The sequence below is a fragment of the Idiomarina loihiensis L2TR genome, from assembly GCF_000008465.1.
GTDB lineage: Bacteria > Pseudomonadota > Gammaproteobacteria > Enterobacterales > Alteromonadaceae > Idiomarina > Idiomarina loihiensis.
On the sequence record NC_006512.1, the window covers coordinates 1555197 to 1785882 of the forward strand.

Annotated in this window: 223 protein-coding genes, 1 other RNA gene and 7 pseudogenes (2 of these 231 only partly in view); 106 read left to right on the forward strand and 125 right to left on the reverse strand. The window is 46.1% G+C overall.

Going from position 1 to position 230686, the window contains the following annotated elements; genetic code table 11:
* The 3 genes in view from IL_RS07390 to IL_RS07400 are tightly spaced (at most 16 nt apart) and all read left to right on the forward strand, a layout consistent with a single transcriptional unit that may run on beyond the window.
* Nucleotides 1-464, forward strand: the 3' end of a protein-coding gene (locus tag IL_RS07390; RefSeq protein WP_011234687.1) for a ligand-binding sensor domain-containing protein. The gene continues 2449 nt to the left of window position 1, outside the view; the window shows 464 of its 2913 coding nt (coding positions 2450-2913); its start codon lies beyond the left edge, outside the window; its stop codon occupies nt 462-464.
* On the forward strand, nt 461-1339 hold the full coding sequence (locus IL_RS07395; protein WP_011234688.1) for an MBL fold metallo-hydrolase: 879 nt from the start codon (nt 461-463) through the stop codon (nt 1337-1339). The genes IL_RS07390 and IL_RS07395 overlap by 4 nt, the downstream gene beginning before the upstream one ends.
* Nucleotides 1340-1355: 16 nt before the next feature.
* Nucleotides 1356-3170 carry a DUF885 domain-containing protein gene (locus IL_RS07400; RefSeq protein ID WP_011234689.1) on the forward strand — a complete coding sequence of 605 codons (1815 nt, stop codon included), beginning with the start codon at nt 1356-1358 and terminating at the stop codon, nt 3168-3170.
* Between the two features lies 1 nt (nt 3171).
* Here IL_RS07400 and IL_RS07405 read toward each other — a convergent pair whose 3' ends face one another.
* The 4 genes from IL_RS07405 to IL_RS07420 all read right to left on the reverse strand — a co-directional run bounded on the left by IL_RS07405 (nt 3172) and on the right by IL_RS07420 (nt 8575).
* The gene (locus tag IL_RS07405; RefSeq protein WP_011234690.1) at nt 3172-4566 is read right to left on the reverse strand and encodes a phospholipase D family protein; all 1395 of its coding nucleotides are present in this window, start codon (nt 4564-4566) and stop codon (nt 3172-3174) included.
* On the reverse strand, nt 4563-5732 hold the full coding sequence (locus tag IL_RS07410; RefSeq protein WP_011234691.1) for a vWA domain-containing protein: 1170 nt from the start codon (nt 5730-5732) through the stop codon (nt 4563-4565). Before IL_RS07410 ends, IL_RS07405 begins: the two co-directional genes overlap by 4 nt.
* Nucleotides 5733-5742: 10 nt before the next feature.
* A complete protein-coding gene (locus tag IL_RS07415) occupies nt 5743-6579 on the reverse strand; it encodes an AAA family ATPase (RefSeq protein ID WP_011234692.1) in 837 nt (278 codons plus the stop codon).
* A 61-nt stretch (nt 6580-6640) separates the two neighbouring features.
* A complete protein-coding gene (locus IL_RS07420) occupies nt 6641-8575 on the reverse strand; it encodes a hybrid sensor histidine kinase/response regulator (protein WP_011234693.1) in 1935 nt (644 codons plus the stop codon).
* 101 nt (nt 8576-8676) lie between these two features.
* On the opposite strand from IL_RS07420, the gene IL_RS07425 reads away from it, so the two are divergent.
* Nucleotides 8677-9147, forward strand: a complete 471-nt coding sequence (locus IL_RS07425; protein WP_011234694.1) for a hypothetical protein — start codon at nt 8677-8679, stop codon at nt 9145-9147.
* Nucleotide 9148: 1 nt separating this feature from the next.
* Here the strand turns inward: IL_RS07425 and IL_RS07430 are convergent, their stop codons facing one another.
* Both IL_RS07430 and IL_RS07435 read right to left on the reverse strand, forming a co-directional pair.
* On the reverse strand, nt 9149-10216 hold the full coding sequence (locus IL_RS07430; RefSeq protein ID WP_011234695.1) for a hypothetical protein: 1068 nt from the start codon (nt 10214-10216) through the stop codon (nt 9149-9151).
* Nucleotides 10217-10230: 14 nt separating this feature from the next.
* A complete protein-coding gene (locus IL_RS07435; RefSeq protein WP_011234696.1) occupies nt 10231-10554 on the reverse strand; it encodes a DUF3392 domain-containing protein in 324 nt (107 codons plus the stop codon).
* A gap of 121 nt (nt 10555-10675) precedes the next feature.
* On the opposite strand from IL_RS07435, the gene xthA reads away from it, so the two are divergent.
* Complete coding sequence (gene xthA / locus IL_RS07440) at nt 10676-11485, forward strand: exodeoxyribonuclease III (protein WP_011234697.1); 810 nt, start codon at nt 10676-10678, stop codon at nt 11483-11485.
* Nucleotides 11486-11509: 24 nt separating this feature from the next.
* Here the strand turns inward: xthA and yfbV are convergent, their stop codons facing one another.
* Nucleotides 11510-11944, reverse strand: coding sequence for a terminus macrodomain insulation protein YfbV (yfbV, locus tag IL_RS07445; protein ID WP_011234698.1), 435 nt, complete (start codon nt 11942-11944; stop codon nt 11510-11512).
* A 214-nt stretch (nt 11945-12158) separates the two neighbouring features.
* Between yfbV and IL_RS07450 the strand changes: the two genes are divergently transcribed.
* From IL_RS07450 to IL_RS13775, 5 genes are read left to right on the forward strand one after another with little or no spacing between them, the layout of a single operon-like run.
* A complete protein-coding gene (locus IL_RS07450) occupies nt 12159-12632 on the forward strand; it encodes a PTS glucose transporter subunit IIA (protein WP_167518466.1) in 474 nt (157 codons plus the stop codon).
* Nucleotides 12633-12652: 20 nt separating this feature from the next.
* Entirely contained in the window at nt 12653-12997 is a 345-nt protein-coding gene (locus IL_RS07455; RefSeq protein WP_011234700.1) for an arsenate reductase, read from the forward strand.
* A complete protein-coding gene (gene dapE, locus IL_RS07460) occupies nt 12994-14124 on the forward strand; it encodes a succinyl-diaminopimelate desuccinylase (RefSeq protein ID WP_011234701.1) in 1131 nt (376 codons plus the stop codon). The genes IL_RS07455 and dapE overlap by 4 nt, the downstream gene beginning before the upstream one ends.
* Nucleotides 14118-14822, forward strand: a complete 705-nt coding sequence (locus tag IL_RS07465) for a M15 family metallopeptidase (RefSeq protein WP_011234702.1) — start codon at nt 14118-14120, stop codon at nt 14820-14822. The genes dapE and IL_RS07465 overlap by 7 nt, the downstream gene beginning before the upstream one ends.
* A gap of 38 nt (nt 14823-14860) precedes the next feature.
* A complete protein-coding gene (locus tag IL_RS13775; protein WP_231378638.1) occupies nt 14861-14962 on the forward strand; it encodes a hypothetical protein in 102 nt (33 codons plus the stop codon).
* On the opposite strand, the gene purC is transcribed toward IL_RS13775, so the two are convergent.
* The 3 genes from purC to dapA are packed head-to-tail and all read right to left on the reverse strand — an operon-like array spanning nt 14959 to nt 17674.
* Nucleotides 14959-15672, reverse strand: a complete 714-nt coding sequence (purC, locus tag IL_RS07475; protein ID WP_011234704.1) for a phosphoribosylaminoimidazolesuccinocarboxamide synthase — start codon at nt 15670-15672, stop codon at nt 14959-14961. The two genes, IL_RS13775 and purC, sit on opposite strands and share 4 nt — an antisense overlap.
* Nucleotides 15673-15695: 23 nt before the next feature.
* Nucleotides 15696-16784 carry an outer membrane protein assembly factor BamC gene (gene bamC / locus IL_RS07480; RefSeq protein ID WP_011234705.1) on the reverse strand — a complete coding sequence of 363 codons (1089 nt, stop codon included), beginning with the start codon at nt 16782-16784 and terminating at the stop codon, nt 15696-15698.
* Complete coding sequence (gene dapA, locus IL_RS07485) at nt 16784-17674, reverse strand: 4-hydroxy-tetrahydrodipicolinate synthase (protein ID WP_011234706.1); 891 nt, start codon at nt 17672-17674, stop codon at nt 16784-16786. Before dapA ends, bamC begins: the two co-directional genes overlap by 1 nt.
* 177 nt (nt 17675-17851) lie before the next feature.
* Here dapA and bcp point away from each other — a divergent pair, with 177 nt between their 5' ends.
* Nucleotides 17852-18322 (forward strand): thioredoxin-dependent thiol peroxidase, encoded by a 471-nt coding sequence (gene bcp, locus IL_RS07490; RefSeq protein WP_011234707.1) that lies wholly within the window; start codon nt 17852-17854, stop codon nt 18320-18322.
* Nucleotides 18323-18344: 22 nt separating this feature from the next.
* Here bcp and IL_RS07495 read toward each other — a convergent pair whose 3' ends face one another.
* Nucleotides 18345-19424, reverse strand: coding sequence for an AI-2E family transporter (locus tag IL_RS07495; RefSeq protein WP_011234708.1), 1080 nt, complete (start codon nt 19422-19424; stop codon nt 18345-18347).
* Between the two features lie 145 nt (nt 19425-19569).
* Here IL_RS07495 and IL_RS07500 point away from each other — a divergent pair, with 145 nt between their 5' ends.
* Nucleotides 19570-21021, forward strand: coding sequence for a beta-barrel assembly-enhancing protease (locus IL_RS07500; RefSeq protein ID WP_016341340.1), 1452 nt, complete (start codon nt 19570-19572; stop codon nt 21019-21021).
* On the opposite strand, the gene IL_RS07505 is transcribed toward IL_RS07500, so the two are convergent.
* Complete coding sequence (locus IL_RS07505; protein ID WP_011234710.1) at nt 21013-21462, reverse strand: TlpA disulfide reductase family protein; 450 nt, start codon at nt 21460-21462, stop codon at nt 21013-21015. The two genes, IL_RS07500 and IL_RS07505, sit on opposite strands and share 9 nt — an antisense overlap.
* Nucleotides 21463-21532: 70 nt before the next feature.
* Between IL_RS07505 and arsC the strand changes: the two genes are divergently transcribed.
* From arsC to IL_RS07520, 3 genes are read left to right on the forward strand one after another with little or no spacing between them, the layout of a single operon-like run.
* Complete coding sequence (gene arsC / locus IL_RS07510; protein ID WP_011234711.1) at nt 21533-21880, forward strand: arsenate reductase (glutaredoxin); 348 nt, start codon at nt 21533-21535, stop codon at nt 21878-21880.
* Entirely contained in the window at nt 21880-22437 is a 558-nt protein-coding gene (gene wrbA, locus IL_RS07515) for an NAD(P)H:quinone oxidoreductase (protein WP_011234712.1), read from the forward strand. Before arsC ends, wrbA begins: the two co-directional genes overlap by 1 nt.
* Nucleotides 22438-22446: 9 nt before the next feature.
* On the forward strand, nt 22447-22836 hold the full coding sequence (locus tag IL_RS07520; protein ID WP_011234713.1) for a DUF2069 domain-containing protein: 390 nt from the start codon (nt 22447-22449) through the stop codon (nt 22834-22836).
* On the opposite strand, the gene hda is transcribed toward IL_RS07520, so the two are convergent.
* Entirely contained in the window at nt 22833-23546 is a 714-nt protein-coding gene (hda, locus tag IL_RS07525) for a DnaA regulatory inactivator Hda (protein WP_011234714.1), read from the reverse strand. The genes IL_RS07520 and hda overlap by 4 nt on opposite strands.
* Nucleotides 23546-24631 carry a DUF2066 domain-containing protein gene (locus IL_RS07530; protein ID WP_016341342.1) on the reverse strand — a complete coding sequence of 362 codons (1086 nt, stop codon included), beginning with the start codon at nt 24629-24631 and terminating at the stop codon, nt 23546-23548. Before IL_RS07530 ends, hda begins: the two co-directional genes overlap by 1 nt.
* Before the next feature lie 152 nt (nt 24632-24783).
* On the opposite strand from IL_RS07530, the gene IL_RS07535 reads away from it, so the two are divergent.
* On the forward strand, nt 24784-26070 hold the full coding sequence (locus IL_RS07535) for an MFS transporter (protein WP_011234716.1): 1287 nt from the start codon (nt 24784-24786) through the stop codon (nt 26068-26070).
* A 4-nt stretch (nt 26071-26074) separates the two neighbouring features.
* On the opposite strand, the gene pgm is transcribed toward IL_RS07535, so the two are convergent.
* Nucleotides 26075-27712, reverse strand: a complete 1638-nt coding sequence (gene pgm, locus IL_RS07540) for a phosphoglucomutase (alpha-D-glucose-1,6-bisphosphate-dependent) (RefSeq protein ID WP_011234717.1) — start codon at nt 27710-27712, stop codon at nt 26075-26077.
* Nucleotides 27712-28194, reverse strand: a complete 483-nt coding sequence (locus IL_RS07545) for a replication initiation negative regulator SeqA (protein ID WP_011234718.1) — start codon at nt 28192-28194, stop codon at nt 27712-27714. The genes pgm and IL_RS07545 overlap by 1 nt, the downstream gene beginning before the upstream one ends.
* Before the next feature lie 106 nt (nt 28195-28300).
* On the opposite strand from IL_RS07545, the gene IL_RS07550 reads away from it, so the two are divergent.
* The 5 genes from IL_RS07550 (at nt 28301) to IL_RS07570 (ending at nt 31538) form a co-directional block, all read left to right on the forward strand.
* Nucleotides 28301-29077 (forward strand): alpha/beta fold hydrolase, encoded by a 777-nt coding sequence (locus tag IL_RS07550; protein WP_011234719.1) that lies wholly within the window; start codon nt 28301-28303, stop codon nt 29075-29077.
* Between the two features lie 100 nt (nt 29078-29177).
* Entirely contained in the window at nt 29178-29393 is a 216-nt protein-coding gene (locus IL_RS07555) for a DUF2788 domain-containing protein (protein ID WP_011234720.1), read from the forward strand.
* A gap of 77 nt (nt 29394-29470) precedes the next feature.
* Nucleotides 29471-30004, forward strand: coding sequence for a flavodoxin FldA (fldA, locus tag IL_RS07560; protein ID WP_011234721.1), 534 nt, complete (start codon nt 29471-29473; stop codon nt 30002-30004).
* Between the two features lie 45 nt (nt 30005-30049).
* Nucleotides 30050-30496, forward strand: a complete 447-nt coding sequence (fur, locus tag IL_RS07565) for a ferric iron uptake transcriptional regulator (RefSeq protein WP_011234722.1) — start codon at nt 30050-30052, stop codon at nt 30494-30496.
* 4 nt (nt 30497-30500) lie between these two features.
* Nucleotides 30501-31538, forward strand: a complete 1038-nt coding sequence (locus IL_RS07570; protein WP_011234723.1) for a saccharopine dehydrogenase family protein — start codon at nt 30501-30503, stop codon at nt 31536-31538.
* Here IL_RS07570 and glnS read toward each other — a convergent pair.
* From glnS to IL_RS07600, 6 genes are read right to left on the reverse strand one after another with little or no spacing between them, the layout of a single operon-like run.
* Nucleotides 31525-33210, reverse strand: a complete 1686-nt coding sequence (gene glnS, locus IL_RS07575) for a glutamine--tRNA ligase (protein ID WP_011234724.1) — start codon at nt 33208-33210, stop codon at nt 31525-31527. The two genes, IL_RS07570 and glnS, sit on opposite strands and share 14 nt — an antisense overlap.
* 48 nt (nt 33211-33258) lie before the next feature.
* A complete protein-coding gene (locus IL_RS07580; RefSeq protein ID WP_011234725.1) occupies nt 33259-34212 on the reverse strand; it encodes a biotin-dependent carboxyltransferase family protein in 954 nt (317 codons plus the stop codon).
* Nucleotides 34209-34922, reverse strand: a complete 714-nt coding sequence (gene pxpB / locus IL_RS07585) for a 5-oxoprolinase subunit PxpB (RefSeq protein WP_011234726.1) — start codon at nt 34920-34922, stop codon at nt 34209-34211. Before pxpB ends, IL_RS07580 begins: the two co-directional genes overlap by 4 nt.
* Before the next feature lie 25 nt (nt 34923-34947).
* On the reverse strand, nt 34948-35724 hold the full coding sequence (locus tag IL_RS07590) for a 5-oxoprolinase subunit PxpA (RefSeq protein ID WP_011234727.1): 777 nt from the start codon (nt 35722-35724) through the stop codon (nt 34948-34950).
* Entirely contained in the window at nt 35721-36125 is a 405-nt protein-coding gene (locus IL_RS07595) for a hypothetical protein (protein ID WP_011234728.1), read from the reverse strand. Before IL_RS07595 ends, IL_RS07590 begins: the two co-directional genes overlap by 4 nt.
* A gap of 27 nt (nt 36126-36152) precedes the next feature.
* Nucleotides 36153-36413, reverse strand: coding sequence for a hypothetical protein (locus IL_RS07600; protein ID WP_011234729.1), 261 nt, complete (start codon nt 36411-36413; stop codon nt 36153-36155).
* A gap of 76 nt (nt 36414-36489) precedes the next feature.
* On the opposite strand from IL_RS07600, the gene IL_RS07605 reads away from it, so the two are divergent.
* Complete coding sequence (locus tag IL_RS07605) at nt 36490-36948, forward strand: hypothetical protein (protein WP_011234730.1); 459 nt, start codon at nt 36490-36492, stop codon at nt 36946-36948.
* 7 nt (nt 36949-36955) lie between these two features.
* Here IL_RS07605 and IL_RS07610 read toward each other — a convergent pair whose 3' ends face one another.
* The 8 genes from IL_RS07610 to IL_RS07640 all read right to left on the reverse strand — a co-directional run bounded on the left by IL_RS07610 (nt 36956) and on the right by IL_RS07640 (nt 42991).
* Nucleotides 36956-37726 carry an SDR family oxidoreductase gene (locus IL_RS07610; RefSeq protein WP_011234731.1) on the reverse strand — a complete coding sequence of 257 codons (771 nt, stop codon included), beginning with the start codon at nt 37724-37726 and terminating at the stop codon, nt 36956-36958.
* A 43-nt stretch (nt 37727-37769) separates the two neighbouring features.
* Nucleotides 37770-38855 carry a phosphotransferase family protein gene (locus tag IL_RS07615; protein ID WP_011234732.1) on the reverse strand — a complete coding sequence of 362 codons (1086 nt, stop codon included), beginning with the start codon at nt 38853-38855 and terminating at the stop codon, nt 37770-37772.
* Complete coding sequence (locus IL_RS07620; RefSeq protein WP_011234733.1) at nt 38848-40095, reverse strand: acyl-CoA dehydrogenase family protein; 1248 nt, start codon at nt 40093-40095, stop codon at nt 38848-38850. The genes IL_RS07615 and IL_RS07620 overlap by 8 nt, the downstream gene beginning before the upstream one ends.
* A gap of 121 nt (nt 40096-40216) precedes the next feature.
* On the reverse strand, nt 40217-40363 hold the full coding sequence (locus IL_RS13710) for a DUF3800 domain-containing protein (RefSeq protein ID WP_016341343.1): 147 nt from the start codon (nt 40361-40363) through the stop codon (nt 40217-40219).
* Between the two features lie 752 nt (nt 40364-41115).
* The gene (locus tag IL_RS07625) at nt 41116-41733 is read right to left on the reverse strand and encodes a hypothetical protein (RefSeq protein WP_011234734.1); all 618 of its coding nucleotides are present in this window, start codon (nt 41731-41733) and stop codon (nt 41116-41118) included.
* A gap of 224 nt (nt 41734-41957) precedes the next feature.
* Entirely contained in the window at nt 41958-42104 is a 147-nt protein-coding gene (locus IL_RS13740; RefSeq protein ID WP_016341344.1) for a hypothetical protein, read from the reverse strand.
* A 14-nt stretch (nt 42105-42118) separates the two neighbouring features.
* Nucleotides 42119-42574, reverse strand: a complete 456-nt coding sequence (locus IL_RS07635) for a DUF6998 domain-containing protein (protein ID WP_011234735.1) — start codon at nt 42572-42574, stop codon at nt 42119-42121.
* 117 nt (nt 42575-42691) lie between these two features.
* Complete coding sequence (locus tag IL_RS07640; RefSeq protein WP_011234736.1) at nt 42692-42991, reverse strand: hypothetical protein; 300 nt, start codon at nt 42989-42991, stop codon at nt 42692-42694.
* A 388-nt stretch (nt 42992-43379) separates the two neighbouring features.
* Here IL_RS07640 and IL_RS07645 point away from each other — a divergent pair, with 388 nt between their 5' ends.
* The gene (locus IL_RS07645; RefSeq protein ID WP_011234737.1) at nt 43380-44498 is read left to right on the forward strand and encodes a DEAD/DEAH box helicase; all 1119 of its coding nucleotides are present in this window, start codon (nt 43380-43382) and stop codon (nt 44496-44498) included.
* On the opposite strand, the pseudogene IL_RS13780 reads toward IL_RS07645, so the two are convergent.
* Nucleotides 44490-46202: pseudogene (locus tag IL_RS13780) on the reverse strand (putative bifunctional diguanylate cyclase/phosphodiesterase). The gene IL_RS07645 and the pseudogene IL_RS13780 sit on opposite strands and share 9 nt — an antisense overlap.
* Nucleotides 46203-46382: 180 nt before the next feature.
* Between IL_RS13780 and IL_RS07660 the strand changes: the two are divergent.
* Genes IL_RS07660 through IL_RS07675 form a run of 4 tightly spaced genes read left to right on the forward strand, consistent with a single transcriptional unit; the run spans nt 46383 to nt 49795 of the window.
* Nucleotides 46383-47279: a prolyl oligopeptidase family serine peptidase gene (locus IL_RS07660; protein ID WP_011234738.1), complete on the forward strand. Its 897-nt coding sequence runs from the start codon at nt 46383-46385 to the stop codon at nt 47277-47279.
* A 28-nt stretch (nt 47280-47307) separates the two neighbouring features.
* The gene (locus IL_RS07665) at nt 47308-48003 is read left to right on the forward strand and encodes a GOLPH3/VPS74 family protein (RefSeq protein ID WP_011234739.1); all 696 of its coding nucleotides are present in this window, start codon (nt 47308-47310) and stop codon (nt 48001-48003) included.
* An 18-nt stretch (nt 48004-48021) separates the two neighbouring features.
* Nucleotides 48022-48678: a hypothetical protein gene (locus tag IL_RS07670; RefSeq protein ID WP_011234740.1), complete on the forward strand. Its 657-nt coding sequence runs from the start codon at nt 48022-48024 to the stop codon at nt 48676-48678.
* A gap of 46 nt (nt 48679-48724) precedes the next feature.
* Entirely contained in the window at nt 48725-49795 is a 1071-nt protein-coding gene (locus IL_RS07675) for an alpha/beta hydrolase (RefSeq protein WP_011234741.1), read from the forward strand.
* Between the two features lie 103 nt (nt 49796-49898).
* Here IL_RS07675 and IL_RS07680 read toward each other — a convergent pair.
* The 10 genes and pseudogenes from IL_RS07680 to sdhC form a co-directional block, all read right to left on the reverse strand.
* Nucleotides 49899-50333 (reverse strand): annotated as a pseudogene (locus tag IL_RS07680) (Dps family protein); the annotation flags it as partial.
* Nucleotides 50334-50525: 192 nt separating this feature from the next.
* On the reverse strand, nt 50526-51851 hold the full coding sequence (locus IL_RS07685; protein WP_011234327.1) for an IS4-like element ISIlo1 family transposase: 1326 nt from the start codon (nt 51849-51851) through the stop codon (nt 50526-50528).
* A gap of 135 nt (nt 51852-51986) precedes the next feature.
* The gene (gene sucD, locus IL_RS07690) at nt 51987-52859 is read right to left on the reverse strand and encodes a succinate--CoA ligase subunit alpha (protein ID WP_011234743.1); all 873 of its coding nucleotides are present in this window, start codon (nt 52857-52859) and stop codon (nt 51987-51989) included.
* Complete coding sequence (sucC, locus tag IL_RS07695) at nt 52859-54025, reverse strand: ADP-forming succinate--CoA ligase subunit beta (protein WP_011234744.1); 1167 nt, start codon at nt 54023-54025, stop codon at nt 52859-52861. Before sucC ends, sucD begins: the two co-directional genes overlap by 1 nt.
* A gap of 136 nt (nt 54026-54161) precedes the next feature.
* Nucleotides 54162-55724: a 2-oxoglutarate dehydrogenase complex dihydrolipoyllysine-residue succinyltransferase gene (gene odhB, locus IL_RS07700; protein ID WP_011234745.1), complete on the reverse strand. Its 1563-nt coding sequence runs from the start codon at nt 55722-55724 to the stop codon at nt 54162-54164.
* A gap of 13 nt (nt 55725-55737) precedes the next feature.
* On the reverse strand, nt 55738-58545 hold the full coding sequence (locus IL_RS07705) for a 2-oxoglutarate dehydrogenase E1 component (RefSeq protein ID WP_011234746.1): 2808 nt from the start codon (nt 58543-58545) through the stop codon (nt 55738-55740).
* Nucleotides 58546-58656: 111 nt separating this feature from the next.
* Nucleotides 58657-59370: a succinate dehydrogenase iron-sulfur subunit gene (locus IL_RS07710; protein WP_011234747.1), complete on the reverse strand. Its 714-nt coding sequence runs from the start codon at nt 59368-59370 to the stop codon at nt 58657-58659.
* A 12-nt stretch (nt 59371-59382) separates the two neighbouring features.
* Nucleotides 59383-61149: a succinate dehydrogenase flavoprotein subunit gene (sdhA, locus tag IL_RS07715; protein WP_011234748.1), complete on the reverse strand. Its 1767-nt coding sequence runs from the start codon at nt 61147-61149 to the stop codon at nt 59383-59385.
* Nucleotides 61150-61497 carry a succinate dehydrogenase, hydrophobic membrane anchor protein gene (gene sdhD / locus IL_RS07720; RefSeq protein ID WP_011234749.1) on the reverse strand — a complete coding sequence of 116 codons (348 nt, stop codon included), beginning with the start codon at nt 61495-61497 and terminating at the stop codon, nt 61150-61152. It lies immediately after the preceding gene.
* Nucleotides 61491-61865 carry a succinate dehydrogenase, cytochrome b556 subunit gene (gene sdhC, locus IL_RS07725; protein WP_011234750.1) on the reverse strand — a complete coding sequence of 125 codons (375 nt, stop codon included), beginning with the start codon at nt 61863-61865 and terminating at the stop codon, nt 61491-61493. The genes sdhD and sdhC overlap by 7 nt, the downstream gene beginning before the upstream one ends.
* A gap of 326 nt (nt 61866-62191) precedes the next feature.
* Between sdhC and gltA the strand changes: the two genes are divergently transcribed.
* Nucleotides 62192-63472, forward strand: coding sequence for a citrate synthase (gene gltA / locus IL_RS07730; RefSeq protein ID WP_011234751.1), 1281 nt, complete (start codon nt 62192-62194; stop codon nt 63470-63472).
* Between the two features lie 216 nt (nt 63473-63688).
* Nucleotides 63689-65035: a KamA family radical SAM protein gene (locus IL_RS07735; RefSeq protein WP_011234752.1), complete on the forward strand. Its 1347-nt coding sequence runs from the start codon at nt 63689-63691 to the stop codon at nt 65033-65035.
* On the opposite strand, the gene kdsB is transcribed toward IL_RS07735, so the two are convergent.
* Genes kdsB through IL_RS07760 form a run of 5 tightly spaced genes read right to left on the reverse strand, consistent with a single transcriptional unit; the run spans nt 65032 to nt 71044 of the window.
* Nucleotides 65032-65793: a 3-deoxy-manno-octulosonate cytidylyltransferase gene (gene kdsB, locus IL_RS07740; protein ID WP_011234753.1), complete on the reverse strand. Its 762-nt coding sequence runs from the start codon at nt 65791-65793 to the stop codon at nt 65032-65034. The two genes, IL_RS07735 and kdsB, sit on opposite strands and share 4 nt — an antisense overlap.
* Nucleotides 65790-65987: a Trm112 family protein gene (locus tag IL_RS07745; protein WP_011234754.1), complete on the reverse strand. Its 198-nt coding sequence runs from the start codon at nt 65985-65987 to the stop codon at nt 65790-65792. Before IL_RS07745 ends, kdsB begins: the two co-directional genes overlap by 4 nt.
* Nucleotides 65974-66963 (reverse strand): tetraacyldisaccharide 4'-kinase, encoded by a 990-nt coding sequence (gene lpxK, locus IL_RS07750; protein ID WP_011234755.1) that lies wholly within the window; start codon nt 66961-66963, stop codon nt 65974-65976. Before lpxK ends, IL_RS07745 begins: the two co-directional genes overlap by 14 nt.
* Complete coding sequence (gene msbA, locus IL_RS07755; RefSeq protein ID WP_011234756.1) at nt 66963-68711, reverse strand: lipid A export permease/ATP-binding protein MsbA; 1749 nt, start codon at nt 68709-68711, stop codon at nt 66963-66965. Before msbA ends, lpxK begins: the two co-directional genes overlap by 1 nt.
* 35 nt (nt 68712-68746) lie before the next feature.
* Nucleotides 68747-71044, reverse strand: a complete 2298-nt coding sequence (locus IL_RS07760; RefSeq protein ID WP_011234757.1) for a DNA internalization-related competence protein ComEC/Rec2 — start codon at nt 71042-71044, stop codon at nt 68747-68749.
* A gap of 50 nt (nt 71045-71094) precedes the next feature.
* Between IL_RS07760 and IL_RS07765 the strand changes: the two genes are divergently transcribed.
* Nucleotides 71095-71610: a DUF2062 domain-containing protein gene (locus tag IL_RS07765; RefSeq protein WP_011234758.1), complete on the forward strand. Its 516-nt coding sequence runs from the start codon at nt 71095-71097 to the stop codon at nt 71608-71610.
* Here IL_RS07765 and IL_RS07770 read toward each other — a convergent pair.
* Genes IL_RS07770 through IL_RS07780 form a run of 3 tightly spaced genes read right to left on the reverse strand, consistent with a single transcriptional unit; the run spans nt 71607 to nt 74750 of the window.
* Complete coding sequence (locus tag IL_RS07770; RefSeq protein ID WP_011234759.1) at nt 71607-72842, reverse strand: lipoprotein-releasing ABC transporter permease subunit; 1236 nt, start codon at nt 72840-72842, stop codon at nt 71607-71609. The genes IL_RS07765 and IL_RS07770 overlap by 4 nt on opposite strands.
* Nucleotides 72842-73528, reverse strand: a complete 687-nt coding sequence (gene lolD, locus IL_RS07775; RefSeq protein WP_011234760.1) for a lipoprotein-releasing ABC transporter ATP-binding protein LolD — start codon at nt 73526-73528, stop codon at nt 72842-72844. The genes IL_RS07770 and lolD overlap by 1 nt, the downstream gene beginning before the upstream one ends.
* The gene (locus tag IL_RS07780; RefSeq protein ID WP_011234761.1) at nt 73521-74750 is read right to left on the reverse strand and encodes a lipoprotein-releasing ABC transporter permease subunit; all 1230 of its coding nucleotides are present in this window, start codon (nt 74748-74750) and stop codon (nt 73521-73523) included. Before IL_RS07780 ends, lolD begins: the two co-directional genes overlap by 8 nt.
* Nucleotides 74751-74856: 106 nt before the next feature.
* On the opposite strand from IL_RS07780, the gene IL_RS07785 reads away from it, so the two are divergent.
* From IL_RS07785 to IL_RS07805, 5 genes are read left to right on the forward strand one after another with little or no spacing between them, the layout of a single operon-like run.
* The gene (locus tag IL_RS07785) at nt 74857-75465 is read left to right on the forward strand and encodes a PilZ domain-containing protein (protein WP_016341348.1); all 609 of its coding nucleotides are present in this window, start codon (nt 74857-74859) and stop codon (nt 75463-75465) included.
* A 47-nt stretch (nt 75466-75512) separates the two neighbouring features.
* Nucleotides 75513-78995 (forward strand): transcription-repair coupling factor, encoded by a 3483-nt coding sequence (gene mfd, locus IL_RS07790; protein WP_011234763.1) that lies wholly within the window; start codon nt 75513-75515, stop codon nt 78993-78995.
* Between the two features lie 15 nt (nt 78996-79010).
* Nucleotides 79011-80108 (forward strand): peptidoglycan binding protein CsiV, encoded by a 1098-nt coding sequence (locus tag IL_RS07795; protein WP_011234764.1) that lies wholly within the window; start codon nt 79011-79013, stop codon nt 80106-80108.
* 17 nt (nt 80109-80125) lie between these two features.
* The gene (locus IL_RS07800) at nt 80126-80605 is read left to right on the forward strand and encodes a MarR family winged helix-turn-helix transcriptional regulator (protein ID WP_011234765.1); all 480 of its coding nucleotides are present in this window, start codon (nt 80126-80128) and stop codon (nt 80603-80605) included.
* A 1-nt stretch (nt 80606) separates the two neighbouring features.
* Nucleotides 80607-82376, forward strand: a complete 1770-nt coding sequence (locus IL_RS07805) for an ExeM/NucH family extracellular endonuclease (RefSeq protein ID WP_011234766.1) — start codon at nt 80607-80609, stop codon at nt 82374-82376.
* Here IL_RS07805 and IL_RS13625 read toward each other — a convergent pair.
* Entirely contained in the window at nt 82280-83329 is a 1050-nt protein-coding gene (locus IL_RS13625) for a hypothetical protein (protein WP_011234767.1), read from the reverse strand. The genes IL_RS07805 and IL_RS13625 overlap by 97 nt on opposite strands.
* A 99-nt stretch (nt 83330-83428) precedes the next feature.
* Here IL_RS13625 and msrB point away from each other — a divergent pair, with 99 nt between their 5' ends.
* On the forward strand, nt 83429-84487 hold the full coding sequence (gene msrB / locus IL_RS07810; RefSeq protein ID WP_272940785.1) for a peptide-methionine (R)-S-oxide reductase MsrB: 1059 nt from the start codon (nt 83429-83431) through the stop codon (nt 84485-84487).
* A 14-nt stretch (nt 84488-84501) separates the two neighbouring features.
* Here msrB and asnB read toward each other — a convergent pair whose 3' ends face one another.
* The 5 genes from asnB to IL_RS07830 are packed head-to-tail and all read right to left on the reverse strand — an operon-like array spanning nt 84502 to nt 89634.
* On the reverse strand, nt 84502-86517 hold the full coding sequence (asnB, locus tag IL_RS07815) for an asparagine synthase (glutamine-hydrolyzing) (RefSeq protein ID WP_011234769.1): 2016 nt from the start codon (nt 86515-86517) through the stop codon (nt 84502-84504).
* An 18-nt stretch (nt 86518-86535) separates the two neighbouring features.
* The gene (locus IL_RS07820) at nt 86536-87603 is read right to left on the reverse strand and encodes an aspartate/ornithine carbamoyltransferase family protein (RefSeq protein WP_011234770.1); all 1068 of its coding nucleotides are present in this window, start codon (nt 87601-87603) and stop codon (nt 86536-86538) included.
* 4 nt (nt 87604-87607) lie between these two features.
* Nucleotides 87608-87730 (reverse strand): hypothetical protein, encoded by a 123-nt coding sequence (locus tag IL_RS13835; RefSeq protein ID WP_255801631.1) that lies wholly within the window; start codon nt 87728-87730, stop codon nt 87608-87610.
* Nucleotides 87717-89153, reverse strand: coding sequence for a sodium:solute symporter family protein (locus IL_RS07825; RefSeq protein ID WP_011234771.1), 1437 nt, complete (start codon nt 89151-89153; stop codon nt 87717-87719). The genes IL_RS13835 and IL_RS07825 overlap by 14 nt, the downstream gene beginning before the upstream one ends.
* A complete protein-coding gene (locus IL_RS07830; protein ID WP_011234772.1) occupies nt 89146-89634 on the reverse strand; it encodes a hypothetical protein in 489 nt (162 codons plus the stop codon). Before IL_RS07830 ends, IL_RS07825 begins: the two co-directional genes overlap by 8 nt.
* A gap of 145 nt (nt 89635-89779) precedes the next feature.
* On the opposite strand from IL_RS07830, the gene folK reads away from it, so the two are divergent.
* The 3 genes from folK to IL_RS07845 all read left to right on the forward strand — a co-directional run bounded on the left by folK (nt 89780) and on the right by IL_RS07845 (nt 92297).
* On the forward strand, nt 89780-90151 hold the full coding sequence (gene folK, locus IL_RS07835) for a 2-amino-4-hydroxy-6-hydroxymethyldihydropteridine diphosphokinase (protein WP_011234773.1): 372 nt from the start codon (nt 89780-89782) through the stop codon (nt 90149-90151).
* The gene (locus IL_RS07840; RefSeq protein ID WP_011234774.1) at nt 90148-90855 is read left to right on the forward strand and encodes an SDR family NAD(P)-dependent oxidoreductase; all 708 of its coding nucleotides are present in this window, start codon (nt 90148-90150) and stop codon (nt 90853-90855) included. Before folK ends, IL_RS07840 begins: the two co-directional genes overlap by 4 nt.
* Before the next feature lie 116 nt (nt 90856-90971).
* Complete coding sequence (locus IL_RS07845; protein ID WP_011234327.1) at nt 90972-92297, forward strand: IS4-like element ISIlo1 family transposase; 1326 nt, start codon at nt 90972-90974, stop codon at nt 92295-92297.
* Between the two features lie 55 nt (nt 92298-92352).
* Here IL_RS07845 and acnA read toward each other — a convergent pair whose 3' ends face one another.
* The gene (acnA, locus tag IL_RS07850; RefSeq protein ID WP_011234775.1) at nt 92353-95022 is read right to left on the reverse strand and encodes an aconitate hydratase AcnA; all 2670 of its coding nucleotides are present in this window, start codon (nt 95020-95022) and stop codon (nt 92353-92355) included.
* A gap of 258 nt (nt 95023-95280) precedes the next feature.
* Here acnA and tesB point away from each other — a divergent pair, with 258 nt between their 5' ends.
* On the forward strand, nt 95281-96141 hold the full coding sequence (tesB, locus tag IL_RS07855; protein WP_011234776.1) for an acyl-CoA thioesterase II: 861 nt from the start codon (nt 95281-95283) through the stop codon (nt 96139-96141).
* A gap of 38 nt (nt 96142-96179) precedes the next feature.
* On the opposite strand, the gene IL_RS07860 is transcribed toward tesB, so the two are convergent.
* On the reverse strand, nt 96180-97388 hold the full coding sequence (locus IL_RS07860) for a NupC/NupG family nucleoside CNT transporter (protein WP_011234777.1): 1209 nt from the start codon (nt 97386-97388) through the stop codon (nt 96180-96182).
* Nucleotides 97389-97401: 13 nt separating this feature from the next.
* Entirely contained in the window at nt 97402-98034 is a 633-nt protein-coding gene (udk, locus tag IL_RS07865; RefSeq protein WP_011234778.1) for a uridine kinase, read from the reverse strand.
* A gap of 215 nt (nt 98035-98249) precedes the next feature.
* Between udk and IL_RS07870 the strand changes: the two genes are divergently transcribed.
* On the forward strand, nt 98250-101024 hold the full coding sequence (locus IL_RS07870) for a M16 family metallopeptidase (protein WP_011234779.1): 2775 nt from the start codon (nt 98250-98252) through the stop codon (nt 101022-101024).
* Between the two features lie 44 nt (nt 101025-101068).
* Here IL_RS07870 and IL_RS07875 read toward each other — a convergent pair whose 3' ends face one another.
* The 4 genes from IL_RS07875 to IL_RS07890 form a co-directional block, all read right to left on the reverse strand.
* The gene (locus tag IL_RS07875; RefSeq protein WP_011234780.1) at nt 101069-101764 is read right to left on the reverse strand and encodes a 2OG-Fe(II) oxygenase; all 696 of its coding nucleotides are present in this window, start codon (nt 101762-101764) and stop codon (nt 101069-101071) included.
* Nucleotides 101765-101818: 54 nt separating this feature from the next.
* A complete protein-coding gene (locus tag IL_RS07880; RefSeq protein ID WP_011234781.1) occupies nt 101819-103408 on the reverse strand; it encodes an EAL domain-containing protein in 1590 nt (529 codons plus the stop codon).
* A 99-nt stretch (nt 103409-103507) separates the two neighbouring features.
* Complete coding sequence (locus IL_RS07885) at nt 103508-104026, reverse strand: porin family protein (protein WP_011234782.1); 519 nt, start codon at nt 104024-104026, stop codon at nt 103508-103510.
* 54 nt (nt 104027-104080) lie between these two features.
* Complete coding sequence (locus tag IL_RS07890) at nt 104081-105439, reverse strand: MBL fold metallo-hydrolase RNA specificity domain-containing protein (RefSeq protein WP_011234783.1); 1359 nt, start codon at nt 105437-105439, stop codon at nt 104081-104083.
* Between the two features lie 133 nt (nt 105440-105572).
* Here IL_RS07890 and IL_RS07895 point away from each other — a divergent pair, with 133 nt between their 5' ends.
* Nucleotides 105573-107252, forward strand: coding sequence for an isovaleryl-CoA dehydrogenase (locus IL_RS07895; RefSeq protein ID WP_011234784.1), 1680 nt, complete (start codon nt 105573-105575; stop codon nt 107250-107252).
* Here IL_RS07895 and IL_RS07900 read toward each other — a convergent pair.
* From IL_RS07900 to IL_RS07910, 3 genes are all read right to left on the reverse strand, one after another.
* Nucleotides 107203-107709, reverse strand: a complete 507-nt coding sequence (locus tag IL_RS07900) for a DUF2937 family protein (protein ID WP_011234785.1) — start codon at nt 107707-107709, stop codon at nt 107203-107205. The two genes, IL_RS07895 and IL_RS07900, sit on opposite strands and share 50 nt — an antisense overlap.
* 77 nt (nt 107710-107786) lie before the next feature.
* Entirely contained in the window at nt 107787-108689 is a 903-nt protein-coding gene (locus IL_RS07905) for a sensor domain-containing diguanylate cyclase (protein WP_011234786.1), read from the reverse strand.
* Nucleotides 108690-108717: 28 nt separating this feature from the next.
* Nucleotides 108718-109260: a DUF6436 domain-containing protein gene (locus tag IL_RS07910; protein ID WP_011234787.1), complete on the reverse strand. Its 543-nt coding sequence runs from the start codon at nt 109258-109260 to the stop codon at nt 108718-108720.
* A gap of 187 nt (nt 109261-109447) precedes the next feature.
* On the opposite strand from IL_RS07910, the gene IL_RS07915 reads away from it, so the two are divergent.
* Nucleotides 109448-110698 (forward strand): DEAD/DEAH box helicase, encoded by a 1251-nt coding sequence (locus IL_RS07915; RefSeq protein ID WP_011234788.1) that lies wholly within the window; start codon nt 109448-109450, stop codon nt 110696-110698.
* Between the two features lie 28 nt (nt 110699-110726).
* On the opposite strand, the gene IL_RS07920 is transcribed toward IL_RS07915, so the two are convergent.
* Nucleotides 110727-111638 (reverse strand): M14 family metallopeptidase, encoded by a 912-nt coding sequence (locus IL_RS07920; RefSeq protein ID WP_011234789.1) that lies wholly within the window; start codon nt 111636-111638, stop codon nt 110727-110729.
* Nucleotides 111639-111714: 76 nt separating this feature from the next.
* Nucleotides 111715-112029 (reverse strand): YebG family protein, encoded by a 315-nt coding sequence (locus IL_RS07925; protein ID WP_011234790.1) that lies wholly within the window; start codon nt 112027-112029, stop codon nt 111715-111717.
* A 135-nt stretch (nt 112030-112164) separates the two neighbouring features.
* Between IL_RS07925 and IL_RS07930 the strand changes: the two genes are divergently transcribed.
* Complete coding sequence (locus IL_RS07930) at nt 112165-113346, forward strand: MFS transporter (RefSeq protein ID WP_011234791.1); 1182 nt, start codon at nt 112165-112167, stop codon at nt 113344-113346.
* Here IL_RS07930 and IL_RS07935 read toward each other — a convergent pair.
* Nucleotides 113336-113992, reverse strand: a complete 657-nt coding sequence (locus IL_RS07935) for a flavin reductase family protein (protein WP_011234792.1) — start codon at nt 113990-113992, stop codon at nt 113336-113338. The two genes, IL_RS07930 and IL_RS07935, sit on opposite strands and share 11 nt — an antisense overlap.
* A 133-nt stretch (nt 113993-114125) precedes the next feature.
* On the opposite strand from IL_RS07935, the gene IL_RS07940 reads away from it, so the two are divergent.
* Both IL_RS07940 and IL_RS07945 read left to right on the forward strand, forming a co-directional pair.
* On the forward strand, nt 114126-114545 hold the full coding sequence (locus IL_RS07940) for a hypothetical protein (protein WP_011234793.1): 420 nt from the start codon (nt 114126-114128) through the stop codon (nt 114543-114545).
* Nucleotides 114526-114720, forward strand: a complete 195-nt coding sequence (locus IL_RS07945) for a hypothetical protein (RefSeq protein ID WP_011234794.1) — start codon at nt 114526-114528, stop codon at nt 114718-114720. Before IL_RS07940 ends, IL_RS07945 begins: the two co-directional genes overlap by 20 nt.
* Here IL_RS07945 and arfB read toward each other — a convergent pair.
* From arfB to IL_RS07960, 3 genes are all read right to left on the reverse strand, one after another.
* Nucleotides 114717-115127, reverse strand: coding sequence for an alternative ribosome rescue aminoacyl-tRNA hydrolase ArfB (gene arfB / locus IL_RS07950; protein ID WP_011234795.1), 411 nt, complete (start codon nt 115125-115127; stop codon nt 114717-114719). The genes IL_RS07945 and arfB overlap by 4 nt on opposite strands.
* Nucleotides 115128-115169: 42 nt before the next feature.
* Nucleotides 115170-115412, reverse strand: coding sequence for a hypothetical protein (locus tag IL_RS07955; RefSeq protein WP_011234796.1), 243 nt, complete (start codon nt 115410-115412; stop codon nt 115170-115172).
* Nucleotides 115413-115482: 70 nt separating this feature from the next.
* Complete coding sequence (locus IL_RS07960; RefSeq protein ID WP_011234797.1) at nt 115483-116865, reverse strand: serine hydrolase domain-containing protein; 1383 nt, start codon at nt 116863-116865, stop codon at nt 115483-115485.
* A 139-nt stretch (nt 116866-117004) separates the two neighbouring features.
* Here IL_RS07960 and IL_RS07965 point away from each other — a divergent pair, with 139 nt between their 5' ends.
* Complete coding sequence (locus IL_RS07965; protein ID WP_011234798.1) at nt 117005-118000, forward strand: branched-chain amino acid aminotransferase; 996 nt, start codon at nt 117005-117007, stop codon at nt 117998-118000.
* Here IL_RS07965 and IL_RS07970 read toward each other — a convergent pair.
* Nucleotides 117997-118311: an antibiotic biosynthesis monooxygenase family protein gene (locus IL_RS07970; RefSeq protein ID WP_011234799.1), complete on the reverse strand. Its 315-nt coding sequence runs from the start codon at nt 118309-118311 to the stop codon at nt 117997-117999. The genes IL_RS07965 and IL_RS07970 overlap by 4 nt on opposite strands.
* Nucleotides 118312-118327: 16 nt before the next feature.
* On the reverse strand, nt 118328-118468 hold the full coding sequence (locus tag IL_RS13630) for a DUF3149 domain-containing protein (protein WP_081423223.1): 141 nt from the start codon (nt 118466-118468) through the stop codon (nt 118328-118330).
* A gap of 234 nt (nt 118469-118702) precedes the next feature.
* Here IL_RS13630 and IL_RS07975 point away from each other — a divergent pair, with 234 nt between their 5' ends.
* From IL_RS07975 to IL_RS08005, 7 genes are all read left to right on the forward strand, one after another.
* Nucleotides 118703-118960: a DUF883 family protein gene (locus tag IL_RS07975; RefSeq protein ID WP_011234800.1), complete on the forward strand. Its 258-nt coding sequence runs from the start codon at nt 118703-118705 to the stop codon at nt 118958-118960.
* Nucleotides 118947-119318 (forward strand): phage holin family protein, encoded by a 372-nt coding sequence (locus tag IL_RS07980; RefSeq protein WP_011234801.1) that lies wholly within the window; start codon nt 118947-118949, stop codon nt 119316-119318. Before IL_RS07975 ends, IL_RS07980 begins: the two co-directional genes overlap by 14 nt.
* An 11-nt stretch (nt 119319-119329) precedes the next feature.
* Complete coding sequence (locus IL_RS07985) at nt 119330-119626, forward strand: hypothetical protein (RefSeq protein ID WP_011234802.1); 297 nt, start codon at nt 119330-119332, stop codon at nt 119624-119626.
* A gap of 72 nt (nt 119627-119698) precedes the next feature.
* The gene (locus IL_RS07990) at nt 119699-120139 is read left to right on the forward strand and encodes a BON domain-containing protein (protein ID WP_011234803.1); all 441 of its coding nucleotides are present in this window, start codon (nt 119699-119701) and stop codon (nt 120137-120139) included.
* A 124-nt stretch (nt 120140-120263) separates the two neighbouring features.
* The gene (locus IL_RS07995; protein ID WP_016341351.1) at nt 120264-120806 is read left to right on the forward strand and encodes a PH domain-containing protein; all 543 of its coding nucleotides are present in this window, start codon (nt 120264-120266) and stop codon (nt 120804-120806) included.
* Nucleotides 120799-122307: a PH domain-containing protein gene (locus IL_RS08000; RefSeq protein WP_011234805.1), complete on the forward strand. Its 1509-nt coding sequence runs from the start codon at nt 120799-120801 to the stop codon at nt 122305-122307. The genes IL_RS07995 and IL_RS08000 overlap by 8 nt, the downstream gene beginning before the upstream one ends.
* Nucleotide 122308: 1 nt before the next feature.
* Nucleotides 122309-122896 (forward strand): DUF938 domain-containing protein, encoded by a 588-nt coding sequence (locus tag IL_RS08005; protein WP_011234806.1) that lies wholly within the window; start codon nt 122309-122311, stop codon nt 122894-122896.
* A 38-nt stretch (nt 122897-122934) separates the two neighbouring features.
* Here the strand turns inward: IL_RS08005 and IL_RS08010 are convergent, their stop codons facing one another.
* Nucleotides 122935-123561, reverse strand: a complete 627-nt coding sequence (locus IL_RS08010) for an OmpA family protein (RefSeq protein ID WP_011234807.1) — start codon at nt 123559-123561, stop codon at nt 122935-122937.
* 158 nt (nt 123562-123719) lie between these two features.
* Between IL_RS08010 and IL_RS08015 the strand changes: the two genes are divergently transcribed.
* The gene (locus tag IL_RS08015) at nt 123720-124535 is read left to right on the forward strand and encodes an NAD-dependent protein deacetylase (RefSeq protein ID WP_081423224.1); all 816 of its coding nucleotides are present in this window, start codon (nt 123720-123722) and stop codon (nt 124533-124535) included.
* A gap of 70 nt (nt 124536-124605) precedes the next feature.
* On the opposite strand, the gene IL_RS08020 is transcribed toward IL_RS08015, so the two are convergent.
* Both IL_RS08020 and IL_RS08025 read right to left on the reverse strand, forming a co-directional pair.
* Nucleotides 124606-125175, reverse strand: a complete 570-nt coding sequence (locus tag IL_RS08020; protein WP_011234809.1) for a LemA family protein — start codon at nt 125173-125175, stop codon at nt 124606-124608.
* 10 nt (nt 125176-125185) lie between these two features.
* Nucleotides 125186-126229 (reverse strand): hypothetical protein, encoded by a 1044-nt coding sequence (locus IL_RS08025; protein WP_011234810.1) that lies wholly within the window; start codon nt 126227-126229, stop codon nt 125186-125188.
* A 201-nt stretch (nt 126230-126430) separates the two neighbouring features.
* Here IL_RS08025 and IL_RS08030 point away from each other — a divergent pair, with 201 nt between their 5' ends.
* Entirely contained in the window at nt 126431-127366 is a 936-nt protein-coding gene (locus IL_RS08030) for a D-2-hydroxyacid dehydrogenase (protein WP_011234811.1), read from the forward strand.
* Between the two features lie 85 nt (nt 127367-127451).
* Here the strand turns inward: IL_RS08030 and IL_RS08035 are convergent, their stop codons facing one another.
* From IL_RS08035 to IL_RS08055, 5 genes are all read right to left on the reverse strand, one after another.
* Nucleotides 127452-129176, reverse strand: coding sequence for a toxin-antitoxin system YwqK family antitoxin (locus tag IL_RS08035; protein WP_011234812.1), 1725 nt, complete (start codon nt 129174-129176; stop codon nt 127452-127454).
* Nucleotides 129176-131491 (reverse strand): hypothetical protein, encoded by a 2316-nt coding sequence (locus IL_RS08040; protein WP_011234813.1) that lies wholly within the window; start codon nt 131489-131491, stop codon nt 129176-129178. The genes IL_RS08035 and IL_RS08040 overlap by 1 nt, the downstream gene beginning before the upstream one ends.
* Nucleotides 131492-131617: 126 nt before the next feature.
* Entirely contained in the window at nt 131618-131968 is a 351-nt protein-coding gene (locus IL_RS08045; protein WP_011234814.1) for a hypothetical protein, read from the reverse strand.
* Complete coding sequence (locus IL_RS08050; RefSeq protein ID WP_231378579.1) at nt 131969-133015, reverse strand: benzoate/H(+) symporter BenE family transporter; 1047 nt, start codon at nt 133013-133015, stop codon at nt 131969-131971.
* Nucleotides 133016-133149: 134 nt separating this feature from the next.
* Entirely contained in the window at nt 133150-133944 is a 795-nt protein-coding gene (locus IL_RS08055; RefSeq protein ID WP_011234816.1) for a DUF817 domain-containing protein, read from the reverse strand.
* 249 nt (nt 133945-134193) lie between these two features.
* Here IL_RS08055 and IL_RS08060 point away from each other — a divergent pair, with 249 nt between their 5' ends.
* Nucleotides 134194-134862: a haloacid dehalogenase type II gene (locus tag IL_RS08060; RefSeq protein WP_011234817.1), complete on the forward strand. Its 669-nt coding sequence runs from the start codon at nt 134194-134196 to the stop codon at nt 134860-134862.
* A gap of 3 nt (nt 134863-134865) precedes the next feature.
* On the opposite strand, the gene IL_RS08065 is transcribed toward IL_RS08060, so the two are convergent.
* Together IL_RS08065 and IL_RS08070 are read right to left on the reverse strand one after the other, a co-directional pair.
* Entirely contained in the window at nt 134866-136917 is a 2052-nt protein-coding gene (locus IL_RS08065; protein ID WP_011234818.1) for a TonB-dependent receptor, read from the reverse strand.
* A 98-nt stretch (nt 136918-137015) separates the two neighbouring features.
* Nucleotides 137016-137561, reverse strand: coding sequence for a DUF924 family protein (locus IL_RS08070; protein WP_011234819.1), 546 nt, complete (start codon nt 137559-137561; stop codon nt 137016-137018).
* A 143-nt stretch (nt 137562-137704) separates the two neighbouring features.
* Here IL_RS08070 and IL_RS08075 point away from each other — a divergent pair, with 143 nt between their 5' ends.
* Genes IL_RS08075 through IL_RS08085 form a run of 3 tightly spaced genes read left to right on the forward strand, consistent with a single transcriptional unit; the run spans nt 137705 to nt 139828 of the window.
* On the forward strand, nt 137705-139219 hold the full coding sequence (locus tag IL_RS08075) for a PepSY-associated TM helix domain-containing protein (RefSeq protein WP_011234820.1): 1515 nt from the start codon (nt 137705-137707) through the stop codon (nt 139217-139219).
* Nucleotides 139203-139547 (forward strand): hypothetical protein, encoded by a 345-nt coding sequence (locus IL_RS08080; protein WP_016341353.1) that lies wholly within the window; start codon nt 139203-139205, stop codon nt 139545-139547. The genes IL_RS08075 and IL_RS08080 overlap by 17 nt, the downstream gene beginning before the upstream one ends.
* A complete protein-coding gene (locus IL_RS08085; protein ID WP_016341354.1) occupies nt 139544-139828 on the forward strand; it encodes a DUF3325 family protein in 285 nt (94 codons plus the stop codon). Before IL_RS08080 ends, IL_RS08085 begins: the two co-directional genes overlap by 4 nt.
* Before the next feature lie 51 nt (nt 139829-139879).
* Here the strand turns inward: IL_RS08085 and IL_RS08090 are convergent, their stop codons facing one another.
* Nucleotides 139880-142066: a TonB-dependent siderophore receptor gene (locus IL_RS08090; RefSeq protein ID WP_011234821.1), complete on the reverse strand. Its 2187-nt coding sequence runs from the start codon at nt 142064-142066 to the stop codon at nt 139880-139882.
* A gap of 207 nt (nt 142067-142273) precedes the next feature.
* On the opposite strand from IL_RS08090, the gene IL_RS08095 reads away from it, so the two are divergent.
* Complete coding sequence (locus tag IL_RS08095; RefSeq protein ID WP_011234822.1) at nt 142274-142714, forward strand: SixA phosphatase family protein; 441 nt, start codon at nt 142274-142276, stop codon at nt 142712-142714.
* Between the two features lie 132 nt (nt 142715-142846).
* Here IL_RS08095 and IL_RS08100 read toward each other — a convergent pair whose 3' ends face one another.
* Together IL_RS08100 and IL_RS08105 are read right to left on the reverse strand one after the other, a co-directional pair.
* A complete protein-coding gene (locus IL_RS08100) occupies nt 142847-143380 on the reverse strand; it encodes a DUF1543 domain-containing protein (protein WP_011234823.1) in 534 nt (177 codons plus the stop codon).
* Nucleotides 143381-143389: 9 nt separating this feature from the next.
* Nucleotides 143390-143605 (reverse strand): DUF1653 domain-containing protein, encoded by a 216-nt coding sequence (locus tag IL_RS08105; RefSeq protein ID WP_011234824.1) that lies wholly within the window; start codon nt 143603-143605, stop codon nt 143390-143392.
* Between the two features lie 221 nt (nt 143606-143826).
* Here IL_RS08105 and IL_RS08110 point away from each other — a divergent pair, with 221 nt between their 5' ends.
* Nucleotides 143827-144630 carry a prolyl oligopeptidase family serine peptidase gene (locus IL_RS08110; RefSeq protein ID WP_158511976.1) on the forward strand — a complete coding sequence of 268 codons (804 nt, stop codon included), beginning with the start codon at nt 143827-143829 and terminating at the stop codon, nt 144628-144630.
* 20 nt (nt 144631-144650) lie between these two features.
* Nucleotides 144651-144866 (forward strand): hypothetical protein, encoded by a 216-nt coding sequence (locus IL_RS08115; RefSeq protein ID WP_016341356.1) that lies wholly within the window; start codon nt 144651-144653, stop codon nt 144864-144866.
* Between the two features lie 6 nt (nt 144867-144872).
* Here the strand turns inward: IL_RS08115 and IL_RS08120 are convergent, their stop codons facing one another.
* Nucleotides 144873-145721, reverse strand: a complete 849-nt coding sequence (locus tag IL_RS08120) for an MBL fold metallo-hydrolase (RefSeq protein WP_011234826.1) — start codon at nt 145719-145721, stop codon at nt 144873-144875.
* Nucleotides 145722-146133: 412 nt separating this feature from the next.
* Here IL_RS08120 and IL_RS08125 point away from each other — a divergent pair, with 412 nt between their 5' ends.
* The 5 genes from IL_RS08125 (at nt 146134) to IL_RS08145 (ending at nt 149665) form a co-directional block, all read left to right on the forward strand.
* Complete coding sequence (locus IL_RS08125) at nt 146134-146502, forward strand: hypothetical protein (protein ID WP_011234827.1); 369 nt, start codon at nt 146134-146136, stop codon at nt 146500-146502.
* A 115-nt stretch (nt 146503-146617) separates the two neighbouring features.
* Complete coding sequence (locus IL_RS08130) at nt 146618-147403, forward strand: hypothetical protein (RefSeq protein ID WP_011234828.1); 786 nt, start codon at nt 146618-146620, stop codon at nt 147401-147403.
* A gap of 398 nt (nt 147404-147801) precedes the next feature.
* Nucleotides 147802-148092 carry a hypothetical protein gene (locus IL_RS13785; RefSeq protein ID WP_231378580.1) on the forward strand — a complete coding sequence of 97 codons (291 nt, stop codon included), beginning with the start codon at nt 147802-147804 and terminating at the stop codon, nt 148090-148092.
* 93 nt (nt 148093-148185) lie between these two features.
* Nucleotides 148186-149211, forward strand: coding sequence for a hypothetical protein (locus tag IL_RS08140; protein WP_011234830.1), 1026 nt, complete (start codon nt 148186-148188; stop codon nt 149209-149211).
* A gap of 73 nt (nt 149212-149284) precedes the next feature.
* Nucleotides 149285-149665: a VOC family protein gene (locus tag IL_RS08145; RefSeq protein WP_011234831.1), complete on the forward strand. Its 381-nt coding sequence runs from the start codon at nt 149285-149287 to the stop codon at nt 149663-149665.
* Between the two features lie 156 nt (nt 149666-149821).
* On the opposite strand, the gene IL_RS08150 is transcribed toward IL_RS08145, so the two are convergent.
* From IL_RS08150 to IL_RS08180, 7 genes are all read right to left on the reverse strand, one after another.
* Entirely contained in the window at nt 149822-152746 is a 2925-nt protein-coding gene (locus tag IL_RS08150) for a TonB-dependent receptor (protein WP_011234832.1), read from the reverse strand.
* Between the two features lie 16 nt (nt 152747-152762).
* Entirely contained in the window at nt 152763-153722 is a 960-nt protein-coding gene (locus IL_RS08155; RefSeq protein WP_011234833.1) for a FecR family protein, read from the reverse strand.
* Entirely contained in the window at nt 153723-154211 is a 489-nt protein-coding gene (locus IL_RS08160) for an RNA polymerase sigma factor (RefSeq protein WP_231378581.1), read from the reverse strand.
* 98 nt (nt 154212-154309) lie between these two features.
* Complete coding sequence (locus IL_RS08165) at nt 154310-155767, reverse strand: phosphoesterase (RefSeq protein ID WP_011234835.1); 1458 nt, start codon at nt 155765-155767, stop codon at nt 154310-154312.
* A gap of 61 nt (nt 155768-155828) precedes the next feature.
* Nucleotides 155829-158510: a TonB-dependent receptor gene (locus IL_RS08170; protein WP_011234836.1), complete on the reverse strand. Its 2682-nt coding sequence runs from the start codon at nt 158508-158510 to the stop codon at nt 155829-155831.
* A 227-nt stretch (nt 158511-158737) separates the two neighbouring features.
* The gene (locus tag IL_RS08175) at nt 158738-159259 is read right to left on the reverse strand and encodes a cytochrome b (protein ID WP_011234837.1); all 522 of its coding nucleotides are present in this window, start codon (nt 159257-159259) and stop codon (nt 158738-158740) included.
* 93 nt (nt 159260-159352) lie between these two features.
* On the reverse strand, nt 159353-160372 hold the full coding sequence (locus IL_RS08180) for a zinc-dependent alcohol dehydrogenase family protein (protein ID WP_011234838.1): 1020 nt from the start codon (nt 160370-160372) through the stop codon (nt 159353-159355).
* A gap of 229 nt (nt 160373-160601) precedes the next feature.
* Here IL_RS08180 and IL_RS08185 point away from each other — a divergent pair, with 229 nt between their 5' ends.
* Nucleotides 160602-162590 carry an oleate hydratase gene (locus IL_RS08185; protein WP_011234839.1) on the forward strand — a complete coding sequence of 663 codons (1989 nt, stop codon included), beginning with the start codon at nt 160602-160604 and terminating at the stop codon, nt 162588-162590.
* Nucleotides 162591-162712: 122 nt separating this feature from the next.
* On the opposite strand, the gene IL_RS08190 is transcribed toward IL_RS08185, so the two are convergent.
* A complete protein-coding gene (locus IL_RS08190; RefSeq protein WP_011234840.1) occupies nt 162713-163102 on the reverse strand; it encodes a RidA family protein in 390 nt (129 codons plus the stop codon).
* Nucleotides 163103-163293: 191 nt separating this feature from the next.
* Here IL_RS08190 and IL_RS08195 point away from each other — a divergent pair, with 191 nt between their 5' ends.
* Nucleotides 163294-163893: a TetR/AcrR family transcriptional regulator gene (locus IL_RS08195; RefSeq protein WP_011234841.1), complete on the forward strand. Its 600-nt coding sequence runs from the start codon at nt 163294-163296 to the stop codon at nt 163891-163893.
* On the opposite strand, the gene IL_RS08200 is transcribed toward IL_RS08195, so the two are convergent.
* Nucleotides 163894-164589 carry a class I SAM-dependent methyltransferase gene (locus tag IL_RS08200; RefSeq protein WP_011234842.1) on the reverse strand — a complete coding sequence of 232 codons (696 nt, stop codon included), beginning with the start codon at nt 164587-164589 and terminating at the stop codon, nt 163894-163896.
* 117 nt (nt 164590-164706) lie between these two features.
* Here IL_RS08200 and IL_RS08205 point away from each other — a divergent pair, with 117 nt between their 5' ends.
* The gene (locus IL_RS08205; RefSeq protein WP_011234843.1) at nt 164707-165123 is read left to right on the forward strand and encodes an Rrf2 family transcriptional regulator; all 417 of its coding nucleotides are present in this window, start codon (nt 164707-164709) and stop codon (nt 165121-165123) included.
* Nucleotides 165124-165179: 56 nt separating this feature from the next.
* Here the strand turns inward: IL_RS08205 and IL_RS08210 are convergent, their stop codons facing one another.
* Nucleotides 165180-166127 (reverse strand): alpha/beta fold hydrolase, encoded by a 948-nt coding sequence (locus IL_RS08210; protein ID WP_011234844.1) that lies wholly within the window; start codon nt 166125-166127, stop codon nt 165180-165182.
* A gap of 101 nt (nt 166128-166228) precedes the next feature.
* Here IL_RS08210 and IL_RS08215 point away from each other — a divergent pair, with 101 nt between their 5' ends.
* A complete protein-coding gene (locus IL_RS08215) occupies nt 166229-166816 on the forward strand; it encodes a CGNR zinc finger domain-containing protein (protein ID WP_011234845.1) in 588 nt (195 codons plus the stop codon).
* A 125-nt stretch (nt 166817-166941) separates the two neighbouring features.
* Here IL_RS08215 and IL_RS08220 read toward each other — a convergent pair whose 3' ends face one another.
* Nucleotides 166942-168117 carry an MFS transporter gene (locus IL_RS08220; protein ID WP_011234846.1) on the reverse strand — a complete coding sequence of 392 codons (1176 nt, stop codon included), beginning with the start codon at nt 168115-168117 and terminating at the stop codon, nt 166942-166944.
* Between the two features lie 98 nt (nt 168118-168215).
* Here IL_RS08220 and IL_RS13790 point away from each other — a divergent pair.
* Nucleotides 168216-168470 (forward strand): annotated as a pseudogene (locus IL_RS13790) (helix-turn-helix domain-containing protein); the annotation flags it as partial.
* Nucleotides 168471-168590: 120 nt separating this feature from the next.
* Nucleotides 168591-169043 (forward strand): transcriptional regulator, encoded by a 453-nt coding sequence (locus IL_RS13795; RefSeq protein ID WP_237699335.1) that lies wholly within the window; start codon nt 168591-168593, stop codon nt 169041-169043.
* Here the strand turns inward: IL_RS13795 and IL_RS08230 are convergent.
* On the reverse strand, nt 168983-169849 hold the full coding sequence (locus tag IL_RS08230; protein WP_011234848.1) for an SDR family NAD(P)-dependent oxidoreductase: 867 nt from the start codon (nt 169847-169849) through the stop codon (nt 168983-168985). The two genes, IL_RS13795 and IL_RS08230, sit on opposite strands and share 61 nt — an antisense overlap.
* Before the next feature lie 142 nt (nt 169850-169991).
* On the opposite strand from IL_RS08230, the gene IL_RS08235 reads away from it, so the two are divergent.
* Nucleotides 169992-170909 carry a LysR family transcriptional regulator gene (locus tag IL_RS08235; protein WP_011234849.1) on the forward strand — a complete coding sequence of 306 codons (918 nt, stop codon included), beginning with the start codon at nt 169992-169994 and terminating at the stop codon, nt 170907-170909.
* Between the two features lie 45 nt (nt 170910-170954).
* Here IL_RS08235 and IL_RS08240 read toward each other — a convergent pair whose 3' ends face one another.
* Nucleotides 170955-171677 (reverse strand): FMN-dependent NADH-azoreductase, encoded by a 723-nt coding sequence (locus IL_RS08240; protein WP_011234850.1) that lies wholly within the window; start codon nt 171675-171677, stop codon nt 170955-170957.
* Nucleotides 171678-171816: 139 nt separating this feature from the next.
* Here IL_RS08240 and IL_RS08245 point away from each other — a divergent pair, with 139 nt between their 5' ends.
* The 11 genes and pseudogenes from IL_RS08245 to IL_RS08295 all read left to right on the forward strand — a co-directional run bounded on the left by IL_RS08245 (nt 171817) and on the right by IL_RS08295 (nt 182184).
* Nucleotides 171817-172668, forward strand: a complete 852-nt coding sequence (locus tag IL_RS08245; protein WP_011234851.1) for a LysR family transcriptional regulator — start codon at nt 171817-171819, stop codon at nt 172666-172668.
* A 179-nt stretch (nt 172669-172847) separates the two neighbouring features.
* Nucleotides 172848-173408, forward strand: coding sequence for a hypothetical protein (locus IL_RS08250; protein WP_011234852.1), 561 nt, complete (start codon nt 172848-172850; stop codon nt 173406-173408).
* Between the two features lie 49 nt (nt 173409-173457).
* Complete coding sequence (locus IL_RS08255; RefSeq protein WP_011234853.1) at nt 173458-176190, forward strand: AAA domain-containing protein; 2733 nt, start codon at nt 173458-173460, stop codon at nt 176188-176190.
* Nucleotides 176191-176234: 44 nt separating this feature from the next.
* Nucleotides 176235-176762: a type II toxin-antitoxin system toxin DNA ADP-ribosyl transferase DarT gene (locus tag IL_RS08260; RefSeq protein ID WP_011234854.1), complete on the forward strand. Its 528-nt coding sequence runs from the start codon at nt 176235-176237 to the stop codon at nt 176760-176762.
* Nucleotides 176728-177880: pseudogene (locus IL_RS08270) on the forward strand (IS3 family transposase). Before IL_RS08260 ends, IL_RS08270 begins: the two are co-directional and overlap by 35 nt.
* An 11-nt stretch (nt 177881-177891) precedes the next feature.
* Nucleotides 177892-178101, forward strand: a complete 210-nt coding sequence (locus tag IL_RS13860; RefSeq protein WP_081423225.1) for a DarT ssDNA thymidine ADP-ribosyltransferase family protein — start codon at nt 177892-177894, stop codon at nt 178099-178101.
* Nucleotides 178101-179168, forward strand: a complete 1068-nt coding sequence (locus IL_RS08275) for a type II toxin-antitoxin system antitoxin DNA ADP-ribosyl glycohydrolase DarG (protein WP_011234857.1) — start codon at nt 178101-178103, stop codon at nt 179166-179168. Before IL_RS13860 ends, IL_RS08275 begins: the two co-directional genes overlap by 1 nt.
* A 191-nt stretch (nt 179169-179359) precedes the next feature.
* A complete protein-coding gene (locus IL_RS08280) occupies nt 179360-179650 on the forward strand; it encodes a type I restriction-modification system subunit M N-terminal domain-containing protein (protein ID WP_016341359.1) in 291 nt (96 codons plus the stop codon).
* A 37-nt stretch (nt 179651-179687) separates the two neighbouring features.
* On the forward strand, nt 179688-180692 hold the full coding sequence (locus IL_RS08285; protein WP_011234858.1) for a YecA family protein: 1005 nt from the start codon (nt 179688-179690) through the stop codon (nt 180690-180692).
* A 103-nt stretch (nt 180693-180795) separates the two neighbouring features.
* A pseudogene (locus IL_RS08290) lies at nt 180796-181381 on the forward strand (HipA family kinase).
* The gene (locus IL_RS08295) at nt 181381-182184 is read left to right on the forward strand and encodes a DUF3037 domain-containing protein (protein ID WP_011234860.1); all 804 of its coding nucleotides are present in this window, start codon (nt 181381-181383) and stop codon (nt 182182-182184) included. Before IL_RS08290 ends, IL_RS08295 begins: the two are co-directional and overlap by 1 nt.
* Nucleotides 182185-182428: 244 nt before the next feature.
* On the opposite strand, the gene IL_RS08300 is transcribed toward IL_RS08295, so the two are convergent.
* A complete protein-coding gene (locus IL_RS08300; RefSeq protein WP_011234861.1) occupies nt 182429-183226 on the reverse strand; it encodes a DODA-type extradiol aromatic ring-opening family dioxygenase in 798 nt (265 codons plus the stop codon).
* A 227-nt stretch (nt 183227-183453) separates the two neighbouring features.
* Between IL_RS08300 and IL_RS08305 the strand changes: the two genes are divergently transcribed.
* Entirely contained in the window at nt 183454-184671 is a 1218-nt protein-coding gene (locus IL_RS08305) for a hypothetical protein (RefSeq protein WP_011234862.1), read from the forward strand.
* 173 nt (nt 184672-184844) lie between these two features.
* Here IL_RS08305 and IL_RS08310 read toward each other — a convergent pair.
* A pseudogene (locus IL_RS08310) lies at nt 184845-185623 on the reverse strand (IS256 family transposase); the annotation flags it as partial.
* Between the two features lie 61 nt (nt 185624-185684).
* Here IL_RS08310 and IL_RS08320 point away from each other — a divergent pair.
* Nucleotides 185685-186841, forward strand: a protein-coding gene (locus IL_RS08320; protein ID WP_406539773.1) for an IS3 family transposase whose coding sequence is annotated in 2 segments (ribosomal slippage) — nt 185685-185919 and nt 185919-186841 — 1158 coding nt in all. Because the reading frame shifts where the segments join, the coding sequence is not laid out codon by codon here.
* 7 nt (nt 186842-186848) lie between these two features.
* Here the strand turns inward: IL_RS08320 and IL_RS08325 are convergent.
* From IL_RS08325 to IL_RS08365, 9 genes and pseudogenes are all read right to left on the reverse strand, one after another.
* Complete coding sequence (locus IL_RS08325) at nt 186849-187040, reverse strand: LytTR family DNA-binding domain-containing protein (RefSeq protein WP_011234866.1); 192 nt, start codon at nt 187038-187040, stop codon at nt 186849-186851.
* 2 nt (nt 187041-187042) lie between these two features.
* Nucleotides 187043-187420 carry a hypothetical protein gene (locus IL_RS08330; RefSeq protein ID WP_011234867.1) on the reverse strand — a complete coding sequence of 126 codons (378 nt, stop codon included), beginning with the start codon at nt 187418-187420 and terminating at the stop codon, nt 187043-187045.
* A gap of 122 nt (nt 187421-187542) precedes the next feature.
* Nucleotides 187543-188103: a tyrosine-type recombinase/integrase gene (locus IL_RS08335; RefSeq protein WP_011234868.1), complete on the reverse strand. Its 561-nt coding sequence runs from the start codon at nt 188101-188103 to the stop codon at nt 187543-187545.
* A gap of 293 nt (nt 188104-188396) precedes the next feature.
* Nucleotides 188397-191528: an efflux RND transporter permease subunit gene (locus tag IL_RS08340; RefSeq protein WP_011234869.1), complete on the reverse strand. Its 3132-nt coding sequence runs from the start codon at nt 191526-191528 to the stop codon at nt 188397-188399.
* Between the two features lie 12 nt (nt 191529-191540).
* A complete protein-coding gene (locus IL_RS08345; protein WP_011234870.1) occupies nt 191541-192443 on the reverse strand; it encodes an efflux RND transporter periplasmic adaptor subunit in 903 nt (300 codons plus the stop codon).
* Nucleotides 192440-193687 (reverse strand): TolC family protein, encoded by a 1248-nt coding sequence (locus tag IL_RS08350; protein WP_011234871.1) that lies wholly within the window; start codon nt 193685-193687, stop codon nt 192440-192442. The genes IL_RS08345 and IL_RS08350 overlap by 4 nt, the downstream gene beginning before the upstream one ends.
* 47 nt (nt 193688-193734) lie before the next feature.
* On the reverse strand, nt 193735-194058 hold the full coding sequence (locus IL_RS08355; protein WP_006955685.1) for a hypothetical protein: 324 nt from the start codon (nt 194056-194058) through the stop codon (nt 193735-193737).
* Nucleotides 194059-194133: 75 nt separating this feature from the next.
* Nucleotides 194134-194637 carry a signal peptidase II gene (gene lspA / locus IL_RS08360; RefSeq protein ID WP_011234872.1) on the reverse strand — a complete coding sequence of 168 codons (504 nt, stop codon included), beginning with the start codon at nt 194635-194637 and terminating at the stop codon, nt 194134-194136.
* Nucleotides 194638-195536, reverse strand: a pseudogene (locus IL_RS08365) (cation transporter).
* 73 nt (nt 195537-195609) lie between these two features.
* On the opposite strand from IL_RS08365, the gene cadR reads away from it, so the two are divergent.
* On the forward strand, nt 195610-196029 hold the full coding sequence (gene cadR / locus IL_RS13640; protein WP_011234874.1) for a Cd(II)/Pb(II)-responsive transcriptional regulator: 420 nt from the start codon (nt 195610-195612) through the stop codon (nt 196027-196029).
* Nucleotides 196030-196215: 186 nt separating this feature from the next.
* On the opposite strand, the gene IL_RS08370 is transcribed toward cadR, so the two are convergent.
* A complete protein-coding gene (locus IL_RS08370) occupies nt 196216-196401 on the reverse strand; it encodes a hypothetical protein (RefSeq protein ID WP_016341360.1) in 186 nt (61 codons plus the stop codon).
* Nucleotides 196402-196612: 211 nt separating this feature from the next.
* Here IL_RS08370 and IL_RS08375 point away from each other — a divergent pair, with 211 nt between their 5' ends.
* The 5 genes from IL_RS08375 (at nt 196613) to IL_RS08395 (ending at nt 203509) form a co-directional block, all read left to right on the forward strand.
* The gene (locus tag IL_RS08375; protein ID WP_011234875.1) at nt 196613-197863 is read left to right on the forward strand and encodes a TolC family protein; all 1251 of its coding nucleotides are present in this window, start codon (nt 196613-196615) and stop codon (nt 197861-197863) included.
* 3 nt (nt 197864-197866) lie between these two features.
* A complete protein-coding gene (locus tag IL_RS08380; protein WP_011234876.1) occupies nt 197867-199012 on the forward strand; it encodes an efflux RND transporter periplasmic adaptor subunit in 1146 nt (381 codons plus the stop codon).
* Between the two features lie 11 nt (nt 199013-199023).
* The gene (locus IL_RS08385) at nt 199024-202221 is read left to right on the forward strand and encodes an efflux RND transporter permease subunit (RefSeq protein ID WP_011234877.1); all 3198 of its coding nucleotides are present in this window, start codon (nt 199024-199026) and stop codon (nt 202219-202221) included.
* A gap of 62 nt (nt 202222-202283) precedes the next feature.
* Complete coding sequence (locus tag IL_RS08390) at nt 202284-203171, forward strand: cation diffusion facilitator family transporter (protein ID WP_011234878.1); 888 nt, start codon at nt 202284-202286, stop codon at nt 203169-203171.
* A gap of 2 nt (nt 203172-203173) precedes the next feature.
* Nucleotides 203174-203509 (forward strand): YnfA family protein, encoded by a 336-nt coding sequence (locus tag IL_RS08395; RefSeq protein ID WP_011234879.1) that lies wholly within the window; start codon nt 203174-203176, stop codon nt 203507-203509.
* A gap of 51 nt (nt 203510-203560) precedes the next feature.
* On the opposite strand, the gene merR is transcribed toward IL_RS08395, so the two are convergent.
* Entirely contained in the window at nt 203561-204004 is a 444-nt protein-coding gene (gene merR / locus IL_RS08400; RefSeq protein ID WP_011234880.1) for an Hg(II)-responsive transcriptional regulator, read from the reverse strand.
* Nucleotides 204005-204078: 74 nt separating this feature from the next.
* On the opposite strand from merR, the gene merT reads away from it, so the two are divergent.
* The 3 genes from merT to merA are packed head-to-tail and all read left to right on the forward strand — an operon-like array spanning nt 204079 to nt 206201.
* Nucleotides 204079-204429, forward strand: a complete 351-nt coding sequence (gene merT, locus IL_RS08405) for a mercuric ion transporter MerT (RefSeq protein WP_011234881.1) — start codon at nt 204079-204081, stop codon at nt 204427-204429.
* Nucleotides 204430-204442: 13 nt separating this feature from the next.
* Nucleotides 204443-204742 (forward strand): mercury resistance system periplasmic binding protein MerP, encoded by a 300-nt coding sequence (gene merP / locus IL_RS08410; protein ID WP_011234882.1) that lies wholly within the window; start codon nt 204443-204445, stop codon nt 204740-204742.
* 55 nt (nt 204743-204797) lie between these two features.
* Complete coding sequence (merA, locus tag IL_RS08415) at nt 204798-206201, forward strand: mercury(II) reductase (protein ID WP_011234883.1); 1404 nt, start codon at nt 204798-204800, stop codon at nt 206199-206201.
* A gap of 481 nt (nt 206202-206682) precedes the next feature.
* Here merA and IL_RS08420 read toward each other — a convergent pair whose 3' ends face one another.
* Genes IL_RS08420 through IL_RS08440 form a run of 5 tightly spaced genes read right to left on the reverse strand, consistent with a single transcriptional unit; the run spans nt 206683 to nt 211343 of the window.
* Nucleotides 206683-208092 carry an ATP-binding protein gene (locus tag IL_RS08420; protein ID WP_011234884.1) on the reverse strand — a complete coding sequence of 470 codons (1410 nt, stop codon included), beginning with the start codon at nt 208090-208092 and terminating at the stop codon, nt 206683-206685.
* Nucleotides 208089-208754, reverse strand: a complete 666-nt coding sequence (locus IL_RS08425; protein ID WP_011234885.1) for a response regulator — start codon at nt 208752-208754, stop codon at nt 208089-208091. The genes IL_RS08420 and IL_RS08425 overlap by 4 nt, the downstream gene beginning before the upstream one ends.
* Nucleotides 208755-210317: a phosphoethanolamine transferase gene (locus IL_RS08430; RefSeq protein WP_011234886.1), complete on the reverse strand. Its 1563-nt coding sequence runs from the start codon at nt 210315-210317 to the stop codon at nt 208755-208757. It abuts the gene before it with no gap.
* Nucleotides 210298-210993, reverse strand: coding sequence for a phosphatase PAP2 family protein (locus IL_RS08435; protein ID WP_011234887.1), 696 nt, complete (start codon nt 210991-210993; stop codon nt 210298-210300). Before IL_RS08435 ends, IL_RS08430 begins: the two co-directional genes overlap by 20 nt.
* Entirely contained in the window at nt 210981-211343 is a 363-nt protein-coding gene (locus tag IL_RS08440) for a diacylglycerol kinase (protein WP_011234888.1), read from the reverse strand. Before IL_RS08440 ends, IL_RS08435 begins: the two co-directional genes overlap by 13 nt.
* Before the next feature lie 116 nt (nt 211344-211459).
* Between IL_RS08440 and IL_RS08445 the strand changes: the two genes are divergently transcribed.
* Nucleotides 211460-213433 carry an LTA synthase family protein gene (locus IL_RS08445; RefSeq protein ID WP_011234889.1) on the forward strand — a complete coding sequence of 658 codons (1974 nt, stop codon included), beginning with the start codon at nt 211460-211462 and terminating at the stop codon, nt 213431-213433.
* A 15-nt stretch (nt 213434-213448) separates the two neighbouring features.
* On the forward strand, nt 213449-213748 hold the full coding sequence (locus tag IL_RS08450) for a type II toxin-antitoxin system RelE/ParE family toxin (protein WP_011234890.1): 300 nt from the start codon (nt 213449-213451) through the stop codon (nt 213746-213748).
* Between the two features lie 500 nt (nt 213749-214248).
* Here the strand turns inward: IL_RS08450 and IL_RS08455 are convergent, their stop codons facing one another.
* The 5 genes from IL_RS08455 to IL_RS08470 form a co-directional block, all read right to left on the reverse strand.
* Nucleotides 214249-215466, reverse strand: a complete 1218-nt coding sequence (locus tag IL_RS08455; RefSeq protein WP_011234891.1) for an integrase domain-containing protein — start codon at nt 215464-215466, stop codon at nt 214249-214251.
* Between the two features lie 192 nt (nt 215467-215658).
* Nucleotides 215659-216017: a transfer-messenger RNA gene (gene ssrA / locus IL_RS13645) on the reverse strand.
* A 101-nt stretch (nt 216018-216118) separates the two neighbouring features.
* Complete coding sequence (elbB, locus tag IL_RS08460; RefSeq protein WP_011234892.1) at nt 216119-216772, reverse strand: isoprenoid biosynthesis glyoxalase ElbB; 654 nt, start codon at nt 216770-216772, stop codon at nt 216119-216121.
* A 35-nt stretch (nt 216773-216807) separates the two neighbouring features.
* Nucleotides 216808-217926 (reverse strand): NADH:flavin oxidoreductase, encoded by a 1119-nt coding sequence (locus tag IL_RS08465; RefSeq protein ID WP_011234893.1) that lies wholly within the window; start codon nt 217924-217926, stop codon nt 216808-216810.
* 72 nt (nt 217927-217998) lie between these two features.
* The gene (locus tag IL_RS08470; RefSeq protein ID WP_011234894.1) at nt 217999-219141 is read right to left on the reverse strand and encodes a peptidase C39 family protein; all 1143 of its coding nucleotides are present in this window, start codon (nt 219139-219141) and stop codon (nt 217999-218001) included.
* A 121-nt stretch (nt 219142-219262) separates the two neighbouring features.
* Here IL_RS08470 and IL_RS08475 point away from each other — a divergent pair, with 121 nt between their 5' ends.
* The 5 genes from IL_RS08475 to purN all read left to right on the forward strand — a co-directional run bounded on the left by IL_RS08475 (nt 219263) and on the right by purN (nt 224250).
* Nucleotides 219263-220714 carry a TrkH family potassium uptake protein gene (locus IL_RS08475; protein ID WP_016341364.1) on the forward strand — a complete coding sequence of 484 codons (1452 nt, stop codon included), beginning with the start codon at nt 219263-219265 and terminating at the stop codon, nt 220712-220714.
* 16 nt (nt 220715-220730) lie between these two features.
* A complete protein-coding gene (locus IL_RS08480; protein ID WP_011234896.1) occupies nt 220731-221762 on the forward strand; it encodes a sensor histidine kinase in 1032 nt (343 codons plus the stop codon).
* On the forward strand, nt 221759-222472 hold the full coding sequence (locus IL_RS08485) for a response regulator (RefSeq protein ID WP_011234897.1): 714 nt from the start codon (nt 221759-221761) through the stop codon (nt 222470-222472). The genes IL_RS08480 and IL_RS08485 overlap by 4 nt, the downstream gene beginning before the upstream one ends.
* Before the next feature lie 84 nt (nt 222473-222556).
* Nucleotides 222557-223612 carry a phosphoribosylformylglycinamidine cyclo-ligase gene (gene purM / locus IL_RS08490; RefSeq protein ID WP_011234898.1) on the forward strand — a complete coding sequence of 352 codons (1056 nt, stop codon included), beginning with the start codon at nt 222557-222559 and terminating at the stop codon, nt 223610-223612.
* The gene (gene purN, locus IL_RS08495; protein WP_011234899.1) at nt 223612-224250 is read left to right on the forward strand and encodes a phosphoribosylglycinamide formyltransferase; all 639 of its coding nucleotides are present in this window, start codon (nt 223612-223614) and stop codon (nt 224248-224250) included. Before purM ends, purN begins: the two co-directional genes overlap by 1 nt.
* Nucleotides 224251-224650: 400 nt before the next feature.
* Here the strand turns inward: purN and IL_RS08500 are convergent, their stop codons facing one another.
* Nucleotides 224651-225682 carry an IS110 family transposase gene (locus tag IL_RS08500; protein ID WP_011233734.1) on the reverse strand — a complete coding sequence of 344 codons (1032 nt, stop codon included), beginning with the start codon at nt 225680-225682 and terminating at the stop codon, nt 224651-224653.
* A gap of 121 nt (nt 225683-225803) precedes the next feature.
* Nucleotides 225804-226553, reverse strand: coding sequence for a DUF3108 domain-containing protein (locus IL_RS08505; protein ID WP_011234900.1), 750 nt, complete (start codon nt 226551-226553; stop codon nt 225804-225806).
* A gap of 147 nt (nt 226554-226700) precedes the next feature.
* Here IL_RS08505 and fadE point away from each other — a divergent pair, with 147 nt between their 5' ends.
* The gene (fadE, locus tag IL_RS08510; RefSeq protein ID WP_011234901.1) at nt 226701-229154 is read left to right on the forward strand and encodes an acyl-CoA dehydrogenase FadE; all 2454 of its coding nucleotides are present in this window, start codon (nt 226701-226703) and stop codon (nt 229152-229154) included.
* A 103-nt stretch (nt 229155-229257) separates the two neighbouring features.
* A protein-coding gene (locus IL_RS08515) for an AbgT family transporter (protein ID WP_011234902.1) crosses the window boundary here: on the forward strand, nt 229258-230686 show its 5' portion. Its footprint extends 140 nt past the window's final position; 1429 of the gene's 1569 nt are visible here — the first part of the coding sequence; its start codon is at nt 229258-229260; the stop codon falls past the right edge of the window.

Consider the following 230686-nt stretch of genomic DNA (forward strand, 5'->3'; position numbering starts at 1 on the left):
TGGGGAACCGCCGAGCCTTTGATGAGCGGTTGCAGCATGAACTTAATCGTTGTCGCCGCGACGGAACCTATTTAAGCCTGGCTATTATTGATGTCGATTATTTTAAAGAGGTTAATGACCGCTATTTGCATACTATCGGTGATAAAGTGCTTATTCGTCTGGCCGAAATTTTAAATGATGAAATACGCGACATAGACTACGTTGCCCGCTGGGGTGGCGAAGAATTTGCGGTTCTCATTACCAACTCTGAACTGGAAATTGCCAGAGAAGCCAGTGAGAGAATGCGCGAACGTATTGCTACAACCCTCTTTGATGACTTGGTTGAAGATATGAAGATTACCGTTAGTATTGGCGTAGCCAGCAGCTACGACTATGCTGACCATTCAAGTTTACTAGTTGCGGCAGATAAAGCTCTGTACCAGGCCAAGAGTGAAGGCCGCAACCGTGTGGAGTCAAAACCATGATTGAAGAAGTAGAGAAAATTCAGGTTAAGGCGTTTTTAGATAACGACAGCGAAACTTTCAGCTATGTAGTTTACGATTCAGAAAGTAAAGACGCCATTGTTATTGATCCGGTACTCGACTTTGACTATGCCTCCGGGAAAACCTATACCGAAGGTGCTAACCGTATTATCAAGTTTGTAAAAAACAATAAGCTTAATGTTGCTTGGTTATTAGAAACTCACGCTCATGCTGATCACTTAAGCTCGGCGCCTTATTTAAAAGAACATCTTCAGGCACCTATTGCTATTGGTGAACACATTACAGAAGTACAGAAAACGTTTAAGCAGGTTTATAACCTGGATAAAGAGTTTCTCCCTAACGGCGAGCATTTTGACAAACTTCTGCAAGACGGTGAAACCTTTCACCTTGGGTCAATGACAATTCGGGTGATACATACACCGGGACACACACCCGCAGATATCGCCTACGTAATTAATGAAAACAAAGTGTTTGTCGGCGACACACTTTTTAACCCCGATGTTGGCACTGCCCGATGTGATTTTCCGGGTGGCAGTGCTAATACCCTCTATCGTTCTATTCAGAAATTATTTGAACTGGAAGACACCACCGAAGTGTATATTTGCCACGACTACCCGCCGGAAGAACGTCAGCATCAATGTAAAACGACGGTAGCGGATCAAAAGCAAAATAACATTCATGTCGGCGGCAAAGCCACTGAAGACCAGTTTGTGAAATGGCGTGAAGAACGTGACGCGACGCTAAATATGCCCCGACTCATTATCCCGTCAATTCAGGTAAACATTCGCGCCGGACAGCTTCCACCGGCAGAAGATAACGGCACTGTTTATCTGAAGGTTCCACTGAATCGCTTGTAATCAGCAGGTATTTAACATGATAAAGAAAACCACTCTCGCTATTTCATTGTCGCTGCTTATGGCCGGTTGTGGCCAACCCCAGCAAGCAGGACAAAACGCTGAATCACAAAAGAGTACAATCAAACAAACGTCTCAAACAGAGCAGTTAAAAGAGATTTATAACAACTACTTTGATGAACAACTGCAGCTAAACCCTTTATTAGCTACTTACATTGGTGATGACCGCTACAATGACCAGTTACCTAATTTTTATTCTGAAATTCACCGGACTAGCTCTCTCCAGTTAGAAACTCGCTATCTAGAGCAAGTTAAGAAGATAAACGCAGAGCAATTACCACGCGCTGAAAGAATCAGCTACGAAATCTTTAAACGTAACCGCGAGTTAGCCATTGAGGGAGCTCAATACCCTGACCACCTGATACCTATTAACCAGTTTTATAATATAGCCGGACAACTTGCGATGCTGGCATCAGGTACTTCAGCACAACCTTTTGATACAGCCGAAGATTATCGTGCCTGGGCCAGTCGCATGGAGAAAATCCCAAGACTGTTTGATCAGGCCATTGAGAACATGAAAAAAGGCGTTGAACAGGATATTGTTCAACCCCGGGTGTTAATTGAAAAAGCCATTCCTCAAATTGAGGCTCAAATTACAGAGGATGTCACCGAGAGTATTTTCTGGCGACCTGTTGCTGAGTTACCAGACGACATTGCAGACACCGATGCCGAGGCTATTCGTAAACAGTACCGCGACATTATTACCAATACGGTCATCCCCGCTTACCAGAAGCTGAGCGATTACCTGAGTAACGAGTACTTGCCGGAAACTCGCACCGAGAGCTTTGGTCTGGGGCAACTCCCCGGCGGCAAGGGCTGGTATGACTATCAAATAAAAGCCAATACATCGACAGAGCTCAGTGCTGATCGCATCCATAAAATAGGTAAAGACGAAGTTTCCCGTATTCATGATGAAATGCGCGATATTATGGAAGAAACGGAATTTGAAGGCGATTTACAGTCGTTCTTCGATTTCATGACCAACGACGAGCAATTCATTTACGAAAGCAGAAATGAAATGCTGGAGGATTACCGTTCTTTACGCGGTTCCGTTGATAATACCGTGGATAAATTGTTTGATATCTTCCCTCAAGCCGAATACGAAATTCGTAAAGTTGAAGAGTTTCGCGAACAATCGGCGAGCTCAGGGTCTTATCAGGCAGCCCCTACAGATAATTCACGTCCGGCCATTTTCTACCTGAACACTTACGACTTATCGTCTCGTCCCAGTTGGGCTAAAACCGCGCTGTTTCTGCACGAAGCCGCTCCAGGACACCACTTCCAGATTTCGATACAACAAGAACTGGAAGACTTACCCAAGTTTCGTAAGTTTGGCCGGGAAACTGCCTATACCGAGGGCTGGGGGCTTTATTCCGAATCTTTGGGCTACGACATGGGACTTTATAATGACCCATACCAACGTTTTGGTCAGCTTGCGGCCGAACTCTGGCGCTCTATTCGGCTAGTAGTGGATACCGGTATTCATTCAAAAGGCTGGAGCCGTCAGCAGGTATTGGATTACATGTACGACAACGCACCGGTAGCCGAAGCAAGAGCGGTGTCTGAGGCAGAACGTTTTATGGCACTGCCGGGACAAGCGCTGGCTTACAAAATTGGGCAGCTAAAAATTAGTGAATTGCGTCGCGACGCAGAGAGAAAGCTCGGTGAGAACTTTGATATAAAAGCCTTCCACCGAGTGGTACTAGAGGACGGAGCTGTTCCGCTTACCGTACTTGAGCGTAAAGTGAAACGTTGGGTTGCCCAACAACTATAAGCTAGAGTAAATGATCAACCGGCAACCTGGCGGTTAACCAAACCGCCAACCGTCGCCAAATACCGGCTCCCGGCTCTTTATAGAGCCGTAACGCCGGTATTTTACTTTTATCCAGCCAATACAGTTTATAAAAACGGTTGAGTCGAGCCTCATACGATCGCAGCGGTAGTTCGTGCTCAAACATCGCGTTAATTCTCTCTGCCATCTCCGCTGACTCAATTAAAAGCCCCGACTCTGTGTTAATTTGCGCAGAACGCGGGTCAAAATTAAATGATCCAACAAAGACTTTCTCACTGTCCACTGTCACGGTTTTAGCATGCAGGCTAGACGCCGAGCGTCTGAAATAAGGACGCACATCTTTGCGTAAAGGTTTTTCCTCGGTTCGTTTCAGCTCAAACAGTTTTACACCTGACAACAACAGCCTTCGTCGGTGTCGCTGGTAGCCCGCATGTACGGCCGGGACATCTGTCACTGCCAGTGAATTAGTCAGCACGCGAACTTTTACTCCCTGCTCCGACAAATTCTCCAGCTCTTTAACACCTGTAGGCGTCGGCACAAAATAAGGAGAAACCAAAACAATAGATTGCTTTGCCAAGCCAAGAGTTTGCGTTAACTGCTGCGTCACCAACCGGCTCGGCTTACTATCAGGCAGAGCCTTTAAAGGATCATCACTGACAACCGTTGCGGTTGCCTGATACCAGGTTTCAGCGTCGCTCTGGGGAGTGTCTGTCAAGTGTTCGTCAGAAAGAACAAACTGGTGTAAATCTCGAAGTTCCGGTTGTTTTTGATAACCTTTCCAAATATCGTTAAACAATCTCGGTTTATCCGACGAGCTTATTGCGTTAACCGCAACCGATAAAGTGCAGTTCCAGTATTGCCGCCAGTCATCAAGTAACGTCTTAACGATTTTGCCTTTCGCTATTACATCAAGATCGGAAAACAGTTGTCCCGCATGTGTACCAAAATACTCGTTACCAACATTTCGCCCACCAACAATCCCCACTTCCGCATCGACCAGCATCGATTTATTATGCATTCGCCGATTCATGCGCTTAAAGTCGGTTAACCAGTTTAGCCAGCGCCAGCGTCTGTGCTTAAACGGATTAAAAAGCCTAATATTGAAATTAGCGCGGGAGGATAAATCTCGCAATAAAGGTTCTAAAGGTTTGCTGTGCAAATCATCCAGCAGAAGGTCGACCCGCACGCCACGCTCGACGGCATCCAGTAATTCCTTAAGCAGGGTAAGGCCACTGCTGTCGGGACGCCACAAATAGTATTGTAACGCAATATGATGCCTGGCCTGACGTATTAACCTCACCCGTTCAATCAGCGCCCGGTGAGCATTTTCCAGCAATTGAAACTGATTGTCCGGGCACGCGGGCAGTAAAGGTGTCATCGCAATCCACTCATCGCCCTTTCAAGCCCTTCGAGAGTCAATGGGTACATTCTTCCATCCACTAAGTCATGTATCATTCTAACCGACATGTAATAACGCCAATGTTTTTCTGGCTGCGGGTTAAGCCAGGCTACTTTTTCAAAGTGACGGGTTAAACGGTTCATCCAGGCTTCGCCGGGCTCTTCATTCCAGTGTTCTACACTGCCCCCCGGATACGCTATCTCGTACGGCCCCATAGTAGCATCGCCGACAAACAACAGCTTATAGTCCTCGCCGTAAGTCTGGATTAACTGTTTAGTCGGAATTTGCTCCTCGCGCCGGCGTGAATTCTCCCGCCACACGCCTTCATATACGCAGTTATGAAAGTAAAACAACTCCAGATGCTTGAACTCGTTTTTTAACGCGGTGAACAATTGCTCGCACTGGTAAACATAGTCGTCCATTGAACCGCCAACGTCTAACAGTAGAATAATTTTAACCGCATTATGACGCTCGGACTGCCACTTCAAATCAAGTAGACCACCTTTTTTTGAAGTGGCTTCAATGGTGCTGTTTAAATCAAGTTCAGTCGCGGCACCGGTGCGGGCGAACTGACGTAGCTTTCTGAGCGCCACCTGAAAACCGCGCTGCTCAAGCCGGGCATTGTCATCCAGGTCACAGAATTCCCGCTTGTCCCATACTTTCGCCGCACTGCGATTACGGTTACCGTCCTGCCCAATGCGGATACCACCGGGGTGATAACCATACGCTCCAAAAGGCGAAGTTCCGCCTGTGCCTATCCACTTCGAGCCGCCCTGATGACGCTTTTGCTGTTCTTTTAAGCGCTCCTGAAAAGTTTTCATGAGCTCATCCAGACTGCCCAACTGCTGAACTTTGCTTTTTTCTTCATCGCTCAAGTTGCGCTTCAAAGCATTCTCTAACCAGTCATGCGGAATTTTCTCAGTCACATCAACTTTAGCAACTTTATCCACATATTCGCTGAAGGCACGGTCGAACTTGTCATACTGGGACTCATCTTTTACCAGAATAAGCCGCGATAAATAATAAAATTGCTCGACATCGGCAAACGCTAAGTTGGCTTTCATGGCACTAAGTAAATCCAGCCATTCGGTAATACTGGTTTTTAGCCCATGCCGTCGCAGGGTTTGAAAAAAATCTATAAACATAATGCGAAAACTAGCGCCGTTGAATGCGAGCGTATTCAGCTAAGCGCTCCACATCTTGTTCGTGCTTGAGTAAAGCACCTGATAAAGGCAGCAAACCGCCCTGTTCACGGCTTTTACGCAATTCATTGGCATCAATATCTTCGACCAATAACAAGCGTAACCAGTCCAGTAACTCCGATGTCGATGGTTTTTTCTTCAGCCCGGGCACATCTCTCAACTCAAAAAACAACGCTAGCGCGGTATCCAATAAATCACGATGTAAATCAGGGAAGTGTACATCGACAATGGCTTTTAATGTGTCGCTGTCAGGAAACTGAATGTAGTGAAAAAAGCAGCGGCGTAAAAACGCATCGGGCAAGGCTTTTTCATTGTTCGAGGTAATCAGCACAATGGGACGCTGCTCGGCTTTAATCTGCTCACCGGTTTCATAAACGTGAAACGCCATTTGATCCAGCTCGTGCAATAAGTCATTCGGAAACTCAACATCCGCTTTATCGATTTCATCAATGAGCAGAACGGGACGCTTTTCCGCGGTAAACGCCTGCCACAATTTACCGGGGCGAATATAATTACTAATCTCGTGTACTTTTTCACTGCCCAGCTGACTATCACGTAAACGAGAGACAGCATCGTACTCATACAAGCCCTGCTGTGCTTTCGTTGTGGATTTAATTGACCATTGCAGTAACTCGGTATCTAAAGCATTTGCCAGTTCCTCGGCAAGACGAGTTTTGCCCGTGCCCGGCTCGCCTTTCAGTAATAAAGGTTTCTCTAGCGTTACGGCGGCGTTAACGGCTGTCGCCAGTTCTTGCGACACGACATACTGAGAGCTACTGCTAAAATCCATTCTGTATCCCTTATATTAAGCTTGAAACTGAGCCTATGGTACAACAGACACTCTGGCTGTGCTAATCGGTGGGCTTTCTGGATAACAGCATATCAAAGCGTTCAAGCACTCTGGCTATATCGGCTTTGACAAAGGGTTTTGTCACGTAATCGTCCATACCAGAACGCAACGCCTGAGTGCGTGTCTCAGGGTAAGCGTCCGCGGTAAGCGCAATCACATAAGGTTGGTGAATGTGCATATCCCGCAACGCTCTGGTTGCTTCCATACCATCCATATGCGGCATATGAAGATCCATAAAGAGTACGTCGTAGTCTCTGGCCTGCATCATTTTTAATGCATTATGGGCATCACTTACCAAATCAACATATTGGTTAAGAGACAGCAGCATTTCTTTTATTATCAATTGGTTGATTTTATTATCATCAACGACCAACACCTGTTTTTTCGTTAGCTTAGGCAAAACATTTTGCTCTGGTTGGTGTGCGCTTTCAGACTGAACGCTCATTGGTATGCAAAGCGTGAAGCAGGATCCCTGTTCAGGCTCGCTGTCCACCTGAATCGTGCCGCTTAATAACTGCACCAGGTTACGTACTATGGCAAGCCCCAGTCCGCTGCCGCCTTCCGGACGGTTTAACCCATCCTGCTCTTGCTCAAAAAGTTGCCAAATACGCTGAGTATCATAAATACCAACTCCGGTATCCTGTACTTTTACGATAAGGTCGCCTTCGCTTTGTTTTTCGCTATCAACTTCCCAACTTGCTTTAATCGCTATAGAGCCTCGCTCGGTAAACTTTAAAGCGTTACTGACTAAATTACTGATCACCTGGGCAATACGAGCCCGATCCATTAATGTTCGCTCCGGAATATCAGCATCAATATCGATAATAAATTCCAGACCTTTATCTTTTACAGGCTGTTCAAACAGCTGAATAACATGGCCCAACACTTTTGCCGGCGAGTGAACACCTCTTTTGACTTTTAGCTGCCCTTCTTCGGCCTGGGTTAAATCGAGCACATCATTCAACGTTGTCAGCAGATAGTCGCCGCTGTTCTTTATTGTACCCAGTAATTGCTGCTGATATGGATTGAGGTCTGTTGACTCCAACACAGAGGCGATACCCAGTATACCGTGTAGAGGGGTTCGAATTTCGTGTGACATATTCGCCAGAAACACATTTTTTGCATGAGCGGCTTTTAACGCATTCAACTCGGCTTTTTTCTGTTCTGTGACATCGGTAACCGTTCCGGTGTAGCGAATGGCCCGGCCTTGGTTGTCCCGCTCTATAATCTTTCCTCTGTCCAGTACATAAACCCAATGACCGTCACGATGCCTTATGCGATGAAGGCTTTCATAGAAAGGAGTCACTCCGTCCAGGTGATTCTTAATCGCCTGCCATACGTCGTCGTAATCTTCAGGGTGCAAACGACTCGACCAGCTTTCTACATTCGTTTCCAACTCGCAGACATCCCAGCCAAACATACTAGCCCAGCGTTGGTTAAAAATAGTAACGCCGGTTTGCGGGTTCCATTCCCAGGTACCTAAACGGGTCGCATCTAAAATAAGCTGTAATCGGTTACGCTCCATCTCGAGCGCAATTTGCAACTGTTTACGTTCAGTCACATCAATCAAGTAACCATAAAGATGGTTCTTACCATCTTCGTATCGTAATAGTACCGTTGTATCAGATACCCATACATCGTGTCCTTTAGCATGCTTTACCCGATAATCCTGATGAGTCAATGAAGAGCCGGATTCCTTGCTAAGAAGTGAATTGACCTCCTCCATGACACGGGGCAAATCGTCCTGATTAATGAGATCCCGGTACTGAATTTCATGGCTTTCTAAGCGCGTTTTTTTATAGCCTAAAAGGTCTTGTATGTTGTCTGAAACAAAACGTACTGGCCACCCCGGAGCATCCTCCCAAATAAACAGACTTAAATGACTTCCCACATTCAGCAGAGCTGCGAGGTTTTCATTGGAAATACGTGTTGGCATTTATTCGGACTCACTTTAAAGGCTTTCTTGCAACCAGTTTGCCGCAGTAGCAACTTGGTGTACACTGGCAAAAACAATAACATAAAAACAACGACATCCGGATGACCCAGGCAAACGTCAATGAATGGCAAACAGCTCTACTGACACAAGTTGATCAACTCATAGAGTTGGCGCAAACCCGTTTACCTGGTCGACAGAAGCCAACTATCCGGGGGCCTGAATACTGGCAACGTTTTGCAAAACATCATTATGTGCGAGCCGCAGACTTACTTAAAACCGGGCAAGGGTTTGAAGCCGCCAAGCACTTTCGGCGCGCCGCGTTATTTGGCCACAGCAAGGCCATGTTGTATTTAGGACAAATGTTTTTGCAAGGCAAGGATTTACCAGAAAGTATATTTCACGCTTGTTGCTGGCTAACGCTAGCGGATCGCGCCGGTGAAAGCGAAGCGGCTAAAATCATTGATGGTTTTCTACACCAGCTTACGGCAAGGCAATTAAACAGCGCCCGTCAGCTTGCCGCCGAGCGCTTTGAACAAATTTGTGATGCCAGTTTCGATGTTCATGGTTTGTAGTTTAAGGTAACCACAGCTTTGTTTTTTCTCTTATTTTTCCTGTAGCAACCCAATCCTGAAGCTGATCCGCCATACGTTTTCCTGCATCCACCGCTTTTTCCCAGTAATCAATACGAGTCGCAGCGTCCAGCTTGGCGAAGTCAGTGCGATCAGGAATTTTCCCGTAAGGCAGTGATTGAATAAAGTCTTCCGACGGCGTAATAAATACCACGCCTGGCCATTTCTTACCGGTAGTTCTGCGCCAACTCAAACGCTTGTCAAACCAGCCCGGAATCGCTTCTTTATGAAAGTGAGGGTAAAGCACCAAGCCATTCACGTCAGAGAAGTCCAGGTCAAAGTGATAGTCGGTAACACCGCCATCACGATAAATGCCTTTAGGTGCTCCGGGAATATCAACCACGCCATCCAGTACTAAAGGAATTGAACCAGTCGCCAGTAACGCCTGCTGAAAGTTATTTTGAGTTAATTCAACATGATGTGTCGGTAAGTCGTTCCAGCCTTTTGCAAAGCTTAAGTCGGACTGTGGATGATGAAAGATAACGCGCTCATAAAACCGGCCCAGCCAGCGACGGTTCATACTGTTAGCAAAAGCCGAACTTAACAATCCCAGCATCTGCTTTTTCGTTTCAGCAGCTGTCCAGCCCCTGCAACGTGCAACAATAAAATGATGTCGAACCGCCGACTGTCCCAGTATTTCTGTTACCGCCTGATCAGGAACGTACTTGGCCAGCAAGGCTTTAGCTTCACTGGTAATTTCATTCCGGTCGGGTTTCGCGCTGTAAGTCTGGGTTCTGTATAAACGACAAAATAAATCACTGGCGGCAACCGGGTCTTGCTGCCCCAATGCTGCGAAACGCCAGGCACCTGCGGAAGTCCCCAGGGTATTCAGCGGCGCTTTCTTGTCTTTAAAGAATTCACCGAACATCCATTTATCAAGCCCCTGAAGCACAAACCACTTCGGCCCGCCTGAAGCACCTAGCAGCAAACCGATATCATCGGCTTTCAGTCCCTGCTCCTGAATATATTGATAAGCCGACGAGCCTGCTTTTATGTTAATCCAATCCGTCATACAACTTCCCTGTTTTACAGTTGTCGTTTTCTTTCTGCGAGAAAACCTAAGAAAAACAATATTCCAATGGTACTGACTGCCAGCAGGTGCAAAGGAATAAGGCTTAACCAGCCGGCTAAAACTGGCGTAAACCAGACGGTCAGCCAACCGTAACCAAATGCACAAACCACGATGAAGACCAAAGTCCTGAATACAAAATGCCAGTGCGCCACTTGCCTTTGCACCATGCGGTTCACTTCTGCGCCATAAATCACCAATAGTGTGGCAATGATCGCCATAGCCAGTTCATAGAAATGTGGGCGGATCATCATGCCCAAATTATTCAACACATTCTGCACGCTAGTACCCCTCTGAAAAGCATCGTCCGAGTATACGAATTTTCTGTCGTTTTCGCATCCCAAGTTTACGCTTTGCTGTGTTATCCTAAGCTCATAAAGAAGCTTATTTACAGGACATTCCATGAAAATCATTTCATTCAATATCAATGGTATACGAGCGCGACTGCATCAGTTACAGGCAGTAATTGATAAACATCAGCCCGATGTTATCGGTCTGCAGGAAACCAAAGTGCACGACGACCAGTTTCCGCTAAAAGACGTGGAAGCCATGGGTTATCACGTTATTTACCACGGCCAGAAAGGTCATTACGGCGTGGCCATGCTCAGTAAAAAGCCACTGGAAAACCCGCAGTTTGGCTTCCCTACTGACGATGATGAAGCACAGCGCCGCATGATAATGGGTGATTATCCACTGGCCGATGGTGGCCATGTACGTATTCTAAATGGCTACTTCCCGCAGGGCGAAAGCCGTGACCACCCTACGAAATTTCCAGCTAAAGAAAAGTTTTATCAGGACTTAATGAGCTATCTGGATAACGATCTTTCGCCGGAACAGCCAGTGATTGTTATGGGCGATGTAAATATCTCCCGTATCGATTTAGATATTGGTATTGGCGAAAACAACGCCAAACGCTGGCTTAAAACCGGGAAATGCAGCTTCCTTCCGGAAGAACGGGAATGGATACAAAGATTAATGGACTGGGGTTTTACTGACACTTATCGTCAGCTAAACCCGGATGTGGATAACCAGTTCAGCTGGTTTGATTATCGCTCACGTGGCTTTGATGACAACAGAGGTTTACGCATCGACCTTATCCTTGCCACTAAAGCTCTCGCCAAGCAATGCGAAGACAGCGGTATAGACTATGAACTCAGAGGCATAGAAAAACCCTCAGATCATGCCCCCGTCTGGTCTACATTTAAAGACTGATAGTCATTTTGCCGTCGGTTGGCCTTAGTGCTCTTCCGGCGGCAATGTTTCCAGTGCTTTACGCAAAATAATCGCCAAATCCATGTATTCAGGGCCTTTCTCACCCTGTGGCTGACACTCAACGCCCTGCTTTCTCAGCTTATCTCTCAGCTCTTTATACCAGTTCCGTAACATTGGCTTTAAAGGTTGTCTGGAACGCCAGCCGAGCCAGTACAAACCCTGCAAGGGTAAGCTCAACATAATAAGTGACAACATCAGCCCCGGGGCTAACTGCTCCTGCGGCATAAACTGCCAGGTCAGCGCAGCATTGAGTACCGCTATTCCCGGAGTCCAGCTAATGGCTTTGCGAGTTATAGGGATAATTCGCGACTCTGCCATAGCGGCAACAACTGAATGATGAGGCCATTTATCGGCATACCTCTTTCCATCTCTTAAAACCGCAAAAAATGAACGACTCATGGTGACCTCTTAGACAAACCTGCTGTAATTATAATCGATTACTGAGCTATTGTACGATATTCGCACTTTTAATATTATCTTTATTTTTCATAAAGTTACACTGTTACAACCGTGTAGTTCACAAAGATATCCACAGTTAATGTGGATACAGTTGCACCGGAGCTTTAGCTTTGCCACTATACTAACTGAATCAGTCAGTCGCATGGTGTCAGCAGTGACAACAAGTCAGCTTCCTTCTCTTTATGCGCCGGTTACCGGTCGCATCATAGCAGCACAACCTTCGGCCGCAGTATGCCAGCATGGCCTGCTTGGCAAAGGCATTGTCATAGAAATGACCGGTAGTACGCTATACGCCCCGGCTGATGGCTCACTGAGCCATATCAGCAGTAGTGGCGATTACTTGTCGTTACGCTTAAACGACACCTATTCCTTACAATTAGTCATAGGTTCCGGCGATGCGTTCGGCAACCACGACGCTTTAACTGTGCTTTGTCGCGAACAGACAGAGGTTAAGTGTGGTGATCCTCTGGTTAAGATTAACCAGTCATTACTGCGCAGCCTTAAACCCTCGCAGCAGCGTCTTGCTGTTTTGCTTTGTTCATTGAATTCCGGGCACGATAGCGAATCGCCCGAATGGCTAACCCCGGGGCTTATTACTGCGAAAGACAGTCCACTTATTACTTATTAACACCGACAGGAGCTGTACCTATGTTGCGCGTTTATGGCATTAAAAACTGCGACACCGTTAAAAAATCACTTAAATGGTTAGATAAAAACGAAGTCGCCTACGAATTTATTGATGTTCGCCAGCAACCACTACAAAAAGAAACCGTTAGCGGCTGGTTACAAAAACTGCCGGCGGAATCTTTATTGAACAAGCGCAGCACCAGCTGGCGCAACCTGTCAGATGAACAAAAATCTGTTGTCGACGCTAATGCCATAGCTGAATTAGTTGCCGAACAACCAACATTGTTTAAGCGTCCGTTAGTTGAGTCCGGTCAGGCTGTTCATTGCGGTTTTAATGAGAAACTCTGGAGTGAACGCTACTTATGAGTTCAGAGACATTAAAGTTTGCCCGTGAGCTCATTTCCCGCCCGTCCATTACGCCGGAAGACGAAGGTTGTCAGCAACTCATAGGTGAACGGCTTGCGGCTCAGGGTTTCAACCTTGAGTCTATGATATTTGAAGATACCACCAACTTATGGGCGCGACGCGGGCAAGGCCGTAAATTGTTTTGCTTTGCCGGCCATACCGACGTTGTGCCACCCGGTGACATCAACGATTGGCAGTTTCCGCCCTTTGAACCTACAACGCACGAAGGGTATTTATACGGTCGCGGAGCCGCTGATATGAAAGGCAGCCTGGCAGCGATGATAACCGCGACGGAGCGGTTTATTAAAGACTATCCGAATGTGGACGCCGACATTGGTTTTCTCATAACCAGTGACGAAGAAGGCCCCTTTATTAATGGCACCAAACGTGTCATTGAAACACTGCAGGAGCGTAACGAAAACATAGACTGGTGTATTGTCGGGGAGCCATCCAGTACTGATACCCTGGGGGACATCGTTAAAAACGGGCGCAGAGGCAGCTTAACCGGAGACTTGACCGTACTGGGTATACAGGGTCACGTTGCTTATCCACATTTAGCAAAAAACCCGGTACATGATCTTGCACCAGCCCTCAGCGAGCTAATTAACGAAGAATGGGACCAAGGCAACGCCAGTTTTCCGCCAACCACGTTTCAGGTATCTAATATTCAGGCAGGAACTGGTGCCGGCAATGTGATACCCGGGCGTATTGATACCCAGTTTAACTTCCGCTTCTCGACAGAACTCACAGCCGAGAAAATTAAGCAACGAGTTGAAGCCATTCTCGATAAGCACTCGCTAAAATACCACCTGCAATGGAAGCTTAACGGACCGCCTTTTTTAACTGAATCAGGCGCATTAGTTGAAGCCGTTCAGGCGGCCATTGAACACGAATGTGGGTTTTCAACTACCCTCTCTACCGCGGGCGGCACATCCGACGGGCGCTTTATTGCACCAACCGGTGCTCAGGTCATTGAGCTGGGACCCGTAAATGCTACCATTCACAAAGTGAACGAATGCGTTAAAATCAGTGATTTGGATAAACTCAGTGATGTTTATTACCGCTGTCTGGAGAAGCTTTTATGTTAAGCAGCACAGAACTGACAGGTGCCTGCGAAACACACTTAACTGCAGTAGATGGGCATAAACTGCATCCTGATGCAGCAGAAGCTTATCTCGCCATGCAAAAAGCAGCAGCGGCTGAGGGTATTGAACTGGCCATAGCCAGTGGTTTCCGCTCACTGGACAGGCAACTGTCTATCTGGAATAGAAAATGGCGAGGAAAGCTGCCCCTTCGCTCCAAAGAGGGTGAGCTACTGGATGCATCAAACTTAAGCGACGTTGAGAAAATGCACGCAATTTTACATTGGTCTTCGTTACCGGGAAGTAGCCGTCACCACTGGGGAAGTGATTTCGATATTTACGACCCCCGCCCTTTTCAGGACAGTGAACTAAAACTGCAATTAGTGCCCGGCGAGTATATTGACCAATCAGGCCCCTGTCATGAACTGTGGCAATGGCTAACCCGGCATGCGCATGAAAGTGGTTTTTTCTTTCCTTATGCACGCTATCAGGGCGGTGTTGCACAGGAGCCCTGGCACTTGAGCTTCCGCGCCGTTTCACAGCCATGCCATAAGCAATTGAACCTTGAGCTGCTAGCCGAAACCGTAGACTCATTAGCCATAGAGGGAAAACCCATTATTCTGGATAACCTGGCTCAAATAAAAAATCAGTACATTGATACAATAACGGAGGATGACGGATGGACGACTATTTGGTGTGGCTAATAATATTATTGGTAGTAGGCGTGGTTGTGAGTAACCTTATGGTGCTGAAGTATACCGCTAAGTTTAAATGGCCTGGTACGAAATCATCTAAAACCGAAGATGACTCCGACCAGGACCCTAAAAACAAAAATAAAGATTAATCCAGCGTTACGCCAAGGCGCTTAGCCACTTCGCGGTAAGCTTCAACAACACCGCCTAAGCCCTGGCGAAAACGGTCTTTATCGAGCTTCTCACGAGTCTCTGCGTCCCAAAGGCGGCAGCCATCTGGAGTAAACTCGTCACCCAGCATAATTTCGCCGTCAAACACACCAAACTCAAGCTTGTAATCTACTAACAACAGACCAGCATCAGCAAACAAAGCTTTTAAAACGTCGTTCACTTTAAAGGTGAGTTCTTTCATTTTCTCAATTTGCTCTGCTGTTGCCCATCCAAAGGCCTGAATATGATACTCGTTAACCATAGGGTCGTGCAGCGCATCGTTCTTTAAGAAAAACTCGAATGTCGGAGGGTTAAGCTCTTTACCTTCTTCAACGCCTAAACGGCGCACCAGAGAACCTGCTGCCACGTTACGGACAACACATTCTACCGGTATCATATCCAGCTTTTTAACCAAAGACTCGGTATCGCTCAAACGCTCATCTAACTGCGTCGGAATGCCCGCTTCTTCCAGCTTAGACATAATAAAATGGTTAAACTTATTATTCACCATGCCTTTGTCATCAAGCTGCTCGACCTTCTCGCCGTCGAACGCCGAAGTGTCATTACGAAACTCCAGCACCAGGCGGTTAGGATCGTCGGTATGATAGACCGTCTTTGCTTTTCCCCGATACAGTTCACTGCGTTTTTCCATGAATCTTTCCACTCGCGCTTAAGTTAAAGTTGGCTTTGCTGTTTAACAGCGTTTTTAAAGGCTTCAAATACTTGATTAATCCATTCGTCGGAAACAATTTCCTCACCCTGGTAAACCGTAACCGAGGTATTTTCACCGTCTTCCAGTAATCGGAATTCGTACTCACCTTCGGCTATGCCCAGGTCTTCGTAGTCATCGCCACCAATGAACAGGAAGCCGCTGCCGGGTTCGCTGTACTCAACAAAATAGGTTCCTGTCTCGCGGTTTAAATCTTCAACCTCAAAACCAATATTCTGAAGAGCCAAGTTAACTAATGGCCATGCTTGCTCAAAATTGTCTTCAACAATGAAAACTGAATGTCCTTCTGCGGCTTTTGACAAGCTAGTTTCAATACCGGCCGCTTTTTCACGAGCTACAGCCAGTTGTTGTTTCCGGTTAACTTCCGAAATAATCGCATTAAGTAAATCAGCTTCCAAATTACGAACAACCAAAGGAGCAACCTCTTGCTCTTCACCACCAATCACCTGAGTAAAGTCGTTAACATCGACTCGTAGTGCGGTGCTGCGCTGATGCGATTCGGTTTCCTGAGTTAGTTCATAGCGGAAAGTTCTTTCCAGATCACTGTCGCTCTCTCCGCCAAATCCGAAAAAGCCGCTGTCGCCCTCAATGGTTTGCTGTACCGTCATTTGCTCGGTAAGCCAACGGTTATCACCCACCTTTTCCCATTGAATGTCGCGTCTTTCCAGTACATCAAATGCCGCCTGACGAACAAACTCGGTTACTGAGTCTCCCATGCCATCGACAATATCAAAGTACACCCGGGTTTCGGTTTCAGTTTCTAACACCCGGCTGCCCAGTCCAATAGGACGAACCTGCTGCGGAGCCATTATATTGACTTTATAACCAACAGGAGCTGGTGCTATGTTCGTATCCGGAATTTGATACTGAGTTCCTTTTTCCGGCTTCTCCAGACCACCTGGAATATTCAGTGAGGCAGTAGGTTGAATGTTCACGTATTCAAACCCGCCGCTGGCACGTTCTTTCTCTACCGACGAACAACCTGTTACAACTACGGCAGCTACGCCCATCCACGCAAGGCGAGACAATTTCATTACGACTCCTGAATATTCAGTAGGTTTGCTTTCTGTAACACTGACTCAATCAATTGTTGATTACTCTCTTCCGGAGGTGTCAGTGGCAGACGATAATTTGCGCTGACCCAACCCATTAAAGCGAGCGACCATTTTACCGGAATGGGGTTGGATTCAACAAATAACATATTATGCAAAGGTGCCAGCTCAGCATCGATCTGATTCGCACTTTCTTTATCACCAGCAAGTGCCGCCGTTACCAGTTCTTTCATTTTTGCCGGAACAATATTAGCGGTAACACTGATAACACCATGACCACCCGCAAACATAAATTCGCGTGCAGTAGGGTCATCACCGCTTAATAAGATAAAGTCATCGCCGCAGCGCTCTTTAAGTTCCTGAACCCGACTCACGTCACCGGTAGCTTCTTTTATACCAATAACGTTATCAATTTTTGCCAGCTGTTCGACCATGTCCGGTGTCATATCAAGACTGGTGCGCCCCGGAACATTATATAGAATTTGGGGTTTATCCGTAGCATCGGCACAGGCCTGATAATGTGCAATTAAGCCTGCTAAAGAAGGTTTATTGTAATATGGCGTAACATTTAAAAAGCCACTTACACCCGCCTGGGTCATTTTTTCTGTCAGTTGCACGGCTTCGCTGGTCGAGTTTGAACCGTTTCCAGCAATAATATCGATGCGCCCGGCACTGAGTTCGACCATGGCATTAACGACAGCGATATGTTCTTCATGCGTTAAGGTTGTTGACTCCCCTGTCGTGCCAACCGCTACAATAGCGTCGGTACCCGCTTCGCAATGTTTGTTAACCAGAAACTCAAGTTCACTGTAATCAACATTGCCATATTTTGTAAAAGGGGTAACTAAAGCGACAATACTGCCCTTAAGCATACATTCTCCAAGTCCTAAATTGGGGCTCCAATGGTAATGCCAGCCCTGACGAAACACAAGTGATAGGAACGTAACTTGCCAAGAAGGTTCCGTAAACTTTTGCCGGTATGGCATTTTCCAAGACGGCATCTGTCCGCTATGATGTTGGCACTGTTAACTAAGTTCCAGGAGAATGCAATGCAGACACTACAACAGGGCGATAAAGCGCCTGACTTTACTTTACCGGATGCGAACGAGAACTCAGTGACCTTATCGGAGTTATTAAAAGAGAACCGGGTACTGGTTTACTTTTATCCAAAAGCCATGACACCGGGCTGCACTGTGCAGGCACAAAACTTACGCGACAGCCGTAAGCAGCTTGAGGAATTTAATGTTGTCTCTGTTGGTATAAGCCCTGATGCGCCTAAACGCTTAGCTAAGTTTACTGATAGAGATGAGTTAAACTTCACCTTGTTAAGCGACGAAGACCATAAAGTGGCTGAAGACTTTGGCGTATGGGGCCTGAAAAAGTTTATGGGTAAAGAATACGATGGTATTCACCGTATTAGCTTTTTAGTAGAACAGGACGGAAGCATTTCAAAAGTCTTCAATAAATTTAAAACTAAAGAGCATCACGAAGTGGTGCTGGAGCACCTTAAGCAAGCTTAAGCTCTATAGAGCAGACACCGCACTAAAGCGGTGTTTGCTCTTCTGCCTTTTCCCCGGTGCCACTGTCCCATGCTGTTAGTACCGCCTTGACCAGACTGGCCAGCGGAATAGCAAAAAACACGCCCCAGAACCCCCATATGCCGCCAAAAATTAATACCGCGCCAATAATGTAGACTGGGTTTAAGCTTATTGCCTCTGAGAACAATAGCGGTACCAGTAAGTTACCATCCAGAGCCTGAATAACCAGATAGGCTACGGTCACCCAAACAAATGCCGCCGTTGGCCCAAACTGAAATAAAGCCACTAATACCACCGGAATGGTTGCGACCGCAGCGCCTACGTAGGGAATTAAAACCGATAAACCGACCATAATGGACAGTAATGCCGAGTAGCGCAGCCCAAATAAGCTAAAGGTAACAAAAGTGACTATCGCAACCACCACCACTTCAATTGCTTTGCCACGAATGTAGTTCATAATTTGCAGGTTCATCTCCTGCCCGACCTGCGAAATTAACTGACGGTTTGAAGGCAACAGACGGCTGAAATGAGCAATCAATATATCGCGGTCTTTTAGCATAAAAAAGATTAAAAGCGGCACGATAATGAGATAAACCAGCATGGCCATGACGTTCACAATAGAGGTCAGGGAAACCGTTAACAGGCTTTCTCCTAAACTCACTGCTCGTCTTTTTACTTCCTGAGTAAACTCAGTAATTTGGCTGTCATCGACAATAGTCGGGAACATTTCAGGTAGTTTATGCAGCCAAATTTGCAGGTTCGTAACCATATCAGGCATTTCCTGAATCAAAGTCGTACTTTGTTGCCAAATAACGGGAACCAGAGTCAGCAAAGTAACAATCATTAATGCCAGGAATAACGAAAAGGTAATAATCGTGGCGGTTAAACGGGATAAACCAAGCCCCATCAATCGCATTACCGGCCAGTCTAGCAAATAGGCCAGAGATATAGCAATTAACAACGGCGCAATTAAGCTACCGAAAAACACAATGACTAATACCACAACAACCAGTAACAGAAATAAAGTTACTGCATTAGGGTCAGAAAATTTCCGTTGATACCACTGTTGAATGTATTCCCACATAACCACTATCTCTTAACCTTTGTTGAGATGATAATATCAGTCCTTGCAATCTTTCCATAACCCCATAGAGTAAAAAGGAACTAAAGATAAGAATTTTGCTCTTAAGAGAAGATTAAATCCGTTTCATTTGGCCTATGAGTAGTTGATGTCCACCAAAATATTACACACTTTCACCGCTTGTTTATTGATCTTTGCAATCAGCTTTAGTGCTGTCAGCAACGCTATGCAGGATAACCAACGTTTACCAGAAATTGGAACTACCGGCGCGGCTTTCATGAGTATCGAACGTGAACGTGTTGTAGGCGACTTTTACATGCGTCAGGTACGCTCACAAGCCCCTATTGTTCACGATCCGGTATTAGACAGCTATTTAAACAGCATTGGCCAGCGGTTAGTCAGAAACACCAGCGGTGTGCGCTATCCTTTCAACTTTTTTTGGATTAACAATAAGGAAATAAACGCCTTCGCCTTCATGGGCGGCTACGTAGGTGTGCATACGGGCTTAATTGACGAAGCAAGAACCGAGTCAGAGCTCGCGGCGGTACTTGGACACGAGGTCGCGCACATTACTCAACGTCACATGGTTCGTCGAATGCAGGAACAACAGCGCAGTATGCCTATGACCATTGCTGGTATCATTGGCTCTATTTTAGTCGGCATGGCCAACCCTGAAGCCGGTGCTGCAGGCCTTTACGCCACAATGGGTATGGCCGGTCAGTCACAAATTAATTACACTAGGTTGTATGAAATGGAAGCCGACCGCATCGGTCTCTCTACGTTGTTAGCCGCAGGTTTTGATCCCCGTGGCGCACCCGACTTTTTTGGTCGGTTGGCAGAAAAATACCGCTATGTAAGCAAGCCCCCGGAAATGCTCATGACTCACCCATTGCCTGAGTCCCGCATAGCAGACACTCGTGCTCGCGCTGAAAATATGCAAAGAGTGGACGTCCCCCCCAGCCTCGACTTTGCCCTGGCTAAAACCAGAGTTCAGGCTCGGTATATTGGCAACACCACGAATAGTGACTTTGAATCTATGCGCTCCAGTAGCAATTCAATTAACCAACAAGCAGGGCAATATGGTTTAGCCATACGCGCGTTAGACGGTGGCAACATTGATGTAGCTTATAAGCTTATGCAGCCACTACTAGAGCGCTATCCTAATGATCCATTCTATATTGATGTCCAGACCGACATTCTACTGGCACAAAAAGATTACGAGACGGTTTTAAGCTGGCTACGAGGCAAGTACATTCAGCAGCCAACCGAGCCTGTTATTACTCTTAACTTTGCTAACGCGGCCCTTCAAGCAGAAGACACCGAGTTAGCTGAGAAGCTTCTGCGCGATTTTTTACTAAAACAACCGGACCACCCGCTGGCGCTTGATCTTCTCACTCAAGTGTACGAGCGTAGTGGCAAGCGAGCGGCTATGTACGAAACCCGAGCGGAATCACTGGCGTTAAGAGGAAACTTCCGGCTCGCCATTGATCAGCTGCACACTGCACATAACCATACCGATAGCGATCTGACGCATAAACGTCTGAATGCACGTATTGAGCAAATGCGCAGCTTAGAGCAGCAAATAAAATCGTTAATGTGAGTTAACCGCATTTTCCAGCGATTCTAAGTCCTGCTCTCCCATTAAAGGCCCTTTGACGCTGCCGTCCGGCTTTATTACGTAGGTAGCCGGTAACATCTGCGGGCGCTGAAACGGAAACTTTGGCGCAGGCTCCATCAACGCCAACTGAAACTCTATTCCATGACGCTGTTTCAGCTCAGCCAGTTCAGCGTTAGACATTGGATCGAAACTGACACCGACTAACTCAACATCTTTTGCTTTGTGCTGGTTAAATTCGTTTAACTCGGGTAACTCTCTTAAACAAGGAGCGCACCACTCAGCAAAGTAGTTTACCACCACCGTTTTTTCACCAAGGTCGCCCCAGCGAAACTCATTGTCGGCATCGGTAACCACATCCGGCTCTTGCGAACAAGCTGTTATCAGCACAGCAGCTGCCGCGCACACTAGCGTTCTCAGTTTCATTCCTTACCTCAATTACGTTACTATTAACTTATACTTACCTAATAATCAGATACTACAAGGTACGATACTTATGAGCCAAGTAACAATTTATCATAACCCGCGTTGCTCAAAATCAAGACAAACTCTTGAATTACTCAAGCAGAATGACGTTGAGCCGGAAGTTGTTGAATACCTTAAAACTCCGCCTAACGCTGCAGAATTAAAAGATATACTGGAAAAGTTAGGGCTTTCTGCCGATCAGCTAATGCGCAAAAAAGAAGACGCATATAAAGAACTTGGTCTGGCCGGTATCAATAACGAAGATGAATTGATTACCGCAATGGTCAATAACCCTAAGCTTATTGAGCGCCCTATTGTTATTCGGGGTAATAAAGCGGCCATTGGCCGCCCTCCTGAAGCTGTACTGGATATTTTATAATGACCCGCGTCGTTATTCTTTATTACAGCCGTAACGGGGCTACTCAGCAGCTTGCTGACGCGATAGCCGAAGGCGTTACGGCGGCTGGAGGCGAAGCTGTTTTACGCAGCACCGGGCACGGCAGTGATGCCGTCAGTGACCGCGATCTGGAAGTTGAAAACGCTGACCTTGAAACCTGCGATGCTCTTATTCTGGGCAGTCCGACTCGATTTGGGCATATGGCCTCAAGCCTGCAAAAATTCTGGGAAGGCACCTCGCGCGAATGGTTGCAGGCTACGTTAACTGACAAACCCGGTGCGGTGTTCACTTCCTCCAGTTCTCTTCATGGGGGACAAGAATCGACCCTGCTGACTCTGGCTTTACCGCTGCTGCATCATGGTATGATGCTGGTTGGCATTCCTTATTCTGAACCGGCTCTGCATCAGACTCAGTCCGGCGGTTCACCTTATGGTGCCAGCCACCATGAGCACAGCAATAAGTTAACTGACCATGAAAAGCAATGCGCTATCGCTTTGGGTAAACGAGTCACGCAAACCGCTTCTAAGCTCTCATCATAGGAATTATCAATGCCGACTTCTCCACGCTTTTATCGCTGGTTAACACAAGTTTGTTACTGGCCACTGCTCATTTTAGTTGCACTGTGGCACGGTATGCCAACCGACGCGCCGGGTACATTGCCAGTTTATATTGCTTTGTTCCTCTGGGTGCTGCCGTTGTTATTCCCTCTGCATGGTCTGGTTAAAGGCAAACCTTATACCCACGCATGGACTAATTTTGTTTTAATGTTTTACTTTCTGCATGGCTTAACCGTGGTCTACACCCACCCGGATGAGCGTGTGTGGTCAATACTGGAACTGATATTTACAACCGGCGCATTTATTGGCGCAACAGGTTATGCCCGCTATCAGGGAAGAGCTCAGGGGTTAGGGCTGAAAAAACTAAAAGACTACGACTAAATTTCGAGAACCTGCTTAACAAAAGGAATTGTTAAGCGGCGTTGGTAAGTAATAGAGGCTTTATCAAGCTCGTTTAACGCTTTCATTAAATCCCGCATGGAACGACCCAGTCGTTGAGTCATAAAAGCCGCAACATCGTTCGGCAACTCCAGTCCACGCCATTGTGCCCGCAAAATTAACGCATTAATTTTTTCTTCGTCGTTCAGCGGCTGAACCTGAAAGCCCGTTGCCCATTGGAAACGCGACTGTAAATCCGGTAACAGAACTTTAGTTTGAGCAGCAGACTGTTTAGCCGTCATGACCAAACGTGTCGACTCATTATCGGTTACGCGATTAATAAGCGAGAACAACTCAAAACTCCAATTCTGTTCCAGCGTTACCGTATCAATATCATCCAGACAAATAAGATCAGCCTGATCAATTCCTTGCAGAACGGCCGATGCATCGGCTTTAGCCAACTCACGCAAAGGTAAATACGCAATGCGGTATTGCGACCCGGCCGAAGCTATAACGCTGTGCATTAAGTGGCTTTTTCCTACCCCACTCGCTCCCGACAACCAGGTCAATTGCTGGCTTCTCCTCAGCGGTGGCTCAGTTGTAGGCAAACTCTCTAACCAACTTAATAAGGTTGAGTTGTCGCCCGCAAGAAAAGTAGAAAATATCTCGTCATCCGGCAACTGTACGGCTAACGGTAATTGCTGTGGTGACATCAGCGGCTCTCATTCCAACGATAAACCGGTGTTTCAGTCTGTCGCGCAGCAACAAACGGCCCGAGTTCCTGTGAAACCAGGCGTCCATCCAAGTTGATAGCCTGCAATATTTGATCGACCGGGCCGTTAACCACAATCTCGAATTCACTCATAGCTTGCGAGTATTCAAGTAAACGAACGTCGCTAACAGAGACAATGCTATCTAAAAACGCTTCCAACTCTAAAACACGATTTAAGCTACTTAATTTTTCAACTTTAATCATCAACGTATTACGAACATTCTCATCACCCGCAGTAACACTGTACTGCTTAGCCAACTGCGCCATTAGCTGCTCGACCAGAGGCTCCGCTAGCCAGTCTGGACTGGTCGCTGTCACTTCACCGGAGAAACGGTCGTCTCCCACTTCAACAAACCAGTTTAAACTCCAGGGCTTTTCCTCGTTGTCCTGACGAATGATACGACCGATCAATAAACCGTCTGTGCCGTAACGCTCTGTAGTGGTTCTCACCGGGTCTAAAAAGCGCCCCCAGACATCGGTCGCATTTATGGTGAAACTGTCGGTCAAATCCATCAGCGGCAGCTGAATTGGAATACTGTATTGCTGCGCAAAGAATCTCAGTTGCTGGGTAAATACTGATTCACTATTACTATCAATGATTACGCGCTGACCGTTGCTGTTTTCCTTCGCTATCCACAGCATCAGTTGTGGTCTCCGGCTGCCCCAGTAGGGTAACTGCTGCTCAGCCAGAAGTGCGCGTAACTTGCGGCCGTCAAATGTCGCCGTTAAAGTTCGCTGTCCTTCATTTTCACTGTAACCGTATTGAACCAGATAATTATTCACATCACGTTTTGCTCGCTGTATCGCATCATGCCCGGCCAATTCGGTTTGCCCCGTTAATTTTTTTATAACACGGTCAAACGCTTGTCCTATTGCCTGTTGCCGGTCAGATGAACTCTGCGAGGCCACTGCCACTTCTGCCGAATACAAATTTTCTATTAACCGCGCTTCGGCACCTGTCACCTTAAAAAGGCTAAACAGAAAAAATAAACTGGCAGCGAAGTAATGAATCTGCGACTTTGACATGTCATTATCCAAATAAGACTTTGAGAGCATATTAAACAGCCAGGTAGCGAACAGCAAGTAACAACTTGTGGATAAGCTTGTGGGAATCTTCACTAGGAAAATAAAGCCACTAACGGTAGTATTGCGACAAACGGACGAAGGGTGACAAAGGCATGCTAAAACAACAACTTCGCGGTATCAGCTCTCTGCTCGGCAGTATCAGTTTAATTGGGGTTTGTGTCGGCATGACCAGCACCCTGTTAAGTTTGCGCGCTACCATTGAAGGTTTTGGTACCTTAGTCACCGGCTTTATCATGTCGGCTTATTTTATCGGCTATTTATTTGGCTCGACCCGCGCACCAAAAGATATTCGCAGGGTAGGCTATATTCGTTCATTCGGCGGCCTTGCCGCGCTGGCTGCCTTTAGTATTCTGATGCAGGCCATCTGGGTCGATCCGGTGGTCTGGTTCGTCATGCGTTTTATAACCGGTTTCGCTATTTCTGGTATTTTCGTCATTGTTGAAAGCTGGCTTAATACCATGGCCGATAACCGTAGCCGCGGTACCCTGCTGTCAGTTTATCTGGTCATTATATACAGCGGACTCATTGTCGGGCAGCTGATTCTCGGTGTCGCCGACCCGGCTGGCTTTGTTGCTTTCGCTATTGTTGCTCTGCTCATTAACTTAGCGCTTATTCCAATTCTGGTCAGCGTTACGGCTGAGCCTACAACGCACGAAAACAGAAAAGTCCCCATTTCACTGCTGCTGAAAACCGTTCCACTGGGCGTAATTAATGCGTTTATAATGCAGGCCTGCTACGCCATGTTTTACGGTATAGGGCCAATGTATGCGTCCTACATAGGCCTTAGTGTTCTGCAAATTACCTTTTTCATGGCCGCCTTTATTGCCGGAGGCTTAATTTCGCAGGCACCATTTGGCTTATTGTCGGACCGCATCGACCGTCGTTTTGTTATGGCTATTTGTGCCGCCGGAGGGACACTTACCGCGGCGACCCTTTCACAGCTTAGTGCATCTAACGCTATTTTCATTTATTTAAACGTTGGTCTGCTCGGTGCGTTCATCTTGCCTTTATATTCACTCGGCATGGCGCACACAAACGATTTTCTGGAACGAGATCAAATGGTGGGAGCAACCGGTGCCATCATTAAAATTGGAGGAGCAGGCTCTATTATTGGTGCGCCTGCGGTAGCTGCGTTAATGCAGTTTGGTGCCATTAATTACTTCTTTTTACTTTTAGCCGCGCTTACCTCCTGTGTTGGCTTTTATTCTCTGTACCGCATTACACGTCGGGCAAAAGCAGAAGACCAGCTGCACAGCAACTTTGCCATACTGGCACCGTCACAAACTTCTGATGAGCTTTTAACGTCAATGGCTGAGGAAGCCCCGGAAACGGAAGAAGAAGACGACGAGGAAATGGAATCCAACGCCGTCCTTCGTTAAAGGCTTAGTCTGACAGCAGGTCATTCACCCAGGTGGTGGCCTGCTCCAGAATGTCATCCAGATGTTGCTCGCTGACAAAGCTTTCTGCGTAAATTTTATAAACAGGCTCTGTGCCTGAAGGTCTGGCAGCAAACCAGCCGTTATCAGTAGTCACTTTTATCCCACCAAACTGGGCGTCATTCCCTGCCGCTTTGGTAGAAATATCAGACACACTGTCACCCGCCAGTTCAGGCAGCTTTACTTTGTAGGCACGAATGTCTTTAAAGCGCGCATTCTTTTGCACACTGGAAGCCGTATCAACGCGACGATAATAAGCCGTACCATGTTGCTGGCATAAGTCATCGTAATACTGGCCGGGGTTTTTACCGGTTTTCGTCAGTATTTCAGCCGCCAGCAGTGCCATGACAATGCCGTCTTTATCGGTCGTCCAGGTATTGCCTTTACGGTCAAGTAAAGTAGCACCGGCACTTTCTTCACCGGCAAACGCAATTGAACGTTCAAACAACCCTTTAGCAAACCATTTAAAACCCACCGGTACTTCCATCAATGGTCGCTCGTTTGCGCCCACCACGCGGTCAATCATGGCACTGGACACTAGAGTTTTTCCAATAGCAATACTGCTATCCCAGTCGCGGTTCTTACATAAGTAATCTATTGCCACAGACAAATAATGATTCGGATTCAGTAAACCGTGTGTCGGAGTCACTATGCCGTGACGGTCATAGTCCGGGTCGTTACCAAAAGCCAAATCGTAATTGTCTTTCAGCTCGAGCAAGCTGGCCATGGCAAAAGGCGACGAGCAATCCATTCTAATCTTTCCGTCTTTATCCAACGGCATAAAAGAGAATGTCGGGTCGACCACGGCATTACGAACCTCAATCGATAAGTTGTAATGCTCTGCAATTTGCGTCCAGTACTTAGCGCCCGAGCCACCCATGGCATCAACCGCCAGTCTCAGTTTCGCATCCTGAATAGCCGACATATCAATGCAGTCATCAAGCTGGCTAATATACTGCGTGCGCCAATCAACAAAGGTTAGTTTCGGGTGCTGTAATACGTCTTCACTCTCACAGGTATTCACGCCGACAAGTCCTGAAGACAGTAACGCGTTTGCGTATTTCTCTATGGTTCGGGTCACGTCAGAGTCTGCCGGACCACCATGTGACGGGTTGTATTTAAAACCGCCATCTTCTGGTGGGTTATGCGAGGGTGTAATCACCACGCCATCGGCTTTAGCTGTGTTCTCACGGTTCCACTCAATAATCGCGCGGCTTAAAACCGGAGTTGGTGTGTAGTCATGCTCAGTCTGAACCTGAACCTCTACGCCATTGCCAATAAAAACATCTAACGCACTAATGTAAGCAGACTCAGACAGCGCATGAGTGTCTTTAGCCACCATAATAGGTCCGGTAATGCCCTGCTCCTCGCGATAAGCACAAATAGCCTGAGCAATAGCCAGAATATGCGCTTCATTAAAGGAACGCTTCAATGAACTGCCTCGATGACCCGAGGTACCAAAACTGACTTTTTCAGCCGCTTTGCGTGGGTCCGGCTCATAAACATAATACGCACTGGTCAATTGCGCTATATTGGTCAAGTCGCTGGCCTGCGCCAACTGGCCTGCTCGCTCGTGATCCGCCATTATAAAAAGTCCCTAATTTTTTCTGCATCAGCCGATTGATAACCCAGTTTTTCTGCTACCTGAGTCAGCATGGCTTTTTTCTTAGTCGTATTGGTATTGGTAATTACCCAAAATGGAGAGTCCGGAATCTGCTTCGGGTTCGTGCTGTTCCCCGATGTCAGTAAAGCTTCTTCTGAGCGGGCAAAATATTGACGATCACGACCGCGAATATCCAGCACTTGCGAAAATTCGCTCGGGTGGCAGCGGTACAACATGCTTAAAATATACAGAAAGCGCGCTACTACGCTTTTCTGAATACGCACATCCTGCTCATTCAAACGGTTAAAAACCGACTCAGTGGGTTCGCTTTTGCTGTCGGCTTCAGGTTCACTGCTATTCACGTCCAGCAAACGACGCAGAATATCCGATGCGCTCTCGCCTATTTGCCTGGTGTGGCTTGCAATGTACGTGTATAAGTCATCGTCAATGTCAATCCGCTTCATTGTTGACTTTCTACCTCTAAAAATTGAAAGGTTGCGCTTTGTCACTTGCAACACCCCGACAAAGCCTTGAAAATATAGACCAAAGTTTATCACTAAAGGCAGTTCGATGGCAGACTCTTCATTGTTGAATCACGAAACATTAGGTACGGATAGCAATCCGGCTATCATCATTATTCACGGCCTGTTTGGCGATAAAGACAATTTAAAAAGTCTTGCCCGTGAACTGTCAGAAAACTACTACTGCATTTTGCCCGACGCCCGTAATCATGGTGAATCGTTTCACAGCGACAGCATGACTTACCCGGACATGGCAGAGGACATTATCAAACTGGCTGACTCGCTGAACCTGAAACAGTTTTATTTAGTGGGTCATTCTATGGGGGGCAAAATAGCAATGGAAACTTGCATAAAAGCCCCTGAACGAATTCAAGCGGCGATATTTGCCGATATTTCACCCGCCGCTTACGACGGTACCCACGACAGCATATTAGACGCTCTTTCTAACCTGGACATAGACCAGGTAAAAAGCCGCGGCGACGCCGACAAACAGTTAGCCGAGACAATTTCAGAAAAAGGTATACGCCAGTTTCTGCTGAAAAACCTGAAAAAAACTGACGACGGTTACCAATGGCGGCTTAACCTAAAAGCGCTAAGAGAAAATTATCAGCAAATTTCAGCGGCTGTCAGCAAAGGCCAATACGACGGTCCGGTGCTTTTTATAAAAGGAGGTAGCTCAAACTACCTCACAGAAAAGCATCAACAAGACGTGGCAGCCCGATTTAGCAATGCCTCGGTAAAAGTTATTGAAGGTGCAGGCCACTGGCTACATGCCGAGAAACCAAGAATATTTAACCGCCTGGTCATTGAGTTTATAGCGCAGTAATCTCGCCACCAGCCGTGCTTTATGGTAATCTAAGCGCCGTAAAAAACAGTCAAGACCGCATTAAGCATTCTTAGGTTAAGTACCAGCGAGGTTAAGCAGTATGTTAGCTGAGTATTACGAACAAATTGAAGTTCTGGCCACCAATTTTACGCTGGGCATACTATTCTTACTAATAGGCTTAGCCATTCGGGACGTGTTAAAACGTTCTGCAGTGCCCAAATTTGGCCAGGTTATTGTCTGGATGGTGCTCTTTCTTGGCTGTTTTGGCTTTATCGCTAAAGGTATTATTCAGGTGCTCTGGGAATCCGGAGTTTAACCCAATTGATAATTTACGCCGCTGAATGGCAACCCGTTCAGTACTGTTTATTCGTATAATCAGGTGAAAATTGACTTATGGCAACTGTTGGAATTTTCTTTGGAAGCGACACCGGTAACACCGAAGCCGTCGCACAGATGATTCAGAAAGAGCTTGGTAAAAAGCTCGTTGATGTAAAAGACATCGCCAAATCCAGTAAAGAAGATATTGCCAATTACGACTTACTATTGTTCGGTATTCCGACGTGGTATTACGGCGAAGCTCAGTGCGATTGGGATGACTTTTTCCCCGAACTGGAAGAAATCGATTTTACGGACAAGCTCATTGCCATTTTTGGCTGTGGTGATCAGGAAGATTACGCTGAATACTTTCTTGATGCCATGGGCATGGTTCGCGACATTGTGGAAGCTCGTGGTGGCATTATTGTCGGACACTGGCCTACCGAGAGCTACAATTTTGAAGCCTCTAAAGGTATGGCCGACGACACACACTTTGTCGGTTTGGGCATAGATGAAGACCGTCAGCCAGAGTTAACCAAAGAACGCGTTAGCAAATGGTGCCAGCAAGTTTATGAAGAAATGTGTCTGGCAGAACTGGCAAGTGACAGCTAATACAGGGTATGCTGTTATACATGTTTAACTGAGATACTAATTATTATGGCGAGTAACGACGAACAGCTGAAAAAAGCAGGACTAAAAGTCACTTCCCCACGGATGAAGATTCTGGAGATTTTGAAAAAACCAGATAACCAACACATCAGTGCCGAAGATGTCTATAAAATTCTGCTGGAACAAAAAGATGAAATTGGCCTGGCTACCGTTTACCGGGTACTAAACCAGTTTGATGACGCTGGTATTATTACTCGCCACCACTTTGAAGGTGGGCGTTCGGTATTTGAGTTGAGTGCAAAGCACCACCACGATCATCTGGTGTGTTTAACCTGTGGCCACGTTTTTGAATTTGAAGATGACGTAATCGAAGAGCGTCAGGAAAAAGTAGCCGCAGCAAATAAAATTAAACTGACTAACCACAGTTTGTACCTTTACGGTGAATGTCAGCGTGGCGAAGGCTGCGAATACAAAGCTGCCGCTGAGGCAGAGTAATAATATGGCACTGCGCTGGCTCATTTACGGTGCATACGGTTATTCAGGCAAACTTATTGCCCATCAGGCTAAAAAACGCGGTTACCAACCTATTTTAGCCGGCCGTAACGAAAACGCCCTTGAGCCAGTAGCACGTCACTTAGACTTTCAATACAAGGTCTTCTCGCTCGACAGTATTGATGAAGTTCAAAAGCAGTTAGAAGACGTAGACTTAGTCGTTAATTGCGCAGGCCCATTCAGCCAGACCGCAATTCCCCTTATTCAAGCCTGTATTGATACCAAAACCCACTATTTAGACATTACCGGCGAGATAGACGTATTTGAATACGCTCACTCTATGCACAAAACCGCGCGTGAAGCCGGTATTGTTTTATGCCCGGGCGTTGGGTTCGATGTTATTCCAACCGATTGTATTGCCGCGCGACTCAATGCGCAGATGCCGGAAGCTACACACTTGGCCTTAGGCTTTGATTCAGGTTCACGCATGAGTCGTGGCACTGCCAGAACCAGCATAGAACGTTTAGGTCGTGGTGGCGCCGCTCGTATTAAAGGACAAATTACCGATGTCCCTCACGCATGGCATTCTCGCTGGATAGATTTTGGTAATGGCGAAAAATATGCCATGACCATTCCCTGGGGCGATGTCTCTACCGCCTACTACACCACGGAAATACCCAATATTGAAGTGTACATACCGGCCAGCCCACGCTTAGTGAAGAAAATGCGCCGGATGAACTGGTTCCGTTGGGTATTTAAGTGGAAATGGGTTCAGGCTAAACTGAAGAAAAAGCTCGAATCACAGCCTGCTGGCCCTGAAGAAAAAGAACGGAAGAATAACCCCACTTACGTTTGGGGTGAAATCAGCGATGCCAAAGGCAATAAGAAAAGTATGCGGGTTAAAGTGAAAAACGGCTATTCGCTAACTGCCGAAGGAGCTGTTGAGATAGCCATTCATACCTTAAGCCAGAAGCAGTCAGGGGGCTTTTACCCCCCCTCACGTTTATACGGCGCTAAGCTACTGGACCAGTTTAAGATCCAGTAGTTTGTTCCTGTTCTATTTTCGCCCAGCTGTCACGTAAACCAACGGTCTGGTTGAATATTAAACGGCCTTCAGTCTCAGCATCCTGATCCAGACAATAGTAGCCCAGACGTTCAAACTGGAAGTTCTCGCCCAGTTTCGCACTCGCTAAGTTAGCTTCCACAAAGCCTTTCTTAATAACCAAAGACTCCGGATTCAGGGTTGAGAACAAGTCTTCCTCGGCTGCCGGGTTAGGCACCTGGAATAAGCGATCATACACACGGAATTCTGCTGCTTTTGCAGTTTCTGCAGACACCCAGTGAATAACGCCCTTCACCTTACGACCGTCTGCCGGGTCTTTACCCAGAGTGTCAGCGTCGTAATGACAGTAAATAGTCTGGATCTCGCCGTTATCGTCGGTTTCTATCCGGTCTGCACGAATAACATAGGCATTACGCAAACGCACTTCTTTATCCAGCACCAGACGCTTGAACTTCTTATTAGCCGACTCACGGAAGTCTTCCCGTTCAATCCAGATTTCACGACTAAAAGTCACCTGACGCGAGCCCATTTCCGGGTCATTCGGGTGGTTTGGCGCATCCAGCAGTTCCTGTTCGCCTTCAGGGTAGTTTTCAATAACAATTTTAACCGGATCCATCACCGCCATAGCGCGTGGTGCATTGACGTTCAGGTCATCACGAATGCAGGCTTCCAGCATGCTCATTTCTACCTGGTTATCCATTTTGGTCACACCAATACGGCGGCAGAACTCACGAACTGAATCTGGTGTATAACCACGGCGACGCAAACCAGCAATGCTGGCAATACGCGGGTCATCCCAGCCGCTTACTTTATTCTCATCTACCAACGTATTAATAATGCGTTTACTCATTACCGTGTATTGCAGATTCAGGCGCGAGAATTCAATTTGCTGTGGATGGCAGTCAATGCTGATGTTATCCAGCACCCAGTCATACAAACGACGGTTATCCTGGAACTCCAGCGTACACAATGAATGTGTAATGCCTTCCAGCGCATCCGAAATGCAGTGGGTGAAGTCGTACATTGGGTAAACGCACCATTTATCACCAGTCTGGTGATGGTGTACAAAACGCACACGGTAAATTACCGGATCGCGCATACACATAAACGGCGAGCTCATATCAATTTTTGCCCGTAATGCGGCGGTGCCTTCTTCGTGCTTACCTGCTGTCATGTCAGCAAAGTGCTTTAAGTTCTCTTCCACAGAAGTATCACGGTAAGGGCTGTTTACGCCCGGCTCTTTCAGAGTACCGCGCATTTCGCGCATTTTATCCTGCGAACTGAAATCAACGTAGGCCAGGCCTTTTTCAATCAGCTCAACCGCAAACCCGTGTAGCTGATCAAAGTAATTAGAGGAATAACGCGGCTCGCCTTCCCAGTGATACCCCAGCCATTCCACGTCTTTTTTAATGGAGTTCACATAGTCCACTTTTTCTTTCAGTGGGTTGGTATCATCAAAACGCAGGTTACAGGTGCCGTTGTAGTCTTCGGCAATACCGAAGTTCAGCACTATCGATTTGGCATGGCCAATATGCAGGTAACCATTCGGCTCCGGAGGAAAACGGGTGTGTACAGTTGCGTGCTTACCACTGGCCAAATCTTTATCAATGATTTGACGAATAAAATTACTGGGACGAGAGTCAGTATCTGCCATGAACCTTTTGTCTCCGCTACAAAATCAACACCGGATAATATGAAGCGGCTATGATCGCAGGTTATCGTCAGCCTGACAAGCTAAGCGAACATTAAAAAACTGATAAAAACGGCGCAATTGCTGCTGTGCAACTTTACCCTCAATGCGGGTAAAACGAACGGTCTGCCCCGGCTGGCATTGTGCCAGCCGACCTAAATCGAACGGGTTAATGGTGCCCAGTTTCGGGTAGCCGCCTAAGGTCTGGCGATCGTTCATCATAATAATAGGCTGGCCATTTGCAGGCACCTGTACAGACCCCACATTCACGCCTTCAGACACCAAACCCTCACCGTTATATTCCAACGCTTTACCGGACAAGCGAATGCCCATGCGGTCGCTGTCTTTAGTCACTTCGTAATCTTCGTAGCAGAAAGCTTCTCTTGCAGACATGGGAAAGGCGTCGTACTGAAAGCCCGGTATTAAGCCAATAACCGGAGTTTTCTGATAGTCGGATCTGTAGGCCCAGCCCACGCGCCGCGATACCTGATAATTCTGCTCATTAAAACTCAGTTCGTCACCCGCTTTTAAAAACGAGCCATCACCGTGCAGGCCGCCGACTGAGTCGCGAGTAACGGTTGCACAACTGCCCCACTTAGGTTCCACCTGAAAACCACCCTGCACCGCTAAATAGGCTCTGACACCAGCACTGGCGTACCCCATTTTCAGGCGTTGACCCGCGCGCACTTTAAAGTTTTGCCAGGTATTTAACACCTCGTCGTCCAGCGTCAATTGAACGTCAGCACCGGTCACAGCACACTGGCAGTCTCGGTCAAATTCTACCTCAAAGCCACCCAGGGTAATTTCTATTTGAGCGGCATTAAAATGGTTACTCAGCAACCGATTAGCCCATAAAAACGCGTGTTCATCCATAGGGCCACCACGGGTCAGGCCTTTCGACAAATACCCAAAGCGCCCAAAATCCTGAACGGCTGAGCGCATACCCGGCTCAATAATACGCATCATGACAAGGCCTCCGTGTCGCCGCCTTCTTCAATAAACTGCTCTTTACTTACCGCGTAAAACTCGACTTCATCACCTACGTTCAGCGGGCTGATAGTCCCCGATGACGGATCATATAGCTGGGTGGAAGTACGGCCAATAATATTCCAGCCTCCGGGCGATGCTGACGGATAAACCGCGGTCTGATTTTCAGCAACGGCAACACTGCCTGCGGTAATGCGTTTTCTGGGGTTATCTAAACGAGGCGTTCTGATCTTCTCACTTACTTCACCTAAATAAGCAAAGCCCGGCGCAAAACCCATGGCGTGCACGCGGTACGTTTGCTCGGTGTGTGTTTTTATTACATCATCCACAGAGCAGTTGTTCATGTCAGCAATGCGGGCAAGGTCAGGCCCGACACTTTCATCATAAAGAACCGGAATGCGATGCAGCTTGCCACTCAGCTCGTTAGTATCAGAGCTGAGGTCAGCTAAAGCTTTACGCAAGCGTTCACGTATTTCGGGCTCGTCAATGCTCAGCACGTTGTAGTAAACCATTAAGGAGTTATAGGACGGCACTAAATCCAGCACAACATCAGACAGTTGCTCCTTTACTGCCTTAACCGCAGCCAGAACACGCTGGTTAACTGACACGCTAATGCCCTCGCCTAAATAGACTATAACGGCATCGGCGCCGGCTGAAACGAATTTTGGAAAATCAGACTCTTCTTTCATAACTGAACTTTAGTCATTCCTGAGTTTATTCGTTAGCTTGCCGGACAATACTCCGCAGCTTCTCTACGGTTTCTATCGCTTTGGGGTTATCCCCGTGAACACAAAGAGAATCAATTTCAATTTGTAGCGATTTGCCCGACACGCTCTCAATAGCGCGACCTGTCGCGAAAGCCTCTGCCTGAGCATACATAGCTTCAACATCACCGTGCACAGCGTCGGGGTTGCTCCGCGAGCGCAACTGACCATTATCGTCATAAGCGCGGTCGGCAAAACCTTCAAACCATAATTCAACACCAAATTGCTGCGCGCGGTGGCGCCAGGCGTCATTTTCGGGAGTTGCCATAACCATCAAGGGCAAGGGTTCATGTCTGTCGTCCTGCAAAGCGGCAATGGCCTGACAAACAGCATCGAATTGCTGACCGTCGCTTAACATGTCGTTATAAAGTGCGCCGTGTGGCTTCACATATTTCACTTCGGTTTTCTGGCCGGAACAAATGCCCTGTAACGCCCCCACCTGATATTGAATTAAAGCGGTGACTTCATCAGGTTTTAATGCCATATGACGTCGGCCGAAACCAACGAGATCGGGGTACGCAGGATGCGCGCCTATTGTCACGTCATGATGTTTGGCTAACTTGACTGTTTTCAGCATAGTTAACGGGTCTGACGCATGAAAACCACAAGCTACATTAGCGCAGTCGATGTGCGGCATAATTAAGTCATCGGCGCCCATTTTCCAGGCACCGAAACTTTCACCAATATCGCTGTTTAATGTAATTCTCTGGCTACTTTTACGACTCATTCCTCACCTTTTTCCGATTTTCTGGCTTCAATGTCTCCCATTAGCTTAACCAGACCCACGGCAAATAAATACAGACCAACACCTACGGCGGCGAGTTGTAACGGCGGCAAGCAAAGCACCACCAGTTGATGTTTCACAAATACCGCTGCTGCACCAGTGAGGCCCATAGTCGTTATTGCGCTGGCAACTAAGGTAACAGGTGCCATCCAGGACAGCAGCCAGCGAAATTTTAACAGCGCGCAAAGCCCGCCAATAACTAAGCCCCAGGCAACAGGAACACCCAGTTTGTACCAACTCAGATTAAAGTTCGCAATTAGCGTAATCAGCTCTTCCTGCTCTGCGGTATAAAAGAACAGACCCACCGCGCCGGCCAAAATAACAATTCGTTTTGCTATATTCATTAATTTAATTCCTAACTGAGTCTCTGCTTACATAAACAGACTAATCACAAAAAGAATGACCGCAATAATCGGTATCCAGAGAATGGGAGACTGATACCATTTCAAAATGGGTTTGTCCGTGCGGTTAAGCGACTTTAAAGTCGGCTGCTTATACAGCCAGATAATACCAATTAACATAAGAACCGCGCCGGTTAACCTAACAGGAGTATCGTTGTCACTGACCACACCCAGAACGGCCAGAAGCAAGCCCACAATAAGAATCAGTAATGCCAAAACACGTTGCCACATACTTCCCCCAAATCATTGTTCTTATAATTATTGTCTTTATACTAAGAACTTATACTGTATCAGGTTCTGGAGCCATATGTTAAAGCAAATTCTTATCTGGTTAGGCGCTTCGGCCGTCACACTTCTTGTTATTTTTGTCAGCGTTGTTGTGTACCAGTACACCGCCATGGAGCCGGAGTTACCGCATGAAGATGAATGCGACATACGTCAACTGGAAACCAGTGAAGACGGCGCGCTGGAGGTTCATAGTTACTGGTGCGAACGGGGTGAAAAACAAAGTTGGCAGGGCCACGAAATTTGGCTGCACGAACCACAACCGGATAAATGGCAGCGCATTATGACCACAGAACACGACGGCTGCATTAAACTGGAACTGGCTGATCAGCGACTGGAAATAAACCACGACGGCAAGCGTGGTGACATGTTTTTAGTCGAGCCGGTATTTCTGTTTAACGATGCACAAGGCGTCAGCCAATCTCTGTCGGTGCAGGTGTCTACCCGTGGCGACGCCGTGTGCTCTGACTCTGGTGAATAACCGAAAGCTAAGCCAGCTTTAACACCCATTTCAGTGGCAGTCGTTTCATTAAAAACGCCATTAATGCCCAGGGCCAGTAAGGGACATACGCTTTCACTGGCTCTTTATTAATGGCTTTTGCCAATAAGCGACAGCCGGTTTCGGTGTCCACCATAAAAGGTGTGTTTTTCACCTTCTCGTTAATTTCCGAACGAATATAGCCCGGGTAAATAGTCGAGACTTTTATTGGGCTGTTGCTGCCGTAGGTTTTCATTAAGTCTGCACGAATGCCCTCGGTTAGCGAGGCCAAACCTGCTTTAGTTGCTGCATAAACCGTCATAGCCCGCGGCATACCGCGGAAAGCACTCATGGACGAAATAGTCACCAGGTGCCCCTGCTTTTGTTCGCGGAGAATTTCCATAGCCGCTTCACATTGTGCCAGTGCGGCTACGAAGTTCGTTTCAGCTGTTGCTTTGTTTGCTTCAAAGTAGCCAGTGCCAAGCGCTGCGCCTTTACCCATGCCCGCATTAATAATAAAGCGGTCAACTTGCCCCTGCTCTTGCTTAAACTCCTGAAACACTCGGAACACGTCCTCGTGGGCATTTACATCCAAGGTTTTAATGCTGACCGTTATGCCAGAATGCTTTTCTTCCAGTTCGGTTTTTAAGGCTTCCAGCCGGTCTAGCCGACGTGCACACAGGCATAGGTCTTTACCCTGAGCGGCAAACTCGCGAGCCATACCTTGCCCCAGACCAGAACTGGCTCCGGTAATTAAAATGGTCTTCCGTTGTTGAGACATTATTGAGCTCTCTTTATTGTTATTGTCTTTTTACTCGTATTTTTTAGGCTTTGGCAATACGACGACGGCAACGCCACAGCAAGTAGTTCACCAAAAACCAGAAGTTCTTAAAGGCTTTATTGGTGGTTTGCTTATGGTGGTACCGATAATAAATTTGCTGAGCTATAACCGCCAAGCGGAATAAACCAAACACTTCGTAAAAGGCAAAGTCTTCTACCTTAGTGCCAGTGCGCTCACAGTAATAATCAATAATTTCTTTGCGAGTTAACATGCCCGGGTAGTCGCTCGGCTGGCGTTTGGTCGCACGCGCCACTTTGTCATCGCCTGCTTCAATCCAATAAGCCAGCGAATTGCCTAGATCCATTAACGGATTGCCTAGGGTCGCCAGCTCCCAGTCCAGAATACCGATAATGTCGGTTGGGTCATCTGGGTTAAGTATCAGGTTGTCTAAGCGAAAGTCGTTGTGAACCAGACAAATTTTCTCGCTTGGCGGCTGGTTCTCTTTAAGCCAACGCATAACCGAACCCGCGCCGAATACATTCCAGGTCTTTGCTTTTTCATAACGGCCACACCAGCCATTTACCTGACGTTCGGTGTAACCTTTACCTTTGGCTATTTTGCGTAGTCCGGTGCTGTCTAAATCCACCTGGTGCAGCTTTATCAGTTTATCCAACGCGTTCGTGCATAACTGCCGCGCCTGCTCAGAACTTAACTCCAGTCCTTTAGGAAAACGCCTCCGCGGAATAATGCCGGTCACGTGCTCCATCACATAAAACTCAGCACCAATAACCGACTCGTCACGGCAATATGCCAGCATTCGGGGCACATGAGGAAACGCCGGTCTCAGGCGTTTTTGCAGACGGAACTCACGTCCCATATCATGGGCTGACTTGGCTTTTGTGCCGTCTGGTGGTCGACGCAGCACCAGTGCCAGGCCGTTGTAATCTAAACGGTAAGTCCAGTTCGACACGCCACCGGTATATTGGGTAATGCGCAAAGTACCGCGGTCTTCGGGTAGCTCGTCACCAATGTGCTCCGCCAGCCAATTATCTAATGCCTCTACGGGCAAAGTTTCTTCTTCGCGTACGTCACTCGCCTGATCGACTACGGCGGATGATGGATCAGTCATTAGAGCGCCCTTTCAATTGTTTTTCTCTTTGTTTCAACTCTGTTTTTGCAATAGTCGCGCGGTGCACCGCGTCGGGTCCATCGGCAATGCGCAGCGAACGCGCAACGGTTAATAAGCCCGGCAGTGGCGTGTCATGACACATAGAAGCACCACCGAACAACTGCATGGTTTCATCCACCACCCGCTGCAGCACATTGGGTGCCACCAGCTTAATGGCCGATATTTCTTTAATGGCTTTCATGGCACCAACGTTGTCGATTTGCCACGCCGCGTGCAGTGTCAGTAACCTTGCCTGATCAATGGCTACGCGCAAGTCAGCTAAACGCTCGGTGTTGCCGCCAAGCTTCATTAATGGCTCGCCAAAGGCAATGCGCGATACACCACGCTCAATGAAAAGCTCCAACGCACGTTCAGCCGCGCCAATAGCGCGCATGCAATGGTGAATGCGCCCCGGGCCTAAACGCCCCTGCGCAATTTTAAAACCGGCACCAGGGCCAACAATAATGTTCTCTTTCGGTACGCGCACGTTATCGAACACCACCTCGCCATGGCCATAAGGGGCATCGTACTCGCCCAGAGCAGGTAACATACGTTCAATATTCACGCCCGGCGTGTTTAACGGCAACAATACCATGGAATGGCGATGATGTTTGTCGGCGTCCTCGTCGGTCAGACCCATAACAATGGCAATCTCAGCGTCCGGATGACCCAAACCAGTACTCCACCACTTACGACCGTTTATGACCCAGTCGGAGCCGTCAGCTTTAATGGTGGTTTGCATATTGGTGGCGTCGGAGGAGGCGACATCGGGCTCTGTCATACAAAACACCGAGCGGATATCGCCGTTTAAAAGCGGCGTTAACCACTGCTCTTGCTGCGGGTCATCGCCAAAGTGATACAGCACTTCCATGTTACCCGTGTCGGGCGCGTTGCAGTTGAATACCTCGGGCGCTAACAAGCTTCGACCCATGCGCTCGGCCAGTGGTGCATATTCCAGTGTCGTTAAGCCAGCACCCAGTTCGTTGTCCGGCAAAAAAAAGTTCCAAAGCCCTTGCTCTTTCGCTAACTGCTTTAGTTCCGCCACCCGTGGCGGCACCTGCCACTCGCGCCAATGCGGCGTGCTGTTCAGCCGATAATTCTCTTTCTGATACTGGTTTTCATACGGCTCAATATGCTCGCGCATAAAGGCGTCAAGCCGCGCCAAATAGTCCTTTGTTTTCGCACTGTAGGAAAAGTCCATAATGCCCGCTCCCAACGAATAGTTAACAGCATTGTAGACGTGAAAGTGTTGGTGGTACAACCAGAGTTGGGATAAAACGAGAGGCAGTTTTGGCTGGGTTACTCCATCTTAAACTTAGTAGCTAACGCTTGAATTGAGCTGCAATTTTATCCAGTGCTAGAGAAAGCCAGTGTGCTTTTCGTTCAAACACAGTGACACCGGCCAGGATAAAATGCTCTTGATCAGCCCCGCCTGGAGTTCCAGATTCATCTGCATAAAGTAAAAACATGGTTAATCCTTAAATATCAATAATTTAAAGGATTATATTTAAATTTAGGGGGATAAAAAAGGAAGAGGCGGGGGAAAGAGCTAACGCTCAGCGCACCGCAATAAGGCAGCCCGCCAATCTTAGTTGTTTCCAACCGCGCAAAAACTGTAGAAAAAGCAGCCCGATATTGCAAGGATAATTTAGCATTTAGATACTTGGTTCCCCCTTTATAGGCAGCCCTAACTCGCGCCACATAAGCCTTTCACTTTTTGATAAGAAACCATTACAAACTTTGCCGATGCAGCCGCACGTAAAATTCACTTCGACAGCCAAAGAGAAAAGGCCTTCAGCGATTTCGTGCGAAACGATACTCCTACAACAACAAATAGAATGGAAATAATCGCAACTGGCACAATGTGGAGTAGTAAAAGTCAGCCGTGCATTGGAAGCCGCCTTTCAGTCTAGGTACAAGTAGGTGGGTATTCCAAAGTTGTTAAGCTAGTGCCCATTTCATCGTCCGCTAAAAACAGGTTCCAAAGCCCCCTGTTCTTTTGGTAACTGCTACCGTAGGACAAGTCCATAATGCCCGCTACCAGCGAATAGTTAACAGCACAGGAGACTTGAAAGTGTTGGTGGGATAATCAGGGGGCTAAAACGCGTAATGTGTTTTTGGAGGGCGCTGTAAGCTCGGGATATGCGACGAAAAGGCGAAGCTTTACAACACTAAATAGAGAAAGCTCAACCTATAAACTCATTCATTCTTAAGAGTTATCTTACATAAGCTTTCCAATTGAAGTGAATTCGGAAACTTTCCCACCTTTTAGAATACGAATTAAGTTTAAATTTTCATCAACAATAATAGTGATATTGCAACTTTTCCCTCCCCTCATAATACTAGATGCAACGAAGTTTCTCTCCTCACCAGCAATACGTTTTAGTTCAGTGAATGTAAGCCCCGTTTTTTCCGGTATTCGAGTAGAGTCCTCACTTTTCTCATCATCAGACCAGAACACTACTTTCCAGTCATTTAACTTGGAAATATAAAACTGGTTTCGGCGATATATATTTGCTTTAGTCAAAGCTAAAAATGTGGATATCAGCATGCTCGATACCATTAAGGAAGCAAGTGAAGTCAACGTATTATAATTGGCGTTTCCACTAATTAGGCCAGCGGCAAGCAGTAATCCCAAAAAAGCTGAAAACTCATTCCCCACTGAGAATGGCCAAAACTTGATTAACCTTTGCCTTATAGAACCGTAGGCTATAAGGATCGCCGCTGCTACTCCAATTAAACAAACTAAAGGAAACCATTCACTATTAACCGCTTCGCTAACTCCAGACGAAAGGTAAAATAGCAAAACTAAAAAAACTGTAAAAACAAGCCATTGCATTTTTTATCACCTATTTGTTGAAGTTTGCATCACGATTCTTATAGCACCCTAGCAAATAGCTTTTAAAAAGCGTTGCTTAGACTTTGACCGCCCCTGGCAGTTAAACCCATACTTCTCCATTCAAGGTCTGAGTTTACCCCGATTTTCTGCAGTTTGGGGGTTAGCTCTAACAGCTTTTTCGATTCATCCGTGTGTTAAAAGGTTCGTTTGTTCTGTTCAATAAATTACTCCCATCCTGGCTCAGCAATATCTCCTGCACCATCCCGTTTTAGGAATTTGTTCCTTTTTAGGGCAAACTCAAACCGCGAAAACCAGTAGAAGAAATCAAATGCAATATCTTTCAACTCGTTATTAATGTCTTCTTTTCGCACGACCTTTCCCTTTATTACATGGCTCTAGGCACACGGCTTGCTGGAGCCAAAGTTTGATTGAGTTGCCGAAGTTTGTTGAGAGAGATTTGAAACTGGCCATTACTCGGTAGCCGTTTACCTCTGAATTGCTCCCATACAAGGATTCCAGGCCCGTTATAAATTTCCTCAAACGTACCGTCACGCAAAATTTTGATGATAATTGCGTGCTGAGGCTGGCTGCGGAATGCAACAGAGCTGGATTGCGTAGCTTTGATTTCAACCTCCACGCCGGTTTCAGTAAGAGCGTCATAGCCTTTATTGGACGCTGCCTTCAGCTTAAGATCGTACGCATCGGCCACAAGACATTCACCCAAACTGCCAACCATATGACCATCCGGGGTAAAGTGCCTGCCGGGGAACATGGCCTCCAATTCGTTGACCGTGGCGTAGAGCTGCTTGACCAAAGCCCGAAATTTATCATGATCGATCATAGACATTTAACTACTAGCTAAAGGGCAAAAATACAATGCCATAATCGCGAAGCGGCATTGTGTTTTTGTCCCAGCAACCCGCCCCGCGGGTTGCGTTTTAAGCGCCTTGTTAGCTGATTATTTGCTCAGGAGTACAACTAACTCGTTAGGATTTGACACTATGAATTGGAATGTACTGCCATCAAGTAATGAAACTTTGATTGCATCAGATGTTATAGGCAGAATACCCGCACCTTTACCTGAGCATTTTTCTACTTTTGAAATTGAGCTCCTTTCAATTTTAAGAGGCCCAAGCCCATAACCTTTATTATATGGGGAAAAATGAATATCAGTTTCAGTAATCCAAAATTTCCCATCTGCTTTTGCAACACCATTTTGAACTGTGGCTGTAATCGATTTTAAAGTGGCATCTTGCATTTATATTCCTTTTGAACGGTTGCACTAATCAGCTAACAATTATATATGTTGCAGACGCATTTTGTAACGCCCAAAAACAGCACTCCTAACCGTCTTAAACAACTGATAATAACTACTATTTTCACCATTAATTCAAACTTTCCCGAAAAACTATTCGAGCATGCTCACTTTCGTTCAACCTAATGCGCAATATCATACTTTAATTTTTTGTTATATAACTGAAGATAAAAGAGTTAGTTTCATAAAGCAATGCTAAACCGTGCAACATCACCGAAGAATGTGCGCAGGCAACTGAATCAACCAGCCAGTCATAAGCGGCGGAATCGTACCAAATAACCCGGATCTAACGTACAATACACACCCTAAACACCAAACTGCACACAATTACATGAACTTTTCTGATCTCGCACTTTCCCCTGAAACCCTTACTGCCCTATCACGTCAGGGGTACAGCGAATCTACCCCCATTCAGGCGGAAGCTATTCCATTGGTGCTGGCGGGGAAGGATGTCATGGCCGCGGCGCAAACGGGTACGGGAAAGACAACGGCCTTTACCGCACCTCTTTTAGAACTTCTGAAAAGTAATGAGCGTGCCAAGGCAAATACAGCGCGTGTGCTTATTTTAACGCCCACTCGCGAGTTGGCGGCTCAGGTCGGTGAAAACGTTGCGAACTTAAGCGCGGGTCTGCCATTGAATTACGCGGTGGCGTTTGGTGGTGTAAAAATTAATCCGCAAATGATGAAGCTTCGCAAAGGCGTGGATATTCTGGTGGCCACACCTGGCCGCCTGCTGGACTTATACAAACAAAACGCGGTTCGCTTTCCTAAGTTAGAAGTGCTGGTACTGGATGAAGCCGACCGCATGCTCGACATGGGCTTTATTCACGACATTAAGAACATTATTAAGTTACTGCCGGCTAAACGCCAAACGCTACTGTTCTCGGCAACCTTTTCTGACGACATTCGTGCGCTGGCTAAAGGCTTACTGAAAAGCCCGGTCGAAATTTCGGTGGCACTACCCAACGCAACTGCCGAGCCTATTGAACAAACTTTGTATGAGGTACAAAAAAGCCAAAAGCTGGGGCTGTTATTAAAACTACTGAAAAGCCTCGACCTACCCCAAGTACTTGTGTTTTCACGCACCAAACAAGGCGCTAACCGGTTAGTTAAGCAGTTGGATAAAGCCGGCTTCTCAGCCGCCGCTATTCACAGCGCTAAAAGTCAGGGCGCCCGTACTAAAGCGTTGGCTGACTTTAAAAGTGCCAAAGTGCAGATGCTTATCGCCACTGACATAGCCTCACGCGGCATTGATATTGAAAAGCTGCCGTACGTGATTAACTACGACCTCCCCCACGTCGCGGAAGACTACATACACCGCATTGGTCGCACAGGTCGCGCCGGCCAAACGGGTCATGCTATATCGTTAGTTACAGACGAGGACGTTGCAGCACTCAAAGCTATTGAGGAGCTTATAGGCGAGACGATTGAGCAGTGTAAATTAGAGTGACTTGCTTGGTAAATAATGCTCAACACCTGTAGAGGGCTTACCAAAGAAGTACCCCTGGAAATGCTCGCACCCCATATTCTGCAAACGCTTGAACTGTTGCTCCGTTTCCACACCCTCTGCAATGACGGTAAGGTTCATGCTACGACCTAAGCTAATAATAGTTTCGGTTAATAACGCCCCTTTACTGTGTCCATCTAAGTCACGCACAAAAGCTCGGTCAACTTTGAGTTCATCAAGCGGCAGCCGTGTAAGATAGGCTAGAGACGCATAGCCAGTGCCAAAGTCGTCGAGTGAAATCGACACGCCCAGTTCACGCAGACTGGCCATTTGCTCAACAATAAAATCAATATCGTCGGCTATGAGACTCTCTGTCAGTTCAAGGCATAAACACTTGGGGTTTGCCCCGGTGGTTTTGAGGATATTTTTCACGCGCTGAACAAAGTCCCCCCGACGAAACTGAACCGGGCTAACATTGACAGATATGTTAAAGCTTTCACTGCTCTTTTCAGCGTCCCATTTCACCAGTAGTTGGCAGCTCTTTTCTAAGACTCAGTCACCCAGCGCGATAATACTGTCATTCGCTTCGGCAATAGGAATAAAGTCATTGGGCGAGAGTGTCTTAAACTTAGGATGATGCCAACGAAGAAGCGCTTCAAAGCCAGTAATGTTCTGATTCTGATCGACTTGCGGTTGCAGCGCCAGAGCCAGTTCGTCATTGTCGACAGCGTGATTTAGCGCCTGTGATATTTCTAAGCGCTTTTTAACCGATGACTCCATCTGTGAGTCGAAGAAACTGATATCGGTTGTATTGGAGCGTTTCGCCATTTTGAGTGCGATATCCGCCTGGCGCAGCAATTCGTCTCCGGATAATGTTCCGGGGCAATGAAACAACGTAATACCAATGCAGGCATTGAGTTGGTGCGACCGTCCATCAAGAATTAATGGCGCTTTTAATTTTTGAAGAATTTGAGTTGCCATTAGTTCGGCCTCTGCTGCAACAGCATCGAGTGAGGATGTCGAGCAAGGTAAAACAAGAGCAAACTCATCCTTACCAAGACGAGCCAGGTCATCTGGAGAAGAACTAAATTGCTGCAAAGATTCAGCGCAACTTACCAGGACCCTGTCACCAACACTGTAGCCCAGACTATCGTTAATACTGTGAAACTTCTCAATATCAACGATAAGCAACGCAGCAGCGGAGGTGTCACTGCTGGTGTTGCGCATAGCACTGGTTATTCGCTCCAGTATTAAACGACGGTTGGGTAACCCAGTTAGTGAGTCATAATAAGATAGGCGCTGAACTTCTGCTTCAGCCATTTCTAATGAACGCATATCCGCATCCATACAGAACATAATAGGCTCGTCATTCGGCAGTGAAACGACGGTATGGCTTGAGTAAACAGGCACCGTGGAGCCGTCTTTATGTTTGAGGTTCAATCGCGCTGGTGGAATACCCTCTTCGTTGTCAAACATCCAGGCAACGGCTTGCTTTACTTCGTCGCGCATCTCATGAGGGATAATTAAGTCAAAAAGGCTGCGCCCAAGCGCTTCGCTGGTGGAATAACCGTATATTCTTTCTGAAGCGGCATTCCAATAGACGACCGAGCCATCCACGCGATAGCCTTGAATAGACATAGCTTGTGTATCATCGAAGAGCTTATGGAACCGTGCTTCGCTAATTTGCTTGTCGCGGTTATTCGTCATAAAAATTAGCCGTTGCTTAATTTATCGGTGAGACGTCGAACTTACATTAAGCATAGAAGATAATTGATAATATTGTTAAATAAAGGTTGTTTGACGATCAATTTTCTTAAGCGGAAGGTAAATGGAACTTTATTCAAATGTTTTCCACTAAGAATTCTTACTCGATAACAATTTAAAATAATGAAAACCGCTTTCCTGATTTCAATTTTAGTAGTCTTAAGCACCTCTCCAGCCATAGCCGGCGAAAAATACCTGCGTGATGATGGCACAGAAATTCGATATTACTTAGATAACGCCGCTGCTGATAACCTGCTGGTGATTTTTCAGGGATCAGACTGTAACAGCGTTCGTCACATGACGTCAGTTACGACTATTTGGCAAACTCTAGCTCCTAATTCCGCTCTGTTGACGATTGAGAAGTATGGCATTGATGATAGCCTACCCTATGCCTCTGGAGAGCGAGATGACTGCCCTACCAAATACCTTCAACACGACACAATGACGCAGCGAATTAATGACGGGGTTCAACTCATCGACGCTTTTAAGAACTCCTATGACAAAGTCATAGTCGCTGGTGGCAGCGAAGGGGGCTCTATAGCTCTAGCTGCAGCCGAACGAGTTTCGGGCTTGCATTCTGTACTAGCGTTAAACTCGGGTTCTTCCAGTTTTCAGCATGATATCGAATTCAGCATTAAACAGACGGTGCCAGAAGGCCAACGTAATCAGGCCTTACAAGGTTTTAGACAATTTGCGGACCAAATTAAACAAAGTAAGGAGCCTTTTCAGGTCAACGTCAGTGGACACGGTTACGCATTTTGGAAAGATGCATTAGAACGAGACCTACTCAAGCCTCTCAAGACGATTGATGCTCCGGTATTTATAATACAGTCACTGGAAGATACAAGTGTCGACCCTGAGCAAACGAGACAAGAAATAAATAAAATTATTTCCGATGGCGCTAAACATATAACACTAAAGATGCTGCCGGGACTTGATCACGGTTTTCAAGATTCAAATGGTCAATCCCAACTAAAAAATGTTGTTGAGGGTGTATCTAATATCATCAATACTAAATGATAGAGAAACCTAAAAAGACAGGTACGTCATGCCAGATAATTTAAAACTCTACGAAGCCATTATGCTGCTCGCATTGTGCGAGGAAAAGGGCACCATGAACGGCATGTACGTGGAGTATGCCACCGCCGGAGCTATAGCTGCTGAACTTTTAATGCTCGGCCGAATTAAGGCTGATGAAAATAATAAAAACAAAGTTGCAGTGCTCGATGACAGCCCTACTGGCGATGCATTGTTAGATGAAGCCTTAACGATGATTGCTGAAGCGAAGCGTCCGCGTAAACTCAAGGACTGGGTACAAAAACTAGGCGGTATTAAAAATCTTAAACATAAAGTTGCACAAGCTCTTGCTGATGATGACATTGTGGCGCATGAAAAAGAAAAAGTATTGTGGTTATTCGAACGCCAGGTTTACCCGGAGGTTAATCCTAAGCCAGAGCAGGAATTGCGTCAGGCCATGCGTGATGCAGTACTCAGTGATAGCGAAGATATTGAACCGAAAATTGCTATTGCCGTTGCCTTAGCCAATAGCGCCAAGCTACTGCCACAGGTGTTCAGTAAGCAAGAGCTGAAAGACCGCAAACAACGCATTAAGCAGCTGGAAAATGGTGAACTTGTGTCTAAAGCCGCCAAGGAAGCCGTCCAGGCCATTGAAGCGGCGGTTATGGTTGCTGTGATTATGCCTGCCATAACAGCAGCGTCAGCGCCAACTTCCGGGGGATGTTAACTGTTAAAAGGAACTTACATGATACTTCTTAAGAAACTCAAACAATGGAAGGCTGGCTTAATTGCTATATTTATAAGCTTTGCCATTGCCTTCACTACTTACACAGCTCAAACCCGTGTTACCGAGATTGTACCTGACGCACAAGGTGGCATTGTCACCGTTTACTCGCTCATCATTAACGTTGTGCTCTGGTTATTTTTATCGATTGCGATTTTTCATTTTATGCGAGCACTCGCGCAAGGGCATCGGTTTAAATCCGTTATCACCGCCGCATTGATTTTTTTATTTGTCGGCTATGCGACTAACACCACTTATACCGCCATGCAATTAAATAGTGCTTTAATCGCTGCGGCTGATCCAACAACTTCTTCGCACAGGTTAACCGAACTTGCAAAAGCCGATATAGACTATGGCTACGAACTGGACAACAGAGTGGCGGGTAATCCATCAACGCCTGTTGATACGCTGGTGTCCTTATACAACAAAGAAGGCCAGATCGGCACCGACTTAACTCTGGCAGCTAACCCCAACACGCCTAATGAGATACTAATCGCATTGTCTAAACGCACCAACGAACGCTGGGGAGATGCTATCGTCAATGCTTTAAAACGTAACTCAAAAGTCATATCTGGCGAGTTGCGCTTTGATGAAGTAATGACTTTGCAGGGTAATTAAGCTTGTAATATTGAATAATTAAATTATTAAAGGGAACTTAACTCACATGAATTTAGACTCCTCAGTTAAAGCCATCATCGTAGGACTGCTATTAAGTTTTGCCGTAGGCTGTGCGCACTTCGTCGAACAACAGGTACTCTACCCGGGTGGCGACAACCTTGTTATTGAGGGGGTTAATGAAAGCGAACTATTAAAAATTTATCATTTACAGAAGCGCACATTGTCTAGCAAGCAACACTTACCGTTCTATTTTGGTGATGCCGAAACGCTGACCAGTGATTATGTACCGCCGACACTTGACTTAACCTTTACCTATACCGATGCACCGGAAGGTATAGATCCAGTAAGAAAATATCACCTGGAGCTCGAACCTTCAGTTAATAAAACAATTCGCGCCAAAGGTATCGTAATTCTACTGCACAGCTACAGTACCAATGCTCAGTCGGTTCTCTTTGATAGCATCGCGCTGCAGCTACAAGGCTACCACACAGCTATCGTTGATTTACTTGGGCACGGTACTGCACAGGACCAACCGGTGAGCTTTGGCCAAGCAGATGTTAGGCGTCTGCATCGGTTAGTCACAAAGCTAAAGCGGCAATATCAGCTACCCATAATTTTATATGGCAAATCTTATGGTGCTTCCATCGCTGCGCAGTATATTGAATCGTATGGCAATATCGCTCGATTTATCGCTGTCGCCCCCATGACCGACTTCACTCCGGCCGCACTGCGTATGGCTAAGAGCTCACACTCATTTATCACTTCGTTCGTATCTGACCAATGGCTACAGGACACCTTCGAAGAAGTACTTATCAACCACCAAACCAGTTCGCGTCGGCTATCCACACCACGTGTTTTATTGCGTCAACCAGAGAAGTCGCTGCCTCCGACATTGATTGTAATCGGCTCGCTAGACAAAATCAGTGATTCTGACCAACTCAAACGCCTGGAAAACATTGACAGGATTCAAATAGAAACACTGGATAACCGCGGTCATATTGAAATGATGATTTACGATAATCACATCAACTCTGTTATCGAAGATTGGCTAAAAAACTCAGTCGTCGACAAACAACTTATGACGGCCCCCCAAGAAAAAGATCAACAAGGACGATGAATTTGGACATGATGAAGGCATACCGCAGCAACATTGAGGGTTAGCTTTTGTGTTTGAGTGCGCCCTTTATAGCTTGCTGCAAAGCTTTAATCACTGAATAAAATTAATTTTTCAATTCGCCAGAGGACGATTCAATATGGGCGCGGACAAGCCACTGAAACTGCTCTAACTCACCCAGTTGCCCGGTTAACATGTCTTCAGATACTGGATCGAGCTCAGCCAGTATTTCCATAGCTTCTCGGTGGTCACCGTTGACGCCATTGTAAACTTTGTCCAGAGCAACTAAATGCTCTGCCACTAACCCTTTACCTAAAGAGTAGTCTTCCCATCTGCGACGCTCTGAAATCGCTTTAGGCGTACCTACTGGAACTCCACCTAACATTGCAATTCGCTCTGCGATGGTATCAGTCATTTCTCGCACTGCGTCTACTTGCGGATCTAACATTTCGTACACACCAATGAAGTTCGGCCCTACAACGTTCCAATGCACATGTTTTAGTGTCAATTGCAGGTCAAGCAATGCGACTAGGTGATCATCAAATACCCAGGAAGATCGCTTTGTGGCAGCGCAAGGAAGAAGAGTTCGCTATCACGGAGTGTCGAAGGCCAAGGATGGCCTTCGTCAAGCCCACAAGGATGTGCTCGTAGCGTCTCCGTGATAGCGAACTCTTTTTCCTTAGAAAGCAGCCACAAAAAACCCGGCGCGAAGGCCTAATGCTTGTCAGTTAAGCTAACTGGCTGTCGGTTTAGAAGGCGGTCGCATCGGATAACGTTGCGGCCGCCTTTTTATTGAACGAGGGTAATATCGCTCTCGTCTTTCGGGCAGCACGAATGCGCTGGCCATTTCCATCATTTGCTCCATGACTTTGGGTATTTTTCCGGGTGAGATGTGTACCAGTATATGTAACTGCCCCACCAGATAATGAGAGGCTTGTTTGAAACTTATTTGATTCGGCTCAATATGCTTCAGGCTATAGGCCATTTGCGCCATCATATACCGCAATAAGTTATAAGCGACCAGCATGCCCCACAACTCCTGCTCAACCAGGTCAGGCCGTTTGCTGCGCAGGGTCAGCTCACTCTTCAGCATATATTGTTTCATTTCACGGTAAGCCTGCTCGATTTCCCAGCGATGAGCATATAAGTCAACGATATCGGCTTCAGGATAACGCATCGTGTCTGTCATTGAGGTTAATATCGCAACCTCTTTTTTAGCTATTTTCTTACACACTAAACGCGCCTGAACAGTGTCCGGTGCATTATCCCACTTCTTCTTAGCTTGTGGTGAGAGCCTAATTTCTACCAATTTGTCCGTGTCGCTAAAAGACTTCTTGACAGAGTATTGTGCGCCTTTTCTGAGGGGAATAAGCCAATGGCGCTCCTCACCGGCACGATGCCATTGATCCAGTAAACCCAGCGCATAAAACCCTTTATCGAACAGCGTCAGTGAGTGGTCCGGCGTCTGTTCAATCAGCCGGGCTGCCAGGTCTACTTCACTAACCTCTGCAATACTGCCGAACTCCGTCGAGGTGACTAAATGGCTGCTTACTTCCATTTGATTCACCATCCGAATTTGAGGATAGTCGGATTCAGCCCGCTGGTTAGCCGTTCGCCCATAGGAAGCATCATTCTCCGGTGTGTCCGGTGTACGCCAGACGGTGCCGTCGACAGCCAGAACCGATAGATTATTCCAGTGAGAAAGCGGTAGTTTATCGAACCACAGCTCATTAGTGAGCTCAAACATACGCTTCATAACATTAGCCCCCAAACGCTGACGAGCCTGAACTACGGCACTCGGCGCAACGTAAGGTCTTTTGCCGGGCAACATTAAATCAAGGTGTGAAACGAGCTGACGCATCGGCATTTCCCGAAATAATGCCATTCCTACGACCGCCCAGACCATAAAGTCCATTGGCAAACGGCGTTTGCGTACCGTTGTAACGCCCGCGTCTTCAAGGCATTGTTCGATTAACTCAGGCTCCAGCAGATCCGGTAGTTTACTAAAATCATCCGGCGTAAACTCCTGCAGTTGGTCCAGTGCTTGACTCAGAAACATAAAAAATCCGTAGTTAGAAAACCTAACTACGGATTTTGAAGTCTCTGCCGGATCGGTCAACCGATCGCTAAAATTTTTCTTAACTGATCGGCATTAGGCGCGAAGGCCGGGTTTTGTTTAAGCGTTGGCGGGATATTACCAGCCAGTTTTCTCTGCAACAGCTTTGCCGATGTCGGCTAGGCTGCGTACAGTTTTAACGCCTGCTGCTTCAAGTGCAGCGAATTTCTCGTCAGCAGTACCTTTACCGCCGGCAATGATGGCACCAGCATGGCCCATACGTTTGCCCGGAGGCGCAGTAACACCAGCAATGTAAGAAACAACCGGCTTAGAGACATTATTTTTTATGTACTCTGCCGCTTCTTCTTCCGCTGTACCGCCGATTTCACCGATCATTACGATAGCTTCGGTTTCTGGATCTTTTTCGAACAGTTCCAGAATATCGATGAAGTTAGAACCCGGGATAGGGTCACCACCGATACCAACACAGCTAGACTGACCAAAACCTGCGTCAGTAGTCTGCTTAACCGCTTCGTACGTCAATGTACCTGAACGTGACACGATACCCACTTTACCTTTCTTGTGGATGTGCCCAGGCATGATACCGATTTTGCACTCGTCCGGAGTGATAACACCCGGGCAGTTTGGACCGATCATGCGCACGCCTTTGTGCGTCAGGTATTCTTTAACGTAAAGCATATCCAGCGTAGGGATACCTTCAGTAATACAAACAATCAGTTCGATACCAGCGTCTGCTGCTTCGATGATTGAATCTTTACAGAAAGGAGCTGGTACGTAGATAACTGAAGCAGTTGCGCCAGTTGCTTCTACAGCTTCTCTTACAGTATTGAATACAGGCAGACCTAAGTGCTCTTGACCACCTTTACCAGGTGTAACACCGCCAACCATTTGCGTACCGTAAGCAATAGCTTGTTCAGAGTGGAAAGTACCCTGACCGCCAGTAAAGCCCTGGCAGATAACTTTGGTATTTTTATCGATCAAAATGCTCATTATTGACCTCCTGCCGCAGCAACCACTTTATCGGCAGCATCAGATAAGCTCTCTGCAGCGATAATGTTCAGGCCACTTTCGTTCAATTTCTGGGTACCCAGTTCAGCGTTGTTACCTTCAAGGCGAACAATAACCGGTACTTTAACACCCACTTCTTCAACAGCGCCGATAATACCTTCAGCAATCATATCGCAACGTACGATACCACCGAAGATGTTAACCAATACGGCTTTAACAGAGCTGTCTGACAGGATAATTTTGAACGCTTCAGAAACACGTTCTTTTGTCGCGCCGCCACCAACGTCAAGGAAGTTAGCTGGTTCGCCGCCACTCAGTTTAACGATGTCCATAGTACCCATCGCCAAACCAGCACCGTTAACCATGCAACCAATGTTGCCGTCTAGTGCTACGTAGTTCAGTTCCCATTTAGCCGCTTCTGCTTCACGTGCGTCGTCTTGTGACGGATCGTGCATTTCACGGATTTTAGGCTGACGGTACAATGCGTTGCTGTCGATGCCAACTTTCGCATCCAGACAGTGAACGTTGCCTTCGTCAGTAATAACCAATGGGTTAATTTCTAACAGCGCTAAGTCGTACTGTTCGAACATTTTCGCCAGGCCCATGAAGACCTTAGTGAACTGCTTAACCTGGTCTGGAGTCAGACCCAGTTTAAAGCCTAGCTCGCGACCTTGGTATGGCTGCGCACCAACCGTAGGGTCAATTTCAGCTTTCAAGATTTTCTCAGGTGTTTCTTCAGCAACGGTTTCAATTTCTACGCCGCCTTCGGTTGATGCCATGAACACGATTTTGCGTGAAGCACGGTCAACAACTGCACCTAAGTAAAGCTCGTCTGCAATGTCAGTGCAGCTTTCAACTAAAATCTTAGCAACCGGCTGACCTTTCTCGTCGGTCTGGAAAGTTACTAAGTTTTTACCTAACCACTGCTCAGCGAATGCGCGAACGTCGTCTAAACTTTTCACTAATTTCACGCCACCCGCTTTACCGCGGCCACCAGCGTGAACCTGACATTTGACAACCCAAATGTCGCCACCAATACGTTTTGCCGCTTCTACCGCTTCATCAGCAGTGTCGCAGGCATAACCTTCAGATACTGGCAAACCAAACTCTTTAAAGAGTTGTTTACCCTGATACTCATGCAAATTCATGATGCTCTTCCGATTCGTTGAAACAACTTAAGCAGCTAAAGTGCTGCCTACCCGAATACCGCGCCGAATTTTAACCTGCTCGGCGCATAATTAACAGCCGCAAGCTAAATTGCATTGCGGCTGGTTCTCAGCGTCTTTAGATATCCAGGATAAGACGTTGAGGATCTTCTAATAGCTCTTTCACGGTAACCAGGAAACCTACCGATTGTTTACCATCAATAATTCGATGGTCATAAGAAAGAGCCAGGTACATCATCGGTAAGATTTCGATCTTACCGTCTACCACCATCGCCCGCTCCTGGATTTTGTGCATACCCAGAATAGCGCTTTGTGGTGGGTTCAGAATTGGCGTTGAAAGCAGTGAACCAAATACACCACCGTTAGTAATGGTGAAATTACCACCCTGCATTTCATCCATAGTTAACTTACCGTCACGGCCTTTGATAGCCAGGTCACGAATACCATTTTCCATATCCGCAATGCTTAAACGGTCAGTGTCGCGCAGAACTGGAGTTACCAGACCACGAGGCGTTGATACCGCAATGCTGATATCGAAGAAATTGTGGTAAACAATATCGTCGCCATCAATGGATGCGTTGACGTCTGGGAAACGTTTCAGTGCTTCAGTTACAGCTTTGACGTAGAAGCCCATGAAACCAAGACGCGTGCCGTGAGTTTCTTCAAACACGTCTTTGTACTTCTTACGCAAGTCCATAATTGGCTTCATGTTGATTTCGTTAAACGTGGTCAACATCGCGGTGTCGTTCTTAGCTTGCAACAGACGCTCAGCGATACGTTTACGCAGACGTGTCATTGGTACACGTTTCTGGTCACGGTCACCTGAAACGGCTGGCTGTGAAGACTGCTGTTTGCTGCTATCCGAAGACTTAGAAGACTGAGCTTTCACGTGTTTTTCCACGTCTTCTTTAGTGACGCGACCGCCCTTACCAGTGCCTTTAACGTCACTTGGCTTAAGGCCGTGTTCACCAAGTAAACGACGAACCGCAGGACCCGCTACTTCGTTGTCACCGTCATCGTCTTTACTTTCTGAAGAAGATTCAGATTTGCTGTCATCGGACTTGCTTGAACTACCGCCAGCAGACCCACCAGCTTCGACAATACCGATAACGTCATCAGCACCGACTGTCGCGCCTTCTTCGTGCTTAATTTCAGCTAAAACGCCATCAGCCGGAGCAACCACTTCCAGAACCACTTTATCGGTTTCAATATCAACCAGGTTCTGGTCACGTTTTACTGCATCGCCAGCTTTAACGTGCCAGGTAGAAACAGTGGCATCAGAGACTGATTCTGGCAGTTGAGGAACTTTAACTTCCATTTTCTCGCCAGAACCTTTTTTGTCAGAGCCTTTGTCTTCTGAAGAATCAGATTCTTTTTTCTCTGACTTCTTGTCGTCGTCTGAGTCTTTATTGTCTGATTTATCGTCAGATGCCGACGCACCGTCACCTTCTTCAATTTTTCCGATAACTTCTTCAGCTGTTACGGTAGTGCCTTCTTCGGCAGTAATTTCGCCCAAAACACCGTCTGCTTCCGCAACCACTTCCAGCACTACCTTGTCGGTTTCGATGTCAACCAGATTCTGGTCGCGAGACACTTTATCGCCAGGTTTTACGTGCCATGTTGCAATTGTTGCATCTGCAACAGACTCGGGTAATTGAGGAACTTTAATATCAATCGCCATGGTTCATCTTCACCTATTTAATGGTTAGCGCTTCGTCAACAAGGTTTTGCTGCTGCTTGTTGTGCTCTGAAATGTATCCGACCGCCGGTGCGGCTGACGCACTACGACCACGATAAGACAACTGAGCTCCTTTCGGAATTGCGGCCCAGAAGTGATGCTGGCTGCTATACCATGCACCCTGGTTCTGAGGCTCTTCCTGACACCAGACAAAATCTTTAACGTGCTGATAATCTTTCATAATTTCTGCCACTTCTTCCGCAGGGAACGGATACAGCTGTTCGATACGAATAATGGCAACATCTTCTTGTTCACGCTCGCGGCGTTCTTTCAGTAAATCGTAGTAGACTTTACCTGAGCAAAATACCACGCGTTTTACTTTTTTCGGATTCAGATCATCGATTTCACCAATCGCGTTCTGGAATCCATGATCCGCTAAATCATCCATTTCTGAAACCGCTAACGGATGACGTAACAATGACTTAGGCGTCATAACAACTAACGGGCGGCGAACCGGACGTAAGTGCTGACGACGGATCATATGAAAAACCTGTGCAGGCGTTGTCGGTACACAGACTGACCAGTTGTGATCAGCTGATAATTGCAGGAAACGCTCAAGACGGGCTGAACTGTGCTCTGGACCCTGGCCTTCGTAACCGTGTGGCAATAACAATGTTAAACCACATAAACGTCCCCATTTCTGTTCACCAGAACTTAAGAACTGGTCAATAACCACCTGAGCGCCGTTAACGAAGTCACCAAATTGAGCTTCCCACATAACCAAAGACTGCGGTTCAGCCGTAGCGTAACCGTATTCGAAGGCCACAACCGCGGCTTCTGATAAAACCGAGTCGTAAATTTCAATTTGCCCCTGCTCTGAACCTAAGTTGTTCAGTGGCATATAGGTAGAACCATCTTTTTGGTTATGCAATACCGCGTGGCGGTGGAAGAAGGTACCACGGCCGCTGTCCTGACCGGTCAAACGAATATGAGTACCGTCGTTAACTAAGGTGGCATAAGCCAAAGTTTCAGCGAAACCCCAGTCCATTGGTTTATCGCCTTTCGCCATTTTCAGACGTTCTTGATAAACTTTTTCAACACGGGAATTCAGCTTGTCTTCTTCCGGATACTGAGTGATTTTTTCACCCAAGTCTTTCAGTTTGTCTGCTGAAACTTTGTAGTCGTACTCTACATCCCAGTCGTTTCCAATATAGGGAGACCAGTCAACAGAGTGCTGACGCATAGGACGGTGTTCATCAACCACCACTTCGCCTTTATCTAATGCATCACGATAGTCAGACATCCACTGCTTAGCTGTGTCTTCATCTACTATCGACTTCTCTATCAGACGCTTGCCATAAAGCTCGCGGGCAACGGGTTGTTTTTTAACTTTTGCATACATCAGCGGCTGTGTTGCACTTGGCTCATCGGCTTCGTTATGTCCATGACGACGATAACAAACCAAATCAATAACCACGTCGCGCTGAAATGCATTACGGTAATCAAGCGCTAACTGAGTGACAAAAACAACGGCTTCAGGGTCATCCGCATTAACGTGGAAAATTGGCGCCTGCACCATCTTGGCAATGTCAGTACAATACTGAGTAGAGCGCGCATCTTCCTGTTTAGATGTAGTGAAACCAACCTGGTTATTCACCACGATACGGATAGAGCCGCCTACACGGTAAGCACGTGTCTGCGACATATTAAAGGTTTCTTGTACCACACCCTGACCGGCAACAGCAGCGTCACCGTGAATGGTAATAGGCAGCACTTTTTTGCCTTCCGGGTCTTTCAGGCGGTCCATGCGCGCACGAACCGATCCCATAACAACCGGGTTTACAATTTCAAGGTGCGACGGGTTAAAGGCCAATGCAAGGTGGACGTCGCCGCCCGGGGTCGCATAATCAGAAGAAAAGCCCATATGATATTTAACATCACCTGAGCCCTTTGTGCTGTCATGCTTGCCGGCAAACTCGTCAAATAAGTCCTGTGGTTTTTTACCCAGAACGTTGACCAAAACGTTCAAACGACCTCGGTGAGCCATACCAATAACGACTTCCTTGGCACCTTGCTCACCAGAGCGTGAAATGAGTTCTTTCAACAACGGAACCAGACTGTCGCCACCTTCTAATGAAAAGCGCTTAGCTCCCGGGAATTTTGACCCAAGATACTTTTCCAGTCCGTCAGCGGCTATCAGCTCTTTTAAAATTTTAGTCTGCTGTTCTTTTTCAAACTTGGGCTTTCCAAGAACACCCTCCAACCGTTGCTGAATCCAGCGTTTTTCCTCGGTTGAAACAATGTGCATGTACTCGGCACCAATAGAGCCACAATAAATATTTTCCAACGCCTCGTGAATATCACTCAGCTTCATTGTGTCTTTGCCAACAGCTAAAGAGCCGACATTAAACTCGCGTTCTAAGTCGTCTTTGCTTAAATCGTGGAAGTTTAATGAAAGGTCTGGAACGGTTTCCTGTTTCCATAAACCAAGAGGATCAAGGTTGGCGTGCTGATGGCCGCGGAATCGGTAAGCATTAATGAGCTGTAAAACTTTAACTTGCTTCTGATCTGCGGCAGTCGTGCTGCCTGTTTGAGATTGCTTGAGCTTATTCTTAGCGGCCTGGCGAAACTGCTCCCGGACATCGCTGAGTTTAGTATCAACAATGTGATTATCCTTCGGCAACGCATCGAACATTTGACGCCATTCATCACTGACTGCCGTCGGATCATCCAGATACGCCTCAAACATTTGTTCAATGTAGGCAACGTTACCACCGGCTAGATGCGATGTTTCTAACCATTCACGCATTACACCATCTTGCATTGCGTTTCCTTCACCTGAATAGATAAACCGTTTTTATAAAAAAATAGCCATCCTTTGTGGGATGGCCATCCACAACATCAACCGTTCAAATTGGCGCGACAATTTAACGAGTTAAACAGCGCGACTCAAAAGCATCGATTTGATGTGTCCAATAGCCTTTGTTGGATTCAACCCTTTTGGACATACGTTAACGCAGTTCATGATTCCGTGACAACGGAATACACTAAAGGCATCATCAAGTTCGTCCAGACGCTCGTCCGTTGCTGTGTCACGACTATCAATTAAGAAACGATAAGCGTGCAGCAGACCAGCTGGCCCAACAAATTTATCTGGGTTCCACCAGAACGACGGGCACGAAGATGAACAACATGCACATAAAATACATTCGTAAAGACCATCAAGCTTAGCACGGTCTTCCGGCGACTGCAGTCGTTCACGCGCTGGTGGCGTTTTGTCATCGTTGATAAGGTACGGTTTGATTTTCTCGTACTGTTGATAGAACTGGCTCATATCAACAATCAAATCACGAATGACAGGCAAGCCTGGTAGCGGACGAATCACAATTTTGTCTGATTTCAAAGAAGACAAATGAGTGATACAAGCCAAACCATTTTTACCATTAATATTCATACCATCGGAGCCACAAACACCTTCACGGCACGAGCGGCGGAATGCCAGCGATGGATCTTGTTCTTTCAATTTGATCAGTGCTTCTAGCACCATCAAATCCTGATTATCTTCTACTTCCAACGTGTACTCTTTCATATGAGGCGCGTTGTCGACATCAGGATTATAACGATAAACTGAAAATGTGTATTTTTTCATATACCCTCCAACTTAGTAGGTACGAGCTTTCGGAGGGAAAGCTTCACGCAGTTTAGGCGCCATATTGACTTCCCGCGTCACCATATCTTCCTTTTCAGGACGATAAACAGTGTGTACTAACCACTTCTCATCATCACGATCCGGGTAGTCTGCACGGCTGTGAGCACCGCGGCTTTCTGTACGGAAGCTGGCAGCAACTGCAGTTGAGTAAGCCGTTTCCATCAAGTTATCTAGCTCAAGGCACTCGACGCGCTGAGTATTAAACTCTTTGGAGGTGTCATCAAGACGGGCGTTTTTCAGGCGTTCGCGAATTTCGCGCAGCTCAGCAAGCCCTTCTTTCATTGAATCGCCTTCGCGGAAAACCGAGAAATTAAGTTGCATGCACTGTTGCAGGTCTTTCTTAATTTGTGCCGGATCTTCGCCTTTCTGAGTATTTTCCCAACGATTATAACGCGCTAGTGCAGCGTCAATGTCGTCGCTGCTTGCTTCTCTGGCTTCTACGTTAGCCGCAAGCGTTTCACCCAGATGCATACCGGTTGAACGACCGAATACCACCAAATCAAGCAGTGAGTTACCACCTAAGCGGTTAGCACCGTGTACAGATACACAAGCAATTTCACCACAAGCAAACAGCCCTTTAACGTGAGATGTCTGACCATCGTCACCAACAGTCAGGACTTGTCCATTAACATCCGTTGGAATACCGCCCATCATGTAGTGACAGGTAGGAATAACCGGAATTGGTTCTTTTACCGGATCAACGTGTGCGAATGTACGTGATAAGTCACAAACACCCGGCAAACGACTTTCCAGGGTTTCTTTACCCAGGTGATCCAGTTTCAGTTTAAGGTGAGTACCCCATGGGCCTTCACAACCACGTCCTTCACGGATTTCAGTCATCATAGCGCGGGAGACAACGTCGCGTGACGCCAAATCTTTCGCGTTTGGCGCATAACGCTCCATAAAGCGTTCGCCGTCTTTGTTCAGCAGGTAACCGCCTTCTCCACGACAACCTTCTGTAACGAGTGAGCCCGCTCCGGCAATACCGGTTGGATGGAACTGCCACATTTCCATATCTTGTACAGGAACGCCAGCACGTAGAGCCATACCAATACCGTCGCCAGTGTTGATATGAGCATTGGTCGTTGAAGAATAAATACGACCAGCACCGCCGGTAGCAAGAACAACGGCTTTAGCTTTAACAAAGTAAACTTCGCCGCTTTCGATATCCATGGTGGTTACACCACAAACTTCGCCGTCTTGGTTCTTAACGATATCCAGCGCGTACCATTCTGAAAATACGGTGGTTTTTTTCTTCACGTTTTGCTGATAAAGCAAATGCAGCAAAGCGTGACCGGTACGGTCAGCTGCAGCGGCAGTACGAGCAGCCTGCTCGCCACCAAAGTTCTTCGACTGACCACCAAATGGACGTTGATAAACTTTGCCGTTTTCAAAACGCGAGAATGGTAAACCTAAGTTTTCCATTTCTAAAATAGCTTCAGGGCCAGCTTTACACATGTATTCGATAGCGTCCTGGTCACCAATATAGTCCGAACCTTTAACGGTATCGAACATGTGCCATTCCCAGTTATCTTCATGCGCATTACCTAATGCTACGGTAATACCACCCTGAGCAGAAACTGTGTGAGAGCGTGTTGGAAACACTTTGGACATCAACGCGCAGCTCAATCCCTCTTGGGAAATTTGCAGTGCTGCTCGCATGCCGGCACCGCCAGCACCAATCACCACTGCATCATATTCTAAAGTTTTAACAGTCACTTAAACACCCCACAGTACGAATAAGCCAGTGAGCCAAACAGCGATCAGACCAACGCTGAAAACCAGTTGGATAAAAGCTCTGAGACCGGACGCTTTCACGTAGTCTGTTGATACTTGCCAAATGCCAATCCAGCCGTGAATTAACACAGAAGATAAGGCCAGCATAGTGAACACTTTCATCCAAATGTTGGCAAACAACCCACTCCACACTTGATAAGTTACATCTGGCGTAGAAAGGAAGAACCCAGCCATGAACAGTGAATATAGAACCATTACAATCGCGCTGGCTCTCAATAAAATAAAGTCATGAGAACCGCTACGACCAAAAGTAGCTGCTGCTGTTACCATAGCCAAACTCCTACTAATACGGAAAAGATCACAGAAAGAGCAATTGAGACAATTGCGCTGATTCTTCCGGAATCGAGTTCTTCCCAGTAGCCCATGTCCATTACTAAGTGACGCAGACCAATGATTAAGTGAAATCCTAGCGCTGTCAAAATACCCCAGCCAATAAATTTAGCGATAAAGCTGGTCATGATACTCTCGATTTGAGCAAAGCCTTCAGGGCCACTAAGTGACACGGCAAAAGCCCAAATTAGAAAAGCCAGAGAGAACAGCATAGCAACACCGGAAATACGATGCAGTATGGATGCTTTGGCAGCGGCAGGAAGCTTGATAGTTGATAAGTCTAAATTAACAGGTCTTTCTTTTTTCACGATAGATTGCCTTTTAATAAAGCACAAAAGAAATGCAATTTTCGTTTGCGCGACACAGAAACATGCCACCAATACGGCGCAAAGTATATCTAGCCAAGCTATTAATTACAACGACAAACTCAGATTTGAACGCTGACTAAAATACGCTTTACTACTAAAGTCTAACCTAACAAGATAATTCTTCAATCTGAGTAATCTTTTCGTCATGTTTATTACGTATATTTCGCTATAATTGGTTCATGTTCCCCGATTAAAATTGACATTTACGGGCATGATCGAGTTAAATTAGCGCACTTTTTCAAAGTAGATAGCGAGGAGAATTCCTTATGGCTGATCGTAAAGCCACTTTACAGATTGACGGCCAATCCATTGAATTGCCGGTACTATCACCAACGGCAGGAAAGGATGTAGTTGACGTCCGAACTCTGGGAAAACATGGTTATTTTACTTTTGACCCAGGGTTTCTGGCTACAGGCTCTTGCGAGTCGGCTATCACCTATATAGATGGTGAAAACGGCGTTTTACTGCACCGCGGTTACCCTATTGGTGAGTTAGCAACTAAAGCAGATTACTTAGAAGTTTGCTACATGTTGTTGCACGGCGAAGCTCCTACCGAAAAGCAATACCATGAATTCAAAAACACCATTACTAAACACACTATGGTGCATCAGGGAATTCACAATTTCTTTAATGGTTTCCGTCGCGATGCTCACCCTATGGCAATGTTATGTGCCGTAACGGGAGCTTTATCATCGTTCTATCATGATGATCTGGAGATTCACGATGAAAACCAACGTTTACGTAGTGCTTACCGTCTGATTGCAAAAATTCCAACAATTGCAGCAATGGCTTATAAATTCAGCATTGGTCAACCTTTCGTTTACCCACGTAACGACTTAGGTTATGCAGAAAACTTCCTGAACATGATGTTCTCGGTTCCTGCGGAAGACTACAAAATAAGCCCTGCGGTAGCTCGCGCTATGGATCGCATCTTTACTTTGCATGCTGACCACGAGCAAAACGCATCAACGTCAACAGTACGCCTTGCCGGTTCTTCTGGTGCTAACCCTTACGCATGTATCGCTGCGGGTGTTGCGTCTTTATGGGGACCAGCCCATGGTGGTGCAAACGAAGCTTGCTTGCGTATGCTGGCTGAAATTGGCTCTGTTGAAAACATTCCAAAATATATTGAGAAAGCAAAAGACAAAGACGATCCTTTCCGTCTAATGGGCTTTGGTCACCGTGTATACAAAAACACCGACCCTCGTGCAACGGTAATGCGTGAATCTTGCCACGAAGTACTGAAAGAATTGGATCGTGATGATCCATTACTTGACGTCGCAATGGAACTGGAGCGTATCGCTCTGGAAGACGACTACTTCATTGAAAAGAAACTCTTCCCTAACGTTGACTTCTACTCAGGTATCGTACTGAAAGCTATTGGTATTCCTACCAATATGTTCACCGTTATCTTTGCGCTGTCACGTACTGTCGGCTGGGTTTCTCACTGGCACGAAATGATGGGCGAAGAAAACCAGAAAATTGGTCGTCCTCGTCAGTTATATACTGGTTATACAAAACGCGAGTTTTCACCAATTAAAAAATAAATTGGTTTGAGTTAAGAAGGCGCTCGGTTGAGCGCCTTTTTTTATGCCCGCTCTTAATTAGTTTGAGTACATTGCTTTTCACACCTTACAGAACGTGCAACGAAGCCTTAAATTCTTTATACTACGTCGCATTTCGTTGGTCGCCAAAGAGAGAGCTGACAGACAAATTCATTTTCAACGTGCTTTAGCAAGTTGCAGATAATTACAGAGAGGCTTATGCAGCAAGTAGTCAATGTACAACAACCCATCATTACACCACGTAAATTCAAGGTATATCAGCATCGCCAGTTAGATAAAATTGAGGCGTTAAAGAAAGTTCCTGATGACATGCGTTTTGAAATGAAAGTCGTCGCTAATGTACTGCCATTCAGAGTTAATGAATATGTATTTAACGAACTGATTGACTGGGAAAATGTACCCAATGACCCGCTGTTTCAGCTAACTTTCCCGCAAAAAGATATGCTGGAGCCTTCTGCGTACCAGCGCATGGCAGACCTAATGTCAGGCAAGCACACCACCAATGAAGTGTTTGATTTGGCGACTCAGCTACGCGATGAAATGAACCCTCACCCTGCCGGACAAATGCAAATGAATGTGCCGCATGTTGACGGTGAGCCTTTGCCGGGCATGCAGCATAAGTACCGCGAAACGGTGCTCTTTTTCCCGGCTCAGGGGCAGTACTGCCATTCTTACTGCACTTTCTGCTTCCGTTGGGCGCAATTTGTCGGTAAAGCTACCCGCTTTAATTCAAATGACGCGGATCAATTGCACCGCTATCTGGCTCAGCACAAAGAAGTTACTGACTTGCTGGTGACCGGCGGCGACCCTATGGTTATGCGCACGCGCAAGCTGGCCCATTACTTAGAGGGTTTACTGCAACCTGAGTTCGAGCACATTAAAACCATACGCATTGGCACTAAATCATTAACCTTCTGGCCATATCGCTTTATCACCGACCCCGACGCGGACGATTTACTGCGTTTATTAGAGCGCTTAGTTGATGGTGGCAAGCATGTGTCGATAATGGCGCATTTAAACCACCCGAATGAATTACGCACTGAAGTATGTCAGGAGGCCATTCGTCGCCTGCGCGCTACAGGTGTTCAAATCCGCTGTCAGGCTCCTTTACTCAAGCACATTAATGACGACCCGGATGTCTGGGCTTCTATGTGGGAGAAGCAGGTACAACTCGGATTAATCCCTTATTATATGTTTGTCGAGCGGGATACCGGAGCAAAACGTTACTTTGAAGTACCGCTGGAGCGTACCTGGGAAATTTTCCAGAAAGCGTACCAGCAGGTTTCAGGTATAGCTCGTACCGTGCGAGGCCCCTCGATGAGTGCCGGCCCGGGGAAAGTAGAAGTTCAGGGTGTTACTGAAATTGCTGGTGAGAAAGTCTTTGCCTTACGCTTTATCCAGGGGCGCAATCCGGACTGGGTACAACGTCCCTTCTTCGCTAAATATGATCCGGATGCCACCTGGCTGCATCACTTAAAACCAGCTTTTGGTGAGGAAAAATTCTTTTTCGAAGATGAGTATTCAAAAATGTCGGCGATGGATTAACCATCGCCTGCCAGTTTTCGTGCCCGCTGCAGGTCCTCTTCAGTATCAATGCCTGTAGCCGGTGCGAGAATGGCTTCAGCGACATGAATACGTTCTCCGTGCCAAAGCACCCGCAATTGTTCTAACGACTCAAGCTGTTCAATAGGGCTTGGCTCCCATTCAATATAACGTCTGACAAAACCCGCCCGATAAGCATAAATACCAATGTGACGATGATAATGCTCAGTAACGACATTTGTCGCCCGGTCGGCAGAAAAGTGCTCTCTGTCCCAGGGAATTGCGGCACGGCTAAAGTACAGCGCATAACCCGCAGCATCGGTAACCACTTTTACTGTATTCGGGTTAAAAATATCTTCAGCGTCAGTAATGGGCACGGCCAGCGTCGCCATAGGTGCCTGCCGTTGATTCGCTAAGTTATCGGCAACCTGTCGAATAATTTCAGGCGGAATAAAGGGCTCATCACCCTGAACATTAACCACCACCTCGTTTTCTGCCAGAGCTAATTGTTCGATAACTTCAGCCAAACGTTCCGTACCCGAGGAGTGCTCACTTGAGGTCATCATTACGCGACCACCAAACTTATCAACGCCCTCTTTAATCCGCATATCATCGGTAGCAACTATGACTTCGGCAGCGCCACTAGCCTCAGCTCGCTCAACCACATGCTGAATCATCGGCTTTCCGGCAATATCGGCTAAAGGTTTGCCCGGCAAGCGGCTGGAACCGTAGCGAGCTGGAATGACAACGGTAAAACTCATGAAGGAACCTTTTCTAACTCTTCTGATGATAACTCGCGAGCCTTATCCGCTATAAGCACGGGAATATTCTCGTCTATTGGATATGCGAGGCGTTCTCCGCGGCATACTAACTCGTCTTTATCGGCGTAATAGGTCAGTTTCCCTTTACACTTTGGACACGCCAATATTGCTAATGTCGTTTTATCGATGGCCATTTTTCTTCCTTTCCAGCTCTGCCAATAAGTTAGTTTTCATCACTTCGGGCAGCTTCGCTTCAATTGTTTGGTAATACCAGTCAGCTTGCGCAAAAGACTGGCATTTACCAGCATCTTTTTCTGTCATTAATATAGGGTTACTAGCCAGGTTAGAAAAGTCCTGTTGACTAAAAGCGTGATGATCCGCAAAGCTCTGACTGTTCTCCAGTTCAATACCCTGCTCAATTAGCGAGTTAAAAAATCGCTGCGGATAACCAATACCAGCCACGGCATTAAATTTGCTCTCGGTTTTTAACGCAACTTGCTCGTTATTATCAACCCGGTACCAGTTGCCAGGCTCGACATCCACAACATGTCGGGCGAATGCATGACGACCATAGTTAGAAATAACCCAGTCCGCACCTTTGAGACGCCATGGGCCTTCCCGTAATGGGCCCGCAGGCAAAAGCCATCCATTTCCGGTGCCTCGCTCAGCGTCTATCATAATTAATTCAATATCGCGTTTGAGTGCATAATGCTGTAACCCGTCATCACAGATAATAACGTCTACTTTGGGGTGTTGTTCCGCCATAAGCTTTGCAGCCTGAGCTCGTTTGGGCGCAATAACAACCGGGCAGCCAGTGCGACGACGCATGAGCAAAGGTTCATCACCGGCTTTTTCCGGAGAGTCGCTCTCTAAAACCTCGTAGGGAAAAGGCCCTTTTGCACCGTAACCACGACTGATAATGCCCGGATTCCAGCCCTCATCTTTGAGCCATTGACTTAAGGCCACAACCATAGGTGTTTTGCCAGTGCCGCCCACGCTAATGTTTCCCACTACTATGACCGGAACATCAGCTTTATAGCGTGGCATTAACCCCAAAGCATAAAAACTGCGACGCAAATTTGTTACCAGCCAAAACACCAGCGACAGTGGTGTCAGCAAAAACAGTAAAGGGTGCAGCCTGGCTTTATACCACTGCTTTTGAAGCCACATTAGGCGCTCCCGCTAAACTGCAAGTTATGCAGCTGAAAATATGCGCCTTCCTGATCAAGCAATTGCTGGTGTGTACCGCGCTCAATAATCTCACCGTTGTCCATAACTAAAATTTCATCAGCATTTTCAATGGTTGATAAACGGTGTGCAATGACAATAGCTGTACGGTTTTTACGTAAGGTTCCCAGGGCATCCTGAATATGACGCTCGGACTCAGTATCCAACGCCGATGTCGCTTCATCCAGTATCAGAATAGGCGCGTCTTGTAATAGCGCACGGGCTATGGCTATACGCTGACGCTGACCACCGGATAACATCACCCCATTCTCGCCCACCATAGTATCCAGGCCTTTCGGCATGCTGTCGGTGAATTCAGTAACGTATGCTTGTTCAGCGGCTTTAATAATATTTTCACGTGATACATCTTTTGAAGCGCCGTAAGCAATGTTGTTTGCTATGGTGTCGTTAAACAAGGTTACATGCTGAGACACCAGCGCAAACTGACGCCTTAGGCATTTCAGTTTATAATCGTTAATATTGTGGCCATCAAGCAAAATGCTGCCCTGCTCTACATCGTAGAACCGCGTAAGCAAGTTCGATATTGTCGACTTACCACTACCTGAACGGCCCACCAGCGCCACAGTTTTGCCCTGATCAACTTTAAAATTAATGTGCTCTAACGCAGGTTCATCATCTTTTTGATAAGAAAAGGTCACATCATCAAAAACAATATCACCTGCTGCACGATCAACCACTCGCGAACCTTTATCAACTTCAATCGGCTCGTCCAGAATTGCAAACACGCTGGTTGCCGCCGCAATACCGCGCTGGAAATCACTGTTTACGTTAGTCAGCTGCTTTAACGGGCGCAGCAACATGATCATAGCGGTAAGTAACGTAGTAAAAGCACCGGCCGAAAGCTCACCCAGCATTTCTGGAAAACTGGCAATAACCAGAACCATAGAAAGGCTTAACGAAGCTATAAACTGAATAACTGAAGTGCTAATAGCCCGGGTATTCACCAGCTTCATATTCTGGTTACGAGTAATATTATTTATTTCCGAAAAACGTGTCGACTCACCTTTTTGCCCCTGATGCATGATCACAACCTTATGGCCGTTGATCATCTGCTCTGCAGTTGTGGTTACATTACCCATAGCGGTCTGAATACGACTACTTACTTTGCGGAAACGACGTGAAACAACCCCGACAACTTTTGCAACCAAGGGGCCTATCACCAAAAATACCAATGATAATTGCCAGCTTTGATAAAACATCAAACCCAATAAACCGGCGACGAACGCGCCTTCTTTCACCAAGACCAAAACGGCCCGGCTACTCGCTTCCGCCACCTGCTGAGTGTCATAAGTTATTTTTGAAATCAAGTCACCGGTTGAATGCTGGTCATGGAAACCCACCGGCAGTTTCATCATATGGTCAAAAAGCTGCTGCCGCATTTTAGTAACGACTTTAAAACCCACCCAATGCAGGAAATAGCTGGAAGCAACATTCAAAGAACCACGAAGGATGAAAATAAAAGGAACAAAGAGGGCACCGTAAAGCAATATATTAGAGTCTTGCTCTGTTAACCCATCATCTATTAACGTTTCAATTTGGGATAAGAACAATGTATCAATGGCAGAGTAACCAATCATACACAGGATAGCAGCGATAAAAGCTGCCTTATAAGGTTTGATATAACCTAATAAGCGTTTAAAGGTCGTCTTCTTTTTAAGCTGAGAATCCATGTAGTCTCAAATAAGTCATTAACACTTTTGCTATTCTACCTGTTTTCAAAGGGTAACTCCAAACTCCATGTGTTGCCGTCACTAACAATAGTCAGTTGCCCGCTGTCCCTAGTTCCAAACCAAGGATTTTGAGTACGGGAGAGCCTTTCCAGTGTATAGCGGTGAGGAAAGTCATAGCCACTATGCTTACCGTAGCTGATAAGATAGACGTCAGCATTAACCGCCTGTAACAGAGGCCAGCTGGTCGATGTTTTGCTGCCATGGTGTGGAATTAACAGAACATTAGAGTTAGCTTCTGACTGTTTATGTAAAGACTTCAACAATAATTGCTCTGCCGTCATTTCAATGTCACCGGGCAAAAACATACTGAAGTTTTTATAACTGATGCGTAGTACACATGAACGATTATTTTTACTTAACCGATTTGTATTCTGATACGCAGGCGTTGGCCACAAAACCTTCCATTGCATGCTATTCCATTCACCTGTATCACCGGCGCGACAAGGTTTATCACTGGCATCCCCGCGCCACTCTAGCTGAGGATACCTTTGCTTAAGAAAATCTCTGCCGCCGTTATGATCTCTGTCGCCATGGCTGATAAAAACCAGCTCAGGGCGCAAACCATGGTAATTAAGAAAAGGTTCAATAACAGATTCTGCAACACTGAAACCGGAGTTAAACTCAATACCGGTATCAATTAGCATGGCTTTACCGTCTTTCTCTAGCACCACAGCCTGACTTTGGCCCACGTCCAGAACATGAAGACGCAGTTTCCCGTCCCGTTGATTAAAAAATAAAAAAGCAGCAACAGGCAAACACAGTAATAGACCTAACCGATGCCAGCCGCGGCTTACCGGCAACAACAAAGCCGCAGCAAGTGCGAACAAAGCAGCAAACCGCGCTGCACGGGTTATTGGCCATTGGTTCAGTTCCAGCCAATTAGCCGGGTGCCCCGCTACAGCTTCCAATAGTGGGTTCAAATAGCTAACGGGAAATTCAGCCAATTGCCAAAAAAGGACAGCGAAACCAGAATCAAACAACACCAAAACCGTTCCTATTAAAGCCAGCGGCAATAACCAAAAACTGATAACAGGTAACACCAACAAATTGACGACGGGAGCAAAAAGCGAAAAACCACCAAATAATAAAAATGATAAAGGAGACATCACCACCAACAGCAGCCACTGAATTGACCAGAGGCTTTTTACCGCGGAGAAACGACCACGACTTTTGCTCCATCGCCAACTGGCAAGAAAAAGTGCGGCAACGGCAGTAATAGATAACCAAAAACCGGGATCCTGCCAGGCAAAAACATCAACCACTAATACTGCTGCCACCACTCGCAACAATAAACTTAGCGGATTTAATTTGAGATTTAACACAATATGCAGAAGAACCACCAGAAACATGGTTAACGCTCTGACAGTCGATATTGAGAAATCTGCCAGGCCGGCATAACCAGTTACCGCCATTGCCGCGAAGGCTAGCGACCACAGTCGGATGTTTAGCCGCTCTCTGGTTTGTAAGCTGATGGGAAAACAGTAAAAACAAAAACGAAAGAACAAGACAGCGGCTCCGGCGACCATCCCCAAATGTAAACCGGAAATGGCCAGGCTATGAGCTAACCCCGTTTTTTGCCAAATTTCACGAGTGGCGGAGGTCAACAAGCTGCGTTCGCCAATCGTTAATGCAGCCAATATACCCGGTTCAGATAAGTCAGCTTGTTCTATGCCATTGAAAATTTTTTGTCTAAAACTTATTGAACGGGTCAATTTTTCGCCGCCTTTAACTGTTCCTAAGGCATAAATATTATTGCGCAGTAAGTATTGCCGGTATCGAAAACTCCCCTGGTTGCGATAGTCAGTTGCCTGTTTCAACTTCACTTCCAGTTGCCAACGCTCACCAGCTTTCGGCACCTGTTTATGCTGGCTGTTATACCAGTTCAGTTGAACCCGGGGTTGCTGCCAGAATGGTAAAATTTTACCAGACAGAACTTCTACCCGGCCTGTCATACGTATATGAAAAGGGTAACGACGCGATATTTCATCTACAACAAGCGTTAGCTGAGTTTCCCGGTCAATCAACCGGTCAGGTACAGCGCGTAAATTTTGCCAATAAAGGTTGGCATTAGCCCATAAAATACCGCAAAATAACACCATCATTAGTAGTACGATGGTTCGCTGTTTTACTTCCCTCTGTCTAAAATACAAAAAAGCATAAGCTATCGCCAAAAGTAGTAGAGCGATAGTTGAAACAATTAGCCAAAATTTAATGTCAGAGTGTAACGAGGCGGACAATATTCCGCCGATAAAGACCAGTAACCAACGATCCATCGTTGCTCCTTCCCTGGGGCAGTAACCGGATAGGTAATAAACGTCATATTATGGCCAGACGCTTCATTAAACGCTTAATGCCTGATCATCAAAAAGTGCGCGAATCCAAAGCGATTCGCTTATTCGGCAGCCTTCTGCACGACGCAAACTTATGGCACTTAAACCGACGGTCAGCTTCAGGCGCATTTGCAGTCGGTCTATTCTGCGCTTTTATACCGGTTCCTTTTCAAATGTTATTAGCGGCAGCGTCGGCAATTCCTTTTCGCGTTAACCTGCCACTTTCGGTTGGGCTTGTCTGGGTTTCAAACCCTATTACTATGCCGCCAATGTTCTATCTGTGCTATTTAGTCGGCAATGCCCTGCTGGCAGAGCCACCACAACCCTTTGCTTTTGAACTTAGCTGGGAGTGGTTAATGCACAGCATTTCGACCATCGGTCCAGCATTACTGCTTGGATGTTTGATTCTTGGCACGTTATCCAGCTTTATTGGTTATATCGGTATTCGCTTACTTTGGCGCCAGTCTGTGGTCAAAGCCTGGCGCCGTCGCAACCCTGAAGGCAATTAAGTACTTTCGTGCAAGGCTCTGGCGGGTTCCACTTTGACCGCCCGCCAGGCTGGATAAATAGTGGCGAGCAAACTCATTAGCAATGCCACACTGGCCACTAGAATAACGTCACCCCAAGCCCATTCGGAAGGCACCTCACCAACAAAGTAGATATCGTTGGAAAGCACTTTAAAGTGAAACCAGGATTCAAGTGTCAGCATAATATCGGGTAAAAACTGAGCCAGAAGTATTCCACAGGCACAACCAATAACCACCCCATAAAGACCATTCATTAACCCCTGTAACACAAAGGATTGCAGTAAGGACTTGTCTTTCATACCCAGGGTTTTCAACATGGCAATTTGGCTGCGCTTTTTCGCTACCGTCATAATGAGTGTTGAAACAATATTAAAACAGGCTACAGCCATAACCAGAATCAAAACCAGATACACTACCCAGCGCACCAACTCAATATCGCGATATAAATGACCGTGACTTCGGGTCCAGTCATCCAGATAGACCAATTCTGGCAACTGGTTACCTATTTCCCGGGCAACCGCAGGAGCCGAAAAAACATCCTTTAACCGCAAGCGTACCGAGCTGACATCACTGGCAAAACTCAACTCATTCTTAGCCGTTTGCAGAGAGACGTAGGCATTTTGATAGTCAATTTGTCCGCCAAATTTAAACAACCCAGTGACTTCCAGTCGCACCCGTTCCGGCGAGCGGAAACCTCGCTCAGACTTTTCCGGGGTAAGTAAGGAAACAGAATCGCCAACAGCTAAATTCAGCTTATCGGCTAGCCCCGCCCCTAACAGCAAACCACCTTCCTGCTGCCAGCGTTGCCAGTCTTCGCTGCTTACATAATCAGATAAGGCCGATACGTTTTGTTCCTGCTCTGCAGATACTCCCCGAACCTGAATACCATGAAAAGTTGACTGGGTTTGCACCATGACGGTGGAATTAATTCCCGGAGCCGCCGCTATAACTTCCGGATGCTGCCGGGCAATTTCCGCAACCTCCTGCCAGTCTTCCAGTGCGCCCTCGACGGCACTGTACTCGACCTGCGGAACAACCGCCAGTAACCGCTCCTGCAGCACCTGATTAAACCCGTTCATCATCGACAAAGCCGCAATTAAAACCGCGCAACCAAGCGCTATACCAATAGTGGATGAGGCCGATATAAACGACAAAAAGCCCTGTTTCGCAGTACCTTTACGAAAGCGTCGGGCTATTAACCAGGCAAGCTGCATTAGCCTTGCTCCTTATGCAAAATTCCATTTTTTAAAACTTCTACGCGCTGCAGTTGCTCAGCCAGCTGTAAGTCATGAGTGACCACAATAAAAGCCGTGCCCATTTCCTGGTTCAGCTCCAGCATTAACTGATAAATACTCTCAGCCGCTTCACCATCGAGGTTACCGGTTGGCTCATCAGCCAGCACAACCTGTGGTTTATTCACAAAAGCCCTGGCTATTGCAACCCGTTGACGTTCACCGCCGGAGAGCTGTGCCGGACGATGCGACAACCGATGCTCTAATCCCACGCGTACTAAAAGCTGCTCAGCCTGCTGTTTAGCTTCCGTCGGACTTTTACCAGCTATCATTTGCGGCATTGCAACGTTTTCCAACGCTGAAAATTCCGGCAATAAATGATGAAACTGATACACAAAGCCAAGGTTCTGGTTACGCCACTGCGCCAACTTGTCGGCTTTCCAGGGCGTCATTTCCTGATCTTTATAAAATAATTGACCCGATGAGGGTTTATCCAGTCCACCCAACAAATGCAGCAAAGTGCTTTTACCCGAGCCTGACGCTCCGACTACGGCAACCATTTCTCCGGCTTGCAGCGCAAAATCAATGTCTTTTAAAACGGTAACCTGGTCGCCCCCGTCCTGATAGGATTTACTCAATTCTTTGCAACGCAACAGCGCGTCAGTCATAGCGTAATGCCTCCGAGGGTTGAACATGTGCGGCTTGTGATGCGGGATATAGCGTTGCCACCAAAGTTAAGGTAATTGCGGCAACCACGGTAATAATAACCTGAGACACGTTAATAATAATTGGCAAACCTTCATCTGATCCGGCAAAGATCTGTGCACCGAATAAAGCCAGAATATCATTCAGATACCAGCTCAATATCAGCCCCAGAATAACGCCAATTAATGATCCCAGAACGCCGTTATAAAGCCCCTGCAATAAAAATACCGTGCGTATACGCCCGTTAGATAAACCCAACGTTTGTAATATGGCGATATCGTGGCGTTTGTCGTTTATCACCATAATAAGAGCCGATAAAGTATTAAACGCAGCAACAGCAATGATTAGCGCCAGCATTAACCACATCATGCGTTTTTCCATGCCAACTGCTTCAAATAACTGGCCATAATTTTGTCGCCAGTCGCTGGTCGTTAATTGCGTTTTATTGCGCAGACTTTCTGCCACTTGGGGGGCTTTAAAAGCGTCATCTAAAAACAACTGCAGCCCACTCACTTTTCCTTCAGGTAAGCGAATTAAACGAGCTAAGTCACTACCGTGGGCAAAAACAACCGATTCATCCACCTCTGAGCCCATAGAAAAGAACCCGGTAACGACAAAGCGGCGCTGCGACGGCACTAGTCCAAAAGGTGTATAAACACCGCCCTGCGCGGCAATAATTCGAATGTTATCGCCAACGGTTATTCCTTGTTTTTGCGCCAGTCGCTGACCTATTATCAAGTGATAACTGCCCGGGGTTAGACTGAGCCAGTCACCAACCACCATTTTATCTTCGAGTGAAAGAGGTACCTCGCCCGCATCCGGGTAAATGCCCTGTATATTGGCTACCGACATCTTTTCTGAAAACTGCAATATGCCCTGCGTTTGCACATACGGCATTGACCCTTTAATAGCCTCTAGTTCGGGCAGTTGCTCCTGGGTTTTACGCCAGTTTGTCAGTTCCGTAGTGCTGTCAGCGTCGGTTAGGGTTACCTGAGGGACTGCGCCCAAAATCCGTTCTTTCAATTGGCCTTCAAAACCGTTCATAACCGACATGACAACCACCAGAGCCATAACCCCAAGGGCAATACCGGCAAAGGCAAAGCGGTTGATAAAGGCGGTAAACGCAGACCCCTGCCTTGCCCGACTATAGCGCAGGCCAATAAACAGCACGACCGGCTGAAACATATACCCTCAATTATTTGATGGTTGCTAATTCATAACGAGCAAGGATAATGAGTTGTATTGAGCCTGACAACTAAAAGCCGACACAATGACGCAATCGCAGACATCAATGACATCACCAATCGGAGATTTCTTCACCGTAAGAGATCGTTTCCCGGTCAATTTAATTGCGCTGGATTCGGCTGACAGTATCCCTGACGAAGACGCGTTTATTGCTGAAATCCCGGAACTGTTCACTATTGCGTCCAGCATGGCTGAAAGTGACCAGCAGCAACTGCAAAGTATTAAAGTTGAACAGTCATCAGGCAGCGCTCTGGTCGCCTTTCTAGAACAGCAACACAAACGCATGAACATATTGTTGGGCTACATGCTCCGCAACGAGGATGATCCGGCTCACCGCTTTGAAGGCGTTGAATACGGCGGCGGTGGTATTCGCATAATAAATGAGTCGCCACTAACCGAAGGTCAGACATTTCAGGCAAAACTATTTTTTAAAGAAGAAGCTCTGGCAATTTACTGTTATCTGACAGCTGAAAACTCAGAACCAGAAGACGAGGGTGAGACTTATCGTTGCACTCTCAGCTTTGCTCAAATTCGCGAGGAAGATCAGGAGCTATTGATTCGGGCCAGTCTTCATGCCCAGAGTCGCCAGCTTAAAGAGCGTTCCAAACAACGCCGCGAAGAAAAACAAAACGACAACCTGTCATCCAAATCCTGATTGATTTCGGTATAATACCGACGTTTTTCCAAACCAGTTGAGTAGTCATGACTAAGGCATCTGTATTAAGACCCCCTTTTCCTCCGGCAGCAAACAAAGACCTTACCTGGCAGGAGTTGCATGGCAGCTCGCCGGCAATGGCGATAGCGAGGCTAATTGACGCCACGCCAGGGCGGGTTTTAATTGTCACCGCAGATGCTAACCAGGCACACCGGTTAGAACAGGAAGTGAAATACTTTGCCGGTGAGCACACCGAATACCATGACGACATTACGCTTTTTCCCGACTGGGAAACTTTGCCTTACGACAGCTTTTCGCCGCATCAGGACATTATTTCTGACCGACTCAGTGTGCTGGCACGCCTTCCTGATGCAAAGCGCGGCGCACTGATTGTCAGCATTAATACCCTGCTGCACCGAATTGCTCCAACCTCTTTTGTGCAGGGGCAAGCGTTACAAATTGAAAAAGGCCAGCAACTCGATAGCCTGAAGCTGCGCCAGCAACTTGAGAATGCCGGTTACCGTCATGTTAATCAAGTAATGGAGCATGGCGAGTTCAGTGCCCGCGGCTCTATCTTAGACTTATACCCTATGGGCAGCCAGACACCTTACCGACTCGACTTTTTTGACGACGAAGTCGATACCATTCGGCCGTTTGACCCTGAGACTCAGCTATCAAAAGATCCAATAGACGGCATTAACTTGCTGCCCGCACACGAGTTTCCACTGACAAAAACGGCAATTGAACGCTTTCGCGCAAATTACCGTGAGCACTTTGAGGCGAGCACTGAGCGTGAATCGGTGTATCAACAAGTCAGTAAAGGCCAGTTACCTGGTGGTATAGAGTACTATCTGCCGTTATTTTTTGAAGAAACTGCCAGCTTGTTTGATTACCTTCCCGAAGACACGGTATTGGTTACTTTCGGCAACATTCAGGCGAGCCTGGAACGACTGTGGCAGGATATTAACCACCGCTACGATCAGCGTCAGTTTGACCCTTTACGGCCGTTACTGCACCCCAATGAGCTGTTTCTTCCGGTCGATAATATTCACGCCGGTTTCAAACAATATCGTCGGGTACGGGCCAATGTACCGGCAGAAATGGCCCAACCCGGTCCGACGCCATTTTTGACACAGGCTGTAACGGAAATTGCAGCTGACCATCAGCAAAAGCAACCCTTTGCCAAGTTAAAGACCAAACTGGAACAGGCTTTGACAACGGGTGACAAAGTTCTGCTGTCAGCCGAGAGCGCAGGCCGCCGCGAAGCCTTACGGGAAATTGTCAGCAAGCTTGGTTTTCAGGTAAGACTTTGCTCGGGGCTGGATGAATGCCCAACCCAACAAATTGGGTTAATCATTAGCCCCATTATTAATTCATTTTATTTACCAGACGCCAAACTTTGGTTTATTACCGAAACCGAATTATTTGGTAATCGAGTGGTGCAAAGCCGTCGACGTCAGCAAAAAGCCACTGTCAGTGCCGATACACTGATTCGCAATTTAGCAGAACTGCAAGCCGGTCAGCCCGTTGTTCACCTGGACCACGGTGTTGGTCGTTATCAAGGGCTGACAACTTTAGATGCCGGAAATGTCACCACCGAATTTGTTACCATTGAGTACGCAGGTGGCGCAAAACTTTATGTTCCGGTAGCAAACCTGAACGTTTTAAGCCGCTACAGTGGCGGTGAAGAAAGCCATGCGCCGTTAAACAAACTGGGGAACGACAGCTGGGACAAGGCCAAAAAACGTGCTGCGGAAAAAGTCCGTGATGTTGCGGCTGAACTGCTCGACATTTACGCTCGCCGTGAAGCGAAACCCGGCTATGCATTTAACATTAACGAAGAAGATTACCAACGTTTTGCCGCCGGCTTTCCGTTTGAAGAAACCATTGACCAACAGACTGCAATTGATGCGGTTAAGCAGGACATGCAACAGCCCCGCGCTATGGACAGACTGGTTTGCGGCGACGTGGGCTTTGGTAAAACTGAAGTGGCCATGCGCGCGGCCTTTATTGCAGTTAATGAAGGTAAACAAGTAATGGTGCTGGTTCCTACCACCCTACTTGCCCAGCAACACTACGAAAACTTCAGTGACCGTTTTGCTGATCAGGCCATTCGGGTTGAAGTGCTGTCGCGCTTTAAAACCGCCAAGCAGTCAAAAGGCATTCTTGAAGACTTATCCAACGGCAAAGTCGACATTGTTATTGGTACCCACAAGTTACTGCAAGACAATGTTAAGTGTCATGACTTAGGTCTGCTTATTGTCGACGAAGAACACCGCTTTGGTGTAAGACAAAAAGATACAATTAAACGCCTGCGCGCTGACGTAGATATTCTGACGCTAACCGCAACACCGATTCCGCGTACCCTGAATATGGCCATGAACAACATTCGTGACCTTTCAATTATAGCCACGCCACCAGCTAAGCGACTGGCAGTAAAAACCTTTGTCCGCGAATACGACGAGCCAACGGTTCGTGAGGCAATATTGCGTGAGATTCTGCGCGGTGGTCAGGTTTATTTCTTACACAACAATGTCGACACCATTGAAAAAACTGCGGCCGATATTGAAGCTCTGGTTCCGGAAGCGCGGGTTGTGGTTGCTCACGGACAGATGCGTGAACGTGACCTTGAGCGCATTATGTCGGACTTCTACCATCAGCGGTTTAACGTGCTGGTCTGTACCACCATTATTGAAACCGGTATCGACATACCCAGCGCCAACACCATTATTATGGATCGCGCCGATCACCTGGGTCTGGCGCAGATGCACCAGCTGCGGGGCCGGGTCGGACGTTCGCATCATCAGGCTTACGCCTATTTATTGACGCCACACCCCAAACGCATGACCAAAGACGCACACAAGCGCCTCGAAGCGATTTCTCAGCTGGAAGACCTGGGTGCCGGCTTTATGCTTGCAACTCACGACCTGGAAATTCGTGGTGCCGGCGAGCTGCTGGGCGATGATCAGAGTGGTCAGATTGAAAGCATTGGCTTTACTTTATACATGGACATGCTGGAGCAAGCGGTTAAAGCTTTAAAAGAAGGCAAAGAACCCGCGCTTGCGCAACTGCTACACGAACGTGCTGAAATTGACCTGAAACTGCCGGCACTTTTACCTGAAGCTTACATACCAGACGTCAATAATCGTTTAAGTTTGTATAAGCGAATAGCCAACTGCGAAACAAGCAAAGAGCTTGATGATCTGCAAGTAGAATTGATTGATCGTTTTGGCCTGTTACCGGACGCCGCAAAAAACCTGATTCGGCAGACACAACTTCGCAATAATGCGGAACAGTTAGGTATACGCAAAATTGATATTGGTAATCAGGGCGGTATTATTGAGTTTGCCGACGACACGAAAATTAACCCCGAGATAATTATTGGGTTAATTCAAAAAGCGCCCAGCTATTATAAGCTGGACGGGCCGAATCGTTTACGTTTGAGTCAACCACTGGAAGATACTCAAAGCCGCTTAAAACTGGTAGAGTCTCTGCTAGACGAGTTTGCAGAGCAATCTCAGGCGGCGTAACACAGGAGTGAATAAATGGCGCTGGTACATCGGGGTGTAAAATCGGTACTGGGTTTAGCAACAGCATTAACGGCTTTAGTGTCTGTAAATGCAGCGGCCCAAACAGATAAAGATTATTGGCGCTGGTTTGAAGTTGAAGTTCTGGTCTTCAAACAAACCGCTACCGATCAGTCCGGTGAAAACTTTTCTTTAACCATGCAGCCTATTGCGGTTAATAAAAGCCGGGATTTATTAACGCCTCACTACAGCCAACAAAACCGCTCTCTTCGCAGCGCTCTGCCTGTTTGCGAAGCATTCTCTGAACAAAACTGGCAAATTGATATTGCCTGTCGGTATGACAATGAAGAACAATGGATACCCATTGCCGGTAACCCATTCGCACCGGAACACAGGTTATCTGAAATGACCTCTACTGAGGTTGTTATTGATGGCCCCGGTGGCGATATAACGAAGGCTTCGCAACCTTTCCTGATGCCTGCAGATGCGCTCGAACTCTCTCCTATCAGAACCGAACTCGAGCGCAAAGGTCAGGCTAAACCTCTGTTGCACCTTGCCTGGAGGCAACCGGTATTTACCCGGGGTGTCGGTCGTAAAATGCGCTTATTTGGCGGTAAAAATTATGGCAACGACTTTTTCTACAATGGTTTTCCCAAAGAGCAGGAGCAACTCGATACACCGCTGGCCAGTGCTGGCCAGGAGCAGCGCATGGATAATATCCAACGCCTGTTCAGCGTTATTAAATCAGGGACCGAGCCCTTTATCAGCTCAGACGATAACATACCGGTTCGCCCACCTCTGACCGCAGCAGGAAACCCTCAGCTTGCCTGGGAGTTTGACGGCTTAATGCATATTTTCCTGGTCGGTAACTATCTGCATATTGACGGTGAATTCAACTTACGCGAACAAGATAAAATTAAGCGTATAGCCAACGACTTAGAAACTCAGGCGGCGTATGCCCTTAATGGTGCGAGTAAACAAGCACCCTATTTACGTAGCTATTATTTTTCTCAGTTACGGCGAGTTATCAGTCACGAAACACATTACTTTGATCACCCTAAACTCGGGGTCGTCGTTCAAATTCGCCGTACTGACTTATCGGCTCCAAGGTACTAATAAGTTACGAGGCAATTATGGAAAAGTACGAAGAACTGCTACTGGCCTTAAGAAAAGTGATTCGCGCCATCGACTTATACTCTAAGCAGCTAAATAAGTATTCCGGATTAACCGCGCCTCAGTTATTAATTTTGCGTGAAATAAATGCGGCGAACGGCATAACCGCCAGTAAAGTGGCACAAAATATCAATCTAAGCCCGGCAACCGTATCTAATGTCATCGAACGCCTTGAACATCGGCAGTTAATCCACAGACACCGTAGTGAACAAGACAAACGTAGGGTTTCTCTGTACCTCACTGAGCAGGGCCTGACTCTACTGGAAAAAGCGCCACAGCCGTTGCAGGAAGATTTCATCGAAAAGTTTCAGGCACTGGATGAATGGGAGCAGTCGTTGCTGCTCTCGTCAATGCAAAGAATTGCCAATATGATGGATGCGGAACGTCTCGACGCCGCGCCCGTACTTGAAGTTGGAAGCTACCATAAACTGGACCACTAACATGCACAAACGACTACTTAGCTTATTACCCGCTCTGCTTTTATCGGGAGCTGCAATTGCAGAAACCTGTGGAAGTGACAAAGGGATTATTCCTATTTCACAGGTGCAGGGAGACAGTGAACAGTCTCCAAAGGTTGGTAAGCAAGTAACCGTGCGCGGTATTGTTACCGCAGGCTGGCAGCCATCTGAACAGCTTGGCGGCTTTTTTCTTCACAGTTTGCCCGAAGACATGGATGGGAACCCTGCCACTTCAGAGGGGTTATTTATAGCAACCAATAAGCAGCATTCACAAATTAATAACGGTGAATGGGTAAGAGTTACAGGACAAGTTGAAGAGCGTTCGGAATTAACCTCGTTAATAGAGGTATCCAATATAACAACCTGTGGTGAAGCAAAAACACTTCCTGTGACAACTGAGCTGGAGCTTCCGGTTGAATCACTTGACGCGCTTGAAGCCTTAGAAGGTATGCCTGTCATTTTATCCGCTACTAAAGGCGAGAGCCTGACGGTTTCCGGCAATTACAATTACCCTCGCTACGGTTTTTTCGATATTTCCGCAGGGCGCTTATGGACGCCAACTCAAGTCGTTATGCCGGGAAAAGACGCGAAACTTCAGGCACAGGAAAACGAATTGAACCGGTTGCAGGTTGATGACAACAGCAATGTTATCGAGCCACGTCCACTGCCATTTTCAGAGCTTCAACATGGTGAACAAGGTAGTCTACGTTCGGGTGCAACCCTGAAAAGCTTCTCCGGTATTATCAGCCAGTTCAATAACCGTTACCGAATTCAGCCAACCGACGACTTAGAACTAGAAACACCGTCGGTGCAACCGCAACTGGCAGAGAAGTCAGATAAGGCCTTGCGCATCGCCAGTTTTAATGTGCTGAACTTCTTTAATGGAAACGGCGTCGGACAAGGTTTCCCGACTCCCAGAGGAGCTGACACGCCTGAGCAAATGCAACGACAACAGAAAAAAATTGTTGCCGCACTAACAGCTATTGATGCTGATGTTATTGGTTTAATGGAAATTGAGAATGACGGATTTGGTGAGCGCAGCGCAATAATGCAACTGGTCAAGGCACTGGAGAAAGCATCAGGGAAAGATTATGCAATAGCTGAGCCGCGTGCAGAAAAAATCGGAACAGACCAAATTACTGTCGGTATTATTTATCAGCCGCAGCGCGTAAAACCAAATTCTCACGCGATATTTACACGTCAGGGGCCTTTCTCCTGGGGAAGCCGGCCTCCTCTTGCACAAAGCTTTATCGACGCAAACACAGGTAAAGAATTCAGTGTTGTGGTAAACCACTTCAAGTCGAAAGGCAGTTGTCCGGAAGACTCCGAAAGCCCAAATAGTAATCAAAATGATGGGCAGGCGTGCTGGAACGACTTAAGACTTCAGTCCTCGCGAGAGTTAATTCAATGGATTCAGAGCGAGTCTTTAGCAAACTCGGTATTACTAGGTGATTTTAACGCTTACTACCAAGAAGACCCGGTGCGTTATTTTGCTGACAATGGTTTTTATAACCCTTCAGGCGCAAAAGACTATTCTTACGTTTATGACAGTCAGGCCGGGGCTTTGGATCACGTTTTTGTTACAGACTCACTTAAAGACGCGATTCAGGAGGTGTATCACCTACCCTTTAATGCTGACGAACCCCAGCTATATGATTACCGCGATGAGGCGTACTTTGCAGAAGGCCCATTTCGCTCTTCTGACCATGATCCATTAGTACTGGACTTAGTTTTTTCTGGCTCTGGCATGTAGGCATTATCGGTTCCGAAGTGAACCTCGAACTCAACACCAAGCAACCACTGACCGTTACGCTGTTCTGTCATAAGATTGCGAGGCCAGTGGTACCCAACCCAGGTTTCCACAAAAAACCAGTCCCGTAAGTATCGTTGACGATTAAGAAAGCGCAATCCATAGTCCTGAACAGGCACTTCATGGTCAGTATTGCCCTCTATCCAGGTTTCTGTCGCCCAGGCTTTTTCCTGCCCATACAAATGATATAAACGCGCAGTACTGTTCCAGCGAATACCGTCTGTTTCTTCTGCAAAGGTGCCTTTAGAAGCCCACCTTAATAGCCATGTATCAGTTAATGTGGCTTCATAATCCACTCTCTGTGCAACACCAAAGCCGTCACTGTCGCGCCAGAAAGCTGAAGACTGCATACGAACTTGCTGATTGCCTGAAAAAACAAAACCTGTCATGTAGCGGGCTCTGGCATAGGTATCAAACCGTAAACCACCACGGATACCTATACTGTAGGACACTCGATACGCTTCGTTAATTTCGGGATCAAAACCTAAACCCACTAGCCACTCTTCGTCTGACTGAGGAGAACGAATAACTGAAGGGCGACCGGTAGAATCATCATCCAGAAACTCATTTTCATCAACCCGGCCAATGAAAGCTGAAACGTTTTCTTTTAGCTTAGGTAAGGTTACCCGGGCTCTAAAACGCGACTTAACTTCAAAGCCATCGTACTGATCCCATTGCGGCGCAACCGAAAGCCGCCCATATGAACGTTCATATTGATTAATGCTTTCATTTCCGAACAAGCCGTCAAACCAACGCGCGGTTACATCTACCGAGGTTCCAAGCCCGCTGCGGAAACTGTCCAGCCACATACCATCTTCTTCATCAGCTTGTTGAGCTTCTGTAGCTGACTGGCAACCAAGACTAAAAATAAAAGCTAACCAAGTAATCTTTTTCATATTGAACGGTCTATAACTAAACACCACCTTTGGTTGGAGAACACTATGTCGTTTCGCCTTATAATTGTTATTGTCGGTTTGTTAGTATCTTGTTTCAGCATGGCACAGAATAGCGAGCCAACAAAGCAAAAAAATGAAAAAGTCGCGACTTTTGCCGGCGGCTGTTTCTGGTGTGTTGAAGAAGCCTTTGAACAAATGCCCGGAGTCCGGGAAGTCATTTCTGGCTTCAGCGGAGGTGACGAAGTCAACCCGACATACGAAGAGGTTTCAGCAGGTAAGACCGGGCATACGGAAGCAGCTCAGATATACTACAACCCCGATGTCGTAAGCTACGCGGCATTACTTCAGAAGTTATGGCGTATCAGTGACCCGACAGACAACGACGGACAGTTTGTTGACCGCGGTAAACAGTATCGCCCCGCTGTTTTTTATCATAATGATGAACAAAAGCGCATAGCTATGGAGTCGCGCGAATGGCTGGATAAAAATGGCCCCTTCCCTGACCCGGTGGTTATTGAAATAACACCCTTTAAGAGCTTCTACAAAGCTGAAGAATACCACCAGGACTATTACGACAAGAACCCCGTTCGCTACCGCATTTATACCTACAACTCGGGGCGTTATGACTTCGTTGAAAAGCATTGGGGCGATACCTCGGACGTTGACTATCAGCAATTTACGAATGACAACCCGACAGGTAAAGCTGAGCAGCAAAGTTTCGTTAAACCTAGTGACAGCGAACTGAAAAAACGCCTAACGGATATTCAGTATGCAGTGACTCAGGAAGACCAAACGGAACCCGCCTTCGATAACCGCTACTGGGACAATGAGCGCAAGGGTATTTATGTAGATGTAGTAAGTGGTGAGCCACTTTTCTCTTCAGCAGATAAATACGAATCGGGTACCGGTTGGCCAAGTTTTACTAAGCCCATAAGCCCAGACGCGGTAGTAGAAAAAGATGACAGCAGCTGGTTCTATACCCGGACTGAAATTCGCAGCCGCAAAGCAGACTCTCATGTAGGCCACGTTTTTAATGATGGTCCACCGCCTACTGGTTTAAGATACTGCATGAATTCAGCGGCACTGCGCTTTATTCCTTTAGAAAAAATGGAGGAAGAAGGGTACGGTGACTACATTCCTGCAGTCACCGATGATTAGTTAAGCGGTAATAATTAGGCTGTCCAGCCCAGCTCAGTAGCACGCTGCTGAGCCTGCGCGGGCACATCAGTAGCTACAAAATGATGGTGCAGCACCTGAACACCAAGCATATGGTTGATGACGGCATCAAGCTGCACACGCTCTTCATTCGGAACATTCTCATCCTGATGCCGTTCAAAGGTCCGCACCACTTCGTCGTAGTCAAGTAAACCGGCTGACTTAACTGCCTCAGCATTCAGGAATTGCTCCGCCAGCTTCTCAACAGCTTTCCACTTCTCCGGGTCGGTGTGCGCCGGCGGTGCCATAAAAGCGAACTTCTCACGTTTATACAGCGTTTCCGGCAACAAGCCTTTCATGGCTTCACGCAACACATATTTTTCTTTATTGCCTTTAATGCGTAGGTGCGGCGGCACAGTGAAAGCGTATTCCGCCAAGTGATGATCTAAAAATGCCGGGCGCGCCTCCATTGAATTAGCCATATCCACCCGGTCGCCGCCCCAGGTCAGAATTTGCCCCTCAAGCATGGTTTTAATCCAGACATACTGAGCTCTGTCCAGCGGATGCCGACCATCCAGCATGTCTTTATCAAGCGTGTTGGCAATAGCCAGGCTGGGGTCATAGCCTTCAACCTGTTTTCGCTTGTTCTCCGACATAAGCGGCAGCGCAACCGATGAGCAGGAAAGCCACGGCTGCACACAACTTGGAGTAAAACCCATTTTCTGGTTAAAAGCTTCGCTGACAAACTCTTCGCGAGCCAACATCGCGCCTTTAAAGAGTTTATTGTTTTTCTCCAACAGCTCCTGCCACTCAACCCGCTCTACTTCCGGTAAATGGTCGAGTCCATGCAGGAACATGTCCTTTCTAAAAGCCGGGTAACCGGCAAAGAGTTCATCAGAACCCTCTCCGGTCATCACGACTTTATAGCCGGCTTCATGCACCTCTTTACTCATCAGGTACTTGGCTACGCCCAGCGTGTTATATATGGTTCGTTCTGTATGCCACAAAGTTTTTACGAAATGGTCGTAAAGGTCATCGGCTTTAAGCCGCATAATGTGGTGATCAGCCTTAGTAGCTGCAGCCATTTCTTCTGCAATAGGTGTTTCATCATAGTCAGCAGAATCGAAACCTATGGTAAAAGCTTTTACCGAGGTTTGGGTTGAGGCGGACGCAAGTCCCAGAATGGCACATGAATCAATGCCACCGGACAAATAGCAACCTACAGGTACGTCAGCTGTCATTCGGTGCTGAACGGCTTCCAGTAGCTTAGCGCGGACCCCTTCAATATAAGATTCCTCGTCAACATCCGCTCCCGGATAGCTCTCTTCCGGCGGAAAATCGACATCCCAGTATTTATGTTCCGTTGCAACCACTTTGCCATTTTTACGCTGCAACTTAACCACATAACCCGGCTGAACCTGATTAATCCCTTCAAAAGCCGTAGAGCCCGGCACCATCACTTGAATCAGTTGGTGGTATAAGCCCTCTGCCGAAAACTCCCGCTTAACGTCCGGGTGAGCAAACAACACTTTCAGCTCAGAGCCAAACACCACGCCATGCTCCGTTTCCGTCCAGTATAAAGGCTTAATTCCAAATCTGTCGCGCACCAGGTACAGGCTTTCATCTTTTGCATCGAATAAGCCGAAAGCGAACTCTCCACGAAGCTCCTTTAGGGTGTCCTCCAGTCCGTAACGCTCAAACAGGTGAAGAACAATTTCAGAGTCGCTTTTACTGTTAAAGCGTGCGCCACGAGCGGTTAAATCCGCACGTATGCGTTTGAAATCGTAAAACTCGCCGTTATGAGTCAGCATCAGTCGTTTATCGGCTGATATAAAAGGTTGCCGACCTCGCTTTTCATCTAGGTCGATAATGGATAAACGGGCGTGACTAAATCCTACGCCGTAGTCTTGTTGTACTTCATAACCAAACCCGTCGGGACCACGATGATGCATTATCGCAGCCATATTAACTAAGGTTTGGGGTTCAATCGCTCTTTCCGTTTGATGATGAAAAACGCCAGCAATTCCGCACATTCTTTGCTTTTCCTCGTATCAGACGACATCAATGACGCGTTCAGCTCGCTGTACCATACAGGTCAGCAGCGCCATACGTAAAAACACCGCACCCCTTGCCTGGCTGAAATACCAGTTATGAGGCGTATGGTCGAGATCGGCGGATAATTCTTCACCGCGCGCTAAAGGGTGTAAAATAATCGCGCTGTCTTTTAGCGGAGACTGCGCCGTTAAGTGAAACTCACTGCCATAAGTACTAAAGGTATCACCTTCCCACGAAATCGCGTTGATATAAACCACGTCGAGCTCTGGTAGTACCTGCTCTAAATCCCGGGTCGTACGAATCTTTATTCCGGCTTGCTCAATCTGTTCTCGTTGCTCACTTCCAAACAGCTGAGTCGACGATTCCTCGTCATGAATAATGACAATTTCATCAATTGCTTTTGGAAACTTCACTAAACATTTAATAAAGCTGCGCACGGTACGCATTTTATTTGGCACACCAATAATGCCAATTTTTATCGGCGCTTTATCGGCTTCGTCCGTCACTAAATCGGGACGCCATTTAAACAGTGCGTACATATCCGTAAGCGCCTGAGTCGGGTGTTCATCTGAACCATTACCCGCATTAATAATAGGAATGCGCAGCGAATCGATCATCTCTTCCAGTGAGGTTTCATTATTGTCCCTCAACACCACGCAGTCACCATAGTTATTAAACATTTCAGCCACATCGGCTAAACGTTCACCTTTGGCTATGCCGGTAGTAGAACGGTCAGTAATTGACATAATATCGCCGCCCAGACGGTGCCAGGCGCTTTCAAATGACAGACGAGTACGAGTACTTGGCTCGTAAAACGCGCTGATTAAAATTTTGCCCTGTAATGAGGTACTAAAACGACGAGGGTTAGCCTCGTACTTTGCAGCAAGCCGGAACAGTTGCAGCATCCCCAGCTGCGAAAACTGATCAGCAGACACAACATGCTGATTCGACAAGTTCAGCAAGTAATCACCATCTTCCTGAATTGCTTTTAATAACGCCTTTGGATGAGCATCGCCGCAAACATCGGGGCGCTCTCGTTCAAAGGAGACATCCTTTATAGTCATACAATTACCATATGGTTTTAGAAATAAAATCTTTAATAAAAAGCCCGAGTAACAAAACCGGAGCTAAGCAAGTCATTATTAGCGCCAGAGAAATTAACCACTCAAAAGCCAGTTCACTGATTAGCATTTGACTGCTCCTTCTCATTTAGTGTGTCCCAGTCAAACTTGTCGCTACTGCGAAAAATGCCTACTAGACATATTAGACCGGAAACTGCACATGACACTAAAGCGGCGACATAGAAGCCGACAACAAAATAACTCAGCATACCAAATGCCGTACCGAACCCCATAGCGCACGCCGCGTATGTTCCCGTCAGCCGACGATGATACAGCCCCAGTACAATTGGCCAGATGGTGCTGGCAACAAAAGCTCCGGCAAAATTCAATAGAGCACCTAAGGTTGCAACGCGCGGCAGGCACAATAACCAGGTAACGACTCCTAAGCCTAGAATACAACTGCGATTAAAGCGCATTAATGTTTTGTCGCTGGCTTTAGGTTTCAGTTTTTTATGGAAAATATCCTGCGTGACTAAATCTGAAGTAGCTGCGAGTAACGAGTCCAGGCTGGACGCCAACGCAGAAAAAATAACAATAAAAACAATAATGGCCCCGGCTTTACCGAGTACAGCCGCGGCAACGGTAGGACCAATCATATCGGGGCTTGGTGGGAAAATTCCCAGCTGAGGCGCTGCTAACGCAATAAACCCGGTAACAATAGGAATGGGCAGCCATAATAAGCCACCAGTTAAGTAAGCCTTGTAAGCCACATTCTTTTTAAAAGACAGCGCCCGTGACCACCAGACATTGGAATGAAAGATTTCCCCAAGGCCGAAGAAGATATTGTTAAACAGAAACATGACGGCAGCCGGAAACAGCATGTCCAAAAGCTGCGGATGCTCACTTGTCAGGTTGCTGTGGATGCTCTCCAGGCCAACATTATCAATTATCCAGTACGCGATAAAACTGACACCGACAATGATGATTAAAGCCTGAATAAAGTCGGTAGCAATAACCGCCCGCATTCCGCCAAAAAGTGTATAGCCGACACAAATTACCAGTATGGTGGTCATGCCAATGTGATAATCGAGCCCACTGAGTGACTCAAGCAAAATACCACCAGCCATACCCAGACTAATTAACCAGCCAAAAGCATAAACCACAGAAATGATGATAAAGACGAGCCAGGCCAGATTGCCATAACGCAAACGCACAAAGTCGCCCGATGTATAACCGTTAGGAAGCAGTTCCTTAATGCGTTTAGCCATAGGTGCAAACAGCACTAAGCCCAGAGCAGCAAAGGAATACCCTACCATGCCCCAAATGCCGAATTGATAGGTTAACTGGGGAGCAACCAGCGTGGTGTTACTGGTAACCCAGGTGGCCATAGCCGTTGCCGCTGCAAACGCAAAACCAACATTCCGCCCTGCCAGAGCAAAGTCCTCGTGGCTGCGGTTCTTCCGCCCCAGCCAATAACCAAAGGCTACCCAGAACACCCCAAACAGGACGATAATCGTGATGCCGGTACTCGTATCCAGTGCGAATTCAGTCATGGCGCTCTTGTCTGGAGTGGATCCATTGCCGATGAAGCAATAATAAGGTTGCTACCAAAGTAATGAAAATAACCAGGCCGACGAAGAATAAAGTCAGAGATTGCCAGAGCGGATAGTGCTCCACCGTTATCTCAATAGTATTGCTGGTATAAATTTGGTTATCAGGACCTTCGGCTCTAGCACGCAAATAATAAGTTCCATTGCTAAAACCGGTAAGTGAAATATCCTGGAAGTCACCTAGTGTAGGAAACTGACGAGTACTCTTGGCAAACTCTGAATTGCTGGCAACTTCAATAGTAACTCTGTTAAGCTCGTCAAAATTCAGAGCGCTAACAGAAACAGTGAAGTAACCTTCTTTTACAACGGAGTCCGGCCCGCTCAGTTTTAACGAGCTCGCATGCGCAGTTGTTGGCAACATTACCAACAAACATAAAGCAAACAAAATATAGCAATAGTTAAAGCCGTTTTTCTGCGTTGTCATTAAAACTTCTGCTCATTAGCATTAGTTGAAATCTCAGGCTAGCAGCAGAATTTTTTAATTTCAACTGTTTAAAATAGTCATCTGTTTACTGTTATTGCTCGTAATCAGTTCAACATATTATTTACGTTTAGTGGTCAGTCATTCAATGCAAAAGTATTTATGCAGTCTCGGTTCAAACCTTGAGCCTGAAACACATTTTCCTCAGGCACAAGTGGCCCTTAAAGCTTTATCCGACGATATACGCTTTTCACGAAACATACCGACTTCACCAGTCGACATGGATACGAATAACGATTTTTTGAACGCCTTATTTATTATTCGCACGCCTATGTCTGCGAATGAATTAAAGCAAAAGTTTAATGCTATCGAAGAGGCTATGGGCCGCGACCGCTCAGACCCACAAAGAAGCTTTAAAGATCGCACCATAGATATTGATATCCTGGGACGGCTTGAAGAGAAACCTCCGGTACCGGAATATTTAACCTCTTTATTACCAGATTTAGGACTCACCTCATGAGAAAAACAGCAGTTATTACAGGCGCCGGACGACGTTTTGGTTTTGAACTGGCCAAAGCCTTGCTGACTGAAGGCTACCAGTTATTTGCTCACTACAATAGCTCGCGTGACGGTATTGACGAGCTGGAAGCACTTGGCGCTCAGGGCGTACAAGCAGATTTCACCAACATAGACAGTATTCAGGCCATGGTGCGTACTATTAGCAGCGCTACGGACTCTGTCGATCTATTGGTTAACAACGCTTCCTGTTTTTTCGACAACGAAACCGTTGATAACGACAACAACGCGTTAGCTGCGGTATTCCAGGTACACGGAATGGCACCCTATCTGCTTATAAGCGGCTTGCAACGGCAATTAAGCCATTCCGGGAATGGACTGGTTATTAATATTACGGACATCTACGCTGACCGCCCGTCTACAGACTATATTGCTTATTGCGCAGCGAAAGCCGGGCTCGCCAACATGACCCAGGCCTTTGCTAAAAGTTTAGCGCCATCAGTAAGAGTCAACGCCATTCAGCCAGGCCCTATTCTATTTTTACCAGAGCACGATAAAGAACATCGTATGCAGGTTCTGGATGAGACACCATTGCGGGTTGAAGGGGGTTTAGAGCCAATGATAGAAACCGTTCGCTTTTTACGCGACAACCCGTTTATTACGGGCGAGTCCATTAAAGTCGACGGCGGTCGCGGCTTAATGATATAAAAAAACCCGGCACGGTGGCCTAATGCCGATCAGTTAAGAAAAATTTTAGCGATCGGTTGACCGATCCGGCAGAGACTTCAAAATCCGTAGTTAGGTTTTCTAACTACGGATTTTTTATGTTTCTGAGTCAAGCACTGGACCAACTGCAGGAGTTTACGCCGGATGATTTTAGTAAACTACCGGATCTGCTGGAGCCTGAGTTAATCGAACAATGCCTTGAAGACGCGGGCGTTACAACGGTACGCAAACGCCGTTTGCCAATGGACTTTATGGTCTGGGCGGTCGTAGGAATGGCATTATTTCGGGAAATGCCGATGCGTCAGCTCGTTTCACACCTTGATTTAATGTTGCCCGGCAAAAGACCTTACGTTGCGCCGAGTGCCGTAGTTCAGGCTCGTCAGCGTTTGGGGGCTAATGTTATGAAGCGTATGTTTGAGCTCACTAATGAGCTGTGGTTCGATAAACTACCGCTTTCTCACTGGAATAATCTATCGGTTCTGGCTGTCGACGGCACCGTCTGGCGTACACCGGACACACCGGAGAATGATGCTTCCTATGGGCGAACGGCTAACCAGCGGGCTGAATCCGACTATCCTCAAATTCGGATGGTGAATCAAATGGAAGTAAGCAGCCATTTAGTCACCTCGACGGAGTTCGGCAGTATTGCAGAGGTTAGTGAAGTAGACCTGGCAGCCCGGCTGATTGAACAGACGCCGGACCACTCACTGACGCTGTTCGATAAAGGGTTTTATGCGCTGGGTTTACTGGATCAATGGCATCGTGCCGGTGAGGAGCGCCATTGGCTTATTCCCCTCAGAAAAGGCGCACAATACTCTGTCAAGAAGTCTTTTAGCGACACGGACAAATTGGTAGAAATTAGGCTCTCACCACAAGCTAAGAAGAAGTGGGATAATGCACCGGACACTGTTCAGGCGCGTTTAGTGTGTAAGAAAATAGCTAAAAAAGAGGTTGCGATATTAACCTCAATGACAGACACGATGCGTTATCCTGAAGCCGATATCGTTGACTTATATGCTCATCGCTGGGAAATCGAGCAGGCTTACCGTGAAATGAAACAATATATGCTGAAGAGTGAGCTGACCCTGCGCAGCAAACGGCCTGACCTGGTTGAGCAGGAGTTGTGGGGCATGCTGGTCGCTTATAACTTATTGCGGTATATGATGGCGCAAATGGCCTATAGCCTGAAGCATATTGAGCCGAATCAAATAAGTTTCAAACAAGCCTCTCATTATCTGGTGGGGCAGTTACATATACTGGTACACATCTCACCCGGAAAAATACCCAAAGTCATGGAGCAAATGATGGAAATGGCCAGCGCATTCGTGCTGCCCGAAAGACGAGAGCGATATTACCCTCGTTCAATAAAAAGGCGGCCGCAACGTTATCCGATGCGACCGCCTTCTAAACCGACAGCCAGTTAGCTTAACTGACAAGCATTAGGCACGGTGGCCGGGTTTCAGTTCACTATAGCGACTCTTATTTAAGCATTCCGCGCAATACGTAATGTAAGATACCACCACTTTTGTAGTAGCTCATTTCATTACCAGTATCGATACGGCACTTAACCTCAAACTCGACTTCGCTTCCGTCTTTGCGTTTAGCAACAACTTTCAGCATTTGTCCAGGCTTGAGGTTATCATCAAGGCCTAAAATCGATATCTGCTCTTCGCCAGTCAGCTTGTGTTCTTTAACACCTTCACCTTCAACAAATTGCAGCGGCAGAACGCCCATACCCACCAGGTTAGAACGGTGAATACGTTCATAGCTCTCAGCCAGTACGGCCTTAACACCTAACAGCGTTGTACCTTTGGCAGCCCAGTCACGGCTAGAACCGGTACCGTACTCTTTACCAGCTAATACAACCAATGGTGTGTCATTTTCCATATACTTCATGGCGGCATCGTAAATGGCCATTTGCTCGCCAGTTGGAATGTACTTGGTGTAACCACCTTCAACATCATCCAGCATCTGGTTTTTAATACGAATATTGGCAAAAGTACCGCGCATCATGACTTCGTGGTTACCACGACGCGAACCATAAGAGTTAAAGTCTTTAATTTCGACGCCATTTTCCTGCAGATACTTACCTGCTGGCGAATCTGGCTTAATAGAACCTGCCGGTGAAATGTGATCCGTCGTAATTGAGTCCGCAAATACCGCCAACACGTTAGCGTCTTTAATGTCGCTCGGTGCCTGCAGTGGCTTATCAATACCTTCAAAGAACGGTGGGTTCTTAACGTAAGTAGAGTCGTCCTGCCAGTTATAGGTATTGCCTTTGGCAACACTAATTGACTGCCATTCTTCATCACCTTCAAAGACTTCTCCGTATTCTTTGCCGAACATCTCGTTATCAACCATTTTCACAGCTTCAGCAATTTCTGAACTGCTAGGCCAAATGTCTTTCAGGAATACATCATTACCGTCAGAGTCTTTACCTAAAGGATCTTTACTCAAGTCAGTACGCGTTGTACCCGACAGCGCGTAGGCAACCACTAGCGGTGGTGACGCCAGCCAGTTCGCTTTAACTTCAGGGTGAACACGGCCTTCAAAGTTACGGTTTCCTGACAACACAGAAGATACCGTCAGGTCACCTTCATTAATGGCTTCCGTTATTTCATCGTCCAGCGGACCAGAGTTACCAATACAGGTAGTACAACCGTAGCCCACTAAGTTAAAGCCAAGTTTATCAAGGTACTCATCTAAACCGGCTTTTGCGAAATAATCAGTAACTACTTTAGAACCCGGAGCCAATGACGATTTCACCCATGGCTTACGAACCAGCCCTTTTTCCACTGCTTTTTTAGCCAGTAAGCCTGCTGCCATCATGACGCTTGGGTTTGACGTATTGGTACAAGAAGTTATAGCAGCGATGACAACATCACCGTGCGATAAGGAATAGTCCTTACCTTTAACTTTTACTTCTTTGTCTTTCTCACCCGATTTACCGTTAGTTTCCAGTATCAGGTCGAAATTACTGCCAAGCTGCTCCATATTCACTCGATCCTGCGGGCGTTTTGGACCGGCAAGCGAGGCTGTTACGGTGCTTAAGTCTAATTCCAGCGTATCGGTGTACTCCGGTTCGTTATCATTGTCGCGCCACAAACCCTGAGCTTTAGAGTACTTCTCAACCAACTCAATGGTTTCTTCATCACGACCTGACAGACGGAAATAGCGCAGGGTTTCATCATCTACCGGGAAGAAACCACAGGTTGCGCCATATTCCGGCGACATGTTTGAAATGGTTGCGCGGTCAGCTAACGGTAAGTTGTCCAGACCAGGACCGTAAAACTCAACAAATTTACCTACTACGCCTTTTTCACGCAGCATTTGAGTAACTGTTAATACCAAGTCTGTCGCGGTTACACCTTCTTTCAGCGCTCCGGTCATACGGAAGCCGACAACTTCCGGTATCAACATGGAAACCGGCTGTCCCAGCATAGCAGCTTCGGCTTCAATACCGCCAACGCCCCAGCCTAGTACGCCAATACCGTTGATCATGGTGGTGTGCGAGTCGGTGCCAACCAAAGTGTCAGGATAAGCAAAAGTTTTGCCGTCTTCTTCTTTCGTCCAGACACTCTTGCCTAAATACTCCAGGTTCACCTGGTGGCAAATACCGGTCCCCGGCGGTACTACGCGGAAGTTCTCAAAGGCACCCTGCCCCCATTTCAGGAACTCGTAACGCTCTTTATTACGTTCCATCTCAAAGCGGACGTTTTCTTTAAAGGCCCCTTCAGTTGCGTATTTGTCTACCATTACCGAGTGGTCAATGACCAGGTCGACCGGCGACAACGGGTTAATGACTTCAGGGTCATGCCCGGCTTTCGCCACGGCGTCACGCATTGCCGCTAAATCGACAATACCCGGAACACCGGTGAAGTCCTGCATCAGAACCCGCGCAGGCCGGTACTGAATCTCGCGGTCAATTTTCTTCTTCTTCGACCAGTCGACCATGGCTTGCAAATCGTCTTTCGTGACGGTTTCGCCATCTTCATTACGCAATAGGTTTTCGAGTAAAACCTTCATTGAAGCAGGAAGTTTAGAAATGTCTCCTAAGGCTTCCTCTGCTTTAGGCAGGCTATAATAATGAAAGGTTTTTCCTTTAACATCTAACGAACTTAAGGTTTTCAGACTGTCTTTGCCTGACATAGATTCTCTCCCATTCGCTTCCAAAGCGTCGTTGTGAACTAAACGGTCTCTTAAATATAGACAAACAGAACCGTTTCAGCCATCAAATGTGTGCTTTGATGAAAACATAAATCAAAAGTTTGTGCCAATTAACTGCTGGTTAAGTACTCAGTTAAGCAACTATTTTTATTATAAATTGTGTTTATATTACATAGTCGGTAAAAAGTGTTTAAGATCAATTAGACATCAGTCTTAGTGAATAAAATAAGGATATAATGGATGAGTCAGGTACTCGATGATTTACTCGACCTGCTAACCCTGGAGAGCATTGAGGACGGTCTTTACCGTGGACAAAGTCAGGATCTAGGCTTTGGCGCAGTTTTTGGTGGTCAGGTTATTGGACAGGCGCTGTCGGCGGCTAAAGAAACTTTACCTCAGGAGCGAGTGTGCCATTCGTTTCACAGTTACTTTTTACGCCCGGGTGACGCCAAAAAACCTATTGTTTATGACGTTGAAACCATACGCGACGGTAAAAGTTTTTCAGCACGCAGAGTCAAAGCCATACAGTATGGTAAACCCATTTTCTACATGACTGCGTCTTTCCAGCAACAGGAAGAAGGCTTTGAGCATCAGGACACCATGCCTGAAGTGCCCGGTCCAGAAGGCTTAGTTTCAGACTTGGATATTTATCGTGAACACGAAGAGCTGATACCGGCACCACTGCGCAAGAAATTCATTTGCGACAAGCCCATAGAAATGCGCTTTGTTACCCCATATAACCCATTTAAACCTGAAAAAGACGAGCCTCGCCGTTATGTCTGGTTCAGAGCTAACGGCAACATGCCGGACGATCAGCGTGTGCACAAATACTTGCTGGCTTATGCGTCAGACTTTAACTTTTTACCGACAGCACTGCAGCCTCATGGCGTGAGCTTTGCTCAACCCCATATGCAGGTTGCAACCGTTGATCATGCCATGTGGTTCCATCGCGACTTCCGTATGGATGACTGGCTGCTCTACGCAATAGATAGCCCTTCTGCCAGTGGTCAGCGCGGTTTAGTGCGCGGGCAAATATTCACGCGTGATGGTGTGCTAGTAGCATCGACAATTCAGGAAGGTGTTATACGGGACCGCGGTTAAACGCGATCCCGATATTAGGGCGTATTGACGTTTACTGATTAGGTCAGAGAAACAAAGAAACCGGCAATTGCAGCACTCATCATGTTTGCCAAAGTCGCTGCTAATAAAGCCCGCATACCTAAACGAGCAATGTCATGGCGTCGGCTGGGCGCCATACCGCCTAACCCGCCCAGCAAAATAGCAATAGACGAAAAGTTCGCAAACCCGCAAAGCACAAAGGTAATGATAACCTGCGAGTTTTCACTTAACTGATCTTTGTAATTGACAAAATCGAGGTAGGCGACAAATTCATTAATAACCAGCTTCTGACCAATAAAGCTTCCCGCCAGGTTAGCTTCATCCCAACTGACCCCTAATACATAGGCAACAGGCTGAAATACATAACCAAAAATTTGCTGTAAGGTCAGTTCAGAATACCCAAACCAACCGCCAACCCAGCCAAAAATGCCGTTAACCAGTGCAATAAGCGCAACGAAGGCTAACAACATAGCACCAACATTCATTGCTAACTGCAGGCCACTGGATGCCCCTTGAGCTGCTGCGTCAATGACATTTGCGGAATTATCTTCCACTTCAATTTCGTTGAGATCGTTACGCGGCTTCTCTGATTCGGGAATCATCATTTTAGCCATTAAGAATCCGCCAGGCGCAGCCATAAAGCTCGCCGCAATAAGATACTTGAGCTCGATTCCAACTTCAGCTAAACCAGCAAGCACAGAGCCAGATACTGAGGCCATCCCGCCCACCATAACCGCAAACAGTTCAGAACGAGTCATAGTACCGATAAACGGCCTGACCATCATGGGTGCTTCGGTTTGTCCGACAAAAATATTGGCGGCCGCCGACATGGATTCCGGGCGACTGGTACCCAGCAGCTTTTGCAGCCCTCCGCCTAAAATGCGAATAATCCATTTCATAATGCCTAAGTAGTACAAAACGGAAATAAGAGAGGAGAAGAAAACAATGACCGACAAAACTTGAATGGCAAAAACAAGACCAAACTCTTCTGATGCCAATCCACCAAATAAAAAGTTGATGCCTGCCTGAGTGTACCCAATGACCTCGGAAATCCCGGCCGCAAAACTCAGTAGTAACTCTTTTCCTACAGTGGTGTAGAGTACAATACACGCTAACCCTACTTGAATGCCGAAGGCTCCGAGAACCGTTCGCCAACGAATGGCTTTGCGATCCGTTGAAACTAAATAGGCAACGATAAAGATGACGGCAATGCCGAGAATACTATTCATAGAAGAACCAATTTTATTCCGCCAGCAACTGACGTATTTTTGTTTTTATAATATCAATGGCGATTTCGTTTTGACCACCGCGAGTGACAACGAGATCAGCAAACTGCTTAGACGGGAATATAAAGTCAAAGAATGCGGGACGAACATACTGCTCATATTGTTCAGTAACCGACTGCAACGTACGTCCACGCTCTTCAATATCGCGCTTGATACGGCGCAGCAGACAAATATCCAATGGCGTGTCCATAAATACCGAGATATCAAACTGTTCACGTAACTTTTCATCGGTTAACAGCAAAATACCCTCAACCATTACGACTTTTGCCGGAGCAACCCGTATAGATTTTTCCAGGCGGGTATGCGTAGTATGGCTGTACTGCGGCATATCGACCGCTTCACCGGCTTTTAACTGCCGCAAATGTTGCATCAGCAAATCGTGTTCGAAAGCAGCAGGCTGATCATAGTTAGTTAACACCCGCTGCTCCATGGTCATATGACTCTGGTCACGGTAGTAAGCGTCTTCGGCCAGAATAGCAATGCCGTCAGTTCCTAATTCAGCCACTAACTCCTGATACACCGTGGAGGCAAACAGGCTTTTTCCTGACGCTGAGGCGCCAGCTATCGCTATAACTGTTATTTTACTCACAAGCTTCCGTTTCTATTTGCTGCAAACCGCGCGCAATTATCCTTGATTGTCTGCGTAATTAAAAGACTTGACTGACACCTTTATTGTCATAACTTTGACCGATAATCCCTCATATGTTTAATTTCGTTACAATTTAGCCTGAACATAAGCATGAATATCAGTGCCCCCTCTCGTATAGTAAGTTCGCTAAATAAAAAAATAATCCAGGAACCACTATGAAAATGATGAAAACTTTAACCGCCGTTGCTGTAGCAACTGTGTTACTAGGCGGTTGTCAGACAACTCAGTCAGCTAATAACGGCCAGGCTGTCAGCCAGTCACAATTCCCCGAAGTAAAGGTCAACTACGAGACATTTACATTGGATAACGGTTTAACGGTTGTTGTTCATGAAGATCGCAAAGCGCCTATCGTTGCGGTTAATGTTTGGTACGCCGTTGGCTCTAAAGACGAAAAAATGGGCCAAACGGGTTTTGCCCACTTATTTGAGCACTTAATGTTTAACGGTACCGAAAACTACGATGACGAATACTTCGGTCCTTTTGAACGCGCTGGTGCAACAGAAATGAACGGCACCACCAACAATGACCGTACCAACTATTTTGAAAATGTTCCTACACCGGCATTGGATATGGCCTTGTGGATGGAGTCTGATCGTATGGGTCACCTGTTAGGAGCCATAACTCAAGACAAACTCGACGAGCAGCGCGGCGTTGTGCAAAACGAAAAGCGCCAGGGTGAAGCTCAGCCGTATGGTAAGGCCTGGAGTTATATCGCCGAACAGACCTTCCCCGAAGGACATCCGTACTCATGGTCGGTTATTGGCTCTATGGAAGACTTGAACGCGGCGTCTCTTGACGACGTTCACCAGTGGTTTGAAGATTACTATGGTGCAGCTAACGCAGTTTTGGTTTTAGCCGGTGATATTGATGTTGAAACCGCGAAAGAAAAAGTGACCAAATACTTTGCTGATATTGGCCCTGGTAAACCACTGCAAAAACAGGAAGCCTGGGTTGCTAAACGCGATGAGCAAAAACGCTCGACTATGGAAGATCGTGTTCCGGCCCCACGGATTTATAAGGTATGGAATACCGCACAAATGGGGACTGCCGACTCCGAATACCTTAACCTATTGGCGGACATTCTGGCTAACGGTAAAAACTCACGACTTTATGAACGCTTAGTTTATAACGAACAAATTGCCAGCTCTGTTGGTGCCTTCCAATATGGTCGCAAACTCTCTGGTCAATTCTTTATTACGGCTGATGCCAAACCAGGTGTTGAGCTTGAGCAAATTGAAAAAATTATTGATGAAGAGCTTGAGCGTTTAATTACGGAAGGTCCAACGGCGGCAGAATTGCAACGCACCAAATTCAGCACCACAGCCAATTTCGTTCGTCGCGCTGAAAAAGTTGGTGGCTTTGGTGGTAAATCTGACATTCTGGCTTCAGGAGCGGTTTACCATGATAACCCCGGCTTCTACCAACAAGAGATGGAATGGACAAAACAAGCTTCCGTCAATGACCTACAAAATGCGGCAGAACAATGGTTAAGCTCTGGTGACTTTGTGCTTAATGTTGTACCACAACCTGAATATATTACCCAGGAAACTAATGCCGATCGCTCACAATTACCTGACGTTGGCGACTTGCCACAGCTAGAATTGCCTGAAGTTAAAACTTTCACCTTATCTAATGGTTTAGAAGTTTATCTGGCTCAACGTAGCGATACGCCAACCATTGAAATGAGTCTGGTCTTTGACAGTGGTTATGCTTCGGATGTTGGCGGCAAACTCGGAACAGCAAGTTACACCATGTCGATGCTAAAAGAAGGCACTGAAAACCTAAGCGCACTGGAATTAAATGAGCGTTTAGAGTCTTTAGGAACCAACTTAAATGCGTCAGCCAGCCTCGATAGTTCACGCATTAGCATGGATACACTTAGTGTAAACTTTGCCGAGAGCTTAGCACTGATGAATGATGTGCTGCAGAATCCGGCTTTTTCTGACGAAGAAATTGAACGCAAGCGTTCAAACTGGATAGAAGGCATTCGCAAGGAAGAAGCTCGCCCTCAAACTCAAGCTTTACGCGTGTTGCCCGGCTTAATGTTTGGAGAAGGACACGCTTACAGCCAGCCATTAACCGGCTCAGGTACGCCTGAATCCATTAAGTCATTAACTCGTGAAGACTTAGTCCAGCACGCTCAAACCTGGTTACGCCCGGACAACGCAAAACTGGTGATTGTGGGTGATACCAACGTTGAACAAGCTCAGTCTTTATTAGAAGAGCAGTTTGCCAGCTGGCAGGCTCCGGCTTCTGATAAACCAGAAAAGACTCTTGATACTTCGATGGCATCTGAAACCAGTCGCGTATTCCTGATTGATAAACCAGGAAACCCTCAGTCAGTGATAATAGCGGGTCAGTTGGCTCCTTCTGGCCAAGTCGACAATGCTGATACTATTGACGTAATGAACACCATTCTTGGCGGCAGTTTCACCAGTCGTCTGAACATGAACTTACGTGAAGACAAAGGCTGGTCTTATGGTGCTCGCTCTATTTGGTTAGATAACGAAGGCCCAGGGTTACTAATTGCACTGGCTCCGGTTCAAACCGATAAAACTAAAGAGTCGATTCAGGAAATTATGAAAGAATTTACTCAATACGAAGGTGACAAACCAGCAACCGCAGACGAGCTGGCAAAAGTTAAAGCCAACAAAACAGCTAAATTACCTGGCGCCTACGAAACCAAAGGCAGCTTGCTTAGCGGTTTAGTCAGCACATTTAATAAAGGCAAAAACGTTGAGTATCTCGAAAACTATGGTCAACGCATAAACGCCATTACGCTTAACGACATTCAGGATAATGCGGACAAGGTTTTAAAACCTGACGCTATGACCTGGGTTATCGTCGGTGACCTGGCTGAAATAGAAGAAAAAGTACGTTCACTGAATTTAGGTGAAGTGACCATTCTAAAAGAAAGCGACGTTAAGTAATATCGTCTCCCCCAGTCTTTCTGACTGGGGGAATTTCTCTCTCATTACTCACCAAATAATTGCTCTGCGCGACTATGAAGGATCCAGCTGGTTAAAATATACTTATCATTTGATACAGGTATTCTGCCTCTATGCGTGTGAGTAAAGTAAGCTGGCGCTATAACCATTTGACCCGCTTTGGGTTTTAGCGACCGTTCCTGATAATAAAAGTCCGTTTCACCACCTTCGTCTACATCGTTTAAGTAATACATAAACAACAGAGCCCGATGCAGTGGTTCAGTCGAACCTTTCTGAGGAAAAGCTTCACAGTGCCAGTAATTATAATTTCCTTCACCTTTGCGATAACGCTGCATTTGTATTGCACCGACACGAAACAGCTTTTGCATAATTGCCATTTCTTTGCCTTTCGCTATCTCATCAAAATTATCATGTGTTAAAGCGGCTGGCTGCTGAGTTTTAGGGTGCTGCAACGTTAGCGCGACTGGCGCTATCAAGGCAAAATGATATTTTTTAAAATACTCCAACGCATATCGGGCTGTGATTTTCTGTATTTCCAGCAGCAGCTTCTGGTACTCCGGGTGAGCGTTCAATGCTAAGTCCGTACTCGACTTTTTACTCACATCAACACCACCTCCGGTACGCCCCTGAAAGGTATGCCGTGACTTTTCGAAAACTGTGATGAGCTGCTGGCACAATTCGGAGGATAAAGCATTATCATAGGTTTCGATAAAATCATTCATAAAGGTGACTCTTTCTAATTGCTATACGTTTAGCCGAGCTAGCATTTAAAAAAATTAATTCAATAAGCGATTAACTTCCGGCGATGGCTTACCAATGTAATAGCCCTGTAAGTACTCAATTTGCTGGTCACACAAGTAGCTATTTACTTCTTTATTTTCAACAAATTCAGCCACGATAGGAATATGTAATTCCTTACAGATACTGATCAGGCCATTCAGAATACTGGCACTTGTCGGGTCATGTAATACGTTTTGAACTATGCTGCCATCAATCTTCAAATAATCCGGACGAAGACTTATCAGGCGCGAGAAGTTTGAATAACCGACACCAAAATCATCTATCGCAATTTGTCCACCTAAACGTCTGACATCTCTGGCAAAAGCCTGAACCTTGGTAAAATCTTCTGTGGATTCGGTTTCCGTAATTTCGAAAATAAGCTGCGCTTTTTTATGCTCTGACAGCACATAATGAATGAAACTGACCGTCTCTTCATTCAAAATATCTTCGATGGAGACATTCACGGATATTGCGACCTGGTATTGCTCGGACGTGAGCACCGCCTGTTCAATAACAGAGCGGGTAATTTCACAATAATAACGTGTTGTTTTTGCCTCATCTAAAAACAGCCCTGGCACTAAATCCTTATTGTTATCTCTTAACCGGACCAGCGCCTCGTAATAGCTGGGCTGATTTTTGTTCGTACTTTGAATGGGCTGGTAGTAATTGACAAAACGATGATCAACCAGCGCTGACTGAATTTTAGGAAGCCAGTTCACTTTATTCTCGTCAAGCAACTCACGTTCATAAACCACTTCCACCTTGTAGCCGGAGTAAATGGCTTTCGCTTTCGACAAGGCGCTTTCCGCAAGCTGTAACTGCTTTTTACGCCCAACACCCATGCCTATGGCAACATCCAGAGTGACATCACTATTTTCTACTTTGAGTTTGTGTAACGACAACGCATTGTAAAAGCTAAGCAATTGTCTCTCGAATAAACTGGGGATCATTCTGAAATCTGGAATTAACGCAAATTTATCACCATGCAAACGGTAAATATTGATGTGTTTAGTTCGCAAAAATGCCGAAGCCCAGTCACTAAATTCACGCAGTAACGCATCACCAAATTCTAAACCGTAGAAGTCGGCGTAACTTCGAAACTTACGAATATCCAGTACGGCAAGGCATTGAGCCCCTACCTGTTTAAGGTCGTTGAGCAAGTCTATTCGGGTAGGAAGAGCGGTAACCTGATCAAAGCGGGCTTCCTGTAGTAATTCATCCAGGTGAATCTCTCGTGAGATATCCTGAAACAACAATATTTGCTCAGCTAAAAAGCCATCAGTTTCGTATAAGGGAATTGCAATACAGCGACACCAGCGCCTGCGGTTGGTACTTGTCAGGCAAAGTCGTCCATTCCAGACTTCACCATTAGCGGCAGCTTGATTTATCTCGCCAGTCACATCGTTGCGACTATCAATGTGGAGAAACTCAGAAAATGCGGTTGTGCGCTTTAAGTAGTGAACTCCTAACAATTTATGCAGAGACTCACTCATCCAGCGAATATTACCGTCCGGCGACAAGCGCGCACATATTGCAGCAGACTCTAACGTATTTATATACTGCTTTAATAAAAATGGATTACGCATCAATGCCTGCCCAGTCAAGGTCAACAAATTAGATGTTACTTTTTTGTAATGTACCGAATCCGCCTCAATAATGACAGCCTGTTACCACAGATAGTTTGATCAAAATCGATAGGTTACGCCTATATTTAGCGCATCAATTGTGTATTCGTCTTTATCAATCAATTTTATCCAGTCGATAAAGTAAGTTGTTCTGGGGTTATGATCATACTGAACTCCGCCGCCGTAACTGATACTGTTAAGTGTTGTGTTTTGACCACCTACCGTAAATTTTCCCCGCGAAAAACCACCGGTAAGATACAAAGCGACGTCGGGTGACAAATACAAACGAGGCTTAGCTAAAATGCTGGCCGTGTAATCGGTTTCAAACTTGGTGCCTTTATCACTGCTGCTGTGTACGCCAAAACCGTAGCGTGCTTCTGCCGAAAGGCTGTTGCTGTAACGATAACCCAGCATCAGGTTCATCGTATGAGGGGTAAATGACGGGGCGCCCTCAAGCTCGGTATCAACATTCAACTGAGCTAGAGATGCTGCGCCGTAGTAGCCACTGTCCTGCGCCTGGGCAAACACACTGACAAATAAAAGCGTACTACCACAGAAAACAGCTTTCAAAAACTTCATACGACTTCCTTATTAATCTGGTACACCTAAGTAAGAGTAGTTTACCAGACTCTGTTAGAGGTGATATACCCCTTGGTAATCAGCAACATCGACATTATAAGTGGTGTTCTGCATTAAATAGTCACGGAAAGTTTCCAATGCATCTAACTCACCATGTACCAATTGAATTGGTGTGTTTGGTTTTAAACTGGACTGCTCTAACCAATCAGCAATTTCTTGGTAGTCAGCATGCCCTGACAGCCCTTCTAAAGAACGGATTCGAGCTTTTACCGGTAACCATTGGCCATGCAGTTTTATCGACTCCACTCCCTGCAGCATTTTGGCACCACGAGTCCCCCCTGCCTGATGCCCACTGAATAACACCGTCGCGCGATGATCACTCAACCAGCGTTTAAAGTGATGCAGAATTCGCCCGCCTGTCGCCATACCGCTGCCCGCAATAATAATATGAGGCCCCGACTGAGAAGCAATAGCTTTTGATTCATCGACAGAACGCGTGTACTCGACTCTTGCAAAGGTTCGGGAGCAGTCTGAGTCCGTCAGTTTGTGAAGGCTATGAAAGCGCTGGTAAAGCCCTGAAACGTTAATAGCCATGGGAGAATCCAAATAAATAGGTTGCTTAGGTACCCGCCCCTCATCCATCAATTTTACTAACAGATATTGCAGCAATTGTGCTCTGCCGACTGAAAAGCTCGGAATTAATAACACACCGCCGGATTGAGCCGTCTCATTAACGACTTCTTCCAACTGCTCTTCCGCATTTTCGGTTTTAGCATGAAGTCGATTGCCGTATGTTGACTCAAGCAGTAGCAAGTCCAAATCCGGTAGCGGTTCAGGTGGATACATCATAATATCCTGCGGACGCCCGATATCACCGGAAAAGCCAACACGCTTACCTTCGGCTTCAATAATGATGCTTGAAGCCCCCAGAATATGACCGGCTGGCTGCAAAGTCACTTTAATATCGCCAATTTCAAATTGCTGATGAAACTCAACGCCCTGAAGCAGCCGTATAGCTGACTTTGCCGTTGCCTCATCGTACAAAGGTTCTGGTTTTTCATGACGGCTTAGCTTATGTTTGCCGAGGTATTTCGCGTCTTCTTCCTGAATTCTTCCGCTATCTGCCCACAGAATATCGCACAAACCAGATGTTGCATGATGTGCGAAAACAGGCCCTCGGAAACCTTCTTTATATAGCACAGGAACAAACCCCGAATGATCAAGATGAGCATGGGTTAATACGACACCGTCCACCTGATTAATCCCCATTGGCAAAGGCTGCCAATTACGTCGCCGTAACCACTTGTAGCCCTGAAAAAGGCCACAGTCTATTAGAATTCGGGTTGACTCTGTTTCAACTAAATATTTGGAACCGGTAACCGTTTCCGCACCACCTAAAAATACGACTCTCATTGTGTGTCCTTATTTAAACCGACGATAAAGTATCTCACTTCACTGTCGTAGAAAAATAGACGAAAGACAACTATTCGTGCATTGACGATCATTAATAATCTTGCTTCACTCAATTAAGATAAGGAGTAAGAACATGACTCATAAATATCCCCGAGCCGATCAGTTTATGGCCAGCACTCATCAGGTTGAGAATCAGCCGACGGCGCTGGAAAACTATAATCTTTACCTGGCTGATAAAGCACTACGAAAAGCCGTTGAGCGCGAAGGTGCCAGCTGGGCTTATTCCGATCTTATCGCTTTTGGCGAACTGGCGGGTAAAGCAGACAGTATCGAACAGGGTTTTCAGGCAAATAAATACCAGCCTGAACTGAGAACTCACGATCGCTACGGGCACCGTATCGATCTCATTGATTTTCACCCGACCTATCACCAGCTTATGTCGACAGCCATCGAGCATGGCTTACACGCGAGTCCCTGGAGCGAACCTAAATTAGGGGCTCATGTTGCACGTGCCGCTAAATATTATCTACACACTCAGGTTGAAGCCTCTCATGGCTGCCCTATTACCATGACCTTTGCCTCTATACCCGCACTAAGACACCAACCCGATTTGTTCAAAGAGTGGGGACCAAAAATTACCGCCAGGCAATACGACCCCAGGAATATCCCCCATACCGAAAAAAGTGCCGTGACCATTGGTATGGCGATGACCGAAAAACAAGGTGGCTCTGATGTCCGGCTGAACAGCACTCGCGCTTACCCAATAGGCAAAGAAGGTTCAGGCCAGGCTTACGAACTGGTTGGTCACAAATGGTTTGTGTCAGCACCAATGTGCGATGCTTTTCTGGTGCTTGCTCAAACAGCCAGCGGGTTATCCTGCTTTCTGGTGCCGCGCTGGCGTCCGGACGGTTCAAAGAACCCAATTCAGATTCAACAGCTGAAACAAAAAATGGGGAACGCGGCCAATGCCTCCAGTGAAACTGAGTTGCGAGGTGCACTGGGCTGGATGGTAGGTGAAGAAGGTAAAGGAGTTCGCACTATTATAGAAATGGTGGCAACTACCCGCTACGACTGCATGATTGGTTCCTCTTCCGGCATGCGGCAAGCCGTGGTTCAGGCCATTCACCACGCCAGCCACCGCGAAGCTTTTGGCACTAAATTAAGTGAACAACCGCTAATGCAAAATTTGCTGGCGGACTTAGCCATTGAAAGCGAAGCCGCCATGACTTACATGATGCGCATAGCACGGGCAATGGATAACCAGGACGACGAGCATGAAAAGCTGTTGTCCCGAATTGCCACTCCCATAGGCAAATACTGGATTTGTAAACGCACACCGAATCATGCTTATGAAGCTATGGAAGTGATTGGCGGTAGCGGTGTTATGGAAAACCACATTATGCCGAGATTGTTCAGGGAGTCGCCGGTCAACGCCATATGGGAAGGCAGCGGTAATATTCAATGTCTGGATGTTCTTAGAGCAATAGAAAAACAACCAGAGGTTCTCGATGTCTATTTTGCCGAACTGCAACGGGCACAAGGTGCAGATAAACGACTCGACCAGTTTATTATGCGGTTGAAAAGTGAGTTTACTGACAGGAATATGCTTCAGTATCGTGCACGCAGTATAACGGACAGTATGGCCGTTGGGTTACAAGCCGCTTTATTAGTTCAACACGCCGGTACGGACGTTGCCGATGCCTTTTGTGCCAGCCGTTTAGCAGCAAGTACCGGACTCAACTATGGCACATTACCCACAGGGCTTAATTGTGCTGCGATTGTCGAAAGGGCCTCGCCAGCAAACGCACAATAAGTTCGCCAAGTACAGCCAGCAACAAGCCTGAAACTAAACCAAATAAAATAGCGCCGGGGCTGAGTTTTACAGTATAAGAAAAGCTGCTGCGAACCTCGCGCTGAATGTCCTCAACGGGGGTAAAAAATGCCTGTTGATAAGCACTCCAGGAATTTTGACTGAAGCTACGAAAGGCTTGTTCTAACAGTTGATTACGTTGGTAAATGGCACTGATGCTTTGCCCGCCTTCCTGAAACACTCTGTCGTCACTGGCCTGATAGTGAGCAATAAGTTCCTCAATACTACCGTCGAAAAATTTTTCGGCTTCATCACGAAACTCGTTCAGGCTGCGCTCTGACTCAATCATATGAGCCTGCAAACTTTTACCGTACTGATCAACAAAGCCGGGCAACTGTATTCCGGCGAGTACACCCGAAATCAGCAGAATAATTCGTAGATAGGAAGTGAAGATTGCCATGGTCTCTCCTTAAAAGCCCTGAACCACTTTAGAGCAGACCTTAAGCGACAATCAAACTTAATTACGCTTCATTACACTTAACTTGTCAGCACGACCGCGTTTTTGCCTTCGCTCTTTGCCTGATACATGGCTTTGTCTGCCCGGGCCATAATGCCTTCAATGGTGTAATGCTCTGAAGGCTTATCGCATTGACAAAGGCCGATAGACAAGGTGACAGGTAACTCGGCATGCCCTATTCCACTCACTAACTGGCAACGTAAACGGTGCATCATAAGTCTGGCGTCTTCAGCGGAAATCATAGGGTGAATGGTAGCAAACTCGTCACCTCCAATACGGGCAACATAATCGGTATGTCGACTGTGCAAACGAATTAAATCGGCTATCTTTTGCAAAACCAGGTCGCCGAAGTGATGTCCATGTTCATCGTTTATTTCTTTAAAGTCATCCAAATCGATAAAACTCACAGCAAAGGGCGTACCATGGGCTTCCAGTTGGTTTATTTCATCTTGTAACTGTGCGGTAAAGGCACGTCGGTTCATTATTCCGGTTAAGTGGTCGGTAAGAGCCTGACGTTTCTCAAATTCCAGTTCGAGACGGATTTTATCTTCCGATTTTTTCTGCAGAGTGTAATCCCGCACTATTGCTATGCCGTACAACTGCTCTTCGATATCCAGCTGATTCAGCATAATATCGGCATAAAAAGTTGAACCATCCCGACGAATTGCGGGGAAAATCAAGCCATTCCCCATAGAGCGCCTGCCCGGGTACTTAAAAAACTTTTCTAAGTGCTGATCATGCTTTTCACGCATACCTTCAGGTAACAGTTCATTAAGATGCAGTTCAAGCATAGATGACGAGGAATAGCGAAACATTGCCGCGGCAGCCTGGTTAACACCAACAATGAGTCCCTGAGAATTAATAACTATTGCACCGTCCGGTATCACTTCAAGGAACTCAATAAAGGTTTGTTTTACTTCCATCGTTATGTGGCTCCACTGTTCTGCCGCATTAAACTTTGCAATAACACCCTTTTGCAACGGTATTAACCCATTTAGGAGCCGCTGATTCCCCCGAAACGGAAGGTATCAGCTCTTCTACAAAGCTACTATCAGTAGTACAAAAAGCACCATCGGCATATGGGCCAATGTAAATCAGCTTTGATGATTTATTGAACATGATAATCGCTGGAGTTGCAGGAACGAAGCGCTTTAAGGTTGGATATTGATCGATATCAACAACCCGGTTTTCTCCTTCAGATTCCGCTACCTTTCTTTTTACGCTGGCCATATGCCCGGATGAGCGCCAGTTACAAGAACAGTCCCCGGAGGTAATATGAAAAACGCTGCCAGCAAGGGAATAACCAAGGCGAGTGAGCTCAGCCACTAACTGAGGTTCCAGCTTTTCGTTATTGCTGAGCTCCAGTAATTCACCTTTTTCATCAAACCAGACCAGCCGCTGTTCCAGTAAATAACTGATACCCAGAAGCACCAGCCCAAACCAGGCCACAACGGCGATAATAAGCCAACGGGAACGAGCCTTACCTGATTTCATGAGTGACAATGAAACGCCCTACTGCGAAATGACATTTTGCGGAAATGATGCGCCCGCTTTTTCAGCGGATCAAGAAAAACTTCAGCTTCAGGGTACTTTTCTAAATAAAGGTTTAGTCTCGTTTGTGATACAATGTCGAAAAGCCGCTCATTAGCGCGGTATCTACTATCATAATTCCCGGAGCTTCATGTCCACAGAACAAAACCCATCCTCATTCCAGTCACTCGGATTGAGCGACGATATTTTACGAGCCGTTACTGAATGCGGTTACACCACCCCAACACCAATTCAACAGCAAGCCATTCCGACCGTTATGGCCGGCCACGACTTATTAGCCGCCGCGCAAACGGGTACCGGTAAGACAGCTGGTTTTACGCTACCTTTGCTGCACAAATTGTCGCAGACAAAGACCGACGGAAAGCCTGTTATTAAGGCGTTAATCCTTACGCCAACCAGAGAGCTGGCAGCACAGGTTGAAGACAATTTGAATACCTATGCAAAATATACCGGTCTCAAGTCTCTGGTGATTTTTGGTGGTGTTGGTATTAACCCACAAATTAGTGCCTTGCGTCGTGGTGTTGACATTCTTGTTGCAACACCCGGCCGTTTGCTGGATCACAGTCGTCAGGGAACCGTTGATTTAAGTAAAATTGACGTACTGATTCTGGACGAAGCTGACCGCATGCTGGATATGGGATTTATTCATGACATTAAAAAGGTCATGAAGCTCATTCCTGAAAAACGCCAGACACTGCTGTTTTCAGCGACTTTTTCTAGTGAAATTAAAGCACTGTCTCAGCAGTTTATGCAGCAACCCAAGCTGATTGAAGTTGCGCGTCAGAATGCCGCAGCTGATACCATTGAGCAACGTGTTTATCCGGTGGATAAAAAACGTAAAAGAGAGCTACTCAGTTACTTAATTGGCAGCCGTAACTGGCGACAAGTGCTGGTCTTTACGCGTACCAAGCATGGTGCTAACAGACTGGCAACACAGTTAACTGATGATGGCCTCCCCGCTATGGCAATCCACGGTAACAAAAGTCAGGGCGCAAGAACCAAGGCTTTAGCACAGTTTAAAGCCGGTAAATTACGAGTATTGGTTGCAACGGATATCGCTGCACGCGGTATTGATATTGATGAATTGCCACACGTTATTAACTTTGAACTGCCTCAGGTCGCTGAAGACTATGTACACCGTATTGGCCGTACAGGCCGTGCAGGAAGTGAAGGTGAAGCCGCGTCTTTAGTCTGTGTTGATGAGCATAAATTGCTGCGCGATATAGAAAAGCTAACTAAAAATGAGATACCCAGGGAAGTTATTCCGGGTTTTGAACCAGACCCCAGCATAAAGCCGGAGCCGATTCAGAAGCCTCGTACGGGGCGTCCTCAAAACTCTCGTCGTGCGCCTCGCCAGAAGCGCCCGGACACACGACGTTAATTCTACCGCAGACCAGCAGGACCGGACTTTACTTTAAGAAGTCCAGTCCTCCGGTTACCGCAGCAACTTGTGCTTGAATACACTGTTCAGGCGTTGCTTTCGGGCTGTCGGGATACACTTCTGTAGTCGTCGCATACTCTGCTTTGCTAAAGCTAATGCACAAACCCATTTTCGCCGTTGGCAATAAAATAACGCCACGCTGAGCAATATCCTCGCCTATCAGTTTATTTTCGTCGTCGGCATCGGCAATATGAGTGACCTCTTCCACCGAATCTAACACCGCCTTCTGAAACTCAGGATAAGGCTTTTCTGAATTTCCAACCAAATAGAACCCATCCGGAATATTCCAGTTCGTATTCACTTTTCCATCCATCGCCGCTTTGGCCGGACGAAACTCGCTGTTATCCGTATCCGTTGTTTCGTGTAAATCTATGTGGGCCAGAATATCTACGCCTAAGCCAGCAACATAATTCATAATGTGCGCGCATTCCCCGGCAGGAGAATCAGCGACAAAAGAGCGATTAGGATCAATGGCCGCCGGATTCCAACGGTTGATGGTTTCATAGCCCCAGGGACTCAAACATGGCGCTACCACCACATTGAAGTGTGGCTGGTAATCTTTCGCTTTGGTTTCAATAAAGCGCAACGCACCATGGACACCACTGGTTTCATACCCATGTACTCCGCCGGTAACCAAAACCGTTGGCTTCGAGTCATCCCAGTTTTTTGTTCTGACCACAAATAAAGGATAAGTACCGCTGTCGTACGCAAGTTCACCATATTGGTCTACATCGAAATCGCTTTTAAAGGTTTCAATCTTACTGACCACATCATCGAAGTAAGAGCGCTTTTTCGTTTGCTCGGCCAGCCACTGAGCTTTTTCTGTCGCTCCCCATGGGGTGCCCGGTGTTCCGATATGGTAAATCGTTTGTTGCGTCATATTTTAATCCTATTCACTTAAAACAAGGCTGCTATATTAGCAAAGTCTTTGCCGGCACCAAATGAAATACCGGTAGCTAAGCCGCTTTGGTCGATTCCTTATCCGCAGGCTTGGACGCTTCCACTTTTTCTGTCGATGCTTTTTCAGTCTTAGGTTTTTTAGGCTTTTTAGCCCCTAAAGCAATGAGTATATTTTCACGCTCTTTCGCTAAAAACAGAGCCATATCCTCGAGTTGTTGCTCATCAGTGAACAGTTCGCTACTTTTAATCAATGGGTTCAGGGCTTCTGCCATATCCAGAATTTTATCGTGCGCATCGGCTTCGGCTTTTGAAGTGAAGGTCATTTTCTCGGCTCCGTCGCGAATAACTACATATTGGGTTACTACAGCCATGGTATGGTCCTTTGCTGATGTGTAAATATACTGTTTATTTGTACAGTAAAGTGACATAGATTGCAATAGTTGTAGCATTCGCTAAACTGCGCACTCCGAACAGGCCTTCGTTACGACAGGAAGTAAATCCGCCCTATGCAGTTCTCAAAAATACAAGTTCTACTGGCCATTTTTGCAATGGCAATTGGAAGCTTTGCCATTGGTATTGGTGAGTTTGTCATTATGGGGCTGCTGCCCGACGTCGCTGCAGACTTTAATACCGACACCCGGGAAACAGGCCACTTAATCAGTCTTTATGCGCTTGGTGTGGTTATCGGAGCTCCGCTTATTACCATTTTATTTGCCAGGCTGCCACGCAAACCTATGTTACTTGCACTAATGCTGGCATTTTCTCTGGGCAACTTCGCCAGTGCCTCAGCAGACAATTACACATTACTTCAGGTGTTACGTTTCTTAACTGGCCTGCCTCACGGTGCTTATTTCGGGATTGCCTGTTTGGTTGCGGCCGATATGGTTCGTAAAAATCAACGTGGTATGGCAGTAACTATGGTGATGATGGGACTCACGGTAGCTATCCTGGTCGGAAACCCTTTAGCCACCTGGTTAGGGCAGCTTATTGACTGGCGCACCGTATATCATACCGTGGGAGCTCTAGGCTTACTGGCCTTTGTCATGATTTTCATTGTGGTACCCAAACACCCGAATGAAAAGAAAACTTCTGCCCGTGGAGAGATGCAGGCATTACAAAACCCTCAAGTCTGGCTGACTTTAGCCATAGGGGCCATTGGCTTCGGCGGCATGTTTGCGGTACTGAGCTACATAGCTCCAACACTAATAAACGCCACCGGCTTGGATTCTCACTGGATACCTGTTGCTTTATTTATCTACGGACTGGGATCCTTGGCGGGTAGTTTGGTCGGCGGCTGGGCTGCCGACAGAAATCTGAAATTAACCATTGGCGGTTCTCTGGTATGGTCGGCAATTGTGCTGGCAATTTTTCCCTTAACACTGCAGAGTCTCTGGACGGTGATGCCTATGGTGTTATTACTTGGTAGTTCCGCCGCGCTGGTTCCGGCTCTGCAGGTACGTTTAATGGACGTTGCCGGAGAAGCCCAGACTTTAGCAGCATCGTTAAACCACTCCGCTTTTAATGCGGCTAACGCCTTAGGTGCCTGGCTGGGTGGTCTTGCTATTATTTCTCCACTTAGTTGGCAGGGAACCGGCTGGGTTGGGTGCGCGCTGTCGCTGGCCGGTCTGCTACTCTTTTGGGTTACTAAAAAGCACAGTCGCAGAACACCCAACATAGTTAGTCTTTAGGCTCGCCTTCTGCATCTAATTCACTAAGCTCCTCATCGGGTTTCGCATAAGACAAACGCGCAGCCCGCTGAGTGCGATGATACCCATCAAGGCCTGAAATTGTCATTGTGCCGAGCGATTCTATATCAATGAAACCATCGCTTTTCACCGCCTCTTCTTTAACTTCAACCCAACGAACTTCCCCAACAATTAATGCAGTGTCGTTATGTTGTATCGGAATAATTTCAACCTGCTGCATACCTATTCTGAGCGAACTTTCGGCCACATACGGCGCATGAAAACCGTCGACAAATTCGGGCGTCAGGCCACAAGCTTCAAACTCTGATGTTTCTCTGGGATACCGTGCTGAGGTCTGATGTGCTTGGCGAAAAAAATTTTCGTTAACTTGATTAATCGTATAAACACCACTCTCTTCAATGTTTTCCCAGGTGTGTCGGGTTACTGACTGAGGGCGCATAACAAACCCTAACAGAGGTGGGTTACTTCCCAGATGAACAACAGAACTTATCATGGCTAAATTATTTTGCTGATGCCGGTCTCGGGTACCAATGACATTGGCACTTTTAAACCCGGATAAACAATTCACAAAACGTGCGCGATCGCGGTCATTCATTTTCGCTAAATCTTGCTGTTTGTAGGTTTTCATTAAAGCTCCAGTTTATTTTTGTCGGCTATCTATACGTTTTATTTTGCAATTACGATCGTTTACAAATAACTTATTGCGAACTATTATCATTTGCGTTAGCTTGTTTAATCAAAGCCAGAATAAAGGATGCATAATGACTAACGCCTATCAAGAGTACTTTAACTCTCAGGAAAAGCTAAAAATAGCGAGCTCACTGCTCAACCAAAAAGATTATCGCGCTGCAACGACATTTCTCAGTCAGGCACGCGACTCAGCAAAACGGGCCTTCAGTGAACCTGTACTGGTGGGTAATGCCATCCAAAGCTTTACAACCTGTTCTATTTTGTTAATTGCTACCCATATTCGCTGCCAGCAAAAGCTACAGGCGTATGAGTTTCAACAAGAGAGTGTTGAGCAACTAACATCATGGCTTAATCAGGCTAAAACTCAGCCGCTAGAAGAGATATGTCGTTACTGCTATCAACTCCTAATTACCGGTTGTCAGCATTCTCGTTGCCTGGGGCACTGTATGCAACAATTAGAGGAATCCGGTTATGCGCATGAACAAACCTGAACGCCTGCAACTTTCAATGAGTAAAGAGCAACTTAAAAAACTGCTGCTTGAGCAAAAGTTAGTGGCCAGTGATATTCGTTGCAGTGATTACTGCAGTCAGTGCGAGCTTAAACAGCTGATACTTGAGTGCGCCAGAATAAACTGCTCCGGCTCTTTGCAGAACTTCGACGGTTAGAAGTCTTTTTTTCGAAGTGCTTTTTTCTGTCCCTGCTGCTTTTTAGTGGTTAGCCGTCTTTCTTTAGCCGAGCGGCTGGGTTTCGTCGGAATGCGTTTTTTCTGAACCTGAGATGCGCTGCGGATTAAATCAATTAGTTGTTCAAGTGCCAGCTCTCTATTACGTGCCTGACTGCGAGTTTCCTGAGACTTAATAATCACCTTTCCGCTTTGAGTAATACGGTGGTCAGATTTTTTCAGTAATCGGCTTTTATAAAAGTCGGGAAGTGAAGAGGCCTGAATATCAAAAATGAGTTGAGCCGCAGTTGCTACTTTATTCACATTTTGCCCACCCGCTCCACTGGAACGGATAAACTGCCATTCAATTTCGCTATCTGCTAACTCAACTCGTTGTGAAATCTGAATCATCTTTCTCTTTATGACCGATAAAATTAAACAATTTTACCCACATCACTCAGCGGGCTGGATAAAGTTATCTATGCCTTCTTCTTTCAAAGCGTCAAGGGCTTCAGCAAGCGCATCGTCTTCGTTCTCAAACGCATCTTCCCAAAGCGTTGAATTATTATTTTCATCAACAATTTCCAGAATCCAGCCACTGTCTTCGGTACGATAAATATCAATTTCCACACTCTTACCGTCAGCACTGTATTGTTGAGTATGTTTGCTTTGAGTCACTTGCTGTTCTTCGTTCATAATAAGGTCTCTGTATACTTCCGTATGGTGGCAACAGTCTATCACTGTTCAGCTCACCCTGAGGGAGTTTTTATAGGGCTTTTAGTACATCACGTACAAAGTCATGCTCGTTGAATCCTTGTTCACCAGCAATATCATAACCGCGACGAACCACCACTAAATTCTTTGACGGAATAACAACCAAAAACTGTCCCCGGTTTCCACGGGCAGCAATAGTATCGTCAGGTAACTCAGGAAAGCGTTCATTATAGAGCCACCACTGCGCACCGTAACCCGGAGCATCTTCCGGCGGCTGAGCAGGCGCTGGCATACTAATATAGTCCAACCAGCCTTTCGGTAGAATTTGTTCTCCCTGCCACTGCCCTTCCTGTAAGTGCAAAACACCCAAACGAGCTAAGTCACGAGACGTCGTCCACACCTGAGACGATAAAATAAAGTCTCCGCGCCAGTCAGTTTCGACAAAAGTATGCTGCATTCCTACTTTTTCGAGCAAAGCTTTATACGGGAATTTTAAATACTCTTCAGTTGTATCAAAACGCTCATGCAGCGCCCTTAACGCCAGCATAGTGTCGTTATTTGCGTATTTCCAGCGACTGCCGGGAGCCACTTCAAGTGCCGTTTCTGTTGCCGTGTCGCTTACAAGTCCCCCACCCATATAAACCCGGTCTGTGCGATTTCCTGCGTTATTGCTGTCTAAACCCGACGCCATATGCAACAGATTTTCTAAGGTAATGTGTCCTCGCGGGTCGAGCGGATGTGCCCAGTTAGAAATACCGGCAGGAGCATCCAGCTCTATTTTATTTTGCTGAATAGCCGCACCAATAACGCTGGCACCTATGCTTTTTGCAACGGACCAGGTACGCTGTGCCGTCTCAGGGCTAAAGCCTTCAAGATAACGCTCAGCAATAATTTCATCCGGCGTCACAATTAATACTGCCGAGGTACGCGAGCCAGAGCCATACTTCTTGGTAAAGGCCTGCTTTAGTACGGATTCTAACTGAGCATTATCACTTGTTGCATTAACCTCTGCGCGTTTCCCCCAGGGAGCTCCACTGTCCTTATTCGCTGCTTTATCCCCGCGAAAAGGATCAGCAAGAAATTTAGCATCATCAACGGTAGCTCCTACCGGTAAATCGACGCATCCAAGTTTTGATCGCCAAACTGAAATTCGCTCCCTACGCCCTTCATCATAAGGTACCCTGACCCAGTTATTTTCTTTATCAACTTCGGGGGTCATACCCTTTACGCGTTCAGCAATTAAAGAATAAATTCCACTAAGTTCATGCTCCCGAACTTGCGCCATAGACTTGTTAGCGTTAAATACGGCACTACAGGTAAAACCCGCAGTATAACCAGCGGCGTAAGCATTTAAGGTTGTTTCAGTTTCTTCCGCCTGAGTGTACCCAGTTGCCAGCAACATGCTGGCCAGAGTTATTTTTAATGTCTTATTCATTTATCACATACCCGTTGGCTCTTTATCACAGTTCCTCAATGTAAGAGCATGATGAAAAAGAAGCAAACCGCCAGAGTCATCCGAATGTTAAAAATTATGGTATATTACTGCGCATTATTTTCTAGATCAGGACAACCCTATGGCAGCCTTTGGCACCGTATTTATGCCACAAATGACGATGGCAACTTTCGAGAATTCAGACTGGAGTAAACCTGAATTAGTCTCTTCTGACGCAATACAGTTACACCCCGGAGCTCATGTTCTGCATTACGCCAGCACTTGCTTTGAAGGATTAAAGGCGTTTCGCCATGAAGATGGCTCTATCAATCTATTTCGTATGAACCGCAACATTGAGCGCATGCAGCAAAGCAGCCGTTTGCTTTCCTTACCGGCATTTGATGCTGGCTTGCTGCAAAAAATGATTACAGATGTAGTGAAACACTTCAGCGACGAAGTTCCAAAACCACCGGGGTCAATGTATATACGCCCTACTCACATTGGTACCGAAGCGGCTATTGGCAAGGCAGCCTCGCCAACCAGTTCATCAATGCTCTATGTATTGCTATCGCCTGTCGGTGATTATTTTTCCGGCGGCGATAAAACCTTACGCTTATTGCTCGAGGAAGACGGTTCACGTTGCGCGGCTCATATGGGTATGGTTAAAAGCGGCGGCAACTACGCCAGTGCGTTACAACCCATTCTTCAGGCACGGGAATCCGTGAATGCAGATCAAGTTCTGTTCTGCCCTAATGGCGACGTACAGGAAACTGGAGCCGCCAACTTTTTGCTTATTGACGGCAACGAAATTATCACCAAAGCACTGGACAGTAGCTTTCTGCATGGCGTAACCCGAGACTCTATTCTCACCATTGCGCGTGATATGGGAATGACTGTATCTGAACGACAGCTTAGCGTAGATGAACTACTGGAGCGTGCTTCAAAACCTGATTGCGAAGCCGCTTTGTCTGGCACGGCAGCGGTACTTGCGCCAGTTGGTACTTTGATTCATAACGGAAAAGAATTTTCTGTCGGTAGTGGGAAATCAGGCGCTACCACACTGAAATTACGCAAAGCGCTGAACGATATTCAGTGGGGTAAGGCGGAAGATAAACACAGTTGGCTAACTAAAATCTAACCTTCCGGCGGCAACACCACCCATTCAGGATCTCTGAATTCACCTAAAGGTGTTATTTCACAAAATGGGGCAGCACTGCGAATAATCTTAGCCACTTCGGAGTTATGCTGCCCTTCCATAGCGTCGCGTTTTTCCTTGCTGTCCCACGACGCTATGGCTATTAACGTTTTGTCATCACCGATTTTGCGGTGTAACTCCGTACCTCGGGCTCCTGGTGCTTGCTGGATTATTTCACTGGCTTTTACCCAAGCCTCTGCATACTCCTCTGCCGTATGACCTTCTTTGATACGAACCTGAAAAATATACTTCATAGTTCCTCTTTTAGCGCTACTTACGTTTATTCTCTGATTTAACCATTTTTAAGTAAAAGAAAATAGCGTAAAAAACACACATTCCAATAACAATCGCTAAGCCTGTAAAAGAAAAAAAGATGACCGGATCTTTAAAAAACTCTTGCCATAAACTCATGGTTATTCCCCTGTTTGAATTCTTGATTTCAGTTTATTCAAACTTGACAATGACGATATTGATCCCAATCAATAACAAGAATAACACTGATTTTTTTAGGGGCTTTTTAGTTTATTCCCATCGAATACCGAAAAGTATTCATCTTTACAGTTTGTAAAGCAGTGTAAAAAATTTGCGTATATCCGAATTTGCGTCTTTCCTTAATAGGTACATTCAATAAAAACCGAGGGTATTATGAGTAACAATCAAGCAAAAGCAGAAGACGCAGTAAACAAGTCAGCAAATAAAGCTCACGACACCATCGATAAAGTGGCAGACGCAGCTAAACATGCATCTGACAACCTGGGTGAAAAAGGACATAATCTTAAAGAAACTCAGGAAAAATGGCTTTCGACTGCAACTGATTACGTTAAAGATAACCCGATTAAATCTTTAGGTATTGCGGCTGCAAGTGGTTATTTACTGAGTAGGTTGTTCAGTGACCGCTCATAAGCAACCTGAAGCGAACGAAACAGAAAGTTTGCTTGAGCAAGTTCAAGCACTGGAGAGTGAAGTTCGCGGCGTTGTAAAAACACAACTCCAGCTCGCGGGTATGGAAACCCGCAGAGCTGGGGAGAGTTTTGTGCGTATGGTCGCCTTCGCTGTGCTGGCCGCTTGCTTAGCTTTTACGGCGTGGGCTGTTTTAGTTACAGCTGCTGTAATAGCGATTGTAAATAGTAGTGTAATGTCTTTAACAACAGCATTAGTCATTGTTGCCGTCGCTCATTTGGCAGCGGCTTTTTATATTGTCAGATATATAAAACGAAGAAGTCGCGACCTACTGTTTGCAGAAACCAGTAGCAGTCTCTAAGTGGAGGGCTTATGGCATCAGACCTTGATTATCAAATAGCGCAAACGCAAAAAGACCTTCAGCTTCGCAAATTAGCTGTTAAGGTTCGTTCACAAAGCGTTATTTCGACAACTCATGACAAACTAGCCTCTCCCACGGCTCTTTGCGTTGCCGCAGGTGCAGGTTTCTTTATCGGAGAAATGGCAAATCGGCCGAAAAAGCAGACAAAGTCTTCCGGTGGGAAAAAATCTGCCACAGATAGAGTTATTAAAGTATTAAGACTTATTGCTGGCGTACAAAGTGCCAGCACTTTTGCAAAACATCTGTAAAGATAACCGTAAACTCACGCAGTTCCAGTTATAGTGAGCGTGGTAATAATTTTTAATAACAGGAGGTTACCCATGAAGAACTTTAAAATGGCACTACCAGCAAGTTTAATCGCAATTTCAATGCTGACACTTTCGGGTTGCAGTGATGCTGAAACAGAAAAAGCAGAGTCGAAAGCTGAAAGCGCTATGCAGGAAGCTGAAGATAAAACTGAAAACGCGATGCAAGAAACTAAAGAAAAAGCTCAGGAAGCAAAAAGCTACACTGAGCAAAAGGCTGAAGACGCGGGTGAATATGTTGATGATGCTGTCATCACCACTAAAGTCAAAGCAGTTATATTCGAAGACGACAATCTGAGCAGCATGGATATCAATGTTGAAACGAACAACGGAATTGTTCAGTTGTCAGGTTTCGTTGAAAGCGATGCCGATATCGACACAGCAGAGAATCTAGCGGCTACCGTAAAAGGTGTTAAAGACATCGAAAACGATATTCAGGTTCGCGAAGAAAATTAATCATATTTTTTAATACTCCCTGATAAAAAGCGGCTTCTTAGCCGCTTTTTTTATATCCTCAGAACTAGAACATCAAGTAAATTACTGATAACTTTACGACATAACAAAAATAAGAATCTAAACTATGTCAAAAGATGAATTTAGCAATCACCCCATAACACCTGAAGAACTTCCTCAGATAAACTCTCAGTCCTTTACACCATTAAGTAATACCTATATTAAGGTCAACCTAATGTGTCGCTTAATTTTTTGGTTGATGGTGGTGAGCGCCTTATTAATTCTTTATTGGCAGCCCTGGGTTGCTTTTCCCAGGCTGCTCGAAGTTTATCTGCCCCAGATACAATTAACTGCAGGAGTTTTTGGCTTATTAAGTTCGGTTTATGGCATTTTAGCTGACAAAAACAAAGGGTACGCTATAAGGGAGCACGATTTTAGCTATCGTAGTGGTGTCATATTCCAGTCAGTAGTCAGCCAGCCTATTTTACGTATTCAGCATGTTGAATTAAAACATGGCCCCATTGACCGCCACTTTGGACTGGCCAGTCTGGAGATTTTCAGTGCCGGCGGTGCCATGCACACTTTCGCAATACCGGGTTTACCAGAAAAGAAAGCTCGCGAAATCCGTTCCTACGTACTAACCCATAGCGATATTGCAGCAAATGACTAGTTACCAGAATCAATGGCTAAAGCTCTCACCTGTAGCGATTGTTTATTTCGCTGTTCAGTTCATCAAAACCATTGGTAACAACTTATTTTATTTACTGCCGGCTATTTTTGTTGGCTACAATCAGTTTTCAGAAAATGCCTTGATAATACTGTCAGGGCTTGGTGCTCTTTTAGTCTTTGTTGCCATCTCGGCTCTGCTCAAGTTTTATTTCTATCAATACCGGTTGAGCGACGGTCGAGTTCAGATTCATTCTGGAGTATTCCAGAAAACGCATATCGACCTCCCCTTCGAGCGCATACAGAATGTCCGTTTTGAACAACCCATTTTTTACCGCCCGACGAATCATGTCTGCATGCTTCTGGACACGGCCGGTTCCAATAAACTCGAAGCAAAAATTATTGCTTTACCCAAAAACGTAGCCGAGTCTCTAAAACAAGAAATACTCGCTTATAAAACCGAAGATACTCATGAAACAACAGACCACCAACCTCAATCTAATGAGGAACGCCTGCTAAATTCCCGCTCCATGCGAGACTTAGTTATTCATGGCCTGGCCAGTAATCGTATCTGGATTGTACTGGGTGCGTTAGCCCCTTTCTTTAATTCTCTTTCAGACAGGGTTGTTGAAGGTATAGAAAGCTTCGGAGTGGATGTTGATGCGCTCATGGCCTCTTCACAATACGCATTCTGGCAATACATATTATTTTTCTTTTCTATCGCCTTTGTTGTTATTGCCCTAATGGCATTAATTTCCGTCTTAGGCTCTGTAATTACCTTCTACGACTTTAAGTTAACCCGCAGCGACGATCGTTATATTCGTCGCAATGGACTTTTTACCCGTCACGAAGTTGTTATGAAGCTGTCGCGGCTACAAATGATTGCTTTACAGCAAAACTGGCTTGATCGCGTACTGCAAAGAGTTAACTTGAAATTCGAGCAACTCAATGCCAACTTTGAGCGCCAATCCGCAGGAACTCCGGGCGGGAAAATTATTGTTCCATCAGTCACTCTCGAACAAGCACATAGCTTAGCAACGGAAACCTGGCCTAATAATCAATTAAGCAGCATAAGCTATAACCCGGTCAGCAAGCGACTCGCTATTAGAAACACGCTCATCGCCTTTTGGCTGTTTGTTCCTCTTGCCGCCGTGCTTACTTATTTTGCGAAAACGGAGCTGGCAACAGCTTCAATTGCTGCTTTTGTTCTGTCTACGGCCTTTATCGTTCTAAGCTGGAAACGCCGCGGCTATGCAATTGACAGTAACTTCATTTATCTCAGAAAAGGCCTTATTGGAGTGAATTACCGCTGCTTCCCTATTCATAAAGTTCAACAGACAACGTTCTCGCAAAGCTGGTTTATGCGCCGCTTTCAGTTATGCTCAGTAAAGTTTGTCCTGGCTTCTGGTGGTCAGACTCTGCCTTTTATTAATGCTAGAATTGGTGAAGAACTCATAGACTCCTGCCTTTATCAGGTGGAAGCATTAAAAAAGTCCTGGATGTAATATGGAATTACCTTTCTCGCAAGCCTGTGAAAACAACAAAGATCCAATACTCGAGGTTCTTAAAACGGCGTTTTCAGACTGCACTCGAGTTTTAGAAGTAGGCAGTGGCACAGGTCAACATGCCGTGTACTTTGCCAGCCAACTGCCTAATATTCATTGGCAAGCCAGTGATCAAAAAGAGTACCTGCCGGGAGTAACAGCGCGGATAAAACAGGAAGGCGTAACTAACCAGCCATTACCGGTTGAATTTGATGTATTTGCAGACGCACCGGGGGGAACATTCAACGCTCTTTTCACCGCAAACACCTGCCATATTATGCCCAAAGAGGGGGTTGAAAGGCTCTTCGAGCATTTGGAAGGTGACCTTAGCAGCGTAGAGCGTTTATGCATTTACGGACCCTTTAACGACAATGGCCACTTTACCAGCGACAGTAATCGTGGCTTTCACCAGTCGCTGCAGTCGCGTAACAGCGACATGGGAATACGCGATTGGCAATGGATTACAGAGCTGGCCAATCAGCAAGGCTTTGAGCTGAAAAAGATTCACCCTTTGCCGGCCAATAACCAGCTGCTGGAATTTCAACGTTAGCCCTTTATCAATCAAGGGCTAACGAAGACGAAAAACCGTTATTGAGTATTAGGAACAATACGTAACTCTACCCGACGGTTTAACTGACGTCCGCTTTCGGTATCGTTATCTGCAACAGGCATACTTTCTCCATAACCTTCGGTTGTTACCCTGCGCGAGTCCACGCCGTTACCCACTAAATTATTGCGTACGGCATTGGCTCGGTTTAACGACAGTTGCTGGTTGTATTCCGCAGAGCCGGTGCTATCGGTGTGCCCTTCTATCAGCATGGTAGTTTTTTCATACTTTTTCAGCACACGCGCAACATCATCTAATACTGGGTTGAAGCTTTGAGAAATATTCGCACTCCCGGTGGCAAACGTGATGTTACTGGGCAATTGTAAACGCAGGTTATCGCCGTCGCGTATCACTTTAACACCACTGTCAGCCAGTTCTTCCCTGAACTCTTCTTCCTGCTTATCCATATAAGAACCTATAGCACCTCCTGCTAAGGCACCAACCGCAGCGCCCCAAACATATCGGCTTTTATCATGATCGCCAGTGCCTTTACCAAGCAATGCCCCCGTCACAGCACCTATCGACGCCCCTTTTTGGGTATTGCTCATATTTTCACAACCAACAAGTGCTAACGAAGAAAACATCATAGTCAAAACTAACTTTTTCATACTCTAACTCCATCAAAACAATGAATGCCCTGAAAACTAGCACGCTTTAGTATAGTCACTGATGAGATTTTCGGATTTTTTACGTGACTTATTTTCTCTTAATGCCCAGCAGTGATACCTTATAAAAAGTAGTAGCTGACATACGCGTTTCCATCAATATGACAATAACTGACCCTACCGAGGCTCGTAAGGCTCTAATGACGTTCTTGCGGGACAATGCCCCCGTAACAGTCATTACCGGCGCGGGCATAAGTACAGACTCCGGAATCCCCGACTATCGTGATAATAAAGGCGAATGGAAGCGCACGCCTCCGGTTCAGCATCAGGATTACATGCGCAGCGAGGCGGTACGAAAAAGATACTGGGCCCGAAGCTTATTTGGCTGGCCGGTGCTTTATCACGCTAAGCCTAACTCAGCGCATTACGCGATAGCGGAATTCCAGCAGCAAGGGCTTATTGGCTGTGTTATCACGCAGAATGTGGACGGCCTGCACCAAAAAGCCGGAGCCACTCGTGTCATTAATTTGCACGGATACGCCAACGACATGGTCTGCATGAGCTGTAGGGAAATTACCCCACGGTTGGATATGCATGAGCGCAGTCTGAAATTGAACCCGGACTTTGCTGCTTTAGAGGCAACCGCCGCACCGGACGGTGATGCAGACCTTGAGGCCGACTTTGAACAATTCAAAGTCGCCGGCTGCAGAAGCTGCGGTGGTATTCTAAAACCCGATGTCGTGTACTTTGGCGACAATGTGCCACGCCCGCGGGTCGAAGAAGCTCAAAAGTCGCTAGAGAACAGTAACGCCCTACTCGCTATTGGCACCTCGCTTATGGTCTTTTCGGGTTATCGCTTTGCCCGCCAGGCTCACCAGAGCAATCAACCTGTTGCCCTGTTAACTCTGGGAAAAACACGAGCCGATGAGCTCGCAACGTTAAAACTGAACTGCTCTATAAAGGACGTACTGGCATGAACCAGAAGCAGTTATTCTTTCGAATTAAGTGCCCGTTATGAACTTAACGGGCTTTGGGGAAGCAAGAGTATTAAATATTCGGCTTATACTCAAAACCTTCTTCAGCCTGAGAGTCGGAGAAGGTTTTTATTTTCTCTTTATGGTTCAGCATAGAGTTAACCAATGAATTTGGGAACACTTCAATACCGTTGTTAAAGTCTTCTACGTTCTGGTTAAAGATACGAATTGCCGCACCAATGTTTTCTTGCTGGTCGGTAATTTCTCTCATCAATTTCTGATAAGTTTCTGAGGCCTTCAGTTCCGGGTAGTTCTCGACAGTAACGTTAAGGCTTTTAAGCAGTTCGCCAGTTCTGGCTTCCGCCTGCTCAAGCTTAGCCGTATCGACTTTACCACTATCCAGACCCTGCAGAGCACTACGCAGTTCGGTCACTTTGGTCAAAGTGCCCTGTTCGAACTCTTTATAATCTTTCACGACATCTTCTAAGTGCGGAATAATTTTATTTTTTTGACGCTCTTGTGTAATAACGTTAGCCCATGCTCTCTCGACAGCATTTGCGCGGCTAATAATGGCGTTATATATCGCAATAACGGCTATTACTAAAACAAGGGCTATGCCAATGGCTATCCATGTTCCTGTCATTTTTTTACTCCTAAAAGTTACTGTCCAGTTTGGTCATTACATAGTGGATAAAATCAAGCGATGTCTTTAATTTTGCAAACTCCTGCTCGCCATCCAAGGCTTCAATAAATGCCTCATAGTCGCATATCTTAGCCTCTTTCGTTGTAGCAATAAGGTCTTTATCCGCAAACGAAAGACACAAGTCACCGGCGTCATTCACCTCGAAATTCACTTGCGATAATACCTCAGAGAACTCTTCAAAAGCGATAACCACGGTTGGTTTCATCGCTTTTGCAGCTTCTAATTCACTGGCTGCAACCACTTTAAATTCTTTGTTAAAACGGTTGGAAGCTGGCTTATAAGTGGCTTTTCCTGCCCCCGGAAGGCCAAAACCTACAACAGCAACATTGCGTAACAAGCCAAAAGGCAAAATAAGCCCGTAGCGATCATAATGATCGTACACTTTCTTTCTGCGTGTTCTTACCTCACCTTTGCTGTCCGTATAGGTTTCAGTGACAATCCGCTCATCAACATAGTGAAAGTGATAATACTGATACTGAAACGAATATTCGCTGCCACTGTAGCTTCCATCATAAAGCGCACGAATTTCACGTTTGTAATTCCCCCGATTAAAATCACTGAAGCGCTGCTGGAACTCATTTGATGCGGCTCTGCTTTCAAATACAGCGGGCGACAAGTCGTTGTCCAGTAAACCATCGCGTTGCAGTAAAGCATGCGACGCCTTTGCCATCAGCCTGCCCGGGTAAAAAGCAGTTATTCCGGCAACCAAAGTTAAAACACTACCTACGGCCAGAATAATCCAGGTACTTTGCTGAAAGCGTTGCCACTGAGACCAGTCCCAGTAAGTTAATGCGGCAGTTGCTAACAAAAACACGGCAAAAGCTATCCAGTAAGCTTTCATATTAAACTGGTAGCTTCCGGAAAAACCTTTCAAGTCATCAATAACCGCGTCGAGATTCTCTCGGGTACGGCTGTTATGCGCCTGCGTTTCAGTGCGCTTTAGCAATTCAATAAGGGCTTTGTTGTTTTTCTGATAGAGCACGGCAATCAACATAGGAATTAGTTAAAAATAGGTGTCCAGTTTAATGCTTCGGTCTTTTCGGTACCAGTTAATATTTGTAAAACCAGCCCTTAACAGACTCATTTTATGAGTGTAAATGGCGCTAAAAAATTAAGCTTAACTAAATGCGCTTTTATAATTTCTGCTAAGATGCTTAGCTCCTATGCAAATAAAGACGCCATTAAGAGGTAATTAATGAAAGCTGTCATACTCGATGCAGAAACCCTGGGCAAGGGAATTGATCTCTCCGCTATTGAAAAGTCCGTCGACGAACTGGTTTTATATGATTCAACAACGACCGAACAGCTTAATGAGCGAATTAACGATGCTGAAATTGTTATCACAAATAAAGTCGTTATTAATGAACAGGCCCTTGAGTCCGCTGAACAGTTAAAGCTAATTTGCGTGTTAGCCACGGGAATGAACAATATCGACTTAGCTGCAGCAGAAAAGCTGAATATTCCGGTTAGAAATGTTGAGGCTTACGGTACACAAAGCGTGGTTCAGCATACTTTGATGATGATGCTTTCGCTGGCGACTAAGCAACCCGTTATGCAAAAACGCGTTGCCGCCGGTGACTGGCAAAGTTCCTCCATGTTCTGCCTGTTAGACCCATCCATTATTCAACTGGCCGGCAAGAAGCTAGTTATTGTTGGTTCTGGTGAGCTCGGCCAGGAGGTTAAAACTATGGCAGAAGCTTTGGGGATGCACGTTGAGTTCTCAGCACGCCCCGGAAAGAAAGATGACCCGCGTCCATCACTAAATGAGCTACTACCTTCTGCAGACGTTATCTCTTTTCACTGTCCGTTAACGAATGACACCAAAAATTTGCTTAACGCAGATAATCTCGAACTTTGTAAAAAAGACGCTCTGATTATTAATAATGCCCGAGGTGGTGTTATCAATGAACAGGATGTAACCGAAGCGCTACGAGCGGGAAAAATTGGCGGTGTTGCCGCTGATGTTTTGCCTCAGGAACCACCTAAAGATGGCAACCCCTTGTTGGATGCGATGAACGAAGGATTAAACCTGATTGTCACGCCTCACAACGCCTGGACATCACCTGAAGCGCGGCAGCGTATTGTAGAGCTTACTGCCGAAAATATTCAGAGTACTCAGGGAAAGAACTAAAACTTGAGTTAACTTCGAATATTAATGTGTTGGCAGCTGTTTTCACGCTGCCAACACGTATTAATCAAGGTTAATAAGCTTTCGTTTAAGGGAATTCACTCAGTTCAAATTCATCCTCAAAGCGCTCCTCTTTCAACCGGCCATCCTCGTAAACCGAGATTGAAAACGGTTGCCCTGACTGAGTATAAGACCAGCTTTTTCCATGTCGCCTGTCTCTCTTATACTCGCTGATATTGTATAACGCGCCTTCATCAGTGAAGTTGACAACAATACCGTCCAGGTAGCCTTCACTATCGAATGACTCAACGCCACGCAAGTAACCTTGTGGAGAGTAAGTACGCCACTCCCCTACTTTAACGCCGTTTTCATAGCTTCCCCGGGATATTTCATAAGGCGCATAGCCAAGAGCAACTTGCCACTCTCCCTCGCGTTTCCCTTCGACATACTTGCCTTCAACAACGATTTCACCGTCGGCGTATTCCTGATAAGTCCCGTCTAACAAGTCGTCTTTATAGTGCTCGCGTAAACGCAAATCACCATTTTCACCATAGACTTCACGGACACCATCAAGCTTACCCTCTTGGTCGTAATGCTCGTTTATCTCACCGTAGCTGTCTTTTGAAACCCATTCACCGACTTTCTTACCATGGTCGTATTCACCGGACGTCGTAACCTTTCCGTCTTTATCCGTTATCGTATAAGGCCCATGCCGTTTACCTTCAACGAAACGAACTTTTTCCAGACCATTTCCATATCGGGAAATATAAAGGCCATGCAGATCGTAGCCTTTAAACTCGCGGCGGTCTCGCACGTTTCCATCTTCGTCATAGCTTTCGTTTAACCGCCAGCTATTATCAACAGCTTGACGATTTAAGCGAGTCAGTTGCTCCGAGTCGTTGTACCATTTTTTCTCTTCGACTAAACCATGCTCAGCGGTTTCAACATGTTCCATTGAGCGTGTTAACTGACCGCTTTCATCATAGCTACGGGATGTAAGCAGCTTTCCATCATCGTTACGCTTTTCATATTGCCTTAGCTCGCCGTTCTCGTAATACAGCTTAGTTTCGCCTACTCGTTTACGATTTTTATATTCTTGCGTTCGTTTAACCGAACCATCCTCATAATAGTCCGTTGACAAACCATTGAGCACACCGTCCTTATAAAAGGATTCTTTAACCAAATTCCCTTCAAAGTCCCAACGTTTTCCTATTCCTTGCTCAACATCATCTTTATATTCAGCTTCATACTTAACCTGACCATTTTCATAATAATGACGCATCAAACCATTACGTTCACCGTCTTTCATGGTTTTTTCGGTCAATAAGTAACCTGTCGACGCATAAGTTCTGTAAGGTCCATTGAGCTCACCATCTTTATAGGTCATCTCACGTTTTTTATGACCATTTTTGGAGTAAACGGTGGTTTCACCTTGCTGTTCACCATTAGTATCCCGCTGACCTTCCGATCTTAAAACACCAGATTCAAAGTAGGTTTTATACGGCCCAATCGCTATGGCCTCAGCAAAATTAAGGGAATCAGCACCGGTTTCATAATAAGGCCCGCCATCAATGTAGTTGATATACAGGCGAAAACCGTCGTCTGTTTTTTCTACTTTATCTAATAAATATTCGGCTTCACTTCTGTCATCTGTTGGCTGTAATTCATCATCCAGCCATTTAATTGACTTCTCAGCTTCAGCCACTGTTTTCGGCACTTCATTATTCTGACCATTTTGCTCGGCAGAAAATGCAAAGGCATTAGACACAATTAAACTGGAAGCGATAGCAAAAAGTACTTTACTGAAAGTCATTAATTGGCCTCCTGTAAAGATTCAAAATCAGGCATAGGGGGCAGTTGGTGAGTCCATTCTTTTGTTACCGGGTCACCTTTAGCAATAAGTTGCTCAACTTTGTCTACTCGCCCACCAATACGTAAAAAACCGTCATCGGACACAAATTCACTAAACTCTGAATTTAAGTAGTCGACAGAATAGCCTCCATCGTTCTGCGGCAAGACTGCTAACGCCTTTCCTTTGGCGTTCAAAAAACGATATTTTCTTAAGAACTCACTCATAGCAACTTCAGCTTGCTGTTCGTCCCAGTCTTCCCCCAGCAAAGATTCAACCGGAATCATCCAGCTCTTTTCACCTAAGGCAATATCGACTGGCTGCCATTCCGGCTGCCCGTCACAACGAAGCTCTAAGGCTACTTCAGTATCATAAAAAAAACGCTGCACACCATCGTCTGTCATTAATTGATAGACCACTTTTTTCGGCATTTTTAAATGCGAAACAACATTACGTCTATTGGGATCAGCGTTTTCTCTCATGACCCGCTTGTGTTTATTTCCCTTACTTTTAGCCTCGGTATTCAACTCACAAACACCCGCCTGTTCAGGGCTTAGAGTTAAGTACAGCTGAGCTCGGTCAAAACTGGTAGGCTCTAATTCATCCAATGTCGATGTCGAGAACTCAAGATCCCGGTCATTAACTGAGACTGCCATCTCATCCGACTTGAACAAAGGAACGGTATCAACCGGGGCAATTGAGGTATCACTTCTAAGCGTTTCTTCATCATAAAAAACAATTTTCTTCTCAGAAGTTTTATTGTCTGTAACACGGTTGAATTTAAGTTCAATTGTCTCAGGCAATTCGTCCTCAAAAGCTATTCTCAGAGTTACCGCATAGTCGCCTCGTTTGGCAATAGCTAAAGCGCGGCTCTCTGCACTAGATACCCAGTTAGGTGCCGATGCATCTGTGTCGTAATTTAAAACTGCCCGGCTAACCCCATTTATCTGACTATCGAAATAAGAGTCATTAGTGGCTGTTAATTTCAGTTCAAACTCTTTGTCCTTTTTAGTGGGAGTCAAAATCGCTTTAGCGCCATGCATTTCTATGCTCGAGCCGTCTTTATCTATTGGAAACTCAACAATTTCATAGCTTGTTTCATAGCGTTCCAGAGTCGCTTCTATTGATGTCATTTGCTCAAGATCATCAACGACATCTGTCCAGCCCAAAGGGAGTAAATGTATTAACGTTTCTGATTTTTCGTTACGACTGTCTGTATAGGTGAAAACCCCGTTTTCATGAAGCTTAATATCAAGAGCATCCCCTTTACTATCTTTAGCGATAAGGTCTTTCACTTTTATCGACATCGAGCCCATACTTTCAAAACTTACCCCGGGATGGCTATATGTCAAAGAAATACGACCGCCGTAAAAATCCATTTTTCCTGAGTCATTAGCTAATACTTCTGCATCGGTCGCTTTGTTGTTTGAGTTAAGTTCGCTAAAGTCTGTATTATCGATGGTAAAAGGCTCGTCATAACCTAAATGCTCGAGGTTCTGACCATACAGCCAGTCTTCAGGGAAAATTGACGTCACCATTCGCATTGAGCCATCAGATACCGCAGCTTCTTCAGGAAGAGGCATATCCATAATCATGGTTAAACGCTGAGTCCAGCCAGTGTCACGTTCCAGCACAACGTAGCCGAACACTTTTGCCTCATTATTTTCACCTGAAGCAGATAAGGTCACCGTGCTGTCAGTAAAGTCTTCAACCGTAAAGGTAATTTCAGGTAAAGGACTTTTGAGTTCTAAAACCTGAGTCGCGCCTTTTTCAACTTTTAAGTCATTAATAAAACCCGGGCGCCCCAACTCATCATTTAATATTTCCTGCAAAGGGTCTATTCCCTGCTTGCGGAAGTCCTCAGGCTCTTCATGAATAGTAAAGTCCACCATTGCACTGGTGTCTTTATCAATATCAACCGTGAACCCGGCATCCATCATTTTCCGAATGCTATCGCCAGAACTTCCACGACCGTCATCTTCAAAGCTCGTGAAATCACCCTGAGGAAATTCCATCCTCATATACTGGGGTCTCATTCTTATACTGTAGATATCCGGTTTATCGGACACTTCATAGTCCAGTAACATCATAGTTTTGAGTCTTTCTGAACGGTTGCCGTAATGCTTACTCTCAACCTTGATGTTGGTATCCGAGTACATTTGATACCGTCGCTGCTCACCGTCATCGGGGTTAAACGATAAGGTCTTTGGAGGGCCGCTTTCAGAACAAGCTACAACAAGAAGAGCTGAAAAAGCCACGAATGATAGACGCCCTAACATAAGCTTCCTTAAAATTTATAAATGAATATGAATAAAGTCATATGATAAGCAGTATTAAATTTTGGCTCAATACAGTCCTCAGGCCTTAACAGATTCTTTACACTGATAACTCAATTAGGTGATTACTTAATATGACCAGTCGCCCTGTTCTTCCACCAATACAGTCTCATTATTTTGAATAACCTGAAGCAAACCTGATTCAAAAACTTTATAAGTCGTATTTCCGTTTTTGAATTGATATCCCTGAAAACGGCAAGGAGTCACTCCGTCAGCACAAAGTGAATGCAGTGTTTTGCCTTTAAGTTCTATGCGGTTACCTGATATTTTCGAGACTCCGACATAACTCACGTTATCGCATGTGACAGAGCCTTCCTGACAGTGACGCTCAATTTCAACAATATAGTGTTCTGTTGTCAGCGTATCTCCAAATGCTGCACCAGATAATATGAATACACTTAATAACATAAATTTTTTCATCTACTTTTCCCTGCTTACATTACTCAGAAAATAATAACCGGCCAAACCAATTAATAAGCCCCAGAATGAACTGTTAATACCTAAGAAATTGATGCCGGATGCTGTAACAATAAAAGCCATAACCGAAGCCAGCAAAGTCTCTTCATGACTAAATGCCTGGCGGAAATTAACAGCAAGCACCGGTAACAAAGCTAAGCCAGCCAGAGCCGATGTCGCTTCGGTTGGTAAAGCCAGAAACAACCCAACAATTAATGACCCGGCAAGCCCGGCAATGATATAGAAGACGCCGGCCGCCATAGCTGCTTTGTAACGCTGACTACGATCGGTATCGGCATCTGCGGTTTGACAAATAGCGGCGGTAATTGCGGCCAGGTTTATTGCGAAAGCCCCAAGCGGAGCCATAATGACACCGAATAATCCGGTCACCCGTAACAGCGGCGACAGTGGCACCGCATAGCCATTACTGCGCAGCATCATAATGCCCGGCAGGTTCTGGGAAACCATAGTGACAACATATAAAGGAATCCCAACTCCAACCAGTAAAGAGAAGTTAAACTCAGGCCATACCCAGACCCAATCGGGGGCGGAGACAATCAACTGGCTTGCATCAAACTGCTTTGTCAGCACCGGCAAGCCCACTGCAGCCAGCAACACCCAGAAAAAAACCAGCTTAGGTGTCAGCTTCCGCATCACAAAATAAACAATGACTAAAGTTGCAGTAATTAAAGGCTGATTATCAAAGGCCGGAACTAAAGCCAACACAAACTTAAGTAAAATGCCGGCCAATATAGCAGCCGCTATTTCGACCGGAATGTATTTTAATAGCCGGTCAGAAATACCGCTTAGGCCACTAAGTAAAATTAAACCCGATGAAAAAATGAAAATGCCGACCGCCTCGGCGACTGAAACACCGGCAAGGGCTATAATGAGCAGGGCAACACCCGGTGTAGACCATGCCGTCAGTATCGGGGCTTTGTACCGCCACGAGAGAAGAATACTGCTTAGCCCCATAGCTAAACCTAAGGCGAGCAACCAGGAACTCTGCAACTCAACCGAGCCATTGAGGCTTTTACGGCTTCCAGAATTAAAACAACCGCACTGCTGTAACCAACAAAAACCGCTGTCGCCCCAGCCATAATATGAGAAATGGAAAACCTCATGGCACTTCCTTTGTGGTCTGTTTATATCGCTTCGTTTCTTCTGCGTATTTTAATTCTATTAATTGAAGCCACTAATACGAAGCTCAGTAGCATTAATAAAAACCAGGAGCTTAATTTGGCAAGCGGCACCATTTGCCACTCGCCAGACTGGTTCGGATAAATCCAGATATTGGCATAAGTGGCAATATTTTCAGCAAACCAGATAAATAGCGCAACCAGGAACCATCCCAGTAAAATAGGCATACTACGATGTGTGCTGTTGATTTTGTAATAAATAGCTGTCCGATAAAACAGAAAGAATGTAAAAGCCAGTAAAACCCAGCGCATATCCCAAATATAGTGGTGACTAAAAAAGTTGATATAAACCAGAGTTACTAACACCAAAGTGAGGCTCTTGGGCGGATAATAAGAGTATTCAAATTCGAAGATGCGCCAGACCCGGGCAATATAACTTCCAACGGCACTATACATGAACCCTGTAAATAGAGGCACGTTGGCAATACCAAAGACATAATCTTCCGGATAAACCCAGGCACCTATTGCGTCTGAGGTTTTAAACAACTCCATAATCGTTGCTACAATATGGAACACCAGAATGACAACGCATTCACGCAGAGTCTCAAGCCTGAAGACTAGAAGAAGAATTTGAAAGCCGATGGCGGCCAGGAAAATGAAATCGTAACGATGTAATGCTTCCAGCGGATACCAGAACTTGGTTATCAACATGAGTGCCAGTAAAAAACCACCGAAAACACAGGCGTAAGCTTGTTTTACACCAAATAACCACAGTTCCTTTGCAAACGTTTTGATGTCCATATCTTCTATCCAGAGAGTTCAGAACAGGTAAGGCACTGAATAATAATGCCTTACCTGCCGACAATTTAGAAGCTAATGGTAACACCAAACCAGAAGTTTCTGGCTTTATCTTTCACCTTGTGAACATCCATAAAAACAACTTCACTAAAGGTACCTGGTCGATGACATACTCAAACAAATTAAAGCGAGCTAAATCCGTATTTTTTTCGTAGAAGAAGAACCTGTATTTTAAGTAGCTGGAGTGTAGTTTTGACGAATTTAGCTTTTGACGTTTATGGCACGCTTATCGACGCACAAGGTGTGGTTTCAACATTAAGTTCATACCTTGGCACAGACAAAGCAGAGAGTTTTTCCGGTCGTTGGCGTGATAAGCAATTAGAGTATTCGTTTCGTCGCGGACTTATGCGGCAGTATCAGGACTTTGCAATTTGCACTAAGGAAGCCCTGGAGTTTACCAACAACGAATACGGTTCACCTTTAAATGAAGAGCAAAAAGAAGACTTGCTCGATACCTATACGCATCTACCCGCATTTGATGATGCCAGGGCGGCGCTTAGCAAGTTGAGCTTATCTGGCATGGGTTGCTTTGCTTTTTCCAACGGCAGCCAGGAGGCCGTTTCCGGGTTACTGGAGAAAACCGAATTAAGCAGCTATTTTAATGAGGTTATAAGCTGCAAAGACATTAAGAGCTTCAAGCCTGACCCGGAAGTTTATCAATACTTTCTTGATAAAACGGACGGTCAGGCTGATAGCACCTGGCTTATCTCCAGTAACAGTTTTGACATTATTGGGGCTAACGCCGCTGGCTGGAAAACCGCCTGGGTAAAACGGACTAAAGAGGCTCAGTTTGACCCATGGGGAGTCGAGCCTACTATTACCGTAAGCTCGCTTTCACAGCTGATTGAAAATATAAAGTGAGGTTTAAAACTCGTACGACAGTTCAAAGCGAACGGTTCTTGGCTCCATCACATGATAATGCAAGTCTTCCACACCGGTTGCCGGCTCGCCCGGCAACCGCGATGCGTAAAAGTAGTCTATGTCATGATCATTGCTGTCAAACACATTAAGAACCTTTAAGTTTACCGCCCATGCGTTCCACTTTTTACCCAGCATAAAGTTTACAACCGTCGAGCTGTCGGAACGCTCTGAATTATCTTCAACCAACGGGCGCTCTCCTAAATAGCGTAGACGAACCGTTGAAAACCAGTTGTCATCAAAGCGTTTTGTCACGCCCAGTTGAAGAATGTCTTCCATAGCACCGGGTATTTCCTGTTCAAGCACATTGCTATCATCAAACTCAGCATCGGTATAGGCGTATTCAAGGTCAAAACTTAGCTGGTCACTGTAATTGTAATAAGCAGCCAGTTCGATGCCGTGTCGTTTTGATGGACGGCTGGCTTCTGTATTACCGGCGTCTCCCACAAACAATAATTCGCTGTCTTGCTCTAATGACCACAGCGCCAGTGAACTGTTAAATTTCGCACTAGGCCGCCAGCGCACGCCAACTTCGTAACCAAAGGTTCTGACCAACGGATCAACCGAATCAACAGCGTCCCCATTATTCGGGTCAACACTTGTCACCGTGCCTCTTGCATCGTTAGAATGAAAACCCTGCCCGGCTGACAGATACAACTCCGCGTCGTCAGTTAATAAGTAGTTCGCACTTCCTTTAAAAGACCAAAGGTCATCCGAAGTTTGACCGCTGTTCGGAGCAAGTGCCACGTTATAGATATTGGTATCAACTAAGGAGTTAACGTCAAAATCAAAGTAGTCATAGCGCAATGAAAGGTTGGTTCTCAGCCTGCTGGTCCACTGATAGTCGTAACTGGCATAAACGCCGGTACTCCATTCGTTAACCTTGTCGCTTCTTACCGTTCCAAGCCTTTCACGTTGTTGCGACTTGTGCAGGCCGACTTCGCCAATGTCGTCGTAGCGGGTCGAGAAGCCCAGAGTCAGGTTGTCATCCGGATGCCAGCTACCCGATGCTCCGTAAATTTTTCTGTCATCAACTTGTTCAAACTGGTCGCCCAGCACAGGATCATCAAGGTAATACGTGAAGTTTGAGAATAACGACAACTCGTAGTCGATAACATAGGCGGTTAGCGCGTAATCGGCAGTTGTATAAATGGCATTAACGCTGTAGCGGTGGGTTTTACCGCCTAAGCTGTCATCAATTGAACCCAGCTCGTCAATAATACCCTGATTAACCGCTCGTGCAGGAATTTGGTCAGCACTGTTCCACTCGTTTTCGTAACCCATAGCTCCGAAAGTAAGAACGCCCTCAGAAGTACGGATGCTGTGACGTACTACCGCATTGATTTTATCAACGTCCTCGTCAATATCCGTCCAGGGGCCATCATAAGTCTGGTACTCAAGCCCGTATAATGTCGTGTTAGTACTGTTCTGAGAAACGCTGTCAGCCAGCAAAACCCGCTGGTAAGCGTCTTCACCCAGGCTCACTTTTGCAAGGCCTTTTTTCCGCTTCATCTGGGTACTAAAACCCACGCTACCGGCACTGGAAAAGTCGCCCACGTCGCCGTGATAAGAACCTTTCTGATAGGTCACCTGTTCAATCAGCTCAGGAATCAGAAAGTTAATATCGGTATAGCCGTGACCGTGTCCATGAGTTGGCATATTAACCGGCATACCATCAACATAAGTGGCGAAATCAGTTCCGTGGTCGAGGTTGAAGCCACGTAAAAAGTACTGGTTCGCTTTGCCGCTGCCACTGTGCTGAGTCGCACTCATTCCCGGAATCAGTTCCATTAACTCGCCGGTGCGCAACATAGGTCGAATTTCTATTTCAGCTTGCCCCAGCACACCTTCAGAAGCCGACATGGCCTGCCCCAGCAAATTCGCCTGATGCCCAGAAACTAATATTCGTTCAATACCATCGTGTGCAGCTACCTGCGCAGAGTTAAACAAAGCACCTGAAACAACCACAGAAAGAAACGCGAGCTTGAAAGTCTTCATTGACGGAGTTATCCCTTCTCAAAATTTTTCGCAGTTTACCTTACAGAAAGCGCTCACGGTGAAAATTTGAGAGCAAAAGGCTAAATCTGGCGACAAAGTTAAAAACTGGATCCCGGTTGCTTAAGGAAGTCTTCCTCTTCAGAGGTGGATTCACGACCTAATATGGCATTTCGGTGCGGGTAACGACCAAAACGATCAATAATTTCTTTATGTTTCACTTCAAACTCATAGTTGTTTTCAAGGCCTGGTTGGTCGAAAAGCTCAATAGCCTGCTTGTGAATCAACTTCGACTCACTGTGCATATAGGGCATGTATAAAAAAGACTTTTCATGGGGCTCTAAGGATTTGTCTGCACACTGAGCTACAGCTTCTTGCGCCAGCACCAAAGCTATGGCGTCCTGTGCAAAGGCTTTCGGCGTATCCCGATAGATATTGCGCGAAAATTGATCGAGTACAATAATTTCGGCTAAACGCCCTTTTTCAGTCCCACGCCAATGCCAAAGCTCCCCTTTTTCAGCGGCTTCCAGGGTGGAAGAAAACCGCTTCTTAATCGATTTATCCAGCTCGTCACTTTTGACGAACCATTGCTTTGGCGTCAGCTCATTGAACCAGAACTCGATAACCTCGTTCGCTTTAGCAACCATATAAAGTCTCCAAAAGTTAAGTTAAACACCGATAACGCAAATGATAATGGTTTTCATTAATATATTTTTTGTGGTTTAATACTGCTCTGACAAAAACTAAACAAATCACTTTTACTATTATGAAAGCACGATTCAGAGACAGTATGACCTGGCTCCATACGTGGGCTGGATTAGTTGTAGGCTGGATACTGTTTGCGGTTTTTCTGACCGGAACATTAGCCTATTTCCAGTTCGAGATTACACAATGGATGCTGCCCAATGTAAAGCAACACGCAACTCCCGAAAAGGCGGTTGCACAAGCACAGGACTACCTTGAAAAACAAGCCCCTGACTCACCGGGCTGGTCTATTACCTTGCCCGATGAGCGATCTCCCATTACCACTATTTTTTGGCGTGACCCGAATGCCAGTAATGGTCGTGGTTTTGAATTCGCCGTTCTTGATGGTGATGGTAAAAGAATTGAGCAACGTGAAACCCGCGGCGGCAACTTCCTTTATCGCTTTCACTTCGACCTGCATTATATGCCGGTATTTATTGCCCGCTGGCTGGTCGGCATATGCGCCATGCTTATGTTGATAGCCATAGTTACCGGCGTAGTCATACATAAAAAAATATTCAAAGACTTTTTCACCTTTCAGCCCGGTAAAGGGCCACGCAGCTGGCTCGACGGACATACTATTACGTCGGTATTGGCTCTACCTTTTCACTTTATGATCACCTACACCGGCTTAGTCACGTTAATGCTGATGTATATGTCCTCGGCCGTGTCGTTAAGCTATGGCGACAGAGGTGAGTTTTTTAACGACCTACAGTCCCAACCCCCTAAGCTACAGGCAAGTGGTGAAAGCGCAGATTTAGCTGACTTGCAGGAGCTTTACTTTAAAGCCCGGGAAGACATAAAAGGCAACCCCATTCGTTTAGCGCAAATTAGTAACCCCGGAGACAAAAACGCCACCGCCACTTTTTACGAAGCGCCTACCCAATCGCTTATGTCAGACTATACGACGCTGACTTATTCAGCCGTAACGGGTGAGCAGTTGCATGTCCAGCCCGTAGAAAATAGCGCAGAACTAACACGACGCACCATGATAGGGCTGCACGCCGGTCGCTTTGCCGATACTCAGCTGCGTTGGCTGTACTTCTTTTCAGGAATTCTGGGCACCTTGATGATAGCTACAGGCCTGGTTTTATGGTTTGAAAAACGCAGAAAAAAACTGCAGGCCAGTGGTAACCTTTCATTTGGTCATTACCTAGTAAGCGGGTTAAACGCAGGTTTTATTATGGGTCTTCCTCTTGCCGTTGCCACCTACTTCCTGAGTAATCGGTTACTACCAGTAGCGGCCGATAACCGTGCCGAACTTGAAATAGCCTGGTTCTTCTTCGGCTGGTTGTTAATGGTCTGCTATCCGCTGCTTCGCGGCGCCAAAAAAACCTGGCGAGACGGCGCACTGCTTAATGGTCTTGCCTACCTAAGCTTGCCCTTTATCAGCTTTATTACTGTCGACCGGCACCTTCTGAATTATCAGTACCCGCGCGACTGGCCTTTATTTGGCATGGATATCAGCTTCATTTTAACGGCAGCCGCGTTTTTAGGACTCACCTGGTATCTGTTTCGCAAATGGAATTCAAAGGAGACGCAAAATGATGTTGAAAGATAAAATAGCCAATGCGCCATCCAAACTGACAATAAGTTATCGACTTTTGCTCGCAACTGTCGGTGGGTTCATTTTTACGCTTATTGTTACAGTCTTCACACCTGAACTGTTTTTATGGGCTTTTGGCTGGAACAAAGCCACAAGCTTAATGTGGATGATGCTCCTGAGCTTCGGTGTTTACTGCGGCTTGGTTATGTGGATTGTCGCCACCCGTAAATTACTAAAAACAAGCCTGATACTGCTGTTATGCGGAGTTGCCCTGTCTTTTAGTTTTATCCAGCTGCAGTCTCATAACGCAGGGAAACCAGCGGAAACTGAGGTGACATCATGATATCAGCGGTCATTTGGTTGCTTAGCTTAGCGGGCTTTTGGCTCTTATGCATTGTTACAGCACGCCACCGTAAGTTATTTAATTTAAAACCGTTAAACCAGCGTGCCGAGCGGATCTACAAAATTGCAGGCTTTATATTGCTCGGTCTTGCTCTCGCCTGCACAAGCTTAATGCCGAACCCTGTAGACGGAATACTGGCCTGGTTTGGTATTCTGACTTTTGCCTCACTGTTTATTTCTGCTCTAATAGCCTTACGCCAGCAACGTAAACGCAGGGCATAAAAAAAGCCGGTGCTTTTTAAAGGCACCGGCTTAGTCACTCTCTCTGATCAATTAGAACTTGTAGTTAAAGCTCAGTGTGTAATCACGTGGTGTGCCATAACGGTAGCCATAGGCAAACCCAGCCTGACTGTAATATTTCTCATCAAATAAGTTCGCTACGTTAAGTTGTAGGCTCATGTTATCTGATAACTTGTAACGTGCCATCAGGTTCACTAACCAATACGCGTCCTGAGTGAATGTTTCCATTTCAAGAGTAGCAGGGTTCATTCCAGTCGAATAAACATCTCCCTGCCAGTTCGCGCCACCACCAATAGTCAGCTCAGGCAAAAACTCAACAAACTGATAGGTAGTAAACAACTTGAACAACTTATCTGGAGTATCCGTGTTGACCAGCATTCCGTTAGCGTTTTCTGCTTCATGCTGAGAATATCCGGCAGAAATATTCCAGCCATCAACGGGTTGACCAACAATCTCAGCTTCAAACCCTGTACTCTCGGTACCTTGTTCAGCAATATAAGCGGTTTGCAGTTCTGGCGTTGACTCATGATTAGGATCGACAACAGCCAGATTATCTTGCTCTATTTTGAAAACGGCAATTGAAGTATGCAGTCGGTCATTTAAGAAAGTACTTTTAAGCCCTAACTCATTACTTTGACCTTCTAGAGGATCCAGAAAATTTCCGTTCGTATCTTTACGATTCTGAGGATTAAAAATCTCTGTAAAACTCGCATATAAACGGTGATTATCCGTTAAGTCATAAAGCAACCCTGCGTAAGGAACAAACACTCCAGAATCACCATAGTCAACAACCGTTCCGTAACTAACCCCATCACGATCCCAGCTTGAAACACGGCCACCAACAACAAGTTTTAAGCTGTCAGAAAGTGCCAGGCGAGTAGCCGCATAAAAGCCTTTTTCTTCAGTAGCAGTATCTTCACCCGGAGTAGGTTCGTCCGACCACTGAGGTTCCTCTATGTTAGGCCACTCATAAAAATTTCCAACCGGCACCTGATCGTAAGTGCCATCACCACCTAGTGGTTGCGGATTAAAAGTGTGCGCGAATTTGTCATGTTCACTGTATAAAGCACCAATTACAAGGTCATGTAAACGGCCAAAACCAGAGAATTGCCCTTTTAATTGCACGTCAAAGCTATTCTGACTATTTTCACCATCGCTGTTATAGCGTTGAGCTTTTAACCCCGTGCCAGTTTCTTTGTCTAGCAAATTTTGAGAGTCACTTCCGTTGATATAAAGTAGCTTGGATGTTTTATCAGCCTTTAAGCCGTTATAATTAGCTAGAAGCTCCCAACCGTTATCAAAAACATGATTCAGGTTGACAAAATAATTGGTACTGGTTGTTTCCCAGTTAGTCCAGTCAGCTCCGGTTGTTTTCGAAACATCCCAGTCTGTGTAGGTACCATCAGAATAAAATGCAGGAAGGAATCCCCACATAGCGCCCTTAGGCTCATGGTGTTGATAACTCCCCCCAACTCTTAATAGAGTAGAATTTGTTATATCGGCCTCAACAACACCGTAGAAAACTTCCTTACTTTCTTCTAAGAAATCGACATGCGATTCGCTGTCATCAACTTTTATCACAGCACGACCACGAATACTGCCGCTAGCATTTAATGCACTGCCAACATCAGCAGTTACCTGCTTACTGTTCCAGCGACCCACAGAAGCATTAATATAGCCTTCAAACTCTTTACTAGTAGCGTGCTTACGGACTAAGTTGATTGATGCTGAAGGATCTCCAACCCCCGTCAATAAGCCTGTCGCCCCACGTACGAACTCAACACGCTCGTAAATCGCAACATCCGCGATGGTCTCACCCGCATCACCGGCAATACTCCATGAGGTAGGTACTCCGTCAATTTGATAATTACTGATTTCGAACCCGCGTGCATAAAAGGTATTACGAACATTGTCCATTTCCGATGCAGAAACACCCACCGCGTTATTTACAACTTCAAGCACGGTATCGATATTCTGATCGAACATTCTTTCATCAGTCATAATACTGACCGACTGAGGTGTCTCCCGCAGTGTTAAACCAAGTCCGGTCGCGGAATCAAGATTCTGGCTGACAGTGTACTTGCCAGTTACTTTAATCCGCTCAAGATTTTCATCTTTCGCCGGTTTTTCTTTATCCGCATTTTGTGGTGTTGCAGTCGCTGCAAGTGGACTTAATGCCATTGCGATAGCTGCTGCAAGCGGAACGACACGTGCGTTCATACCCCATGTACTCCTTCGCTGTTAGTAAGGAGCAAAAGATAACACAACTACGAATCGTTATCATTTATATTTGTCGTGTTTTTGATGCTTGTCCTGAAATAAACATAAAGTTATGTTTTACTCTCAAAAACCAAACACAAACTATAACCTTTAAAGCTTATGCGTCGTTTACTTTGTCTTTTAATTTTCGTTAGTACTTTCACTACTATGGCATTTGCAGACACTTATACTCTTTACTTTACTCGTCACATGGAGAAAACCGATAAAAAAACTGACCCCGAACTGAGTATTGCGGGTCAGCAGCGGGCGCACATGCTGGCTCAAATACTAAAGAATAGCGATATTGAGGCTATATTTTCTACCAATTTTAAACGCACAAAACAGACAGGCGAGGCTCTCGCGAAGCATCTTGGCCTCTCCGTTCAGAGTTACCCCTCTAAAGATTTTGATGGAATAATAGCCAGCATCAAAGGCCTGAAAAAGAATGCTCTCATTATCGGTCACAGCAACACGGTATCGGAGTTAGTAAAAGCCGCAGGCGGAACCGCCAAAACACTTGAAGAAGATGACTACGGTGACTTATTTCAGGTTGTTGTTAACGGTGACAGCGTAGTGACAAACAGGCTTTATGTTCCGGCCGTAGAATGAAACTCGTACGACCGGCCATGCAGTTGATGAAGAGTTTATTCCCAGTTAGCTCTGAACCAGGAAATCATTTCGTTCCTTATTTCTTTTTGTTTAGGCAAACAGCGATGTTCTGGCACTTCATATATCGACAGTTTATGGCAGTGGCTGATACCCTTTCCAGTCGGGTACCAAAGGCTGTTGTTCACCGTCAAATTCAAGCGTCACATAGTGGTTATCCACCAAATCGACGCACAAGCAGTCGTCCACCGCCAGTAAGTCGTCTTTATGAATTTGCTCAGCGTCCGCTAAGCCGGCTTTGGAAAATTGTGCGCGAGCCAGTTGTTTTGCGGATTGCGGTGAGTCTGCGACCACCACAGTAAAGTCATGATACTCGGCCAGCTTATTCGGAAAATAGCCACCGAAGTTAACAAAGTACAAGCGTTTCTCCTCGGGTTTCTCATGCGCTTCAGAGGTAAGATGAATGCGGTAGCCATCCACATGGTGCAAATGAACAAAGCTATCCAGGTGCAGTCCTTTTTGCGTGCCGAACCACCCTTTTCGAATAGCCGGATAAGTCTCTTCCATGCTCGGCCCCACTACAAAGCGGATATCATGCAACTCAATGTTGGCACCAGGCGCTGTGCCGCCAACATAAACTAGAAAGAGTTTGTTATCGATTTCGTTCATTGTCTTCCCTTACTCACTGCCAATAAAACGGAATCGGGGTACGTCATTGCCGTCTATGTTCACCGTTTCCGCGAACATGTCAAAAGGGCGAACCCAAAGCTTTTGTTCACCGTAAAGGGGCTGATAAAGCACCATCCACTCTTCAGTTTCGCTATGACGGGCGATATCAATAACGCGGTAACGTCCGCCTTTGTAGTGTTCGTAAATACCCGACTTTATGGTCATGTTGGTTTATTCCAATGCTTATGGTTACTAAAATACTTTGAAAGCATGTTACCAAAAGTTGTCGTTTAGCGGATAATCTCCTTTGTAATGGAAAATTAACCGGTATTTAATTCATGCGCAGCTTTAATCTATTTCTCTTTTTTACATTTTTGACCCTAAGCGGCTATTCAGTGGCTGCGTCGAAATTAACGTTTGAGACAGAGACGCTTCAGCGGCAATTAATGCCCGACTCTAGAATCACCTATCACCTTGGTTCAAGAGCAAAGCCAGCAAATAATCTACTGCTTATATTGCAAGGTTCCGACTGCCGGAGTTCATTAACAAACCATTCTATTAAAGAAGTTTTACCCAAAGTACGACTCGACGCCGATGTTCTGCTCATTGAGAAATGGGGACTGACACCAGAAACCAACGAATGCCCGCAAACCTACATCGACAATGACTCACCATCGCAGCGAGTAAATGATGCCAGGCAGGTGCTGGAACACCTTAACGAAACTAAAAGTTATCAGTCAGTTTACGTTCTCGGTGGCAGTGAAGGAGCCGTTATTGCCGTCATGCTGCGCGAAGCGTTCCCCGGCATTAGCGCCACTATCGCATTTAACGGTGGCGGTAATTCATTTCAGAACGACATTGAGCACAATATAAAAGCATCGACACCCGCAGAGGTTAGAGCATCGGTACTTGCCGAGTTTCACGAGTTTGCGAAGCAAATAAAAACATCAAATGAGCCCTTTTCTGTTAACTCAAGCCAGCATGGCTACAAGTGGTGGAAGGAAATGCTTACCCTCGAGCAAACCAAAGTCATCGAACGCGGGAAAACACCTCTGCTTATTATTCAGTCGAGGCAGGACGCTTCAGTAGACCCAGAGCAAACCCAGGTAATGATAGAAAACCTGAGTAGCACGGAGAACGTTGACTATCAGTACTTTGAAGAGCTTAACCACGGCCTAAGAAAAGAAAATGGCGACAGTATTGATGACTCCGCACTGGCTGCCATGCGAGGATGGTTTCAGAAACACTGAGAACGGTATGAGCTGCAGATATGAAAACAGATAATAAAATACTTTCGACCATATACTTGGCGCTGGTTTTGATTGGTGGTTACCTTGTGGGCGGTACCATCGTCAAGTCCTTTCAAGCGAGTGAGCTCACTCTACACAGTACAGAGTTTAAAGATTTTCTCATAGCACTACTTATTTCATCGCTTTACCACTGGTGGACAGCGCGTAAAGATAAAATCAAAAACGAGCGGCTTTAATTCTGCCTAACGGCGATCAAAGTAAGACTGCTCATTAAGCGTTTTATAAACACCTTCTATATTCTGAGGCAGCCACTCGTTGTACATTTTTAAATCGGAAAATTCATCAAGCTTTATGTCCTGCTGAAGTGTTTCCAAACTTTTGCCAGCCAACATACCGTCGCGAACCTCAGCATATAAGGCTTCCAAATAGCTCAAATAGCGCTCGACATCCTTACCCGTTCCCATTTCTGCATGAGCACCAACAAACACATCAAATGGCTTTTCCTCTAACACGGCTTTTGTCGAGCGTATCATTCCGTGAATGTCATAGCCCGGAAGCGTTTGGTAAGGCATGCGATCCAGCACAATCCAGTCAGCCACGAACAGTACATTCTCAGGCATAAAGCGCATGCTAACAGAACCTCGACCATTATTCGGGCCGTAATATTTCATTTGAACCGATTGTTCACCAAGCTTAATAGTCAGCTCGTCACTAAACGTCATTGTGGGCAAAGCGGTCGGTGTTTTTGTCCAACGCAAATCCTCATCGGCGTATTCATGCGCAATAACATCAACACCTTCTGAAGCGAATACCTCACCACCTAACGTATGGTCAACATGGTTATGGCTATAAGCCAGGTAACGCACTCGCTGATCAAAGCGTTCTGATAACTCATTTTTAAGGTATTGAGCCGCGTCTTTGTTGATTGGATCAGTAACAAAAATGCCCTGCTCCGTTACCATAAACACTGAATGATAATGATCCGCCGAGAACCGATAAACATTGCCCTTAACCTTTTCAATAGCGTAGTCAGCTGCCATTACCGTCGTGCAAGCACTGAACCATAAAGCCAGAGTCAGAAATAGTCTCATTACTTATTGCTCCTCAAGCGAGTTGACCTTTGCAGTATAAAAACGCTTAGCACACCTAATGAATAGTCTTTCACGTTAGCTGCTAATTCTGCATTGTTCCAGAAACAAGAATCGTATCTTTCTCAAACTAACCGAATAGTGGCCGGCAGTTTTGATGCTCACTTACCTCCGCAATATTGCTTACTTTATTATTGTGTTGTGTATTTAACTCGTTTAAGGTCAATTACATAATAAAAACGAAAATTAGATATTGTGCACTCGTTAGACTAGAAATGAGCATGCTCGAATTGCTTTGCCTGCTTTCGGCGGGCTTTTTGAAAAATAAATTGAGTTATTAAAGGGTTCGAAGAAAAAAGAAGAAATTTAATGAAAGTCGAAGTGCGCATGCACAATATATAAATGTTAAATGCCTATGAAAGCACCATGTCAATGCAAAGAATCTCCAGAGCTTGTCGACTTGAGCAAAGAGGGAAAGGAGCTCGTAGCGGAATTCTCAGAGTTAGATGTCGGCAACTGGGTTTACTTGATGAAATGCCCTACCTGCGGGCAGTTGTGGCGCGTGGATGAGTGGGACAAATACCAGCCGCAGTATGCCGTTAAGCTCCCTACTTCCGAGAATTGGCAAGCTTTTGAAGCAATTCCACTTATCAAGAAAAAGATAGTAGAAAACAGAGGTGGTATTTCGGAGCAGTTGTGCATGTGGCGCAATTGCAATGAAAAGCAGGTAAATGGTTCGGCTTTTTGCGTAGATCATCTGTACGAGACTGGTGCGCGAAGCTGAAAGCATTTAACCAATCAATTAAGTTCGTTCCCGGCCTGGCGGCCGTCCACCGGACACCCCTGACGGGCCGCCGCTTATTTCAGCGTTGTGCTCAATATAACCAAAGGGGCGTTTAATGTTTTCTGATTTGTTTGCTTCTAGTAGAAGTGTCTTTAAAGAACGTGTATCCAGCCCACTCTATGGGGCAATTGTTATTTCATGGTTATTATGGAACTGGCAAATTCCTTACTTAACACTGTTTGTAAGTGAGGAAAATCTTGATAGTGACAAAATATCCTGGATTGCTGAAAATCATAGCAACTGGGTGTTGTTAGTACTTTACCCTGCGCTCTCGGCATTCGCCCTTGTTCTTGTTATGCCATTCTTTACAAATGGTGCCTATTGGGTAAGTCTTCGATTCCGAAAATGGCGAATCGACTCACAACAATCCATAGAAAAGAAGACGCTCCTTACACTTGAACAGTCAATCGCTCTTCGGGAGGAAGTCCTGGCCCAGGAAGAGCGAATTGAAAAAATGCTCGAGGCAAAAAATCGAGAAATTAAGCAATTGAGCACTCAAATCGCAGATTTAGAGGATAGGTTGAAGTCAGAGGATGAATCAGAAGAAGCTAGACAGACTCGGACAGAAAAGCACAGCCCGCATTATGTAGATGATGATGAAAATGCCAAAGAACTGGCAAAGAAGATTTTTAATAGCCATAAGGCTAATAAAACCTTTGAGAAAGCAATAGAGTTTATTCAAGGTGGATATTCAGGCCTGCTTCAAGAGAATGAAGTCGACTCAAGGTCATTAGCGTTTCTTGAGGCTAATAACGTGATTGAAAACACTGGTGAAGGGCAGTACCGCTTTTCGGATTTTGGAAAGAAGGTTCTCCGAGTGTATACGGATTTTGAAATTTGAAAATGGCACAACAAAGGGCTCAACCGGACGTCGGAACAGGTTTGGCGGCAAAGCCTGGTAAACTCAGTTGCGGCGCCGGTTAGCCTAGACGTTACCTTTATTGAGGAGGCATGGTGGAAGCTAATTATTGGCAGTACTATCTTTCGTTTGAGGAAGATGTTGATCGCCTTTTTCGCTACATCGAACCCGCGGAGTACAACTTTACCGTTTACTCGGTAGAACTAACTCGGTTGTACTTGGCAATATGTTCCGAAATCGACGTAATACTAAAAGCATACTGCAAGCTCCTCGATGAGGGCTCTAAGCCGTCAAATATTAACGAATATGCGGAAATGGTCGTTTCATCGAAGAAAGGGTTGTGTTCTGAGACTGTCAATTTTCAGAGATTCGGAGTTTCAATGACGCCATTTTCAGAGTGGAAGCAGTCGTCCACGCCAACTTGGTGGAAAAAGCATAATGGTGTAAAGCACAACCGGAACGTCAACTTTAAGGACGCTAATCTGGGTAACGTTCTCAACGCGTTTGCAGCATTGTACTTGCTAAACCTTTACTACTACCAAGAACGACGCTGTATCGAGCTGCAAGAACAAGGGTTCTCCGAGTCGCTCGAGGAAACGGCAGCTTCACTGAAGTCGCGTTTAGATGTACTTAGAATAGATAGTGTTTGGCTAAGCTTTATGGAAAGGTAACAAAGCCAATCACGGCGACGCCCGCTACATTTCGGCTTCGTCTTTATTTCGTAGCCGCGCATGTTGGCGGCGTTATACACAAAGGATTAAGCAATGGAGTCAATTCCACCATACGAAGGAAAACCTACTGTTTACCTTGATCAGAATGTTTTAGATTTCTTCACGAAACAAGGATTGGGTGAGTTTGGGCAAATGCTTTTAGAAGATTATCAAGTAGTTTACTCAGATGAAACACTCAAGGAAATTCGGCGTTCTAAAGGTTTTGAAGAAAACTTTCTCAACGTACTCAAAGATCTGAAAGCTTACCATTTAAAGCTAATTGTTGAGCAGCCAAACTTCACGATCACCGACAACGCCACAATATGTAAACGTGATCCTTATGATATCTATAAGCAGTACTGTGAAAGTTGTGACGATGGTCTCGACATAGAATATGCAATGCAACAATCATTGTTCAAGTTTTCTGGTGGAAGAAAGGGGGAAAGTCTTAACGATATTCATAACGAACAGGTCGCCGCATTCTCCGAGCTAATGGATTCATTAATGGATATCTCTGACGAGTTACCTGAAGAGATACAAAAACAATTGCAAGTCTATGGTGAGGAGATGACTTCTCAATACAAAGCAACATTAGCAAAAACTGAAAATATGATGCTTGAGAGTATTGAAGATGATAGAAATTGGGATGGTATTAAAGACTTCCGGTTAGCGCTCGGAATTGGTCCCATGCAACTTAATAATATTGATCCGCCGGATGTACTTGTAAAAATTTGGGATAAACTAAGAGCGCTCCCAGCTTATAGTCAAGCAAACATGGATATAGAAGATTTTTTTCAATTAAAAAAGCATCCGATTTACCCAGAGCAACCTTACTTCAAGCACCAAAAAGTGACGGTTATTTATAATATGCTAAATACTTTGGGATATTATCCAGACTCAAAAGTACACAAAGAAAGACGGTTCATTGCTGCTGTAAGTGATAACAGTCACGCATCCATAGCCTCATTTTGTAATTTCCTCGTGTCCAACGATGAATACTTTATTAAAAAGGTTAATGCCGCATATGAATATCTTGAAGTGCCAACAATAGCAAATCAGGTGGTTTTCAATTATGCATAACAAAGCGTTTAAGCAAAGACGCAGCCAGCTGCGTCACTTATCTTTGCGTTACAAACAACCGGAGTCTTAAGCTATGAATCTGAACCAGGTCACCTTGCCCGTCACCAATATGGAAAAGGCTACGGAGTTCTATCGCAAGATGGGGTTCCTTCAAATTGTAGATACTCCACACTACGCCAGATTTGAATGCCCGGAGGGAACGTCGACGTTCTCCCTTTCATTGGATGATTCTGGGGGTTCAAATAAGAGCGTGATTTATTTTGAACACCAAGAGCTTGACGACCTTGTTGCCGAGTTGAAGTCCAAAGGACTTGAATTTGATCAAGAGCCAACGGATATGCGGTACTTATGGCGCGAGGCCATACTCCATGATCCCTCCGGCAACAAAATCAAACTGTACTGGGCAGGTGAGAATCGTCTAAATCCGCCGTGGCGAGTTGAGCTCGGTGCATAACAAACCAATGTTGGCTGCCTCGGAAGCGTGGTACACGCACAAATAATAACTCTGCCCGACAGTAGTTAAAACTCTGAAGGCCGTAATTAATTGGTATTCAAGCCCTGAGTTTCAGGTTGGTGACATTCGTTCAGGACAAATTGTGGTGAAGACTCATCAAAACTGCCCGCTTACCCCAAGCAAGAACGTTCGTCCGTTAGAAGTTGTGTTGTAAGCGCGGTCACTGGAATCACTGTAAAGCTCTTCGCGGACGTTGGTCAGGTTCAGGGCTTCTAGGGTTAACTTAAAGTTATCAGACAGTTGGTAATGAGCGGCTGCGTCAACGTAGGTGGTGTCGTGGTAACCGGATTCATCCTGGTCGGTATTCCCCGCCTGAACCGACAAAATGTAGTCACTGCGGTAGGCCGATGAGATACGCGCTGACCAGTCTTCAGCTTCATAATAAAAGGTCAGGTTATAGCTTTGGTTTGAGAGTCCGGCAAAGGTCTTTACCTGATTCTCACCGGTGCCCTGCACGTCGCGGTACAGCGTATCGCCGTCTGCCCAGGTGTAGTTGGCAATCATGCCGAGTCGGTTGAAGGGCTCAGGCAGAAAATCAAAATCCCGCGAGAACGCAAATTCAGCGCCCTGAATAACAAAAGAATCGGAGTTTTCCGGTGTGGTGACAATAAATAAGTCGTCTACAGACTCCCCTTCCTGCAGCAAGGCTTCGGGAAGCCCTAAACTGCCGTAACGTAACAGCTCAGTTTTTTCGACAATGAAGTTATCAATATTTTTATGAAACAGCGCTAAGGATATAAACCCTTGCTTATTAAAATACCATTCAATAGCAGTGTCTATGTTTATCGATTCGAACGGCTGCAGAAAGGGGTTCCCTAATCCTATTGAACCAATGTCGCCGTCATCGCGCGAGGCCTGCGACACATTCGCAGAAAAGGACAATTTATCTATAGAAGGCCGGGTAATATTTTTGCTCGCTCCAAAGCGCCATAAAACATTATCGGTAATATCCAGAACCATATTCAGGCTGGGTAACCAATCGGAATAGTCTCTCTCTATTTCCGTGTAAATGCCTTTTGAGATACCAGCAGAAGACAGAGTTGTCTCGAAAAAACGCGCACCGGTACTCAAAAGCAGTGTTTTACCAAACATTTGCGTATCAAAATCGAAAAGAAAATAGGCAGCGTCCGTTTCCTCCTCCACCGAATAATTAGACGTATCAATAATAGACTCTTCACCCAATCTATAGCCCGCTAAACCGTAGTGTTGCTGAAGCTGAGCTAAGTCACCCTGCAACCAGTTGAAGTCGGGGTGTTGAGTATAAACATCCGTATACTCAGGTGGTAAAAACAAATTGCCTTCGTTTTTGGGCGTCAGGCCGTTGGTCGGAAAGTCTCCCTGTACTCGTTCATGCCCGTCATTTGACAGTTTCTTATGACTGACACCCAGCTTCAGAGAGTTTTGAGGCGTTAATCGGTAGTCGAAATCAGCTTTAAACGTGAGCATATCCGAAGAAATCTCGTTTTCCTGAAAGTAGAGGTCTTTCACCCGAAACGCTGTTGGGTTAGTAGTATCAAATTCAGGTGAACGACTAAGGCCATAAAAGCGATCCTTCCTAAAGTCGGTAATAATATCCACGCCGTCGGTAATAATGTTGACCTTGTTCAGCTTAGGCTGCCGGTAGTCAGACGAATTAACTCCAAGGAGAAAATTAAACGAAGCATCGGGGCTTGTTTGCCAAAAGGACTTAAAGGTTATTTGTTTAAATTCCGATTCATTATAGTCCAGCCGGGTTTCAGCTCGCCATGTCGCGTCCTTATATTCGGCATAAACCACTTCTTTTTCACTGTCATTATTCACCCATTCCAGAGCTTTAACCTGACGGTTATTTTTTACCGCAATATGGTGTTCATCTAAATCGTTGGTCAGTCGGTTCAATAAAATATCAACTGTGCTGATAAAATTCTCACTCGGCTGATATTGCAGCGAAGCGGTAATTCCCAGCCGAGTCTGGTTATTATTCCAGAGCGAATAACGGTGCCCCCGGGGAAACCAGAACTCCCCGTTAGCTAATTTCTCTGACAGAGCAGGATTATCCGGCCCAACATAAGTTTTATTTTCTTTTCGCCAGCGCGTGGTGTTGGTTCCATATTCAGTTGTGTGCCGTTCACTGTAGGCCATTGATACCAGCGCACCAAAGCTGCCCCAGGTATTCGCTATCATTCCGGCCACACGGGGGTCGTAATGTTGGCTGTTGGAATTGTAGGCCTGTCGGTAGGAAAAAGCTGACGTAAAATCCTTATAGTCCGCGGGCTTTGGTGTAAATAACTCTACCGTGCCGCCAATGCCGCCCTCTTCCATACGCGCAGAGTAAGACTTTTTCACATCAATTCGATTAAACAGTTCAGAAGCAAAAATATTAAAGTCGAACGCCCGACTACGGCTAACTGAACCGCGGGCATCCATTGGTGATGATGTTATTCCCAACGCTTCCATGCCATTGATATGCACACGGGTGAAGTCCGGTCCCAGCCCGCGCAGCGATATTTGACGCCCTTCACCGGCTTCCCGGGTAATCGAAATACCGGGTACGCGCTGCAATGAGTCAGCTAAGTTCAAGTCCGGAAAATCGGCAATATCTTCGGCCAGTATCGAATCCTGTGACACCATTGCCAGACGCTTATATTCCCGCGCTTTAAATAAAGAGTCACGAAATCCGGTAACAGTAATTTCTTCAATAACTTGGTTAACTGGTTTGCTTTCTGCTGCAGGCTGCGGAGACTTAATTATATTGTCCTGACAGGTTTCAACCAACCAGCCGGAGGCGACATTACTCGCGCATAAGTTGCTATTTTTCAGCAGCTCGTCCAGCAACTCCTGAGCCGTAAACGAGCCTTTTAGTGCCTCGGTGTGTTCATTAGTGACTAAAGCAGGGTCGAACAATATGGTCTGGTCGGTTGTGCGGGAAAACTGAGTTAATGCGTCTTTTAAAGGTTGCGCCGCAAAAGTCACATCGAACTTTGTGCCTTCTGCGGCCAGGGTTAAACTGGAAATAAATAGTAGCCAGCTAAATCTACGCATTTTCAGATGACATAATTCATGGTGTTAAACGAATCTGTTGAGGCAAATACTCAACGTTTAACGCATACATCTGACTCAACAGCTTTAAAGTTTGTTCCGTGTCATTCAGGCGAAAGCGCCCTGCCACCTCCCGTGAGCCTAAGTTCGGATCAGCCAGTACAATAGGCGTTGAACTGTGGCGGTTAAGTCTCTCAATCAGATAAGTGAGGTTCTCATTGCTAATTTCTATCCAGCCCGAACGCCAGTCTATCAGGTTGTTCACATCAACCTTCTTCACCACGCCAAAACGCCCACGGGACAAGCGCATCTTCTCTCCGGCTTTTAATAACACCGGGAAGCTTTCCTGCTCGGCCTGAACCTCAACAATACCTTCGTAAACGGTGACATCAATCTGGTCCGTGCCGCGGTCGATATTAAATTCCGTGCCGACCGCCGTAACACTGGCATCACCAACGCTAACCACAAAGGGACGTTTCTTGTCCTTAGCAACGGAAAAATACGCCTGACCTGACTCTATGCGCAGGTCTCTCTGCTGCTCGGAGTAATTCACCATAACTTCACTTGAAAGCTGCAGTTGCAACGCACTGCCGTCGGATAACTGATGCGTATTTTCCGTTGGCGACTGCGCAGTGAACACTGTCGGCTGCGGGGTTTCACTAAAGCGACCGGGCAACATGACGGTAATAGCAACAACCAACGCACAGGCTGTAGCTAAGCCCATTCCCCATTGAAATGCTTTTTTCACCGGGCGTTTTTGTCGCTTTTTCAGTTGTTCGAAAGACTGCTCCAGCGCCGGGTCCTGCCAGGTAGCCAACATGGACTCAAATACCTGCTGATGTTGAACATCGGCCTCTAACCACTTAATAAAGCGCTTTCGGCAAAGGGTATTGAGTTCACCGTCAGAAAGCCGATCCATCCATTCCGCGGCTTCAGTGTAAATACTGTCTTGTGAGGTATTATTGACTGTCTCTTGCATCTATTTTGTCTTACTGTCTATGTAACGCTGAATGTCGGCCAGTGCCCGGGTTATGTGCCGGGTAACGGTTTCCATACTAATTCCCAGTTGTTCCGCAATGGCTTTGCGGCTCTCACCATGCAGCCGCCTCAGCTCAAACGCCCGCCGCCGTTGCTCCGGCATGTTTTCGAGCGCCTGAGAAATCAGCTCAATACGTTGCGCTTCTTCCAGCAAATATTCCGGGTTTGCTTTTGGTGAATCAAGGTTATCGATATCGTCATCGCAGTCTACAGGACGTGCCGTCAGCAGATTACGAGCCACCCGAATTGCATACCCTATTGGATTGTTGATGGTGCTTTTCCGGGATTGCTCCAGTACCCGCGCCACAGACTCCTGATAAATGTCGGCAGCCTCTTCACTACACCGCGTCCGGCCAGAGAGGTAACGCCGCAACTGGGCGTTATTGGATAAACAATCGTAGAGTTTACTGTTGTTTGTTTTATTAGACATATCAGCTGCTGGTGCACCCTGGCGTTTTGCTGAGATAGCCAAGGATACACCGTCATTATGACAGTTCTGTGGATCTCGTTCGCGTCGGGGCACCGAAATCATTTTGCTTTGTCGATATAAACAGGGTTGCTGTAAAACCATAAGTCGGTCCACGGGTTCTCGCCTTTAACATCGGGTTGTGGCTCCAGCTCCTTGGCACGGTTAGTTCCCCGAACTCGTATATAACCCGCTGATTCTGATGCCGGTAATTCAAACGTCATCACCTGATAATTGCCCTGACGACTCCAGTCACTTGGATAAAAACGCTTAATAACTTCAGTCGTCGGGTTGACATTGTTTGCGGCAAACTCCTTGTTGCCGTGCACTTCACCATAAATAAGATCAACGCGTCCCACCGACGGGTTATCATCGTGATAATTCAGCGTGTCCGGGTCTAAAAAAGCAATAGTGACCGTGGCGGGTTTATCGGCGGCAACAAGGGTTTCACCAATGCTAGCTGTTTTTTCCGACTGCGACAGGGAAACATAAAGCTCGGTAATAAGATCTCCCGTAGTAACAAACACCTTGCCACCGCGCAAACCGTCTAAAACACTGTCATAGTCCTGCTGAGCGTAAACATAAGTCTTAGCGTATTCACCCGGCCAAAAGTCCGTACGACCTTCGGTGTAATGTGCGTGGCTATCAGAAACCGCCGTAATGCTCCAGCGACGTCCTTCACCTAAAAAGCTGTCCCACACGCCACCGACTATTGCCGTCATCTGGTCAGTACCTCCGTGTGTCGGGTACCCATAGTATTCCGCCCGCGTTCCCTCAGGGTCATTCGAGCCATCTGGATTAATTGTCGCTGCCTGATGCCCGGGAATACCGGTCATGCCTGTAATAACATCCGGAGCGGTGTCCTGCCAGAGACGCATTTTTTCAGGCGTCACTTTTTTGAACTGACCCAATTCATCAGCCTGACGAGCCGGATGATTCACCGAAAGCACCGGACGCGGACTCATCGCCTGCATAGCATTCAGCGCTTTTAACATGAAAGATTCGGTATCCCGCTCAAATTCATTAGGAAATGCTTCACGTCGGTTAAACTGGCTTTCTATGGTGTAGAGCTGCTGCGCTTCTTCATCGGTATGTGGAATAATTAAGGTGCTGTGGCGTGCATTGGGGGTATCAAATTCCATTCCGTAAAACTGCAAAATACCCGGAACTGCTTTGCGGGACGCAACCAATTCAGGATAAGCCTGCTCCAAATTAACCCGGCTATGCTTCGGACCACCGTGGTCAGTGGTTACCATCCATTGCAGACCATGCTGTTTCGCCATTTGTGCATTCAGCGCGGTAAAATAATGGGCGTCACCAAATAAAATGGCCGTAGGCGGTTGCGTACTGGTGTCCCACTTTGCACTAAACTTGCCATGAATATGGTGGTCACCCGCCAACCATTGCTTATTACCCGGCGGCTTAAAATCGTGATTATCGGATGTTAAAACCGTCTTTGCACAGGCTGATAACAGCGTCAGCGCTATGGCGGTACTTATAACGTTTTTTACTCGTGACATCTTATTTCTCTTTAAAGCAAAAACCGGGCTCAGCTGAGCCCGGTAACATGTGTAAGGAAAATCAGAACTGTGCGGTAATGCCCAGCATGACCGTTCTGCCACTGGTAATTGTGTTGTACGCGCGGTCATGAGAATCGCTGTAAGACTCTTCACGTACGTTAGTCAGGTTAATACCTTCCAAGCTCAATTTGACGTTATCCGTCAGCTGATAAAACGATGAAAAGTCGACATAGGTTGTGCCGTGATAACCGCTTTCATCCTGGTCTGCACTGGATGTCGCGCCACTGCCATAACGACTGCGATAAGCGGCTGAAACACGGGCTCCCCAGTTTTCTACTTCGTAATACAAAGTGAAGTTGTAACTATTTTTCGACAATCCCGAGAACGGCTTAACCTGATCATTTCCTTCAATACCATAGATGTTCCGGTAAAGAGATTCGCCATCCGCGTAGGTGTAGTTAGCGATAACACCTAAGTTGTTAAATGGCGCAGGAAGAAAATCTAAATCTCTTGAAAATGCCAATTCAGCACCTTTAATGGTCGACGAATCGACATTTTCCGGACGTTCAAGATAGAAAATACTGTCCATGTTTTTATCTGCCGGCAGCAGCTCTTCTGGTAAGCCCAGCGTTGAATAAACCACTTCGGTGGTGGTGCCTACAATAAAGTTGTCGATGTCTTTATGAAATATTGCCGCCGATGCATAACCAACGTCTTCAAAGTACCACTCAATAGCAGTGTCTAAGTTCGTGGATTCAAACGGGTCCAAATTAGGGTTGCCCATGGATACACTGGTAATCGCCTCCCCCGACGTTTGTGAAACCGAGGCGTTATAACTCAGCGAGCCCAGTGAAGGACGGGTAACATTCTTAGTGGCAGCAAAACGCCATAAAAGATCCGGATTCAGTTCATACACCATATTCAGGGTTGGAAGAACATCGGAGTAAGTGCGGGCTGTCTCAATATCTACCCCTCCAGACACACCAGCTGATGTAATTTCCGTTTCAAAATAACGTAAGCCAGTACTTATGCGTAACGGACGGCCGGCAACGCTGCTTTCAAAACCATATTGAGCATAAACCGCGCTGGTTTCTTCCGTTACCGGCGACTTGTCGTTTTCTGACAGGTCAGAATCATCCAGACGGGTTCCCTGCAGGCCATAGTAAGCCAGCAAATTATTTAAATCCGCCTGGATCCAGTTTTGGTCAGGGTGTTGGTTAAATATGTTAACCAAATCATCGGTTAACGTCAGCTCGCCAGCATTTTGCGGTGCTTCGTTCTGCGCATTACTTCTGGTTAACTGATAACCGGTATTCTCAAACTTCTTATAGTTAGCGCCAAAGGTTAATTCACCGGTGTCACCAATAAAGTAGCTGAAATCAACTTTAGCGATATCAAAGTCATTCGTAATGTAGTTTTCCTGCATGTAGATGTCTTTAACTTCAAAACCTTCCATGCTGGTTACATCAAAGTTCGGCGAGGTGCTAATGCCATAAAAACGATCGCCGCGGAAGTCAGTCATAATGTCGACTTTATTCTTCGCGTGAATATTTGATTTAAGAACCTGCGGTTGCTCAAAATCGGACGAGCTGGTACCAACCATGGCTGACATGCTCAAGTCAGGCGTTAACGACCAGTCCATGGTTAAAGTGTACTGGTTAAACTCCGATTCGTTACGGCGACGAGTATTCTCGTTACGCCAGGTTGCATCTTCGTAGCTCGCGTAAAGAACTTCTTTGTGTCCGTCGTTTTCTATCCATTCAAGATCTTTAACGATATCGTTGTCTTTAACGGCGGAGTGGTGCTCGTCGTACTCGTTTTCAAGTTCAGAATGCATTAAATCAAACGAGAAGCTCAGTTCTTTACTGGGTTTAAACTGAAGCGCTGTCGTAATACCTAAACGTTTTTGTTGGTTATTCCACAGCGAGTAACGGTGACCACGAGGAAACCATAACTCACCCGAGTCCAGCTCTGCCTGTAATTCAGTATCAGTTGGATCAGCGGCTGTTTTTCCGCCTTCCCGGCGCCAACGTGTGGTATTGGTACCATACTCAGTGGTTGAACGCTCACTGTAAGCAACTGAAGCCAGTGCGCCAAAATTACCCCAGGTATTAGAAATTAAACCGGCAAAGCGCGGGTCTGTCTCTTCGCTATTGTCGTTGTAACCACCTTTTAACGAAATTGCACTTTTAGCACCGTCATAGTCAAAGGGCTTAGCTGTGTAAAGACCAACAGTACCGCCGATACCGCCCTCTTCCTGATCGGCCGAATAGGTTTTGTTCACATCAATGCGGTTGAAGAGCTCAGAAGCAAAAACATTAAAGTCAAAACTACGCGTGCGGCTCGCTCCGCCTTTGGCATCCATAGCCGACGCTGATGTGCCCATGGCCTCCATACCATTGACCTGAACGCGGGTGAAATCAGGACCTAATCCACGCAGTGAAATTTGACGCCCTTCACCACCTTCACGCGTAATACTAATGCCCGGAACGCGTTGCAATGAATCGGCAAGGTTTAAGTCCGGAAAATCGGCAATGTCTTCCGCAAGAATTGAATCACGAGAAATAATCGCTTCGCGCTTAAAGTCTTTGGCTTTAATTAATGAGCTTCTGAACGAAGTCACTTCAATCACTTCCATGGCTTCTTCATCTACTGCCTGCTCCTGAGCTAGTACCGTATTTGAATAACCAAAAGCACTGACGATGGCTGTCGCTAAAACTGTTTTTCTAAATGAGTGGTTCATGTTGGTTCCGTTATAGGTTGACGAAAAACGTTCAGTCCAAAAAACAGGGACACCTATAAAGAGCCGGAAAACCTCAAAAGCAGACAAGAATTTTTGTGAAGAATCGATGAAGGATTTGTGAATACAGGGAACTCAATGCCTTTAGCTATGCTGGCAGGAATGTCGGCACCTTTCTTCTTGGTACCGACAACGCTTTCGAGGGAAATTAGCAAGAGTTGAAAACGGCGTTACATCATCCGTTTGAGAGTTCCATCTTTTATAATAAACTGATGAACAAAAGCCATACCGATATGACCTGCAACCAGAAACAATAAGCCCCAGGCTATGTAAGAGTGCAAGCTACCGATATTTATCAGCCAGCTAACTTCCTCACCTTTAGCAATAATTTCAAGGTTAAATGCACTTAACCCATAGCCGTTACCCACCATGTAGAAGATTCCGGTCACCGGCATCAATACCAACGCAACATATAACAAACCGTGCCCAATTTTTGCCAGAACACCAATAATAGAGCCATGTTCGGGCCGGTTCCCCTTTTCTTTGACAGTCCAGCCTAAGCGTAAAACAATAAGTACCAATATCAGTGATCCAATAGATATGTGCCAGGGGACCAGCGTTTCACCTACCCAGTGTTCACCATCGTTTATACGGTCAAAGAATTTTAGAAATTGCCAGCTAACCAGAATGGCCATCGACCAGTGGAAGAAGCGCGTTATAGAACCATAACGCGCTTTAGAATCATTCATCATTTTGAGTTACCCATATCAATCAAATATCGCCTTAGGCTACCTATCTGATATTAGTATGAGAATGCACATTTTCTTAAAATATTTTTCAGAAAGCTAAAACTCTACGCAAATCTTACCGAAGTGCTTACCTGATTCTTCATAACGGAATGCATCCGCTAATTCTTCCAGAGCAAAAATTTTATCAATTACCGGCTTCACACCGTTAGCTTCTAAAGCACGCACAAAGTCTTTCTGATTGTCGCAGCTGCCAACAATTAAACCCTGTAGTCGTGCCTGCTTAGCCATTAGTTTAGCGGTTGGAACCTCACCTTCACTTCCGGTCAGCACACCAATTAACGCAATGTGCCCCGCTATCGCCACCGCATTAATAGACTGTGGCAAGGTGCCTGGGCCGCCAACTTCAATCACATGGTCGACGCCTCGGCCGCCAGTTAATTTACGAACCGTTTTGCCCCATTCAGGGTCTTCTTTGTAGTTAATCAGATGATCCGCTCCAAGCTCTTTATACTGTTGAAGTTTGTCGTTAGACGATGATGTGGCAAATACCGTCGCCCCCAGGCTCTTCGCTAACTGGCAGGCAAATACTGATACGCCACCACTGCCGAGCACCAGCACCGTATTGCCCGGTTTAATGCCACCATCAACAACCAGAGCGCGCCAGGCCGTTAAACCCGCAGTCGTCAAAGTGGCTGATTCAGTATGACTATAGCCCTTCGGCTGATGGGTAAAGAACTGAGTGGGACGCACCACAACTTCGCGAGCGTAGCCATCAATGCCATCGCCCGGCGTGTTGTGGAAGTCACCAACTGGTGCCGGCCCACTTTGCCAGTAAGGGAAAAAAGTAGAAACAACATTGTCGCCTACCGCGAATTCTTCCACGCCTTCACCTACAGCCTCAACAACACCAGCGCCGTCAGACATTGGAATGCGTCCATCCTCTGTTGGGATAAAACCAGATGCTACGCCGTAATCATGAAAATTGAGCGAGCTGGCTTTAACTTTAACTCGAATTTCTCCCGGCCCCGGCTGGCCGGGATCTTCCATTTCGGTTACCTGAATATTATCCAGCCCAAACGGTTTGTTGAGTCGTAGCGCTTTAATCTTCTCAGTCATGTTGGTAGTCCTTTAACTAGAGTGTGTGTTCAATTGTAGTTCTTATGAGGGGTTATTGGATCAAAGCTAAGCTGTAAAAGCTTAGAAAACTCATTAACGGGAATTAAATTGATCTAACTACATTAGGTAACTCTTGATGCCGACTATACTGAAAGTGCCGTTCGCAATACCACTAAGGGTATCAGCGAGAACAGCAAATATTTCTATTCAGTAAGGGAAGGAATCCGTAATGGCTAAAAAGACAATTGCGAAATTTGATATCTCGACAACTGCACCAGAAGGTTTTGAGCATGAGCCTGACGCAACAGGCGGTTTTTGGTGCCATAAACCGCTTAACACTTTGCCACCGGGTGATTTTATATCGCCCTACTCGCGTCATAAAACCTTACCTACTCCGGGAGTCGAAAAGCGTAAAGCCTGGATAATTGGTGGCGGTGTCGGGGGGCTTGCTGCTGCATTTTATTTAATTCGCGATGGTCATATGCCCGCCGAAAATATCACTATTTTAGAAGAAATGAGTGTAGAAGGCGGCTCTATGGATGGTGCGGGTAACCCTGAAGACGGTTACATCATTCGCGGTGGTCGTGAAATGAACTGGAACTACGACACCCTCTGGGATCTATTCCAGGACATTCCTGCCCTTGAGCTTCCTGAAGGGTATTCTGTTCTCGATGAATACCGAATGATAAACGACAACGACCCGAATTATTCTAAGGCCCGTTTAATTAACAAGTCCGGCGAAATTCTTGACTCAGAAGACCTGGGGCTGAGTAAATCTCAGCAATGGGAACTTATCCGCTTAATGCTGAAAAGAAAGGAAGAGCTAGACGACACCAGCATTGAGGAATATTTCAGTGAAGGCTTTTTACAAAGCAACTTCTGGTTTTTATTCCGTACTATGTTTGCTTTTAAAAACTGCCACAGCCTGTTGGAAACCAAGCTCTATTTGCATCGTTTTCTGGACTCAATTGACGGCTTTGGTGACATGTCTGTTCTGCTTTTCCCTAAATACAATCAGTACGACACCTTTATAAAGCCACTGACCAATTTTCTGCGTGAAAAAGGAGTGAAATTTACCTTTGAAGCCAGAGTAGATGACCTTGATATGAGCTTTACCGGAGACAACAAGACGGTAACCGGAATTCAGGCCGTTGTTAAAGGTGAAGAGCAATATATTGAAGTTGGCAAGAATGATTTAGTGTTCGCCCTCACCGGATCAATGACTGAACAGACGGCTTATGCCGGTATGGATGATGCGCCGGAGATTAACTGTGAAAGGCATGACCCGGGTAGCGAAAGTGGCTGGAACTTATGGAAGAACCTCGCCAAGAAATCTCCTGTTTTCGGTAAGCCAGAAAAATTTTATGGTGACGTAGACAAGTCTATATGGGAGTCGGCCACCCTTACCTGCAAGCCCTCACCCCTTGTCGATAAACTGAAAACCTTATCAGTAAACAACCCATACTCCGGTCGAACCGTAACCGGCGGCATAGTGACTTTTACTGACTCTAACTGGCTGTTAAGCGTTACCTGTAATCGCCAACCTCACTTCCCCGACCAGCCAGACGATACCTTAGTTTTGTGGGTTTATGGTCTATTGATGGATAAGCAAGGCAACCGTATTAACAAAACCATGCCGGAATGTACCGGCAAAGAAATTCTGACCGAGCTTTGCCATCATCTGGGTATTGAAGAGCAGTTAGATGAGATTATAGCCAACACCAAAATACGCATTGCGCTTATGCCTTATATTACTGCCCAGTTTATGCCCAGAGCAGCGGGCGACAGACCCAGAGTAGTGCCTGACGGCTGCACCAATTTAGGCCTAGTGGGACAATTTGTAGAAACTCGCAATGACATAATATTCACCATGGAAGCCTCCATTCGCACCGCCCGTATTGGTGTGTATAAGCTGCTGAATATTCCCAAACAGGTGCCGGATATAAGCCCCACCCAATACGATATTCGCAACATCATAAAAGGTGCCAGAGCGCTCAATAGCAATAAGCCTTTTATTGGCGAGCGTATGTTGCATCGCTTACTCGACAAAACCTACTTTGCCCACATACTGCCGCCGCTGCCCGAACCGGAGGAGAAAAAGCAAACGCACTTTGAAGAAGAGCTAAGGGAACTGCTGGGTAAAGGCGGTGACTTAATACATAAATTTTCAAGCTGGGTTAACTCGCTGAGGGAGAATTTTTCGAGCAAAGATAAATAGCGGGTTAGGTTTTGTTTTTTGCACAAAAAAGCCGCTCGAATGAGCGGCTTCTTATATGGAATTGGTGGAGCTGTTTATAAAAGCCTTTTGTAAACAACCGATCGATCAGGAATACAAAAGGTTTAAGGAATGCGAGCGATAACTTTTATTTCAAAGTCAAAACCGGCTAACCAATTCACGCCTACTGCTGTCCAATTCGGGTAAGGAGGTGAGCTAAACATTTTTTGTTTTACTTTCATGATGGTATCGAACTGATTCTCCGGATCGGTATGAAAAGTTGTTACATCCACTAAATCATCTAGTGTGCAGCCCGCGGCGTTTAATGTCGCCTGCAGGTTTTCAAAAGCCAGTTCAACCTGACGTTCAAATTCAGGCTCAGGGCTACCGTTTTCACGACTTCCTACTTGTCCGGATACAAATAACAGATCGCCCGAGCGAATAGCTGCTGAGTAGCCGTGTTCTTCATAAAGTTTATGCCTGTTGGCAGGGAAAACTGCTTCGCGCTGGTTCATATTTCTTACCTCATTGAGTTAACAGTAGCTAATAGCCGCTAAAACTAGCTATCAGAACACCACAAATGGCAGCGATTTAGGTACAAAGCGTTACTAGATCACGTTAATATACGCCGTGTATGTAAACTACAATTATACGCATCGTATGTCAATTTAATATACAGAGCGTATATGAAAGTAAGGATAAACAATTGAACCAGCGCACAAAGACAATGGCAGAAAACCGTGCAAAGATTATTTCAGCAGCAAGAAAAGCCTTTGCTGAGAAAGGCTACACGTCGGCCTCGATGGATGAATTAACTGCTGAAGTCGGTTTAACAAGAGGAGCCTTGTATCACAACTTTGGTGACAAACGCGGACTTCTCGCTGCAGTTGTAGAGCAAATTGACACAGAAATGGCACTACGTGCGAAAGAAATTGGCTCACAGGCCGAGAATGTATGGGAAGGACTGCTTGCAGAAGGTGAAGCTTATATACGCATGGCACTTGATCCTGAAGTGCAACGTATTGTATTGCTTGATGGGCCGGCGGTGCTGGGAGACCCTTCACAATGGCCTAGCCAGAGCAATTGCCTCGAAGCGACCAGACAAACCGTAAGGGAACTGGTAGCTCAAGGCGTTATGAAGCAAGTTGACACGGAGGCAGCTGCCAGACTACTTAATGGCTCTGCACTCAATGCAGCCCTATGGATTGCTGCCAGCTCTACCCCTCAGGAGGTCACCCCAAAAGCAATCGAAGCATTTCGACTATTAGCGTCAGGACTAAAGAGATTGAGTCCTGACTTCTTTTAGCTATAAACGTCGCGCAACCCAGGCTCGTACAAGGCAGGCTTGATAAGTCTGGACTGCCAGTTCAAAGCCTCCTCTATGTATGAGATGTTTTATCTCTTCAGGAGGAAGAATTGCAACATCCTTTAACCAGGCAGAATGTATCTTATCTACCGTGTCAGATGACACATTTGAGCCATGTAGCATTTTGGCCCATAAATTAATTAGAGTACTGTATTCATTTGAGCCAACCATTTCTGATAAATCTGAACTGACTAAAATGCCACCGGGCTTTAAGCTTTTGGCAATTGACTGAAAAAAGGACACGCGATCCTCTTTATCCAAAAAGAACTGAGAGACCATGAGGCAAGTAGCTCCATCGCATGGTTCTAACCCTGAAAGCGAGTCCAGATAGCCTTCATGGAACACGCACCGTGAACTGAACCCTTCCTGCTCTGCTCGTTTTCGACAAATATCGAGCATTCCACCGGAAGGCTCCACCGCAATAAATCGCCAGTTAGGAAACCTTTTAGCCAGATAAGATATTTCAGTCCCGACCCCAGACCCCACACAGAGTATCCTCGCATTGTCAGGTAACCCAGAAAAAACCCATTGAAGTTGAAAGTAGATCCCTTCGTATACGGGAGCGAGTTTCATTTGTCGCTCTTCGTAACCAGTCGCTTGCTGATCAAAAGCTTCTTTAAGTTCGTCTTGATTCACACACCCTCCAGCCAACTCTTAATATCATGTAATATTTAAAGTATCATGAAGAATAGCATCAAGTATGTAACAATAAAAGTTACAAAATAGAACATAAAATAGATTCGAGAAAATATTGTGAGAAAAGACAGTCAGTTATCCCGAGCCCTGCATATATTAATACACCTTGGGCAGAAGCCTCATCCAGTAACATCCGAAACTATTTCAAAAATGCTGAAGACGAACCCGGTTGTAGTTCGGCGAATGATGGGAAGACTTCGTGAAAATGGGTATGTAACCTCAGTAAAAGGACATAACGGCGGATGGTCACTATCCCGATCATTGAGGGAGATAACGCTACTCGACATACACAAGGCTTTGGGTGACAAGAACCTATTTACTATTGGCTTTACTGAACCTGATTCCAAATGTTTGATAGAAAAAGCGGTTAACACACAGCTTGAGCAAACAATGAAAGATGCAGAAGCAGTGTTACTTGATAAGTTTGCAAAGGTTACTCTTAACGATTTAAATATCTCGGATTCAGAAAGCTAGAGGCTACTTTCAGCCAAGTGAAAGTAGCCAACCAAGCTTGATCTACTTTTAAAAAATTATAATTTCAGATTCTTGTCCAGAAACTGTTTTATAACGGGAATAATGACAGAGTGATGTGTTTCAAGCGCGAAGTGCCCAGTATCATACAGGTGGATTTCGGCATCAGGAATATCCCGTTTCCAGGCTTTAGCACCCTCTTGTAAGAAAAACGGGTCATTTTTCCCCCAGACAGCAAGAAGTGGTGGCTGATGCTTTCTAAAGTACGCCTGATATTCTGGGTATTGCTCTACATTAGAAGCATAGTCGAGCAGCAAATCGAGTTGAATATCCGCCATGCCAGGTTTAGATATGTGAAAACCTTCAAGTGTGTATCCATCCGGAGAAACCTTACTTAAGTCAGATACCCCTTCTTCATATTGCCACTTAATGGACTCGGGTGTAGGGAAATCGCTCAAAGCCTCCCGGTTCTCCTGCGTTGGGTTATTCCAATATTTTTTTATTGGTTTCCACCCATCAGCGAGGCCCTCTTCGTATGCATTACCGTTTTGAGAAACAATAGCAGTGATTTTTTCTGGATTATCAACAGCCAGCCTCCAGCCAACAGGTGCTCCATAATCATGCACTGCTAAAGCAAATTTCGTTAACTCCTTTTGCTCAATGAACTTTTCTACGGTTTCAGTTAAATTTGCAAATGTGTAACTGTATTCATCATCACCCGATACCTCTGTAAAGCCAAAGGCTGGTAAATCTAGTGCTACTACATGGTAATCATCGGCAAGCGCGTCTATAACGTCACGCCACATAAATGACGAAGCTGCAAACCCATGAAGCATCAATACTGTGGGATCATTTTCGTTACCCGCTTCGCGATAAAAGACTCTCACGTTATCTACCTGCTCATACTTAAAGGCTACCTCACTGGGTACTTTTACAACCTCACCGCCGGAAGCTCCGGCGGTTAAACTTGCAGCTAAAACTGTTGCAGGAATGGACTTCTTATTCATAAAACCTCCGTAACCATTAAAATACCACTTTGAAGGTTACGCAATGAAGTGATAACCTGTCAAATATAATTTTAAAGGTTACTATTCCGAGGTAGTTATTTATGGAGTCAGAGCAGTTTATATTTGTGGCTAACAATTTAGCTCTGGATTTTGTAAACACTGAGGTTGGGGTCGGCGAGCAATATTCAGACAAACTTGAAAGCGCAGAAAACGTACTTGAATGGCTTCATGCCGCTAGCCTCATCAGCGCAAAGCAGCCTGAAGCTTTACCTAATTTGTTACCTCTGGCGAAAGAGCTTCGCGCTGAAATGAACCAGACAATAGCTCACGCTAAAAAAGGAATAGGTTATGAAACGAAGTGCGCCAACTCTATTCTGAAAAAGGGGTCACCCTACCCACAGATAGCCTGGCAGGAAAATGAGAAAAAGTTTGTCATTAACTACCACCACGCAACACTCACGGTCGAAGCACTTTTGCAGCCAGTAGCTCATGCGTTTCTTCATTTGCTAACTGAGTTGGATTTCAGTTTAGTTAAACAGTGCGAGGCAGATGATTGCGTACTGATGTTTCATGACCAAACCAAGTCTCACAGACGGCGGTGGTGCAGCATGGCATTGTGTGGAAATCGCATGAAAGCGGCTGCTCATAGAAAAAGAAACCGAAGCGAAAATAAAAAACGCGAGTACTAGTGACATTAGTATGGCACGAAATAAAATTCGCGCTTCAGTTTAGTTTGCTTAAAAATTAAGGTATCTAGGGGTACGGATTTCAATCCTTAGCCCTGGATACACAACAACCCTAAGTTGTTCGTTAATTAAAGTACATTTTTACGCACGCTGATGAATTGTAATAATGCCCCTATTGCCGCGATGAGCGCAGCACCAGCAGGTAACGACCATATCGGCGGATTGAATGTTAAAGCCAGACCACCTACCGCAGCTCCGATAGCACTTCCTAGATACAAAGCTGATTCATTGAGGGCAACAGCGAGATTACCATCACCTTGTGATCCCCTAACGTGGAGCAACTGATTATTCTGTGGCACCTGCAAAGCCCAGCCGACAGCTCCCCAGATCAAGATTGGAACCATTGCCAACCATACACTCCAGAATGCAATTAACGGTAACACCGCTAGAGACAGAGCAAGGGTTAACATAATAAATAGAGTCATCCGAGGCCCTTTAATACGATCAGCCATGGGCCCTACCAGAAAACTTCCAGCAACACCACCGATACCCCACACCCAAAGAAAAGGAGTAATTGATTCCACCCCGCCGTACTCCGGAGCCGACATTAGAGGAACTAAAAAGGTGTACATTCCGAGACTGGCTATAGCTGCAAGTAATGATACGGACAGAATAACGGTTACCTGACCATCGACCAACACAGAAAGTTTCCGACGCAAAGGGATAAATTCAGCTCCGGATAAAACTGGCAGGCGCCAAAAAAGTCCAGTAAGCGAAATTCCCCCCAACAGTGTTACCAACCAAAATGCGGATGACCAACCTAATTGCTCTGCGAGAATAAGCCCGATAGGAACACCCAGAACGGTTCCCGCAGCCATCCCTCCCATAATCACCGCTATAGCTTTACCCCGTCCGGCAGGCGACAATGTTGCTGCGGCTGAAATCCCTACAGCAAGGTAAACACCCGAGCCAACTCCTGCTAACGCCCTAAATATAAGCAGCCACAAAAAGTCAGTCGACAATGCACTGGCGGCGTTCGAGATTACAAACAAGCCAAGGGCCGCCAATAGCCCATTTCGCTGTCGGTTCCCGGGCAATAAAGCAACAACAACTGGCGAGCCTATCCCGTAAGCGAGAGTGAAAGCTGTTACAAGCTGTGCAGCGACACCAGTAGATACACTAAACGCCTGCTCAATCATTGGAATAAGTCCCGCTGTAACGTAGGAAGCCATACCAAGCGCAAAAGCGCCTAATGCAATTAAGTAAACAGTGGGCGACACTGAGGATGTACTTTTGAAACTCATGGTAGATTCTCCGGTGAAGAAAAATGAGCATTCTACGAGCCGGTTTAAAGTGTTACAATTTAACTATTTATACTATTACTAAAAGCAACAGGAATGTGATGAGTAAACTAGAACGCAAGCGTCACGAACTTGCTACTTTCCTAAAATCACGGAGGGAGCGCCTATCTCCAACGCAAGTCGGTCTTCCCTGTGGAGGCCGTCGACGTACACCAGGGTTGCGGCGCGAAGAAGTTGCAGCGCTCTCGGGCGTAGGGCTGACTTGGTATACATGGCTTGAACAAGGGCGCGATATTAGTGCCTCCTCCTCTTTTCTCGATAATCTGGCACGAGCACTAAAACTGGATGCCGCTGAACGCAGGCACCTATTTTTGCTAGCCCATGGCCGACTACCGCCAGAACCGGGCAAGACCTTTTGTGAAGTTCCGCCTTTGATATTGAGGCTGATGAGAGATCTCTCACCTCACGCAGCCTATGTGCTCAACCTAAGATGGGACGTACTGGCCTTCAACAAGCAGGCGGATCTGCTTTTTGGCTTCAATCGTCACCCTCCGGGGCAACGCAACCTACTCTGGATGCTGTTCACGGATACCGTTCTCCGCGAGCGACTAGTAGATTGGGACAGTCAAGCCGTTCAAATGTTATCCAGCTTCAGACGCGATTACGCTCACGCAACGCAAGAAGCAGATATTCAGGCTCTGGTTACCAATTTACAAAAGGCTTCTCCTGACTTCAGCCAATGGTGGAATCGCCACGATGTCGACGCCCCATGTCAGGGCGTCAGGGATATGAAAATAGAAAATGAAACCGTGTCATTCGAGCACACTTCGATGACTGTCGATGCTGATCGCCATTTGCGATTGGTTGTTTATGCGCGGGGCTCGGCACAAGGAATAGCAATCAACGACCAGTTCTCCGCAACCTCTTGAGCTGTTGAGGCCTTAGTCGCTCGAAGATTTCTAGGATAGTCGATATCTTTGGCCTCCATGGCTTTAGTCGCATGAAACTGGCCATTCGCGGCGCGAAGTATCCATCCACCTTCATAGCATTCCTTGGATGCTAGATACGCGACCCCTGGCGCCACATCGGCTGGGCGTAGTTCGTCAGGTTCTCCCTCTATACCCCACATACGTGTTTTGGCGACTGGAGAAACCGCATTAACGATAATGCCGTCCTTTTCACCTTCAGAAGCAAGGACATTCATCAGCCCCACTACAGCCATTTTGGCCGCTGCGTATGACGCAAGGCCATTCTGAACGTATTGCGGATAGAGAGCCCGGCAAGAGGTCGTCACAACGATCCGACCATATCCTGCGCCTTTCATTGAGGGCCACGCCGTCTGTGCGAGCCATAGAGGAGCCTTGGCCGAAATAGCCATCATATGATCAAAAGAACTTTCCTCTATCAACTCAATATTTTCATAAGCAACCCAACCCGCGTTATGGATCAAAGCATCTAGTCGTCCGCCAATTTTCAAAGCGTCCTTACAAAGTTTATGGCAGCCTTCACGCGATCCTATTTCTCCGAGGAGTGCTTGTGCATTCAACCCTTCCAATCTCAGCTTTTCTGCCGCAGCCTCTGCGACATTTGGATCAGCTCCATTGCCGTCGGAGTCGGCCCCGATATCCTGGATCAGAACCATCGCACCAAGCTGAGCGATGGTTCTGGCATAAGAGAAACCAAGCCCTTGGCCAGCTCCGGTTATTAATACTACTTGATCATTGAAATCTACCATCTCGTTCCCTTCGTTCACGAATGTGATTGAGGAAATAGAATAAAATTGATCTAACGATATAAAAAATACTATTTTTAATTACAGATAATATATTTAGAGTATTAAAAATATGATGTTCAAATGAATCTTCGTGAGGACAAGAATGGCGATAAGTACCAGAACACGGATTACTTTACGTGCAATGGAGCAATTTATTGCAGTAGCAGAAGAATTACACTTTCACCGTGCTGCAGAACGACTGAATATGTCACAGCCTCCTCTTACCAGTGCTATACGTAAGCTGGAGGATGATATTGGTGTTACATTGATTGAGCGAGGGAAACGCGTACTTGGATTAACTCCTGCGGGAAAGAACTTTATTGATGAAGCACGTGAAACTCTTAGGCAAGCAGAACAAGTCGTCACGGCCACACAAGATGCAGCTGCCGGACGAACAGGTTTAGTGCGTCTGGGTTATGTGGGAAGCTCACTTTATGGGAGATTACCTGATGTCATTCGTGATTTTCGGCAGAGTCATCCGGACGTACGTCTTGAGCTGAAAGAGGCAACTACCGCAGCGCAGGTCGCAGCACTACGCAATAACGCATTAGATGTTGGCATTTTGATTCCACCTCTTGTGAATGCTGAAGATATTGAACAGATACCATTTGACTCCGATCGCTTGTGCTTAGCTATTCCGAAAGAGCATCCCCTCAATAAACGGTCAAATTTGACACTGACTGACCTTTCAGAAGAGCCTTTCATATTATGGCCAATGGTTGAGGGGCGCGGCTTTCATTTACAGGTTATTCGACTATGTGCAAACGTTGGTTTTGTGCCGACGGTTACTCAGGAGGCTCACGGGATGCACGCGGTACTGTCGTTAGTGTCTGTTGGAGCAGGAGTATCCGTGGTCCCTCAAAGTATGAGTGGCTTTCGAGGAGACCAGATAAGCTATCATCCATTAACGGGTTCTGAACCCGAATTCGATTTGACCCTAAGTCACCGCCACTTATCGCCATCAGCAAAGGCATTCGTCCGCTCTATTGGAGTAAGAAGCGTACGTTCAGGGCAACCTTAATGCGGCTAAGGAAGCCCGGAAGATAGTGGAAGGTACTTTGGAAGATTAAGGGGTTATGCCTAAATCAGAACCAACGCTATCACTCTTCAACAATGAGTCCGTAGTTGAAAGACTAAGTTCTGATGCAAGACATTCTGCCCGGTCTTTTGCGTTGGCTACCGACACACGGTGTCTATCATCACCAAACTCTTGGTATTCAGAGACTATTTCATACATTGTATCCACGCCTAAATATTTGCTCAGTGTTCGTAGGTGTGGTGCCAGGTGACCAGAACCTTCTCTTACTCCTCCCTTTTCAAAACCAAACTCGCCGCTGGAAGTCACTGTTATCAATGTCTTACCTGAAAGTATAGGCTGCAAAGGAAAATCCCCTCGTGAAAGATCAAAATCAAAGGTTTTGTTTATCCGCACAATTTGATCAAACCAAGCTTTTAGCTGCGCCGGCATTCCGTAGTTATACATGGGTGATGAAATTACGATAACGTCGGCTGCTGACACTTCATCTATCAGTTTATCTGATAACGCCAGTCTCTCTTTCTGCTCTGGAGTCCTTTTATCATCGGGGGTAAACACCGCACCAACCCAATCCTGATTAATAAAATCCGGCGGGTTCACTCCAACATCACGATAAATATACTCATCTTGAGGCCGATGCTGTTTCCATGTCTCAATAAATCGTAGAGCGATACTCTTCGATATAGAATTGTGGTCTGGATTCGTGTTGCTTACGGCTCTCACGCTTGAATCTATATGTAATAACGTGCTCATGTTCATTACCTTAGTTGCTGAATAACAGGAGCTATTTTGTGAGTCTGAGCAGAGTAAGACAAACGAGAAAAATACATTTATAGATGAATTTAACTCATCTATACTATTTACTAAGTTGATTACTGGCCAGGGGATAACATTGCAGGTTTCGCTACAAGCACTTAAAGCCTTTGAAGCGGCAGCCCGTCGGGGAAGTTTCAAGTTGGCTGCAGAAGAGCTTTCGCTGACACCAACAGCCATCTCTCACCACATTAGCAATCTGGAAGGTCGGTTAAATGTAAACTTGTTTCACCGACAAGGAAGGCGAATAGCGTTAACCGGGGCTGGTAGAAGATTAGCTGAAGCGACCTCTGACGGATTCCGGAAAATTGAAAATTCTCTGGAAGAGCTGCTAACCGCCGGCAATACAGTTAGAGTAACAACAACATCATCATTAGCTGCTATGGTGCTTATTCCTTCGCAGAATGAATTTGAGCAAATCAACCCTGGTATTTCTGTCGAAATATCTACCGGTGAGTCGGTCGACAATCAGTCCTACATTATTCCAATTCGTTTTGGTGATTCTACAGCCATTGAGCCGTCAGATGTCATTAAATCCGAATCCTTCAATGTTTTCGGTGCTTCTGGAATGAAGCCCCCTTCCTGGTCAAATGAGCCCATTACCCTTTTTACCACTGAATGGAAAAATAAAGCGTTACCAGACTCGCCTTTAGAGGCCTGGTTAGCAATGAATGGACTGGAAGGGTCGAATATTAAACTCAAAAAATTTGACCAGGAGCTGTTCGGGATCCAGCAGGCTATGGCAGAAAATGGACTGGTATTCTGCTCTACGACGCTTACAAAACGGTTGCTAAACGCTAACCTTCTCCAGCAATTTAAAACCCAGCCGGTAGAATCTGATTTGTGCTATTACGTACCAAATAAAAGAAGCTTCGAAACCAGAAGTGCCGTTCCGTTTTTAGATTGGATTGAGGGGCTTTTAAGCCCTTAACCCATAATGCAAAGGAGCACGTAGCAATAAAAAACGACAGAAACGACACGAAAATTATTCAGAAACTTAACTGTGTGGAATTTTATATGACTCTCGGCAACTCCAATTCGCTCGCTGAGAACTCAGTTGATATACTGAAAAACTAATCCGATAAATCTAAAACGTGGACGCTACTCAAAATGAATAGCTTTGTGGTCATCGCAACATTTTTTACCGCATTAACAGCAGCCATTTCATGCGCGGTAGCCTGGCGCCAGCATGCATGGAATAAAAGAAACTACTTAGCAAGTGTGAAACCCTATTTATCAGACTTCCTTGATGAAAAAACAAACCCGCTAATATTTTCCTACACGCTTACCAATAAAGGGTTGGGCCCTGCTTTAATTCAAAGCTTCGAGATGACTTGGGATGGAAAAGCCATAACGATGAAAGAGCTTCAATCCAAACTAGAGGAAAAGCTCGGTAAAAGATTCGGCGTACAAGTTGGTGAGTTTTCTGAACACTTTGCTATAGCAGCAAATGAGAGCTTTTTAGTAATCAGTTTCTGGCAGTTAGAAGATGACAAAAATCTACAATTTTTGGTCTCGCCGGATAGCATAAAAGAAGTAAGACAAGATTTGCTCAAGTTCTGCCGCTTAAAAGTTAGCTATAAGTCTTTCCTATCAAATGAAGTACAAGTCTTTGAAACAACTTTGCTTGAAAGCCTGGCTGACGAAGTGAAGAAAAACAGTGCCGCATAAATAATGTCAGTGCCGATCCATACATTTTTCATCACAACACGGAATGTTTATGTTCTCACTAATAGTAAATGGCCAGGATAAAACCCGACAAATAGCTGATTGGAAAATATTTAAAGGTTCAGAGGGACAGTTCGTTCTTAAGTGCATCTTTCGCTCTGATAAAGCCTTCTTTCGTTCTCTAGAAGAATGTGAGATCACTCCTACTGAAGAAGTCAAAGACAAGCTTCTTATAACAAAGAATGGCTCCAAAGTAAGTACTATCGAGAGTGCGTTAATCTACGCTAATAAATATGCCATTGTTCACTACCCTGGCTCATCAGAGCCATATCTAATGAAGATGGACGCTATCGAATTTACTGATACGGCCAACATCAAAAACGGCACCGTCTTTAATTATTTTACCTCAGTAACCAATGCTCGAATGAACCTAGCTCCCTCGGGAGAAGAGCGGGATATTGCCGAGAACATAGCTAAGCAACTAGAAAAAATAGAACCTTATCCAGAAACTGCTCTATTCTCTTATTGCACAGGAAAAAGTCAACAAAGGGCCAAGCCGAACGGTCTAGTATACCCGTTCGGAATTAACTTAAGTCAGCAACAAGCTGTCCAGCAGGCTTTTTGCTCTCAAGTCAGTATTATTGAGGGGCCGCCTGGTACAGGGAAAACACAAACAATACTAAATATTCTCGCTAATATCGCTTTACGAGGGGAAAAGGCAGCCATTCTTTCCAATAACAATCCTGCAGTAGAGAACGTTTACGAAAAGTTAGAAAAAAGTAGTTTAGGTTACTTAGCTGCCAAATTAGGTAGTGTTCAGAATCGAAAAGACTTCTTCGCAAGTTTACCTATGAAGCCAAAGGAAAAACCTAACCAGGCTAAGCCACTTGAAGATATAACAAGCCAAATACAACGACTAGAGCAGCTTCTCAGCGCTCAAAATGAAGCATCTAAGCTACGAAGCCAAATCAGTGAATTAAAAATCGAGCGCAAACGTTTGTTAGGTTGGCAGGACAAAAGTATTCATAAGCCGATAATGCAACCGAACAAATATAAGCTGTCTCCACAAAAAATAACGGACTTTATCGCTTACCTTACCGATATTTCTGAAAAGCGCATTACGCTATGGAATCGGCTCGAACTATGGCTACATTTCCGTATTCTCAGAACCAAACTCTTTAATACATGGGAGAAGCGAAAAAGCGTCATTCATGCGCTTCAGCTTCTTTATTACGACTACGCCTTACAAGAGAAAACAGCAGCATTAAAAACGCAAGAAGAAATACTTGAGCAGAGTAACTTTAAGGTTTTGCTCGAAACAGTTACTAATTCCTCAATGGCGTACCTGAAAAGCTCACTATTTGATCAAGTATCATCCCATGAAGACTTTGATTCAGAAAATTACCGTCAAAATTTTCATCAATTTTTGCAGCGTTTTCCTATAATGGGTAGCAGTACTCATTCGATTATAAACTCTCTCGATCAAGGAACGATCCTAGATTTTGCCATCATCGATGAAGCTTCTCAGCAAGATATTATTCCTGGGATACTAGCTTTAGGATGCGCGAGAAACGTGATCATTGTAGGTGACCGAAAACAGCTTCCACATATTCCTAATCAGACGGGAATACTACCGCCAAGTGACATGTATGACTGTGAAAAACACAGCTTGCTTGAATCTTTTACTCGAGTGTTCAGCGGATCCATTCCAATAACTTTGCTTAAAGAGCATTATCGGTGTCACCCTAAGATCATTCAGTTCTGTAACCAACAGTTCTATAATAATGAACTCATTCCAATGAGGGACGACACCGCTAAAAATCCTCTGGAGCTTATCGTCACAGCTAAAGGCAATCACGCACGAGGTTACTCTAACAAAAGAGAGTTAGAATCACTCATTAAAGTTCAGACTGAAAATGAAGGAGCGGGATGGGACGAAAGGAATAGTAAAGGGTTCATAGCACCATACAATGCACAAGTTAACCTATCTCGCTCTCACTTACCGACAGACTTTGTTAGAAAGACAACGCATAAATTTCAAGGACGCGAGTGTGATGAGATTGTGTTTTCGACCGTCTTAGATAAAAAGCTAAGCAATCAAAGTGAACGTAAGATTACGTTCGTCGACAACCCTAACCTTGTCAACGTTGCCGTTTCTCGTGCTAAAGAGAAGTTTACTCTAGTCACTGGCGACAATGTTTTTACTGCTGGTAACAGCAGTATCGCCGCATTAGTTCGTTATATGGAGTATTACGGTGATCAATCAAGTATATATCACGCGCCTGTTATTTCTTCCTTCGATTTACTGTATGACGAGTACGATCGGTCACTAGAAAAGCTAAGAACAAAATTAAGACCTGAAGACTCACAGTACAAGTCAGAACAAATCGTTGCTCAAGAACTGCGTCAGTTGTTATCCGACGAAAAGTATAGAGAGTTTACGTTTCATGCTGAGGTTGCGCTCATCCAGTTAGTCTCTCCCAACTTAGAGGACCTGACTCAAGCCGAGCTCACATTCATGAGGAATCTATCGAGATGTGACTTCGTTTTCTATTACAGAGTTGGCAAGCAACCATTAGCTGTTATTGAGGTTGATGGTGGACACCATAACACTCCGGAGCAAAAGCGCCGAGACGCGCTTAAAAATAGTATTTTAGAGAAAGCTGGACTCCCCCTACTTCGTTTGAATACAGATGAAGCCCATGTCTCTAGAAATATAAGCTCTTTTCTTGATACTTTAAGGCAAGCCTGTGATAAGCCGAACGATCTCGAACTCACCGGCTAAGTCAGTTAATATCCATACTCTATTCTGAATAGCGGACGAAAAGCATGTCTAAAAGTTTAAATCCCGAAAAAGCGCTCATATGGCGGATTATCCACCGAGATAATCTCGAGTGGATTCTTCAGCACGGGGTTTACGCTTCAAGCAGTGAATATAAGTCTGATGACTGGGTAAGTATAGGCAGTGAAGAGCTCATTGATAAGCGGTCGAAGAAAGAGGTCCCAATTGCGCCAGGAGGAATGCTAAGTGATTATGTTCCCTTCTATTTCACTCCTTTTTCGCCGATGCTTTACAACATAAAAACAGGGCGAGGTGGTGTAGTCCAACGCAACAATGATGAAATCATCATACTCGTTTCAAGTCTGTACGACGTTAATGAGGCTGGTTTAAACTACGTTTATACAGACAGCCATGCATACTCAGCACTAGCTAATTACTACTCCGATCTGAACAGCATTAGAACGATCGACTGGGACGGGTTCTACCCAGATTTTACGGACACATCCAAAACGAGGCATAATATGCCCATAAGGAGTGTTCATGACCAAACGAAAAAAGTACAGCCCAGAGTTTAAACGTGAAGCCGTAGCGTTGACAAAACAGCCCGGTGTAAGTTGTCGCCAGGTGGCTATAGAAATCGGTATTAACCCCAATTTGCTCAGCCGTTGGCGGCGTGAAGCCGAGCCATCCTCTAAAGAAGCTTTCAAAGGCTCAGGTAACCCCCGCGACGAAGAAATGGCGCGGCTTAAACGCGAGAATGCCCGACTTAAAAAGGAACGGGATTTTTTGCGAGAAGCGGCAACGTTCTTCGCAAAAGAGTCGTCCTGAGATATCAGGCGATAGAGCGTTGCCGCGATAAATTTCCGATACGCTTAATGTGTCGATGCCTGCAAGTGTCACCCAGCGGATATTACGCCTGGGCAGTACGACCGGCCAGTGCCCGTGATGTGGAAAATCAGCGCATTCTGACCCGCATTAAGGAGATCCACGAGGACAGTGGTGGTGTCATTGGCGCACCACGTATGCATGAAGATCTGTCTATTGAAGGTGAACGACTGAGTCTGAATCGGGTTGCCCGCTTAATGGCCGTCAATGGCGTTCAGGGCTGGCCTCGTAAGAAAGGACGAGGCCGAAAGCGACAGGCCGCTAGGCCCGAAGGTCTTAAAAATCATCTGGCACGTGACTTCACAGCGGCAGAGCCTGAAACTAAATGGGTCACCGATATTACCGAGGTGACAACCACCGAAGGCAAGTTGTTTCTGTGCGTTGTGCTAGACTTGTACAGCAAGCTGATAGTGGGCTGGTCCATGCATCACCGTCAGGATCGGTACATGGTCATTCGCGCAGTGGAAATGGCCGTCTGGCAACGAACAAGTAGTCAGCCTGTGATTTTACATTCGGATCGCGGCGCTCAATTTACCAGCGGTGATTATCAGCGTGCTCTCAAATTTAATAACCTGATCAGCAGCATGAGCGCAGTCGGTCATTGCAGCGACAACGCTGCCTGTGAAGGATTTTTTGGGATACTGAAGCGTGAAAGAGTGAATTACCGCCGCTATCGAACAAGAGATGAAGCACGTTCAGACATCTTTGATTATATTGAACGGTTTCATAATCCAAGAATGCGTCGTAGACTGGCAAAACAAGATCAGCAGTTTAGTGCGATTTTAAACCGTCCGTAATAACGGGGTAGAACCCGACCTCATCCAACGGCGTGACTTTAAACGTGACTTCAATGACTTAGGCAAGCTCGATAGATACCAGGCAGAGGCTTTAATCCACCGTCACTTCCCTATTACACTTTTAAAAGGTATTGTGTGTTATGACGAAAAAGTAAAACAATTTATCGAACAAAAAGTCGGTAACTACGGTCAAAATATAAAAGTCATAAACCGCCCAGATTGGTACTTTTGATGCTCAATTATAAGACAGGCAATTTATTAGAATCTGAAGCTGAAGCCCTTGTTAATACCGTAAATACCGTCGGTGTTATGGGTAAAGGGATCGCTTTGATGTTTAAAGAAAGGTTTCCTGCAAATATGGAAGCCTATTCTCAGGCCTGTAAAGAGAATAAAGTGAAGACAGGCAAAATGTTCGTTACTCACACCAACGAACTGGTCAACCCTCAATGGATCGTGAACTTTCCGACAAAGCAACATTGGCGTGCCAAATCAAAAATAGAATGGATTGAAGAAGGGTTAAAAGATTTAAGAGCTTTCATTATTGATAATAACATTCGCTCAATTGCTATCCCTCCTCTAGGAGCAGGCAATGGTGGCTTAGACTGGGATAACGTTCTTCCCCTGATACAAAAGCATCTGGGCGATATGACTGACATCGATATTCAAATTTATCAGCCTACGCAGCAGTACCAAAACGTCAGCAAACAATCTGGAGTTGAGCAACTAACAGCTGCTCGAGCAATGATTGCAGAGCTGATAAGACGTTACTGGGTATTAGGTAATGAATGTACCCTACTTGAGGTGCAAAAGCTTGCATGGTTCCTGCAACGAGCCATACAGCAAGAAGGGAAAGAGAGCCCACTTAGACTGACCTTTCAGCCCAGAAATTACGGACCCTATGCCAGTGACTTAACGCACTTATTAAATCGATTAGATGGCAGCTATTTACAGTCGGACAAGCGTATTCCCGACGCAAAAGCGACAGATGTGATTGCCTTTAATGATAATAAGCGGGAAACCGTTGCAGCTTTCCTACAAGCCGAAGCAACTGAGTTTCAATATGCATTGGACAAAGCGACAGAAATTATTGAAGGGTTCGAATCTCCCTTTGGACTCGAGCTGCTCGCGACAGTTGACTGGCTGATGACTGAGGGGAACGTAAATCCAGACGCGGATAGTGTAATAGAAGCATTAACCTATTGGCCTGCTGGTGCTAAATGGGCGCAGCGCAAACTAAATATGTTTGATAAAAAGGCCATCTCAATTGCTATCACCGCATTAATGAGAAAGCTGCACTAACAAGCCCAAGTAGCTTGCCCAATCGAACTGGTATTACCCTGACTACCCATACTCGATGAGAGTGCGACCCAAACTGTCGCACCATTCCTCCAAACTTGAACCCGTGACATCAATGCTATCCGTGGCATAATGACTGCAAATGAGCGATAACAATAACGCTTAGTATCAGTTGTACGGGGACGTTAATAACAATGACAACGATTAGCCAGGACAGCATCAACAAAGCACTCTGGAACGCTTGTGACACCTTTCGTGGTACAGTCAGTGCCGACACCTATAAAGACTTCATTCTGACCACTCTCTTCCTAAAATACATCTCGGATGTATGGCAGGACCATTACGACCAATATGCAGAAGAGTATGGTGATGAGCCACAGTTCATCATTGAAATGATGAAAAACGAGCGCTTCGTGTTACCGCGTGATGCCGAACTAGGAGAGTGTAAAGGACAGGTTGGATCAGATGGCTGGACGGATTTTTAATGGATAGGCTGAATAAATTTAAATAAGGTGTCGATTAATGGCAAAGATCGGTCGCAATGAACCCTGCCCCTGCGGCAGCGGTAAAAAATATAAGCGATGTTGCATGAGTGGTGTTGGTAAACAACAAGCTGACTTTGTTGATAGCATCGAGCAGATGTTGGCGATGAATCCTGATCTTTCGATGGACGAGCTGAATATTATCGCCGAGCACCAATCCAATAAAATTAATACCACACCTCACAAAGACTTCTGCGGCCTGGCTCCTGGGCAAGTTAATAACTGGCTTTATGCCCCTTTTCCCGAGTTAGAAGGCATCACGATAAATACGCCATCTGATTTAAGCACCAGTCCGGTAATGCGTTATTTAAAACTGATGCTGGAGACAGCATTAGCTAACGGTGGGCAGATTAAGGCGACCGCCAAGGGGAATCTCCCGGCGGCGCTAGTGAAAGAAGCCAGCGCATTTTTACCCGAATTTGCTGTTGCTCCATTCGAGCGGGCCATCAGCATTAGTGAATTTGCAGGCGCCAATGAAGACAAGTTTAACGCACTGCATTACTGCCGTGTTCTTGCTAAAATCGCGGGGATTTTTAAGCTAAAAAGTAATAAGTTCCACGTCTCTGCCTGGGCTAAACACCAATACCAGCGAGCTGGCCTGGAATCGTTTTTCCCCATCATGCTAGAAACAGCCGTTTACAAATACAATTGGGGTTATTTTGACCTTTGGGAAAATGAAATTCCTTTACAGCACTTCTGGCTATTCATGCTGTGGCGACTTCAGCATCATAAGTCACACGAACGGTTGGTGGATGAGATGATTCAGGCATTTCCTGATTTGCTCAATGAACTCTACGAGGAAGAATACATGTCGGACAGAGACAAACTTGCCGTTTTGATTGAATCACGCTTTATTCATCGCTTTCTGCAATTCTTTGGATTTGTCATGGTTGACCCTAGGCGCGTTATTGATGGTAAACGAGTGGCGGCCCAGGTGACCTGTTTACGGTCAATGCACGAGACGTTTAACTTCAGGATTGAATAAAATTAGATTGTCGTTAACCGCCTACTGGTAAAGTAGGTTTGTGATTTGTTGAGATAGTCGATAATCTGAGAACCTTGGTGAGCGTAAGGATCAGAAGCCACACATGATTGAGATAAAAGAAATTATCAGGCCCTTAGAGCAAGGCAGCACTCAGCCCTTTTTATGTGTCGCCGATGATGGCAAAAAATACGTTGTTAAAGGACAACGAGGAGGCACAAGACTCTCTCGGCGAAGATGATGCGTTTGCTTCCGAATTTATCGATGGTCTTCAAGAAGTCAACTATCAACTAATGATGAACTTTGGACAGGAAGTAGCTGCAAACTTATTTATATTCGATCTTTGGGTCCGTAACGGCGATCGTACTTTGTCAATGAAGGGCGGCAACCCAAATGTATTCTATCAACCTGCCGAGCAGCGCTTTTGGGCTTTAGATCATAACTTGGCATTTGATGATAGCTTCGAATTTTACGACTTTACTAAAGATCACCTCGGCAGAGACGCCTGGATACAACAGCGGGATTTATTATCGCGACAACTTTATCAAGATCGCGCGAGTAACTGTCTTCGACAGCTTGATGAAATATTCTCGCTGGTACCAGATGAGTGGGATCTAACAGATGACTTTATGGAACAGATTCGGTTAACATTAGGTCTAATAAACCATGACAACTTCTGGGAGCGGATATAATGAATACGTTATGCATGTATGCCACTGTGCGTTTTATGCCGTTCGCTGAAACCCAAGAGTTTGCTAATGTTGGTGTGGTCGTTTGTGCCCCCGATACCGGTAAAATTAAGTTTAAACTTGCACGTAAGCGTTTTGGTCGTGTTAATCAATTCTTTGAAGACCTCGATGGCAAGTTGTTCGGCAGCACATTACAACTTTTAGAGGCCGAACTTAATCGCCTAAAAGAATTCGCCATAGACAAGCCAGGAAAAGCTACCGCTGCGTTATTTCAGGAGCTGACCCGGCACCGAGAAGGCGTGATCTCTTTTGGGGGAGTTAGCACTGCAGTAGTTAATAACATTGACGATAAGCTCATCGAATTGTACGAGCATTATGTCGAAAGAAGCTTCCTTAGCGAAAAGTATCGCGAGAGCATAATAGAACAAAACATTCGTCAACTGTTGAAACGTGAAAATGTAAAAGACTTTAAGGCTCAAGTGCTCGAAACAAAGCTCAGTGAATTCAAGCTGCCATTCGTTAAAAAAAGTGCTAACAGTACAAAAGTCATTCGGCCTCTTGCGTTTGAACAAAAAACGCCATTAGCAGCCTACGAACATGCAGCTCAGTGGATAGATAGACTCACACGCCTACAACATGAACAGATAGTGTTGCCTCACAACATGATGCTGGCAGTAGAAAAGCCAACAGACAAAGGGTTTGAAGAAGCGTACTTTGAAGCCGTTAACATCGCTTCTCAAAGAGAGATAATTGTCGCTAACGCCAATGATTCTCCAGAAATTTTGAGTTTTGCTAATAACACGTGATTCACCCGGTTTACTCTGACAAGACAAACTCATTCATGAGCGTTCAAATCAAAAAATAGGGGCTATAAGCCCCTATAGCTCGAGTTCAGCAAAGGCCCTATCAGCATCCTCTTGAGTAATGCCAATATAGCGCAGCGCCAGCAACCTCAGATGGCCGAACCATAATCAGCAGTTGCCATTTAATTAATGGTCTTGTAACCATACTAAGGCGAGCATTACCTTCGAAAAGATATCTAACTACAGACTAATTTAGCTGCCAGTAAAACATCCGAGCTTCTTTATTAAGCGCTGTTACGGTAATAGCTTCGTCACAAGCTTTGCCAGCGGCGCCGTAGCAAACGTGCAACGGTAACAAGTGTTCTTCGCGCGGATGACAAAACTCGGCAAATGGTGCTTGTTGCCAATGGCTGAGCTTATCGGCGCGCTCTTCTTCATTTAGCGTTTCACTGCTGCATACTTGCTCTAACCAGTTTTGAAATTCTGCGTTTTTACTATCTGCTTTTGCGTCTTCCGGGGAGAAAAATGCCTTCATATTGTGAAATGAAAAACCGGATCCCAAAATTAACAGGTTGTCATAATCTAGGTTAGCCAGGGCTTTTCCCAATTTCATGTGAGCATTAGCATCAAGCGTATTCATCAAAGACAGCTGCACGCAGGGAATATCGGCTTGCGGAAACATAATTTTAAGAGGCACAAAAAGTCCGTGGTCAAAACCACGCTCCGACTCCCCCACCGACTCGATACCCGCCGCCGTTATTGCGCCCAGTAGTTCCTTAGCCAGATCCGGCTCGCCAGGTGCCGGATAAGTGATTTGGTAAGATTCCGGTGGAAAGCCGTAATAATCATAAATGAGTTCCGGTTTCTCACCCGTGGTTACATGCGGTATATCAGTTTCCCAATGAGCGCTAACGACAAGAATGGCATCGGGTTTAGGCATCCGTGCGGCCACACCTTGAAGCACTTTATTCAGGCTCTCATGAGTTTTGTCGCCTAATAGTGGCATAGGGCCGCCACCGTGGGCGATATATAATGCCTGTCTCATCTATCACTCCTCATTTATCCGGTTTACTTCTTAGGATAGAGTCTACACCTGACGTGCAACTTTATGGGGTCACTTCAGAATGAGCGGCTTTTTATATGGAATTGGTGGATCTGGCGGGCGTTGAACCCACAAACCTTCTATATTTATCAAATATATGTGCCATTAATTGACAACCACTTTAAATTTCAGCATTGTTAACGCAACAACTATTAACTTTAAAAGTTTATATGTCAAGCTTTGAGCGTTTGGAAGAAATAAAAACTGAAAAATACTATCGAAAACTACAAAAAAAAGACGTAGACGGTCGTATAGCAAATAATAATCGATATCTAATAAACCAAGAGGATCAGTTAGGTTTTGATAGTATAGATGGTGAAATCAACTTAAAATTTAGAGAACGTCGATTTGTAGCAGAGATAATTATCACAGCAAAAGAATTGACCAGTGACTCTCTATCAGTTGTCTCAAAGCTTGCAGGTGAACCTCAATACAAAAAATACGAAGTTAATGAATCAAAAGCAGGAATATTTTGCGATATTTTTTCTTCTTGCGATGAAATACAAATTCGCCTAAAAGACGAAACTCTCATTGAGTCCATAACAATTTATTACTACGAAGAATCTGATTTCTCAGGTATTTTATCTGATATTAGTGATATCCGAGAGGTTATAAGCGAAATTAATAATAAAAAAGAAAAACACAATGAGTTAATAAAAGACAATGACATATTACTACGTCAAATTGAAGAATTAGAAACTCACGTGGCCGAAGTCCGTGGAGAGGTTAAAACTTTTGAAATAGAGCGTGAAAGAGCCGAAGAGCGGTTCAATAAGCTCTTAGATCAAACCCAAACTAAAAATGAAATTATTCAAAAACAGAATGCAGAGTTATCCAGGTTAGACAAGTCAGTCAAAGGCAAGAATCTTGAGCTTAAAAGTTTAAATCGCGAAATCGGTAACTATAACGACACAGTTAAAGGCTATAGAAGTCATAGCAGAAATATAAACTATTTTTATTACTTTGCTATTATTGTATGTTTGATTTTGCTTTGGTGTTCAGTAGATGTGATTATTGAACAAGCCCTGTCATTTTCTGGTAAAGAATTTGATGATCTCGATGACGCGTTGAACTTCTTAGTAGCAAAATTCCCGGTCACTGCCGCCATGGTAACTGTCTCGTTTGTTTTGCTAAGTCTTGCGAAGTATTGCATCAACATTATAAATAATATTAATAACCAATCCTTAGAGCTAACTAAGTTTTCGGTGCTTGCAAAGCATGTAGTAGATCAAACGAATGATGAAGCTAGTAAAGATTTTTCAGTAGAAGAAATTAACAAACAAAAAGCGATGGTCATCGGTGAGTTAATGGCTGAAAAATGGAAGTCAGAATTTTCATTGCAAACAAGCAAAAAAGCTCAAAAAGACGATAGCAGTCCTGAAACTTAGTTAATCCATCGTCCATACCTTAGTACGAGCATATTCCAGTTAGAATGCCCTAACTGGTTCGCTACCCACATATAATTGTAGCCGTTCGAAAGCATAAACGAAGCATAAGAATGCCGACAATGAGACTGTAAAAGATTTTGTGTAAATGACTGATTGCACTGTTAAATCCAATCCTAGTTCATGATCTCGAATTGCGCCATGGCCGGTTTCCAGTTGCGTATGGGCATCGTCCACTTTTTCGAGGCCTGATGCAAGGCCAAGTACAACACATTCATGACGGCTTCGTCATTCGGGAATGACCGCCGCGTCTTGGTGATTTTGCGCAGTGACGCGTTTAGCGACTCAATGGCATTGGTGGTGTAAATAGCTTTTCGGATTTCTACCGGGTACTCAAAGAACACGCTCAGCCGCTTCCAGTTTGCACGCCATGAACGGCTGATGGTCGGATGCTCTTCATCCCACTTTTCTGCAAACAGCTCGAGAGCCTGCTCGGCTTCAGCCCGTGTTGCTGCGCCATAAATCAATTTGAGGTCAGCTGCGATGGTCTTGCGTTGTTTCCAGTTTACGTAGCGTAGCGAGTGGCAAATTTGATGCACAATGCACAGTTGCACCTGAGTTTTTGGGTAAACCGCTTCAATGGCTTCCGGGAAGCCCTTCAGGCCATCGCAACAGGCGATAAAGATGTCATCGACACCGTGGTTTTTAAGCTCGTTCATCACGGATAACCAGAACTTAGCGCCTTCAGATTGTGCCACCCACAGGCCGAGGAGCCCTTTTCACCGTCGGTGTTAATGCCAAGCGCCAGGTAGACCGACTTATTTTGAACAACGCCGGAGTCACGGCTACGAACCACCAGACAATAGAGGTAAACGACCGGGTAAAGCTTTGTCAGTGGTCGATGTTGCCAGACCTTTACTTCGTCCATGACGGCGTTGGTCACCTGGGAAATAATGAATCGCCACTGATTTGCTAGACACCTCATAGCTATAGATAATGGCATAAAAGAGGTGCTTATGAGTAACAACCGATACCCTGAAGAATTTAAAATCGAAGCTGTCCGGCAAATTACCGATAAAGGTTATTCTGTTGCTGACGTTTCAAGACGGCTCGATGTTTCCGTTCATAGTTTATATGCCTGGGTTAAGAAGTACGGTCCAGAAGCAGAAAAACACGCAGCTCAAACCGAAGAGCAGGCTGAACTAAAACGTTTAAGAAAAGAGTTACAGCGTGTCACTGAAGAGCGTGACATATTAAAAAAAGCCGCGGCGTACTTCGCGAAGCAGTCCGACTAAGGTACGCCTTTATTAAACATCACAAGGACTGTTGGCCGATACGTAAGTTATGCCGCTTACTGGACGTCCACCCGAGTGGTTATTATGCGTGGCTCAAAGAGCCTTGCTCGCGTCGACAAAAGCGCGATGCTCGTCAGACGGGTCTTATTAAGCAATTCTGGCTGGAATCTGGTGGCGTCTACGGTTATCGAAAAATCCACAGCGACCTGCGCGAATATGGTGAGCGGATTGGTATCAATCGAGTTCACCGGTTGATGAAACTAAGCCAGCTTAAGGCTCAGGTTGGTTATCGTAAGCCTCGCCACCGTGGTGGTGTCTCTCATATCGTTACGCCTAATAGATTAAACCGGGTGTTTAATACTGAGCAGCCTAACCAGGCCTGGGTAACCGATGTCACCTACATTAAAACCCATGAAGGCTGGCTCTACTTAGCGGTGGTTGTTGATCTGTTCTCGCGACGAGTGATCGGCTGGTCAATGCAGCAACGAATGACAAAAGAGTTAGTTCTTGATGCGCTACTCATGGCGATATGGCGACGAAAGCCTAAACAGAAAGTCGTGGTGCACTCCGACCAAGGAAGCCAATATACAAGCCATGACTGGAGCTCATTCCTAAAGAGCAATAATCTGGAAGGCAGCATGAGTCGCCGTGGAAATTGTCATGATAACGCTGTTGCTGAGAGCTTTTTCCAGCTACTTAAACGAGAGCGTATTAAGCGGAAAATATATTCAAACCGAGCTGAAGCTCGTCGAGATGTGTTTGACTATATTGAGATGTTTTACAACTCGAAACGCCGGCACAGTTCCAATGATCAGTTATCGCCGGTAGAGTATGAAAAACGTTTTGAAAAAACGGCTACTGAGTGTCTAGTGAACTAGTGGCGATTCACAAGAATCTATCGTCCAGTAATTCTTCCATATCAGATAAAGTCGCTCTATGAAGAACGCGCTCACTACCGAAGTAGAGCTTCACGTAGTTACCAAACGCTTCCACACGCTCTATGGATGCAACAGCAACAAAACGGATTTCACCGGGGCGCGTTTTAACAGCAATAATGTTTCGTTTCATGCTAGCCATAGTTAGTCCCTCTCCATGACCAAATCCGCATCAATGCTGTTACCACCAGCCAGCTGAATCGATGTTCGCCCCTTAATTGAGTAATCGTTGTAGATAGCGAATAGCAATGTCGAACTGAGACCAATGGCTATAATCGCAGTGACTAGTGTCCCTGTAGATAACGTCCCAATAATACCTGAGCCCCACCCCAACGGATTCCAGAAGTTGGTGGCAAAGACTCCTGCTGAGCCGACAGCTAACGCAAAAGCACCGGATGATGCTGACTTTAATGTTTTCACGTCATCAGCCAACGAGGCACTTTTTACGGCTATCGTTTTGTCTTGCCTTTCGATAGCTCGCTCGAGCTCTGACTTGGTGTATACGACCGTTACATTCGACATACATGTTCTCCTAATTGACAGTTAATTAACTGCAGCCGTAACTGCCATTAGGTGATATAGGTTTTAATTTCGCTTGGTTGTTACTCTAGGTATACGAAACAAAAAATAGGGGCACTCAGCCCCTATAGCTCTAATTCAGCAAAGTCACGGTCAACATCCTCCTGAGTAATGCCAATATAACGCAGCGTCACAGCCTCAGAGCTATGTCGCAACATCTTCATCACCCTAGCGATATCATTTGTATTCTTGTAAAGGTGATAGCCTCGGGTCTTTCGCATTGAATGAGTTCCAAGTTTAATGCCAACCTCCTCCCCTATCGCCGCGAACGCCCGCGAAACGTAACGGCGGCTAATCGGGGCCTCGTCCAAACCTTTGGACCATTGGTTCCGGTAAGACTGAAACAGGTAGATATGCTCGGGATGCTCTTCTTTAATGCGACCAATAATAGACCGTGCTTTGTCGTTCAATTTAATAGTCGCTTGTTTTGACGTCTTTCCCTCAACCAAGGTCAGACGCTCATCGTGTATATTTTCAAACTTGATGGATAGCAGATCCGAGATCCGTAACGCCAGGTTTAAGCCAACATCCCAAACATCAGCAATTTGCTGACCATAAGTTCGTTTGAGAAGGTAGCTAATCAGCTTCACGGTATCCAGATCTTTAACCGCTTGTACTTCGGCCATGATCGAGTTCCTTTTTTGCTGTAAAACGTGATTTTGAGTACTTAAGAGGGTATAAAGGGGGAAATAGCCCGTTTTTAGTGGGTTTGCTTGTTCCCGTTATTGCAATTTGGGAACATTAGCAATTGAGGCTCACTCGGCATAATATATATTTAAGAATATTACACATCAGTATTACCTGAACGACACAACTCTAAGCACTGAGTCGCCAAAAACTTCTTACCTTCCTCATCGATATAGCAATAAAAAAGCACGCCCAAGTCGGGGCGTGCTTTGCAATTAGCTAAGGCCTCCACTTAGGCTTTTGCAGTTCCATTGAAGCGCTGCACTAAGTAGTAAAGCGCTGGCAGCACCACCAAAGTCAATAATGTCGACGAGACAATGCCGCCGATTACCACAGTAGCCAGTGGTCGCTGTACCTCAGCGCCGACACCGGTATTAAGTGCCATAGGGACAAAGCCCAGGCTAGCTACGAGAGCAGTCATCAGTACAGGTCTTAACCGCTGTTGCGCGCCTTCAAACACCGCATCTTTCAATGGCAGTCCGTCGCGCAGCAGTTGCCGTATGAATGTCAGCATGACCACGCCGTTCAAAACCGCCACGCCCGACAGTGCAATGAAGCCGACTGCAGCGGAAATTGATAGCGGCATATCACGCAGCGCTAATGCGAATATCCCGCCGGTCAGCCCTAAGGGAACGCCTGTGAATATGACGAGTGCACTGCTCAGCGAATTAAACGCACTGTATAGCAGGCCAATAATTAATAGCAGCGCTAATGGCACAACCAAACTCAACCGTTGGGAAGCTGATTGCAGCTGTTCAAAGGTACCGTCGTAGTTAACCCAATAACCTGCTGGCAAATCAACCTCAGTCGTTAGCGCATCCTGAACATCTGCCACAAAAGAGCCCAAATCACGATCTTCAACATTCGCACTCACAATAACATTGCGTTTGCTGCTTTCTCGGTTAATTTGGTTCGGTCCACTTTCCAAACTCAATTCGGCGACCTCTCCCAACGGCACATAGCGCAGCTCAGGGTTGCCGGCAGGCAGATCAATAGGCAGTGATTTAAGCTGTTCAATGCTCTTACGCCATTCTTTGTCGAGACGTACCATTAGCTTGAAGCGTTTATCCCCCTCGTAAATAATCCCTGACTGAACTCCACCAACCGCAGCTTGAACTGCTCGCTGTACATCAGCGACTGTTAGGCCTAATAACGCTAAATGATCACGCTTAGGTATCACTGAGAGTGTCGATAAACCCGTCATTTGTTCAACCCGAACATCAGCAGCGCCATTAACGGTGCGAATGACTGCGGCGGCTGAGTCGCCTAACCGTTTAAGCGTTTGCAAGTCATCGCCATAAATACGAACCCCCAAGTCAGCTCGAACGCCTGCAATAAGTTCGTTAAACCGCATTTCAATCGGTTGAATGAACTCGTACTTATTACCGGGAAGCTCTTGCACAGCAGTTCGTATTTCAGCAACCAGTTGCTCTTTGGTTTTTTCTGGGTTTAGCCAGTCCTCACGCTCCTTTAAAATAATAATGGTATCAGCGACGCTCGGTGGCATAGGGTCGGTCGCAACATCCGGGGTACCAATTTTTGAGAATACCAGTTTAACTTCGTCAAAGCGTGACACCACAGACTCGACATCTTTTTGCATTGCTATAGATTGCTGCAAGCCAGTCCCCGGAATGCGCAAGGCTTGCATGGCAATATCGCCTTCATCAAGCTGTGGCAAAAACTCAGTTCCCATGCGACTCGCCTGAAACATTGATACCGCAAACAGCCCAAAGCCAAGCAAAATAATGACAACTGGAAGCTTCAGTGTTTGCCGTAAAACCGGCTGATACACTTTGCGGGCGGCTCGCATTATTCGGTTTTCACCGTGCTTAATATTGCCACGGACAAATATTGCAATAGCAGCGGGTACAAAGGTAACGCTGAAAATCAGAGCCCCTAAAAGCGCGGCTACGACAGTAAACGCCATGGGATGAAACATTTTGCCTTCAACACCACTTAACGCAAATATGGGCAAGTACACCAGCATAATGATAAGCACACCAAATACCGCAGGGTTAAATACCTCACGAGTACTATGGGTTACTTCAATTAAGCGCTCTTTAGTGGTAAGTACCCGGCCTAAGCGTTGCTGTGCAATTCCAAGCCGTCGCAAAGCGTTTTCAACCACAATGACCGCACCATCGACGATAATACCAAAATCAATTGCGCCCAGGCTCATTAAATTACCAGACACCTTGTTGGCGACCATGCCGCTTACCGCAAACAGCATACTCAAGGGAATAACGCACGCCGTAATCAGTGCTGCACGGACATTTCCAAGCAGAATGAAAAGCACCACAATAACCAGCACCGCACCTTCAAACAGGTTTTTCTCGACCGTTGCAATAGTTTTATCAACGAGAGAAGTACGGTTATACACCGTTTCAATCACCACCCCGTCTGGCAAGCTTCGTTGCACCTCCTCAATTTTATTGGCGACATTCTGTGCAACGATGCGACTGTTTTCGCCAATAAGCATCATGGCCGTGCCCAATACCACCTCGCTCTCGCCCGAGGTTGAAGCGCCAGTGCGTAATTGTTCTCCCAGTTTGACCTCAGCCACGTCACTCACGCGCACCGGTGCATCATCACGTTTTGTCACGACCACATCACGAATATCGTCAAGTGTCTTAAGCTGTCCAGGCGAACGCACCAACCATTGCTCACCATTTTTCTCGATATAACCGGCACCAGCGTTTCTATTGTTAAGATCCAATGCTGCCAAAAGGTCCTGCATGGTCACTTTATAGGCCAGCATACGACCGGGGATGGGAGCCACCTGGTATTGCTTTTCATAACCCCCCACACTATTAATCTCGGTAACACCGGGCACCTTGACCAGTTGCGGCTTAATGATCCAATCCTGGATGGTACGCAACTGCTCGGGCGTATACGCCTCGCCATCGGCATTGGTAGCCCCCTCTTTCGCGCGTACTACATAATTAACAATTTCACCAAGGCCGGAGGCTATTGGCCCCATCGTCGGCTCGATACCGTCGGGTACTCCTCCCCTTACCTTTTGCAATCGCTCACTGATTTGCTGTCTAGCCCAGTAAATATCGGTGCCCTCTTCAAACACCACGGTAACTTGCGACAACCCATAGCGTGAGATCGAGCGGGTGTAGTCCAGCTTTGGTAAACCTGCCATCGCGGTTTCCACCGGATAAGAAATACGTTGTTCGGTTTCTAATGGCGAATAGCCTGGCGCTTCTGAATTTATCTGTACCTGAACATTGGTAATATCCGGCACAGCATCGATGGGTAGCTTTAATGTGCTATAAACGCCCGCAGCTGCTACTAACAAGGTTGCGGCAAGCACCAGCCATCGACGATCAACCGCAAAGCGAATGAGTGCATCTATCATTGTTTACTCTCCCTAATGGCTTTGGCCTGCGCCTTGTTTTAGAATGTCAGCCTTTATCAAGTAGCTGTTTTCAACGACATAACTTTCGCCATTCTCAATACCCGATAACACCTCGGTGTATTCACCGTCAGTTCGGCCTAACTCAACTTCCCTGGCTTCGAAACGATTACCCTCTTTAATAAAAACAACGGGGTTATCTTCTAAACGTTGAACAGCATCATTGTTTATCGCCAAGCTCGCGTTAAAGCTGTCTGTAACGACATCCGCTTTTACGTGCATTCCCGGTCGCCAATGCCCCGACTGATTGGGCAACTCGATAAGTGCGCGTGCAATATGTCCGCCAGTCATTTGTGGCGAGATATAAGACACAGTTCCTTCGACGGTTTTATGATGATGCAAGTCGTACACATAGGTCGTTTGCTCTTCTTCTAACGACTCAATGTTCTCCGGGAACGCTGAAAGCTCTACCCAGACCGATGATGGATCCAGGACTTCAAATAATGGCTTTTGCTCAACCACTTCACCAACATTGGTAAAACGTGCAGTTACCTCTCCGCTAATTGGGCTGATGACTTCAAATGCCGTGCCTGTCGTAACATTCTCAACAACAGCCAGAGTTTGCCCGGCTTTTATGTCATCGCCGATATTGGCCTTTAGTGACGTAACAATACCTTTGTACTTCGCTCCGATATGCACAATATTGTTATTATTGGGGGCTATTACACCGAAAATTGTTTGCTTTACTCGAATGCTTTGAGCGCTCGCTGTTGCCAACGTTAATTTCGCGTTTTCTATTGCTGCATCACTTAAATTGGTATGGGGTGCTTCATGCTCTTCGTGTTTTTTCTCATAAGCCAATACGGGCAGTGAAAAACTGGCAATGCAGATAATTGTAATCAATGTGTTGAGTTTCATTGTTGTACTCCTAAAAACGGCTGTCCGGTCATGCGCTCTAATTCGATGATGTCGCTGTAAATCGCATGTTGACGGGAGATTTTTTCATACTCGAGTTTTGCTAACTCTGTTTGCGCGTCTAACACTTGCAACAAAGAGTGCGTTCCGCGTGCGTAACCCTGTTGAGTTTGTGCGAGTAACTGTTCAGATAGCGGCATCAGTCGCTGGTTTATCTTTTGCAGATAACTTTGGTGAGTTTGCAAACTGTGCACTAGCGATAAAGCCAGTGATTTTAGTTGCTGCCGAACCTGTTTTTGCTGCGCCAGGATAGACTGATGCAGTAATCGGCTTTGTTTTATGCGACCGACGTTAGGGTCAGTGAACTGCAATGGCATCGATGCCTGGACGATTAAACCTACATCATCGAACTCATTATTGTAGCGAGCCCCGACACCAACGGTAATATCCGACTTTGAGTCCGCTGCTAACGCTCTGGCTTGCGCTTGTAGAAGTTGCTCAGAGTCCAGTAAACGCAAATACTCCGGCGCCCGATTAACAGCCGATAACACGTTGGCTTTTTCCGGGAGGCTTAGCGGAAAAGTAAAGTCTCCAGAGACGCGCGTAAAATTGAGCTCGCCTGCCCACATTGAAGCCAGTTCAGCTTGTTGCTTTTTCAGTTTACCGTTCAACTCGTCAGAGAAAGCGTATTGGCGCTCTAACTGTAATTTAATGCGAATAACCTCGGATTTAGGCACCGCGCCAGCTTCTACACGCTCCTGTGCCACTTTTATCAGTCGCTCAGTTCGCTGAATTTGACGCTCGCTGGTATGCGCGACTTGCTGAAGTTTTAAAATGTCATAGAAACGCTGTGTGGTTTCTGCCAAAACCTCAATTTGACGATACTCAAACTCTGCTCGCTGAGCTTTCTCTTTTTCGGTTGCAGCTTTAACTCGTAACTGCCGTTTGTCCCCTAACTCTATGAGCTGAGAAAAGGATACGGTCAATTGTGAGTTACTGATACCTTCTAGCCGTCCTGAGCCGGCAAAGTTTTCTATTTCCGCAGATACCCTTGGGTTCGCTGAAAACTCAGCCTGCTCTATCAGTGCTCCTGCAGCTCGTATTTTATAATCATACTCCAGTAACTCAGGGTTATTCTTGATCGTTTTTTGTAACGCTTCTTTCAGCTTTAAATCTGTCGTCGCAGCCGTCGCCACAGGCACTAGCGCACCTAAGCAAAAGGCTGCCACGAAGTATAAATACTTCATGTTGCTTCTCCATTAACTTATAGGTTTTAAAAAGTCTAAGTTAACGGTTACGCGTTTGGTGGAGGTACAGGGGGTTGGTGAGTCAGGCTTTGGTCAAAACCTACCGAGTTTGAGTTGGGTGCCAAAATAACAGGCACGGCTGAAATTAAGAGGTTATAACCAGTAATGCAACTAATATGAGGTTGTGTTTGTTGTTTACTATCATATATTGATTTATTTAAGTCTTGATTTTCACGCTCAATTTCTAAGACTAAGTCATACGCAACTCCTGCACTCTTTATTGAAGACTGACTGAAAGTACCAGCCACAGGAGCACAGGCAAAAGAGCTATGAATGAGCACAGTCAGTATTAAAAACCAAGATATTTTCATTCAATTACCCTACTCAATATAAATTCCTAATCCATCCAAAATAAGCTCGGCCATATTAATTATTATACTTACTATTTACTTAGAACCCGGTAGATTCGGTATCATTGAGACCTGCAAGTTGCTTAACAGTAATAGGATAACTCCTAGGGTAATTGCAATATCGGCAATATTAAAAACTGGCAATTGCCACGTTTGCCAACCTAGATGAAGGGAGTCGACAACATAGCCACGAAACAGTCGGTCAATGAGGTTCCCAACCGCCCCCCCAAGAATCAGCCCGTAACTAATGCCATCCCGTTTACTTACTTTATTAAAGATCAACCTCGTTAAAGCCACAGACATTAGCAGAGCAACCCCAATAAAAAAATAGCGCTGCCAACCTCCACCATTTGAAAGCAGGCCAAATGCCGCACCAGTGTTCCAAGTGTGTACCCAATTGAAAAAAGGGGTCAATGAAATCGAATCACCGTAAGCTATTGATTGCTGCGTCTGCCACTTGATCACTTGGTCAAAGACTACAGTTAAACCAGAAATTAACAGAGAAATATAGGGCGAAAATCCTTTATCAACGCAGGACATTCAGTTCCCCTTCAGTGCAAAAATGCGTCTTGACCCGTTAAGCACGATTAAACCTGCTATGCTACCTATAATAAGATCTGGGTAATTCGACCCGGTCAACGCAACGAGGATGCCAGCGATGATTACGCCAAGGTTAATCACTACATCATTAGCTGAAAAAATCCAACTTGCTTTCATATGCGCACCACCTCCTCTATGTTTGGAGATAAGTAGAAGACAGATGGTATTGCCAATCAACGCGACAAATGCAATCCCCATCATCGCAAGTGACTCAGGTTCACTCCCGAATACGAAGCGTCTCACAACTTCTGCAAGTACACCCAGAGCCAAAACCAGTTGTAGTACGCCAGCTAGGTGCGCAGCACGTATTTGCATATTAACACTACGCGCTACGGCATAAAGAGAAAGCCCGTAAACTGCCGCATCGGCAAAATTATCTAAAGATTCCCCAATCAAACCAGCAGACTGCCAAAGCAGTCCGGCAGTCATTTCCACCAAGAACAGAAGAGTATTGATGGTGAGCAACCAACACAAGGTGCGGGACTCCTGCTTATCCGAACTTGCCGAAAACTCCTCAGCTTTGATTGCCTCGGAGTCCGCAGCAGTGTCTCTTTCAAGCGAGGCACCCAAACCTAGAGTCTCTAATTTAGAAGTAATAAAGGCTGTCTCACCATCATGTAATACCTTCAGCCGACGGTTTGACAAGTCGAAGGATAATGAATGAATTTCCTCAAACCCATTCAGGCCAAGCGAATCATTCGTTCTTCTGATGGGCAATCCATTTTTGCTACAGAGTAAACGATGAGCCGTTTACCTGACTCTTCGTAGGCATTTTTTGAGTCGCCATTTGTTCGAACCGTATCAAAGGAACTAGCCATCGTATTACTTACCTTAAATATATAGTTTCACAATTAAAAACTATAAAGTTACTATAAGGTCAAGAAATTACTTAACTAGATAGGAAATTTTCTTATGCGTATTGGTCAACTAGCAGACTTATTAGGAATTCAAACCCAGACAATAAGGTTCTATGAAAAAAAGGGTTTGTTACCTTTACCAGCTCGTAGTTATAACGGATATCGAGTATACACTGAAAAACATTACAAAAGACTTAAGTTTGTATGTAGCTGCAGAGCTATAGGCCTTTCATTATCTGAAACCCGCAGATTACAAGATTATCAAGACAATCCACATCAACCTTGCTCAGCCGTTAATACCCTGATTGATGAACACATAATGCACATACGCTCTCAAATTACTTCTTTGCAAGATCTTGAGAAGCAACTCACTTCAATTAGAACAAGTTGTACTGGCCAAAGCAAAGTTATTGCGTGTACAGTTCTTAATAAAATTGATGAAATAGAATCTGTTAGTTGTAACCGAGACGTCTAAATTTCCGGAGGTTACACAACGTACTTACACAATTTTTTAAGGTTGTCCAGCGGAGCTTCGTTAGGCTACTGAGTGTCTAGTGAACTAGTGGCGATTCAGAATGCACTAGTTGAGAACTATTTTTAATTAATGTACCGTTAAGCTGCTTATTTAGAACCGTAGGTAATGATGCTTAGACTCGGATTTTTAATACTGGTGCTTGTTGCTGTTCTGACTCAAATCAGTCAGGCGGTTGCTGATGTGCATCAATCTCACCAGTCCTCTTCTGAGCAACACCTCAATTTTGAGCATGACGAATCCCACATCGATAAGCGCAATCTCCCTAAAAGTGGCGAAATCAGCTTTGACTGCCATCATTGCTGTCACTGCCATGGTTCATTTCATTTATATGCCATGAAGGCTGAAAAAACTCTCGCGTTACCACGAATGGGCACAATACGTCTTGGGTATACTGAGTTTTACACTAACCTTCTATCATCGCCGCTGTTCCGGCCTCCTATCTCCTCATAACTGCCTAATAAGCTGCTTTAGCAGCGCAAGAAAATCATTATTTTACGCAGTAATATGACTGAGGAGTCTATCTATGGGTCCGTTTTCGACACATAGCAAACGCTTGTTTATTGCCGTTAGTCTGGCAATAAGTTCAAGCTACGCCAATGCACAACAGTTGCCCGATCAATGGCAAAAAACTGTGCAGCAACACCCCAGTGTTGAAGCCGCTCAACAGCAGGCTGAAGCGCTGATCCAACAGGGCAAACAATTAAATCAGCCTTTGTACAACCCTAGCTTATCGTCACGCTTAGAGCGTGAGGGTGACATCAATAATTACACTGTTGGCCTAAGCCAAACGCTGGACTGGAGCACTCGCAATGAAGCAAGAGCCAGTCAGAGTGACGCCATGACGGCTATGGCAGTGAGTATTTATCGCCAGTCGGCGACATCGCATGCTAAAACTCTGTTGAATGCCTATGTGCAATGGCTGGATGCAAAACAGCGTTACGCACTGGCCGAGCAACAAGAGAAAATCGTTAAACAGGCGATAAGCTTGGTTGCCGAACGACGTAAAGCCGGTGACTTAGGTGCCGTCGACGAACAACTGACGGTACTCGCACTAAGTCGGCAACTGCAACAAACGGCAGCGGCTTATCAACAACTGCAATCCGCTGAAGCAGAGTTAAACGCTCTGCTAACAACGTCTGATGTCGGTCAACTCTCCATTAATGAGGAGCTATTTAACGTTGAACCTGCGTTAACGACTCGTTGGCAACAACATCCAGCGTTAAAAGCCGCTTACCTGCAATGGCAATTAAAGCGCGCCGATGTCGACTGGAAACGCTCGTTAACCACCGCCAACCCAACCATAGGCGTCGAAGCGGGCGAGAGCGATAACGAAACAGTAGTTGGCTTATCATTCAGCATTCCACTACAGATTCGCAATAACTACAGCGATGCGGTACGCGCAGCCAATAGCGAAGCTGTTGCTGAAGAAAAACGTTTGATTGCACTAAGGCAACAATGGCAAGCAGCACTGAAATCATCTCTTAACAATTATCGTTTTGTGAAAAAACAGTGGCAAAGCTGGCAAAAAGACTTTCAATCTCGGCAGGATGAGTCGATGCAGGTGATTGAGCAGTCCTGGCTCGCCGGTGACCTATCCACCACAGACTACCTCACCGCTGTGCAACAGCAGCTCGATAGCCAATTTGCAGGGATAGCGCTGCAAACACAATATCGGTTGGCCGCCATTGAATGGTTGTACCGTTCGGGCGAACTCAGTAAAGCGCTGACGTTATCGCCGTTAAGCCAGCCAACAAACGCAGAGATTGGAGAGTAAACGATGTCAGTAAAACCTTTATACGCAGCAATAGCACTTGCGCTGAGCTTTTCGGTTATGGCGCAGGATGAACACGGACACGACGAAAAAGAAGATACCCACAAGGAAAAAGGCAAACACGAGCAAGGTGAACATAAGGAAAGTGCAGGCGTGGAGCTATCCAGCAAGCAGCTGTCCATGGCGGATATCACCACGCGAACCTTGCAAACTCAAGTTATTGAATACCCGGTTTATGCTCCGGGCGAGGTGGTTGCTAACGACTTTAATAGCTATATCGTGAGTCCGCGCATCGATTCGACCGTTCTCAAACGTTTTGTCAGTATTGGCGACCACGTCGAAAAAGGTGAACCACTAGCCACCCTCTTCAGCGCCACCATGGCGGAGGCGCAAAGTCAGTATTTGGTCACACTTAACGAATGGCAACGCGTGCAGTCACTCGGTGAGTCAACGGTTGGTGAAAAACGCTTTGTTGAAGCGAAAAACGCCTTTACCTCAGCGCAAGCGCAACTCAAAGCATTTGGTATGTCAGCCAGTGATATTAAGCGTTTAAGTAAACCTGACTACCCTATCGGCGAATACCAACTGACCTCAGAAATTGGCGGGATTGTGGTTAGCGATAACTTCAAGCAGGGTCAGCCAGTCAATGCCGGTAACCACTTGGTTGAAGTTCTGCAAGAAGAAACCTTGTGGGTGAATGCTCGGCTACCGGGCTCAGCTGACCTTAATGTGCAGTTTGGTGATCCTGTTACAGTGAGTGTCGACAATCAGCGCTTTGCGGCAAAAGTCATTCAGGAAGGCCACACAATAGACCATAAAACCCGCACCCGAACGGTACGACTTGCGGTAAATAACGAAAAGGACCAATTACACCCTGGTTTATTTGCGGATGTTTATTTCTCAGTCAAGTCGGATGGACCGGTGCTTGCAGTTAAGGACTCAGCCTTAATGCGGGCATCTGATGGTGACTGGCAGATATTCATTGAGCACGAACCCGGAAAGTTTGAACCGAAGAAAGTCGAATTGGTTGATGAAAAAGGTCCGTGGAAAGTCATTCGAGGCGTTAAGGAAGGCACAGAGTACGTCGATAACGGCGCGTTTTTCGTTCGCTCTCAAATCGCTAAAGGCGGTTTTGACCCACATAACCACTAACAGGAGGTTGTATGTTTCAGCGCATTATTCAGTTTGCTGTCGCTAATCGCCTGTTATTGGTATTGGCTTTATTCAGCATCAGCATTGCGTCATTTTTTGTTATTCCCAAACTTAATCTGGATGCCTTCCCCGATGTTACCAACGTTCAGGTAACGGTAAATACGGAGGCCCCCGGGTTAGCAGCGACCGAAGTCGAGCAGCTGATTACCTATCCGATAGAGTCGGTGATGTATGCTCTGCCCGACGTCAAAGAGGTTCGGTCAATCTCAAAAACAGGTTTATCGGGCATTACAGTGGTGTTTGACGAGAGTGTCGATATCTACTTTGCCCGGCAACTGGTGTTTGAACGACTGCAGGCGGCAAAGGAGTTGATACCCGAAGGCGTAGGTACACCCGAAATGGGTCCTAACTCCTCCGGCCTAGGCCAGGTTTATCAGTATCTGCTACTTGCCGAACCGGGCTCCGGTGTCAGCAGTATGGAGTTACGCAGTCTAAACGACTATGTGGTTAAACTGCTACTAATGCCCGTTGAGGGAATTACCGAAGTCTTGTCCTTTGGCGGCGAAGTTAAGCAATATCAGGTTAACCTCAATCCCGCTAAGCTGTTGTCTTACGACCTTACCCAGCAAGACGTAATGGGCGCGGTCAACAAGAATAACGGTAACGTTGGTGGTTGGTATATGCCCCGCGGTCAGGAGCAGTTGGTTATTCGCGGCACCGGTTGGTTGGATAGCGGTAAAAAAGGCCTGCAACAAATACGACAAATACCGCTCAAAACCGTTGACGGCGTTTCCGTAACACTGGGCCAGGTTGCCGACGTCGAAATCGGTAGTGAAATTCGCCAGGGGGCGGTCTCAATGTCGCGTAAAGTCGACGGCGAGGTCAACCAGCTGGGCGAAGTGGTATCGGGTATTGTGCTCAAACGCATGGGCTCGAATACCAAAGCCACTATCGACGGTATTAAAAAGCGCATTCCGCTTATTCAGCAAGCATTACCCGAGGGTGTCACCTTTGAGCCGTATTATGATCAGGCCGATTTAATACAAAAAGCCGTATCTACGGTCGCGTATTCACTGCTCATTGCCTTTGTCTTTATTATCGCAGTATTAGCACTGTTTTTGCTCAACATACGCGCTACTTTTTTAGTGTTACTGTCCATTCCCGTTTCTATCGCCATTGCCCTGATGGTAATGTCCGCGATGGGCATGTCAGCTAACCTGATGTCGCTGGGCGGGATTGCTGTTGCCATTGGTATGCTGGTCGACGGCTCCGTGGTGATGGTTGAAAACATCTTTAAGCACTTAAGTCGTCCGGATAGTGAACACCAAGACGACGCCGAGCAACGCACAGAGCACCGCGACCCAGATCCTCAGGCAGCCAAACTCGATAGCCATGGTATCAAGCTGCGAGTTAAGGAAGCGGCGAACGAAGTGGCACGACCGGTATTCTTTGCCGCCATGATTATCTTGGTGGTCTTTATGCCACTGTTTAGTTTTCAGGGTGTTGAAGCTAAATTATTTGAGCCCATGGCTATCAGTATTATGTTGGCCATTATCTCCGCGGTTTTTGTGGCCATCATGGTTGTACCGGCATTAGCCAGTTACTTTTTCAGTCGGGGTATTAAGCCTCGTGAAAATAAACTGCTTAAACCACTAGATAATGGTTATAAAAGACTATTATCGGTGGCGTTACGCAGTAAAAAGGCTGTTATTACCCTGGCCGGTGTGCTGTTTGTCGGCGCTTTGGTGTTAGTGCCTCGTCTCGGCACAGAATTTGCGCCCGAATTGGAAGAAGGCACGATTAATATTCGCGTGACATTAGCCCCCTCCTCTAACCTTGAAACGGCCTTAGAGGTGGCTCCGAAGCTTGAAAAAATCCTGATGTCGTTCCCGGAAACCACCTACGCACTCAGCCGCATTGGACGAGCTGAAGTGGGCGGTGATCCAGAGCCTATCAGCAACATCGAGATATATGTGGGCCTTAAGCCGCAATCCGAATGGACAACGGCATCCGATCGCTACGCCTTACAAGAAAAAATGGAGGCAAAACTAGATGCTCACCCAGGCTTGTTGTTTAATTTTTCACAACCTATTGCAACACGGGTTGATGAACTGCTCTCAGGTGTAAAATCGCAGCTAGCCATCAAACTATTTGGACCCGAGCTTGACGTGTTGGCCCGTAAAGGCCAGGAAATAGAAGGTGCCGTCAAGCAAGTTGACGGGGCGGTTGCTGTAGCGATGGAGCAAATAAAAGGTGAAGCACAACTCGTGGTTTCGCCGAAACGCCAGCAACTCTCACGCTACGGCTTAAATGTCACCGATGTACTGAGCGTTGTCGACAATGGCTTGGGTGGCGCTTCGGCAGGCCAGATCATTCGCGGTAATGAGCGCTATGATATTTACGTGCGGCTGGCCAAGCAATTCCGCGATACGCCGGAGTCTATTCGTTCGTTACGCCTGTTAACTCCCTCAGGGGCCTGGGTAACCTTAGGCGAAGTCGCCCACGTCGCAATTGAATCAGGACCACCGCAAATCCGTCGTGATGACGTACAGCGTCGCGTTGTGATTCAATCGAACGTTCAGGGTCGTGACATGGGTAGCGTGGTTGCCGATATTAGGAAGGCGATTGACGAGAAGGTGGATTTACCAACCGGTTACTCAGTCGACATTGGTGGCCAGTTCGAAAGTCAACAACGAGCACAGGAGCGCTTGTCCATTGTCGTTCCCATATCGCTGGCACTCATCGCCCTGCTGCTTTATTTTGCTTTCGGCACCATGGGTCAAGCCATGTTGATTTTGGTGAATGTACCATTGGCAGTCATCGGCGGTATTGTGGCACTCTATGTGTCAGGACAGTACTTATCGGTGCCCAGCGCCGTGGGTTTCATCACACTGTTTGGTGTGGCGGTACTAAACGGTGTGGTTCTGGTCGAGAGTATTAACCAGAGAATAACCGATGGGCATGCGGTTAATGATGCCGTGTTTGATGGCGCGTGGTCGCGACTACGCCCGGTATTAATGACAGCAATAACCTCAGCGTTAGGACTCATTCCCATGCTGTTTGCAACCGGTGCAGGGGCTGAAATTCAACGCCCACTGGCTACCGTCATTGTTGGTGGTTTGGTATCAGCTACTCTGCTGACATTGGTTATCTTACCCGTGCTCTATCCTTGGTTTTCGAAACAAAAAATTAAGGATCTGAGCCGTTAGGGTTCAATAGCATTTAAGGGGGCGGTTATTGTCGCCCCCTTTTATTAAAAGAGGAACGTATTATGGGACATCACCATAACCATGATCACTCAAAGGACATGCCGTCCAACCGATTAGGTTGGGCATTCCTGCTTAACTTTGTTTTTACCATTATTGAGTTCATTGGTGGTTTTCTTACCAACAGTACCGCCATTTTAGCTGATGCCGTTCATGATCTTGGCGATAGCCTGTCGTTAGGTCTCGCGTGGATACTAAATAAACTTGGCAAAAAACAGGCTAACCAACACTTTACCTACGGTTATAAAAGACTGAATCTTGCCGGTGCATTTATTAATGCCGTTGTGTTAATCGCAGGCTCTGCCTGGGTACTTGTGGAAGCAATTCCCAGACTCTGGAACCCTCAGATGCCCGTCGCTGATGGCATGATTGCTTTAGCCGTCGTTGGCATTACAGTTAATGGATTTGCTGCTTACAAATTGTCAGAGGGCAAAACGTTAAACGAACGCGTTATTAACTGGCACTTGCTGGAGGATGTTCTCGGCTGGGTCGCTGTACTTATCGTTGGTATTGTTTTGCTGTTTGTGGATTGGCCAATTCTCGATCCGCTACTGTCGATTGGTTTTACTCTATTTATTTTAGTGAATGTGCTGCGCAACCTGTGGGCAACGCTGAAACTCTTCATACAAGCAACTCCGGACAAAGAAACCTACAGACAAGTCGCTGACACTTTGCTGGAGCTACCTCATGTTGCTGACCTACACCATCTGCATTTTTGGTCACTAGATGGCGAGGAGCATGTATTAACCGTTCATTTGGTGTTATCTAAAAACCTTGATATCGAGGCCCGTAGCGATTTAAAACAGCGCATCGATGACGTCCTTGCGCCCTATGCTTTAAGCCATACAACGGTAGAACTAGAAGATCCTGATGAAGCCTGTAGGGACAACTGATAATGAGTGCATTATTTTTAATGAAAACATTGGGCTTATTTATTGCCACCGCAATTGCTGAAATTGTCGGATGCTATTTACCCTACCTATGGCTCAAAGAGGGCCATTCGGTTTGGTTGCTCATTCCGGCGGCAGTGAGCTTAGCCTTATTTGCTTACTTGTTAACACTTCATCCGGCGGAAAGCGGGCGGGTCTACGCAGCTTATGGTGGTATTTACGTGTTAACTGCCATAGTCTGGCTGCGAATTGTCGATAAATCGCCACTATCCAATTTCGACCTGATTGGCACGGCGTTTGTGCTAACCGGTATGGGGATTCTTGTGTATGGCTGGCGTTAGCTATAAAGCAATTCAGTTAAAGAACTCCGCTCAAAAGTTTTACTACACAGACTAACGCACCTTATGTTTGTCCGTGGTAGCGTCCTCAACCCCGTCATTAAGCGAGGCCATCAGTGGACAATAGACATCTCCGTGTCCGGCGCTGCATTTTTGCACCAGCTCATTCAACGCTCGTTCAATTTGCTGTAAGTGCGATATCTTTCGACGAACACTGGTGAGCTTTTGCTCCCCAAGCTCCCGTGCCTCATCGCAATGAGCGCCATCTTGCAGAGTTAATAGCTCACCAATTTCATCCAGACTAAATCCAAGCCATTGAGACGCGCGAATAAAATGAAGCCGAGCAAGCGCTTGTTCGTCGTAATGTCGGATCCCCCCATACGGCTTTTCCGGCTCGCTCATTAGCCCTCGGCGCTGATAATAGCGCACCGTTTCCACGCCCACGCCGGCTGTTTTGGCCAGCGTGCCAATTGTCATTACGTTGCGTTTTTTTAACATAGCTATTGCTTCCGTAGTGAGGTACGGGTTTAAGATTAACACATTAAAGCAAAATGCCCGAAGGAGTTACTCTTATGTCAAATTCAAAATCTGGTCGGGGCTCTCTTCTCGCGGGAGGGATCGCAGCGACTCTGGCATCTGCGTGTTGTCTGGGTCCCCTCATATTACTTGCACTCGGTGTATCCGGGGCCTGGATTGGGAGCCTCACAGCACTTGAGCCTTATCGACCCATTTTTATTACCATTGCATTGATTGCCATATTCTTTGCCTGGCGTCGAATATACCGGCGTGCTGATGACTGCAACCCTGATAACACCTGCGCAACGCCAAATGCTCGTAAGAGCTACAAAGTGATGTTTTGGCTCGTTGCGGTGCTTACTTTAACAGCATTGGCTTACCCCTATGTTGTTCCTTTGTTTTACTAGGAGGCAATACACGATGAAAAAAACAATGATAACAACCATTTTATTTTTACTGTTTAGCATGCCCGCATTGGCGGTTGAGAAAACGGTTACGCTATCAGTACCCGGTATGACATGCGTCACCTGCCCAATTACTGTCAAAGCTGCACTTGGCCAAGTTGCAGGTGTGAGCGCCGTCGATGTCCGTTTTGAAGAGCGGGATGCAACAGTGACATTCGACGACGAAAAAACGTCAGTTAAGGAGCTTACTGAAGCAACGACAAATGCAGGATACCCATCAACACTGAAAGCAACGGCGGCAAAAAATCAGTCATGAAACATCACAATACCTTATAGCTACTGTAAAACTGAAAGACCAAGGAGTAACCGTTATGAGTAGTAACAATTTACACATTGCTGTCATTGGTAGCGGCGGCAGTGCGATGGCTGCGGCACTCAAAGCGACTGAAGGAGGTGCCCGAGTGACGCTCATTGAGAGAGGTACTATTGGCGGAACTTGTGTCAATATTGGCTGTGTCCCGTCTAAAATCATGATCCGAGCGGCTCATATCGCCCAACTGCGGCGAGAAAGCCCTTTTGATAAAGGCTTAAGTACTCATACTCTTAAGGTAAATCGATCAACTCTCCTCGAGCAACAACAGGCTCGGATAGAAGAACTCCGTGAATCCAAATACCAGAGTATTCTTAGAGAGAATTCCGCCATTACCGTTATTAACGGCGAAGCCCGCTTTATAGACGATGAAACTCTTTCCGTATCACTTTGCGATGGCGGTGAGCAAACGGTTCACTTTGACCGTGCTTTTATCGGCACCGGGGCCCGACCCGCACAACCACCCATCCCCGGCTTAGCTGAAACCCCTTACCTTACTTCGACAAGCGCATTAGAGCTAAATGACATTCCTAAGAGCCTCCTTATTATTGGAGCCTCGGTCGTTGCTCTTGAGTTAGCACAAGCCTTCGCGCGTCTCGGTAGTGACGTTACTGTTTTGGCCCGCAGTCGAGTGTTATCCCAAGACGAGCCTGCCATTGGTGAAGCAATAGCGACTGTTTTTGATCGCGAAGGCATCAATGTGCTTGAGCATACAGAAGCCAGCGAAGTGCGTTACGACGGACAACACTTCATTCTCAAAACCAATGCCGGAACATTAAAAGCAGAACAACTGCTCGTGGCCACAGGCCGTACGCCCAATACGGAAAACCTCGATTTAAAAACCATCGGTGTACAAACTGAACGCGGTGCAATAACGATTAACGATCGCATGCAAACCTCTAACTCAAGAGTATATGCGGCAGGCGACTGTACGAATCAGCCGAAGTTTGTCTATGTCGCCGCCGCAGGCGGCAGCCGAGCCGCTATTAACATGACGGGCGGTGATGCGCATCTTGATCTCAGTGCCATGCCCGAGGTTATCTTTACTGATCCACAAGTCGCCACGGTGGGTTTATCAGAAGCTGATGCTAAAACTGGTGGTTACGTCACCGAAAGCCGCACGTTGGGCCTTGAAAATGTCCCACGGGCATTGGTTAACTTCGATACCCAAGGGTTTATAAAAATTCTCGCAGAAAGTGGCAGCGGCCGGCTGCTCGGTGTTCAAGTCGTCGCAGGAGAAGCTGGTGAGTTGATTCAAGCTGCTGTAATGGCGATAAGAGCAGGAATGACAGTCAATGAGTTGGCTGATGAGCTCTTCCCATACCTTACGATGGTAGAAGGCTTAAAGTTATGTGCTCAAACATTCACTAAAGATGTTAAGCAATTATCTTGCTGCGCTGGATGAGACAATTGATAGGGAGAAGACAAGACCAACGGCAGATCAATAAGCAGTAAAAGTACGCTTGAGAAGGGTTCGCAACTACGAGCTGCTGGCTCCTACCAAGAGCAGTAGTACATTTATAAAACAAAAGATACGGGTTCATTGCATGCAATACATCGTGAAACATTGAGAATTTTCAGACTGTTCGCGAGCAAGTACCGTCAGTAAGGCTCGGGCACCTAAATTTGTACCATTGACGACGGTATTATGCACATTGATGATCTATTTATTAAAGAAGCACACCGCCAATACGGAATTGATAATGACCTGGTAGAGACACTGCTAAATTTAGTGGATTTGAGAGGGATGGTAAGCCGAGATTTGTACAGAAATCGCCAAATTAGAGCTAACGACTTGGTAACTTAAACATTATTCTTGAAGTAAAGTTTAAATCATCAGGATCCGAACAACTCAACCTGACGGCAACTATTTCTTATCGCCTAACTTATGAATTTAACTTAGCTTCCAAAACTGTGCTTTTTGGAAGCTCTATTTGTACTGCAAATCCGGTTGGATGAATATTGTTGAATGATATTTTTCCATCGTGCAATTGTATTATCTTCGAGGTAATGGATAAACCAAGACCAGAGCCGTCGATTCCACTATGCCCTTGAAACCGATAAAACCGCTCTCCCATTCGCTGAAGCATTTCTGTGGGTACTCCGGTGCCTTGATCCATTATTTTGATAGTAATGCTTTCTGATGTTTCAACTGCATTTATTTGTATCTTGGAATCTGCGGGTGAAAATTTCATGGCGTTGGATAGAAGATTGGTCAACGCGCTTATTATCAAAGTTTCATTGCAGGCTATCTTGATTGTGGGAGCGTCGATTTGCCATTGATAATTCTCGACCGTGTTTGTGGGGAGAGCGTTGATGGCTGCAGAAACAAGCGTTTTGAGTTCAATCTCGGAGAAATCAGTAGACTTATCCAAACTATCCAGTCGATTTAAGCGCAAGAGTTGATTAACTAAATGCGACATGCGCTCTACGGTACTAAAAATGGCTTTACCGGACTGTTTGGAATCCTCCAGCGATTCAGCGTGAATAATATTTTCCGCATGTACTTGAATTGCGCTTAACGGTGTTCGTAACTCATGTGACGCATCAGCAATAAAACGCTTTTCCCTCTCTGAAAACATCTTAATTTGATGTAATAATTTATTAATTGCCTGCTTTATCGGGATCAACTCTTTGGGCAGTTCTGACTCAATTGGTGACAGGTTGTTTAACGCTCTGGCTCTTAAATGAATGGCGAATCGATTAACCGGTTTCAGTACAAGATAAACAATAAAGAGTATTATTAAGCTTATCGGTACCCACATCAATACTAGCGGGTACAGCTGTTCTGTAGCCAAGTAACCACTGAGCTCACTGCGTACATCCTCCCGTTGAAAGGTACGCACCCAAATGCCCTTAGATTTCGAAAAATAACTAAAGATAAACCATGTCTGCGCATCATTTTCTAACGTATGGTAGCCAGCGTCTAAATTTTTCAGCGGCAGTATCTTCAACTGATTAGTTAAGGCCAGCAATTTACCTTCAGAGTTGTATATGTGATAGCCGATTTTAGATTCGTACTTATGGCCGCTAGGGCCTCTCTCATTAGCGGACTCATCTTCACCGGTATCATTGTAGTTTGATATTGGGATCCTTTTAGGTACAGACTGAGTTTCCGAAGAGTGTGTATAAAATGCTGCCAGCGACTTTGCGGTTTGTGCGAGTTGCGCATCAAAAACTTCATCTAACTCGTGCAGAATATCCCGATAGCTAGCCCAGGCTGTGAACACTAATACAGCAATTACAGCTAAGTTAATGCCAATAACCAATGAGCGGCGAAGCGACCAGAATTTCATGATGACTCATCTTTTAACAGATAGCCTAAACCTCGGATGGTAGTTATCAGGCTAGGGTTCAGTTTTTTTCGTAAATGGTGAATATGGACCTCTAACGAATTGCTTTCGTTATCGCTATCCCAGCCATAACATGCAGTTTCTAACTGCTCTTTACTCACTATCTTTCCGACATGCAACGCGAGTTGTTTGAGTAATATCCATTCTAACCGGGTTAAATTAATGAGTTTGCGCTGAAAGCGACATTGTTGTGATGCAATATCAACGCTCAGATCGCCGCAATTTATAACATCATTAAGTTGGAGGTTTGCTTTTCGCACCTGAACCCGAACACGGGCTTCTAACTCACGTAGCTCAAACGGCTTTACTACGTAATCATTGGCGCCCTCATTCAGTGCCAGCACCTTCGTATCAACATCATCCCAAGCGGTGAGTACGACAATAGGAACGGGTTGTCCTGCCTTTCTCAGTTTTTTGATCAAGGATACGGCATTGCCATCAGGCAGGCCAAGATCAAAAATTGCCAGTTCGAATTGGTCAGTTTTAAGGGCACTTTCCGCTTGCGACAGATTCATAGCGAGTTCGACCATATAACCCATACGATTCAGGCCCTTAATGATACCTTCTGCCAAGGTTTTGTCATCTTCAAGGAGTAGTAGACGCATTTACATATCTCTCGTTAAACGGGTTAAATCAAGGCTTGGATTATAAAGTGACGTTTCTACATTAAAGTAACCTAATACAGTATGCGAGAAATTATCGTGATTAATATTGGCGTCTGTATTATTCCCCGTCATTTCAAATGTCTCTGAAGGCCAAATTATCCAAGGGATATGTCGTTGCTCCTCGGGCGCTAACCAATTTGGTAAACCATGCAGGTAGATACCGTTATCACCCAGGGACTCACCGTGGTCGGATACATACATCATACTGCTCTCCAGCTCTTTGTGGCTCCTCAATAACCTAATGGCCTGACTCACGAGCCGATCAGTTATCAATAAACTGTTGTCGTACGCATTAATAATTTCTTCTTTTGCGCAGTTTGTTAATTCCTCGCTTTTACACTCTGGTAAAAAATGTTTGAGTTTCTCTGGCGAGCGTTTGTAATATGCTGGCCCATGACTACCCATTTGGTGAAGCACAATAATCGAATCCTGAGTGATGTTTCGTAACCAGGAGCTCAAGTCATCAAGCATCTCAAAGTCGTAGCAGCCCGTTTCTCCGCACCGATCTTCATCCATTACAATGGTATGAATACGGTTACAGACGTCCTTGCACCCGAAGTTGTTTTCAATCCAGCTTGCTCTGATACCGGCATTTTCTAACACATCTAATACGTTACTGGAATTTCTGGCGGCATTGGAATAAGTGTCTGCCGTTAAAAAACTGAACATGCAGGGAACAGAAACAGCCGTAGCTGTGCCGCATGACATGGCAGCTTTGTAGCTCAAGATTGGTTCTGAAGTTGCTAACTGGGAAAGCATGGGTGTTGTCGGACGCTCATAACCATTCAGTGAAAAGTGATCTGCACGCGCTGTTTCGCCCAATATGACAACCATTACTTTTGGCTTTGCCGAAGTTTTAGTTTGCACCGCGTCCTGCCCCAAAGAGGTAAACTGAGCCGGCCTTTCTAGTTTTTGTCTTATGACTGAAACACTCGCCGAGATGACATTGAATGGGACGATCCGATATTTTACATCCCGATGGTTACGAAATAAGGAGGCAAAGTCGTCATAACTTGTATAAACAATACCGACCGCTAAAAAACAGAAGCAGACTGCTGTAACAAGACTTTGTTTGATCTGTGTAAGTGTTCTTGCTTTGGGGATTTTTATGTACATCAGCAATAACGAAGGGATGATACCCAGTGCCATTAACGTGATAAAAAAACTGGTAGAAAATTGGTCTCCGGCCTCTGCTGGGTCGGTCTCCATGGTATTGATGAGCATGTCGGAGTCAATAACAATGCCGTATTGCAGCATATAAAATGAGGCCGGCGCAGCCACAATAATTAAAATAATCGCCAGTGGCTTGAACGCATTAATAAACCGGCTTAAGGCCAGCACAAAAGCATAAAAACAGAGTGTGAATGCCATTAACTTAAACTGTGTGAATGACTGGACACCATAAGCCTCCAAAGTGTTTAATAAAGGCGCTGAGTAGGCAAAGGTTAACCAAGTTGCAACAACCATTAACAGTATTGAAAAATTAAGTGTCAGTCGTTTCATGATGCTCACCTATATGAAAAATGAGTAACGCGATGCTCCAGCAAATAAACGCTGTAGTGATATCGTCGACGAAGAAGTGGGCGCCACGCAGTTGTTGTGCAAAGCCGAGAGTGAAGCCAACAAAAAGTGAGAAAACAGCCGATGTATTAGCAAGGACGGGCTGATTTTTACGCCAGAAAAAATAAAGCCCGATCCAGGCAAAACCGATACTCGAATGCCCCGACGGAAAGCATCGTCCTGAGCTAAAGGGGCTGTCATTCAACGACCACAAACTGAAGTAAGGTTTGGTGCCGCCGTATACACGCAGATCCCAGGGACAGTCCATCCCCAGAGTCGCTTTAAGGTAATTAACCAAGCCAAAAGACAGTAAAATAGATAAGAGCAGCAGCATATAGCGACGCCGCTGAGCGTTATTTTTTCCCGGAAAAAACTGGAATAAGGTTAAGGCCAGTAGCGAAATGACAGCGATGAGATTGAGGTTCCGAGCACCTTCATGAAAAATGGTTTCAGTAATGAAGTGGTGTTTAAGTGACCACTGCCCCCCTTCTAGCCGATAGAGTGCATTGGCAAATAGAAATTTGAGATCAAATAATTCTGCCGTTGTTAACACCGCAATAAAAATGACCAGAGTAATCAGCCAACGTTGGCTGGTTGTTGTCATCTTCAAAGCTGGCATAAGAGTGCTGCCCAAACGATGATGAACTGAATGATCGCAAGAAATACAGCGGCCGACGCGATATCTTTCGCTCGCGCGCTAAGCTCATGAAAGTCTGCGCCGATACGGTCGACTACAGCTTCTACAGCGGAATTAAGCAACTCAGTAATGAGTAAGCCGGACAGAGACAAAAACATTAACAACCGCTCTGCTAACGCCAACGGTGCCAGCACTAAAATAGGCGCTAATAAAATGAACAGTAACACTTCTTGCCGAAATGCGGCTTCAAAAAGCCATGCAGCTTTTAGCCCCTTTATGGAATACCGCGTTGCATGAAGTATTCGGATTACTCCTGTTTTGCCTGGTTTCATGATGAGTCCTGTCACGATAAAAAAATACATCCTAAACGACCAATATTAAGTTCAGCTTAAGGTTCCCCCTTTACTATCCATCGCATCACTAAAGCTACAAATGGATTGGATTCTTAATGTGGAATGTTTTGCTAAAAAAAGCGACGCGGTCTTTAGCGCACTATCAGACGCTGATTGTAGGATTTGCGCTTGGCTTAATCATTTTGAGTGTCAGCCGTCTGCTGCTGTTTATCTGGCAGTTTGATCGTGTAACGGAGGCGGCGAATATTGGCTATCTGATGGTGATGGGATTGAGGGCTGACGTTGTTCAAATGGGATATCTGACACTGCCATTATTGTTATTTGCGCCGTTATTTCTAAACCGATGGGGTTTGGGGCTATGGCAAAAACTTCAGAGCATCTGGTTGATTATCGCTATTACCTATATTGCGTTTATGGAGATATCAACGCCAGCTTTTGTTATGCAATACGATTTGCGACCTAACCGCTTGTTCATTGAATATTTAGAATATCCCAAAGAAGTGTTTAGTATGCTCTGGGCTGGTTTTAAACCCTGGTTATTTGTAAGCGGCGTGGTTGTGATTGGCTGTTTATATGGGTTAACTAAATTAGCGAAGCGCTTGAATACATCACCCCCCATCGATAACAAGAAGGTTGTCAGTTCTCTGGTTGTCTGGCCGTTGTTAGTGATCCTTGTCTTTGCTGGTGTCCGCTCAACTCTGGCGCACCGGCCGGCTAACCCAGCCTTTTTTGCAGTGACGTCTGATGCGCTTGTGAATAGTTTAGTTATTAGTTCAGCTTACTCTGTCGAATATGCAATTTATAATATGCGTCATGAGGCAAGCGCTGCCAGTGTGTATGGTAAGGTTCCCATCGATCAGATACTTAATACCGTGAAAAAACAACCTCACTTAGTTGAGAAAACTTTTCCGTCTGAAAAATACCCAACAGTGCATTTTAATCCCGCCTCCCGTAATTACAACAAACCCAAAAATATTGTTGTTATTTTGGAGGAGAGTCTGGGGGCTACTTTTGTTAAAGATTTAGGTGGGGTTGGTGTGACACCAAATCTTGAACAGTTACGACAGGAAGGTTGGTGGTTTAAGCAGTTGTACGCGACAGGAACTCGCTCGGTTCGCGGTATTGAGGCGGTCATCTCAAGCTTTTTACCAACGCCTGCAAGAAGCACCGTAAAACTCTCTTTATCGCAGCAAAACTTTTATACCGCGGCGGATTTGTTGTCGCGTAAAGGCTATTTTACCGAGTTTATTTACGGTGGTGAAACCCACTTCGACAATATGGGGAGCTTTTTTACCGGCAACGGATTTCAATCAATACTGGGGCAAGGTGACATTGTTAACCCACAATTTGTGGGCAGTTGGGGGGCTAGTGACGGCGATTTATTTAATACGGCGCATCAGCGATTTAAGGAACTGGAAAAAATCGGGCAACCTTTTTTTAGTTTAGTTTTTACATCGTCCAATCATGAGCCGTTTGAGTTTCCGGACAATGCAATTGAGCTCTATTCGAAGTCAAAGAATACGGTTGAAAATGCGGTTAAATACGCAGATTTCGCTCTGGGTGAATTCATTAAAAAGGCAAAAAGAAGTGAATATTGGGAGGACACGATTTTTCTAATTGTTGCAGACCATGATACGCGTGTCTACGGCAACGAATTAGTGCCCATTAATAAATTCCATATACCCGGGCTTATTTTGGGAGGGTCTATTAAACCCAGGAAAATAGATTCAATAGTCAGTCAAATTGATTTGTTACCGACTGTTATATCGCTTGCGGGTGTTTCTTCCTGGACTCCGTCAATAGGGCAGGATCTATCTGCAGAAAATGTACCGTTTGCCAATCGTGCGATGATGCAATTTGGTAATAACTATGCGTGGATGACTAACGACGCTGTGATCATTTTAACGCCAAGCGGAAGTATGGCTGGTTACTATGATTTCCATAAAAACAGTTTTGTCAGAAGCAGCAAAGTACATGACACATTGTATAACGACGCTTTAGCACACGCACTTTTACCTTCATGGCTTTACCAAAACCTTGCTTACTTTGTGCCGGAGGATCTAAATTAGCATATTCGTTCGGCTATGGTTGAGGCGCTAACCTCCTTTCATAAGTGCTGGATTTCTAAGGTACCTTTGCGAAACAAGGCTCTGATAGCTGCCCGCGAGGCCGTTAAAAACATCCACCAGGACGTCCTTGTTTTGGCTCATCAACCCGAAAATGGCCGCCCTCTGAATGATATGCCCGTCGAATTTAGAGAGTGGCTCATTGATTTTGGCCAGAGTGGCCATCTCGCACTGTACCGTTACGATGGTTTTGAAACGATCATCCTAGCAGTGCTTGCCGGTTCATATCCAGTATATAATCACCAAAACGACTATTGAATCAGTGTACGAAGTACAGGCGATTCTTAAGTTTTTCTGCACTATAGAAATTATTGAAGGCTTTCAGTATTCAACTGCTAACGATACGTGTGAAAAGTTACGCAAAAAGATTGATGACTGCCAAGAATCGGCAATGAAAGAGTTGAAGAAGCGGTATAGAGCCTAAAAAATTAATTTTCATTGTCACTAACCTCTCTCATCCAGAGTTTAGTTTGCACATTCAAAAAATATCACCTATATACAAAATTCACATTAGAGTTAAACACTAAGCTTAAAATAGGAAGGTTAATTATGGCAGTAAAACACACACCAACCGGAGTTGTGCATCAAGGAAGTAAAGGCGGGAGAACTGGTTGCGGATTCAACACTAAAGAAAACTCAAGTCACTGGGTGAACTCACACGAAAAAATAAATTGTGACAAAAAAGGCTGTAAAAGCTAATTAAAGCACGGTGGAGCTACTACGCCTTCTCAGGAGCCCCTCGTTTATCCCATACCGTCTCATATGCCCGCGCGGACGGCATTATCAAGATAGTCCCCCCACCACTGCATCAATTCCCGACGGCGTTCCAAATACTGAGATCTATTGTAAGCACTGCGTATCTGGTTAGGATCAGTATGCGCCAACGCAGATTCAATCAGATCAGGATCCTTCCCTTCTTCATTTAGAATAGTACTCGCCAAAGCTCTTAAACCGTGGCTAACGAGCTTATCTTTATAATCCATGCGTCGTATCGCCATATTCGCAGTTTGACTGTTTACATGCGTGTTAGGGTTCTTCATTGAAATGAAAATATGCTCTCTGTTACCGCTAATCTCTTTCATTTTATCCAGCACTTTTATGGCTTGCGTCGGTAGAGGAACAATGTGCTGACGTCGCTTTTTCATTCGTTCAGCCGGTATAATCCAATTAACCTCACCGTTATCTAACCTTTCAATTTCTTCCCACCTAGCGCCAGCAGCTTCAGATGGCCGAACCATCGTAAGTAACTGCCATTTAATTAAATGCCTAGTAACCTTACTGACGCTAGTGTTTTGGAGTTTATCCAAGAATACCGGTAGTTCATCCTTTCCTATTGTTGGTAAATGCTGCTTTTTGGGCGACTGAAAAGCTGCTTTCACTCCAGCTAGGGGATTAGCCTGGATAACACCAGTATTCGTGGCGAAGACCATGATTTCATTAACACGTTGAATAACACGCTTCACAGTTTCCAAGCGCCCCGACTTTTCTATCGGTTTAAGTACCTGGATAAACATCGGCGCAGTAATTTCATTTATCGGCTTTTTGCCTAAGTCTGGGAATACATGAAGCTCTAGTGATCGCCAAATGTCATCCGCATAATCATCCGTGACTTTGGTTTTCTTAGTTTCAAACCAATCTTCAGCAACTTTACGTAAAGTCGACTCTTGCTCAGTTCGCTGAGTCCGAATACTTTCATCTCTAGAAAGCTTAGGGTCTATGCCTTCAGCAACTTTTGCCCGAGCCTCTTCCGCTAAGCTTCTGGCCTTTTTTAGGCTAACCTCAGGGTACATCCCCAACCCCATATTCATACGTTTCTTTGTAACTGGATGCAGGTAATTAAAATTCCATAACTTTGAACCACTGGAAGCTCTAATGCGCAACTGAAGCCCCCCACCATCAGAAAAAACACAGTCTTTTTCCTTTGGCTTAGCTTTTTTTATTTGACTGTCGTTAAGCGGAGTCACAGGCCGTGGCATATCAAAATCTCCAATCGTTGTATTCCTGGATTGTATACCCATCGCTCAGGAATACAACCTGGAATACAAAAACGTTAGGCTTCCCTGGAATATCGTGAGATTACTTGAGAATCTAAAATAGCTTAAGAGGCTCTATGAAAGGGGCTTTAGGCATAAAAAAGGGCGCTACTGGAGCGCCCTGATTTAATAATGTGGTGGAGCTGGCGGGAGTTGAACCCGCGTCCGCAATACCTACATCCTCGGTCCTACATGCTTAGTCAGTCTTTTAGTTAATCAGTGTGACGCCGACTGACAGGCTTCACAACTGACGAGTCCGATTGGTTTTAACGCTTCAGCTCCGGACAAAGCCTCCACGCGAGTCTACATTAGTTTGAGCCATCCTGGTCCGGTCTCGCAGACAAAGCGCCGGGGGATGGGCTTAGCGGGTTATTAAGCCGCTAGAGCGTAGTTGTCGTCGTTTGCAACTATTAGGTTGAGGCTTTTTACGAGGCCTGCCTCACCTCGGCATGCACCTTGGGTTTCGTGTATCCCGTCGAATCCAGATCAGCCCCAAAGCTATTACTTACGTAACTTGTGTACTATAACTCAGACACCGCTTAAGTGCTATAAGTTCCGCACTCAAGCGGTTATTTATTGGACGTTAAGTCAGGTATTAGGCCGCCATATACAAGACTTTTTCAACCAGCTTACTAATACCCTCTTCGGCATCAGGCAGGTTTTCAGCCAGCATATAGGCCGGTGTGGTCACTAACTGGTGCTTGTCATCAACAACAATATCTCGAACACCGCAGTTCACGTGCTCGCCGCCCATTTTATTAATAGCACTGGCAACTTCGCCGTCGTTACCAATAGTCACTTTCACACCCTTTCCGTAAATGTGTGGCAACAAGACAGGGGAAATACACATGTAGCCTGCTGGTTTCTTCGCCTCAACAAAGGCTTTACCAACTTTCAACACCTGGTCGTTTACCGTCATATCAGCACCTTTAACGGCAAAATCGCAGAAGTTCTTGGCAACACCAAAACCGCCCGGCAATATTAACGCGTCAAACTCAGACGAATCTAAGTCGGTTAAGGGTTTAACCTCACCGCGAGTGATACGTGCAGCTTCTTCCAGAACATTGCGCTTGTCACCGCTTTCTTCACCCTTAAGATGGTTAATAGTGTGCATTTGTTCAATGTCTGGTGCAAAGCATTCGTAGCTGGCACCCTGCTTTGCTATGTGCAATAGGGTTAATACAGCTTCGTTCACTTCGGCTCCGTCAAAAACACCAGAGCCGGATAAAATAACTGCTACTTTTTTCATAGTCGAAACCTCCTGTCCGCTACTTAAAATTCGCTTTAATCCAGTTCAATGTGTGCGTCGTTTTCATCGCGCCACTTCCATTCATTCTCAAGTGTAGCGGTTGGTTGCAGCATGGCAAAATCTAACTGGCGTATTGGCTCGGAAGACTTAATGCGAATAGGAAAGTCCGGATTCGCTAATGACGTTTTCGCCATAGCAAGCAAAGCATTAGGATAATGCCCCGCGACGTGCTCATAGTTTTTCTCGCTAATACCACCGTTTACAATTAACGGAATGTCCGAAAACTCCTGCACAATATCGCCCAATGACTTATTACTGCCACCTTTAAATGGCTTACGCATTACGTCCGTATCTGTTGTGTGAATGTAATCCACACCGGCTTTTTCCATGGCCTTGACCACTTTTATCATGGCGTCTTCGCCTTCCGGCCACTGATAATCAGAGTCCGTTACGGTAATTTGGCTTAAACGCACACCGACAATGAAGTCATCGCCTGCGGCGGATTTCGCGGCCTTAACCACTAATTCCAGAAAATGCATGCGTTTTGCCATGTCTCCGCCCCACTGGTCAGGACGCTGGTTAAAGTAGTCACTTAAAAACTCATTCAGTAAGTACCCATTAGCTGCGTGCAACTCAACCCCGTCAAAACCGGCCTCTTTAGCCCGGTTTACGGCACCAACAAAACCGTTCATAACGGCATCAAAATCCGTTTCATCCATGGCTTTCACTTCGGGCCAGCCGTCGGTTTTGCCATACAAGTCCAGCGGTTCACCTTTAGGCTTTACTTCGCTGGGCGCAATGGGTGTGTCTGTGTATTCATTATGCTGGAACTGAGCGCCAGCATGCATCAACTGCATAATAAACTTGCAGTCATGCTTGTGTACTCGTTCGACAATTTCTTTCCAGGCGTCGGTTTGTGGTGCGTCGGTAATGCCCGGCTGATTTTCATACCCCTGGCTTGCCTGCCGGTCTGTGTATACGCCTTCGCTGATGATCATACTCCAACCACCTTTCGCGAAACGCTCGTAATACTCGCCCATTAACTCCGTTGGCTTGCCCTTCTTGTCGGCACTGGTTCGTGTCATGGGAGCCACAACAAAACGGTTTTCAAGCTTGTGGCCTTTTAATTCAAAATCATCAAATGCTGAACTCATACGGAATTCCTTTTTCATCTAATACTGTTATATGACTTTGAGCATAATTACGCAGAATTCAAGGGGAATTGATCACTTTGTTGTTAAATCAGCTGAAAGTACAACCGCTGCTTTTTGCTTACGACCACCGTAGCCAAAGGCTTTGCTGAAGGTACTTATAGGCACAGGTAAATACTGACGTTCGGTAGGAGATTCCCAGGGTAAAGTGTCGTAATCGGGGTCGTTTATGTAGATAAAGTCATCGTCGGCCGCGCAAATTAAGACCCAATGCGGTGCCCTAATACCGTCAAACTGATAAGTAGAGATAAGCACCATAACCAGACAGCCCTGGCTTAAGTCCTCTTTTATTAACGTCACGTCATAGTCGCGTACAACAATGGGAACACCATGTTTTTCCAGGTAGGTCATATCGGCCTGCTGTATGCGCTGCATAACCGTTTTTTTCTGCTCTTGACGAACCGAATCCACAAATAGTGGCTGGTCGGTATTCACTTCCACCCGAACTTTCAGGCCACGCTGAAACGCCGCCCGCGCCAGCCCATGAGGGCCACAGCCGCCGTGCCCGGAGGTCATATAAATGGTCGTCGCCTGACGCCAAATTTCCAGCTCTTCGGCTTGCGGGTCGCTACTGGGCCGGCCGAAGTAGTCCATAGCCATTAGCAGGCTTGCGGGGCCGCAGGTAAACTCCGTCGACTGGGTCAGCATAGGAACGTATTCTTCGGTTGCTCCCACGCCCGCATCTTCGCCCATTTCGTAACGAGGCAACAGTTTTTGCAGAACCAGAGCATCTGTCGATTGCGATGCAGAAGGCGGGAAATAGGCTTCGCGCAGCTCTATTGCACGGAAGCCTTCGCTGTTCATCAGCTGTTGCCCTACTGTATTAGAGGTTGCTACCTCGGTACGTAAAAACAGGGAGTGTCGTTCATCGGCCAGGTCTTCTGCAGCTTGCAACAAACGTCGACCATAGCCTTTACTACGATGTTCCTTTTCGACAACCAAAGCATAGAGTCGAGCCAGATTTGTATTATTTCGGTACAGGACAACGGTATAACCAATGACCTTTTCGTTCAGCAGTAACACCTGAAAATCGGCGCTAGGCGACTCAATAAACCGCCGAAAACTGCGCTTACTGATCGCATCTTCGGGGAAAGTGACAGCTTCTAGCGCCGCTACCGCGTCTAAATGCTCATTACGTGCCGGTTGAATACTGGCCATAAAATAAACCCCTTAATTTTACGCAGATTTTACGCCTAAAGACGCTTTCGGTATAGAGATTTTACGCCCTGCAGAATTACCCTTAGCAATAGAAAAAGTCGGTTCGTCGCATGAGGTAACAGTGAATCTAAAAGCAACGTTGCGCCTATTAACCTGGCCTATGATCTGGATTGCCTCAATTCAGTGTTTTTTTGGTTTGCTTTCGGTTTTTGTCTTTAGGGACAAAACCTTTACCGACTTTATTTATTCCTCTTTGCTCTGCCTTGTTCTCGCGCTCTTTCTATTCATACGCACTAATAACGGCGAGCAAAAGAAAATCTTTTTCCGCGAAGCCTTGGCGTTCGCTTCATTCACCTGGATTTTAATAGGCGTTCTGGGAGCATTACCCATTATGTCCGTTACCGGGGTTAGCTTTACCGACGCAGTATTTGAGTCGGTCAGCGCTATGACCACCACCGGTGCCACCATTCTCACCGGCCTTGATGAAATGCCCAAAAGCTTTTTACTGTACCGCCAGTTTCTGCAATGGATGGGCGGGCTCGGTATCGTGATTTTTGTAGTCGCCATTCTTCCCATGCTAAACGTGGGTGGCATGCGCCTGCTTAAGGCTGAAACTCCGGGTCCCATTAAAAATGAGAAGTTAGCACCACGTGTTGCGAGTACAAGCCGTTACCTCTGGTTAGTTTACCTGTGCCTGACAATAGGCTGTGCCGGCAGTTACTGGTTGGCCGGAATGTCTCCTTTCGATGCCATAGCCCATAGTCTGACGACCGTATCAACCGGCGGGTTTTCGCCCTACGACGCCAGTATGGGCCACTTTCAGCAACCAATTATTCTTATAGTTGCCGATGTGTTTATGATTCTGGGGGCTATCAGTTTTGCCCTGCACCATAAACTGTTTACAGCCAGAGCCATAAGTGGCTACTGGAAAGACGAGGAAACTCGCTGGTTTTTAATTGCATTGGCCGTTTTCAGCGTTATTCTTACCGCTCTGGCATTTAACGCTCAAACTCATCATTCCTTCGGGGAGTCTCTGAATCAGGCGGTTTTTCATGTCGTTTCCTTTATGACCAGTACCGGTTACGGTGCCGATGACCTTTCGGCGTGGCCTGCGGCTACGGCTGGTTTTTTAGTGGCAGCCAGTTACCTGGGCGGCTGCGCCGGGTCAACTGCCGGAGGCAACAAATTTGTCCGTAATGTCATTACCTTACGCATCCTGAAACACCAAATGCTGCAGGCCATCCACCCGCGTGCCATTCTGAAAGTGGTGTATCAGGGAAAAGCGGTGACTAACGACGTGATTCAGGCGGTAATGAGCTTTATGCTAATGGTCGCAATTAGTTCCATGGTGCTTACCCTCATACTGATGCTGACCGGGCTGGATTTTTTCTCGGCATTTACCGCCGTTTCGGCGTGTCTGAACGTACTTGGTCCGGGTTTTGGCGAAGTTTCCAGTAACTTTATTCCGGTATCAGACACCGGAACCTGGGTACTGACGTTAGCAATGATTTTAGGACGCCTTGAATACTTTACTTTGCTAACATTGTTACTTCCTCAATTCTGGCGGGACTAGCACATGAGATTAGAACATGAGTAAACAGCCCTGGTTAGGTTACCTGGCCTCCGTTGCCATCACCTGCACCGCGGCGGGTCTTGCTTACCTGCTCGATCACTGGTTATTGCCCACCTCCGGCACGGTACTCATTCTGCAACTGGCGGTGTTGCTTATTGCATTTTTAACCAATTTTCGCGCGGCACTACTTGCCGTTGTTCTGGCCTTGCTGCTGTTTAATTTTTTATTTACAGAACCGCGCTATTCGCTGCACATGACTGACATAGACGAAATGGTTACTGCAATTGTATTTATTGCCGTGGGCGTTATTACCAGCCACTTAGTCACCTTGTTCAGAAACCAAAAAGAAAGCTTACGTCAGGCCCAGCTGCGCTCAAACATTCTGCTATCGGTTTCACACGACCTGAGAACCCCGCTGGCCAGCGTCATTGGCAATTTAAGTACATTGCAGGCGTATCAGGAGCGTTTGCCGGAACAAGAACGGGCCGAGCTGTTACAGGGTGCGCTCGATGAGAGTGACCGCTTGCATCGTTATATTGAAAACCTGTTACAGGCTACCCGACTACAGCACGGCGAAATTCGTTTGACCCATGCAGTGCAGGATATTCGTCCGGTTATCAGTAAAACGCTTTCGCGCTTTGCTTCACAAGAACGGTTACTGGTTAAAGATAACCTGCAGCACGCTATGGTTGAGGTTCAGTCCTCGCTGCTGGAGCAGGCATTGTTTAATGTTATTGATAACGCGATGCGCTTTTCCGGCGAGACAGCGCCGGTTACTTTGTCACTGTCAGAAACCGACAAGTTCATTGTCATTGATATTAAAGATGAAGGCCCCGGCATAGAAACCAGTAAGCGCTCGCTTGTATTTAATGTTTTTTATTCGTCGCGCGAGAAAGACTCAGGCACTGGCGGAACCGGTCTGGGGCTGTCTGTTGCTAAAGGAATAATCGATATTCATAACGGCCACATAGGTATTGAAGAAAGTCCTGATGGCTGCCTTGTCCGAATTAAATTACCACGCGCCAACATCACAGAGGAAGTCTCATGAATGCACAAGCCCGCACCGACGGCCCCCGCATTTTAGTCATTGATGACGAACCACAGATACGACGCTTTATGCGGGCCTCTCTCACTGCCGAAGGTTATACCTACCTGGAAGCAGCGACAGCCGAGCAAGGGATAAAGCAGATTACCAGCCAGAACCCGCATTTGGTTATTCTGGACTTAGGTCTGCCTGACGCTGACGGCTATCAGGTCATGCGCCAGCTGCGCGAATGGAGTCAGGTGCCGGTATTGGTACTGACGGCGCGCGACGACGAACTGCAGAAAGTGAAACTGCTGGAAGGTGGTGCTAACGACTACCTGACCAAACCCTTTGGTATTCGGGAGCTTATGGCGCGTATTCATGTTTTATTACGCGACCTCTCCATTGAACAACCCACAGCCGAGGCTCAGCTTCGTTTTGGTGAGTTACTCATCGACCGCGAGCAACACAAAGTGTTTCTGCAAAACGAGATAGTTAACTTGTCCCGTAAAGAATACGCCTTACTGGACTTCTTAGTCAGCCACCCGCAAAAACTCGTTACTCAGCAACAGTTGCTGGAGAAAATTTGGGGCCAAACACACCAGGAAGACACCCACTATTTGCGTATTTTTGTCAGCCAGGTACGTAAAAAGCTCAAAGATGACCCGGCGCAGCCAAAGTATATAGAAACAGAACCCGGTGTCGGTTACCGGTTTATCGCAGAGAAATCCTGACACAATAAGGAGCCGCTTAAGCTACCTTTTCTGGCTTAAATCGTGTTAAACTTGCGCGCAAATTTTGCCAGTCGGGATTATTCTGTGAGCGATAAAAAACCTTCTTTAAGTTATAAAGACGCGGGCGTCGACATTGACGCTGGTAATGCATTGGTTGAACGTATTAAAGGCGTTACCAAGCGCACGCACCGGCCTGAAGTCATGGGTAACATTGGTGGGTTTGGTGCTCTGTGTGAAATTCCGGCGGGTTATAAACAGCCGGTTTTGGTGTCCGGCACCGACGGTGTAGGTACCAAGCTGCGTTTAGCCATAGACCTTAAGCGCCACCGCGGTGTGGGTATCGACTTGGTTGCCATGTGCGTCAACGACCTTATTGTACAGGGTGCTGAGCCGCTGTTTTTTCTCGACTATTATGCAACCGGCAAACTGGACGTAGACGTAGCAGCTGACGTGGTTGCCGGTATCGGCGACGGCTGTGAACAGTCGGGTTGTGCTCTTATTGGTGGGGAAACCGCAGAAATGCCAGGCATGTACGAAGGCGGCGATTATGACTTAGCCGGTTTCTGTACCGGTGTGGTGGAAAAGTCTGAAATTATTGACGGCACCAAAGTTGCCGACGGCGATGCCTTAATTGCTCTGGCTTCAAGCGGACCTCATTCAAATGGTTACTCGCTTATTCGCAAAATTATTGAAGTGAGCGGTGCCGATTTAGAGTCTCATCTGCAAGGCAAAACACTGGCTGATCATTTATTAGAACCTACCCGCATTTACGTTAAACCGGTTCTGGAGCTGATTAAACACGTACCTGTACATGCATTGTCACACATTACCGGTGGCGGCTTCTGGGAAAACATTCCACGCGTTTTACCGAAAGGCAGCAAAGCCGTTATTGATGGCAACAGCTGGGACTGGCCAGTTATTTTTGACTGGTTAAAAGAGAACGGCAATATCAGCATGAAAGAAATGTACCGCACCTTTAACTGTGGTGTGGGTATGGTTATTGCGGTACCCAACGAGCAAGCAGATAAAGCCATTCAAATTCTGACAGACGCCGGTGAAGACGCCTGGAAAATTGGCCGTATTGCCAACGCGGCTGAAGGCGAAGAGCAAGTCGACATTCTGGCCGACGAGACTCACTAATGAAACGTATTGTTGTACTAATTTCAGGTACCGGTAGTAATATGCAGGCCATTCAACAGGCCTGCGAAGATGAAAAAGTAACAGGTGAAATCGTTGCGGTTATTTCCAATAAAGCCTCGGCTAAAGGCCTGGAAAAAGCTGCTGCTAAAGGCATTGATACCGAGGTATTGAGTCATAAAGAGTTTGACTCTCGCGAGGCTTATGACGCCGAACTGAAGTCGCTGATTGACAGTTATCAGCCCGATTTAGTGGTTCTTGCTGGCTTTATGCGCATTCTGACGGGTGAGTTTACGCGCCACTACGAAGGCCGCATGTTCAACATTCACCCTTCTCTTCTTCCTAAATATAAAGGTGTGAATACGCACCAGCGGGCATTAGACGCGGGCGATACCGAACACGGCGTGAGTGTGCATTTTGTGACAGAAGAACTCGACGGTGGCCCAGTGGTATTGCAGGCTAAAGTACCTATTTTTGAGGGCGACACAGTGGAAGAAGTTCAGGCTCGCGTGCACGAGCAGGAACACCGTATTTATCCGCTGGTGGTTAACTGGTTTTGTCAGGAGCGTCTTAAGCTGCAAGGCGGTCGCGTTACACTAGACGGCGAAGTTCTGGGCGCTCAAGGCTACGCAACCGAATAATTGCGTAGCCTGACATTTATGTCAGGTCCAATGTCCAATATATTACCCAATACGTTAGATTTTAAGTTGGGTTCGATATATTACCTGATGCATTAGGTAATGCTTCTCGGTTTGATATCTCACCTGACATGAATGTCATATATGGTCCCCTCCCGTTTTGCAACGGCAACTCGTGGTAAATGTCGGGGCGCTCGCATATATACGGCCTGTTTATGGTGCGCGCTTTGCGCACCTGGCCTGGATGAACTCCGCACGACAACTGGCTTATCAGGCTAACGTACTTTATGTACGGACGTTCAACAGTCTCAGTTGTCGTCGGTTTACCCTATTTTACCATCCTGTTGACGTTTGCAACTCCCGGAAGGAATGAACCTTCGCTGTGCTCTTTTACTGAATGCTGTTAAGCAGCAGTCATCCGGTAATCTTCTTTATTCTTTAACATCGCCCAGATTATCCGGGCGTGCTTGTTAGCCAGTGCCACCGCTGCAACGTTGTTGCCTCTGCGTTTAGCGACATCCTGTGCCCAGAGGCTCAGCCTGTCGTGGCGCTGTTGTGCCACCCGCAGTGCCGAGCGGGCGCCATGCACCAGCAGTGTCCTGAGTTTGGTGTTCCCTTTTTTGGTAATACCGCCTAAACGGTCTTTACCGCCACTGCTGTTTTGCCGTGGTACCAGTCCCAGGTATTCCGACAGGTTGCGGCCGCGTTTAAATTCACTCACATCACCTATCAGTGCCAGCAGCGAGGTCGCTGTTATCGGTCCGATACCCGGCAGGGTCATCAGCCGCTGACTGTCTTCATTCCTTTCGGCCTGTGTCGCTAAGTGCTTATCCAGCGCTTTAACTTCTTCATCCACCGCTCGCAGCATCTGATAGAGCCGGTTGATGAGGTCCCGTGACTGAAGCGTCAGCGCATTGCTGTCGTCTTCCAGTACCTCCGGTACTCTCTGTAATATCGTACCGACTCGCTTCGGTAAAAGAATGCCGTATTCGGCCAGTTGCCCCCGCAACCTATTCGAGAACTGCGTTCTCGTCTGCACGAAGCCTTCCCGCTGATTGACCATCAATGCTAAGTCCTGCTGCTCAATGCTTTTCAGCCTGACCGTCTGACGGTTGGGTCGTGATGCCGCCTCGGCTATCGCCCGGGCGTCATTCGCATCGTTCTTCTCACCCTGCAGGTACGCTTTGACGAAACGCGGTGGCAACGCCACCGTTTTATAACCCAGCTTTTCACATTCGCGGCGCCAGTAATGACTCATGCCGCAGGACTCAACCGCTACTTCACAGTCATCCGTACGGCTCAGCGTCGCCAGCTTCGCTAACACTTTATTGCTGCGCAGTTTTTTATTAAAAACTTCCTGCTCATTTTCATCCAGCGCCAAAACCTGAATAAAATCCTTTGCCAAATCCAGGGCAATTCTGTTTACAATAGCCATTGGTCCTCTCCACTCTGTTCTATAGAAGCTTGAACCTCTATATTGGCACATTGCGATGCCGCTTAGGAGGGAGGGGACCATCTCATCAGGCTACATAAATACCGATTACATAAAAACCAGATCACATAGACAAGCTTTTCAGCGACATGGTGGCCTGCTCGTCACCTTCTTTAAACTGTTTCATTTTCACCATCACGTAATTTAGCTCCGGCGCAAACCACAAAAAGGTCTGGCGCCGGTTATTATCCCTTATACGCCCGACTTTTATTGCTTCAACCTCACCGTAAGGCAACGACAACTCTTCTGTTGTCAGCACCTCAAAACGGTATTCGTCTTCTTGACCTTTTTCATCAACCAACCGGTACTTAAAAGTTTCAGCTCCGCTGGCCAAATCTACACGTAATTGTTCGGTCACATTGGCTTCATCAAATAACGCGTCTTCCCAGTTCACACCCAGCATGCGTCCGGTGTCCACATTACGAACCTTTTTCTCATTCGGTTTGAATTCACCATGAAAGGACTTATCCGATCCGGTGCCGGTTCTCATGTAAATAAATTCGCGAGGCTCCAACCGGCTATTCTCTTCATCCACAATAAATACTGAACGAGCTTCACGGGTGTCCGACAAAATAAACCAGGAAATATCCGACTTTGTTCGCAGTTGCCATTCGTCCTCCGGCGACACCTCAAGATAACGGTAACCTTCCCCATACTCGCTGTCACCACGCGTGATCACGTAGTCAGCCTGATACGGCTTCATTGATTGTTCGATGGGTTGCCCGGCTTTCTGCTGACTATCTGCAACAGCGGTATTCATTGCCAAGCCACTTAATAATACGCTGGATACCAGCCAACTGACGGTCCTTTTCACTTTCACTTCTCCCCTTCTGTTCACTACTGGACGTTTATATTGACAACAAAATTCAAACGCCCGTTCAATTTTTCCTTGAAAATATACTCCGGTTGATCTAACTTGCACAGTATCACTGGTCAGACCTCCAAATCGGAGTATTACATTATGAGTATTGCACTTTGGATTGTCGCTACTGTTATAGTCGCGGCTGCATTAATCTACAAACGAGCCAGCCTGGCTATGTTCAGCGCCGGTCTGGTTATTATGTTCGCTATTGGTAGCGCAATCGACATTGTTGGCCCGGTGCTTTGGGCTATTCTGGCAATTGTTCTGGTTCCGCTTAACATAGCGCCAATTCGTTTAAACCTGCTGACTAAGCCTATTCTTAGCGCATATCGCAAAGTAATGCCAGAAATGTCTGATACCGAGCGTGATGCACTGGAAGCCGGTACGGTCTGGTGGGACGGCGATTTATTCAGTGGTGACCCTGACTGGTCAAAACTTCATAAGGTACCTAAAGCCGAGTTAACGGCTGAAGAAAAAGCCTTTCTGGACGGGCCTTGTGAAGAAGTCTGCAAAATGCTGGACGACTGGGAAGTGACCCACGAATTAACGGACATGCCTGAGCACGTCTGGCAGTATCTTAAAGACGAGAAATTCTTCGCCATGATCATCAAGAAAGAGTACGGTGGTCTTGAATTCTCTGCCTACGCGCAGTCTCGTGTTTTACAGAAGCTTGCCGGTGTTAGCACGGTGCTGGCCTCAACCGTCGGCGTACCTAACTCATTAGGCCCGGGCGAATTGTTGCAGCATTATGGCACCAAAGAACAGCAAGACCATTACCTGCCACGCCTAGCCAGCGGTGACGAAATTCCATGTTTCGCACTAACCAGCCCGGAAGCCGGTTCTGACGCAGGCGCTATTCCTGACTCAGGTGTGGTGTGTAAAGGTGAGTGGAACGGCGAGGAAATTGTCGGTATTAAACTGAATTTCAATAAGCGCTATATTACCTTAGCACCAGTAGCTACTGTTTTAGGTCTGGCATTTAAAATGTACGACCCTGACAACCTTATTGGTGAAGAAGAAGAGCTGGGTATTACCTGTGCGCTTATTCCTCGTGACACCAAAGGCGTTGAAATTGGTCGCCGTCACTTCCCGCTGAACGTTCCGTTCCAGAACGGCCCTATTCGCGGTAACGACGTATTCGTTCCATTAGATTACATTATTGGTGGACAGAAAATGGCCGGTAAGGGCTGGCGTATGCTGGTTGAATGTCTGTCAGTCGGCCGTTCAATTACCTTGCCTTCAAACAGTGCCGGTGGCATTAAACAAATGGCTCTGGCAACTGGTGCTTACTCACGCATCCGTCGTCAGTTCAAACTACCTATTGGTAAAATGGAAGGTGTTGAAGAGCCAATGGCTCGCATCGGTGGTAACGCGTACCTGATGGATGCGGTGACTATGTTATCCACCAAAGGTATTGATTTAGGCGAGAAGCCTGGCGTTATCGGTGCTATTGCCAAATACCACATGACTGAGAAGCTACGTGCTTGCATGGACGACGCTATGGACGTTCACGGTGGTAAAGGTATCTGTTTAGGCCCGAATAACTATCTTGGTCGTGGTTACCAGGGTGTTCCGGTCGCCATTACAGTAGAAGGCGCCAACATTCTTACCCGTAGTATGATGATATACGGTCAGGGCGCTATTCGTTGCCATCCATTTGTTTTGAAAGAAATGGAAGCCTCGGCTGAAAAAGGCCCGGATGCCTTGAAGAAATTTGATAAAGCCGTGTTTGGTCATATTGGCTTTGCTATCAGTAACTTTGTTCGTTCACTGTTCTATGGTTTTGGTGGTCACCGTCTGAGCTCTGTTCCGGCTAGCGACGAAACCCGTAAGTACTACCAGCAGATGAACCGCTTTAGTGCCAACATGGCGTTATTGTCAGACATTGCCATGGGTAAACTGGGTGGTAGTCTTAAACGTAAAGAGCGCGTTTCTGCGCGCTTAGGTGACATGCTCAGCTACCTGTACATCGGTTCTTGTGTATTAAAACGTTATCATGACCAGGGTCGCATTAAAGCAGACTTACCGTTAGTTCACTGGGCTATGCAGGACACTCTGCATAAGTTACAGGAAGCACAGCTGGAAATGCTGGCGAACTTTGGTGGTGTTGGTAGCTTCATGCGCGCCGTTATGTATCCGTTAGGCCGTATTGCTAAACGTCCTACAGATAAGAACGATCATGAAATTGCCCGTATGCTTATGTCACCAAACGACGTTCGTACGCGTTTAGGCGAAGGCCAGTTCCTGAGCCCTGAAGGTCACTTCGGTTTCCTTGAAGAAACCCTGAAAAACGTGATTGCCTCAGAGCCACTGTACGACAAAGTTTGTAAAGCAGCCGGTAAACGCTTCAGCTTTACTCAATTAGACCAGCTGGCCGCTAAAGGTAAAGAGCTGGGCGTATTGAGTGACGACGAAGTTGCTCTGCTTGAGCGCACGGAAGTTGGTCGCCTGCGTACCATTAACGTAGATGACTTTGCTCCGGAAGATTTATTAGCCGGTCAGGCAGCATTCGATTATGCCCTGAAAAACCTTAAGAAAGACGAAGCTGCATAACAGCTGAAGGTTAACCTGCAAACGGCGCCCCTGATTTCAGCGGCGCCGTTTTTTTATGCTAGAATCCTGCGCTGGTCTAAAACTTATAATAAAGGCGCGAGTTATGCAGTCTCCCAATAATGACTATAACGCGACCAGCAAACGAGGCTGGTTTACCCGTTTTCTCGACGGCGTTGAGTGGCTTGGTAACTTGTTACCCCACCCCATTACCCTATTCGCCGTTTTCTGCTTATTCATTATTTTCATTAGTGGCATCGCTGCTTATTTTGGTGTCAGCGCAGTAGACCCCAGAGATGGTGAAACCGTTATCAAAGCGGTCAGCTTACTGAATGCTGAGGGAATACAGCGCATTGTCACTAACCTGGTCACCAACTTTACCGGCTTCACGCCTCTAGGTACGGTTTTGGTTGCTCTTTTAGGGGTTGGTGTTGCTGAGCGCTCGGGCTTAATTTCTGCGGCTATGCGGGGGCTGGTCATGAAAGCTCCGCCGCGCCTGGTAACTGTAACCATTGTCTTTGCCGGTGTCATTTCTAACACCGCAGCCGAGCTGGGCTATGTTGTACTGGTACCACTTGCTGCCATGATTTTCTACGGCCTGGGGCGTCACCCGTTAGCCGGTTTGTCGGCCGCTTTTGCCGGGGTTTCCGCAGGCTACAGTGCCAACCTGCTCATTGGTACAGTAGACCCTTTACTGTCGGGTATTACCGAAGAAGCCGCTAAAATTATTGACCCAGCCTATACCGTTGGCGCAGAAGCCAATTGGTATTTTATGATGGTCAGTACCTTCTTAATTGCCATTATGGGCGCGTTGATAACCGACAAAATTGTCGAACCTAAACTCGGTAAATACAACAAAGACGAAGCCTCTATTGATTTGTCCGATCAATCCTCAATGGACCCTCTGAACAAACAGGAAAAACGAGGATTAATTTACGCCGGGTTAAGCGTTCTGGTTCTTGCCGGTATTCTGGCATTAACCGTTGTACCTGAGTGGGGTATTTTACGTCACCCGGAAACCGGTGATGTTAAAGGTTCGCCGTTCCTGAAAGGCGTGGTTGTTTACATCTTCTTCTTTTTCGCCATTCCCGGCTTCGTCTATGGTCGCACGGTTGAGACCATGCGAAACGATCGCGATGTTATCGATGCGATGTCGCACAGCATGAGCACTATGGGCATGTATATTGTGCTGGTATTTTTTGCGGCTCAATTCGTTAACTTCTTTAAATGGACGAATTTCGGGACTATTTTTGCCATTAATGGCGCGGAGTTTCTGACCAATATTGGCATGACCGGTCCTATCATTTTCCTGTTCTTCATTATGGTCTGCGGCTTTGTGAACCTGATGCTGGGCTCGGCTTCTGCGCAGTGGGCTATTACCGCTCCTATTTTTGTGCCGATGCTGATGCTGGTCGGTTACTCACCAGAAGTTATTCAGGCGGCATACCGCATTGGTGATTCAGTCACTAACGTTATTACACCTATGATGAGTTACTTTGGCTTAATATTGGCGGTTGCGGCTCGGTACAAGAAGG

Coding starts and splice junctions, on each gene's coding strand:
- IL_RS07395 (WP_011234688.1), top strand. CDS start 461: ATGATTGAAGAAGTAGAGAAAATTCAGGTTAAGGCGTTTTTAGATAAC.
- IL_RS07400 (WP_011234689.1), top strand. CDS start 1,356: ATGATAAAGAAAACCACTCTCGCTATTTCATTGTCGCTGCTTATGGCC.
- IL_RS07405 (WP_011234690.1), bottom strand. CDS start 4,566: ATGACACCTTTACTGCCCGCGTGCCCGGACAATCAGTTTCAATTGCTG.
- IL_RS07410 (WP_011234691.1), bottom strand. CDS start 5,732: ATGTTTATAGATTTTTTTCAAACCCTGCGACGGCATGGGCTAAAAACC.
- IL_RS07415 (WP_011234692.1), bottom strand. CDS start 6,579: ATGGATTTTAGCAGTAGCTCTCAGTATGTCGTGTCGCAAGAACTGGCG.
- IL_RS07420 (WP_011234693.1), bottom strand. CDS start 8,575: ATGCCAACACGTATTTCCAATGAAAACCTCGCAGCTCTGCTGAATGTG.
- IL_RS07425 (WP_011234694.1), top strand. CDS start 8,677: ATGACCCAGGCAAACGTCAATGAATGGCAAACAGCTCTACTGACACAA.
- IL_RS07430 (WP_011234695.1), bottom strand. CDS start 10,216: ATGACGGATTGGATTAACATAAAAGCAGGCTCGTCGGCTTATCAATAT.
- xthA (WP_011234697.1), top strand. CDS start 10,676: ATGAAAATCATTTCATTCAATATCAATGGTATACGAGCGCGACTGCAT.
- yfbV (WP_011234698.1), bottom strand. CDS start 11,944: ATGAGTCGTTCATTTTTTGCGGTTTTAAGAGATGGAAAGAGGTATGCC.
- IL_RS07455 (WP_011234700.1), top strand. CDS start 12,653: ATGTTGCGCGTTTATGGCATTAAAAACTGCGACACCGTTAAAAAATCA.
- dapE (WP_011234701.1), top strand. CDS start 12,994: ATGAGTTCAGAGACATTAAAGTTTGCCCGTGAGCTCATTTCCCGCCCG.
- IL_RS07465 (WP_011234702.1), top strand. CDS start 14,118: ATGTTAAGCAGCACAGAACTGACAGGTGCCTGCGAAACACACTTAACT.
- IL_RS13775 (WP_231378638.1), top strand. CDS start 14,861: ATGGTGCTGAAGTATACCGCTAAGTTTAAATGGCCTGGTACGAAATCA.
- purC (WP_011234704.1), bottom strand. CDS start 15,672: ATGGAAAAACGCAGTGAACTGTATCGGGGAAAAGCAAAGACGGTCTAT.
- bamC (WP_011234705.1), bottom strand. CDS start 16,784: ATGAAATTGTCTCGCCTTGCGTGGATGGGCGTAGCTGCCGTAGTTGTA.
- dapA (WP_011234706.1), bottom strand. CDS start 17,674: ATGCTTAAGGGCAGTATTGTCGCTTTAGTTACCCCTTTTACAAAATAT.
- bcp (WP_011234707.1), top strand. CDS start 17,852: ATGCAGACACTACAACAGGGCGATAAAGCGCCTGACTTTACTTTACCG.
- IL_RS07495 (WP_011234708.1), bottom strand. CDS start 19,424: ATGTGGGAATACATTCAACAGTGGTATCAACGGAAATTTTCTGACCCT.
- IL_RS07500 (WP_016341340.1), top strand. CDS start 19,570: ATGTCCACCAAAATATTACACACTTTCACCGCTTGTTTATTGATCTTT.
- IL_RS07505 (WP_011234710.1), bottom strand. CDS start 21,462: ATGAAACTGAGAACGCTAGTGTGCGCGGCAGCTGCTGTGCTGATAACA.
- arsC (WP_011234711.1), top strand. CDS start 21,533: ATGAGCCAAGTAACAATTTATCATAACCCGCGTTGCTCAAAATCAAGA.
- wrbA (WP_011234712.1), top strand. CDS start 21,880: ATGACCCGCGTCGTTATTCTTTATTACAGCCGTAACGGGGCTACTCAG.
- IL_RS07520 (WP_011234713.1), top strand. CDS start 22,447: ATGCCGACTTCTCCACGCTTTTATCGCTGGTTAACACAAGTTTGTTAC.
- hda (WP_011234714.1), bottom strand. CDS start 23,546: ATGTCACCACAGCAATTACCGTTAGCCGTACAGTTGCCGGATGACGAG.
- IL_RS07530 (WP_016341342.1), bottom strand. CDS start 24,631: ATGTCAAAGTCGCAGATTCATTACTTCGCTGCCAGTTTATTTTTTCTG.
- IL_RS07535 (WP_011234716.1), top strand. CDS start 24,784: ATGCTAAAACAACAACTTCGCGGTATCAGCTCTCTGCTCGGCAGTATC.
- pgm (WP_011234717.1), bottom strand. CDS start 27,712: ATGGCGGATCACGAGCGAGCAGGCCAGTTGGCGCAGGCCAGCGACTTG.
- IL_RS07545 (WP_011234718.1), bottom strand. CDS start 28,194: ATGAAGCGGATTGACATTGACGATGACTTATACACGTACATTGCAAGC.
- IL_RS07550 (WP_011234719.1), top strand. CDS start 28,301: ATGGCAGACTCTTCATTGTTGAATCACGAAACATTAGGTACGGATAGC.
- IL_RS07555 (WP_011234720.1), top strand. CDS start 29,178: ATGTTAGCTGAGTATTACGAACAAATTGAAGTTCTGGCCACCAATTTT.
- fldA (WP_011234721.1), top strand. CDS start 29,471: ATGGCAACTGTTGGAATTTTCTTTGGAAGCGACACCGGTAACACCGAA.
- fur (WP_011234722.1), top strand. CDS start 30,050: ATGGCGAGTAACGACGAACAGCTGAAAAAAGCAGGACTAAAAGTCACT.
- IL_RS07570 (WP_011234723.1), top strand. CDS start 30,501: ATGGCACTGCGCTGGCTCATTTACGGTGCATACGGTTATTCAGGCAAA.
- glnS (WP_011234724.1), bottom strand. CDS start 33,210: ATGGCAGATACTGACTCTCGTCCCAGTAATTTTATTCGTCAAATCATT.
- IL_RS07580 (WP_011234725.1), bottom strand. CDS start 34,212: ATGATGCGTATTATTGAGCCGGGTATGCGCTCAGCCGTTCAGGATTTT.
- pxpB (WP_011234726.1), bottom strand. CDS start 34,922: ATGAAAGAAGAGTCTGATTTTCCAAAATTCGTTTCAGCCGGCGCCGAT.
- IL_RS07590 (WP_011234727.1), bottom strand. CDS start 35,724: ATGAGTCGTAAAAGTAGCCAGAGAATTACATTAAACAGCGATATTGGT.
- IL_RS07595 (WP_011234728.1), bottom strand. CDS start 36,125: ATGAATATAGCAAAACGAATTGTTATTTTGGCCGGCGCGGTGGGTCTG.
- IL_RS07600 (WP_011234729.1), bottom strand. CDS start 36,413: ATGTGGCAACGTGTTTTGGCATTACTGATTCTTATTGTGGGCTTGCTT.
- IL_RS07605 (WP_011234730.1), top strand. CDS start 36,490: ATGTTAAAGCAAATTCTTATCTGGTTAGGCGCTTCGGCCGTCACACTT.
- IL_RS07610 (WP_011234731.1), bottom strand. CDS start 37,726: ATGTCTCAACAACGGAAGACCATTTTAATTACCGGAGCCAGTTCTGGT.
- IL_RS07615 (WP_011234732.1), bottom strand. CDS start 38,855: ATGACTGATCCATCATCCGCCGTAGTCGATCAGGCGAGTGACGTACGC.
- IL_RS07620 (WP_011234733.1), bottom strand. CDS start 40,095: ATGGACTTTTCCTACAGTGCGAAAACAAAGGACTATTTGGCGCGGCTT.
- IL_RS13710 (WP_016341343.1), bottom strand. CDS start 40,363: ATGTTTTTACTTTATGCAGATGAATCTGGAACTCCAGGCGGGGCTGAT.
- IL_RS07625 (WP_011234734.1), bottom strand. CDS start 41,733: ATGCAATGGCTTGTTTTTACAGTTTTTTTAGTTTTGCTATTTTACCTT.
- IL_RS07635 (WP_011234735.1), bottom strand. CDS start 42,574: ATGATCGATCATGATAAATTTCGGGCTTTGGTCAAGCAGCTCTACGCC.
- IL_RS07640 (WP_011234736.1), bottom strand. CDS start 42,991: ATGCAAGATGCCACTTTAAAATCGATTACAGCCACAGTTCAAAATGGT.
- IL_RS07645 (WP_011234737.1), top strand. CDS start 43,380: ATGAACTTTTCTGATCTCGCACTTTCCCCTGAAACCCTTACTGCCCTA.
- IL_RS07660 (WP_011234738.1), top strand. CDS start 46,383: ATGAAAACCGCTTTCCTGATTTCAATTTTAGTAGTCTTAAGCACCTCT.
- IL_RS07665 (WP_011234739.1), top strand. CDS start 47,308: ATGCCAGATAATTTAAAACTCTACGAAGCCATTATGCTGCTCGCATTG.
- IL_RS07670 (WP_011234740.1), top strand. CDS start 48,022: ATGATACTTCTTAAGAAACTCAAACAATGGAAGGCTGGCTTAATTGCT.
- IL_RS07675 (WP_011234741.1), top strand. CDS start 48,725: ATGAATTTAGACTCCTCAGTTAAAGCCATCATCGTAGGACTGCTATTA.
- IL_RS07685 (WP_011234327.1), bottom strand. CDS start 51,851: ATGTTTCTGAGTCAAGCACTGGACCAACTGCAGGAGTTTACGCCGGAT.
- sucD (WP_011234743.1), bottom strand. CDS start 52,859: ATGAGCATTTTGATCGATAAAAATACCAAAGTTATCTGCCAGGGCTTT.
- sucC (WP_011234744.1), bottom strand. CDS start 54,025: ATGAATTTGCATGAGTATCAGGGTAAACAACTCTTTAAAGAGTTTGGT.
- odhB (WP_011234745.1), bottom strand. CDS start 55,724: ATGGCGATTGATATTAAAGTTCCTCAATTACCCGAGTCTGTTGCAGAT.
- IL_RS07705 (WP_011234746.1), bottom strand. CDS start 58,545: ATGCAAGATGGTGTAATGCGTGAATGGTTAGAAACATCGCATCTAGCC.
- IL_RS07710 (WP_011234747.1), bottom strand. CDS start 59,370: ATGAAAAAATACACATTTTCAGTTTATCGTTATAATCCTGATGTCGAC.
- sdhD (WP_011234749.1), bottom strand. CDS start 61,497: ATGGTAACAGCAGCAGCTACTTTTGGTCGTAGCGGTTCTCATGACTTT.
- gltA (WP_011234751.1), top strand. CDS start 62,192: ATGGCTGATCGTAAAGCCACTTTACAGATTGACGGCCAATCCATTGAA.
- IL_RS07735 (WP_011234752.1), top strand. CDS start 63,689: ATGCAGCAAGTAGTCAATGTACAACAACCCATCATTACACCACGTAAA.
- kdsB (WP_011234753.1), bottom strand. CDS start 65,793: ATGAGTTTTACCGTTGTCATTCCAGCTCGCTACGGTTCCAGCCGCTTG.
- IL_RS07745 (WP_011234754.1), bottom strand. CDS start 65,987: ATGGCCATCGATAAAACGACATTAGCAATATTGGCGTGTCCAAAGTGT.
- lpxK (WP_011234755.1), bottom strand. CDS start 66,963: ATGTGGCTTCAAAAGCAGTGGTATAAAGCCAGGCTGCACCCTTTACTG.
- msbA (WP_011234756.1), bottom strand. CDS start 68,711: ATGGATTCTCAGCTTAAAAAGAAGACGACCTTTAAACGCTTATTAGGT.
- IL_RS07760 (WP_011234757.1), bottom strand. CDS start 71,044: ATGGATCGTTGGTTACTGGTCTTTATCGGCGGAATATTGTCCGCCTCG.
- IL_RS07765 (WP_011234758.1), top strand. CDS start 71,095: ATGGCCAGACGCTTCATTAAACGCTTAATGCCTGATCATCAAAAAGTG.
- IL_RS07770 (WP_011234759.1), bottom strand. CDS start 72,842: ATGCAGCTTGCCTGGTTAATAGCCCGACGCTTTCGTAAAGGTACTGCG.
- lolD (WP_011234760.1), bottom strand. CDS start 73,528: ATGACTGACGCGCTGTTGCGTTGCAAAGAATTGAGTAAATCCTATCAG.
- IL_RS07780 (WP_011234761.1), bottom strand. CDS start 74,750: ATGTTTCAGCCGGTCGTGCTGTTTATTGGCCTGCGCTATAGTCGGGCA.
- IL_RS07785 (WP_016341348.1), top strand. CDS start 74,857: ATGACATCACCAATCGGAGATTTCTTCACCGTAAGAGATCGTTTCCCG.
- mfd (WP_011234763.1), top strand. CDS start 75,513: ATGACTAAGGCATCTGTATTAAGACCCCCTTTTCCTCCGGCAGCAAAC.
- IL_RS07795 (WP_011234764.1), top strand. CDS start 79,011: ATGGCGCTGGTACATCGGGGTGTAAAATCGGTACTGGGTTTAGCAACA.
- IL_RS07800 (WP_011234765.1), top strand. CDS start 80,126: ATGGAAAAGTACGAAGAACTGCTACTGGCCTTAAGAAAAGTGATTCGC.
- IL_RS07805 (WP_011234766.1), top strand. CDS start 80,607: ATGCACAAACGACTACTTAGCTTATTACCCGCTCTGCTTTTATCGGGA.
- IL_RS13625 (WP_011234767.1), bottom strand. CDS start 83,329: ATGAAAAAGATTACTTGGTTAGCTTTTATTTTTAGTCTTGGTTGCCAG.
- msrB (WP_272940785.1), top strand. CDS start 83,429: ATGGCACAGAATAGCGAGCCAACAAAGCAAAAAAATGAAAAAGTCGCG.
- asnB (WP_011234769.1), bottom strand. CDS start 86,517: ATGTGCGGAATTGCTGGCGTTTTTCATCATCAAACGGAAAGAGCGATT.
- IL_RS07820 (WP_011234770.1), bottom strand. CDS start 87,603: ATGACTATAAAGGATGTCTCCTTTGAACGAGAGCGCCCCGATGTTTGC.
- IL_RS13835 (WP_255801631.1), bottom strand. CDS start 87,730: ATGCTAATCAGTGAACTGGCTTTTGAGTGGTTAATTTCTCTGGCGCTA.
- IL_RS07825 (WP_011234771.1), bottom strand. CDS start 89,153: ATGACTGAATTCGCACTGGATACGAGTACCGGCATCACGATTATCGTC.
- IL_RS07830 (WP_011234772.1), bottom strand. CDS start 89,634: ATGACAACGCAGAAAAACGGCTTTAACTATTGCTATATTTTGTTTGCT.
- folK (WP_011234773.1), top strand. CDS start 89,780: ATGCAAAAGTATTTATGCAGTCTCGGTTCAAACCTTGAGCCTGAAACA.
- IL_RS07840 (WP_011234774.1), top strand. CDS start 90,148: ATGAGAAAAACAGCAGTTATTACAGGCGCCGGACGACGTTTTGGTTTT.
- IL_RS07845 (WP_011234327.1), top strand. CDS start 90,972: ATGTTTCTGAGTCAAGCACTGGACCAACTGCAGGAGTTTACGCCGGAT.
- acnA (WP_011234775.1), bottom strand. CDS start 95,022: ATGTCAGGCAAAGACAGTCTGAAAACCTTAAGTTCGTTAGATGTTAAA.
- tesB (WP_011234776.1), top strand. CDS start 95,281: ATGAGTCAGGTACTCGATGATTTACTCGACCTGCTAACCCTGGAGAGC.
- IL_RS07860 (WP_011234777.1), bottom strand. CDS start 97,388: ATGAATAGTATTCTCGGCATTGCCGTCATCTTTATCGTTGCCTATTTA.
- IL_RS07870 (WP_011234779.1), top strand. CDS start 98,250: ATGAAAATGATGAAAACTTTAACCGCCGTTGCTGTAGCAACTGTGTTA.
- IL_RS07875 (WP_011234780.1), bottom strand. CDS start 101,764: ATGAATGATTTTATCGAAACCTATGATAATGCTTTATCCTCCGAATTG.
- IL_RS07880 (WP_011234781.1), bottom strand. CDS start 103,408: ATGCGTAATCCATTTTTATTAAAGCAGTATATAAATACGTTAGAGTCT.
- IL_RS07885 (WP_011234782.1), bottom strand. CDS start 104,026: ATGAAGTTTTTGAAAGCTGTTTTCTGTGGTAGTACGCTTTTATTTGTC.
- IL_RS07890 (WP_011234783.1), bottom strand. CDS start 105,439: ATGAGAGTCGTATTTTTAGGTGGTGCGGAAACGGTTACCGGTTCCAAA.
- IL_RS07895 (WP_011234784.1), top strand. CDS start 105,573: ATGACTCATAAATATCCCCGAGCCGATCAGTTTATGGCCAGCACTCAT.
- IL_RS07900 (WP_011234785.1), bottom strand. CDS start 107,709: ATGGCAATCTTCACTTCCTATCTACGAATTATTCTGCTGATTTCGGGT.
- IL_RS07905 (WP_011234786.1), bottom strand. CDS start 108,689: ATGGAAGTAAAACAAACCTTTATTGAGTTCCTTGAAGTGATACCGGAC.
- IL_RS07910 (WP_011234787.1), bottom strand. CDS start 109,260: ATGAAATCAGGTAAGGCTCGTTCCCGTTGGCTTATTATCGCCGTTGTG.
- IL_RS07915 (WP_011234788.1), top strand. CDS start 109,448: ATGTCCACAGAACAAAACCCATCCTCATTCCAGTCACTCGGATTGAGC.
- IL_RS07920 (WP_011234789.1), bottom strand. CDS start 111,638: ATGACGCAACAAACGATTTACCATATCGGAACACCGGGCACCCCATGG.
- IL_RS07925 (WP_011234790.1), bottom strand. CDS start 112,029: ATGGCTGTAGTAACCCAATATGTAGTTATTCGCGACGGAGCCGAGAAA.
- IL_RS07930 (WP_011234791.1), top strand. CDS start 112,165: ATGCAGTTCTCAAAAATACAAGTTCTACTGGCCATTTTTGCAATGGCA.
- IL_RS07935 (WP_011234792.1), bottom strand. CDS start 113,992: ATGAAAACCTACAAACAGCAAGATTTAGCGAAAATGAATGACCGCGAT.
- IL_RS07940 (WP_011234793.1), top strand. CDS start 114,126: ATGACTAACGCCTATCAAGAGTACTTTAACTCTCAGGAAAAGCTAAAA.
- IL_RS07945 (WP_011234794.1), top strand. CDS start 114,526: ATGCGCATGAACAAACCTGAACGCCTGCAACTTTCAATGAGTAAAGAG.
- arfB (WP_011234795.1), bottom strand. CDS start 115,127: ATGATTCAGATTTCACAACGAGTTGAGTTAGCAGATAGCGAAATTGAA.
- IL_RS07955 (WP_011234796.1), bottom strand. CDS start 115,412: ATGAACGAAGAACAGCAAGTGACTCAAAGCAAACATACTCAACAATAC.
- IL_RS07960 (WP_011234797.1), bottom strand. CDS start 116,865: ATGAATAAGACATTAAAAATAACTCTGGCCAGCATGTTGCTGGCAACT.
- IL_RS07965 (WP_011234798.1), top strand. CDS start 117,005: ATGGCAGCCTTTGGCACCGTATTTATGCCACAAATGACGATGGCAACT.
- IL_RS07970 (WP_011234799.1), bottom strand. CDS start 118,311: ATGAAGTATATTTTTCAGGTTCGTATCAAAGAAGGTCATACGGCAGAG.
- IL_RS13630 (WP_081423223.1), bottom strand. CDS start 118,468: ATGAGTTTATGGCAAGAGTTTTTTAAAGATCCGGTCATCTTTTTTTCT.
- IL_RS07975 (WP_011234800.1), top strand. CDS start 118,703: ATGAGTAACAATCAAGCAAAAGCAGAAGACGCAGTAAACAAGTCAGCA.
- IL_RS07985 (WP_011234802.1), top strand. CDS start 119,330: ATGGCATCAGACCTTGATTATCAAATAGCGCAAACGCAAAAAGACCTT.
- IL_RS07990 (WP_011234803.1), top strand. CDS start 119,699: ATGAAGAACTTTAAAATGGCACTACCAGCAAGTTTAATCGCAATTTCA.
- IL_RS07995 (WP_016341351.1), top strand. CDS start 120,264: ATGTCAAAAGATGAATTTAGCAATCACCCCATAACACCTGAAGAACTT.
- IL_RS08000 (WP_011234805.1), top strand. CDS start 120,799: ATGACTAGTTACCAGAATCAATGGCTAAAGCTCTCACCTGTAGCGATT.
- IL_RS08005 (WP_011234806.1), top strand. CDS start 122,309: ATGGAATTACCTTTCTCGCAAGCCTGTGAAAACAACAAAGATCCAATA.
- IL_RS08010 (WP_011234807.1), bottom strand. CDS start 123,561: ATGAAAAAGTTAGTTTTGACTATGATGTTTTCTTCGTTAGCACTTGTT.
- IL_RS08015 (WP_081423224.1), top strand. CDS start 123,720: ATGACAATAACTGACCCTACCGAGGCTCGTAAGGCTCTAATGACGTTC.
- IL_RS08020 (WP_011234809.1), bottom strand. CDS start 125,175: ATGACAGGAACATGGATAGCCATTGGCATAGCCCTTGTTTTAGTAATA.
- IL_RS08025 (WP_011234810.1), bottom strand. CDS start 126,229: ATGTTGATTGCCGTGCTCTATCAGAAAAACAACAAAGCCCTTATTGAA.
- IL_RS08030 (WP_011234811.1), top strand. CDS start 126,431: ATGAAAGCTGTCATACTCGATGCAGAAACCCTGGGCAAGGGAATTGAT.
- IL_RS08035 (WP_011234812.1), bottom strand. CDS start 129,176: ATGACTTTCAGTAAAGTACTTTTTGCTATCGCTTCCAGTTTAATTGTG.
- IL_RS08040 (WP_011234813.1), bottom strand. CDS start 131,491: ATGTTAGGGCGTCTATCATTCGTGGCTTTTTCAGCTCTTCTTGTTGTA.
- IL_RS08045 (WP_011234814.1), bottom strand. CDS start 131,968: ATGAAAAAATTTATGTTATTAAGTGTATTCATATTATCTGGTGCAGCA.
- IL_RS08055 (WP_011234816.1), bottom strand. CDS start 133,944: ATGGACATCAAAACGTTTGCAAAGGAACTGTGGTTATTTGGTGTAAAA.
- IL_RS08065 (WP_011234818.1), bottom strand. CDS start 136,917: ATGAAGACTTTCAAGCTCGCGTTTCTTTCTGTGGTTGTTTCAGGTGCT.
- IL_RS08070 (WP_011234819.1), bottom strand. CDS start 137,561: ATGGTTGCTAAAGCGAACGAGGTTATCGAGTTCTGGTTCAATGAGCTG.
- IL_RS08075 (WP_011234820.1), top strand. CDS start 137,705: ATGACCTGGCTCCATACGTGGGCTGGATTAGTTGTAGGCTGGATACTG.
- IL_RS08080 (WP_016341353.1), top strand. CDS start 139,203: ATGATGTTGAAAGATAAAATAGCCAATGCGCCATCCAAACTGACAATA.
- IL_RS08085 (WP_016341354.1), top strand. CDS start 139,544: ATGATATCAGCGGTCATTTGGTTGCTTAGCTTAGCGGGCTTTTGGCTC.
- IL_RS08090 (WP_011234821.1), bottom strand. CDS start 142,066: ATGAACGCACGTGTCGTTCCGCTTGCAGCAGCTATCGCAATGGCATTA.
- IL_RS08095 (WP_011234822.1), top strand. CDS start 142,274: ATGGCATTTGCAGACACTTATACTCTTTACTTTACTCGTCACATGGAG.
- IL_RS08100 (WP_011234823.1), bottom strand. CDS start 143,380: ATGAACGAAATCGATAACAAACTCTTTCTAGTTTATGTTGGCGGCACA.
- IL_RS08105 (WP_011234824.1), bottom strand. CDS start 143,605: ATGACCATAAAGTCGGGTATTTACGAACACTACAAAGGCGGACGTTAC.
- IL_RS08110 (WP_158511976.1), top strand. CDS start 143,827: ATGCCCGACTCTAGAATCACCTATCACCTTGGTTCAAGAGCAAAGCCA.
- IL_RS08115 (WP_016341356.1), top strand. CDS start 144,651: ATGAAAACAGATAATAAAATACTTTCGACCATATACTTGGCGCTGGTT.
- IL_RS08120 (WP_011234826.1), bottom strand. CDS start 145,721: ATGAGACTATTTCTGACTCTGGCTTTATGGTTCAGTGCTTGCACGACG.
- IL_RS08125 (WP_011234827.1), top strand. CDS start 146,134: ATGAAAGCACCATGTCAATGCAAAGAATCTCCAGAGCTTGTCGACTTG.
- IL_RS08130 (WP_011234828.1), top strand. CDS start 146,618: ATGTTTTCTGATTTGTTTGCTTCTAGTAGAAGTGTCTTTAAAGAACGT.
- IL_RS13785 (WP_231378580.1), top strand. CDS start 147,802: ATGACGCCATTTTCAGAGTGGAAGCAGTCGTCCACGCCAACTTGGTGG.
- IL_RS08140 (WP_011234830.1), top strand. CDS start 148,186: ATGGAGTCAATTCCACCATACGAAGGAAAACCTACTGTTTACCTTGAT.
- IL_RS08145 (WP_011234831.1), top strand. CDS start 149,285: ATGAATCTGAACCAGGTCACCTTGCCCGTCACCAATATGGAAAAGGCT.
- IL_RS08150 (WP_011234832.1), bottom strand. CDS start 152,746: ATGCGTAGATTTAGCTGGCTACTATTTATTTCCAGTTTAACCCTGGCC.
- IL_RS08155 (WP_011234833.1), bottom strand. CDS start 153,722: ATGCAAGAGACAGTCAATAATACCTCACAAGACAGTATTTACACTGAA.
- IL_RS08160 (WP_231378581.1), bottom strand. CDS start 154,211: ATGTCTAATAAAACAAACAACAGTAAACTCTACGATTGTTTATCCAAT.
- IL_RS08165 (WP_011234835.1), bottom strand. CDS start 155,767: ATGTCACGAGTAAAAAACGTTATAAGTACCGCCATAGCGCTGACGCTG.
- IL_RS08170 (WP_011234836.1), bottom strand. CDS start 158,510: ATGAACCACTCATTTAGAAAAACAGTTTTAGCGACAGCCATCGTCAGT.
- IL_RS08175 (WP_011234837.1), bottom strand. CDS start 159,259: ATGATGAATGATTCTAAAGCGCGTTATGGTTCTATAACGCGCTTCTTC.
- IL_RS08180 (WP_011234838.1), bottom strand. CDS start 160,372: ATGACTGAGAAGATTAAAGCGCTACGACTCAACAAACCGTTTGGGCTG.
- IL_RS08185 (WP_011234839.1), top strand. CDS start 160,602: ATGGCTAAAAAGACAATTGCGAAATTTGATATCTCGACAACTGCACCA.
- IL_RS08190 (WP_011234840.1), bottom strand. CDS start 163,102: ATGAACCAGCGCGAAGCAGTTTTCCCTGCCAACAGGCATAAACTTTAT.
- IL_RS08210 (WP_011234844.1), bottom strand. CDS start 166,127: ATGAATAAGAAGTCCATTCCTGCAACAGTTTTAGCTGCAAGTTTAACC.
- IL_RS08215 (WP_011234845.1), top strand. CDS start 166,229: ATGGAGTCAGAGCAGTTTATATTTGTGGCTAACAATTTAGCTCTGGAT.
- IL_RS08220 (WP_011234846.1), bottom strand. CDS start 168,117: ATGAGTTTCAAAAGTACATCCTCAGTGTCGCCCACTGTTTACTTAATT.
- IL_RS08230 (WP_011234848.1), bottom strand. CDS start 169,849: ATGGTAGATTTCAATGATCAAGTAGTATTAATAACCGGAGCTGGCCAA.
- IL_RS08235 (WP_011234849.1), top strand. CDS start 169,992: ATGGCGATAAGTACCAGAACACGGATTACTTTACGTGCAATGGAGCAA.
- IL_RS08240 (WP_011234850.1), bottom strand. CDS start 171,677: ATGAGCACGTTATTACATATAGATTCAAGCGTGAGAGCCGTAAGCAAC.
- IL_RS08250 (WP_011234852.1), top strand. CDS start 172,848: ATGAATAGCTTTGTGGTCATCGCAACATTTTTTACCGCATTAACAGCA.
- IL_RS08255 (WP_011234853.1), top strand. CDS start 173,458: ATGTTCTCACTAATAGTAAATGGCCAGGATAAAACCCGACAAATAGCT.
- IL_RS08260 (WP_011234854.1), top strand. CDS start 176,235: ATGTCTAAAAGTTTAAATCCCGAAAAAGCGCTCATATGGCGGATTATC.
- IL_RS08275 (WP_011234857.1), top strand. CDS start 178,101: ATGCTCAATTATAAGACAGGCAATTTATTAGAATCTGAAGCTGAAGCC.
- IL_RS08280 (WP_016341359.1), top strand. CDS start 179,360: ATGACAACGATTAGCCAGGACAGCATCAACAAAGCACTCTGGAACGCT.
- IL_RS08285 (WP_011234858.1), top strand. CDS start 179,688: ATGGCAAAGATCGGTCGCAATGAACCCTGCCCCTGCGGCAGCGGTAAA.
- IL_RS08295 (WP_011234860.1), top strand. CDS start 181,381: ATGAATACGTTATGCATGTATGCCACTGTGCGTTTTATGCCGTTCGCT.
- IL_RS08300 (WP_011234861.1), bottom strand. CDS start 183,226: ATGAGACAGGCATTATATATCGCCCACGGTGGCGGCCCTATGCCACTA.
- IL_RS08305 (WP_011234862.1), top strand. CDS start 183,454: ATGTCAAGCTTTGAGCGTTTGGAAGAAATAAAAACTGAAAAATACTAT.
- IL_RS08325 (WP_011234866.1), bottom strand. CDS start 187,040: ATGGCTAGCATGAAACGAAACATTATTGCTGTTAAAACGCGCCCCGGT.
- IL_RS08330 (WP_011234867.1), bottom strand. CDS start 187,420: ATGTCGAATGTAACGGTCGTATACACCAAGTCAGAGCTCGAGCGAGCT.
- IL_RS08335 (WP_011234868.1), bottom strand. CDS start 188,103: ATGGCCGAAGTACAAGCGGTTAAAGATCTGGATACCGTGAAGCTGATT.
- IL_RS08340 (WP_011234869.1), bottom strand. CDS start 191,528: ATGATAGATGCACTCATTCGCTTTGCGGTTGATCGTCGATGGCTGGTG.
- IL_RS08345 (WP_011234870.1), bottom strand. CDS start 192,443: ATGAAACTCAACACATTGATTACAATTATCTGCATTGCCAGTTTTTCA.
- IL_RS08350 (WP_011234871.1), bottom strand. CDS start 193,687: ATGAAGTATTTATACTTCGTGGCAGCCTTTTGCTTAGGTGCGCTAGTG.
- IL_RS08355 (WP_006955685.1), bottom strand. CDS start 194,058: ATGAAAATATCTTGGTTTTTAATACTGACTGTGCTCATTCATAGCTCT.
- lspA (WP_011234872.1), bottom strand. CDS start 194,637: ATGTCCTGCGTTGATAAAGGATTTTCGCCCTATATTTCTCTGTTAATT.
- cadR (WP_011234874.1), top strand. CDS start 195,610: ATGCGTATTGGTCAACTAGCAGACTTATTAGGAATTCAAACCCAGACA.
- IL_RS08370 (WP_016341360.1), bottom strand. CDS start 196,401: ATGGCAGTGACAGCAATGATGGCAGTCAAAGCTGATTTCGCCACTTTT.
- IL_RS08375 (WP_011234875.1), top strand. CDS start 196,613: ATGGGTCCGTTTTCGACACATAGCAAACGCTTGTTTATTGCCGTTAGT.
- IL_RS08380 (WP_011234876.1), top strand. CDS start 197,867: ATGTCAGTAAAACCTTTATACGCAGCAATAGCACTTGCGCTGAGCTTT.
- IL_RS08385 (WP_011234877.1), top strand. CDS start 199,024: ATGTTTCAGCGCATTATTCAGTTTGCTGTCGCTAATCGCCTGTTATTG.
- IL_RS08390 (WP_011234878.1), top strand. CDS start 202,284: ATGGGACATCACCATAACCATGATCACTCAAAGGACATGCCGTCCAAC.
- IL_RS08395 (WP_011234879.1), top strand. CDS start 203,174: ATGAGTGCATTATTTTTAATGAAAACATTGGGCTTATTTATTGCCACC.
- merR (WP_011234880.1), bottom strand. CDS start 204,004: ATGTTAAAAAAACGCAACGTAATGACAATTGGCACGCTGGCCAAAACA.
- merT (WP_011234881.1), top strand. CDS start 204,079: ATGTCAAATTCAAAATCTGGTCGGGGCTCTCTTCTCGCGGGAGGGATC.
- merP (WP_011234882.1), top strand. CDS start 204,443: ATGAAAAAAACAATGATAACAACCATTTTATTTTTACTGTTTAGCATG.
- merA (WP_011234883.1), top strand. CDS start 204,798: ATGAGTAGTAACAATTTACACATTGCTGTCATTGGTAGCGGCGGCAGT.
- IL_RS08420 (WP_011234884.1), bottom strand. CDS start 208,092: ATGAAATTCTGGTCGCTTCGCCGCTCATTGGTTATTGGCATTAACTTA.
- IL_RS08425 (WP_011234885.1), bottom strand. CDS start 208,754: ATGCGTCTACTACTCCTTGAAGATGACAAAACCTTGGCAGAAGGTATC.
- IL_RS08430 (WP_011234886.1), bottom strand. CDS start 210,317: ATGAAACGACTGACACTTAATTTTTCAATACTGTTAATGGTTGTTGCA.
- IL_RS08435 (WP_011234887.1), bottom strand. CDS start 210,993: ATGCCAGCTTTGAAGATGACAACAACCAGCCAACGTTGGCTGATTACT.
- IL_RS08440 (WP_011234888.1), bottom strand. CDS start 211,343: ATGAAACCAGGCAAAACAGGAGTAATCCGAATACTTCATGCAACGCGG.
- IL_RS08445 (WP_011234889.1), top strand. CDS start 211,460: ATGTGGAATGTTTTGCTAAAAAAAGCGACGCGGTCTTTAGCGCACTAT.
- IL_RS08450 (WP_011234890.1), top strand. CDS start 213,449: ATGGTTGAGGCGCTAACCTCCTTTCATAAGTGCTGGATTTCTAAGGTA.
- IL_RS08455 (WP_011234891.1), bottom strand. CDS start 215,466: ATGCCACGGCCTGTGACTCCGCTTAACGACAGTCAAATAAAAAAAGCT.
- elbB (WP_011234892.1), bottom strand. CDS start 216,772: ATGAAAAAAGTAGCAGTTATTTTATCCGGCTCTGGTGTTTTTGACGGA.
- IL_RS08465 (WP_011234893.1), bottom strand. CDS start 217,926: ATGAGTTCAGCATTTGATGATTTTGAATTAAAAGGCCACAAGCTTGAA.
- IL_RS08470 (WP_011234894.1), bottom strand. CDS start 219,141: ATGGCCAGTATTCAACCGGCACGTAATGAGCATTTAGACGCGGTAGCG.
- IL_RS08480 (WP_011234896.1), top strand. CDS start 220,731: ATGAGTAAACAGCCCTGGTTAGGTTACCTGGCCTCCGTTGCCATCACC.
- IL_RS08485 (WP_011234897.1), top strand. CDS start 221,759: ATGAATGCACAAGCCCGCACCGACGGCCCCCGCATTTTAGTCATTGAT.
- purN (WP_011234899.1), top strand. CDS start 223,612: ATGAAACGTATTGTTGTACTAATTTCAGGTACCGGTAGTAATATGCAG.
- IL_RS08500 (WP_011233734.1), bottom strand. CDS start 225,682: ATGGCTATTGTAAACAGAATTGCCCTGGATTTGGCAAAGGATTTTATT.
- fadE (WP_011234901.1), top strand. CDS start 226,701: ATGAGTATTGCACTTTGGATTGTCGCTACTGTTATAGTCGCGGCTGCA.